The sequence below is a fragment of the Georgenia sp. Z1344 genome (assembly GCF_049856295.1).
GTDB lineage: Bacteria > Actinomycetota > Actinomycetes > Actinomycetales > Actinomycetaceae > JB111.
Genome location: NZ_JBNDMZ010000001.1, coordinates 210,702 through 407,329 on the forward strand (window position 1 = coordinate 210,702; position 196,628 = coordinate 407,329).

Here is a 196,628-nt window from a genome sequence, read left to right on the forward strand (position 1 = left end):
CCCCCCCATCTCCTTCCTTGTTTGTTGTGTCGTAAGGAAGGGAACAGGGAACCCCCCCCCCCCCCGCGCCTGCCGGGTCGGCCCGGCAGATGGTCAGACGCAGGAACCGCCCGGCGTCGGGGGGTTGAGCTCCTCGTTGTAGGTGAACTCACCGGCGTTGTCGCTGAGGAAGGTCTCCCACGAGCCGTCCTCGAGCATCGTCTCGATGGCGGCGTTGATCTCCTCGCACATCTCCGAGCCCTGGGCCACGCCGATGCCGTAGTTCTCCTCGGAGAACGGGGCGCCGACGACCTCGAACTGGCCCTGGTACTGCTCCTGGTTGGCGAACCCGGCGAGGATGACGTCGTCGGTGGTGACGGCGTCGACCGTGCCGGCGGAGAGGAACTCGACGCACTCGGAGTACGTCTGCGCCGGGAACAGCTCGACACCCTCGGAGTACTCGTCCTGGATGCGCTGGGCCGAGGTCGAACCCTCGACCGAGCACAGGACGGAGCCGTCGAGGTCCTCGGGCCCACCGATGTCCGACTCGCCGGACCGGACGAGCAGGTCCTGGCCGGCCACGAAGTACGGGCCCGCGAAGGCCACGCGCTCCATGCGCTCCTCGGTGATGGAGTAGCTGGCCACGATCATGTCGACCTGGCCGTTCTCGATCATGTCCTCGCGCTGCGCGGACACGGACTGGACGAACTCGACCTGGTCCTCGGAATAGCCCAGGGCCTCGGCCACGTAGTGCGCGACGTCGACGTCGAGCCCCGTGTACTCCGAGCCCTCCTGCAGGCCGATGCCGGGCTGGTCGAACTTGATGCCGACGGTGAGGGTGCCCTCGGCGCCGCCCTCGGCACCTCCGCCGCCCTCGGACCCGGCCTCGCTGCCGGAGTCTCCGGAGTCGCCGCCGTCCTCGCTGCTGCCGGTGTCTCCGTCGTCGGAGCCGGTGTCCTCCTCGTCGCCGCCGCAGGCGGCGAGCACGGTCGCGGCGGCCAGGAGGACGGCAGCCGTGGCGTATCTGGTGCGTCGCATGAACTTCTCCAGGGGGTGTAGGTCCGCGTGGCCGGTCGGTCGACCGGCCACGGCCGGTGGATCAGTGGGTGATGAGCTTGGACAGGAAGTCCTTCGCCCGGTTCGAGCTCGGGTTCGTGAAGAACTCGTTCGGCTCGGCCTGCTCGACGATCCGCCCGTCGTCCATGAAGACGACCCGGTCCGCAGCCTTGCGGGCGAAGCCCATCTCGTGGGTGACGACGATCATCGTCATGCCGGACTTCGCGAGACCGGTCATGACGTCGAGGACCTCGTTGATCATCTCGGGGTCCAGCGCCGAGGTCGGCTCGTCGAAGAGCATGACCTTCGGCTCCATGGCGAGCGCCCGTGCGATCGCCACGCGCTGCTGCTGCCCGCCCGAGAGCTGGACGGGCCGCTTCTGCGCCTGGTTGGCCACGCCCACGCGCTCGAGGAGCTCCATCGCCCGCGCCTTGGCGTCCTTCGCCTTCATGCCCTTGACCTTGATCGGGCCGAGCGTGACGTTGTCGAGGATCGACTTGTGGGCGAAGAGGTTGAAGGACTGGAACACCATGCCCACCTGGGCGCGGTGCCGGGCCAGCGCCTTGCCCTCCTCGGGGAGGAGGTCGCCGTCCACGCGGATCTCGCCGGAGTCGATGGGCTCGAGCCGGTTGATCGTGCGGCACAGCGTGGACTTGCCCGAGCCCGAGGGGCCGATGACGACGACGACCTCTCCGCGCGCGACCCCGAGGTCGATGTCCTTGAGCACGTGGAGGTCGCCGAAGTACTTGTTGACGCCGCTCATCGAGACGAGGGGGACGCCGGAGCCGGGTACCGCCTCGCTGCGGCCCCGAGGTGTGGTCTCGGTCATGCGGTGCACACTACGTGCACCGGTGGGTCCGGCATGTGACACGAAGGTCACGAGACGGCAACGATGCAGGTCACCCCCATCGGCACGGCGCGGCGCGGTGCGCGTTCGGGGTAGTCGGGCGCGGCCGGGTGCGGGGCGAGCCGGGCGTGCCGTCGCCACGCGCGTACCGCGTCGCCGCGAGCGCCGAGGACCCCGCGACCCGCCGACGACGACGCGCCCCGCGTCAGTCCGCGAACGCCTTGGCGAGGGTGATCATCCGGTCGCGGAAGCCGTCGGAGGCCGGGGCGTGCCGGGCGGCCTCGAGCGCGTTGAGCACGAGGCGCACGTGCGTCCAGGCCCGGACCCGCTCGGGGTCGAGTCCCGCCGCGTCCGCCACCACGTCGGCCCGCAGCCGGACGTGCAGGCGCGCCGACGTGGCGCGCGCCGTGACCTCGGGGCGGTTCCACACGATCGGCGCGACCCCGTACGCGAGTTCGGCGGCGACGGGCTTGGGGTCGATGGCGAGCCAGTCCCCGCGGGCCGGGTCGAGCGGGGCGAGGACGTTCGCGTCGTGCAGGTCCTCGTGGACGGTGCGGGGCTCGGGGGCGCCGGCGAGCAGGCCGTCCAGCTCGGCGCGGCCCTGCACGGCGAGCCGGTGGGGGACGAGCGGGGAGCCCGCCTCGAGGTCCGCGCGCCACCTCTCGGCGCGGTCCGCGACCGTGGCGAGCCGGGGGTGCGCGGGGCGGTCGAGCCTTCGCAGCAGGTCCCCGACCACCTCGCAGGCGTCGAGCACCGGCTCGGCAGTCAGCGGGCGGGCCGCGTCGAGCCGCTCGAGCAGGAGGACGTGGGCGGCCGGGTCGGCTGCGAGGAGGCGGACCGCCCCCTCGCCGGCCCACAGTCGCAGCGCGAGGTGCTCGTGCCGGGCCTCCTCGTGCGGCCAGGTCACCTTGAGGGCGGCCGGTCCGGACGGCCCGACGACGGGGACCACCAGGGCGTTCTCGCCGTGCATCGCCGCGCCGTCGGCCGTCAGCCCCCACCGCTCGAGGGCGCCGTCGACCGCCCGGCCCAGCGCGGCGAGCCAGGCGTCGCCGTCGATGCCCTCGGCGCCGAGCGCCGGGTCGGGAGCCCGGCCGGCCACGCGCTCCGTCAGACCGGGCGGGATGTCGACCACATCGGCACGCTACCCAGGGCCCGCCGGGGGAGCGCGCTCTTAGGATGAGGGCGATGAGCACCACCGCCCCGGCCCCGCAGCGCACGTACCACGTGCGCACGCTCGGCTGCCAGATGAACGTCCACGACTCCGAGCGGCTCTCCGGCATGCTCGACGACGCCGGCTACCTCCCGGTGCACGGCGTGCCCGAGGCCGCCGCGCGTGCGACGCGGGCCGGCGACGAGGGCGCCGACGTCGTCGTGCTCAACACCTGCTCGGTGCGCGAGAACGCGGCGACCAAGCTGTTCGGCAACCTCGGCCAGCTCGCCGAGGTCAAGCGCGACCGGCCCGGCATGCAGATCGCCGTCGGCGGGTGCCTCGCCCAGCAGATGCGCGAGGAGATCGTCGAGAAGGCGCCGTGGGTCGACGTCGTCCTCGGCACCCACAACCTCGACGTGCTCCCCGCCCTGCTCGAGCGCGCCGCGCACAACGGCCGCGCCGCCGTCGAGATCGAGGAGTCCCTCAAGGTCTTCCCCTCCACGCTGCCGACGCGGCGCGAGTCGGCCTACGCCGCCTGGGTGTCGATCTCGGTGGGCTGCAACAACACGTGCACGTTCTGCATCGTCCCCTCGCTACGCGGCAAGGAGCGGGACCGCCGCCCGGGCGAGATCCTCGCCGAGGTCGAGGCCGTCGTGGCGAGCGGGGCCGTCGAGGTCACCCTCCTCGGCCAGAACGTCAACTCCTACGGCGTCTCCTTCGGCGAGCGCCGTGCGTTCGCCGACCTCCTGCGCGCGACGGGGCGGGTCGACGGTCTCGAGCGCGTGCGGTTCACCTCGCCGCACCCGGCGTCCTTCACCGACGACGTCATCGAGGCGATGGCGCAGACCCCGAACGTCATGCCGAGCCTGCACATGCCCCTCCAGTCCGGCTCGGACGCCGTGCTGCGGCGGATGCGCCGCTCGTACCGGTCGGCGAAGTTCCTCGGCATCATCGACCGCGTGCGGGCCGCGATGCCCGACGCGGCCATCACCACCGATCTTATCGTCGGCTTCCCCGGCGAGACGGAGGAGGACTTCCAGGCGACGCTCGACGTGGTCGAGGCCTCCCGCTTCTCCTCCGCCTTCACCTTCCAGTACTCGCGCCGCCCCGGCACCCCCGCCGCGGACTACGAGGACCAGGTGCCCGCCGAGGTCGTCACCGAGCGGTACAACCGGCTCGTCGAGCTCCAGCGCCGGATCTCCACCGAGCTCAACGAGGAGCAGGAGGGCCGGACCGTCGAGGTGCTCGTGGCCGAGGGCGAGGGCGCGAAGGACGCCGCCACCGGGCGCGTGACCGGGCGCGCCGCCGACAACCGCCTCGTGCACGTCGCGCTTCCGGAGGGCCTCGCCGAGGCCGACCGGCCGCGGCCGGGGGACATGGTCACCGCCACCGTCACGCACGGGGCGCCCCACCACCTCGTGGCCGACTCCGCGCTGAGCGGCGGCACGTTCGCCGTGCGGCGGACCCGGGCCGGCGACGCGTGGGCGGCGCGGGAGTCCGGCGGTCACGACCACGGCGGCGCGACCGCGCTCGGCGAGCCCGTCTCGCTCGGCATGCCGACCCTGCGGCGGGCCTGACCATGACCGGTGCCTCGACCGGCGAGCAGGACGCGGCCCGACCCCGGGGTGGCGCGGGGGAAGGCAGGGGCGCGTCGGGGGAGCGTCCGGCCGACGAGGGGTTCGTCGTCGCCGTCGTGGGCCCGACGGCGACGGGCAAGTCCGAGCTCGCCCTCGACCTCGCCGAGCAGTTCGCCACCGAGCTCGCGCTCACGGCGCCCGAGCTCTACGAGGTCGTCTCCGCCGACGCCGCCCAGCTCTACCGTGGGATGGACATCGGTACCGCGAAGCTCTCCGTCGCCGAGCGGCGGGGCATCGCCCACCACCAGATCGACGTCCTCGACCCCGCCGACGTCGCCTCCGTCGCCGCCTACCAGCGGTCCGCCGAGGCGGACGTGCAGGCGATCCTCGCGCGCGGGCACCGGCCGATCGTCGTCGGCGGGTCCGGCCTGTACGTGCGCGCCCTGCTCGACGACGTCGACCTGCCGCCCACCGACCCGGAGGTGCGCGCGGCGATCGAGGAGCGCGCCGAGCGGATCGGCGCCACCGCCCTGTTCGACGAGCTCGCCGCCGCCGACCCCGAGGCCGCCGCCGCGATGGACCCGGCCAACGTGCGCCGCACCGTGCGGGCCCTCGAGGTCATCGAGCTGACGGGGGAGGCCTTCTCCGCCCGGGCGCGCCCGCCCCGGTACCGCCGGCCCGCCGTGCAGGTGGCGATCGACGTCCCGCGCCCGCTGCTCGACGCGCGGATCGAGGCGCGGGCGGACGCGATGGTCGCCGGCGGGCTCGTCGACGAGGTCACCGCCCTGGCCGAGGCCGGGCTGGGCCGGACGGCCGAGCGGGCCGTCGGCTACGTCGAGGCGCTCGCGCACCTGCGCGGGGAGATCCCCCTGGGCGAGCTCCCCGAGGCGATCGCCCGCGCCACGCGTCGGCTCGCCCGACGCCAGGAGACCTGGTTCCGCCGCGACGAGCGCATCACGTGGGTGCCGGCCGACGAGAATCTCGTGCTCGCGGCCGCCACCGCGGTCGGGCAGGGCTGGCGGGAGCTCGGGCAGCCCTGAGGGGTGGGTGGCAGGCGTCGCTGCGTGCGTCGTCGGCCCCGACCTACGCTGGGTGCATGACCCCCGAGGACCGTCGCACCGCCCTGGCCCGACTCGCCGGGACGACGCTCGCCCTCGGCCACGGCACCGAGAACGACTTCGTGCTCGTCGACGACCCGGACGCCGCGCTCGACCTCACCCCGCAGGACGTGGCGGCGCTCGCCGACCGCCGCGGCGGGCTCGGCGGGGACGGCATCATCCGCGCCGTGCGCACCGAGGCGCTCGCGCGCACCGACCCGGACGCCGCCCGCGTGGCCGCCGAGGACGCCGGGGCCGTGTGGTTCATGGACTACCGCAACGCCGACGGCTCCCTCGCCGAGATGTGCGGCAACGGGGTGCGCGTGTTCGTCGCCCACCTGCGCGACCGCGGCCATGTCTCGCTCGGGGACGGGGAGACGGTCCGCGTCGGGACGCGCGGCGGGGTGCGGCAGGTGCGGATCGTCGGGGACGAGTACGCCGTGTCGATGGGCCGCTTCGGCCTCCCCGGCGGCCCGGCGGCGCTGGCCGACGGGACCGACGTCGCCGTCGTCGTGCCCGGCCTGTCCGGGACCCGCGGCGGCCTGCGGGTGACGATGCCCAACCCGCACACCGTGGTCGCGGTGCCGAGCCTGGAGGACCTCGCCGCCGCGCGCCTCGAGCTCGGGACGGTCGACTACGCCCCCGAGCCGCCCGAGGGGACCAACCTCGAGCTCGTCGTCCCGGGCGTGGAGGAGGTCGGGCCGGACGGCCGCGTCGGCACGCTGACGATGCGCGTCCTCGAGCGCGGCGTGGGGGAGACCCGTTCGTGCGGGACGGGCTGCTGCGCCGCCGCCGTCGCGGTGCGCGCGTGGGCCGGCGCGGGAGCCCCCGACCGGTGGCGCGTGCAGGTGCCGGGCGGCACCGTGCTCGTCGACGTCGACGCGGACGGCGAGGTCACCCTCACCGGGCCGGCCGCCCTGGTCGCGGACGTCAGGCTGCGCTGAGCGCGGCGGCGGGCCGCGCCGAGCGACGGCGTCGCGCTGCCTCGACGCGTGGATGCGCGTCGCCGCGCCGGCCGCCGACGACACGCTGCGCCGAGCGGGCTTCTCAGGAGCCGGTGACCGCGAGGACCCGGAAGCCCTTCGAGCTGCCGACCCGCTCGACCGCCCACCCGCGCTCGTCCTGAAGCCACCGGTGCAGCGAGTCCGCCCCGAGGTTCTTCCCGACCACGAGGTGGGCGAGGGCACCCGGCGCGAGGCGGGGCAGCCACAGGTCGAGCAGGTCGTGCAGGGCCTGCTTGCCCACCCTGACCGGCGGGTTGGACCAGATCGCGTCCACCCGGCCGTCCGCGCCGAGCCGCTCGAGCGCAGCCTCCGGGGTGAGCGCGGCGACCCGGGGGGCGCCGGCCGCGGCGGCGTTACGGGCCGTGAGGTCGAGGGCGCGCTCGCTGACGTCGACGGCGAGCACGTCGGCTCCCGGGGACGCGTCCGCGAGGGCGAGGGTGATCGGGCCCCAGCCGCACCCGAGGTCGAGGAGCGTGCCCGTCGTCGGCGGGTCGGGCACCTCGTCGAGGAGGATCGCCGTGGCCTTGTCGAGGCCGCCGGCGGAGAACACCGAGCCGCCCGTCGTCACCGTGCGCGCGCGCCCCCGCAGGACGACCTCGCGCTCGCGCAGGTCGGCGGGCGCCGCGGGGTCCGGGGCGAAGTAGTGCGCGGTGTCCACAGGCGTCACGGTACCCACCGCGTCCACAGCCGAGGGCGAAAGTCCTTGGGCCGCGAGGCGGGCCGTGGGACCATGGGGACCCCCGAGACGAAGGACCCCATGACCGATCTGAGAACCCCCGGTGCCACGCCCGACGCGCAGGCCGACGACGTCGTCGCCCGCATCCTCGCCCGGGCCGGGACCGCGCTGCAGGACGGCGCGGACGAGGGCACCGACCACGACGGCGACCAGCTCGACCGCACCGAGCGGCAGGCGCTGTCCCGCGTCGCCGGGCTGTCCACCGAGCTCGAGGACGTCACCGAGGTCGAGTACCGGCAGCTGCGCCTCGAGCGGGTCGTGCTCGTCGGGCTCGTCACCTCCGGCTCCCCGGCCGAGGCCGAGGTCTCGCTGCGCGAGCTCGCGGCGCTCGCCGAGACCGCCGGCTCCGTGGTCCTCGACGGGATCCTCCAGCGCCGCGCCCACCCGGACCCGGCCACGTTCCTCGGCTCGGGCAAGGCGGCGGAGCTGCGGGAGATCGTGGCCTCGACCGGCGCGGACACGGTCGTCGTCGACTCCGAGCTCGCCCCCTCGCAGCGGCGTGCGCTCGAGGACGTCGTCAAGGTCAAGGTCGTCGACCGGACCGCCCTCATCCTCGACATCTTCGCCCAGCACGCGAAGTCCCGGGAGGGCAAGGCCCAGGTCGAGCTCGCCCAGCTCGAGTACCTGCTCCCGCGTCTGCGCGGCTGGGGTGAGTCGATGTCCCGGCAGGCCGGTGGCCGGGTCGCCGGCGGTGAGGGCATCGGGTCCCGCGGCCCCGGTGAGACGAAGATCGAGCTCGACCGGCGGCGCATCCGCACCCGCATGTCCCGCCTGCGCCGCCAGCTGCGCGACATGGCGCCCTCCCGCGGCACGCGGCGCTCGAGCCGCCGCCGCAACCGCACCCCGGGGGTGGCCATCGCCGGCTACACGAACGCCGGCAAGTCGTCCCTGCTCAACCGGCTCACGGGCGCGGGCGCGCTCGTCCAGAACCAGCTCTTCGCCACGCTCGACACGACCGTGCGCCGCGCGGCCACCCCCGAGGGGCGCGAGTACACGCTCACCGACACGGTCGGGTTCGTCCGTCGTCTCCCCACCCAGCTCGTCGAGGCGTTCCGCTCCACCCTGGAGGAGATCGCGGAGGCGGACCTCCTGCTGCACGTGGTCGACGCCTCCCACCCGGATCCCGTCGGTCAGGTCGAGGCGGTCCACGCCGTGCTCGCCGACATCGAGGGAGCGGGCGACGTGCGGGAGATCATCGTGCTCAACAAGGCCGACCGCGCGGGCGAGGCCGAGCTCATGGCCCTGCGCACCCGGTTCCCGGGTTCCGTGACGGTCTCCGCCTACACGGGCGAGGGCATCGAGGAGCTCACCGCGACGATCGCCCGCGAGCTCGCCGAGGCGGCGCCGATCGGCGAGGAGATCGAGCTGACCGTGCCGTTCGCGCGGGGCGACCTCGTGGCCCGCGCCCACGCCGACGGCGAGGTGCTCGACGAGCGGTGGACCGCCGAGGGCACCGAGCTGCGGGCGCTCGTCGACCCGGCGCTCGCGGCCGACCTGCGCGCGGCCACCGGCGCGTGAGCGTCACCGAGGAGGAGGCCGGGACGGACCGCGAGGGGACCGGGCGCGCCCGGTCCGCGACGACCACGACCGACGACGGCGGGTCCGACGACGGCGGGGCCGACGAGGCCAGGCCCGGGCGTACCGGCGACGCGAGCGGGTCCGACGACGAGGAGCGCGCCCTGTCCGTGCTCGACGCCGTCGTCGAGCGTGCCGGCGGGACGCCGCGGGACGGGCAGCGGGAGATGACCCGGCGGGTGGCCGGGGCGGTCGCCGGCGGGGAGCGGCTCCTCGTCCAGGCGGGCACGGGCACGGGCAAGTCGTTCGGCTACCTCGCCCCGGTGATGAGTCACGCCGTGGCGTCCGGCGAGCGCGCGGTCGTCTCGACCGCCACCCTCGCCCTCCAGCGGCAGGTCCTCGTCAAGGATGCCCCCGCGGTGGCCGACGCGATCCAGGGGAGCACCGGGACCCGGCCCGACGTCGCCCTCCTCAAGGGCTGGCACAACTACGTGTGCCGCCACAAGGTCGACGGCGGCTACCCGGCCGAGGAGGAGCCCACGCTGCTGGCCGCACCGGCCACGACCGCGTCGACCGGCCAGGGCGCGCGTGGACCGCTCGGCGAGCAGGTCGTGCGCGCCCGCGAGTTCGCGGCGAGCAGCGAGACCGGGGACCGTGACGAGCTCGTCCCCGGCGTGTCCGACCGGGCCTGGCGCCAGGTCTCCGTCACGCGGCTCGAGTGCATCGGCCGGTCGTGCCCGCAGTGGACCGACTGCTTCGCCGTCCAGGCCCGCGAGCGCGCGGCACAGGCGGACGTCGTCGTCACCAACCACGCGATGCTCGGGATCGCCGCCACCGGCTCGCCCGGCGTGCTGCCCGAGCACGACGTGCTCGTGGTCGACGAGGCCCACGAGCTGGCCGGCCGCCTGCGCAGCCAGGGCACGGTCGAGCTGAGCGTCGGCGTCGTCGAGCGGGTCGCCCGGGTGGTGCGCGCCGAGAACGGCGCCGCCGAGGACCTCACGCGCGCGGCCGGGGACCTCAGGGGCGCCCTCGAGGTGCTTCCCGCCGGCCGGATGGCCGACGGTCCGGGCGAGCTGCTCGGCGGGGTGATCTCGCTCGTCGGCTCCGCCGCCACCGAGGCCGCCCGCTCGCTCGCGGGGGAGGCCGGCTCGCCCGACAAGGCGGGCGGGCGCGTCGCTGCCCGCTCGGCCGCCGTCGTCCTCGCGGAGGTCTGTGAGCGGCTCGTGTCCGGGGGAGTGGCGGCGCGCGCCGACGTCATGTGGTGCGACCGGGGGCGTGAGGACCTCGACCCGCCGCGCCTCCAGCTCGCCCCGGTCGAGGTCGCGGACCGCGCGGCCACCCACCTGTGGGCCGACCGGGCCGTCGTCGCGACCTCGGCCACCCTCACCCTCGGCGGCGAGCTGGCGCCCCTCGCCGTCCAGCTCGGTCTCTCGCGGGGGGCCCAGTGGCAGGGCGCCGACGTCGGGTCCCCGTTCTCCTACGGGAGCCAGGCGATCCTCTACACGCCGGCCCACCTGCCCGCCCCCGGCCGCGACGGCACGGCCGAGGCCGCGCGGACCGAGCTCGTCGACCTCGTCGAGGCCTCCGGCGGGGGAGCGCTCGGCCTGTTCTCCTCCCGGCGGGCCGCCGAGGAGGCGGCCGAGGTCGTCCGCGACCGCACGGGGCTGCGCGTGCTCTGCCAGGGCGACGACTCCCTGCCCGCGCTCGTGGAGGCCTTCGCCGCCGACGACGACGCCTGCCTGTTCGGGACCATCTCGTTGTGGCAGGGCGTCGACGTGCCCGGGCGCGCCAACCGGCTCGTCGTCATCGACCGCATCCCGTTCCCGCGGCCCGACGACCCGGTCGCGCAGGCGAGGTCCGAGGTGGCCCAGTCCCGGGGCGCGAGCGGCTTCATGGCGGTCTCCGCCACCCACGCCGCCCTGCTGCTGGCCCAGGGGGTCGGGCGGCTCATCCGGTCGACGACCGACCGGGGCGTCGTCGCCGTCCTCGACCCGCGCCTCGTCACCGCCCGCTACGGCGGGTACCTGCGGGCGTCCCTGCCGCCGATGTGGCCGACCCGGGACGGCGAGGTCGCGCGCGCGGCGCTGCGCCGGCTCGCCGCGGCGGAGTAGCCGGGAACGGTCGTCGGCGCAGCTCCCGCCGGCGGTGGGGGAGTCGCCGGCCATGGTCGCCGGTGCGGCGACGGCCGATCGCGGGGGGAGTAGCCGGGAACGGTCGCCGCCGCGGTGCCGGCCGGCCGCGGGGGAGCAGCCCGGGCCGGACGTCCGTGGTCCTCGGCGGGCGCGCCACGTAGCCTGGTGACCGCACCCGCGCAAGCAGCCCCGCCCAGGAGGATCCGTGACCGAGCACCGCGACGTCCCCGAGGCCGCACGGCCCGCCGACACCGTCGACCCCCACGCGGGGCACGGGCACACCGACGGCGCACACGCCGCGGATCCCCAGGTCACGGCGCCGCCGCCGCGCCGCGCCGCGGACCAGCCGCGACGGGCCACGCGCGTCGCCGTCGTCGGTGCGGGTGCCGTGGGTTCCGCGATCGCCTACGCCATGCTCCTGCGGGGCTCCGCCCGCGAGGTCGTGCTCTACGACATCAACGCGGACAAGGTCAACGCCGAGGTCCTCGACCTCGCCCACGGCATCTCGTTCACCCCGATGAACAGCGTCGGCGGCGGGAACGACATCTCCGTGTGCGCGGACGCCGACGTCGTCGTCATCACCGCCGGCGCCAAGCAGAAGCCCGGCCAGTCCCGCCTCGACCTCGCCGGCGCGACGATCGACATCATGCGCACCCTCGTGCCGCAGCTCGTCGAGGTGGCACCGCACGCGATCCACCTCATGGTGGCCAACCCGGTCGACGTCGTCACCCAGGCCGGCCTCGCGATCTCGGGCCTCCCGCCCACCCAGTTCTTCGGCTCCGGCACGGTGCTCGACACCTCGCGGATGCGCTACCTCGTGGCCCGACGCGCCGGCGTCGCCGTCCAGTCGGTGCACGGCTACATCGCGGGCGAGCACGGCGACTCCGAGGTGCCGATGTGGAGCTCGGCAACCATCGGCGGGATCCCGGTCGAGGACTGGCCCGCCGCCACCGGGACGAGCAACCTCGACGCGGCCGACCGCGAGCGGATCCGCCACGAGGTCGTCCACGCCGCCGACACGATCATCCGGGGCAAGGGGGCGACGAACTACGCGATCGGCCTGTCGACCGCGCGCATCGTCGAGGCTCTCCTGCGCGACGAGGACCGCGTGCTGTCGGTCTCGCGCATGCTGCCCGACGTCTACGGGAGCGGGCCGGTGACGATGTCGATGCCGACGGTCATCGGTCGCGACGGCGCCGCCCGGACCCTCATGCTGCCCGCCTCGGAGGCGGAGCAGGAGGCGCTGCTGGCCTCGGCGGCGTCGATCCGCTCGGTGGCCGCGCAGTTCGGGTTCTGACGCGGATCACGGGCGCCGGCGCGGATCACGGACGCTGAGGCGGATCACGGGCGCAGACGCAACTCACGCACGCTGAGGCGGACGACGCCCGGACCACGCCGTCCGGGCGTCGACCGCCGCCGGGGGCGCCGCCTCAGAGGGCGCGCAGGACCGCGACGACCTTGCCGAGGATCGTCGACTCGTCCGCCGGGATCGGGGCGTAGCTCGAGTTCCGCGGCAGCAGCCACACGTGGCCGTCCCGGCGGGAGAGCGCCTTGACCGTCGCCTCGCCGTCGAGCATCGCCGCCACGATCTCCCCGTTCTCCGCCACGTTCTGCCGCCGCACCACCACCCGGTCGCCGTCGCAGATCGCCGCCTCGATCATCGAGTCGCCGACGACGTCGAGCATGAACAGCTCGCCCGAGCCCACGAGCTCGCGGGGGAGCGGGAGCGAGGCCGTGATCTCCTGCTCGGCGAGGATCGGTCCGCCGGCCGCGATCCGGCCGACGAGCGGCACGTAGGCGGGGGCCTCGCCACCGAGCCCCTCGCCGTCGTGCAGCGTGAGCACGGGGTGGTCGTCCTCCGCCGGGCCGGGCTCCGCGTCGCGGTCCGGTGCACCCGGGTCCGCGACGGCCGGCTCGAGCTCGACGATCTCGATCGCGCGCGGGCGCTTGGGGTCGCGACGGATGTAGCCCTTGCGCTCGAGCGTGTCGAGCTGGTGCTTGACCGACGACGGCGAGCCGAGCCCCACGGCGATGCCGATCTCCCGCAGCGACGGCGGGTAGCCGCGCTCGGCGACCGCCGTGCGCAGGCAGTCGAGGACCTCCCGCTGGCGCACGGTCAGCGCGGGTGGTGCGGGTGCGGCGTTCTCGCCCATGACGGGCCTCCAGGTCCTCGTCCGGTCGGTGCCGGAGCGTCGATGTCGGTGGTCTGCGATGAACTGCGGACGACGCCAAGGGTAGGCCGGTGTCGGGCGCATCTCAAACATGTGTTCGATCGGAGTGTCGACTTCCCGTCCCGGATGCTCTACTCTGGCGAACAGTTGTTCGACGAACGCACGTTCGAGGAGAGTTGAGATGAGCGCACTTCCCCTGGAGGCGGTCCCCGTCGTCCCGCGCCGTACCCGGCCGCGGCTCCAGGTCGTCGGCCCGGAGTTCGTGCCGCAGCCTCCGCTCGGCGCGCCGGAGGACCGGTCCGCGAGGACCGCGCTCGTCCCGGGCCCGGCCGCCGTGCCGCATGCCCGCCCCGCGGCGCCCGTCGCCGCCCCCAGCCGTCCCTCCGCACGTCCGTCGGTCGCCGCCCCGGCCGTGCGGGGGGACTCCCTCCGGGCGACAGCCGCGGCGCCGCTGCGGCTCACCGCTCGCGGCGTGCTCGCCCTGCGGGCGCTCGTCCTCGGTATCGCGCTGCTCGTCGTCGTCGGCCTGGGCGCCGGCATCGGCGCGATCGCCGCGCCGAGCGTCGAGGCGTCCGGCGCCACGGTCGTCGTGGCCCCCGGCGAGTCGCTGTGGGCAGTCGCCTCCGCGGCCGCCGCCCCGGGCGAGGACGTCCGGGACGTCGTCGCGCAGATCGCCGAGCTGAACGGGCTCCGGGGCGAGTCGGTCGCCGCCGGGCAGACGCTGCAGCTGCCGCGCTGACCGCGGCGATGCGGCGCCGGCAGCGGCACGTGCGCCGGCCCGCGCCCGCCGGTGCGGAGCGGCCGCGGGTCTGCCGCGTGGTGCCCTCCGCGCGCCGGGGCGTGGCGGGCTGGAATGATGGCCCGATGCACTGCCCCTTCTGCCGCTTCCCGGACTCCCGGGTGATCGACTCGCGCACCTCCGACGACGGCACGTCGATCCGGCGCCGTCGACTGTGCCCGGACTGCAACCGGCGGTTCAGCACCCTGGAGACGTCGTCGCTGCAGGTGGTCAAGCGGTCCGGCGTCGTCGAGCCGTTCAGCCGCGACAAGGTGGTCGGCGGGCTGCGGAAGGCGAGCCAGGGCCGGCCGGTCTCCGACGACGACCTCGCGCGTCTCGCTCAGCAGGTCGAGGAGACGGTCCGTGCGTCCGGCGCCGCCCAGGTCGACGCCCACGACGTCGGCACGGCGATCCTCGCGCCGCTGCGCTCCCTCGACGAGGTGGCCTACCTGCGCTTCGCCTCGGTCTACTCCGCATACGACTCGCTCGAGGACTTCGAGGCAGCGATCGCGGCCCTGCGCGCGGACCGTGCGGCGGGAGTGGGTGCCGCGGCGGTCGGCGCCGGGGACGGGGACGGGGGTGACCCCGCGGCGTCGGACTCAATCGACGGCGCGGCTGACAGCTCGGGCGAGGCGGCTGTGCCGGGTCGCGAGAACTGACATCGCCGTGCCCGGTCCTGAGGACTGAACGGGCCGCTCGCAAAGGCTGCCGGGGCTGCTCCGCGTTCCGTCCACAACGACGTTCACGCGACCCTCGCGGAGCCGCTAGGCTCTGGTGCACCGGCGACGAGCCGGGCCCCCGAGCACCCGCACCACGGTGGTCGAGCGCGGCCCGCCGACGTCGGCGCCGACCGCCGTCGGTGACGTCGGAGGGGAAGCCGACGTCACCGGCGGCTCGGCGCAGACAGCGGTGCCTCCTCGGCCCGTGAGCTACCGGGCCGTCAGCGGTCGAGCCACCCCGGGAGCGGCGCACTCACGACGCTTGGCCTGCCTGGGAGCAGCGCGGTCAGACGCCCGGCCGCGAGAGCACCCGGAGGCGGATCGTGTCCTCCATCGACTGCATCGCGGACAGGGCCGCCACCGGGATCTCGGAGGAGATGTCGGTGATGACGTATCCGGTCTCGCCGGAGGTCCCGAGGATCTGCCCCTCGATGTTCGCCCCGGCCTCCGCGAAGGTCTGGTTGACGAGCGCGAGGACGCCGGGCGTGTTCCGGTGCACGTAGGCGAGCCGGTGCCGGGTGGCGCCGGTCGTCTCGAGCGTGAGGCGGGGCAGGTTGACCGAGAGGTCCGTGGTCCCGAGCCGGTAGTACGAGGCGAGCTTGCCGGAGACGAAGTGGCCGATGTTCTCCTGCGCCTCCTCGGTGGACCCGCCGACGTGCGGGGTGAGGATGACGTTGGGCAGCCCGCGCAGCTCGGAGCTGAAGTCCGCGCCGTTGCTCTTCGGCTCGTCCGGGAAGACGTCGACCGCCGCACCGGTGATGGAGCCGTCGAGGATGTGCTCGCGCAGGGCGGCGTAGTCCACGAGGAAACCGCGCGAGAGGTTGAGGAACGCGGCACCCTGCTTCATCGCCGCGAACTGCGCGGCGCCGAACATCCCGGCGTTGCCCTCGCGGCCGTCCACGTGCAGCGTGACGACGTCGGCCTCGGCGAGGAGCTCCTCGAGCGAGGCGGTGCCGCGGGCGTTGCCGAGCGCGAGCTTCTCGGACGTGTCGTAGAAGATCACGTGCATGCCGAGCGCCTCGGCGATGACGGAGAGCTGCGACCCGATGTTCCCGTAGCCGACGATGCCGAGCGTGCGGCCCCGCACCTCGTGGGAGCCGGCGGCGGACTTCGCCCAGACGCCGTCGTGCAGCGACTTGTCCCGCTCGGTCAGGCGCCGCGTGAGGGCGATGATCTCCGCGACGGCGAGCTCGACCACGGAGCGCGTGTTGGAGAACGGCGCGTTGAACACGGCGATGCCGTGCCGGGTCGCGGCGCGGGTGTCGATCTGGTTGGTCCCGATGCTGAACGCGCCGACGGCGAGGAGCTGCGGGTGGTTGGCGAGCACGCGGCCGGTGACCTGCGTCTGCGACCGGATGCCGAGGATCTCGATGCCGTCGAGGGCCTCGTCCAGCTCGTCCTCCGACATCGCGTGCGGGTGCCGGACGATGTCGAGGCCGGCACCTCTGAGCACGGGGTCGGCGTTGGAGTGCGGGTTTTCCAGGAGGAGGGCTCGAGTCACCGGGACATGGTCGCCCCGGCGTCCGCGCTCGGCAAACCCGTTCCACCGCTCGGTCGGGTCCGAGGGTGAGGTGCCGCCGTGGGAGCATGCGGGCATGTTCGGATCGAGCGCCGCCCTGACCGCCCCCATCGACCAGCTCGAGGCGCGCGTCGCCGCCCAGGACGAGATCATCCGCCGGCTCTGCGAGAGGGCCGGTATCCGGCCCGCCGACATCAGCCCCTCGACGGCGCTCGAGCTGACGGCGTCCGAGCAGATGCTCGTGCAGCAGGGGAAGAAGATCGAGGCGATCAAGGAGGTGCGGGGGCGCACGGGGCTCGGCCTCAAGGCCGCCAAGGACCTCGTCGACAGGGCAGGACGACCGGGGAGCTAGCCCCGGGGCGGGGCCCCGCGAGCCTGGGCATGAGAACGGCGGCGCCCGGGTGCCCGACGCACGTCCCGCCGGCCGTGCGGTCAGCCCGCGGGCGAGACGCCCGCCGGCAGCGCCTCGTGGTGGACGACGACGAGCCGCCGGGTCGGCCGGGTCATCGCCACGTAGAGGTCACCGGTGCCGTCGCCCGTCAGGGCGGCCGGCTCGACGAGCACGACGACGTCGAACTCCAGCCCCTTGGCCCCCGCCGCGTCGGTGAGGACGAGCCGCGCCCCGAGGAGGTCCGGCCCCTCGAGCGCCTCGGCTGTCGCCGGCCGGTCGAGCGCGGCTGAGCGGAACTCGCCCAGCAGACCTGACGGCGCGACGACGGCCACCCGTCCGGCGCCGTCCTCCTCGCCCGCGAGCGCGCCGAGCTCACGCTCCGCGGCGTCGAGTGCCCCGGTGACGAGCCCGCCCGCCGCCACGGGGCGGACGACCAGTGCGTCCGGGAGGTCCCGCGCCGCGGTCACCGGATGCACGGGCGGGGTGCCGGCGCGCGCGAGCATCTCCGTGGCCGCCTCGAGCACGGTGGCCGGCGTGCGGTAGGAGACGGTGAGGACGGACTCGCGCAGGGCGTGACCGGCCGCAGGGCCGAGGAGGTCCGCCCAGCTGCTCGGGCGCTCGACGCCGCGGCGCTGGTCGAGGTCGCCGACCACGGTCATCGACCGCACCGGCACGCGCCGGGCGAGCATCCGCCAGGCCATCGGGCTCAGCTCCTGGGCCTCGTCGACCACGACGTGCCCGTAGGTCCACGTCCGGTCCGCGGCCGCCCGCTCGGCGGTCGTCAGCGACGGGCCGCCGGCGGTGAACCGGTCGGCGAGCATCTCGGCGCTGACGATCCCGTCGCCGAGGTCCTGCGACTCGATCGCCTCCCGCGCGAGCTCGACCGCCTGCGCGCGCTCGGCCGTCGCGCGGGCCCGGGCGGCCCGGTCCTCCGCCTCCTCGTGGGGGCCGAGCAGCTCGGCGAGCTCGTCGAGCAGCGGCACGTCCGCCTCGGTCGGCGCGGAGCCGCGGGGGCGCAGCAGGGCGGCGCGCTCGTCGTCGTCGAGGTCGGGAAGGCACGCCCCGAGAAGTGCGGGGGAGGAGAGCAGCTTGTCGAGCAGCTCGGTGGGGGTGCGCGGCATCCACGCGAGGTTGAGGGCGACCCGGACGTCACGCGCCGAGCGCACGTCCTCCATGAGGGCGGAGCGCTCCTCCGGGTCGTCGATGCCGCGCGCGGCGGCGTAGCGGTCGGTGAGCACGGGGAGCAGCGAGCGGACGAACGTCTCGCGGCCGGCGTTGTGGGTGCGGTGGGCGCGCCGGGCCCGGCCGATCGCCGAGCGGACGTCGGCGGGCTCGAGGCGGATCGTCGATCCCTCGACGTCGAGCATCTTCGTGCCTTCCGGCACCCGTTGGAAGAGTCGGACGAGGCGTCCCATCGCCTCCACCATCATGGTGCGGCCCTTGATCCGTGCGGCAGTCGGGCTCTCCGTCCCGCGCGCACGGACGCCGGGCAGCAGGTCGGCGATCGTCGTCGCGACCACGTCGGTCTCGCCGAGCGAGGGCAGGACCTTCTCGACGTAGGAGAGGAAGACGTCGGAGGGGCCGACGAGGAGGACGCCGGACCGGGCGAGCCGCTCCCGGTGGGCGTAGAGCAGGTAGGCGATCCGGTGGAGCGCGACGGCGGTCTTGCCCGTGCCGGGCCCGCCCTGGACCACGTGCACGCCGTCGAGGTCGGAGCGGATGACGGCGTCCTGCTCGGCCTGGATCGTGGCGACGATGTCGCTCATCCGCCCCGTGCGGGCCGCGTTCATCGCCGCGAACAGGGCGCCCTCGCCGCGCAGCTCGAGGCGCAGGTCCTCGGGCAGGTTGTCCGCGTCGAGCAGCTCGTCCTCGACCCCGATGACGCGCCGGCGCCGGGTGAGCAGGTGCCGGCGTCGCACGGCGCCGTCGGGGCGCACGGCGGTGGCCTGGTAGAAGGGGCGGGCCGACGGGGCGCGCCAGTCGAGGAGCAGCTGGGTGCGCGACGCGTCCTGGATGCCGATCCGGCCCACGTAGCGCGGCGGCCCCTCCCGCAGGTCGAGCCGCCCGAACACGAGCCGTTCCTCGACCTGATCGAGCCGGGCGACGGCCTCGGAGTAGTGAGCGGCGAACGCGTCGCGCTCCGAGCGCATCTGGTGCGTGCCCACCGACCCGCCGCGGCGCACGTCGGCCAGCCGGGCGCGGTACTGGGCGCGCAGCTCGTCGAGTCGCGCGTAGACGGTGTCCACCCGGGCCTGCTCGCGGGGGAGCTCGTCGCCGCCGGTCGCGGGCTCGCGCTCGCGCGCGTCGTGCAACGCCATCGGACCACCTCCAGGTCGCGGCCCCGGGGTCGGCGCGCGCGGCCGTCCATTCTGGTGCATCCACGCGGGTGCGCGCACCATCTGTTCGTCCACGGCGGACCGGCGTGCGGTGTGGCGCGTCCCGCGCCGCACGGCGGGAATGCCGCAGGATGGGACCGCGTTGAGCCGGTCAGAGACCAGCGGAAGGATGGTGGCGCCATGAACGACGAGACCCTCTACACCAGCGGCCCGGCCGCCGACCAGATCGGCGACGTGCCCGTGCTCGTGCACGCCCTGCAGGGCGCGATGGACGCGGGCAGCGCGGGCGAGCTCGCCGTGCGCCAGCTCCTGTCGAGCATGCCCGTCCAGCGGGTGGCGACCTTCGACACGGAGCAGCTCCTCGACCTGCGCTCGCGCCGCCCGGCGATGACCTTCGCCGACGGCCGGTGGGTGGACTACGACGAGCCGGTCCTCGCCGTCGACGCCGTGCGCGACCACGAGGGGCGGGCGCTCCTCGTCCTCCACGGCCACGAGCCGGACCACGCGTGGGAGGGCTTCGCCCGCGCGGTGTCGACGATCGTCCGCGAGCACGGGGTCGAGCTCGTCGTCGGGCTGCAGGGCGTCCCGGCCGGCGTCCCGCACACGCGCCCGGCGGCCATCACGACGCACGGCACGGATCGCGACGCCGGGGGGCGTCTCGAGCCGGGACCGAACCTCTTCGTCGGCGAGTTCCAGGCGCCCGGCAGCGCCGAGGCCCTCCTCGACCTGCGCCTGTCCGAGCAGGGGATGAACGTCCTCGGCCTGGCCGTGCACGTCCCGCACTACCTCTCGGGCTCGGAGTACCCCGTGGCGTCGGCGTCCCTCATCCGGACGCTGTCCACGGCCAGCGGAGTCTCCCTGCCGGTCGGCGACCTCGAGTCGCTCACCGCCCAGGTGCTCGCCCAGATCGACTCCCAGGTCGAGGCGAACCCCGAGATCGCGCAGGTCGTGCGCGCGCTCGAGGAGCGGTACGACCGCAGCCCGGTCGCACGCACGAGCGACGACGCGCCCGCCGCGGAGCTGCCCACGGCCGACGAGATCGGCGCCGAGCTGGAGGCGTTCCTCGCGAGCGCGCCCCCGATCGAGGGCTGGCGCGACGAGGGCCTCCCGGAGATCGGCGGCGTCGACCGCGGTCCGGACGGCACGTCCGACGACGGCCGGTCCGACGACGCCGGGCACGACGGCGGGGACCTCGCCGACGACCGACCCGCCGACGAGCGCCCCGGCGACGACGCGCCCGACGGCGGGGACCTCGCCGACGACCGGTCCGACCACCAGCGGTCCGACGACGACGCGCCCGACGCCGACCCGTCCGAGGAGGCGTGAGCCGCCCCGGAGGACCCGCAGCGCCGCGGAGGAGAGGCGGGCCATGGCCCGCCTGACCCCTCCCGCATCGCCCCGCACCGCCTTCGCGGTGTGGGGCGTCGCCGTGCTGTGCTACGTCCTGGCCATCGCGGGCCGCAGCTCGTTCGGCGTCGCCTCGCTCGCCGCACTCGAGCGGTTCGAGGTCGGCCCGGCGATCCTCTCGACCTTCGTCGTCATCCAGCTCGGCACGTACGCCGCCGCGCAGATCCCCGTGGGCCTCGCGATCGACCGCTGGGGCTCGCGCCGGGTGCTCGTCGCCGGCGCGCTGCTGCTGGCCGCCGCCCAGACGGTGATGGCGCTGTCGACCTCGCTGCCGCTCACGCTGGCCGCCCGCGTGGCGGTCGGGCTCGGCGACGCGACCGCCTTCATCTCGGTGCTGCGCCTCGTGCCGGAGTGGTTCCCGCTGCGGCACGTCCCGATCGTCAACCAGTCGACCGGCGCGCTCGGGCAGCTCGGCCAGGTCCTCTCGGCCGTCCCCTTCTACGCCGTGCTGTCGGTGCGCGGCTGGACGGCCGCCTACCTCTCGCTCGCGGCGACGGGCGTGCTCGTGGCGATCGCCGTGCTCGTCGTCGTGCGCGACCGTCCGGCGCCGGACCCTGGATCCGTACCGGACACCGGGTCCGCGCCGGACGCCGAGCCGGCCCCGGACGCCGAGCCGGCCCCGGGCGCCGCGGCTGCACCCGCGACCGGACCACCCCCTGCCACCGCGCCACGGGGCGCGCAGCGGGAGAGCACGGGTGCCACCCTCGCGGCGCTCGTGCGCGAGCCCGGCGTGTGGGCGGGTCTGTTCGCGCACTGGTCGACGATGTTCTTCGTCACGACGTTCGCGCTCATGTGGGGCGTGCCCTACATGCGTGCGGGCAACGGGCACAGCGCCGCCACGGCGTCGACCGTGCTCGTGCTCGGGGTCGTGATGATGGTGTTCGCCGCCCCGGTCGTCGGCGCCCTGTCCGGTCGCTTCCCGCACCGCCGCTTCCGGATCATCCTCACGGGCTGCGCGCTCGCGGTGACGAGCTGGACCGTCGTGCTCCTGCTCCCGCCGCCGGTGCCCGCGTGGCTGCTCGTCGTGCTGATGATGATCCTCAGCTGCGGCGGCGCGGTGAGCAACGTGTCCTTCGACGTCGTGCGGTCGCATGTCCCGCGGTCCCGGCTGGGCACCGCCACCGGCCTGGCGAACACGGGCGGCTTCATCGCCTCGTTGCTCGCGGTGCTCGTCATCGGGCTCGTGCTCGACGCCGTCGGCGGGTCGTCACCGGGACCCGACGCCTTCCGGATCGCGATGGCGTCGCAGGTCGTGGTCGTCGTCGTCGGGCTCGTGGGGCTTGCTCTCGCGGTGCGCCGGCTCGGCCCGGGATCCGAGGCGCGTCCTCCCCGGAGCTGAGATCCGGCACGTCCAGGAGACGGCCCGGGTGGTTCTCCCCACGAGAAGCGCGCACGGGGCGCCCGGACGTGGCATGCTTACCGTGTTGCATCTGCGTTTCCCTGTTGTGTCGCCCGCCGGCCCGTTCGGCGGGAGGCATGGTTCCGGCAAGGACGTGGGACGAATTCAGTGCGGCAAGTGGGGACCGGCACAGGGTCGGGCCCCGACGTCCCGGAAGGACATCAGTTACATGGCACAGGGAACCGTCAAGTGGTTCAACTCCGAGAAGGGCTACGGCTTCATCGAGCAGGACGGTGGCAACGCGCCTGACGTCTTCGTTCACTTCTCGGCCATCCAGTCGGACGGCTACAAGTCGCTCGAGGACGCCCAGCGCGTCGAGTTCGAGATCACCCAGGGCCCGAAGGGCCCGCAGGCGGAGAACGTCGTCCCGCTCTGATCTGAGCGTTCGACCCTAAGTCTTCGCGGGGCCCGCACCTTCATGGTGCGGGCCCCGTCGCCATGTCCGGGCACGGGTGCCCGGCCGGCGGCACGACCCACGCCCGACGACGACGGACCCGCCCGACGACGACGGACCCGCCCGGCGGCGTACCGCCCTCCCGCAGCCGCAGCCGCAGCCACGTGTCCGTTCAGGCGATGGCCGGCGGGTCGAGCGGCGCCGCGGTGCCCGCCCCCATGTGGGCGAGCTCGGCCCCGCCGACGACGATCGCCGGGAACGGCAGGCGGCGCAGGCCCCGGTCGACCGCCGCGGCGTCGAGACGGTGGTGCGACGCGACGAGCACGACGTTGCCGTACCGCCGCCCCTTCCACACCGCGGGGTCGACGACGCCGAGCACCTCGCCGAAGACCGACGTCAGGGCGGCCGCCTCCTCGCGCACGCGGCGCAGGCCGGGGGAGTCGGTGAGGTTGAGGACGTAGATGCCGCCGGGCGCGAGCGCCTCCGCCGCGGCCCGGACGAACTGCACGGTCCGCACGTGCTCGGGCACCTCGGCGTCGACGAAGACGTCCCGGACGAGGACGTCGACCGAGCCCGGGTGGAGGTGCTCGACCGACTCGCGCGCCTCCGCGTTGCGGATCCGCAGGGCGGGGGCGCGCGGCAGGTCGAACCAGGCCCGCACGAGGCGCGCGAGCTCCGTGTCGAGCTCGACGACGAGGTGCCGCGAGTGCGGACGGTCGGCGAGCAGCGCCCGCGGCAGCGCGCAGGCCGCCCCGCCGAGGTGGACGAACCGGGCCGTGCGGGGATCGCGGGTGGCGTCGTCGGGCGGGGTGGTACCCGGGGGGCCGAGGGCGGCGTCGACGACGGCCCGCACGTGCTGCATGTACTCGAACTCGAGATAGGCGGGGTCCTCGAGGTCGAGGAACGAGGACTCCGAGCCGCCCAGGAGGAGCATGACCCGGTGCGGGGCGCCCGGCTCGGGCACGACCTCGGCCACGGAGAACGAGGTGGGCACCGGGTGCTCGGGCCAGCGGTCCAGGTCGGACCGGCGTCGCGGAGTCACGGGGTCACGCTAGCCCGCGGTGTCGGACGTGCGCGCTAGCGTCGGGCTGTGAGCCGCAAGCCCGTCCGCGCGAGCGGGACCCCGAGGCGCGGACCCACGCCGTTCGGGACCGACGACTCGGGGACGTTCCTCCTGCACGTCGACATGGACGCGTTCTTCGCCGCCGTCGAGGTCCTCGACAACCCCGAGCTCGCCGGGCGCCCGGTGATCGTGGGCGGGCCGGAGCGCGGCGTGGTGTCGGCGGCGACCTACGAGGCCCGCGCGTACGGCGTGCGCTCGGCCATGCCGGTCGCGCAGGCGCGGGCGCTGTGCCCGCAGGCCGTGGTCGTGCCGGGGAGGCACGGGCGCTACCGGGAGATCTCCCGCGTCGTCATGGAGGTGCTCGGCACGGTCACCGACCGGGTCGAGCAGCTGAGCGTGGACGAGGCCTTCCTCGACGTGCGCGGGGCCGTGCGCCGGCTCGGTCCGCCGCTGACGATCGGCGCGCACGTCCGCGCGCGGGTGCGGGAGGAGACGGGGCTCGCGGCGTCCGTGGGCATCGCGAGCACCAAGCACGTGGCCAAGATCGCCTCGGGCGCGGCCAAGCCGGACGGGCTGCTGCTCGTCCCCGCCGCCGCCACGCTCGACTTCCTCCATCCGCTTCCCGTGGGGGCGCTGTGGGGCGTGGGGGAGAAGTCGGCCGAGGTGCTGCGCCGGCACGGCTGGGAGACGGTCGGTGACGTCGCCGCCGCGCGGACCGTCGACCTCGAGCGGGCGCTCGGGCGCGCGGCCGGGACGCGCCTGCACGCCCTCGCGATGGGCGTGGACGCACGGGAGGTCCGCTCGGAGCGGGCGGCGGAGAAGTCGATCGGGTCCGAGCACACGTTCTTCGACCCGGTGGCGGACCGGGGGGCGCTCGACCGGGTGCTGCTCGAGCAGTCCCACGCGGCCGCGGCGAGGCTGAGGGCTGCCGGGCTGCTCGCGCGCACGGTGAGCATCAAGGTCCGGTTCCCCGACTTCACGACCATCACCCGGTCGCGCAGCCTGCCCGCCGCGACCTCGCTCGCCCGGGACGTCGTGGCGGCCGCGCGCGCCCTGCTCGGCGCGGTCGACCTCCCCCGGGACGGGTTGCGGCTGCTCGGCGTGCGCCTGGAGGCCCTCGAACCCGCAGGTCACGGCCTTCAGCTCGCCCTCGACGACGATCCCGGCGCGGCGCTCGCCGAGGAGGCGCTCGACGCCGTGCGGGAGCGGTTCGGCCGGTCCGCGCTCGCCCCGGCGGCGCTGCTCGGTCGCCGGTCGGGGCGTGCCCGGGAGGGTGGGGGAGATGACCCCGGTCATGACGGCGTCCCCCGGCGTGACGAGGGAGCCCGCCAGGACCTATCCTGAGGGGGAGTCGCGCTCCGTCCGGACGCGAGCCGAGGTCCGACCGGTGCTGAGGAAGGGGGCAGGATGCCACTCTCCGACTACGAGCAGCGCATGCTCGCCCAGATGGAAGCGCAGCTGCACGCCGACGATCCGCGCCTGGCGGAGACGCTCGGCGACACCTCCGGTCCCGACCTGCGCAAGGTCGCCCTCGGCGCGCTCGTCGCGGTCGTGGGCATCGGCGGCCTCGTCGGCGGCGTCGCGACCGGCTGGATCTGGCTCGGCGTCCTCGGTTTCCTCGCGATGGTCGGCGGCGTGCTCCTCGCGATGACCCCGTCGACGCGCCCCGCCCGCACCGGCCAGGGTTCGCCCGGCGCCGGCCCCGGCGGGCGAGGCGGCAGGGGCGGACGCGGAGGCCCGTCCTCCGGCGGTTCCGGCCCGTCCGGCGGCCGGACCGCGACCAGCAAGAGCTTCATGGAGCGTCAGCAGGAGAAGTGGGAGCAGCGCGGCGAGGGACGCGGCGTCTGACCCACCCCGGCGCCCGGTCCTGACGACCGGGCGTCTCCCAATCTGAGCGCTTGAGAGAACGGCCCCCGGCCCGCAGCGATGCGGACCGGGGGCCGTCGTCTTGCCCGGCCGGGTGTCTGGCGGGTTTTCCAGGTTGCTCCACGAGGGGCTCTCCACGTCGCTCCACGAGGCGTGCTCCGCCTCCGTCCGCCGGTCCCTCCACGTCGCTCCACCAAGGTGCTCCACCTCGATCTCCGGGATCTCTCCGCCTCGTCCGACGAGGCCCCCTCTTCCCTCCCCGAGGTTCCCCCACTTCCCTCCCCGAGGTTCCCCCACTTCCCTCCCCGGAGCTCCTCCACGTCCCGCCCCGGAGCTCCTCCACGTCCCGCCCCGGGAGTTCCCCCACACCGCTCCCCGCCGACGACGCCGCGGAGCCGTGTGCACGACCTGATCGTGCGTGAGCCGGCGGGACCCGCGGAATCATGCCGATCTGCTGTCGTTGGAGCTGCGCCGGAGCGGCATCGGTTCCACACTCGCGCCGCACCGACGCCGCACCGACGCCGCGCCCGAGACAGCCCCGCGCCCACGAGCTCACCGCACCGACCTCGACGAGCCGATCAGCGTCGGCCCGCCGTGCCCGCCGGCCGCCCCGATCCCCTCCACCGCGCACCACCAGTGATTACCTGGGATATCGCGCGACACACGCTCGATGTCGGCCCGATCTGCTATCGCGGTGGAGTGAAGTGGAGTAACGTGGGGGTCACGGGAGCGGCAGGGCGACGAGCGAGGGAGGTGCCGCGATGTTCCTCGGTACCTACGAGCCGCGCCTGGACGACAAGGGCCGGCTGATCCTGCCGGCCAAGTTCCGCGCCGACCTCGCCGACGGCCTCGTCCTCACCCGGGGTCAGGACCGCTGCCTCTTCGCCTTCCCCGCCGCGGAGTTCGAGTCCATGCACGAGCGGCTCCGGCAGGCGCCGGTGACCTCCAAGCAGGCCCGCGACTACCTGCGCGTGTTCCTCTCCGGCGCCTCGGACGAGGTGCCGGACAAGCAGGGCCGCCTGACGATCCCGGCGAACCTGCGCCGCTACGCGGGCCTCGAGCGCGAGACCGCCGTCATCGGCGCGGGCAGCCGGATCGAGATCTGGGACGCCACCGCGTGGGCCGAGTACCTCGCCGCCCAGGAGGAGTCGTTCGCGGACACGGCGGAGGAGGTGGTCCCGGGCCTCTTCTGACCCGCCGACCTCCGCACGTCCCCGCCCGATCACCGCACGTCCCTGACAACTCCACAGCTGCACGGCACACCGGAGCTCGCCACGCGAGGTCTCCCACCGCACCGACGCACTTCCCCGGCGCCGGTGCCCCCGCCCCCGGCGCACTTCCCCGGCGCCGGAGCGGAGGTGGGAGTCCTGGCGGTACGAGCCGGATCGCACCCCGAGGTCGTGCCGCCAGCCTCAGAGCCCGATCGTCGCCCGCGACGAGCACGACCGACCGGATCCACGACGACGAACGACCACGACGCACCACCGCCGACCCGCCCGTCATCCCCGCCCCGCACACCCCACGACCGCCCGAGAGGAGGACCGATGAGCACCACTCCCGAGCACAGCCAGGACCGCCCCACGCAGGACCGCCACCTCCCGGTCCTGCTCGAGCGCTGCCTCGACCTGCTCGCACCGGCCCTCGAGGCCCCCGGCGCTGTGCTCGTCGACGCCACCCTCGGCCTCGGTGGCCACAGCGAGGGGGCGCTCGCGCGCTTCCCGGGCCTGCGGGTGATCGGGATCGACCGCGACACCGAGGCGCTCGCGCTGGCGACCGCCCGGCTCGCCCCGTACGCGGACCGCTTCACGGGCGTGCACGCGACCTACGACGAGATCGACGAGGTCGTGGCCGAGCACGCGGGCGGCGAGGTCGCGGGCGTCCTCATGGACCTCGGCGTCTCCTCGCTCCAGCTCGACGAGACGGACCGCGGCTTCTCCTACGCGCACGACGCCCCGCTCGACATGCGGATGGACGCCACGACCGGCCCGACCGCGGCCGACCTCCTCGCCACGCTCGACGAGCGCGAGCTGCGCCGGATCCTCCGCACCTACGGCGAGGAGAAGTTCGCCCCCCGCCTCGCCGCCGAGATCGTCCGCCGCCGGGAGACCGCGCCGCTGCGCACGACCGCAGACCTCGTCGACGTCGTCGACACCGCGATGCCCGCCGCCGGTCGCCGCACCGGCGGCAACCCCGCCAAGCGGACCTTCCAGGCGCTGCGCATCGCCGTCAACGGCGAGCTCGACATCCTCGCCGACGCCCTGCCGCGCGCCGTCGAGGCGCTCGCCGTCGGGGGCCGGATCGTCGTCGAGTCCTACCAGTCGCTCGAGGACCGCCTCGTCAAGGCCGAGCTCGCCCGGGGTGCCGTCACCTCCGCTCCGCCCGACTTGCCGGTGGTCCCCGAGACCCACCAGCCCTACCTCCGCCTGCTCACCCGCGGGGCGGAGGAGGCGGACGAGGTCGAGCTCGCCGGCAACAGCCGCTCCCGCGCCGTCCGCCTGAGGGCCGCCGAGCGCCTGCGCCCGACGCCCGACCACCTGGCCCGCACCGACCGCGACGCACGCACGGACCGCGCGGCTCGCACGGCCCGCGCCGCCCGCACGGACCGCGACGTACGCACGAACCGCACGGCCAGCACCGACCGCCCGACCGCCGCACGACCCACCAGCGCCCCCGCAGCGCGCCCGAGGAGCACCCGATGAGCGCCCAGCCCGTTCCCGCGCCGGCCCGCGCGCCACGCCGCACGACGGCCGCGCCGGCCCCGGTCACCACCCGACGGCAGCGATCCCGGCTCACGGTCGTCCCCAGCCCGGTCCCGGCGCGCTCGCGGGCGCCGTTCGTCGCGCTACTCGCGGCCATCCTGCTCGCGGCCCTCGCCACCGTGCTCGTGCTCAACATCCGCATGGCTGAGGCCGCCTACGCCCTCCACGACCGGCAGATGGACCTCGCGCTCGTCGAGGAGTCGGTCGCGGCGCTCGAGGTCGAGATCGACGCCGCCGGCGCCTCCTCGGTCCTCGACGAGCGCGCGCAGGAGCTCGGCATGACCCGCCCGCAGACCACCTACTTCATCGAGCTCGAGTCCGGTGAGATCACCGGCGGACCCACCGAGGAGGGAACGAACTGATGCCACGCTCGCCGCTGGTGACGACCGCCCCGCGCGACTGGATCCGACGCACGCGGATCCTCCTCGTCCTCCTCCTCGCGATCCTCCTCGTGGTCGCCGGCCGGCTCATCTGGGTCCAGGCCCTCGAGGGCCCGCAGCTCGCGAGCGACGCGCGGGACAACCGCATCCGCACCTACGCCGTCCAGGCGCAGCGCGGCGAGATCCTCGACGCGAACGGTGAGGTGCTGGCCACCTCGGTGCAGACCTACAACCTCGGCGTCAACCAGCAGCTCATCACGAGCTACGAGGCGCGCGACGAGGACGGCGAGGTCGTCGGCACGGGCATCTCGGCCGCCGCCGAGCGCCTGGCCCCGATCCTCGACGTCGACCCCGCCGAGCTCGGCGCCCTCATGGTCGGCGACTCGACCTTCGCCTACATCGCCCGCGACGTCACTCCCGCGCAGTGGCGCCAGATCCGCGAGCTCGGGATCATCGGCATCGAGCCCGAGGCCACGGTCGACCGGCTCTACCCGAACGGCACCACGGGCGGCAACATCACCGGGTTCGTCGGCCGCGACGGCACCGGCCTCGCCGGGCTCGAGCAGTCCTACGAGGAGGTCCTCGCCGGCACCGACGGCTCGACCACGGTCGAGATCGGCCGCGACGGCCAGGTCATCCCCGGCGCCACCCGCGAGGACGTCCCCGCGGTCCAGGGGCGCGACGTCCAGACCACGATCGACCGCGACCTCCAGTACGAGTGCCAGCGGATCATCGACGAGGCCGTCGAGCGCCACTCGGCCGCCTGGGGCGCCGTCGTCGTCGAGGAGGTCGGCACGGGCCGGATCCTCGCGCTGTGCGACAACAACACCGTCGACCCCGGCAACTACCAGGAGTGGGCCGCCGAGGACCGCGGCTCACGCGCCGTGACCACCCCGTACATGCCCGGCTCGACCGGGAAGATCCCGACCTTCGCCACGGCGCTCGACGCGGGCGGTGTCGAGGTCGACGACGAGTGGCTGACCCCGGACACGATCACGATGCCCAACGGGCAGGAGTTCCGCGACAACGACTCCCACGCCCCGATCACCCTGACGACCGCCGGCGTGCTCGCCCGCTCGTACAACACCGGCCTCGTCCAGATCGGCGACACCGTCCCCGCGGACGTCCGGTACGACTACCTCCAGCGCTTCGGCCTCGGCCAGCGCACCGGCATCGAGCTGCCCGGCGAGTCCTCCGGCATCCTCGCGCCCTACGAGCAGTGGGACGACCGGCAGTACTACACCTCGATGTTCGGCCAGGGCCTCGCGCTCACCGTCCTGCAGTCGACCTCGACCGCCGCCACGATCGCCAACGGCGGCGTGCGCATGGAGCCGCACATCGTCGAGGCCGTCGAGGAGACCGACGGCACGATGACGCCGACCCCGCTGCTCGACGGGCAGCGGGTCGTCAGCGAGGAGAGCGCCGCGGACACCCTCGCCATGATGGAGGGCGCCGTGACCGAGGAGGGCACCGCCCAGCTCGCCGCCGTCGACGGCTACCGCGTGGCCGGGAAGACCGGCACCGCCCAGGTCCCCGACGAGAACGGGGGGCTCACGGGCCGCGTCGGCACCTTCATCGGCGCGATCCCGGCCGAGGCCCCCGAGGTCGCGATCGGCGTCGTCATGTACAACGCCGCCGGGGCGTCCTACGGTTCGCGCGTGGCCGCTCCCGTCTTCGCCGAGGTCGCCGAGTTCACGATGGCGCACCTGGGCGTCCCGCCGTCGACCGAGCCCGCTCCGTACCTGCCGCTCGAGCCCGGGGTGGAGTGGGGGCCGCAGTGACCCCCGCGCTGCGGCCGACCGCCGTCGCGCCCGTCGACCTCGCCGACCTCGCGCGGGCTGCCGGCGCGCACCTCGTCGGTGCGCCTCCGGAACCCGGGACGGCGGTGTCCGGGGTCGTCGCGGACAACCGGCGGGTCACCGGAGGAGAGCTCTTCGTCGCCCGGCCCGGCGCCCGCCACCACGCCGCGCGGTTCACGTCCGACGCCGTCGCACGGAGTGCGGCCGCGGTCCTCACGGACGCCGCGGGCGCCGACCTCGCGCGCGCCGACGGGGAGCCGGGCGTCCCGGTCCTCGTCGTCGACGACGTCGCCGCCGTGGTCGGTCCGCTCGCCGCGCTGGCCTGGGGCAACCCCGCGGACCGGCTGCGCACGTACGCACTGACCGGCACGAACGGCAAGACGACGACGGCGTTCATGGTCGACCACGTGCTCACCGCGCTCGGGCGCACGACCGGCCTCATCGGCACGGTCGAGATCCGGATCGCCGGGACCTCCGTGCCCGCCGCGCTCACCACGCCGCAGGCCGACGAGCTGCACGCCGTGCTCGCCGCCATGGTCGAGGCGGGCGTCACCGACCTCGTCATGGAGGTCTCCTCGCACGCGCTCATGCTCGGCCGGGTCGACGGCGTGACGTTCGACGTCGCCGGCTTCACCCACCTCACGCCCGACCACCTCGACCTGCACGGCTCCGTCGAGGAGTACTTCGCGGCGAAGGCCCGCCTGTTCGCGCCCGAGCGCTCGCGCGCCGGGGTCGTCACGGTCGACGACGAGTGGGGCCGGCGCCTGGCCGCGTCTGCCGAGGAGGCCCGCCCCGGGGACGTGTGGAGCCTCGGGCACGACGCCGACGCGCAGCTGGGCGTCCGGTCCGGCGCTCCCGGCGAGCTCACCCTGGTGGGGGAGGACGGCCGGGTGGCGACCTCCACGGACATGCCGGGCGCGTTCAACGTGGCCAACGCGGCGCTCGCCGTCGGCATGGTCTGGCGCGCGGGGCACGACCCGGCCGAGATCGAGCGGGCCCTCGCCGGTGCCGGCGGCGTGAGCCCCGCCGTGCCCGGACGGATGGAGGTCCTCGCCGAGGCGCCCCGGGTCGTCGTCGACTTCGCCCACAACACCGAGGCCCTCGAGACCGTGCTCACCGAGCTGCGGCCGACCACCCGCGGACGCCTGTGGTGCGTGACCGGATCCGCCGGGGACCGCGACGCCGTCAAGCGCCCGCTCATGGGGGCCGTCGCGGCCCGCCTCGCCGACGAGGTCGTCGTCACCGACGACGACCCGCACTCCGAGGACCCCGCCGCCATCCGCGCCGAGATCCTCGCCGGCGCCCACGCGGTCGAGGGCGCGTCCGTGACCGAGGTCGGCGACCGGCGCACCGCGATCGCCCACGCGATCCTCGCCGCGGCGCCCGAGGACACGGTCCTGCTCGCCGGTCGCGGGCACGAGACGGTCCAGGAGGTCGGGGACGTCGCCCACCACCTCGACGACCGCGAGGAGGCCCGGGCGGCCCTCGCGCGTCGCGCGTCGGGGGAGGATGAGGCGTGATCACCATCGGACTCGACGCGGTCGCCCGCGCCACCGGCTCGTCCTCGCAGGTCGGAGACCTCCTCGTCACCGGCGGCGTCCTCCAGGACTCCCGCGAGGTCGGCCCCGGGGACCTGTTCGTCGCCATCGTCGGCGAGCGCACCGACGGGCACGCGCACGTCGCCTCCGCGCTCGCCGCCGGCGGTGTCGGGGCCCTCGTCACGGACCCGGCCCGCCCGCTCGCCGACGGCGTCGACGCGTCCCGCCTCGTCGTCGTCCCGGACACCGTCGCCGCCCTCGGCGACCTCGCCCGCCACTCGCTCGCCGAGCTGCGCGGGGCCGTGCGGCCCGCAGGTGAGCGCCCCGGCGTCGTCGCCGTCACCGGCTCGGTCGGCAAGACGACGACGAAGGACCTCCTCGTCGACCTCCTCACCCCCCGCGGCCCGCTCGTCGCGCCGCCCGGCTCGCTCAACAACGAGGTCGGCCTGCCGCTGACCGTGCTGCGCGCGGACGAGGCGACGACGACCCTCGTCCTCGAGATGGGCGCCGACCGCGTCGGCAACCTCGAGTACCTCACCTCGGTGGCGCCGCCCGACGTGGCGATCGTGCTTGCCGTCGGCCGCGCCCACCTCGGCCACTTCGGCGGGATCGACAACGTCGCCCGCACGAAGTCCGAGCTCGTGGCCGGCCTCGTCCCCACCGGCACCGCCGTCCTCAACGCCGACGACCACCGGGTCGCCGCGATGGCCTCCCTCGCGCCCGGCGACGTCCTCACGTTCTCCGCCGCGGGCGACCCGGCCGCCGACCTCGCCGCGACCGACGTGCGCGCCGACGACGCCGGACGGGCGAGCTTCACCGTGCGCACCCCGTCGGGCAGCGCGCAGGTGCGCCTCGCGCTCGTCGGTCCCCACCACGTGGCCAACGCGCTCGCCGCGACCGCCGCCGGCCTCGCGCTGGGGGAGGACCTCGACGCCCTCGCCGCCCGCCTCGCCGTGGCCGGTCCGCGCTCCGCCCACCGCACCGCGGTGTCGACGCTCGCCGGCGACGTCCTCCTCCTCGACGACTCGTACAACGCCAACCCCGACTCGATGCGCGCCGGGCTCGCGACGCTCGAGGCGATCGCGCCCGGTCGGCGCCGGGTCGCCGTGCTCGGCCACATGCTCGAGCTCGGCGAGGAGTCCGCCGCCGAGCACGCGGGTCTCGCCGAGGTCCTGCTCGCGCGGGGGATCGAGGCGGTCGTCGTCGTCGGCGAGGAGGCGGCGCCGTTGGCGGCCGCCGCACGCGACGCGGGAATCCAGGTGGACGACCTGACCGGGTCGACCCCGGAGGTCATCGCGGCGCGCGTGCGGGAGGTCGCCCACCCCGGCGACGCGGTCCTGCTCAAGGGCTCGCGCGGGTCCGGCGTGTGGGAGGTCGCGGACCTTCTCACATCGACCGACGGCCTCGCCTCGGCGCCTGACGCGCCCGGGGACGAGAAGATGCGCCCATGACAGCCGTCCTCGTAGGTGCCGGCGTGGCGCTCGTCGTCACGCTGCTCGGCACACCCGCGTTCATCCGGCTCCTCGTGCGCCGCGAGTACGGCCAGTTCATCCGCCAGGACGGGCCGACGAGTCACCAGACCAAGCGCGGCACGCCGACGATGGGCGGCGTCATCATCATCGCCGCCACCGTCATCGGCTACGCGGTCGCCAACCTCTCGGCCGGGCGGCTTCCGCACGTGTCGGGCCTGCTCCTGCTCTACCTCATGGTCGGCATGGGGGTCATCGGGTTCCTCGACGACTACATCAAGATCTCCCGGGCCCGGTCCCTCGGGCTCGACGCGCGGGCGAAGATCATCGGGCAGGCGTTCATCGGCATCTCCTTCGCCGTGCTCGCCCTCCAGTTCCCGTCGGAGAACAACCGCACGCCCGCCTCGACGGCGATCTCGTGGGTCCGCGACCTGCCCCTCGACCTCGCCTTCGCGGGTGCCGCCATCGGGCTCGTGCTCTTCATCATCTGGGCGAACTTCCTCATCACGGCCTGGACGAACGCCGTCAACCTCACCGACGGCCTCGACGGGCTGGCCACGGGCACGTCCGCGATCGTCTTCGCCGCGTACACGGGCATCGCGTTCTGGCAGTCGAACCAGTCCTGCCAGGTGCTCGCCGAGCCCGGCGCCGGCTGCTACGAGATCCGCGACCCGCGGGACCTGACGATCATCGCTGCCTGCATCGTCGGCGCGTGCCTCGGGTTCCTGTGGTGGAACACCAACCCCGCGAAGATCTTCATGGGGGACACGGGCTCCCTCGCCCTCGGCGGCGCCCTGGCCGGGATGACGATCCTCACCCGCACCGAGTTCCTCGGGGTCGTCATCGGCGGACTGTTCGTCGCCGTCGTCATCTCCGACGTCATCCAGATCGGGGTCTACAAGGCCACCGGCAAGCGGGTGTTCAAGATGGCCCCGCTGCACCACCACTTCGAGCTCTCCGGCTGGGGCGAGGTGACGATCGTCGTGCGGTTCTGGCTCGTCGCGCTGCTGTGCGCCGCCGCGGGCCTCGCGATCTTCTACGGTGAGTGGGTCGCGGTCTCATGACCGTCCCCCCGGACGAGGCCCGCGCGGCGTGGGCCGAGCGGTCGGCGGCCGAGCTCGCCTCGGCGAGGGTCGGCGTCGTCGGCCTCGGCACGTCCGGCCGGGCCGCGCTGCGCGCGCTGGCCGGCCGCGTGGGCGAGCTCGTGGCCACCGACTCGCGAGACGAGGCGCTCGAGGCGGCCCGGTCCGACGCCCCCGGCGCGCGGCTCGCCGCCGGCGCCACCCCGGAGCAGCTCGCCGAGGCCACGCTCGACCTCGCGCCCGACGTCCTCGTCGTCTCGCCCGGCGTCCCCGCCACCTCGCCGCTGCTCACCCGGGCGGCGGCCGCCGGGATCCCGGTGTGGAGCGAGATCGAGCTCGCCTGGCGTCTCCAGCGCCCGCGCCGCGACGGCCGGTACGCGCCCTGGCTCGCCGTCACCGGAACGAACGGCAAGACGACGACCGTGACGATGACCGCCGCGATCCTCGCCGCCGCCGGGCTCGACGCGCCGGCGGTCGGCAACGTCGGCACCCCGCCGGTCGAGATCGTCACCGCGGGCGGCGAGGGGCCGGACGTCCTGCCCGCCGAGCTGTCGAGCTTCCAGCTGCACTCGACCCACTCGCTCGCCCCGCTGGCCGCGACCTGCCTCAACGTGGCGCCCGACCACCTCGACTGGCACGGCTCGTTCGCGGCCTACCGGGCCGACAAGGCGCGCGTGTACCGCGGCGTCACCGGGCTGTGCGTCTACTCCGAGGCGGACCCCGTCACGCGCGAGATGGTCGAGGAGGCCGACGTCGCCGAGGGTGCCCGCGCGGTCGGCCTCACGCTCGGGCCGCCCGCCGTGTCGCAGGTCGGCGTCGTCGAGGGGGTCCTCGCCGAGCGCGTGGGCGCGGACCGGTGGACGGCGGCGACCGAGCTCGGCGAGGTCGCCGACCTCGCGCACCTGCTCGGTGCCGGGGCGGGCGCGGAGGACGTGCCCGACCACCTCGTGCTCGACGCCCTCGCCGCCGCGACGCTCGCCCGCGCCGCGGGCGCCGAGCCCCACCACGTCCGCGACGCCCTGCGCGCCTACCGTGCCGAGGACCACCGGGCCACCCACGTCGCGACCCACGGCGGGGTCCGGTTCGTCGACGACTCCAAGGCCACGAACGCCCACGCGGCCGACGCCGCCCTCGCCGCCCACGGCGACCGCTCGGTCGTGTGGATCGCCGGCGGGCTCGCCAAGGGCGCCCGCTTCGACGAGCTCGTCGCCGCGCACGCCCACCGGCTCGCGCACGTCGTCCTCATCGGGCGCGACCGCGAGCCGATGCTCAGCGCTCTGGGGCGACACGCACCCGACGTCCCGCTCGTCGAGGTCGTTCCGGACGACGATGAGACGGTGATGGAACGCGCCGTCGGGCTGGCCGCGTCCCGGGCGCTGCCCGGGCAGACCGTGCTGCTGGCCCCCGCCAGCGCCTCCATGGACCAGTTCCGCAGCTACGACCACCGCGGGCGCGTGTTCGCCGACGCGGTCGCCGCCCTCGCGACGCAGGAGGAGAGATGACCGCCACCGCTTCCCGCCGCGTCGTCACCCAGGCACCCGCGCAGCCCCGCCGGGAGGAGAACCCGGCGCTCAGCTTCTACCTCATCGCGGCCTCCTCGGCGCTGCTCGTCGCCGTCGGGGCCGTCATGCGCCTGTCGGCGTCGACGGTCACCGCCATCTCGGACACCGGCTCGCCGTACCAGGAGTGGGTGGGCCAGCTGCTCTTCCTCGCGGTCGGCGTGGCGGGCGCGTTCGTCGCCGCCCTCGTGCCGCCGGGCTTCTACCGGAGGTCCGCATGGGTCCTGCTCGTCCTCGGCCTGGCCCTGCAGTCCCTCATCTTCACCGGCTTCGCGCGCGGCCAGGGCGGCAACCTCAACTGGATCGTCCTGCCCGGCACCGGCCAGGTCATCCAGCCCGCGGAGTTCCTCAAGCTGGCCCTCGCGATCTGGCTCGGCGCCGTCCTCGCCCGCAAGGTCAAGGTGATGGACAATCTCCTGCACGCCGCGATCCCCGGGGTGATCGGGGCCGGCGCGGCGATCACCCTCGTCCTCGCGGGGCACGACATGGGCACCGCGGCGATCATGGTGATCCTCGTGGCGGGCGCCTACTACGTGGCCGGCCTGCGCCTGCGGTGGTTCGCGCTCGTCGGCGTCGTCGGCGCGGGCCTCGCTGCCTTCCTCGTCATGTCCTCGGCCTCGCGTCGCGCGCGGGTCGGCCAGTTCTTCGGCCTCACGGAGTCCGACCCCCTCGGCGCCGGCCTCCAGCCCCTGCACGGGCTGTGGGCGCTCGGCTCGGGCGGCATCTCCGGGGTCGGCCTCGGCGCGTCACGCGAGAAGTGGGAGTACCTGCCCGAGGCCCACAACGACTTCATCTTCGCGATCATCGGCGAGGAGCTCGGCCTCATCGGCACCCTCGTCGTGCTCGTCCTGTTCGCCGTGCTCGCCGCCGGGATCTACCGCATCGTGCGCCGGCACGACGACCCGTTCGTCCAGATCGCCGCTGCCGGGCTCGGCGCGTGGATCTTCGGGCAGGCGATCGTCAACATGCTCGTCGTCATCGGCCTGCTGCCCGTGCTCGGCGTGCCCCTGCCGCTCGTCTCCGCCGGCGGCTCGGCGCTCATCGCCACCCTGCTCGGCATCGGGATCCTCCTGGGCTTCGCCCGCACCGAGCCCGGCGCGCGCGAGGCACTGCGCGTGCGCTCCCGGCACGCCCGGCGCACGGGCGCGGTGACGGCCACCCCTCGGAAGGCCCGCCGTGGCTGAGCCCCTGCGCGTCCTGCTCGCGGGCGGCGGTACCGCGGGCCACGTCAACCCCATGCTCGCCACCGCCGCGGCGCTGGCCGAGGACGGCGCGAGCTGCGCGGCGCTCGGCACCGCCGACGGGCTGGAGTCCCGTCTCGTCCCCGCCGCCGGACTCGACCTCCACCCGGTCCCGCGCGTCCCGCTGCCCCGGCGACCCACGGCCGACCTCCTAAGGCTGCCGACGAACCTGCGCGCGGCCGTGCGCGCCGCCCGCGCCGCGATCGAGGCCACCTCGGCCGACGTCGTCGTCGGGTTCGGTGGCTACGTCGCGACGCCCGCCTACCTCGCCGCCCGCCGCGCCGGGATCCCGGTCGTCGTCCACGAGCAGAACGCGCGGCCGGGCCTGGCCAACAAGGTCGGCGCGCGCACCGCGGCCGCCGTCGCCCTCACCTTCGCCTCGACCCCGCTGGCCGCACGCCGCGGGCGCACCGAGGTCACCGGCCTCCCGCTGCGCCGCGCCGTCGCCGACCTCGTCGCCGCCCGGGCGGACGAGGCCGGACGCCTCGCTGCACGGGAGACCGGCGCCCGCGCACTCGGACTCGACCCCGACCGACCCGTCCTGCTCGTCACCGGCGGCTCGCTGGGCGCCCAGCGGATCAACGAGACCCTCGCGGCGAGCGCGGGAGACCTCGCCGACGCCCAGGTCCTCCACCTCACGGGACGCGACAAGGACGCCCCGGTCCGCGCGGCCGTCGAGGGCCACGACGACTACCACGTGCTCGACTACCTCGGCGAGATGGAGCACGCGCTCGCCTGCGCCGACCTCGTCGTCTGCCGCTCCGGCGCCGGGACCGTCGCCGAGCTCTCCGCCCTCGGCCTGCCCGCGATCTACGTCCCGCTGCCCCACGGCAACGGGGAGCAGCGTCTCAACGCCGCGGACGTCGTCGCCGCCGGCGGGGGGATCGTCGTCGAGGACGCCGACCTCTCGCCCGCAGCCGTGCGCGAGACCGTGACCCCGCTCCTGGCGGACCCGGACCGCCTGCGGGAGATGGGCGACGCCGCCGCGTCCGCCGGCCCCGGGGACGGCGCCGGGCCCCTGGCCGCGCTCGTCTCGGCGGTGGCACGTGGCTGAGACCCGCGCCTTCCACCTCGTCGGCATCGGTGGCGCGGGCATGTCCGTCGTCGCCCACCTGCTCCTCGCCCGCGGAGCCCGCGTGAGCGGCTCCGACGCCAAGGACTCCGCCGTGCTCGCCGCCCTCGCGGACGCGGGGGCGGACGTCCACGTCGGCCACGACGCCGCGCACGTGCCCGACGGCGCGACCGTCGTCGTCTCCACGGCCGTGCGCGAGACCAACCCCGAGCTCGCCCACGCGCGCGCGACCGGACTGCCGGTCCTCCACCGCAGCGAGGCGCTGCAGCTGGTCGCCGAGGATCTCGACCTCGTCGCCGTCGCCGGCGCGCACGGCAAGACGACGACCTCCGCGATGCTCGCGGTCGCCCTGCGCGGCGCCGGCCTCGACCCGTCCTACGCCATCGGCGGCTCGGTCGTCGGCGTCGGCCCCGGCGCGCACCTCGGTGGCGGCACCACGTTCGTGGCGGAGGCCGACGAGTCCGACGGCTCCTTCCTCAACTACGCCCCGCGGATCTCGGTGGTCACCAACATCGAGGTCGACCACATCGACCACTGGGGCAGCGCCGAGGCGTTCCACGCCGCCTTCGAGGAGTTCGCGGACCGGATCCGCCCCGGTGGGCTTCTCGTGGCCTGCGCCGACGACGACGGCGCCCGCCGCCTCGCCACCACCGCCGCGGCGCGCGGGGCCCGGGTGGTCACGTACGGCACGACGGGTGCGGTCGAGGGTGCCGAGGCCCACGTCGCGCTGAGGGTGGGGGAGCCGAGCGTCGACGGCGCCCGCGGCGGCGTGGAGGTGGCCGGTCGCTCGGCCGCCCTCGAGCTCGCCGTGGGCGGGGTGCACAACCTGCGCAACGCGGCCGCCTGCGTCGCCGTCGCGGTCGAGCTCGGGGTGGACCTGGCGGACGCCGCCGCGGCCCTGGGGGAGTTCCGCGGGACCGGCCGCCGGTTCGAGCCCCGCGGCGAGGCCGGGGGAGTGCGTGTGGTCGACGACTACGCGCACCACCCCACCGAGGTCGCCGCGACGCTCGCCGCCGCCCGGGTGGCCGCCGACGGCGGGCGGGTCCTCGTCCTCTTCCAGCCGCACCTGTTCTCCCGCACGCGCGCGTTCGCCGCCGAGTTCGCGGCCGCGCTGTCCGCCGCCGACCTCGCGGTCGTCACCGACGTGTTCGCCTCGCGGGAGGACCCCGAGCCCGGGGTCGACGGCTCGCTCGTCACCGCGCGGATGTCCGACGGTCGGTTCGTCGCCGACCGGCACGAGGCCGCCCGCGAGATCGCGGCCGCCGCACGCCCGGGGGACCTCGTGCTCACCATGGGGGCCGGTGACGTCACCGAGCTCGGCCCGGTCGTCCTCGACCACCTGGGCGCACGGACGTGAGGGCGCCCCGACCGCCGCGGCGGGGTGAGCCGACTCCGCCCCGGCGCACAGGGTCGCGCCCGCAGGCGGGCGACGACGGCGCTGCGACGTCCGGCGACGGTTCCGGGACGGCTGGGAAGGCCGGTGCGTCCGGGAAGGCCGGGAGGGCCGCGGCGTCCGGGAAGGCCGGACCGGCGTCGGCGTCCGGGACGACCGGGGAGCCTGGGACGAAGGGGGCGTCGGGGAAGAACGGGAAGGCCAGGGCGACGGGCTCGTCCGGCACGTCGGTGGCCCGGCGTGCCTCCGGGAGGTCGGGCGGTTCCTCCGCCACGGCGGCCGGCGGATCGGGGGGCGCGGCGTCGTCGTCGGGCGCGAGGGGGAAGTCCCGCGCCACTGCGACGACCACGAGCCCGAGCGGCTCCTCGGCGACCAGGACCTCGAGCGGCTCCTCGACGCCGGCCGCCCCGCCCGTCCATGCGCGCGGGGGCCGCCGCGGTCCCGCGCGACCCACCGCGTCGCTGACGGAGCGCCGCGCAGAGAAGGAGACCGCCGCGCGCCGGCTCACGCGCCGCCGGATCATCATCGGCGTGGTGGCGCTCGTCGTGCTGCTCGGCGCCGCCTGGGCCCTCCTGTTCTCCCCGCTCACCGCGCTCGAGGACGTCGAGGCGACGACGACGGCCGAGTCCCCGTACGTCGACCTCGCGGAGGTCTCCGCGGCCGCGGACCCGCAGGTCGGCACGCCGCTCGCGCGCGTCGACACCGAGGCCGTCGACGAGGCCGTGCGGGCGCTCCCGGGCGTGGCCGACGCCGAGGTCGTACGCGCCTGGCCGACCGGGCTCGAGATCGAGGTGACCCCGCGCGTGCCGGTCGCGGTCACGCAGGTCGACGGCGGGTGGGCGCTGCTCGACGACACGGGCACCGAGGTCGCCCAGGTCGACGAGCCCGACGGCACGCTGCCCCAGGTCGACGTCCCCGACGACCCCGAGGACGGCACGCGCGCGCTCACCTCCCTGCTCGAGGCGCTCGGCGAGATGCCGACCGAGCTGCGCTCCCAGGTGGCGTCGGCCGCGGTCTCCGCGCAGGGCGTCATCACGCTCACCCTCACCGACGGCGCCGAGGTGCTGTGGGGGAGCTCGGAGGAGTCGACCCTGAAGTCCGAGGTGCTCCTCGTGCTCATCGAGCAGTCGCCGTCCTCGCGCTACGACGTGTCGATCCCCACGCGCCCGACGACGGGCGGCTGAGCCGGCGCGAACCGGCCGGGGCCGACCGCGCCTCCCGGCGCGACGTCGTGCCGGGCGCGGTTCCGACCCCCACGCCCCGCGCACCGCACGTCGAACGACACCGTTGTCATTCTCGTGGCGCGTCGCTCCCCATGAACCCTCGCGTCGCGACTACCTTCCCTGCGCCAGACAAGGACAGAAGTCTCACCTTCAAGTCGAGGTTGAAGGTCAGGCACGGACGAGGGGAACAACGTGGCAGCACCGCAGAACTACCTGGCGGTCATCAAGGTCGTCGGCATCGGCGGCGGTGGCGTCAACGCCGTCAACCGCATGATCGACGCGGGCCTCAAGGGCGTCGAGTTCATCGCCATCAACACCGACGCGCAGGCCCTGCTCATGTCGGACGCGGACGTCAAGCTCGACGTCGGTCGCGACCTCACGCGCGGGCTCGGCGCCGGCGCCGACCCTGAGGTCGGCAAGAAGGCGGCCGAGGACCACGAGGAGGAGATCGAGGAGGTCCTGCGCGGGGCCGACATGGTCTTCGTCACCGCCGGCGAGGGCGGCGGCACCGGCACCGGCGGCGCGCCGGTCGTCGCGCGCATCGCCCGCTCGCTCGGCGCCCTGACCATCGGTGTCGTCACCCGCCCGTTCGGCTTCGAGGGCCGGCGCCGCGGGCTCCAGGCCGAGACCGGGATCGAGGCGCTGCGCGACGAGGTCGACACGCTCATCGTCATCCCGAACGACCGGCTGCTCTCGATCTCGGACAAGAACGTCTCGATCCTCGACGCGTTCAACGCGGCGGACGAGGTGCTGCTGTCCGGTGTCCAGGGCATCACGGACCTCATCACGACCCCGGGCCTCATCAACCTCGACTTCGCGGACGTCAAGTCCGTCATGCAGGGGGCGGGCTCGGCGCTCATGGGCATCGGCTCGGCCCGGGGCGACGACCGCGCGGTCGACGCCGCGGAGGGGGCGATCTCCTCGCCGCTGCTCGAGGCGTCCATCGACGGCGCGCACGGCGTGCTCTTCTCCATCCAGGGTGGCTCCGACCTCGGCCTGTTCGAGATCCACGAGGCCGCGCGCCTCGTCCAGGAGGCCGCGCACCCCGAGGCGAACGTCATCTTCGGAACGGTCATCGACGACGCCCTCGGCGACGAGGTGCGGGTCACGGTCATCGCCGCCGGCTTCGACGAGGGCGTGGGCCCCACGGGTGCCCAGTCCACCGTCAACCGCCGGCCGCTCGCCGCCGTGCGTCCCGCCGCCGACGCCGACGCGGGCGCCCAGCGTGGTCGCGAGAGCGCCCAGGCCGGGTCCCGCCCGGTCTTCGAGCAGCAGGCGCCGGCCGAGCAGCGTCCCGCACCGGTGCCCGCCCAGGCCGCCGGCCAGGCGCCCGACCAGCCGGTCGAGGCGCAGCGCGGCGACGCCCCGGCCCAGCAGGGCTACGGCGACCCCCGGTTCGCGGAGGCCCGCGGCGAGCAGCGGCAGGCCGAGGACGCCTACCAGGGCGGCCAGGGACAGCCGGGGCAGCAGGGCTACCAGGGCCGCCCGGCCCCGGCAGGTCCGCAGCGTCCCGCCCCGAACGGCAACCGGGTCCCGCGCGTGTTCCCGGACACCGACACCCGGGACGACGACCTCGACATCCCCGACTTCCTCAAGTAGACCGAGTCGCATGTCTGTCCCTGTCCGCGCCGCCGACCTCGGCCCGGCGGCGCACGGCGTGTTCACCACGGCCCACGGCGGCGTCTCGACGCCGCCGTGGGCCGCGGCCGCGTCCGGCGGCCTCAACCTCGGCCCGCACGTCGGGGACGACCCCGGTCACGTGCGGGCCAACCGCGAGCGCGTCACGGAGCTCGTCGGCGGGCCCGTCGCGTGGATGACCCAGGTGCACGGCACGGCCGTGCGGATCGTCGCCGGAGCGGGCGCCGGTGCCACGGCCGCCGGTGACACGCCCGCCCCCACCGCCGGTGAGGCGTTCGGCGAGACGGTCGGGGAGGCCGACGTGCTCGTCGCGCTCCCGCGCGCGGGCGAGACCGTGTCGGTCGGCGTCATGGTCGCCGACTGCGTCCCGCTGCTGCTCGCCGACGGTGCCGGCCGCGCCGCCGCCGCGGTCCACGTGGGCCGCGCGGGCCTCGTCGCCGGGGCCGTCCCGGCCGCCCTCGAGGCGCTCGCCGACGCCGGCGTCGCACCCTCGGACCTGTCCGCCCACCTCGGTCCCTCGATCTGCGGGCGCTGCTACGAGGTGCCCGCGCCGCTGCGCGACGAGGTCGCGGCCGTCCACCCCGCGGCCGGGTCGACCACCCGCGACGGGACGCCGGGGCTCGACGTCGCCGCCGCGGTGCACGCCCAGCTCGACGCCCTCGGTGTCACGCGCGTGACCCGCGAGCACGCCTGCACCTATGAGGACGAGGCGCTGTACTCCTACCGCCGCGCGACCCACGCGGGGGAGCGGCGCACGGGGCGGTTCGCGGGGATCGTCACGGTCGGAGCGGGACTCGCCCGGCGCGTCGAACCTGCCACGCCGACCTCCAGCAGTTAGCGTCTGTGACGTGGCGGGAGCGACCTCTCCGCCGGCCGTCTCGATCGAGGAGTAGTCCCCATGCCCGGCACCATGCGCAAGTTCATGGAGTACCTCTCCTTCGCCGAGCCGCAGGACGACCTGTACGAGGGCGAGGGCGGCTACGACGAGCCGGCCGACCGCCGTCGTGAGGACCGTCGCCCCGCCGAGGAGCGCCGCTCCGACGACTACCGCCGCGAGGCCGACGAGACCCGCGAGCATCCGGCCGAGCCGTACGAGCGGCACGCCGAGGTCACCCACATCACCCGCCTCGCACCCGCCCGCCAGGAGGCCCCCGTGGACGTCGAGCTCTCCCGCATCGTCACCATGCGTCCCACGAGCTACAACGACGCGCCGGCGGTCGGTGACGCCTACCGTTCCGGCACCCCCGTGATCCTCAACATGGAGGGCATCTCGGAGGCCGACGCGCGCCGGCTCATCGACTTCTCCGCCGGCCTCGCCATGGCTCTCGGCGGCGTGCTCGAGAAGGTCTCGCCCGGCGCGTTCATCCTCGCGCCCCGCAGCGTGGCCGTGACGCACGCCGAGGAGGAGTCGCCCCGCTCGGGGTTCGACTTCGCCCGCGCCTGACGACGTGCGGATCGTCCTCGACGCGCTGAGCCTCGTCCTCTTCCTCTATCTGCTGGTCCTGCTCGCCCGGGTCGTCCTCGACCTCGTGCAGATCTTCTCGCGGACGTGGCGGCCGACGGGGTTCGTGCTCGTCGTCGCCAACCTGGTCTACGGGCTGACCGACCCGCCGCTGCGGTTCATCCGGCGGTTCATCCCGCCGTTGCGCATCGGCCAGGTCTCCCTCGACCTCGGCTTCATCATCCTGTTCCTCGGCGTCCAGCTGCTCCGAGGCTTCGTGCTGCCGCTGCTCGCCGTCGCCCTGCTCTGAGGGCAGGTCGACCCGGAGGGCAGGTCGACCACGCCGGCGCCGGTGGAGCGGCCCGAGAGTGGGAGGCGAACGGACCGCGACCGGCCCCGAGCCGGTCCGCGACCGGCGCAACGACCACGCCGATCCGGCGCGCCCGCACGGGCTGCTCCGGCCCGGCGTCCGATGCTTCCGCCGACCTCTGAGTAATCTGGGGCGCGGACGCGCGTGGCGTCCAGCCACGACCGACCAAGATCGAGGTGAGACGAGATGGCACTGCTCAGCGCCGACGACGTCCTCAACAAGAAGTTTGAGGCGACCAAGTTCCGCGAGGGATACAACCAGGACGAGGTTGACGACTTCCTCGACGAGGTGGTGGACACCCTCCGCTCCGTCTACGCGGAGAACGAGGAGCTCAAGGCGCGCCTGGAGGCCTCCGAGGCTCGCGTCGCGGAGCTCTCGTCCGGGGCTCCGGCCGACACGTCGGCCGCGGACCAGGCAGACGCCGAGGAGCAGCCCGCCACCCACGACACCGCGGAGACGCCGGTCGTCGCCGCGGCGCCCACCCGCCGTTCCGTGCACGACACCCCGCCGGCCACGCCGCAGCCCTACGCCGCGGCCGCCACCGCCGAGCCGCAGGCGCCCGCCGAGCAGCCCGAGGCCACGGACACCGCCGCCCCGGCCGCAGCCGCTGCCGCGCCGGCCACCGCCTCGACCACGCCCGACTCGGCCGCCGGGATGCTCGCCATGGCCCAGCGGGTGCACGACGAGTACGTCGCCGACGGCCAGGCCGAGTCCGCGCGGCTCGTCTCCGAGGCCCAGGCGGAGTCCGAGCGGATCGTCAGCGAGGCCGAGGCCCACTCGAACCGCACGCTGTCCCAGCTCGAGCAGGAGCGCTCGCTCCTCGAGCGGAAGATCGACGAGCTGCGCACGTTCGAGCGCGACTACCGCACGCGTCTGAAGAGCTACCTCAACCAGCTCCTCAGCACCGTCGAGGGTGGCACCGGCAGCCGCGAGAGCGGAATCTGACCGCCCCATGAGCACCGCCGCACCCGGCGCGTCACGGCGGCTGCTGTCCCTCCTTCTGGGGCTGGCGGCCGCCGTCGCCGTCATCGACCAGGTGACGAAGGCCATCGCGCTCGACCAACTCGCCGACGGACGCCGCATCGAGCTCCTCGGCGAATACTTCGGCCTGCGCCTCGTCTTCAACCCCGGTGCGGCCTTCGGGCTGGGCAGCGGTACGACCTGGCTGTTCACACTCATCATCGCCGTGGTGGTCGTGGTCATCCTCTTCTACGCGCGGCGGCTCCGTTCGATGCCGTGGGCGATCGCGCTGGGGCTCCTGCTCGGCGGCGCGGTCGGCAACTTCATCGACCGTCTCTTCCGCGACCCGGGGCCGTTCGAGGGCCACGTCATCGACTTCCTCGCCTACTACGACTGGTTCGTCGGCAACGTCGCGGACATCGGGATCGTCGTGGCGGCGCTGATGATCTGCGTGCTCGCCCTCACGGGCCGGGAGATCGACGGGACGCGACTGTCGGACGCGAAGGAGGGGGAGACCTCCGACGCCGACTCGGGCGACGGCCACGACGACGACACCGCGACCGTGGCCGCCGGTGCAGCCGGGGGCTCGCGCGCGGCCCGAGGCTCGGGGACCGGGACGAGCGCCGGTACCGGCGCGGGCGCCGCGGGGTCGGCAGGGGCGGGCTCCACCGACTCCTCGGCCGACGGCGACTCCGACCCCGACTGGCTGGTCGCCGCGACGGCGGGACAGACCGCCCAGGCCTCCGACGACGAGGATCCCGAGGCCTGGTGGGAGCGCCGCCTCGGGGCCGGAACCACCGGCAGCGCGGGGAGCAGCTCCGGCAGTACCGGGAGCAACGCCGGCAGCACAGGAGCCGGAGCCAGCGCGGCGAGCGCGACCGGATCGGGCACGAACGGTTCGGGCGCGACCGACGTGGGCGCGGCCACCTCGGGCACGACGGCGACCAGCACGACGACGACCAGCACGACGACGAACGACGCGGCGGCGACCGGCGCCCCGGCGTCCGACCGAGCGGCTGCGACGGCGGCACGGTCGTCGGGCCCTGCCGGTGCCACGTCGTCGTCGGGCTCGACACCCGGCGCGACGACCCCGGCCGCCGCCGCGACGGCGCCCACCCCCACGCCCACGGCCCCGCCGACGGTGACCGCCGCCCCGGGCGAGCGGATCACGCGACGGGAGCTGCGTCGTCGTCGGGAGGCGGCGGAGGCCGCCCAGCGGGCCGAGGGCGCGCCGGACGCTCAGGTCGATGACGCCAGTGCCGCGGACGGCACGGAGCGCCCCGGTGCCTGAGGTCAGGTCGCTGCCGGTGCCCGACGGGCTCGCCGGCGAACGGGTCGACGCCGCCATCGCGCGCCTGCTCGGCCTCTCCCGCACGCGCGCAGCCGAGCTCGCGGCAGGCGGCGACGTGCTCCTCGACGGCGCCCCCGTCGGCAAGTCCGACCGGCTCACCGCGGGGGCGTGGCTCGAGGTCACGCTGCCCGAGCCCGAGCGACCGCCCGGTCCGCCGACGCCCACCGCCGTCGAGGGCATGGCGATCGCGCTGGAGGACGACGACATCGTCGTCGTCGACAAGCCCGTGGGCGTCGCCGCCCACCCCTCACCGGGCTGGGACGGACCCACGGTCGTCGGCGCCCTGGCGGCCTCCGGCCGGCGCGTGTCCACCTCGGGAGCGCCGGAACGGCAGGGGGTCGTCCACCGGCTGGACGTCGGCACGTCCGGCCTCATGGTCGTCGCGAAGTCGGAGCGCGCGTACACGGTGCTCAAGCGGGCGTTCAAGGAGCGCACCGTCGACAAGACGTACCACGCCCTCGTCCAGGGCCAGATGGACCCGAGCGCGGGAACCGTCGACGCGCCCGTCGGCCGGGACCCGCGGCACAGCTACAAGATGGCCGTCGTCACGGGCGGCAAGGACGCGATCACGCACTACGAGACGCTCGAGTCGATGCCCGGCGCGTCCCTGCTCGAGATCCGGCTCGAGACCGGCCGCACGCATCAGATCCGCGTCCACACCTCCGCGGTGGGGCACCCGTGCGTGGGCGACACGACCTACGGCGCCGACCCCACGCTCGGCGCCCGGGTCGGGCTGACGAGGCAGTGGCTGCACGCCGTCGGGCTGGCGTTCGCGCACCCGGTGACCGACGCGCGCGTCGAGGTCGCCTCGCCCTACCCGGACGACCTCGCGGCCGCCCTGGAGGTCCTCCGCGAGGCGGGACGGTGAGCGGAGCGGCGGCAAGCGAGCAGGCCGGGAGCGAGCCGGCCGCGACCGGACCGGCGGCGCACGAGCCGGCCGGCCACGCGCCCACCACCGTCCGACGCGTGACCGACCGCGCCGACCTCGAGGCCTGCTGGCGGGTGCGGTGGGAGGTCTTCGTCGAGGAGCAGAAGGTCCCCGGCGAGGAGGAGATCGACGACCTCGACACCGACCCGGGCACGGTCCACGTCCTCGGCGTGACGACCGGCGCGGACGGCGTGGAGCTCCCTGTCGCGACCGCCCGGCTCCTGCCCGAGGGCCCGGGCGTGGTGCGGATCGGCCGGGTCGCCGTGCTCCGCGCGGCGCGGGGGACGGGCGCGGGCCGCGCCGTCATGCAGGCGCTCCACGCGGTCGCCGAGGCGGAGCACCTGGGGCCCGACGGCAGCGTCCGCGTCGACATCGAGGCCCAGGAGCACGCGATCGGCTTCTACTCCGGCCTCGGGTACGCGCTGGTGTCCGAGCGCCGCTACCTCGACGCCGGCATCTGGCACAAGGACATGGCGCTCACGCTCGGCGGCTGAGCGGCATCCCGGCGACGGAGCGGCTGAGCGGCATCCCGGCGACGGAGCGGCTGAGCGGCTGAGCGGCATCCCGGCGACGGAGCCGGTCATGCGGCGGCTGACCGGAAGTAACCAGCGGCGGCAGCGAACGACACGCCGGGACACGCCGGGACACGCCGCGGACCTCGCGGGGGCGGCGGACCGGTGCCCTCGTCGTCGGAGGTCGAACCTACGATCGTGGGTATGCCCTCGACCCCCGCGCAGCAGGACTTCGCCCACCTCCACGTCCACACCGACTACTCGATGCTCGACGGCGCGGCGAAGATCTCGGCCCTCGTCGACGAGGTCGAGCGGCAGGGGCAGAAGGCCGTCGCGATCACCGACCACGGCTACGTGTTCGGCGCGTTCGAGCTCTACCGGGCGGCGACGGCGAAGGGCATCAAGCCGATCATCGGCGTCGAGGCCTACGTGACCCCCGGGACCTCCCGGTTCGACAAGAAGACGCGCGTGCGCTGGGGCGAGGACTGGCAGAAGGGTGACGACGTGTCGGCGTCGGGCGCGTACACGCACCTGACGATGCTCGCGCGCACGACCGAGGGCATGCACAACCTCTTCCGGATGGCCTCGCACGCCTCCCTCGACGGCCAGATGGGCAAGTGGCCGCGCATGGACCGCGACCTGCTCCAGCAGTACGCCAACGGGATGATCGCGTCGACCGGCTGCCCCTCGGGCGAGGTCCAGACCCGGCTGCGGCTTGGCCAGACCGAGGAGGCCGTCCGCGCCGCCGGAGAGCTCCAGGAGATCTTCGGCCGCGAGAACTTCTACGTCGAGATCATGGACCACGGCAACGACTTCGAGAAGAGGACGATGCCGCAGCTGTTCGAGCTCGCCAAGCGGATCGACGCGCCGCTGCTCGCGACCAACGACTCGCACTACGTCACCGCCGAGCAGAAGTCCGTGCAGGACGCGATGCTCTGCCTCAACTCCGGCTCGACGCTCGACGACCCCAACCGCTTCAAGTTCGACGGCACCGGCTACCACCTGCGCTCGAGCAAGGACATGTGGAACCTGTTCGCCGACCACCCGGACGCCGTGCGGAACACCCTGCTCGTCGCCGAGCAGTGCGACGTCTCCTTCACGACCGCCGCCGACGGCGCGAACTTCATGCCGCGGTTCGACGTCCCGGCGGGCGAGGACGAGCACTCGTGGTTCGTCAAGGAGGTCGAGCGCGGGCTGCGCTACCGCTACCCGGACGGCATCCCGGACCACGTGCGCAAGCAGGCGGAGTACGAGGTCGGCGTCATCACCCAGATGGGTTTCCCGGGGTACTTCCTCGTCGTCGCCGACTTCATCAACTGGGCCAAGGAGAACGGCATCCGCGTGGGGCCGGGGCGTGGCTCCGGCGCCGGCTCGATGGTCGCCTACGCCATGCGGATCACCGATCTCGACCCGCTCGTCCACGGCCTCATCTTCGAGCGTTTCCTCAACCCGGACCGCGTCTCGATGCCGGACTTCGACGTCGACTTCGACGAGCGCCGGCGCGGCGAGGTCATCGACTACGTCGTCGAGAAGTACGGCGACGACCGGGTCGCCCAGGTCGTCACCTACGGCGTCATCAAGTCCAAGCAGGCCCTCAAGGACTCCGCCCGGGTGCTCGGCTACCCGTTCGCCATGGGGGAGAAGCTGACCAAGGCGATGCCGCCGGCGATCATGGCCAAGGACATCCCGCTCAAGGACATCGAGGACCCGAGCTCGAAGCGGTACGCCGAGGCCGGCGAGTTCCGGAACGTGCTGAGCGCGGACCCCGAGTCCAAGCGGGTCTACGACATGGCGACCGGCCTCGAGGGCATGACCCGGCAGTGGGGCGTCCACGCCTGCGCCGTCATCATGTCGAGCCACACGCTCACCGACGTCATCCCGGTCATGCGCCACCCGCGCGACGGCTTCATCCTCACGCAGTTCGACTACCCCACGTGCGAGGGGCTCGGACTGCTGAAGATGGACTTCCTCGGCCTGCGCAACCTCACGGTGCTCGACGACGCGATGACGAACATCGGGCGCAACGGCAAGGAGCCGGTCGACCTCGAGCACCTCGGGCTCGACGACGAAGGCACGTACCAGCTGCTCGCGCGCGGCGACAGCCTCGGCGTCTTCCAGCTCGACGGCGGCGGCATGCGCACCCTGCTCCGCCAGATGAAGCCGGACAACTTCGAGGACATCTCCGCCGTCGGCGCCCTGTACCGGCCGGGCCCGATGGGCGCGAACTCGCACACGAACTACGCGCTGCGCAAGAACGGCCAGCAGCCGATCACGCCGATCCACCCCGAGCTCGAGGAGCCGCTCGCCGAGATCCTCGGCACCACGTACGGCCTCATCGTCTACCAGGAGCAGGTGATGGCGATCGCGCAGAAGGTCGCCGGGTACAGCCTCGGACAGGCGGACCTCCTGCGCCGCGCGATGGGCAAGAAGAAGAAGGCCGAGCTGGACAAGCAGTTCGTCACCTTCGAGGCGGGCATGCTCGAGCGCGGCTTCTCGGCGGCGGCCGTCAAGGCCCTGTGGGACGTGCTCCTGCCGTTCTCGGACTACGCGTTCAACAAGGCGCACTCCGCGGCGTACGGGCTCGTGTCGTACTGGACCGCCTACCTCAAGGCGCACTACCCGGTCGAGTACATGGCCGCGCTGCTGACGAACTCGCAGGAGAACAAGGACCGCCTCGGTCTCTACCTGTCCGAGTGCCGGCACATGAACATCACCGTCCAGGCGCCCGACGTCAACTCCTCCGCCGCCGACTTCACGCCGGTCGGCGACGAGATCAAGGTCGGGCTCGGGGCGATCCGCAACGTCGGCGCGAACGTCGTCAAGGGGATCATCGAGGCGCGCGAGGAGAAGGGCGCGTTCACGAGCTTCCAGGACTTCCTCGACAAGGTGCCCGCCGTGGTGTGCAACAAGCGGACCATCGAGTCGCTCATCAAGGCCGGCGCCTTCGACACCCTCGGGAACACGCGGCGCGCGCTGGTGGCGCGGCACGAGGAGGCGGTCGACGCGGTCGTCGACGTCAAGCGGAACGAGGCCGTGGGCCAGTTCGACCTGTTCGCGGCCGTCGAGGGGGCCGAGGTCGGCTTCGACATCGAGATCCCCGACCTGCCCGAGTGGGACAAGCGGGAGAAGCTCGCGTTCGAGCGGCACATGCTCGGCATGTACGTCTCCGACCACCCGCTCGCCGGTCTCGAGGGGTCGCTCGGTCAGCACGCCGACACCGACGTCTCGGACCTCGTGAGCGCGTCGGAGGACAACCCGGTGGACGGGAGGCGCGTGACGATCGCCGGGCTGGTGACGAGCGTCCAGCGCAAGCTGACCAAGCAGGGCAACCCGTGGGCGATCGCCACGCTCGAGGATCTCTCGGGCGAGATCGACGTCATGTTCTTCCCGCAGTCCTACATCGGCGTCTCACACGCGCTGTCGGAGGACACGATCGTCTCGATCAAGGGGCGCGCCTCGGTGCGCGATGAGAACGTCCAGGTCGTCGCCGACTCGATGACTATCCCCACCCTGCAGGACGGGACCGGGCCGCTGACGATCTACCTGCCGGAGCACCGCGTCCACGGGGCGATGATCGACCGGCTCGGACGGGTGCTCGGCGAGCACCCGGGGTCCACCGAGGTCCGGGTCGTGGTCGAGGGGGCCGCCGTGCACACCGTGCTGTCGCTGTCCGACCGCTTCCGGGTCTCCTCCTCGCCCGCGCTGTACGGCGACCTCAAGGCCCTGCTCGGGCCGGGCTGCCTGGGAAGCGTGGCGGCGCAGTGAGCGCGGCGACGAGCGGGGCGGCCGATGGGTCGACCGGCGGGGACATGGGCGGCGCGCTGGGCGGGGCGGCGAGTGAGCCGCTCGGCGGGCTGGACCTGCGCGAGCTCGGGACGCTGCGCCGGGAGGGCGGGGGTGCTGGTGGCGTCGACGGAGCCGAAGGCGCCGACTCCCGGATCGTTCTCACCCAGCGACGCGAGTGGTCGGTCGACCCGGTCACCCTGTGGGCCGCGCTCACCGATCCGCGCTACACGGCCACGTGGCTCGGCGAGCTCGACGGCCCGCTGAGCGAGCCCGGCACCGTGCGCGTCGACCACGGCAGGGGCGACCCGTCCGAGGTGACGGTCGTGGCGGTCGAGCCCGGCCGGTCGTGCGACCTCGAGTGGCGCGCGGCGGGCGAGGGACCGGCGGAGATCCGCCTCGAGATCACGGAGGTCGAGCGGGCTGCTTCCGTGGACCCGGCGATCACCTCCGACGACGAGACGGACGTCTCCGACGACAGCTCGCACCCCTCCGACGACGGGTCCACCCCGTCCGACGACGAGCCCACCCCCTCCGACGACGAACCCCGCGTCGCGCTCACCCTCACCTATGCGGCCGCCGACGAGGACCAGGTGCGCTCGGCCCTCGGCGGTTGGTTCGGGTTCCTCGACCAGCTCGCGGAGATGTTCGACGAGCTGCCGGCCTCCGAGGTGCGCTCTCCCGCGCTGCGGGCGATCCAGCGCCTCGCGGCGGCGGTCGAGCTCGGGCGGATGCTGCCGGTGGCCTGAGGGGAGGGCGATCAGTCCTCCGCCACGACACGGACCGCCTCGACGCCTCTGGACCGGCGCACCTCGACGACCTCACCGCCGGTCAGCTGCCGGCCGCGACGCATCTCGGCGGTGCCGTCGACGAGGACGTCGCCGTCGGCCACGAGGGTGCGGGCGTCGGAGCCCGTGTCGGCGATGCCGGAGAGCTGGAGGAGCTGGCCGAGACGGACGGGCACGCGGACCACGACGTCGATGGGTACGGGCGACATGCCGGACATTGTCGCAGGACGGGTGGGGGCGGCACCGTCCCGCATCCGCATCCGCATCCGCATCCGCATCCGCATCCGCATCCGCATCCGCCCCCGAGGCCGGCCCACACTCACGATGGCCCGCGACCACGACGGTCCGCCTCCCGATCGCCCCGGCCCCCGCGCTGCCCGCGGATCTACAGTGACGCCATGTTGCGTCGAATCGACCTCAGGGGCCGCACCCTCTCGCGCGCCGAGCTGGCGGACACGCTGCCGCGCGCCGCGCTCGACGTCGAGGCCGCGGCCGCCGCCGTCGCCCCCGTGCTCGACGACGTGCGCGCCCGTGGCGCCGCCGCCGTGCGGGACGCCGCCGAACGGTTCGACGGCGTTCGCCCCGAGCACCTGCGTGTCCCCGCCGAGGCACTGACCGACGCGCTCGACGCCCTCGACCCCGCGGTCCGCACCGCTCTGTCCCGCGCGGCCGAGCACCTGCGCGCGGGTCACGCCGCGCAGGTCCCGCCCGACGTCACCACCGAGATCACCCCCGGCGGCCTCGTCCACCAGCGGTGGCTGCCGGTGCGCCGCGTCGGCCTCTACGTGCCGGGCGGGCTCGCGGTCTACCCGTCGAGCGTCGTCATGAACGTCGTCGCCGCGCAGGCCGCGGGCGTCGAGGAGCTCGTCGTCGCCTCCCCGCCGCAGGCCGACCGCGGCGGGCTCCCGCACCCGACGATCCTCGCCGCGTGCGCCCTCCTCGGCGTCACCGAGGTGTACGCGGCCGGCGGCGCCCAGGCGATCGCTCTGCTCGCCCACGGCGCGGCAGGGGAGGACGGGACTCCTGATGCGGACGTGCTCGCCGAGCCCGTCGACGTCGTCACCGGCCCCGGGAACGTCTACGTCGCCGCTGCGAAGCGCCTCGTCCGCGGGCTCGTCGGCATCGACGCCGAGGCCGGGACCACGGAGATCGCCGTCGTGGCCGACTCGAGCGCCGACCCCCTGCACGTCGCCGCCGACCTGCTGAGCCAGGCCGAGCACGACCCGGCCGCCGCGAGCGTCCTCATCACCGACGACGAGGCCCTGGCCGACGCCGTCGACGAGCACCTGACGCAGCTGGCGGCCGGCACGAGGCACGCCGAGCGGGTGGCCACGGCGCTGGGCGGGCCGCAGTCGGCGACCGTCGTCGTCGAGGATCTCGACCGGGCGATCGAGGTGGCGGACGCCTACGCGGCCGAGCACCTCGAGATCCAGACGACGGACGCCCCGGCCGTCGCCGCGCGCATCCGCAACGCGGGCGCGATCTTCGTCGGCGGCTACTCGCCGGTCCCGCTGGGGGACTACCTCGCGGGCTCGAACCACGTCCTGCCCACCGGCGGGACCGCGCGGTTCACGTCCGGCCTGTCCGTCATGGCCTACCTCCGGCCGGTCCAGCTCATCGAGTACACGAAGGACGCGCTCGCGGCCGAGGCGCCGCACCTGCGCGCGCTCGCCGAGGCGGAGGACCTGCCCGCGCACGCGGACGCCGTCAACGTGCGGCGCTTCTCCTCACGGCCGGCGGGGGAGTAGCACGGAGCAGGGGAGGTGCGGCCCGGCCTACGCCCGTCGGGCTCACCCGGTCACGACGCTTGCTGGTCTGCCCCGCGCGGCCGGCGGGGGAGTAGGGGAGGCGCGCCCCGCGGCTATGCCTCCCTTTTGCCCGCAGCCCGCTCGCGGTACGTGTCGAGCACGTCGGTGAACCGCCCGGACCACACGATCTCGACGTCGCCGCTGCCGAGCCCCACCCGGGCGTAGCGGTCCTGGTCGCCGTGCTGGACGAGGACGATCCGCCAGTCGTCGGTGCCGGCCACCGAGATGCCGTCGAGGTCGTCGATGCTCGCGTAGCCGGAGTCCGAGAGCACGCCGTCCGCGTCGTTGACGGGGAACTGCAGGAGCGGGGCGCCGTCGGCCGCGAGGAGGTCGCCGTTGTAGCCGCCGAGCGTGGTGATGAGCGCGACGTAGTCGGCGGGCAGGGCGCGGCCGTACTCACGGGCCACCCGGTCGAGGTCCGCCTCGCTCGCCCCCGTGACCTCGGCGTCGGGCTCGACGTAGCTCGTCAATGGGGAGGGGGCCATGCCGGCCAGGTTAACGGTCCGGGCGGGCTGTGCCGGCCCGGGACCGTGGCGCGCTAGACGACCCCGAGCACGAACGGGACCACCGCGTCCGCCCCCGCGAGCCGCAGCATCCGGGCGGCCACGGTCAGCGTCCAGCCGGAGTCCGTCGAGTCGTCCACGAGCAGGACCCGGCGGCCGGGCAGCCCGGCGAGCGCGGCCTCGGACAGCCCCATCCGCAGCCGTCGTGAGACGGAGGCGAGGCGGCTGGCGGAGTTGACGTCGTGCCGGCCCGGTTCGCTGCCGGGCTCCGGGACGAGCGCGCCGACCACCGGGACGCCGAGGACCTGGGAGACGTGCACGGCGAGGTCGCGGACGAGCTGGGGCCTGGTCGTCGAGTCGACCGCGACGATCCCGGCGACCGGCTCGGCCCCCGCCGCCCACGCGGTGAGGGTCTGCCGCAGCGGCCCGACGAGCTCGGGCGGGACCGGGCCGTCCGCCGCCCCCGTCCCGAGCGTGCCGCGCAGCGCCCCCGCGAGGCCGACGCCGTCGAGCCGGCCCACGGCGAGCCCGGTCTCGGCCCGCTCGGCCGGCGGGATCTTGCCGGACAGGTCGATGCCGAGGCGGTCCATGCCCGAGGGCCACTGCCGGCGCGCCTCGATCTCGAGGCCGGGGCGGTCGAGACCGGAGCGGGCCTGCTGCGCCGCCTCGGCGTCCACGGTCGCGGCGAGCTCCATGCCGCCGCACAGGTCGCAGCGCCCGCACCGCCACCCCTGCTCGAGGTCGGGGTCGTCGAGGTGGGTGCGCAGGACCGCCATCCGGCACTCGGGCGGCTCGAGCCGGGCATAGGCGAGCATCGCGTCGGCCTCGCGGCGGCGGGCGTCCTCGACCCGCTCGTAGCGCGCGGCGTCGTAGGTCCACGGCTGCCCCGTGCTCTCCCAACCGCCGCGCACGCGCCGGACCGCCCCGTCGACGTCGAGAACCTTGAGCATCGTCTCCAGGCGGGTCCGGCGCAGGTCGACGGCCGTCTCGAGGACCGGGGTCGACCGGACCTGGCCGTCGCCGAGGACGTCGAGCACCGTGCGGACGGACTCCTCGGGCGGGAACGCGAGGGAGGCGAAGTACTGCCAGATCGCCCGGTCCTCGCGACCCGGCAGCAGGACGACGTCGGCCCGGTCGACCCCGCGGCCCGCGCGCCCGACCTGCTGGTAGTACGCCACCGGCGAGGACGGGGAGCCGAGGTGGACGACGAACGCGAGGTCCGGCTTGTCGAACCCCATGCCGAGCGCGGACGTCGCGACGAGGGCCTTGACCCGGTTGGCCTTGAGGTCGGCCTCGAGCTCCTCCCGCTCGGCGGGCTCGGTCCGGCCGGTGTAGGCGCGGACCTCGAGCCCGGCGGCGCGCAGCTGCTCGGCCACGGTGTGCGCGGCGGACACGGTGAGTGCGTAGATGATGCCCGAGCCGTCCCAGCGAGGGAGTTGGCCGGCGAGCCACGCGATCCGCGCCGCGTCGTCCGCCAGCTCGACGACGCCCAGGTGCAGCGCCGGCCGGTCGAGGCTGCCCCGGAGCACGAGCACCTCGCCGGCGCCGCCGAGCTGCTCGGCGACGTCGCGGGTCACGCGCTCGTTCGCCGTCGCGGTCGTGGCGAGGACGGGCACCCCGCCCGGGAGGTCGGCGAGGAGGGTGCGGATGCGCCGGTAGTCGGGCCGGAAGTCGTGGCCCCAGTCGGAGATGCAGTGGGCCTCGTCGACCACCACGAGGCCCGCGTCGGCGGCGAGCCGGGGGAGGACCTGGTCGCGGAACGCCGGGTTGTTGAGCCGCTCGGGACTGACGAGCAGGACGTCGACGGCGCCGCGCGCGATGTCGGCGTGGACCTCGTCCCACTCCTGGACGTTGGTGGAGTTGAGGGTGACGGCCGTGATGCCGGCGCGGGAGGCCGCGGCGATCTGGTCGCGCATGAGGGCCAGCAGCGGGGAGACGATGACCGTGGGCCCGGCGCCGGAGCGGCGGCGCAGCGCGGTCGCCACGAAGTAGACCGCCGACTTGCCCCATCCGGTGCGCTGGACGACGAGCACCCGACGCGACCCCCCGACGAGCGCCTCGATCGCCCGCCACTGGTCGTCACGTAGGCGTGCGTCCTCGCGCCCGACGAGCGCGCGGAGGACACCTTCCGCCTGGTCGCGGAGCTCGGGATTCTCAGGTGCGTCCGGGGGACCGGGGTGGTCGAGAGGGCCGGGATGCTCGAGCTGGCTCGCGGATCCGGCCGGGTCGATCGAGGTCATGCGGCCACGCTACGTGCGCGGTGGGACACGGGCGCGCGTCGCTCGGGAGGGCTGTGGACGACGGTGCGCCGGGATGCAGGCCGGGCGCGGGCGAGGTGGGTCCGCGGCTGCGCACCGGGCGCCGGACCGATGGCCGGACGGGGGCGCGGCGGGATGTCCGACGTCGGACGCGTGGCTCGAGCGGATTCTCCGGAAGGGACCCGCGTCAGGCGGGCGCGCCGACGACGAGCTGGCCGGCGTCGAGGCTCGCGGGCCGCACGGCGACGACCGCGTCCATCGGGATCGGACCGTAGATGTGCGGGTAGACGGGGCCGGTGGGATCGGCGGGGTCCGGCTCGTCGCGGACGTCCAGGCCGCACGAGCGCAGCACGTGGGGGTCGAGCACGAGCACGACGAGCGGCTCGGGGTCGTCGGCGTACACCGATGCCGCCACGCCGGGGAGCTGCTCGGGGTAGGACCCGTGGATGAATCCGACCGACTCCAGCGTCGCGCCGCGCGTAGAGATCCGATACATCCCTGTCTCACGCGCGTCAGCGAGGTCCGCCGCGTACGCCAGGTGCCAGATGTGCTCCACGAGTGCCAGGCTAGCCGCGGGACGAGCGCCTTTTGAGGGGTCACGGCGGCTCTGATTCGTGAGACCGGACACCGCTAGCGGGCAAAGGATGTGCCACGTCTCGATCCGAGCGTGGTCGGCGCCACCCCATGTGGTCGGGGCCACCTCGCCAGGGCCGCCCGCCGCTGAGACCGCGTGCCACCGGGGCCCCGGAGTTCCTACCATCGGGTGGTGAGAACGAACCAGAGCACGACCTCCGGCGACGACGGGCAGCCGACCGCGGAGCCGACCCCCGAGCCAGCCGCGGAGCCGACCACGCCCGCCGCCCGGCTCCCGCTGCGCCCCGACCTCGCGGGCCTGAGCCCGTACGGCGCCCCCCGGATCGACGTGCCGGTGATCCTCAACGTCAACGAGAACCCGTTCGCGCCTGCCCCCGAGGTCGCCGAGGACATCGCCCGCGCCGTCCAGGCCGCCGCGACCGGCCTCAACCGCTACCCGGACCGCGACTTCCCCGAGCTGCGCGAGCAGCTGGCGGCCTATCTCGCCGTCGAGTCCGGCGTCGAGCTCGGTCCGGAGCAGATCTGGGCGGGCAACGGGTCGAACGAGGTCCTCCTCCACGTGCTCCAGGCCTACGGCGGCGCCGGCCGCACCATGCTGACGGCCACGCCGAGTTACTCGATGTACCCCGAGTACGCGCGCGACACCCAGACGGCCTTCGTCACCGTCGACCGCGCGGACGACTTCACGGTCGACCTCGACGCCACCCGCGCCGCGATGACCGAGCACCGCCCGGCGGTCCTCGTCCTCGCCAGCCCCAACAACCCCACCGGGACGGCGCTCGCCACCGAGGACCTCCTCGCGCTCCTCGAGCACGCGCGGACCACGGGCCCCGCGGACACGCCCACGGGCCCCGACGACGCCGACACCCCCACCGCGACCGTCGTCGTCATCGACGAGGCCTACGGCGAGTTCCGCCGCGAGGGCACGCCGTCGGCGCTCGAGCTGCTCGCGGACCACCCGCACCTCGCCGTCGCGCGCACGATGTCGAAGGCCTTCGGCATGGCGGGCCTGCGCCTGGGCTACCTCGCGGCGGCGCGCGAGCTCGTCGACCACCTGCGCGTCGTGCGCCTGCCGTACCACCTGTCCGCGATCACGCAGGCCGCGGCGCTCGCGGCCCTGTCCCACCGCGACTCCCTCATGGGCCAGGTGAAGCTGCTGCGCGACGAGCGCGACGCCCTCGTCGACCACCTGCGCGGCCGCGGGCTCGAGGTCGCCGACTCGGACGCGAACTTCGTCATGTTCGGCCGCTTCGAGGACCGGCACGCGGTGTGGGACTCTCTGGTGTCGAGGGGCGTCCTCATCCGCGAGGTCGGCCCGCAGGGGATGCTGCGCGTGTCGGTCGGCACGCCCGAGGAGAACGACCGCTTCCGGGCGGCGTTGGAAGAGGTGCTGTCATGAGCAGGACGGGACGCGTCGAGCGCACGACGTCCGAGTCGCAGGTGCTCGTCGAGCTCGATCTCGACGGCGAGGGGCGGACCGAGATCTCCACCTCGGTGCCGTTCTACGACCACATGCTCACCGCCCTGGGCAAGCACTCGGGCATGAACCTCACGGTGCGCGCCACGGGCGACATCGAGATCGACGTCCACCACACCGTCGAGGATGTGGCGATCAGCCTCGGCCAGGCGCTGCGCCAGGCCCTCGGCGACAAGGTGGGTCTCACGCGGTTCGCCGACGCCACCGTCCCGCTCGACGAGGCGCTCGCCCACGTCGTCGTCGACGTCTCGGGCCGGCCCTACTGCGTGCACACCGGTGAGTCCGAGGCGCAGGCCCTCCACCTCATCGGCGGCCACTTCACCGGTTCTCTCACGCGGCACGTGTTCGAGTCGATCGCCCACCACGCGGCGATCTGCCTGCACGTGCGCGTCCTCGCCGGCCGCGACCCGCACCACGTCGTGGAGGCCCAGTTCAAGGCCTTCGCCCGGGCGCTCCGCGAGGCGGTGACGATCGACCCGCGCGTCACGGGCGTCCCGTCGACCAAGGGCGCGCTGTGAGCGTGCCCGCCACGCCCGACCGGCTCGCGATCGTGCTCACGCCGTTCGCGCGCCCCGACGTCGTCGCCGCCGCCTGCAAGCAGCTCGGCATGACGGACGCCGTGGCCGTGCCCTCGCGCTCCGGGGTCGTCGTCACGCGCCCGCTGCCGGCCAAGGCCGAGCACACGGACTGGGACATCGCCGAGCTGTTCGGCGAGGCCCCCTCCGCTCCCGCCGGGCCGGGAACGTCCATGCCCGACGACGACGCCGCCGCGCCCGGTGCGGACCCGCTCGGCGGCGCGGACGCTCGTCGTGACGCTCCCGCCGGGCGGAACCCGCTGGCCGGAACGGCGCGCGACGCGAGGAGTGCGGGCGGCGCCGCGGACGTCAGCGCCGCGGACGCCGGCGCCGCGGACGCCGGCGCTGCGGACCCGAGCAACGACACGGGCGCCGACCGGGGAAGTGTCGACCCGGGCGACGACCAGAGCGGTGGCACCGCCGAGCTCACCGCCGCCGACGCCGCCGAGGTCGCGCTCCCCGAGCCGAGCGAGAACGCCGGCGAGGAGCTCGCGACGGCGATGTCGACGATCACGCGCCGCGGCGTCGTCCTCGTCCTGGCCGACCTCGGCGTCGACACCGGACTCGAGAGCGGTCTCGCCGGGCACCTCGTCGCGCGCGAGTGGACCGCCGGCGAGCCGGGCAAGGAGGTCCCGCCGGGCCTGCTGCTCGCCAACGCCGACGACGTGGTCGAGGACATCGTGCTCGGCCGCCGCGCGCCCGACGAGATCAAGGGTGCGGTCCGCGCGATCGACGTCACCGGCCGCGGCCCCAAGCGCCGCCTGTTCGGACGGGGCGACTGAGTGGGGACCACCGGCAACCCGACGCCCGGCGACAGGACGGGTAGCGACGAGTTGCGCACCGACCCTGCGAGCACGGACGGGGCGAGGACAGACTCGGCGCGCACCGACGAGGCGGGCACCGACTCGGCGCGCACGGACGCGCCGCACACCGACGTGCCGCGCACCGACCCTGCGAGCACCGACTCGGTGCGCGCCGGCTCGCTGCCCGCCGACGCGACACGCCGCCCGAGCGTCGTCGTCCTCGACTACGGCTCCGGGAACGTGCGCTCCGCCGTGCGCGCGCTCGAGCGCGCCGGCGCGGACGTCACCCTCACCGCCGAGCCCGCCCTGGTCGAGGCGGCGGACGGCGTCGTCGTCCCCGGCGTCGGTGCGTTCGCCGCGGTCATGGAGCAGCTCCGCGCCGTCGACGCGCCGCGGCTCATCGACCGCCGCCTCGCGGGCGGGCGCCCGGTCCTCGGCATCTGCGTCGGGCTCCAGGTCCTGTTCGACTCGGGCACCGAGCACGGCGTCCGCGCCGACGGCCTGGGCCAGTGGCCCGGCGAGGTCACCCGCCTGCCCGCCGAGGTCGTGCCGCACATGGGCTGGGCGACCGTCACGCCGCCCGCCGGCAGCCGCCTGTTCGCCGGCGTCGAGCACGAGCGCTTCTACTTCGTCCACTCCTACGGGGTGCTGACCGATCCGGCCGCCGAGTTCACCGACGGCCGCACCACCCCGCCCCAGGTCACCTGGTCCGAGCACGGCGCCCCCTTCGTGGCCGCCGTCGAGAACGGGCCGCTCACCGCCACCCAGTTCCACCCCGAGAAGTCCGGCGACGCCGGCGCGCACCTCCTGCGCACCTGGGTGGCCGATCTCGGAGGATCCGCATGACCGCGCCCGACCCGACTGCCGCCGCCGCAGCCCACGACGCTCCGACCGCTGCTGCCCCCGGGGATGCCTCGGTCCCAGCCGCCGCAGCCCCCACCGCCGCCGCAGCCCCCACCGCCGCCGCCAGCGGTGGCGACGCACCCCCGCTCGTCCTGCTGCCCGCCGTCGACGTCGTCGACGGCCGCGCCGTCCGCCTCGTCCAGGGCGAGGCCGGCTCGGAGACCGAGTACGGCGAGCCCGCCGAGGTCGCCGCCCGCTTCGCCGCCGACGGCGCCACGTGGATCCACCTCGTCGACCTCGACGCCGCCTTCGGCCGCGGCTCCAACCACGAGCTGCTCGCCCGCATCGCCGGCGAGCTCGGCATCTCGGTCGAGCTCTCGGGCGGCATCCGCGACGACGCCTCGCTCGCCCGCGCCCTCGACGCGGGCGCGACCCGCGTCAACCTCGGCACCGCCGCGCTCGAGCAGCCGGAGTGGACGAGCAGGGTGATTGCGGAGCACGGGGACCGGATCGCCGTCGGGCTCGACGTCCGTGGCACCACGCTCGCCGCGCGCGGCTGGACCGAGGACGGCGGCGACCTGTGGGACGTTTTGGCCCGCCTCGAGGCCGACGGCTGCGCGCGCTACGTGCTCACCGACGTGACGAAGGACGGCACCCTGCAGGGCCCCAACCTCGAGCTGCTCGCCGAGGTCGCCGCGCGGACGTCCGCGCCCGTCGTCGCCTCCGGCGGGATCTCGAGCCTCGCCGACCTCGCCGCCCTGCGCGAGCTCGTCCCGGCCGGGATCGAGGGGGCGATCGTCGGCAAGGCCCTGTACGCCGGCGCGTTCACGCTGCCCGAGGCGCTCGACGTGGCGGGACGCGCATGAGCGAGCTCGTCCCCGGCTCCGGCCGCCGGCCCTCCGAGCTCTCCGACTCCGCCGGCCAGCCGTGGGCCGGGCGGATGCTCAAGGCCAACCCGTTCGCCGGCGACGACGGCTCGGTCACCGAGTCGATGGCCGCCGCCCTCGCGCAGACGGACCCGGCGCGGCGCCTGCTCGACGTCGTCGCCGAGCTGCGCACCGGCCGCGTCCTCGTGCCCGTCGTCGCACACTCGCACCCCGGCACCGAGGACGGAGAGGTCGCGCGGCACGAGAAGCAGATCTCCGGCGACGCCCAGGCCGACGCCGTGGCCTCCGCCGCCTCCGTCACCGTGGCCACGCCGGACGGGCGAGCCGCCCTGCCGGCCTTCTCGAGCTACGACGCCATGCGGGCCTGGGACCCGAGCGCCCGGCCGGTGCCGGTCGAGGGCACGCGCGCCGCCGCGTCGGCCACGCAGACCGAGGACCAGATCCTCGTCGTCGACCCCGGCTCGGAGCGGCCGGTGCTCGTGGGCCGGCCGGCGGTCGGAGCCGTCGCGGCGGGGGAGGAGTGGGTGCCGCCGTGGGAGGACGAGGACCTCCCGACGGCGGTGACCTCCGCCCTGCGCGGGTCGTCGAACATCCTCGGGGTCCGGCTCGAGGCCGGCGTGCGCGCCGAGCTGCGGGTGGTCCTCGCGGTGCGGCCGGGGTTCGACCGGGCGGGCCTCGAGGCCGAGCTCGCGCGCGTCTCGGAGCGCCTCGGCGAGCTCGAGGAGCTGCGCCACCGGGTCGACTCCCTCGAGCTGTACCCGGCGCTCGTCGCGGACGATCAGACCGGCTGACAAGGGCGCGGTTCGTCGTCGTCGGGCATGTGTCCCCGCCGAGACGCACGGCACGTGCGTGACCTCTGGGAGCCGACGCCGCCGCCTGGTAACATGGATGGCTGACCGGCCGGTCGCGTCCGCGTGACCGGCGAGCAAGCGGAGAGATCCCACCTTGGCGCCCCTGGGGCACCGGGTATCTGGTCGGGCGAGGCGGACCGTCTCGTCCATGTGCGCTCCGGCGTACGCCCAGGCCTCCGCGCTCTTGCGTCGGAGGCCTTTGTCATGGCTCCCGGCGGTCGGTCGGCGATATTCCCGACGGAGCAAGGAGCTCAGCATCAGCGAGACCCGTATCAACGACCGTATCCGCGTCCCCGAGGTTCGACTCGTGGGCCCTGGCGGAGAGCAGGTCGGCGTCGTCCGCGTGGAGGACGCCCTTCGGCTTGCCCAGGAGGCGGACCTCGACCTCGTCGAGGTGGCCCCCGACGCGCGACCGCCGGTCGCGAAGCTCATGGACTACGGCAAGTTCAAGTACGAGTCGGACGTGAAGGCCCGTGACGCCCGCCGCAAGCAGGCGAACACGATGCTCAAGGAGATCCGCTTCCGCCTGAAGATCGACGCGCACGACTACGAGACCAAGAAGGGTCACGTCGTGCGGTTCCTCGAGGGCGGCGACAAGGTCAAGGTCATGATCATGTTCCGCGGCCGCGAGCAGTCGCGCCCGGAGATGGGTATCCGTCTGCTGCAGCGCCTCGCGGACGACGTCGCGGACCTGGGGTCCGTCGAGTCCGCGCCGCGCCAGGACGGCCGCAACATGACCATGGTCATCGGGCCGTACAAGAAGAAGTCCGAGGCGCACACCGAGCAGCTGAAGAAGCGTGCCGCCGAGAAGGAGGCCCGCAAGGCGTCCTCCGAGGAGCACAAGGACGAGAAGAAGCAGGCCGACGCCGCGAAGCCCGCGGCCCAGGCGCCCGTCGCCGCGCCCGACGCGCCCGTCATCGAGGCGCCCGTCTTCGCCAAGGCGCCGCCGTCGGAGCGCACGTCCGCCCCGGCGCGCCCCGCGTCCTCCGGCGCCCCGCGCACGTCGGGCTCGTCGTCGGGCCCCTCGCGTCCGTCCTCGGGGTCGTCGCGGCCCGCGAGCTCTGGTCGTCCGGCGTCGTCCGGCCCGTCGCGTCCCGCGTCCTCGGGTGCGTCGCGTCCGTCGAGCTCGGGTGCGCCGCGTCCGGCGTCGTCCGGGTCCGCCCGTCCGGCGTCGTCCGGCTCGGGGGCCCCGCGGCCCGCGTCGTCGGGGAGCGGTTCGCCGCGTCCGTCGGGCTCGGGTGCGCCGCGTCCGGCGTCGTCGGGCTCCGGTTCGCCCCGGCCGTCGGGCTCGGGCTCCGGCTCCGGCTCGTCCGCGGGGTCGGCGCGTCCGGCCGCCTCGGGCACGCCGTCGCCGGCGCGGTCGACCACATCCTCCGGCGGCGCCACGCCGTCGGCACCCAAGCCTGCAGCCACGCCGGCCACCGCCGCCAAGCCGGCTGCTGCACCGAAGCCGGGAGCGCCGAAGCCGTCGGCGACGCCCCGGCCCGCCGCCCCCAAGCCGGGAGCCCCCAAGGCCTCGGCCTAGCGGCCAGCAAGGAACGTCCGACGGCCGACAGGTCACGAACGCAGACGTCGCGCGAGGGCGCGACCGAGAGGGAAGCATGCCGAAGAACAAGACGCACTCCGGTGCCAAGAAGCGGTTCCGGGTCACCGGCTCCGGGAAGATCATGCACGAGCGCACGCGCAAGGTGCACAAGTTCGCCGAGCGGTCGCGCCGGCAGGTCCGTCGTCTGTCCAACGACGGCGAGATCACCGGCGGCGACGCCAAGAACGTCAAGAAGATGCTCGGCCTGTAAGGCCTGAGCAGAGGTTGAGGAGCACCTGACATGGCACGTGTGAAGAGGGCGGTCAACGCCCACAAGAAGCGCCGTTCGACGCTCGAGAAGGCGTCGGGCTACCGCGGGCAGCGCTCGCGTCTCTACCGCAAGGCGAAGGAGCAGGTCCTCCACTCGGAGACCTACGCCTTCCGCGACCGCAAGGCTCGCAAGGGCGACTTCCGTCGTCTGTGGATCCAGCGCATCAACGCCGCGGTCCGCGCCGACGGCCTGACCTACAACCGGTTCATCCAGGGCCTCAAGGCCGCCGAGGTCGAGGTCGACCGCCGCATGCTCGCCGAGCTCGCGGTCTCCGACCCGGCCGCCTTCTCGGCCCTCGTCGAGGTGGCGAAGAAGGCCCTGCCGACCGACGTCAACGCGCCGGCGGCCTGACCTGGCCCCGGACCGTGCGGGTCGCTCCGAGCGCCCGGACGCACCGCTGACCAACCCCCGCTCCGAGCGGGTGCGGAGGGTGGCGGCGCTGTCCGGGCGCTCGGCGCGTTCCAGGCACGGCCAGTTCCTCGTCGAGGGACCGCAGGCCGTGCGCGAGCTCATGCGCTTCGCGCCCGAGCGGGTCCGGGACGTCTACGTCGCCGAGGACGCCGCGCTTCAGCATCACGACGTCGTCGAGGCCGCGCTCGAGGCCGGGGTCTACCTGCACGAGGCGACCGCCGAGGTCGTGCGCGCGATGAGCCCGGACGCGCAGGGCGTGCTCGCGGTGGCGAACATCGAGCGCACCGGGCGTCGTGCCGGTGCCGGGGCGGCCGCCGGGGCTGCCCGCCGGGGCGGTGGAGACTCCGGTCACGAGGCCTCCTCGGTCGGGAGTGCCGGTCACGACGACACCCCCTCCCCGACGCCGGACCTCGCCTCCGTGGTCGCGTCCGGTCCGAGATTGGTCGCCCTTCTCGTCGCCGCCGGCGACCCCGGAAACGCCGGGACGGTCATCCGCTCCGCCGACGCCGCAGGGGCCGACGCCGTGCTCATGGGCACGGGCAGCGTCGAGGTCACCAATCCCAAGGTCGTCCGCGCGACGGCCGGCTCGCTGTTCCACCTGCCCGTCGTCGGCGGGGTGGAGGTCGAGGCCGCCGTGTCCGAGCTGCGCGCCGCGGGGATGCAGGTCCTCGCCGCCGACGGCGCCGGCGACTGGGATCTCGACGAGCTCGCCGACCGCGCGCTGGCCCAGGCGCACGGGCTGCAGCTCTCGGTCGAGGGCGAGCTCGCAGCGACCGACCTGCTCGCCCCTGACCTGGCAGCACCGACCGTCTGGCTCGTCGGCAACGAGGCGCACGGTCTGACGGCGGCTCAGCGTTCGCTCGCGGACGCGGTCGTGCGCGTGCCCGTCCACGGCGCCGCCGAGTCGCTCAATCTCGCCACCGCCGCCGCGCTGTGCCTCTACGCCAGCGCCCGGGCCCAGCGCCGCGAGGTCTGAGGGCGCGGGGTCTAAGAGGGCACGTGGTATGCGGGCACGGGGTCTGACGGCACGGGGTCTAAGAGGGCACGTGGTCTGAGGACACGGGGTCTAAGAGGGCACGTGGTCTGAGCCGGCAGGTCATACGAGCGGGGGCGTGACTCCGACGTCGTAGACGAGATGCCGGCCCGGGCGCGTCCGACATGTGTGCGTCCGACGTGTGTGCGTCCGGTCCTTGCATGCACGGCCCGTGCGGGGCTGGTCGGTGTGCGTCGCCCCCTCGGGTGCGCCGACGTCGTCGAACTCGCCCGTGGCGTCAGGGCGTGGGACTCCGCCCAGGGTGCGGTCACCCGCGTCCACCGCGTCCAGCTCGACCCGGACCCCCTCGGTCGGTCGGTGCTCGGCGCGCCGCCCGCCCGGCATGAGGTGAGTGACCTCGACCCCGCGCACGAGCACGAGGTGGTCGGCGAGCAGACGGCGATGGCAGCGCCACCAGACGGACTCGCTGCACATGACGGCGACAGTGGCCTCGTCGGCGATCGTGAGGAGCTCGTCGACGACGTCGAGGAACTCCGGAGTCTCCATGTGGTCCGCGTAGGCGCGGAACGACTCGTGCCGCAGCGCCACGTGCCGGCTGCCCGGCACCGGGCGTCGCCGCCCGCCAAGAGGCTTCGCCCACCGGTACTCGATCCCGCCGTTCGGCACCCATCGCTCCATCTCGCCCTGACCGAACTGCGGGTTGCGACGGCTACCGGGAAACGAGCGTATGTCGATGAGGCGTGCGACGCCGGCGCCGTTCAACAGCTCGAGCAGCTCCTCGGCCTCCTGGCGGCCGTGCCCGACGGTCAGCACCGTGGTCATCCTGTCAGCGTAGGCACGGTGGTGGTGCGGGCGCCCGTCGAGTCAGGCGCCCCGCTCCCGTTCGACGGTGTGGCGGAACCCGATCCGGCGCCGCATGCGCGCGCCCCCGGCATCGCCCGGTCGACGACGGCGTGCAGCTCGTCGAAGGACATCGTCGGGTCCTTCACCAGGTGCTCGGGCGACGATGCCTCGCGACGTGCCGACGCGCGCCGCGAGCTCCACGACGAGGCACCCCCGGCCGCACCCGACGCCGAGTGCCCGCGCGGGGGTGCGGGGGATGCGGCGCACGATCCACGGGTGGAAGTGGTCGTTGTGGCTCCGCGGGTGGCGATCGTTGAAGGTGACGAGGCAGCTTCTGACGCGTCGCAGCGCGGGGGCAGTCAAGCGCCCGACGTCGAGCAGTCGACCCGGGCTCATCGCTGCCGCGCCACGCGTGCCTCGTCCCACACGGGCTCGGAGGTCTCCCGCACCGTGCCGTCCGATCCGAGCACGAGGAACCGGTCGAAGCTCCGGGCGAACCACCGGTCGTGGGTGACCGCCACGACGGTGCCCTCGAACGCGGCGAGCGCCTCCTGCAGCGCCTCGGCGGAGTGGAGGTCGAGGTTGTCGGTCGGCTCGTCGAGCAGGAGGAGCGTTGCGCCGGACAGCTCGAGCAGGAGGATCTGGAAGCGCGCCTGCTGTCCGCCGGACAACGAGTCGAAGGTCTGCTCGGCCGACCTGGCGAGGCCGTATCGGTCGAGTGCGCGGGCGGCGAGGTCTCGCGGGCGCCCGACCCGGTGCTCGTCGCCACGGTGGAGGATCTCAACGAGTGTGCGGCCGTGCAGTGCCGGCTGCTCGTGCGTCTGGGCGAACCAGCCCGGTCGGACACGCGAGCCCAGCCGTGCGACGCCCGTGTGGGGGACCGACGGCACCACGGTGTCCCCGACGGGTAGGTGCTCCTTCTCCGGGGTGGTCCCGCCGCCGGCGAGGAGGCGGAGCAGGTGCGACTTCCCCGACCCGTTCGAACCGAGGACGGCCACGCGCTCCCCGAACCAGATCTCGGCGTCGAAGGGGTCCATCAGTCGGCGACCGCCGGTGGCGTCTCCGGGATCGAGCAAGGTGAGGCCCTCGGCGACGATCGCGCGCTTGGCCGTGCGCCCGCCGACGAGTCGCATCCGCACGTCCTGCTCGATCGAGACCTTCTCCGGTGGGCCGGCCTTCTCGAACCGCTCGAGGCGCGTGACGGCGGCCGAGTAACGGGACGACATGTCCGAGTTGTATGCCGCCTTCTGCTTGTACATCTGGACGAGTCGCTTGAGCTTGAGCCGTTCCTCCTCCCACCGCTTGAGCTGCTCGGCGAGGTCGGCGTTCCGTGCCTCACGCGCGTCGTGCCAGGTGGCGAACGACGCCGGGTGTGTCCACGCGACCGCCCCGGCGGCGCCCGGCTCCAGCGTGACGACGGCGGTGGTGGTCGCCGAGAGCAGCTCACGGTCGTGGCTGACGAGGAGGACCGACTTCGACGACGCGCGCAGGCGCTCCTCGAGCCAGATCTTGGCGGGGACGTCGAGGAAGTTGTCCGGCTCGTCGAGGACGAGGATGTCGGCCGGGCCGGCCAGCATCGCCTCGAGGACCAGTCGCTTCTGCTCGCCGCCGGAGAGGGTCGAGGCGTCACGCCAGCGGGCGCGCTCGAACGGGAGCCCGAGGGCGTCGGTGCACACGGCGTCCCAGACGGTGGTCTCGAACTCGTAGCCGCCGGCGTCGCCCCAGTCGGACAGTGCCTGGGCATACGCCATCTGGGCGGGTTCGTCGTCGACCTCCATGACGGCGAGCTCGGCGGCATCAAGTGCCTCGGAGGCCTGTCGGATCCGTTCCGGTGCCACGCCGAGCAGCAGGTCCCGGACGGTCGCCTCCCCGCCGGTCCGGCCGACGAGCTGGCTCATGTGCGCGATGGCTCCCTGCCGCGTGATCGCGCCGTCCTGCATGTCGAGGTCGCCGGTGATGAGTCGGACGAGGGTGGTCTTGCCGGTGCCGTTCGGCCCGACGAGAGCGACCCGCGCACCGTCCCCGACGCCGAAGCTCACCTCGTCGAGCAGCGGCCGCCCGTCCGGGAGCGCGTACGTGATGCCGGAGACGTCCAGGTGGGCCATGCGTCGATCATCGGCCAGGCTGCTCGGTCGGCGCGAGGGGATTGCCGGTGCCGCCGCTGGCACGGCTGCCGTAGTCGTTCTCACGCTCGCCGGCGTCGCTGAACCCGCTCGCGAGGCTCGAGACGGTCCTCTGCGCCTTGAGCAGTCGACCGTTGCGGTCGTAGAAGCGCCACTCGCCGTCGTCGCGCACGATGGAGACGGTGTTCGCATGCACCCAGTCATGGTGGTGCCAGCACAGGAGGATTCCGTGCTCGACGCTCGTGGGGCCGTTGTCCCGGGCCCATTGGAGCGAGTGGTGGATCTCCCCGAAGCCCGGTGGTTCGTCGCAGCCCGGGAACTGACAATGTCGGTCGCGGGCATGGATGGCCCGCACCATGTGGGCGGGGAAGATCCGTTGTTCCCGGCCGACGTCGAGCACCGTCGAGTCGGGCCCGAAGATCACCCGGGACAGCGAGCTCTCGCAGGTGAGCCGGGACAGCAGCGCCGGCGGGATCGGGGTGCCGTCCTCGAGCGTGGCCGGAGCGACCCCGGCCATCGCACGGGGGTCGATCGCGGTCGAGATCACGTGGGCGTCGCCCGGGCTCCAGGCCTGCAGCCACTCCCGGGCGTCATCGGAGAGCTCGAACAGCGGCTCGTCGGTACCTGCCTCGCGCGGGCCTCCGAGCCGACGCAGCGCTGCGAGATCGGAGTGGGGCGGGAAGAACGCGCTCGATCCGACGTCCGGACCGTCGATCGGCCTGTCGTCCGCAGATGCCTCGTCGACCGGTGGCACCACCGAGCCGGTCGCTGCCGCGAGAGCACGCAGCGTCTCGATCTCGACGGTGACGGTCACGTGCGGCCGGACCCGGGCGTGGGCGCCCTGCAGCCCGACGTCGAGGGACTGGTGCGCGAGGGAGACGAGGGCGGCGGCCCGGCGCTGTGCCGGCGTGCGGGTGTCCTCGGCACTCTTCGTCCCCATGTGGGCGTCCAGTGCCTCGTGGACGACGCGGCCCGACAGCTCGTCGAGCCACCCGGCAACGTGGTAGCCGTCGAGGGTGGGAGCGATCGTCAGCTCCTCCTTGGTCTCCGCCTCGCGCCACGCCTCGTCGGCTGCCTCGGGGTCGGCCATCATGGCCCACGTCCGCACGACCTTGCTGAACTCGTCGGCGGTCATCAACTGCGCCTGCGCGACGAGGAACTCCTCGCCGAGCTCCTCGTCCAGGAGCTGCTTCTTGAGGTTCGAGGTCCGCAGGGCCTCGCGGACGAGGATGTTGACGTGCTCGATGCCGATGAGGCCCTTGCCGAGCGCCGTATGGGTGTGCGGCAGGTGCTCACGCAGCGCTCGCGAACGAGTGACCTGTCTCCCGGCGGCACCCGACGTCGTTCCCGTGGTGTGCCGTACGAAGGCCTTGAAGGTGCGCCATCCCTCGATCGCCCACAGTCCGTTCGCCTCGGCCGCGGTGAGGACGCCGGCCTTGGCGGAGGCGATCTGGCGCTCCGCCATCTCGATCAGCCGGTGAGCCTCGTGCACGGTCGATCCGGTCTGCGCATGCCAGTTCGTCTCGACGGCTCGGTCGAACTCCGCGACGACCGCCCGCAGCGACTCGACCGGGTCCCGGTACTCGGCGTCGTCGCCCGAGCCGTTCGCACCCTTCGGACCAGCCGATTCGCTCGCACTGTCCGCCCCGGGCCACCAGAAGTGGGGTTCAGCGGAGTCGACCATCTCGTCGTAGCAGGGGAAGTGCGGGTGCAGCTCCGCGTACTCGTGCTCGCCGTCCAGGCCAAGCTCAGAGGTGAACCACTCGTCGAGGTCGACATCGCTGAGAGGCTGCGCCTCGAGGTTGTCCGCGGACATCGGGTCCTCGGCCGCCCAGTCCCGGGACGGCTGGCGCTCCCACCAGTCGTCGAGATTGGCCATGAGGGTACGGGCATCGAATTCCCGTGCACCGAGTGCAGAGAGCACCATCGCAGTCACCTCCTCGACCTGATGAGACCACTCTACTCGAACAGGTGTTCGAGTGCAAGGGGTGTGAGCCGGCAATCCGTTCGACGGCAGTTGAGTGCGGAGAGCCCACGCGGGTCGCGCGAGTGGATCGGGAGGAGAGCCCGCGTGGGCGCGTGGGTGGATCGTGAGGAGGGCCCGCGTGGGCGCGTGGGTGGTTCGGGAAGGCGTCCGCGCGGGCTGTGCGGGGGAGGTGGAAGGCAACCGCTCGGGGCGCGCGGGTGGGCCCCGGAGTGCCTCCGCGCTGGTCGTGCGGGTGGGCCGCGGCACCGCGACCTCAGCGGTCGGCGTTGAAGTTCCTGCTGTACGTATCCCGGATCGACTCCCAGCCGTAGCCGAGGGCGTCCGCACCGACGACGCGATCGACGTCGTGCCCCGAAAGAAGTGCGGAGAGCGTGCTGAGGCAGATCGCCCAGCCGGCCGCCATCATCGCGGCCTCCTGCGGGTCGGCGACAGACTGCCGGAGCTCGATGTTCGACTCCGTGTCCGTGATGTGCCGGACCCACCAACGCACCGTCGACGGGCCCCAGCGCAGCTCGATCAGCCTGCGGCTCGGATCGACCACGAGGACCTCGGCGTCGACGGGATCGTCGCCCGGGTTCTCGCGCACGGTTGCGGGGCCCGGAAAGTCGAGCACGCGGTCGGGCACCATCGGCGACCAGCGTGCGAGCAGCGCGGGCTCGACGAACCAGCGCCAGGCCTCGTCGGCGCCGCCGTCGACGTCCCAGCCCGTGTCGAGCCACCGGGTCCCGGACGGGTCCTGCGTGAGTGAGGCGTAGAACTCGTAGCGGTTGAGCTGGTCGACGACAGCGCGCTGGAGGGCTCCGCCGTCGGTCGTGCCGTCAGCCATGCACGTATCCCTCGAGGTGGTCGCGTTCGGCCTGAAGCTCGTCGAGGCGGTTCTTGACGACGTCCCCGATGGACACGATGGCCACCATCTTCTCCTCGTCGACGACGGGCAGGTGTCGCACGCGGTGCTCCGTCATCGTCCGGGCGAGGGATTCGAGCTCGTCCTTGGGTCCGCATGTGACGACCTCGCGGACCATGATGTCGCTGACGAGCCGCGAGGTGGCGCCGTCCTCCCGGACCAGGGGCAGGAGGTCGCGCTCGGCGACGATCCCGTCGACGTGGCCGTCGGAGTCCGAGACGACGACCGCGCCGATGCGGTGCTGCTCGAGCAGGTCGAGGAGCTCCCCGACGGTGGCGTCGGAGCGGATGGTGACGACCTCGTGTCCCTTGCGGCGGACCACCTCGTCGATACGCATGTCGCGATGCTAGTCCTCGATATGGCGTGGGTCACGGGTGAGCTTGTTGGGGCGTGCTGAGGGGGCGTCGTCGGGGTTGTGGTTGGGCGCCGTGTTCGTGGTCGAGAGTGCGGTTCAGTGCGCCGTCATCCGTCGGGGTTGTGGTTCGTCGTCGTCGAGAGTGCTGCTGGGTGGGTGAGTCAGCAGTGGTTGTGGATGGCGCATTCGGGGACGAGGCGGACTTCTCGGGTGCGGACCTCGAAGGGGTCGGTGCGGGTGGTGATGGGGATGGTGCCGGGGATGGGTTGCCAGTCGGTCTCGCCCTGGACGAGGAACTCGGCGGTCCATTCGGTGGTGAGGGTGACGTGGATGGCGTCGTAGCCCTGGGTGTAGGGGTGGGAGATGGTGTGGTTCGGGTAGGGGGCGCCGGGGCCGGTGGTGGTGAAGGGTTCGGTGCCGTCGTTGGGGTCCCAGGTGTGTTCTGTGGGGGTGAAGCGGACGAAGACCTGGGTGCCGAGGATCTCGGTGGTGGCGATGTGTTCGCGGGCGGTGGTCCAGAGCAGGACGGGCATCTGGGCGAGCTGCCACCGGCCGTCCATCATCGCTTCGCCGGGTTCGACCAGCAGGTCGACGGCTTCCTGGTAGCTGACGGTGATGACGACGGGTGCTGCGGCCTGGACCGGCGGTGGGGGAGCCCCGGGAGTAGCTGGCGTGGCGGTGGGCGTGGTGGGTTGGGGTCTGCCGCGGTTGCAGAAGAGGTTGTCGTCGAGAATGATCTCGGCGGCGCCTTGTCGGCGGTATTCCGAGGTGCAGTCCAGGCGGGGGCCGTGGATGAGTGCGCGCCAGGTGCCGGTGTTGGCCCCGGCGTCGATACCGAGAATGGGGTTGTCGGCCCGTGTGCCTGTCGGGGTAGGCGCGGGCCGGTGATCGTCGATGAGTGGGTTGGCGTTCGGATCTATATCGGTGCACGTGCCAGTGCCCGTGATGTTTGACCCGACTTCGGTGTTGCCAACGTCCACTCTGGCGTTGGAGGAACTGCCTGCGCCGACTCCTGCGCAGGGGTTGGCGAATGCGTGGTGAGGAACAGCAAATGGCACCAGGCTCAGTATCGCGATGGCGATGATCGCCCTAGTGATTCCAGATCTCATTGGTTTGCTTCCTCATCGCCATACCAGGTGCTGAGGCCGGAAACGGTCCACCGGTTACCGTCCCACGATGTGTCCACGAAGTAGGTCACGGATTGTGCTGCGAACTCGCCGATGAGTTCGCCATGATGGTCGGCCTCGGTTCCCGCTTCATGGAGCCCTTGGACTGCCACACTCCAGGTTGATGGATCGGTTTCAGATTGGCCCGCAAGTGAGTCGTACAGAACAAACGACTCGCTATCGATGTAGATGCCTTCCCGGACATTCGTGCGAATCTGGTCAGTGGCATCACGGCAGGTGCCGCAATCTGGAGATGCAATCTCCTCGAGCTCAGCGACATTGCCGGTGACGGACGCGTAGTCGAGTAGTTCAACCACGTACTCCGCCGTCGCGACTGCCCCTGCTTCGCCGTCTTCACTCATCTCGGGCGGCTGCTCGGGAGCGGGCCGGCCGCGCCGCTCGAGCTCCCACTCGGTGAAGTCGATGTCGTCGGTCGAGACCTCCGACGGCGACTCCTCGCCACCGCTCGGCGCCTCGGTCGGGGACTCGCCGCCGTTCGACCCGCCGTCCGACCCGGTCTCCGACCCGCCCTCGGAGCCCGTCTCGGACGTCCCGCTCTCCGACGTCGGCTCGCTCGTGGGCCCGTCACCACCTGTCCCGGGCCCGGTGCTGCTCTCGTCGTCGTCCCCGTCGCCGCACGCGGCGAGCCCGAGTGCTGCGATGAGCACCCCCGTCGACCACGCCGCTGCGCGACGCCCCCCTGATCGCGTCATGTCCGAGACGCTAGCGGGTCAACGCCCCACACCCACCTGACTTCACGAAATCTGTGGATAGATGGACAGCACGGCGCAATGTGGACTCGCGTGAGCGGCCGATCGGCGAGTGGGCATGGACTGCTGGGCCCGGAGGGGGCCCGGACCGCGGGGCCCGGAGGGGGCATGGACTGCCGGGCCCGTACGCTCGCCCCATGACCGACGAGCACGCGGAGACCACGCCCGGCACCCCCAACACCCGCGACGCCGACCACCCCACCACCCCCGCGATCGAGGCCGTCCGCGCCTCAGGCATCGCGCACGAGGTCACGCGTCACGGCCGGGTCTCGTCGCTCGAGGAGGCGGCGGCCGCGCGCGGCGTCGAGCCCCGCGACCTCGTGAAGTCGATGGTCGTCCGCATCGACGACGAGCACTACGTCTTCGCCCTCGTCCCCGGCGACCGCCAGATCTCGTGGCCCAAGCTCCGCGCGCTCCTCGGCGTCTCCCGCCTCTCCATGCCCGACGCCGACCGCGCCCGCGAGGTCACCGGCTACGAGCGCGGCACCATCACGCCCTTCGGCTCGACCACCGCCTGGCCCGTCTACGTCGACGAGTCCGTCGCCGGCCGCCGGATCTCGATCGGCGGGGGAGCGCCCGGGGTCGGGATCACTGCGCAGGCCGACGACGTCGTCTCCGCCGTGGGCGCCACCCTCGCCGACATCTCGGAGTAGCGGTGGCGCCGGGGTGCCACACGATCACCCCGCACGACGACGAACGGCGGACGCGACGAGGGGCCGGCAGTCTCCCTGCCGGCCCCTCGTCCTGCTGTCACCCGCGCGACGGCGCGACCGCACGTGACCCCGCGCCGCCACGACCGCACGTGACACCGCGCGGCCACGCCACCGCGTCGTTCGTCGTCGTGCGCGGTTCTTCCGCCCCGCCACGTCCCGCCGGCACCTTCCGGCAATGGCCTACTTCCCGGGAGCCGCCTTGACCTCGGGCTTCCCGCCGGACACGTGCGTGCGGGGGAAGCGGGCCTCGGGCGGCGCGTCGCCGACGATGATGTTGTGCCCGCCGCGCCACGTGAGGTAGCGCGAGCCGAGGTTGACCATCGTGGCCACGCGGTTGCGCTGGCCGAGCAGCGAGATGAGGTGCACGCCCGTCCAGATCGTCCACGCGGGGAACCCGGTGAGGTTGGGCAGGCCGCGTACCTCGGCGACCGCGGAGCTGCGGCCGATCGTCGCGAGGATCCCCTGGTCGTCGTACTGGAAGGGCAGCGCCCGGCGCGCGGGACGGTGGTCGCGCGCGGCACCGGTCTCCTCGGCGATGACGGCGCCCACGTACTCGCCGCCCTGGATCGCGGGCTGCGCGAGCTGGGGGAGGCCGGCCGGGCTCACGGCGGCGTCGCCCACGGCGTAGATGTCCTCGACGCCGACGACCTTGAGGTACTCGTCCGTCTCGAACCGGCCGCCCTTGCCCTGCGGCAGGCCCCAGTCGCCGACCTGCTTGTAGGCCGTCACACCGCCCGCCCAGATGACGACCATCGCCGGCAGGAAGGTGCCGTCGGCGAGCTCGACGCCGTCCGACCGCACCTCCTTGACGCCGCTGCCGAGCCGCAGGTCCACGCCGCGCTCGCGCAGGGCCTCCGCGGTGTACCGCTGGCTGTGCTCGGAGAACGGCATGAGCAGGTTCGGCGCCATGTCGACCAGCGTCACGTGCATCCGCGACTTGTCGATGTCCGGGTAGGCGATGGGGAAGTCCTTGTTGCGCAGCTCCGCGAGCGCGCCGGCCGTCTCGACGCCGGTCGCGCCACCTCCGACGACGACGACGCGCACGTCGCCCGGGTCCGGGTGCTGAGCGGCGGCCTCGAGGCGCGCGAAGAGGGTGTCACGCAGGCGGATCGCCTGGCTGCGCGTGTAGAGGGGGTAGGCGAGCTCGTCGGCGCCGGGCGTGCCGAAGAAGTTCGCGGTCACGCCGACGGCGAGGACCAGCCGGTCGTAGCGCATCCGCCGACCGTCGGCGAGCTGCACGCGGTGCGCGTCGGCGTCGACCCCCGTGATCTCCCCGCGCACGACGCGCAGGTTCTTCTGCTTCCCGCGCGCCGAGCGGAGGAAGTAGGAGATGTCGCCGGGGTTCAGCGTCGCCGTGGCCACCTGGTAGAGCAGCGGCTGGAACGTGTTGTAGAGGTTCTTGTCGACGAGCGTGACGTCGACCTCCGCGTTCTTGAGCGCGCGGGCGGCGGCGAGTCCGCCGAAGCCGCCGCCGACGATGACGACGTGCTCGCGCACGCCACGGCGGTTGGGGCTGGGCTCGAGCCGCTTGAGGCCAGGGACGTCGGACTCGGTCGAATCGGTCATGTCTCAACCGTAGAACTGCCGTGGCGATCACGGCGAGTGGGAATGGCCACCAACCGCAGTCTCGGCGGACGGGGGCGGGGCGCGACGCCGACCTCGGTAGGATCGGGCACCGTGCCCACCGACGACCCGCAGCCCCTGAGCCCGCTCGACGAGGCCGGCGTCTCCGCCGCCGTCACCGCCGCGACCGAGGCGTTCGCGGCGGCCACGTCGCTCGAGGACCTCAAGGCGGCGCGACTCGCGCACGTCGGGGACGCCTCGCCGATCTCGGGCGCCAACCAGCAGATCCGCCACCTCGACAAGGCGGACAAGCCGGCCGCCGGCAAGATTCTTGGCCAGGCCAAGGGCCGCATCCAGCAGGCGCTCGCCGCCCGCGAGGCCGAGCTCAAGGCCGCCGAGGCCGAGCGCGTCCTGCGCGAGGAGACCGTCGACGTCACCGTCCGGCGCCCGCGCGCGACCGGCGCCCGCCACCCGCTGACCGGGCTCATCGACGACGTCTCCGACCACTTCTCCTCGCTCGGCTGGCGGATCGCCGAGGGCCCCGAGCTCGAGCACGAGTGGTTCAACTTCGACGCCCTCAACTTCGGGGTCGACCACCCGGCGCGGCAGATGCAGGACACGTTCTACGTCGGCGAGGTCACCGACCCGTCCGGCGCCGCGATCGAGGGCGCCGCCGAGGGCCTCGTCATGCGCACCCACACCTCGCCGGTCCAGGCCCGCGAGCTCCTCGACGGCGAGCCCCCGATCTACATCGCCTGCCCCGGCAAGGTCTTCCGCACCGACGCCCTCGACGCCACGCACACCCCGGTGTTCCACCAGGTCGAGGGCCTCGCCGTCGACGAGGGCCTGACGATGGCGCACCTCAAGGGCACGCTCGACCACTTCGCCCGCGCGATGTTCGGCCCCGAGGCCCGCACGCGCCTGCGCCCGAGCTTCTTCCCGTTCACTGAGCCCAGCGCCGAGATGGACCTGTGGTTCCCGCAGAAGAAGGGCGGCGCCGGCTGGATCGAGTGGGGCGGCTGCGGGATGGTCAACCCCGCCGTGCTCCGCGCGGTCGGCATCGACCCGGACCGCTACACGGGCTTCGCGTTCGGCGTCGGCGTCGAGCGCGCGCTCATGCTGCGCCACGGCATCGCGGACATGCACGACATCGTCGAGGGCGACGTCCGCTTCACCCAGCAGTTCGGCACCACCGGAAGGGGCAACTGACATGCCGTACGTCCCGATCACCTGGCTCGCCGAGCACACGGTCGTCCCCGCCGGCACCACCGCCGAGCGCCTCGCCGAGGACCTCGTCCGCGTCGGACTGGAGGAGGAGGGGATCGCGCCGGCGCCGGTGACGGGTCCCCTCGTCGTCGGGCGCGTGCTCTCCCGCGAGGAGGAGACGCACGGCAACGGCAAGACGATCGGCTACTGCCGCGTGGACGTGGGCGAGCTCAACGACGCCCCCGGCACCGGCGCCGAGCCCGCCGACGTCCCGTCCCGCGGCATCGTCTGCGGCGCGCCGAACGTCTACGCCGGCCAGCTCGTCGTCGTCGCGCTCCCGGGCGCCGTCCTGCCGGGCGACTTCCGGATCTCGCCGCGAACGACCTACGGCCACACCTCCGACGGCATGATCTGCTCCGCCGCCGAGCTCGGCCTGTCCGACGAGCACGACGGGATCATCGACCTGTCCGACCTGCTCGGCGCCGACGCGGCCGGCGCCCTCGAGCTCGGCTCCGACCTCACCGGCGTCCTCGGCCTCGGCGAGGAGATCCTCGAGATCAACGTGACCCCGGACCGCGGGTACTGCTTCTCGATGCGCGGCGTCGCCCGCGAGTACCACCACTCGACGGGCGCGGCCTTCACCGACCCCGGCCTGCCCGAGAACCTGCCCGGCGGCGCGATCCCCGCGGCCACGCCCGGTGCCTTCGGGGTCGAGATCGTCGACGAGAACCCCATCCACGGCGTGCCCGGCGCCGACCGGTTCGTCACCCGCGTGGTCCGCGGCATCGACCCCGCGCGCCCCACCCCGCCGTGGCTCGCCGCCCGCCTCCGCGCGGCCGGGATGCGCCCGATCTCGCTGACCGTCGACGTCACCAACTACGTCATGCTCGACCTCGGCCAGCCGATCCACGCCTACGACCTCGCGCGGGTGGCGGCCCCGATCGTCGTGCGTCGCGCCCGGTCGGGGGAGCGTCTCACCACCCTCGACGACGTCGAACGAACGCTCCACCCCGAGGACCTGCTCATCACGGACTCGCCGGTGGGCGCGGGCGAGGCGGGTGCGAGTGGGCCGAGTGCGAGTGCGCCGGCCGGTGACGGTGACGCGGCCGGGGAGACCGGTGGCCGTGGCTCCCGGGTGCTCGGCCTCGCCGGCGTCATGGGCGGGCAGTCGACCGAGGTGTCCGCGTCGACGACCGACGTGCTCGTCGAGGCCGCCCACTTCGACCAGATCTCCGTGGCCCGCACCGCGCGCCGCCACCGACTCCCGTCCGAGGCCGCCAAGCGGTTCGAGCGAGGCGTCGACCCGCTGCTCGCGCCGGTGGCCGCGCAGCGCGTCGTCGACCTGCTCGTCGAGCTCGGCGGCGGCACGGCGGACGAGGTGATGGTCGGCGACGTCGGCGAGCCCGCCCTGCCCGGCGCGATCGCGTTCGACCCCGCCGAGGCCCGCCGGCTCGTGGGTGTCGACTACTCACGTGAGCGCGTCGTCGAGCTGCTCACCGCGATCGGCTGCACGGTCGGCGACACATCTGCCGAGAGTGCGGTTCAGGGCGCGGGCGGCCCGGCCGAATCCGCCGAGACTGCGGTTGGTGCAGACGGCATGACCGATTCCGTCGAGACTGCGGTTGGTGCAGACGGCGCGGCCGGCGCCGGGCGGTCCGGCACGCTTGACGTGACGCCGCCGTCGTGGCGCCCCGACCTCGTCGGCCCCGCCCACCTCGTCGAGGAGATCGCCCGCCTCGACGGCTACGACGCGATCCCGTCGATCCTGCCGTCCTCCCCGCAGGGCGGCGGACTCACCCGGGCGCAGGTGCGGCGTCGGGACGTCTCGCGCACCCTCGCCGAGGCCGGCCTCACCGAGGTGCTCACCTACCCGTTCATCGGCGACGTCCACGACCGCCTCGGGTACGCGCCCGACGACGAACGGCGCGCCGTCGTCCGCCTGAGCAACCCGCTCGCCGACGACTCCGGTGCGCTGCGCACGTCGATCCTCGACACGCTGCTCGAGGCGGCCCGCCGGAACGTCTCGCGCGCCTCCGGGGCGCTCGCCCTGCTCGAGACCGGGGTCGTCACGCGGCCCGCGGGCGTCGTGGCGGCGATCACCCCGAGCGCCGCGCAGCGCCCGTCCGACGCCGAGCTGTCCGCCCTGGCCGTCGCCGTCCCTGCCCAGCCGCGCCACGTGGCCGGCGTGCTCGGCGGCGTCCAGGTGCCCGCCGGTCCGCTCACCCCCGGGCGCTCCGCCGACTGGGCCGACGCGATCGAGCTCGCTCGCACCGCCGCCGCGGTCGTCGGCGTCGAGGTGCGGGTCGAGGCGGAGGCGATCGCCCCGTTCCACCCGGGCCGCAGCGCGCGCGTCGTGGGCGTGGGCGTCGCGGACGGTGAGGACGCCGTGCTCGGGCACGCCGGCGAGCTGCACCCGGACGTCGTCGCGGCGTTCGGCCTGCCCGCCCGCACGGCCGCGTTCGAGCTCGACCTCGACCTGCTCACGGCCGCCCCGACCGAGCCCGTGCAGGTGCGCGCGGTGTCGACGTTCCCGTCGGCGAAGGAGGACTTTGCGTTCGTCGTCGACTCGGAGGTTCCGGCCGCCGACGTCGTGTCCGCCGTGGGCGCGGCCGCCGGCGAGCTCGCCGAGGAGGTCCGCCTCTTCGACGTGTACGCGGGCGACCAGGTGGGCGAGGGGCGCGTGAGCTACGCGGTGGCCGTGCGGCTGCGCGCGCCGGACCGCACACTCACGGCCGAGGACATCGCGGGCGTGCGCGAGCGGATCGTCGCCGGGGTGGGCGAGCGCTTCGGGGCGACCCTCCGCGCCTGACGACCCCGGCCGACGCCCCGCACCTCCGCCCTTTCGTCGAGACTGCGGTTCGTCGTCGTCGAGATTGCGGTTGGTGAGTCCCTGACCCGTCAGGTGAAGAGCCGGAAGATCGGGTCCGTCACGTTGTCGACGAGGTCGTCCGCGCGGGCCTGCCAGTGCTCCGGTACCCACGCCTCGTAGGCGGGCCCGAGGATCGGCCCCACCCACGGGAGCGACTCGACGAGCACGGTCGAGTCCTCCTCGGTGGACGCCAGGTCGATCGCCGTGAGGGGGATGCCGAGGACCGGCACGGCCTTCCCCACCTTGCCCCACCCGCGCTGCTTGTTCCGCGCGTCCTCGGCCTCGCGGTCGTGCCCCTGGGCCTCGACCTCGTCGGCGTCGTAACGCGCGCGGTCCCACCGCTCGAGGCCGAGGTCGTGCGTCCGGTGACGAGCGGTCTTGGCCTTGTCCTCCCAGTCCGCCGCGTGCCGTCCGTGCCGCTCGACCTGCTGGTCGACGTAGTCCGCGAGCGCGTCTGAGGCCTTGCTGTTGCCCAGCCGCTCGACCTCGACGAGCTCGTCCAGACCGGTCGCCTCGTTCATCTCGGTGAGGACCGGGGCGAGCTGGTAGTCGATGAAGTCGAGGTACTCGACCATCTCGCCGTCGACCGCCTCGGCCAGCCGGTCGTACTCGCCGACCTTGAACTCCTCGGCCGCACGGGCCCCCATCTGGACGCCGTACTCGGCCAGCGTGTACGTCGGGTCGAGCGGGTTCCAGGCGGGGACCGCTCGTGGCGCGGGCGGCGGGTGGATGAGGAAGCCCGCCACCTCGAGCCCGATCGTCGACGCGTAGCCCCGGTAGGTCTCCATCGTCCCCTGGATGAGGCGCATCTTGGTGTTGTAGACGCGGACCTCGGTCTCGGCCTCGTTGGTGCGGTTGTAGGACTCGGTGATCACCTCCCGCAGGGCCTCGGCGTACAAGGCGTAGGCGGCGCCGGCATCGCCGTGGAAGCTCTCGTAGGCGCGGGTGACGTTGAGGTCGAGATCGACGAAGGCCTGCTCCAAGGACTGGTAGGCCTTGCGGAGCCAGTCGGCGACGTCGAGGACCTGGTCGGGGTCGCCCGGGACCTCGGTGTTGATCGCGTCGGCCATGTCAGATCGCCTGGTCGAACAGCGCCGCGGCGCCGTCGTCGTCGTTCTGGAACCGGTCCCAGACGTCCTGCAGCAGCAGCGCGACCTTGCCGTTGTGCGACGTCGACCTGCCCAGCCAGTCGGACGTGCGGGCGACGATGCCCGACACGTGCTCCGCACCCCAGCCGAAGTCGCCCTCGACCGGGTCCTCGATCGCCGCGTGGTCGTCGACGATGCCCACGTGACGATCCTTGAGCGTCGTCATCGTGGTCTCGTCGATCTCGATCTCGTCGGTCATCGCGTCTGCCTCCCGAGCACGTCGTAGCGGTCGACGGGGCGCAGACGCATCCCGCCGAGTGTCTCTCCGTCACCCTCGGGCGCGCGTCGCAGCGCCTCCAGGTCGGGGCCGGGCGCCGGGTTCGGTGCGCCGTGGTCGATCGCGGCGACCGTTGCGTGGCCGCGGGCGATGAGGTCCTCGATGACCGGGAGCGGGGTGACGCGCCAGCCGTGCTCGAGGCCGAAGACCGACTGGAGCCGGTCCAGCGCCGTATAGATGGGAACCCCCACCTGACCGCCCTCGAGCTCGAGGAGGACATAGCGGGGGTCGTTCTCGCCCGGTTGCGCGACCACGGGCACGTAGACGATCGGGGGGAGCGGGGCGGAGCCCATCACGGGGATTCTCACGGGGGTCCTTCTCGTTCGTGGGTGACTCGACCAGCGTATGCGTACGCATGTGGGCTGGCGGGGAGATCGGCGGGGAGTTCGCCCTGGTCAGGGGTGCCCGTGAGAGATGGGGCACGTCCGACGACGTCGGTCGACGTCCTGTGCGGCCATCAGCCCTTCGTCGCCCCCGACCTCACCGAAGGACGATGGTCCCTGGTGGTCGAGCGGGAGCGTCAGGCATCGTGCTGTCATGAAGATCCTCGTCGTCACCAGCTCGAAGCACGGCGCCACCGACGAGGTGGGCGACCGCATCGTCGAGGTGCTCCGCGCGGCCGGCCACCTGTCGCGGCGGGTGTCGCCGTCGTCCGCGGTATCCCTGGACGGCGTGGACGCCGTCGTCGTCGGGTCGGCCGTCTACATGACCCAGTGGATGGAGGCGATGCGGACGTTCGTCTCCGAGCGCGCCGAGGTGCTGCGCGCCCTGCCGGTGTGGGTGTTCTCCGTGGGGCTCGCCGGGGTGCCGCACGGTGAGGTGCAGGACCCGATGCGGGCCGCCCGGTTCATCACCGCGCTCGACCCCATCGACTACCGCACGTTCCGCGGCCGCCTCGACCCGAGCCTGCTCGGCCTGCGCGAGCGCAGCGTCATCCGCATGGCCGGCGGCATGGAGGGCGACTTCCGGGACTGGGCGGCGATCGAGGAGTTCGCCGGCGAGATCAGCGCCCAGCTCGCGGAGCACGCGGAGGCGTAGGGGCGGAGACGCGCGGAGCCGGTTCGCCGTTCGTCACAGGTCGACGGCGGTCCCCGCCGGGTCGGACTCGGCGAGGAGGCGGGTGGCGGCGTCGGGGGAGTCCGCGAGCGCGTGCAGGATCGACAGCAGGACGGCGGGGTCGCCGGGGTAGGCGGCCAGCGAGAACGTCTCGGTCAGCTGGGGGTCCTCGACGACGGTCGTGGCCCGCCCGCGTCCCGTGCTGCCCCGGCGCTTCCGGTCGATGGGGGCCGAGCTCGAGACCGTGACGCGCGCGCCGCGGCCGGGGACCGGCTCGATCGAGCGGATCCGCGACCACATGACGGTGCGCGTCGTCATCACGGCGTCGACGGCGAACGTCTCCGGCATCAGCGTCATCTCGGCGGCGCGCAGGCGGCCGCGGCCGAGCTCCCACGCCATCGGCAGGCCGACGAGCGTGGCGACGAACATCGGCATCGTCAGCCACGGCGGGGGCAGCACCGGGTTCGCGCCCTGAAGAAGGACGTCGACGGCGAGGAACGGCCCCGTGAGCCCCGCCGCGAGGAAGGCCGCGAACGCGAGGCGAGCGACGGACGGGTCCGCCTCCAGCCGGAGGAACCCCCCGGGCGAGCGTGCCGCGACCAGGGTGCCCGGTCGGCGTCGGGCGCGTGGTCCGACGAGCGCCGCGAGGCCGAGGAGGGCGGAGAGGGGGAGGAGGAAGACTCCGATCGTGCCGAGCAGCGAGCCGCTGCCCGGCATCGTCACAGCGGCGTACGCGAGCCCGACGGCGAGAACCCCCAGCAGTGCCTCCAGCCAGAAGCGGGTGACCGGGCGGTCCCACTCGGGCGGACGGGGAGCGGTCTCGGAGGTGCGCCGGTACGTCCGCTGCTCGTCCACCGCCTCAGGGTAATGGCGCGTCGGTGGCCCAGCGTCCCTTGTTGGTCAGCTGGTCGAGATGATCGAAGACGGTGTCGATGCGGTCGTCCGCCACCGCGCGTGCGTGCTCGGGCACGACCTGCTCGTAGAGCCACCCGCCGCCCGGAAAGATGTCGGCGAGCGCGGTGGAGTCCTCGTCGCCGTGAATGACGTCGGCCGCGACCATGACCGGGCCGATGACCCGTGACAGGGTGCGAAGGACACGCGCGCCGGGGACGGCGATGCGATTGCCGCTCCGGTACTCCTCCTGGAGAGCACGCCAGCGCTCGAGATCGGGGTCGTGCATCCGCCGCGGTTCGGGCTGCTCCGCGGCCGCCTCGAACTCCCGAGCCACCCGTTCCCATCGATTCGCCATCGCGCCGGTGGCCTCTTCGACACCGAGTCCGATGACAGTGGCGCCCAGGTCCTCGATCGCCTGCCGTTCGCGCGCCGACTGGACCGTGGGCGCCAGCTCGTCGACCGTCCATCGGACCAGCTCGGCGGTCTCGCGGTGGACGTGTTCCCGGAGACGGTTGTAGAGCGCGATCTTCTCGAGCTCGGCCCGGCGGTGCGCCATATCGTTCCGGTACTCGGCGAGGCCGCGTTCGCCGGACACGGAGACCCCGGGCACCTCGCGGGCGGCGGGTGGAGCCTCGATGGTGGCTCCGTTGACGACGAGGCCGCCCTCGCGCGCATCACGACGGCAGGCCTCGAACTTCTCCTCCAGCATGGTCAGCTTGATGCCGTAGGTGCGGACCTTGGACTCGCAGGCGGAGAGCATCGATTGTACGACCTGCTGCGACTCGCCGAGGCGCTCCGCCACGACGAAGTACGCCTGCCCGGCGTCTCCTCTGAACCTTGTGGGGGCAGTGCTCTCGGTGCCGCCACCGATGACCGCCCATCCCGTGCGGGCAGTCTCGAAGAAGACGTCATCGAGGGCCTTCAGCCAGTCGGCGAGCGCGTATACGTCTGCCGGGGTGCCCTTCACCCTGGTGTCGATACCCATCACGGCTCCCCGAGCTGGTTGAACAGCGCTGCGGCCTCGTCGTCCTCGTGCCGAAATCGTTCCCAGGCCTGGTCGAGCGCGTGGGCGAGGCCGCCGTTGGCGGTGATGGCAGCCGCGTTCAACGATGCTCCGCGAGCCGCGATCGTCGTCAGCTCTCCCATCACCCAGCCCCAGTCGCCCTCCGGCGGCAGGGGGACCTCGTTGTGCCGATCCACGGTTGTGGCGTGCCAGCGCTCGTAGTTCTTGATCGCGGCCTCGTCTACCTCGAGATCGTCACTCACGTGGGCCTCCTTCTCGGCCCTCACCGCGCGTGGCGGCACTCCGAGGCACGCCCGGGTCGACGACGACGTGGTCCGCGTGTCCCTCGTCGATGAGCCACGCGATGTCCTCACGCCACCGGACGGCCCACCCCTCCTCCTCGCCGAGAGCGAGGATGAACCGGTCGAGGGCGGTGTAGGCGGGGACACCGATGCGTCCCTCGTCGTCCTCGAGCAGCAGCACCCGAAGCCCTTCCTCGCGCTCGACCACCGGGACGTAGACGACGGGTGGGAGAGTGGCAGCGCCCATCACGGGCAGGCCTCGACGGCCGGGTGTCGACGCCGTGTCCGTGGATGCTGGCTCGACGGGATGCCCGTCGTACTCGTGGCGCATGATCGGTCCCCGTCCTCGTCGACGTCTCTGTCCGGTTGCTGCGATGTCGACGGAGGGTAGTGGCCGCCAGCTCGCGGCGGGAGGGGGCCGGCGGGGGAGTGGTGCCCGTCTCCGGACATTGCCGCGCATCCTTCCGCGCCAGCGACCGACGCGCGTGGGAGCGAAGCGAATGTCGCGTCCGGGCGTCCGGGCATCCGGGCATCCGGGATGGCGCGGATGAGCAGGGTGAATCAACCGTTGATCCGCCTCGCGCAACGGATACATAGGGGTGTCGGCGATCGTTCCGGCTCGCGTCACACGTCGAGCAGGATCTTCCCCGTCGTCGTGCCGGACTCGATCGCGTGGTGGGCGTCGGCTGCGTCCGCGAGGGGGAAGCGGTGGCCGATCCGGACGTCGAGCGTGCCCTCGGCCGCGGGCGACGCGACGGCGAGCCAGCGCCACTCGAGCTCCTCGCGCTCGGCGGTGTAGTGCACGAGCGTCGGGCGGGTGACGAACACGGAGCCGGCAGAGTTGAGCCGCTGGAGGTCGAACGGCGGGACCGGGCCGGACGCGGCGCCGAAGAGGACGAGTGTTCCGCGGGTGCGCAGCGAGGCGAGGGAGGCGTCGAAGGTGTCCTTCCCGACGCCGTCGAGCGCGACGTCGACACCCGTGCCGCCGGTCAACTCTCGGACGGCGCGCGGGAGGTCGGTCGTGAGGTCGTCGAGCTCGCGGTAGCGGATGACGTCCTGCGCTCCCGCGGTGCGGGCAAGCTCCTCCTTCCCCGGGTTCCCGACGAGGGCGATGACGCGTGCTCCGCGGGCGCTCGCGAGCTGCGTGACGAGCAGGCCGACGCCTCCTGCCGCGCCCGTAAGGAGAACGGTTGAGCCGTCGCCTACGTGCGATGCGCCGTCGAGCAGGTAGTGCGCCGTCATGCCCTGGAGGGGGAGTGCGGCGGCGACGTCGAGGTCGAGGCCGGCGGGGACTCCGAGAGCGGTAGCGGCCGGCACGAGTACCTTCTCGGCGTAGGCGCCCGGTGCGGCGGCGTACGCGACCCGGTCGCCGACCGACCAGCCCGTCACACCGGAACCGACAGCGGCGACCGTTCCCGCACTCTCGGTGCCCGGGGTGTGGGGGAGGTCGATCGGGTACTGGCCCGTCCGACGGTAGGTGTCGATGAAGTTGACGCCCACGTGGGCGACCTCGACGAGCAGCTCCCCCGCGCCCGGGACCGGGTCGGGGACCTCGGTCAGCTTGAGGACGTCGGGGGAGCCGTGCTCGGTCTGGACGATGGCGCGCATGGAGTCATGGTGCCGCACTCAGAGCTGATGGACGAGGAATGGTGCGGTGCCGAGTCAGCGGATCAATCGATCCGAGGAAGACGCTTCTCGCTTGGGAGCGACCCAACATGCGCTGCGTGACAGGCCAGCCCTGAACGACAGGCTGGATCAGTCGATGGGTTGCCGAGCCTTTCCCCCCCAGCGCCCAGGCTGCAAGTAATCGACCGCATCATCGATCGCGTCGTCTGCCCGAGCCCGGACTTGATCCGGCACTGCGTGGTCGTAGAGCGGACCGGCGGCGAGGCTCGCAACTCCACCGACCACTGGGATCATCCCGACCGTGGTCGCTACCAAACTTGTCGAGTCAGCGTCACCGAGCATCAGATCTGCCGCAGGGAGAAGCGGCCCCGTCAAGGCCTGACCGATTCCCTTGACGACTCGTCCGGTGCCTCGGGCCTGATTGACATCGGCTTGCGCTGCCCTTCGTGCGTCATCCCAGGCTTCACGGTCGTCCGGGTGCATTCGGTTGGCCGGCTGGTCGGCAGATGCTTCGATCGCGTCAGCCGTTGAATTGAGATTCTTCGCCTTCTCCAGAGCCGCCTTGCCCTGCCACCCCGGCGCAGCCCCGGTGAGCTGCTTGAAGACGATGTCGCTTGTGCCGGTTGCACCGCTGATTGCTGATGCTGCCTGGGCGAAATCGGCTTGAATCCACCGCATGAACTCCTGCTTCTCCCCGTCGACGGCGCGAAAGATGGCGTTGTACGTGCCGATGCGTGCCATATCTTCTTCTTCTGTGTCCGGGGTGTCCTCTGTGGAGCCACCCCCTCCCCTTTCGGCGCCGGACCTGTACGGCGGAACGGGGTCGGGAGTCTCAATGGTGTACCCGTTGACCTCGAGCCCGGCTCCCACCGCCTCGTTCCGGTACTCGGCGAACTTCCGTATGAGGAGATCGAGCTTGACCCCGTAGGCCTTGACAGCTTCGGTGGCCTCCTTCAGGTGGTTGTAATTATCCCACTGGGCGTTGGCCATGTTTGCCGCAATCGCGACATAGGCCTGACCGGCATCGCCGGTCCAGTGCATTTCAGCGACTGTCGACCCAGACCGTGAGTACGTTGCCGACTCGTGAAAGTCGTCCGTCACGCCTTGAAGCCAATCGCCGATCGCCGTCACTTGCGCAACGTTTCCAGGAACGTGGGTATTGATTGGCATCAGACCCCTCCAAGGGACTCGAAGTACTCGGCGGCGGCCTCATCGTTGGCGCGAAGCGTCTCCCACGCATGTTGAACAGCGGCGGACGCGCCCGCGTGCATCAAGATGACGTCAGCTGTCCACTTCGTCGCTTTGGATGAGATGGTCGTGACGTGCGTGGCACCCCACCCCCAATCGCCCTCCGGTGGAAGCGTCGTCTCGCCGTGCCGGTCTGCCTTTGTGTCGTGAGAACTGGTGATCACCCTGATCGAGTGTTCATCGACCTCAATCTGCCCACTCATCTCGGACCCCCTTCGTCGGTTGACGTTGTCGCGTAATGTGCATCGATTCCGATATCTACGGCCACGTAGGTGGCGTGCCCGGCTCGAACGATCTCCTGAACCTGAGCAGCCGACTGCAGCGCCCATCGGGCGTCGATGCCGAGCCCCGCCACGAACCTGTCATGTGAAGTAAAGACAGGGAGTGCCCGCCGCCCCTTCTCGTCGTCGGCGAGGAGAAGTCGAGAGCCCTCCTCCGCTGACTCGTCGGTCACGGGCACGTATACGAAGGGGGGTATCGGAATGACTCCGAGCACAAGGGCTTCAGTGGTTTCGCTATCACCTCTGCGCACCGGACCGTGGCCGGGTTCGGAGTCGGTAGGCGACTGCATCCGGGGGGAATCCCCCGACACCGCGCCCGCAGTCGGGCTGTCCTTCGTGATCACCCATTCGTCGTCGCTGGTCATCGTTCCCCCTCCGTCATGACCGTTGCCGTGCTGTTACCTACGAAGGTATGGGGCAGGCCAGAGCCCTGCAGGGGGAGTGGAGGGGACTTCTCTCCCGTGCTGGTCGGGGCGATGCCCGAGCCCTACGCCATCAGCTCGCGTATGGGCCGAAGACGGTGGAGCACAGTCCCGGCGAGGTGCGGCTCGAGCACCCGGATCACGTCGACCTCGCGCCGTGCCTCCTTCGACACGAACCGCACGACGACGTCGCCCGTCGCCTCGATCGCGCGTTCCCTGTCCCGCTCGTCGACGATCGTCTGCGCATTCGCCTCAGGGTCGCCGGCGCCGTACTTCACGAGGCCGTCGAACTCGATGTGCAGCCAACGGATGCTTCCGTCGGCGCGGATCTCGAGCGGGATCGACAGGTCCGTGCGATACGTCCCGCGCCGCGTGGGCACCGGCTGCTGAACCACGACGTCGCGCCGCCCCCACGTCAGCACCACCCACCTGATGTGCGACTCCCACGCCGACTCCGACCACGGCGTCGACCACGCCACGACCGCCCGCGCGCGGGCCCGCCCTCGACTACCTCTCGGCAGACGTTCGATCCGTTCCTCAAGCGCTGCTCTCACGTCAGCCGCCGCCCGCTCGGTGCGCTCGCGCTCCGTAAAGGTGGCCTTGGCGAGCACGGCAATCACATGGTCGACGACGACGAGCCCGTCCCGCGGATGCAGGAATCGCGCACAGTCCAGCGCCACCCGTTCGAGCCGCACCACCCGTATCCCCGCGACGACGGTGACGTCCTCCTCCGGCAGGGCCAGCAGGTGCCTGTGGTGGTCGAGGTCGTCCCGAGTGCTCGCCTTGGCGGCGACTACAAGGTGCGGACTCTCCTGCACCTTCCACACACGCAGCCCGTGCATGCGCGCCGCCGACGTCAGGCACAGCGCGTGCTCGGCCCGAAGGTCGCGGCTGATCGCGGTGCACAGTGCGAGGTGCAGGCTGGTCGTGCGCTGCCAGCGGTCAAGACCCGCAGGCACGACGGCGAAGCTCCCGCGCCTGAGTCGCACGATCTCTTCCCCGTCGGCGAGTGACGCCCTGGCGTTCCTGAGCATGCTCGACGGCGCGACCGTGAGGTGGACGGGCTCCTTGACCGACGACGGATCCATGCGGCGACGGTGCCCGGATCCTGCAACAGCCTGCTCGTCAGGGGCGGCAGGCTGTGGGCGAGCGTGTGAGATGGGCGGTTGTGGGGACGGCGTGCGCGGGCGGAAGTGTCGACCTCGTCGGCAGGCGGCTGCGTGGGCCTCGTCCGCAGGTTGCTGTGGAGCTGCGCAGTTGGAGAGCGGCCGTCGGAAGTGTGCCCTCGGCGGCGCTGCGGCTGGGTGACGGCCCGAGGTGCCCCGGCCTCTTCACGAGAGAAGGGAAAAGGTGGTGAGAGCAGGGGGCATGACACCTGGTCTCGCGCCGATCACCTGATCTCACGGAATGGGGGAGTGGGGATCCCCTGATCTGGCTCACTTCACCTGATCTCGCCGGATCGAGTGAGGGTGCATCCCCTGGTCTCGCGCCGATCACCTGATCTCGTGCCGGGGCGCAGCCGCACCTCACCACCCAGCCCGCATGGATATGCAAGCCCATGTATGATGATGCGGTGTCTTTCTCGATAGCCGTTGCCGGCGCCTCCGGGTACGCGGGCGGCGAGGTCCTCCGCCTGGCCCTCACGCACCCCGACCTCACCGTCGGCGCCCTCACCGCCAACAGCTCCGCCGGCGACCCGCTGCTCCGCCACCAGCCGCACCTGCTCCCACTCGCGGACCTCGTCCTCGAGCCCACGGACCCGACGCGCCTCGCGGAGCACGACGTCGTCGTCCTCGCCCTGCCGCACGGCGCCTCCGGCGAGGTCACGGCCGCTCTTGACGAGCTCGGGTACGCGGGCCTCGTCGTCGACGCCGGCGCCGACCACCGCCTCACCGACCCCACCGCGTGGGACGACTTCTACGGCACCCCGCACGCCGGCGCCTGGCCGTACGGACTGCCCGAGCTCCTGCACGCCGACGAGACCGCGCCCGCGGCCCAGCGCACCGCGCTGACCACCTCGCGCCGCATCGCCGTCCCCGGCTGCAACGTCACGGCGGTCACGCTCGCGCTGCAGCCCGGCGTCGCGGCGGACGTCGTCGACTCCTCCGACGTCGTCGCGGTCCTCGCCGTCGGGTACTCCGGCGCGGGCAAGTCGCTCAAGCCGCACCTCACCGCCGCCGAGGCCGCCGGCAACCTCCAGCCCTACGGCCTCGCGGGCACGCACCGGCACGTCCCGGAGATCGAGCAGAACCTCACCGTCGCCGGCGCCGCCACCCCCAAGATCTCCTTCACCCCCGTCCTCGCGCCGATCTCGCGCGGGATCCTCGCCACGGTCACCGCGCCGCTGGCCGAGGGCGCCACGGCCGAGGACGTCGCCGCCGCCTGGCACGCCGCCTACGACGACGAGCCCTTCGTCCGCCTCCTGCCCGAGGGCACATGGCCCACCGCGAGCCAGGTCGCCGGCTCCAACCTCGCCACCGTGCAGGTCGCCGTCGACCACCGCGCCGGCCGCGTCGTCGCCCTGTGTGCCATCGACAACCTCGTCAAGGGCACCGCCGGCGGCGCCATCCAGTCCCTCAACCTCGCCCTCGGCCTCGACGAGACCGCCGGGCTGCCGACGACGGGAGTCGCCCCGTGACCGACACGAACACGCCCGAGCCTGAGAACACGCCCGCCACCACCCCCGGCATCACCGCGCCGAAGGGCTTCCGTGCCGCCGGCGTCACGGCGGGCCTCAAGCCCTCCGGCGCCCCCGACATCGCGCTCGTCGTCAACGACGGTCCCGAGCGCGTCGCCGCCGCCGTCTTCACGACCAACCGCATCGAGGCCGCACCGGTGACCTGGTCGCGCCAGGTGGTCGCGGACGGCCGCCTCGACGCCGTCGTCCTCAACTCCGGCGGCGCCAACGCGTGTACCGGCCCCGAGGGCTTCGCCGACACCCACCGCACGGCCGAGCACGTGGCCGCGACCCTCGGCGTCTCTGCCGGCGACGTCGCCGTCTGCTCGACCGGCCTCATCGGCGAGCGGCTCGACATGCCGCGCCTCCTCGGCGGCGTCGACACCGCGGCCATCACCCTGTCGACGACCGGCGGCGACGACGCGGCTCACGCCATCATGACCACCGACACCGTCGCCAAACAGGTGCACGTCCCCGGCGCCGGCTGGTCCGTCGGCGGTATGGCCAAGGGCGCCGGGATGCTCGCGCCCGGCCTGGCCACGATGCTCGTCGTCCTCACCACGGACGCCGTCGTCGATGCCGCCACCGCCGACCGCGTCCTGCGCGCCGCCACGGCCACGACCTTCGACCGCGTCGACTCCGACGGCTGCATGTCGACCAACGACACGGTCATCCTCCTCGCGTCCGGCGCCTCCGGGGTCACCCCGACCGAGGACGAGCTCGCCGACGCCGTCACTGCCGCGAGCGCGGACCTCGCCCGCAAGCTCGTCGCCGACGCCGAGGGCGCGTCCCACGACATCGCCGTGACCGTGACGAAGGCGTCCGACGAGCCCGCCGCCCTTGCCGTCGCCCGCGCGATCACCCGGTCCAACCTCTTCAAGGCGGCGGTGTTCGGCAACGACCCGAACTGGGGCCGGGTGATCGCCGCGGCCGGCACGGTGCCCGTCGACGTCGCGCCCTTCGACCCCACGACGATCGACGTCTCCGTCAACGGCGTCCAGGTGTGCCGCAACGCCGGGGTGGGGGAGCCGCGCGACCTCGTCGACCTCGCCGCGGAGCGCGAGGTGAGCGTCCTCGTCGACCTCAAGGCCGGCGACGCGACCGTCACCGTCTGGACCAACGACCTCACGCACGACTACGTCCACGAGAACAGCGCGTACTCCACATGAGCGAGCCCACGACGACGAACCCCCCGTCCACCACCCCCGAGTTCCGCTTCGACACCGAGCGCGACCTCTTCCCGCACCAGAAGGCGGAGGTGCTCGTCCAGGCGCTGCCGTGGCTGCAACGGTTCGCGGGCGCCACGGTGGTCGTCAAGTACGGCGGCAACGCGATGGTCGACGACGAGCTCAAGCGCGCCTTCGCCTCCGACATCCTCTTCCTCCACCAGGTGGGGCTCCGCCCGGTCGTCGTGCACGGCGGCGGCCCGCAGATCTCCTCGATGCTGGGTCGCCTCGGCATCGACTCCGAGTTCCGCGGCGGGCTGCGCTACACGTCGGGCGAGGCGATGGACGTCGTCCGCATGGTGCTCACCGGCCAGGTCCAGCGCGAGCTCGTCACGCTGCTCAACCACGACGTCGCGCACGCGGTGGGCCTGTCCGGCGAGGACGGCCGACTCCTCCTCGCCCGCAGGCGCACGGCCACGGTCGACGGCGAGAGTGTCGACGTCGGGCACGTGGGGGACGTCGTCACCGTCAACCCGGACGCGATCACCCAGCTGCTCGACGCCGGGCGCATCCCGGTGGTCTCGACCATCGCCGTCGACGTCGACGACCCCGCCGAGGTGCTCAACGTCAACGCCGACACCGCGGCCGCCGCCGTCGCCGCCGCCGTGGGGGCGCGCAAGCTCGTGGTCCTCACCGACGTCGAGGGGCTGTACGAGCGCTGGCCCGACCGCTCCTCGCTGCTGTCGCAGGTCTCCGCAAGCCGGCTGGCCGCGATGCTGCCGAGCCTGCAGTCCGGCATGGTGCCGAAGATGGAGGCCTGCCTCCGGGCGGTGCGCGCCGGGGTCCCGCAGGCGCACGTCATCGACGGCCGCACGCCGCACTCGATGCTGCTGGAGATCTTCACGGACGAGGGGGTGGGGACGCTCGTCCTGCCAGACGACGAGGGGCACGACGACGAGGCGCCCGCCCAGCGGGCCGCCGACCAGGCCGGCGACCCGATGGTCGCCGAGAGCAAGGGGGAGCACTCATGAGCACGACGACGCCGCAGCCCGGTGACGACCGCGATCCGGCCGTGGACGCCGCGGCGGACGGGGCGGACGGGGTGACGTCGGCCGCGCCGACCGGTGAGCCGGCCGCTGCACCGGACCAGCCGGCCGAGCCCGCCGAGCCCACGACCTGGCAGGACCGCTACACCGGCGCCGTGATGAACACGTTCGGGACGCCGCGCCTCGAGCTCGTCTCCGGCTCTGGCACGCATGTCACCGACTCCGAGGGCCGCACGTACCTCGACCTGCTCGGCGGCATCGCGGTGCTCTCGCTCGGCCACGGTCACCCGGCGCTCGTGGGCGCCGTCGCGGACCAGGTCGCGCGCCTCGGGCACGTCTCGAACTTCTTCACGACCAACCCCCAGGTGCGGCTCGCCGAGCGGCTGCTCGAGATCGTCGTGCCCGGCGGTGCGCCCGAGGGCTCGCGCGTCTTCCTCTCGAACTCGGGCACCGAGGCCAACGAGGCGGCGCTGAAGATCGTGCGCCGGCACGGCACCGAGCGGTTCGGCACCGGCCGGCCGGGGCGGATCCTCGCGCTCGAGCACGCCTTCCACGGCCGCACCCTCGGTGCCCTCGCGCTCACCCACAAGGCCGCCTACCGCGAGCCGTTCGCGCCGCTCGGCCCGGACGTCACGTTCGTCGCGCCGGGGGACATCGAGGCGGTCCGCCGCGAGCTGGCGGTCGGCGACGTCGCCGGACTGATCGTCGAGCCCATCCAGGGGGAGGCCGGCGTCGTGCCGCTTCCCGAGGGGTTCCTCGCGGAGGCCGGGCAGGCCGCCCGCGACGCCGGCGCACTCGTCGTGGTCGACGAGATCCAGACCGGCATCGGCCGCACCGGCACCTGGCTCGGGCACCACCGCCGAGAGCTCGGCGGCGGGTTCGTCCCCGACGTCGTCACGCTCGCCAAGGGCCTCGGCGGCGGCATGCCGATCGGCGCGACCATCGCGATCGGCGAGCACGCGGCCACGCAGCTCGGCCCCGGCGCCCACGGCACGACGTTCGGCGGCAACCCGACCTCGGCGGCCGCGGCGCTCGCGGTCCTCGACGTCGTCGGCGCCCCGGGCTTCCTCGACGGCGTCGAGCAGGTGGGGAAGTCCCTGCGCGCGGCGATCGAGTCCATCGGGTCGCCGCTCGTGGCGGGCACGCGGGGCGCGGGGCTGCTCGTCGGCGTCGAGCTGACGGGTGAGCACTCCGCCGCGGTCACCGCCGCCGCCCAGGACGCCGGCCTCATCGTCAACCCCGTCGCCCCGGACACCGTGCGGCTCGCGCCCGCGCTCATCCTCTCTGAGGACGACGTGGCCGAGGCGGCCGAGAAGCTCGCCCTCGCCCTCGACCGCGTCGAGCAGAACCTGACGAGTGAGGGGACTTCTGCCGCCGAGGACGGCCGCCGATGAGCGCCCCGACCACCCGGGCCGCGCGGCACGCGATCGTCGAGGAGCTCATCGGGGCGGGCGAGGTCCACTCGCAGTCCGAGCTCCAGGGCCTCCTCGCGGATCGCGGGGTGAGCGTCACCCAGACCACGGTCTCCCGCGACCTCGACGAGCTGCGCGCCGTCAAGGTCCGCGGCACCGACGGCTCGCAGGTCTACGCGCTGCCCGCCCTCGTCTCGCCGGCTCCGGCCACGGACGCCACCCAGGTGCACGCGCGCCTCGAGCGGTGGTGCGTCGAGGTCCTCGTCGACGCCGACCACGCCCAGAACCTCGCCGTCCTGCGCACCCCGCCGGGAGCGGCCCAGCTGCTGGCCTCCGCCGTCGACCAGTCCCGGTTCCCGGGGGTGCTCGGTTGCGTGGCCGGCGACGACACGGTCCTCGTCATCACGCGCGACGACGAGACCGCCGCCGGGCTCGTCACCCGGCTCCTCGATCTGGCTCGCCGCGGCGGGCCCCGTTCCACCTCCCGCACGGAGACGACCAGCCCTGACCAGGGCGAAAGGATGGACGCATGACCACCGAGACCTCCCAGACCACCCCGGCGCCCCAGGCCGGGAACGCCGGCGGATCCGCGAGCGGCAAGGAGCGCGTGGTCCTCGCGTACTCCGGCGGGCTCGACACCTCCGTCGCCATCGGCTGGATCGGCGAGCAGACGGGGGCGGAGGTCATCGCGGTGGCCGTCGACGTCGGGCAGGGTGGTGAGGACCTCGAGGTCATCCGTCAGCGTGCGCTCGACTGCGGCGCCGTCGACGCCTACGTGGCCGACGCCAAGGACGAGTTCGCCGCCGAGTACTGCATGCCGGCGCTCCAGGCGCAGGGCCTCTACCAGGACGCCTACCCGCTCGTGTCCGCGATCTCGCGGCCGGTCATCGTCAAGCACCTCGTGCGCGCGGCCAAGCGGTTCGGCGCGACGACCGTGGCCCACGGCTGCACGGGCAAGGGCAACGACCAGGTCCGCTTCGAGGTCGGCATCACCTCGCTCGCGCCGGAGCTCAGGTGCATCGCGCCGGTCCGCGACCTCGCCCTGACCCGCGACGTCGCCATCGAGTACGCCGAGAAGCACAACCTCCCGATCGAGACGACGAAGAACAACCCGTTCTCCATCGACCAGAACGTGTGGGGCCGCGCCATCGAGACCGGCTTCCTCGAGGACATCTGGAACGCCCCGACCAAGGACATCTTCAGCTACACCGACGACCCGACGTACCCGCCGCTGCCGGACGAGGTCGTCATCCGCTTCGAGCAGGGCGTCCCGGTGGAGATCGACGGCGTGGCCGTCACCCCGCTCCAGGCCATCCAGGAGATGAACCGCCGCGCCGGCGCCCAGGGCATCGGGCGGATCGACGTGGTCGAGGACCGGCTCGTCGGCATCAAGTCCCGCGAGGTCTACGAGGCCCCCGGCGCGATGGCCCTGCTCGCCGCGCACAAGGAGCTCGAGAACGTCACCATCGAGCGGGAGCTCGCGCGCTACAAGCGCCGGGTCTCCGAGCGGTGGGCCGAGCTCGTCTACGACGGCCAGTGGTTCTCGCCCCTGAAGAAGGCGCTCGACGTGTTCGTCGCCGAGACCCAGCGCTACGTCTCCGGCGAGATCCGGATGACGCTGCACGGCGGCCGCGCGGTCGTCACCGGGCGCCGGTCGGAGTCGTCGCTGTACGACTTCAACCTCGCGACCTACGACGCCGGGGACACGTTCGACCAGTCGAGCTCGGTCGGGTTCATCGACATCTACGGCCTCACCTCGAAGCTGTCCGCCGCGCGCGACGAGAAGTTCGGCAACGGGGTGGACTTCTTCACCGACTGAGCAGGTGCGGTGGGCGGCCGACGCGGCTGCCCATCGCCCGAGATGCGCTAAGAGGGCGGGCGCCGACCGGATCACTGGTCGGCGCCCGCCCTCCTGCGTGCTGCGAGGTCGTCACGGTCACCCCGTGCGATGGGATCAGCCGACCGAGCCTCCGCCGGTGCCGTACCCGCTGAACTCCCCGCAGATCTCCCGGATCGCGGCCTCGTTCTCGGCGTTGCTCGCGATGAGGTCGGGGTCCGGCGTTCCGCCGCCCGCGGCCTCGCCGAACGCGGCCTCCTCCTCGAACAGCGGCCGCAGGTTGTCCGGGGACCGCTCCGCGAGGTCGGCCGACTGCTCCCCGTAGTCGGCGAAGATCTCCTGCACGGCGCCGACGTCGGACAGGTCGGTCAGCTCAAGCGTGCGCTGCTCCATCTCCTGGTAGATCGTGCTGAACTCGTCGCACGCCTCGGACTCGGACAGCTCCTCGCCCCCGCCGCCGCATGCGGCCAGGCAGGTGGCGAGGAGGCCGACGGTGAACATCGTGGCGGCGGGACGGCGGACGGTCATGGTGTCTCCGATGGGTTCGGTGGGTGGGGGTTCGTCGTCGGGCAGGGGTGTGAGGCAGCGGGAGCGCTCAGCTCGCGTCCGCCCCGGAGGCCGTCCCGCACGCCGCGTGGATCGCGTTCTCGGTGGCCAGGTGGTCGGGGAAGGTGTCCTCGTCGACCTCGCTGCCGTCGAGGAGGGTCTCGGCGAACTCGGCCTCGTCGTCGAAGAGGTCGGCGAGGTCGCCCGGCGCGCGGTCGGCGAGGTCGGCCATCTGCTTGCCGTACTCGTCCATGAGGTCGGGCTGCATGACCTGGTTCGGGTCGAGGAAGGTGGGGTTGGTGGCCTCGATGTCGGAGACGATGCGGTCGTACTCGGCACAGGCTTCGGCCTCGGTCAGCTCGGGCTCGTCCCCGCAGGCGGCAAGGGCGGCGACGACCAGCCCGACGACGACGAGCGGGGCGGTCCTGCGCGCGTGCATGGTGGCTCCGGGAGGTCGCGGTGGGCGGCTCGCGAACCGTGCGGGCCTGCGTCGAACCTAGTGACGGCCGGGGCGGGCCGGACAGGGGGAGCGCTCCCCGTCCACGACGGCGCAAGCGCGGCGCCGCGCACTGCCGGACGGAAGTCGCGGCCAGGACGCCCTGCCTCGTCGCTCAGCCGCAGATCTCCTCGATCGCGGCCGTGTTCTCCTGCGAGCTCTCGAGCATCGTGACGTCGGCGGTGCCGTCGACGATCGCGCGCATGAGGGCGGCCTCCTCCTCGAACAGCGGCGTGAGGTTCTCCGGCGAGCGCTCGGCGAGGTCGAGCATCTCGGTCTCGTACTCCTCGTAGAGGTCGGTGCCGGCGTCGGGGCCGCCCTCCTCTGCGGAGCGCTCGCCGAACTCCTCGAACGTCGTCGTGTACTCCTCGCAGGCCTCGGCCTCGGTCAGCTCGTCGTCGCCTCCGCACGCGGCGAGGGTGGTGGCGAGGAGGCCGGCGGCGAGCGCAGTCGTCAGCGTGCGGGGAAGGTGTCGAGGCATGGCGTCACGGTAGTCCCGCGGCAGCGCGACCGGCCGCGCGGTCCCGGAGGGCGATCCGCCGCGCCACCTCCGGCAGGCTGGTGCCATGACCACGACCGGCCGGCTCGCCCTTCTCGGCCGCGTCGTCACGCCCGACGCCGTGCTCGACGACGCCGCCGTCCTCGTCGAGCACGGCCGCATCGTGGCGGTCGGACCGGCGCGCGAGCTCGACCTCGCCGGGGCGGAGACGCTGGCCACGGACGGGTTCGTGCTCCCCGGCCTCGTCGACCTCCACAACCACGGCGGCGGGGGAGTGGGCTTCCCGGACCACGTCGACGCCGCCACCACCCTCCGTGCCGTCCACGAGCACAGGAACCACGGCACGACGACGATGCTCGCCTCCCTGGTGACCGCTCCGTCCCTGGTCCTCAGGGAGCGCGTCGCGGTGCTCGCCGACCTGTGCGACGCCGGGGAGATCGCCGGGATCCACCTCGAGGGACCGTTCCTCTCGGCGGCCCGGGCCGGCGCCCAGGACCCGTCGGCGATCCGCCCGCCCGACGCCGCGCTCACCGCCGAGCTGCTAGAGATCGGCCGCGGGCACGTGCGGACGATGACGATCGCGCCGGAGCTGCCCGGGGTGGAGCGAGTGGTGGAGGCGCTGGTGGCCGGTGGGGCGGTGCCGTCGTTCGGCCACACCGACGCCGATGCGGCGACGACGCGCGCGGCGATCGAGCACGCGGTGGGGGTGCTCGGGGACGCCCGCCCGACGGTCACGCACCTGTTCAACGGCATGCGCCCGTTCGACCACCGCGACCCGGGTCCGATCCCCGCGATCGTGTCGGCGGCCGCGCGGGGGCTCGTCGTCGTCGAGCTCGTGGGCGACGGCGTCCACCTCGACGTCTCGCTGGTGCGCGACGTGGTCGAGACGATCGGCCGCGACGCAGCCGTCCTCATCACCGACTCGATCGCCGCCACCGGCATGCCCGACGGCGACCACCAGCTCGCCGGGATGCGGGTGACCGTGACCGACGGGGTCGCCAGACTCACGGACGGCGGGGCGCTCGCCGGCAGCACGAGTCACCTCATCGACGTCGTGCGGACCGTCCACCGCGCCGGCGTCCCGCTCGTCGACGCGGTGTACATGGCGTCCGCGGGGCCGGCCAGGGTGCTGGGGTTGTCCGACGTCGGCGTGCTCGTCCCTGGCGCCGGCGCAGACGTGCTCCTCACCGACGCCGATCTTCAGCCGACGAGCGTCGTGTGGAACGGAGAAGTCGTCGCCGCGAGCTGAGCCCCGCGTTCCTGCGAGTTCGACCCTGCGTTCCTGCGAGCTGCCGACTGCGACCGGCACCCCGCCTCGCTCCGCTCAGGCCCCCGTGAGCGTCGCGACCAGCACGGCCTTGATCGTGTGCATCCGGTTGCCGGCCTGGTCGAACACCTTCGAGGCGGGGGAGCGGAAGACCTCGTCGGTGACCTCGAGGGCGTCCATGCCGGTGGTCTCGTAGACGTCGCGGCCGACCGCGGTGCCGAGGTCGTGGAACGCCGGCAGGCAGTGGAGGAAGATCGCGGCCGGGTTCCCCGTCGCGGCCATGACCTCGCTCGTCACCTGGTAGTCGCGCAGCGCGGCCACGCGCTCCGCCCACACCTCCTTCTTCTCGCCCATGGACACCCACACGTCGGTGGACACGGCGTCGGCGCCGCGTACCCCCTCGGCGACGTCGGACGTCAGCGTGATCCGGGCGCCCGTGGTCTCCGCGATCCCGCGCGCGGCATCGACCACGTCGGCCGGCGGCTGGTACGCCTCCGGCGCGACGATCCGCACGTCCATCCCCAGCAGCGCCGAGGAGACGAGGAGGGAGCGGCCGGTGTTGAAGCGGGCGTCGCCGAGGTAGGCGTGCACCACGTCCGAGAACGGCTTGGCCACATGCTCGCGGATCGTCAGGGCGTCGGCGAGCATCTGGGTGGGGTGCCAGGCGTCGGTCAGGCCGTTGTAGACGGGGACGCCGCCGTGCTCGGCGAGGGTCTCGACGGTGGCCTGGTGGTCGCCGCGGTACTCGATGGCGTCGTACATCTGGCCAAGCACGGCGGCGGTGTCCGCGATCGACTCCTTGTGCCCAATCTGCGAGCCCGACGGGTCGAGGTACGTGGTCGCGGCCCCCTGGTGGGCGGCGGCGACCTCGAACGCTGCGCGCGTCCGCGTGGAGGTCTTCTCGAAGATGAGCGCGACCGCCTTGCCCGTCAGCCGCCGCTCCTCACGCCCCTCGCGTCGCTCGGCCTTCAGCTGCTCCGCGAGGTCGACGAGGTGCAGCCACTCCGCCGGCGTGAAGTCGAGCTCCTTGAGCAGGTGGCGGCCGGTGAGGTCGATGGGGGCGCTGGTCATGGCCCAATCGTACGGACGTCACGGAACACGTCCGACGACGAACATCGCCCGGCCAGGCGCCCGCCGCGCGGTGTGCGGACCCAGAACAACGGAGTGTGTCCGGTCGGGCAATGTACCCGAACGGGTACTTAACGGTCGATGCACTCACCCATAGTGTCGAGCACCACATACTCGACGCACGGCCGAGCAATGACGCATCGACCCACGTGACGGAGAAGTCCACGTATGACCCACGTTTTTTCCGGCGGCAATCAGACGAATGAATCTACGCTCGACGACGGGAACTCGAAAGGTATCGGGCCGAAATACAGTCAGACGGGCGATCTTGTGGTGCAGGTCGTTTTCCTGGTCGTTGGAGTTCTGGTAGCACGTCAGGGATTCGACATCGGACTGTCGGCCGAACGTGGTTCGCTCGGGGCCGGGATGGTCCCGGCAGTCGTCGGCTCGGTGATGGCGATACTGGCCGGTACCCTCCTCGCCATATCGGGCAAGCGGCGACTCGAGGTCCGACGTCGCTCCGCGGCCACGAACGCCGTAGATTCGCACGACGGCGTTGGCGCCGAGGGTGCAGCGAGTACGTCCGCTTCTTCCTCTGACAATGCGACCGGCGAACCGACCGATGCCATGTGGAAACGCTGGGTCAACGTCGCCGGGCTGATAGCACTGGCGCTCGTGATCCCGGTCGTGGGGCTCGCTCCGGCCGTGGGCATCTATGTCTTTCTGGTGTCATTCTTGATCGAACGGTGGAAGATTGTCTACAGCCTCTTGTTCGCCGTTGCGATCGGCGGGGCGGTCTGGCTCATCTTCCAAGAGCTCCTTTCCGTGCCCGTGCCCACCGGATTCCTCGGTTGATGCGCGATGGGTGACATTCTTCTCGGCCTGCAAACGGCTTTCACAGCGACGAACCTGCTCTACTGCCTGCTCGGAGTCACGCTCGGCACCGTGATCGGGATGCTTCCCGGGCTCGGTTCTGCCTCGGGGGTGGGCTTGCTCCTTCCCTTGACGTTCGGGCTCGAACCAGTCACCGCCATCATCATGCTGGCTGGCATCTACTACGGATCTCAGTACGGCGGGACGATCTCCTCGGTCCTCATCGGAGCGCCTGGTGAAGCAGCCACGGCCGTGACCGTGCTGGAGGGCCATCAGATGGCCCAGCGCGGACGCGCCGGACAAGCTCTTGCGATTGCCGCCATCGCCTCGTTCGTTGCAGGCCTGCTGAGCCTCATCGTCGTGATGTTCGTGTCGCCCCTGCTTGCCGACGTCGCGCTCCGGTTCGGGCCCCCGGAGATGGTCGCCGTCATCCTGCTGGCGCTTGTCGCCACGGTCGGCATCACCGACGGCAGCCGGATCAAGGGGCTGCTGTGCCTGGGTCTGGGCCTGATCGTGGCGACGGTGGGCATCGACCCGGTACTCGGGACCGAGCGCTTCACATTCGGCCGCATCGAGCTGCTCGGCGGACTCGGCTTCATCGAGGTCGTGATCGGCGTGTTCGCGATCGCGGAGATCCTCCGGAACGTCTCCGCCCGCCACTTCAGGCAGGTCTCGCGTCCGTCGTGGAAGGAGATGATGCTGTCCAAGAGCGACATCAAGGACAGCAGTGGCCCGATTCTTCGAGGAAGTGCGATCGGCACGGTGATGGGAGTCGTGCCGGGCGCAGGGTCGACGCTCGCCTCGTTCGCAAGCTACGGCGTCGAACGTGTTCGTGCCGGGGGCCGGGGATTTGGGCGCGGTGCCATTCAGGGTGTTGCGGGCCCCGAGGCGGCGAACAACGCCGGTGCCAACGGTTCGTTCATCCCCACGCTCTCGCTCGGCATTCCTGGATCAGCGACTACGGCGGTGCTCCTCGGAGCGCTGACACTTCACGGTATCCAGCCCGGACCTCTCCTCATCGAGCAGCAGCCCGTTCTGGTCTGGGGGGTTCTGTGCTCGTTCCTCATCGGCAACGCGATCCTGCTGATCCTCAACCTGCCGCTCGCCCCGGCCTTCGCATCTGTACTCACGGTGCCTTACAAGCGGCTCTATCCCGTGATCTTCGCAGTGTGCATCATCGGTGCCTATGCCGTCGAGAACACCATGACGGGGGTCTGGGTGGCCCTGGTGTTCGGCGTCGTGGGCTATTTCCTGCAGAAGTATGACTACCCGTTGCTCCCACTCATTCTTGGTCTCATTCTTGGCCCGATGCTCGAACAAGGGCTGGCGCAGTCCGTGCAGATGGGCGGCGGAAACTACGGGATCTTCATCGATCGCCCACTAGCGATGGTCTTTCTTGCTCTGGCCCTGCTTGCCCTCGTGGTCCCCGCAGTCACCCGTCTCATCAAGAAGAAGAGAGCGGCGGCCATCCGGATGGAGAAGGTCTGACGGAGGGCGGGGCCGGAGAGGAAACAACGGCCGCCCCACGACATCAGTCCACAGATTTGAGCACGAACTCGGCGTCCACGTTGACCGTAGGGAGAAGAACATGACACACCGAACTCGCAGGACGCGGGCACTCGCCGCACTGGCCGGATCGACGTTGATCCTGGCCGCCTGTTCCAGCAGTGACGACAACGGCGGCGGCGAGGGGGGCGGGGATGGCGCGTGGTCGCCGGAGCGGGACGTGAACTACGTCGTGCCGGCCAACGCCGGCGGTGGACAGGACTTGTTCGCGCGGGCGATGGCCGACTCGTTCGCACAGACGGACGACTCGGTCACCGTCGTGGTGGAGAACCGTCCGGGTGGCTCGAGCGCGACCGGATCCTCCTATGTGCAGCAGCAGGAGGGAGACCCGCACTTTCTCCTGACCGCGACGATCTCGACCCTGTCACTGCCGATCACGACGGACGTCAGCTACACGTGGGAGAGCTTCACCCCGATCGCCATGGTCGGTACGGACGTGTCCATCGCCGTGGTGCGGGCGGACTCCGAGTGGGACTCGCTTGAGGCTGTCGTCGAGGACGCGGCAAACGTCCGGGCGGGAGTTGCCGGTCAGGACGGACCGGACTCCGTCACGCTCGACGTCCTCATCAACGAGACCGGCTCCGAGTTCGACCGCGTGGTCTTCCAGTCGGGCGCCGAGATCGTCACCGCGATTCTGGCAGGCAACATCGAGATGGCGATCGTCAACCCCAACGAGGTAGCGGGCCAGCTGGAGAGCGGCGACCTTGTCGCCATAGCCGTGTTTGCGGACGAACGCTACCCGGAGGACTCCGACCTGGGCGACATTCCGACCGCCGCCGAGCAGGGATACGACGTCGCGGTCAGCCAGCTGAGAGGTGTGCTCGCGCCTCCCGGAATCACCGACGAGCAGCGGACCTACTGGGAAGACATGGTCGAGGCCTACACCGAGACCGAGGCTTACGACACCTACATCGAGTCCTCCCTGCTTCAGCCACAGTTCCTCACGGGTGAGGAGCTTGAGAACTACCTCGCCGAGCAGGAGGAACTCCTGCAGGGCGTCCTGGGCGAGTAGTCGCCACCTGATTCACGAGCCAGTTAACAAGGAGTGCTGATGTCCAGGATCGTCGAGGCCCACAGCTGGATCCTGCGGATCCCCCTGCCGGGCGACCACCGCGTCGGTGATGAGAAGGACCACAACATGGCGGGTGTCACGCTGAAGACCGAGGACGGTCACATCGGCCGCGGTTTCGGTTTCACCGTCGAGTGGGACGGTGCCCCCGCCATCAAGTCGGTCATCGATTCGGTGCTCCTTCCCGCTGTCATCGGCCGCAGGAGCTACGACGTGGCCGACATCTGGCGCAAGAGCATGCTCAGGCTCGACCGCGTCCGGCGCGGACTTGCGTCGATCGCGATCGGTGCCGTGGACATGGCCTTGTGGGACCTTGCCGCGGTGGAGCGTGGAATCTCGCTGGCAGACCATGCCGGCAAGGTCGTGACATCGGTTCCCGCATACTCGAGCGGCCAGTTCGCTCCGACGCTTCCGATGGAAAAGGTCATCGAGAACGTCCACAAGCAGCTGGAGATGAGTCTGACGGCGGTCAAGCTCCGCGTGGGTATCGACCCGGAGAACGACATCAGCCGAATCAAGGCACTGCGTTCCGAGTTCGGTGAGTCGCTGCGCATCATGTGCGATGCGAACCAGCGCCTGCTTCTGCCCGAGGCGATCTCGCTCGGGCGCAGGCTTGCTGACCTCGGCGTCTACTGGTTCGAGGAGCCGATGGATGCGCGCGACGTCGCCGGTCACTCAGCACTTGCCAGGGCTATCGACGTGCCCATTGCAGTCGGAGAGCACCTCCAGAGCGCCGGGGAGTTCCAGGAGTACGCCCGTCGCGGCGCAGCCCATCTCCTGCAACCGGATGTCGGACAGCTCGCCGGCCCGACGGAGTTCTTCCAGATTGCCAACGTCGCGCTGTCCGAGGGTGCCGCACTTGCCCCGCACTTCCTGCCCGAGATTCATATCCACCTCATGGCTGCCTACCCGAACGCTGCCTATCTCGAGCAGTTCCCCTGGGCCGACGAGTGGCTCGTCAACACGTTGAAGTTCGAGAACGGGCACGCACGTGTCCCCGACACCGTTGGCCACGGTTTCGACCTGCTGCCCGACGCCATCGAGCAGTTCCTCGTCGCTGGGCAGTGGGACTAATGTCCGGCGGTCTGGTGCTGGTCGGCAGGGAGCAGTTCCGTCGTTCGCTCGTCGAGAGCGCCCTCGACGAGGCGGGACTCGAATGGGCCCTGCTCGAGGAGCCGGGCGCGCGAGCCGACCAGCTTCTCGAACGGGCAGTCGCGCTCGTCGTCCCACCTGAGCGGATCCTGTCCGAGGACGAGGTGGGACGGGCACGCGAGCTGCGCGCCGTGGTCAGCCCGGTCATCGGGACCAACCACCTGCCGCTCAAGGCGCTGGCGCACAGGGGCGTCCCGGTGGCGCACGGAGCGGCGCCGGAGAACTACGTGGGGATGGCGGAGGCCGCGGTGGGGCTCATGCTGTCGATCGTCCATCACCTCAAGGTGAAGGAGGCGAACTTGCTGAACCGCGAGGCGCGTCTCACCGATGTCGGTGGACTCCTCAGCACCCGGACAATCGGGCTCGTCGGACTGGGCCGGATCGGGCGTGCTGTTGCCGAGCGCCTGACGGCCTTCGGCTGCCGGCTCGTCGGCTCAGACCCCCAGGTGGACGAGGTCCACGGTGTCGAGGTGCTCCCGCTCGCGGAGCTGCTCCGGGTCTCCGACGTCATCAGCATCCAGGTCCCGCTGACCGACGACAGCCGCGCGTTGCTCGACACCGCGGCGTTCCAGACGGTCAAGCCGGGCGCGTTCGTCGTCAACATCGGCCGCGGAGGCGTGGTTGACGAGGTCGCACTCGCCGAGGCACTCGACCGCGGCCATGTGGCCGGCGCCGCCATCGATGTCTGGGCGGACGAACCCCCACCTCCGGACCATCCCCTGCTGGGCCGGACGGACGTGATCGCCACATTGCACAACGCAGGGCACAGCAACGAGGCCTACGACAGGTTGGCCCGGCTCTCGGTGGAGCAGGTCACGCGACTGCTGGCCGGTCGCGAGGCCGTCTACCCCGTCGGCTAGACGGATCCGTTCCATCTCGAACCTCGTGGCAGTCCCGTGTCGACAGAAGGCTCCGTTCCTCGTCCCGACGAAAGGCGATCCGCATGACGACAAGCGAGTATCCCGGGAGCGGCGCTGCCGTCGAGCCGGCGCCCCCCGCCGATCCTGACCGGGGCGTGGCAGCGGTGCAGACTCTGGCCGTCGTGGAGAAGAGCGGCCGCGCGATCGCGTTCCACGACGTCTCCGACGGTTCGCTTCTCGAGCGCGTCGAACTCGGCCCGTACCCCCACGAGATGGTGCTCGACAGCGCCCGGCAGAATGCCTACCTCGCCCATTACGGCGTCCGCATGTCCGGCAACGTCGGGCCTGGCGGAACGAGCGTCTTCGTCGTCGACCTCGCGAGGCGAAAGCTCGTGCGCACCATCGAGCTGAGCCCGTTCAACCGACTGCACGGGATTGCCATCGACGACCAGGACCGCCTCTACGTCCTCAGTGAGGAGAAGGGGGTCCTTCTCCGCATCGATGACGCCGCGCATGCCTCGGCACCCTCGGGCGCGGTTGCGACGGGCGCGATCAAGGCCCACATGGTGGTGACCAACCGCTCGGGCAGCCGGGCCTATGTCACGGGGCTCCTCTCCGGCACCGTGAGCGCGGTCGACCCCCACGACGCGTCGAGGCCCCCGGTCGTCGCGGCGGTGGGGCCGCTTCCGGAGAGCTGTGCCCTGAGCGACGACGAGACGAGCCTCTTCGTGGGGGTCCGCGGCGCCAGGGAGATCGTGCAGCTCGACGCCGCGACGCTGCGGCAGGAGAAGCGAGTAGCCGTGCAGGGCGACCCCCTCCGGGTCTACGTCGTCCCCGGCGAGGAGACCCTTCTGACCACCGATATCGAGAACCGCACCGTCACCCGTTACGGCGCCGATCTACGTGAGGTGCAGTCCCTGCAGTTCGACGCCGTTCCGGCGGGAATCTCGTTCCATCACTCGAAGCCGATCGCGTTCGTGACGCTGCTCGACTCGAACCAGGTCGCGATGGTCGACCTCGAGTCGTTCACGACGGTCCGGACCATCTCAACCGGCCCGGAGCCCGACGTCACCGCGCTGATCTGACCGTCCCACACCAAGCGGCGAGAGACGCCGTCACGGACCTGGTGACGTCGCTGACCATCACCCCCCACCCAAAGCAGTCGCAGTGTTGCGACGTACCCGGAGGCAGACCCATGAAGTTCCGACTGACCGGTAGCACGCGAAAGCGCGAGGCAGCCACGATGCTGGCATGCGCGAGCGCCACCGCACTTCTCCTCGCCGCCTGCACCGGCTCCAGCTCCGACGACGGAGACAACGGATCGGGAGGTGAAGCGACCGAGCAGGTCACCCTGCGCTATGCCTTCTACGGCCCCGAGCCCTCCTTCCCCGGAGTGCAGATGAACGAGTGGGCATCTCTCATGGAGGAACGCACAGACGGGATGGTGACGGTCGAGACGTTCCCCGGTGGCACATTGCTCGGCACGGGCGACATCTATGACGGCATCACCGAAGGCGTCGTCGACGTCGGTATGGACAGCCCTCACAACGACGCGGCCCGCTTCCCGTTCAGCTCGGTGATGAACCTGCCGCTGGGCATCCCCAACTCGCAGGTCGCCAGCGCCATCTTCCTTGACCTGATCGAGGAGTTCGAACCCACCGAGTTCGACGGCTACCACCTTGTGACGGCGTTCACCACGGAACCCGCGTACGTGCTCACCACCACCGAGGTCACCGGGCTGGACGACCTCGCGCAGCTCGAGATGCGGACGCCCGGGCCGTTCATCCGCATGGCGGAGGAGCTGGGCATCACGCCTGTCAGTCTGCCCGCGCCGGAACTGGCACAGGCCTTGCAGACGAATCTCGTCGGTGGATCGCTCTCCTCGCGTGACGTCCTCAAGGACCTCAGCCTGGGAGAGTTCCTGAACTACATGGTCGACTATCCCCTGGGTATCGGTGGAACCTTTGTCGCCCTCATGAGCGAGGAGGAGTACGAGGCGCTTCCCGAGGACGTGCAGTCCGAGATCGACACGTTGGTCGAAGAGATGTCGATCTTCGCCAGCTCATACCACGACGAGGTCAATGTGGCCGAGTCGGTCGAGTGGACCCAGACCGAGCACAGCCTGCAGATCACGGAGCTCAGCGACGCTGAGCGTGCGGAGTGGGATGCGATCATGAGCTCGCTCGGCGACGAGTGGGTCGAGGCCCACAGTGACGCCGACTTCGACGCCCAGGCTGTCCTGGACCGTACGCGTGAGCTGATCGAGGAACACACGGGGGACGCCTCGTAGTCGTCGAGCTCAACTCCGTGGACGTGCTCCGACGTCCTGCGCACGCCTTCGCGAACCGGCGTGGAATCGGCGAAGGGCGTAACCGACACCGGGGCATGCAGTGACGCCTGCATCACGGCAGGACGACGATGAGACGCGCCGGCACCGCGCCCGAGATCGGCACCTGTCAGTCGCATGTGTGCTGAAGGAATCGTCGGTGTACCCGTCCGGGGCCTGGTGGCGCACGCGTGTGACGACGCACAGTGCCAGCTGGCGCCCCGTGACGCCGGTGGCCCGGTCGACAAGGAGACGATGATGACTCAGCAGCCCACCCTTCCCGCATCCGTGACCGAGTTCGTCGAGCAGCTGGAGCCGGCTGCTGGGATCTGGGTCGGCGGGCGCGGGAGCGCGGCCTCCGGCGGTAGCACCTTCGCGGTTGTGGATCCGGCGACCACCGCCGAGATCACCCGGATCTCCGACGGCGGGGAGGCGGACGCGCGGCGCGCGGTCGATGCCGCGGCGGGCGCTCTGCCGGGCTGGGCCGCGACGGCGCCGCGTGCCCGGGCTGATGTTCTTCGCCGGGCCTTCGACCTGATGATGGAGCGGCGTGAGCTGCTGGCCGAGCTCATCGCGGCGGAGAACGGCAAGGCGATGACGGATGCGCGGGCCGAGGTCGCCTATGCGGCCGAGTTCTTCCGCTGGTACGGCGAGGAGACCGTGCGGGGCGCCGGCGAGTACACGGTCGCCCCGGCCGGTGGTGTGCGCACGGTCGTCACCCACCGACCGATCGGTGTGGCTGCTCTTGTGACGCCGTGGAACTTCCCGGCGGCGATGGCGACCCGCAAGATCGCGCCGGCGCTCGGCGCCGGCTGCACCGTGCTGCTCAAGCCCGCGTCGGAGACCCCACTGACCGCCCTGGCCATTGGCCAGATCTTGTCCGAGGCGGGACTGCCCGACGGGGTCCTGGCGATCGTCCCGACGTCGTCGGCGTCATCGGTCGTCACGACGTGGCTCGAGGACGAGCGCGTCGCCAAGCTCTCCTTCACCGGCTCGACCGGCGTGGGCAAGGTCCTGCTCGCGCAGGCGGCGAAGCGGGTCATCAGCTCGTCGATGGAGCTCGGTGGCAACGCACCGCTCGTCGTCGGTGCAGATGCGGACGTCGACCAGGCGGTCGCGGGCGCGATGCTGGCCAAGTTCCGCAACGGAGGTCAGGCGTGCACGGCCGCCAACCGGCTCTACGTCCACGCCGACGTCGTGGAGGAGTTCACCGAGAAGTTCGGGGAGCGGGTCGCGGCACTTCGCGTGGGTCCGGCGCAGCAGGAGTCCACCGAGATCGGTCCGCTCATCAACGCGAAGGCGCTCGATGGGGTCGTCGAGCTGGTCGACGCGGCGGTCGAGGCCGGTGCCCGTGTCACGCATCGTGCCGAGCTCGCCGACGACCTTCAGGGCTACTTCTACGCACCCACCGTGGTGCGGGACGTCCCTGCCGATTCCCCTCTCGTGCGCACCGAGATCTTCGGGCCGGTCGCCCCCATCGTCACCTGGACCGACGACGAGGAGATGCTGGCCGAGGTCAACGGCACCGAGCTGGGACTCTCGGCCTACCTGTTCTCGCGCGACCTGGGCTGGGCGATGCGCATCGCAGAGCGGTTCGAGACCGGGATGGTCGGTCTCAACCGCGGCCTCGTCTCCGACCCGGCCGCACCCTTCGGCGGCGTCAAGGAGTCCGGCCTCGGCCGCGAGGGCGGCCACGAGGGCATCCGGGAGTACCAGGAGGTCCAGTACTTCAGCATCGACTGGAGCTGACCCGTCCGACCGGTGCCACGAGATGCGTGTCCGTGTGGCCGAGCCGGCGGCTCGCAGATCGAGGGGGAGTGCGGCGACGACTTCGTGAACGTTCTCGTCCGGGTTCGTCGCGCGACTAGCTCGCCACGCGCAGCCCACGGAAGAAGCGCCCCACGGCGGCCGGGTCGTCCAGCGGGCTGACGAGTGCGACATGCTGGTCGGGACGTACCACGACGACCGCGCCGTCCCGGTCGATACCCCTCTCGTCGAAGACGTCCGGATCCGGCAGTGCCGCGTGGACCCCGTCGCGGTCCACGAGACCGAACGGTCCGACGCGGGGAAGGAACACGCGAGGGACCTGTGCCAGATCGACGGCGTGGTGGTCCTGCTGGAGCACCAGCTGGCAATCGAACCACGCGTGGGGTGTCGCGCCGTCGGGAACCATGGCGAAGGGGGACGCGGAGGATTCGGTGAGCCATGCGGCGAACCGCGTCAGAGCGGATGATCGTGTGCCTGCTCCGGGACGGTCGGCGAACACGTACAGGCGCCATCGTCCATCGGCCGTGGCACTGCGACCGAGCCGGACGGTGTTCCCGTTCGAGACTCGTTGAACGGTGGCGAAGGTGAACCGTCTGCCCACCAGGTAACCGTGCGCGGCCGAGGACCCGGGTACGGGGCCGATCGCGACCGAGCTCCGGTACTGCGTCGCCGTACCGGTGCGGAACTCCTCGGCGGCCATGTAGTAGCTGGCGATGTCGGCAGGGTCGGCGAGTTCGGCCGACCGGCGCGCCATCAGCGCCGCCCACTCCTTGTCGAAGTCGATGAGGTTCTTCGCGACAGCCCGGCGCTCCGTGTCGTACGTGGCGAGCAATGACGCGGGCGCCCGCCCGTCGAGGACGTGGCCGAGCTTCCATCCCAGGTTGAAGCCGTCCTGGATCGAGACGTTCATTCCCTGGCCGCCCTTGGCCGAGTGGGTGTGGCAGGCGTCGCCGGCGATGAACACGCGCGGTTCGCGGCCCCCGGCGCCGTCGTCGAAACGTTCTGCGAGGCGGTGGCCCACCTCGTAGACGCTGTACCACACGACATCCTTCACCTCGAGCGTGTAGGGGTGGAGGATCTCCTGCGCCTTGGCGACGGCGACCTCGAGCGGCGTGTTGCGCACACGGCGGTTGTCACCCTCGGCCACCTCGCCGAGGTCGACGTAGAGGCGGAACAGATGGCCGCCCTCCCGGGGGATCACCATGAGGCTGGCGCCGCTGCCGGACTTGACCATCGTCAGCTTGCGGACGTCGGGGAAGTCGGTGTCGGCCAGCAGGTCGAGCACGCCCCAGGCGTGGTTCGACCGGTCGCCGGGGAAGCTGATGCCGAGCATCTTGCGCACGGCGCTGTGGGCACCGTCGGCACCGACGAGGTAGCAGGCACGGACGATGCGGTGCCCCCGCTCCGGATGCTCGAGTCCGACCTCGACCGGGTACTCGTGATCCTCGGTGACACGGAGGGAGACGAGGGTGTGGCCACGGTCGACCTGCATGCGGGTCGGGGCGTTGGCCATGTGCTCGGTGAAGTAGTCGAGGACCCGCGCCTGGTTGACCGTGGCATGCGGGAACTCGCTCAGGCCGTATTCGTCGTCGATCGCGACCCGCCCCCGCACGATGCGACCTGCGTCGGCCGGGTCGGGGTTCCAGAAGGCCAGCTCGGTGACATGGTGCGCCTCGGAGGCCAGCCGGTCCGCGAAACCGAACGCGTGGAAGATCTCGAAGGAGCGCGCCTGCAGGCCGTCGGCGTGGCCGACAGCCAACCGGTCCGACCGCTGGTCGATGATCCTCGTGGTGATCGTGGGGAACTGCGACAGCTGCGCGGCCACGACGGCACCAGCAGGCCCGGCCCCGACCACGAGGACGTCGACGCGGTCCGGAAGCTTCTCGGGACGGTCGACGCCGGTCCCCGCGGCGGGCTGGATGCGGGGATCCCCCGTGACATACCCGTCGTGGTGGAACTGCATGCGAATACCTCCGCGCTCAATCAGCCGCGGAAGCCGCGGTCGTCGTGGGCAGGGTGCCGGTCAGCCAGTCCTCGATGGTTCGGCACCACGTCGGCCACCTCGGATCGAATGTGAGGCCGTGGCCGGCCCCCTCCAGCACGAGGTGGTCGGCACCCAGCCGACGAGCAAGCCCCACCACCGTGTCCGCGGGAGTGAGCATGTCCTGCTCACCAGCCAGGACGAGGACCGGCACCGAGACCAGCGACTCGTCGACGTCGGCCTCCCACCGGGTGGCCTGCCAGCATGCCGTGGGTGACTCCGGCTGGAGGCGAGCGTAGATCTCCTCCCACGTCTCGGCTGGTGCGTCGCGGAAGAACAGCTCCCGCGCCTCGTCCGGGGGAGGCGGTCCCCAGAGGCTCGTAGCGTCGATCTCGAGCGGGATGGGTTCTCCGGCACAGCTTCGGGGTACGACCGGCGTGAGCAGTACGAGTGCTCGGACCCGGTCCGGGTGCGATGCCGCGTATGCGAGCGACGCCAGGCCTCCCATGCTGTGACCGACGAGGATCGGTGGTTGCTCGAAGGCGTCGACCGCCACGCCGACCTCATGGGCGACCTCGGGTAGTCCGCGTGCCAGCCATGCCTCGTCGGACAGCCGACGCGAATAGCCGTGCGAGTACCAGTCCAACGCGACCGATGTGCGTCCTGCCTGCGAGGAGAACCATGTCTGTGTCTGCTCCCACTGCCAGCCTCCGTGGCAGCCGCCGTGCACGAACACGACGGGCGCCCGAGCCTCGCCCACGGTGGGTTCCGAGCGATAGAGCGCCACCCCGTCGACTACCTCGGTCGGTACTCGGTCACCGGTCATGCCCGCCTCCTTGGGGACTCCGCGTCGGTGCGGTAACGCCAGATTAGGAGCGCGTTCCTGAGACGCGTATCACCCACGGGGGTACAAGACCGTCCGCGCGTGTGTACCCGATGGGGCGATATCCCGCGGTCGAGCTCGTACCTAGTCTCTGGCGTGACGTGTACGTGCCCAAGGGAGGACGATGTGAGCGCCGTCGGCAGTGCCCCCCGACCCGATGACGACGGCTGGGTCCTGCTCGCCGGCCACCTGGCCAGGAGCCCGTCGGTGACCGGAGCTCTCGAGTCGGCCGGCCTTGGCTGGCGAGCCCTTCCCACCGGTACGGCGGACGAGGAGACACTCAGCGGAGCGATCGGCGCCATCCTCCCGCCCGCACGCGGGCTGACAACAGGCGAGCTCGCGGCAGCACCCCGGCTGCGTGCCGTCGTCAGCCCCGTCATCGGCACCGACCAGCTACCGCTGGCCGCCCTCGCCGAGCGCGGCATCCCGGTTGCGCACGGCGCCTTTCCCGAGAACGTCATCGGCATGGCGGAGGCCGCTGCCGGACTCGTCGTCGCACTCGTGCACCGGATCAAGGCCAAGGAGGCGGCGCTCCTCGCACAGGTCCCACCGGCCCACGTCGGTGGGCTGGTCAGTGGACGGACCATCGGGCTGATCGGTCTGGGCCGCATCGGCTCCGGCGTTGCGGAGCGGCTGGCCCCGTGGGGCTGCCGAATGGTCTCGACGAGCTCGGCAGCCGGTCGGACCCCGGGCGTCGAGCCGGTGACGATGCCTGAGCTGCTGGCCGCCTCCGACGTCATCAGCGTCCAGGTCCCTCTCACCGAGACCACCCGCGGGCTCGTCGGAGCGGACGAGATGGCAGCCATGCGTCCCGGGTCGGCGCTGGTGACGATCGGCCGCGGGGGAGTGGTCGACGAGCTCGCGCTCGCCGCCGCCCTCGACGCCGGCCACCTGTCCGGGGCGGCCGTCGATGTCTGGGAGACCGAGCCACCGCCCCCCGACCACCCGTTGCTGGGCCGGCCCGACGTCATCGCGACCGGCCACAACGTCGGCCACAGCGAGGAGAGCTACGCGCGGATGTCCCAGCTCGCTGTCGAGCAGGTCGTCGATCTGCTCGAGGGTCGCGAGCCGCTGTACCCGCTGCCCCCGGCCCGGTCCTGAGCGCCGAGGACCGCGCCCGCCTCGTGCTGCCGACCCTCCGTCGTCGTAGGGCATCCGTCGCTGGTACCCGTTCGGGTGACTGTCCGGCCGGCGTGCCAGTCATTACCTTGTGACAGAACGCACGCGACGTCGCACGACGTCGGCCGACGGTCAATGACCGACCGTCCACCGACCCCGGTCACTCGCGCCGGGCGCCGCGGACCGACGCGTGTCCACGACGATCCGAAGGAGCATCACGTGACGATCATCGGCGCCCCTGCGCTGACCATCACTGACCTCACTGCTCAATTCATCGGCGGCCGGTGGCGTGAGGGCAGCAGCGGCACGGAGCTGCTCAACACCGACCCCTTCAGCGGTGAGGTCCTTGCGAGCTACCCCGCCGCCTCGCTCGACGATCTCGACGCCGCCTACCGGGCAGCGGACGAGGCGCGACGTGGCTGGCGCGAGATGAACGCGTACGAGCGTCGCGCGATCTTCGAGAACGCCGTGACGTACGTGGAGAGCCACCGCGACGAGATCGTGACGATGATCCGCCAGGAGGTCGGAGGCACCGCGCTCAAGGCCAACTTCGAGATCGGCCTGGTCACCGACATCCTCAAGGAGGCTGCGACCTTCCCGCTGCGCATGGAGGGCAAGATCATGCCCTCGCCGATTCCGGACCGCGAGAACTACCTGTTCCGCGAGCCCCTCGGCGTCGTCGGCGTCATCAGCCCGTTCAACTTCCCCTTCTTCCTGTCGATGAAACCGGTCGCCACGGCACTCGGTGCCGGCAACGCCGTCGTGCTCAAGCCGCACGAGGACACTCTTGTCACCGGTGGCACCCTGCTGGCGAAGATCTTCGAGGAGGCCGGGCTGCCGGCCGGCGTGCTCAACGTCGTCGTCACCGACATCTCCACGATCGGCGACGGCTTCGTCGAGCACCCCGTCCCGCGCGCCATCGTCTTCACCGGTTCCAACGCGGTGGGCGCGCACGTCGCCGAGGTCGCCGGGCGCAACCTCAAGAAGGTGCTGCTCGAGCTCGGCGGCAACAATGCGTTCATCGTGCTCGACGACGCCGACCTCGACCTCGCCGTCGACGCCGCCGTCTTCTCCCGGTTCACCCACCAGGGCCAGATCTGCATGTCGGCGAACCGGGTGCTCGTCCAGAAGGGCATCCGCCCGGCGTTCGAGGAGAAGTACGTCGCCAAGGTCGAGTCGCTCACCGTCGGAGACCCGGGTGCGCAGGACACGATCATCGGCCCCGTCATCAACGAGCGTCAGGCCACCAACCTCGGGGGCCTCGTGCAGCGCGCCCTCGACGCCGGCGCCCGCCCGCTGGTCAAGGGCGAGGTCGACGGCACCCTCGTCCACCCGACCGTCCTGACCGACGTCACCCGCGACATGGAGGTGGCGCGCGTGGAGATGTTCGGCCCTGTCGTCGTCCTCGAGGAGTTCGACGCCGACGAGGACGCCGTGCGCATCGCCAACGACTCCGACTTCGGCCTGTCCGGCGCGGTGCACACCACCGACATCGAGCGCGGCATGCGGATCGCCCGCAACGTCGAGACCGGGATGATCCACATCAACGACGCCTCGATCCACGACGAGCCGATCATTGCGTTCGGCGGCTCGAAGCAGTCCGGGTTCGGCCGGCTCAACGGCCAGTGGAGCCTGGACGAGTTCACCGAGATGAAGTGGATCTCCGTCAACCGGGGTCGGCGCCGGTTCCCGTACTGACCAGGTCCTGGCGCCACCGATCGGTGGGCGGTCCTGATCCCGACGCCGTCCCGATCTCCGTTCCGTCCACCAGTACCTGTTCGGGGACTGACGTCCTCACGGTGAGCGGCCGTACGGTGCCGACACCTCACCATCCGCAACTGACGGCGGCGCGGGGCCACCGCGCCGCCGTACGGCAAAGGAGCCCGCCATGACCGTCGTCGTCGGATACGTCCCTACCGATGTGGGGCGAGCCGCCCTTCGCCGTGCAGCCCACGAGGCCGAGCTGCGGGGCTGGAAGCTCATCACCGTGTACACGGACACCATCGACAGCCAGTTCGACCAGGACGAGCAGGACGCACTGGCCGCCGAGCGCAAGGTGATCACCGACCACCTCGATACGATCGGCATCGAGCACGAGATGCGCAGGTTCACAGGCAAGCCGGCCGTGCGCGGCACCGATCCCTCACTGCCGGAACGTGGGATCGATCCGGGCGAGGACATCGTGGCTGTGGCACGGGAGAGCGGTGCCCGGCTCGTCGTGCTCGGGCTGCGTCGGCGCTCGCTCGTCGGCAAGCTCCTCATGGGCTCCAACGCCCAGAAGATCATGCAGAACGCCCCGTGCGCGGTCCTCGGCGTCCACGTGGATGACGTGACCGAGTGACGGACGGAGGTCGGCCGTCACCGACCGGCCTGCTCGGCGCCTTCATCGGGATCCTCCTGGTCGCGGCGACGCTTCGGGCACTCGTCACGCCTGTCGGCCCGATCCTGGGAACGCTCGAGGAAGAGACGGGCGTCGGACCTGCTGTCCTCGGCATCCTCACCGCTCTGCCTGTGATCGGCTTCGCGGTGGTGTCGCCGCTCGTGCACTCGATGTCCGGCCGACTCGGCGTCGAACGGACGGTGGTGCTCGGGCTGGCCCTCATCGTCGGGGGAGCGGTCCTCCGCTCGGCGACGGACTCGGCCGTGACCCTGCTGGCCGGTACCACCGTGCTCAGCGCGGGGGTCGCCGTCGGCAACGTCCTGGTCCCCGTGGTCACCAAACGGTACTTCCCGTCCCGCGCCCCCGACGTCACCGGCGCCTACATGGCCGTCCAGACGATCGTGGCGGCGCTCGCCGCCGGCCTGGTCGTCCCGCTCCACGCGCAGACCGGGTCGTGGCAGGTGGCGCTCGGCGCCTGGGGCATCCCCGGGATCGCCGCCCTGCTGTTCTGGCTGCCGCGGTTGCGCACGCCGGTGGAGAGAGTGATCCGCGAGAGATCGGTGGGCGGTTCCGTGCCGCGCTCGCCCTGGCGTACCGCCGTGGGTTGGCAGGTCGCGGGCTACTTCCTGTTGCAGTCCGGCGTCTTCTACCTGACGATCAACTGGCTGCCGAGCGTGACCGTGGACCTCGGATTCTCCGAGGCTCGTGCCGGTTGGCAGGTCTCGTGGCTCATGCTCGTGTCCATCGCGGCCAACGTCGCCGTGCCCCGACTCATGAACGTCGGGGGCGACCAGCGGTTCGTCGCCGTGCTCCTTCCGCTGCTGGTCCCGCTGCCGCTCGTGGGCCTCGTCGTGGCACCGGGGGCCGACCTGCTGTGGGTCGGGATCCTCGGGCTGTCCTCGGGCGGGTCGATGGTGCTCTCGCTCAGCCTCATCAGCCTGCGCAGCGCCGATCCCGACGCGGCCGCCAGGCTCTCCTCGATGGCGCAGACGGTCGCCTACAGCGGTGTCGCCGTCGTGCTCGTGCTGGCGAGCGTGATCCGGGACGTCGCGGGCCCCGGCACCCACATCCTCTGGCTGATGGGCGCACTGGGCGCCGGCCAGCTGCTCGTCGGTCTGCTCGTCGGTCGCGACCGTACGATCGCCCGCTCCGCCCAGCGGGACCGGACCCGTCGAGAAGGAATGGACCCGTTCGGGTAACTGTGGCGGATCCCGCACGCGCCATAGCCTCGCAGGAGCAGTCCGATCCACCGCCCGCACCGGGGCCCCGTCGCACGCCGGGAGCCCGACGCGGAGCGAACGGATCGATGCCCGGTTCGACGGAGAACAAGGAGGGAGCGGCAGATGTACAGCATGCACAAGCTGCTGTGGGACATCCGGAATGTCCCCGCGGTCAACCAGCGATTCCTCGCGGACGCCGACGAGGTCCTCGACGAGTACGAGGTCGAAGGCGAGCCCCGTCGGGCTCTCAAGGAGCTCGACTTCAAGGCGATGCACGAGCTCGGCTACAACCCCTACCTCATCTACTTCTGCGCGATCCAGCTCCAGGTGGACCGCGCCGACTACTACGCCCAGATCCGGGGCGAGAAGGAGCTGTCATGACGTCGAACAACGGACGCATCGCCGGGGCGTTCACGGCCTCGCACTCACCCGGCATCACCGGCTGGCCCGAGCGCCCGGACCAGACCAAGAAGGAGAAGGTCTACGCGGCCTACGACGAGGTCCGCCGGCGTATCGACGAGATCAACCCCGACGCGATCGTCGCGGTCTCCGTCGAGCACTTCACCAACTTCAGCTTCGCCAACCTGCCTGCCTTCGCGATCGCGACCGCCGACTCCTACCTCGGCCCGGTGACCAAGGAGATGGGCGAGTTCCTCAATGTCGAGCAGCACGAGTACCCGGGCAACGGCAAGCTGGGCCGCCACATCTACGAGTTCGCCCTCAAGGCCGACTTCGACCCGGCGCTCGTCGAGGGCGGGCTCGCGTTCGACGAGAACTTCTGCGTGCCCTTCAAGCTCATCGACCCCGAGTCGAAGTACCCGCTCGTGCCGATCATCGTCAACGGCGTCAACCCGCCGTGGCCGACCGCCCGCCGCAGCTACCACTTCGGCGAGATGATCAAGGCCGCCGTCGAGGCGCAGAGCGAGGTGCAGACGGTCGTCGTCGTCGGCACGGGCGGACTCTCCCACTGGGTCGGCCTGCCGGAGTCCGGCACCGTCAACGAGGAGTTCGACCGCGACTTCATCGAGCGCATCGAGTCCGGCGACCCGGAGCAGCTCAAGTCCTATTCGCCCGAGGACATCGACGCGGCCGGCAACGGCGCGCACGAGATCCGCACCTGGATCGTCGCCGCCGGCGCCGTCGGCGGCGCGCCGTTCGACGTCCTGGCCTACGAGCCGATCCCCGAGTGGCTCACCGGCACCTCCGTGGCTGCCGCCCGGGTCTGACCCGGGCATCCGACCTGACAGCACGCACCACCCCGCGCACCCCGCGCACGACCAAGGAGTACATGTGAGCAAGCTTCCCAAGGTGACTGGCGCCGACCTCCGTGGAGTCATGGCCTACCCCCCGACGCCCGCACTGCCCGGGGCGTCCGCCGTGGACGCCGTCGACACGGTCGACGTCGACGAGACGCAGCGGATGATCCAGAACCTCATCAGGGACGGCGTCGACGCGATCGCCACCAACGGCACGCTCGGAGAGATGGCGACGCTGACCCTCGACGAGTGGAAGACGTTCGCGCAGGCCGTCGTCGAGACCGCGAAGGCCGAGAACGACAACGTGCCGATCTTCGTCGGCGCCACCACGCTGAGCACCCGCGAGACCGTCTCGCGCATGAAGTACCTCGCCGAGATCGGCGCCACCGGGACCCTCCTCGGTCGCCCGATGTGGGGCAACATGGTCGGCCCCGTGATGGAGAAGTTCTACCGCGACGTCACCGAGGCGGTCCCCGAGCTCGCCGTGGTCGTCTACGACAACACGGCGGCGTTCGGCGGCATCATCCCCCGCCCCGTCTACAAGACGCTCGTCGAGCTCCCCCAGGTCGTGGCGGTGAAGTACGCCGGCGGCGCCTCGGTCGGCTTCCGCTACCACAACGACATGGCGCACACGGGGACGAGCTTCCCGCTCATGCCGATCGAGACCGACTGGTTCCCGGCCTGGGAGATGTACGGCGAGGACCTCGTCGGCATCGCCTGGTCCTCCACGACCGCCATGGGCCCCGGCCCGGTCCTTGCCCTGCGCGACGCCCTCCAGCAGGGCCGCACGGAGGATGCCCGCTGGCTGACCGAGCGGCTGCGCTGGGCGCACGAGCCGTTCATCGTCGGACAGGACTTCTTCGAGTTCGCGAAGTACAACATCCAGCTCGAGAAGATCCGCGTCAACGGTGCGGGCTACATGAACGTCGGCGAGAGCCGCGTGCCCTACACGGACGACTTCGTCCCCGAGGAGCACGTCCGCACCACCCAGGAGCACGTCAAGCGCTACCTCCAGATCGGCAAGGAGATCGAGGAGCGCCTGGGCGTGCCGCTGACCAAGCAGCCCACCAAGTAGGTGATGACATGACGACGGATTCGGTCGGCACGGACATCGAGGAGGTCCTGGAGCAGATCCGCACCGGGGTCCCCGAAGGACGACTGCCGTCCTACGTGTACAACGACCAGCAGATCTTCGACCTGGAGCAGGACAGAGTCTTCGCCAAGTCGTGGTGCTTCCTCGCGCACGAGACCGAGATCCCGAAGAACGGTGACTACGTCACGCGCTACATCGGGAACAACAACATCATCGTGGCGCGGGACGAGAAGGGCGAGATCCACGCGAGCTTCAACATGTGCCGGCACCGCGGCAACATGATGTGCAAGTCGGAGATGGGCAATGCGTCCCACTTCCGGTGCTCGTACCACGGCTGGGTGTACAAGAACTCCGGTCAGCTCATCGGCGTGCCCTACATGAAGGAGGGGTACGAGGGTCGGCTCAAGCGCAAGGAGTGGGGGCTGCTCCCCGTGCGTATCGAGACGTACGCGGGCCTGATCTTCGGATGCCTCGACCCCGACGTCGAGCCGCTCGAGGACTACCTCGGTGACTTCACCTTCTACCTCGACTTCTTCCTCAAGCAAGGGGTCGCAGGCAGCGAGGTGCACGGTCCGCCGGACCACTGGATCACCGAGACCGACTGGAAGATCGCGGCCGAGAACTTCGCGGGCGACGGCTACCACACGCCCGTGGCCCACCAGTTCGGCTTCAACCTTGGGTACTTTCCGTCCTCGGGTGCCACCCACTCGCAGGGGTGGGCGGCCAGCATCCCTGGCAAGGGACACGGGATCGGGCTCGGCCACTCGCCGAACTTCCCGCCCTTCGCCGGCTTCCCCGACGAGGTCGTGGAGAGCATGAAGAACGCGTGGACCGACGAGCAGATCGAGGTCTTCTCCCAGGTGCGCACCGGGGTAGGGACGATCTTCCCCAACCTCTCCTTCCTCATGCAGCCGTTCAGCCTCATCCCCGGCGAGGCCGGGGTCAGGTTCACGACGATGCGGCTCTACCACCCCATCGGTCCGGGCAGGACCGAGATGTACTCGTGGTGCCTCGTCCCCAAGGACGCGCCCCAGGCGTACAAGGACGAGGCATACCGGTGCTACACCCTGGCCTTCGCCCAGGCAGGCACGTTCGAGCAGGACGACCTCGAGAACTGGGCGCGGGTCACCCGGTCGGCGAAGTCGTCCATCCTGCGGCAGCGGAACGTGGAGTTCCCCTACATCATGGGGATGGAGTCGGAGCCTGACCCGGAGTTCGCGGGACCCGGCCATGTCGTCACGCCCTACGTCAACGACACCAACTTCAGGAACTTGTGGAGTCGGTGGTCGGACTACCTGACCGGACGGGCGTGGTCCAGGTGAACGCAGATGTCGAAGCTGGCAGGACACGCGTGGGGCCCGACACCGTGTTCGCGATCCAGGACTTCCTCAACCGTGAGGCCCTGGCACTCGACGAGCGGCGGTACCGGGACTGGCTGGAGTACCTCGCCGAGGACATCCGGTACGAGGTGCCCCTCCGGGTGACCCGGGAGGGGCTGGCGGAGTGGGAGGTCTCGCCGACTGCGCGGATCTTCGACGACGACAAGCAGACCCTGACGATCCGTGTCGAGCGCCTCGAGACGGACTTCGCCTGGGCCGAGCAGCCGCCGTCTCGGACCCGGCACTACGTGACGGGCATCGTCGTCGACCCGGGGGAGGTCGACGGCGAGTACCTGGTGCGGTCGAACTGCCTCATCTACCGGAGCCGGGGGGACAGCCCCGACCCGAACCTGTACTCGGTCGCACGCACCGACACGGTGCGGCGCACCGGGGACACGTTCGAGATCTCCCGGCGCTGGGCAGTCATCGACCAGTCGGTCATCAACGCACACAACCTCTCGATCTTCATCTGAGGGGAGGAGAGACATGAGCGAGAACCAGGGCACGCCCGACGCCGAGAACCCCGAGACCGGGGAGATGCTCGAGTATCCGCGCGACGGCGGGAACGACGGTCCGATCATCATCGCCAACGAGTTCGCCGACGTGGTGGTTCGCAAGGTCGAGACCCGCAACGGCATGCGGCTCGAGATCTGGTCGCCCAAGCGTGGCACCGCCGTCCGCTACGACGCGGTGGCACTGGACTGCCTGAGCTACCAGGAACCGGAGTTCATCACGTCGCTGCTGGCCCGGAACCCGGGAGCATGACACAGACCGCGACCGGACCCGCTGTCCTCGTGACGGGCGGCGGGTCCGGGATCGGTCGTGGGGTGACCGACCGATTCGTGGCCGACGGTGCGCGGGTCACCGTGCTCGAGCGGTCCGAGTCCAACGCCGCGAGGCTGCGGCAGGACCACGGTGACGCGGTACGCGTCGTGGTGGGTGACGCGGCGGACGCGGACACCGTCTCTCGCGCCGTGGACGAAGCCGGCGTGGACGGCGGTCTCGACCACCTCACCTGCTGCGTCGGAGTGTTCGACCAGTACGCCTCGATCCGTGAGCTGGACGCTGCCGCGCTGGAGCAGGCCGCCGTCGAGATCTGGCGCCTCAACGTCCTGACGACGCTGCTCGCGGTCAACGCCGCCTACCCGGCGCTGAGGGCACGCAGGGGTTCCGTCACCCTCACGTTGTCGGAGTCCGCGTTCCACCCCGTCGGTGGCGGCGTGCTGTACGGCAGCTCGAAGTGGGCGCTGCGCGGCGTCGTCGCCCACCTCGCCGCGGATCTTGCCCCCGAGGTCCGCGTCAACGGCGTCGCCCCGGGCGGCACCGGCGGCACGAGGTTCGGCGGGCTATCGACCCTCGACCAGACGTCGACGGCCGACCAGGACGCGAGCCGCGACGCGCGGATCGCCGCCGGCACGCTGCTGGGGCGCACGCCCACGCCGGCGGACCACGCCGGCGCCTATTCCTACCTCGCCGATGCCGCGCAGTCCGGCATCGTCACGGGGATCGTCATCAACACCGACGGTGGACGGAGACACTGACCATGAGTGCACACGGCAGGACACTGGTGTCCGAGGTCGTCGGCCAGACGCTCGCCGAGCTCGGCGTCTCACACGTCTTCGGCGTGGTCGGCAGCGGCAACTTCGAGGCGACCGAGGCGCTCGTCCGTGCCGGAGCGAGCTTCGTCGGCACCCGTCACGAGTCGGCCGCCACCGGCGCGGCCGACGCCTACTGGCGCACGAGCGGCGCGATCGCGGTGTGCACCGTCCACCAGGGTCCTGGACTGACCAACACGCTGACGGCCCTTGCCGATGCCGCCAAGGCACGGTCGGCACTCGTCGTCATCGCCGGTGCCACGTCGGCCGGCGCGACCCGGTCGAACTTCTACATCGACCAGGCGCGGCTCGTCGAGGCCGCAGGTGGGGTCGCCGAGCGCATCTACGGAGCCGCCACCGTCGCCCAGGACGTTCGCCGCGCCTACCGTCGCGCCCTGGTCGAGCGGCGGCCGGTCGTGCTCGACATGCCCCTCGACGTCCAGGGCGAGGTGATCGTGGGCCCCCTGCCGCCCTCGGCTCCCGTCGCACCGCTGCCGCGCACGGTCCCGGCAGCAGACTCTCTCGACGCGCTGGCCCGCGCCGTGCGCGCCGCGTCCCGACCGGTCATCGTCGCCGGCCGCGGCGCGTGGCAGTCCGGCGGGACAGAGCAGATCACCGATCTCGCCGAAGCCATCGGCGCGGCACTGGCGACGACCGCGCTCGCGAAGGGCATGTTCGCCGGTCACGCCCGGGACGTCGGCATCGCAGGAGGCTTCTCGGACCAGCCCGCCGTCGAGGCGCTCGAGAGCGCCGACCTCATCCTTGCGCTCGGCGCGTCCCTCACCACATGGACCACGCGCGGGGACACGATCTTCGACCACGCTCCCACCGTCGTCCAGGTCGACGACGACCCCGTGTCGCTGTCGCTCAACGACCACGTCGACCTCGAGGTGCTCGGCGACGTCCGCGAGACCGTGTCGGCGCTGCTCGAGACTCTGCGCGCGGAGGGAGCAGCGGCGACCGTCGTGGAGCCAGAACCCCGCGGGCTTCAGGAGCGCGAGGTCGATGCCGACGAGACCGCAGGCGCAGGGGACCGTGCGACCGACCGGCGCTGTCATCCGGGGGACATCACCTGCGCACTGGACGAGATCCTGCCCGCCGCGCGCACGCTGGTCGTCGACGGTGGGCACTTCATCGGGTGGCCGGTCCGGTGCATCGGAGTCCCCGACCCGGCCGGCTTCGTCTTCTCCAGCGCGGGCTTCCAGTCGATCGGACTCGGGATCGGTGCGGCGATCGGTGCCGCCGTCGCCCGCACCGACCGGCTCACGGTGCTCGCGGCAGGCGATGGCGGACTGCTCATGTCTCTTCCCGAGCTCGAGACCTTGTCGCGGCTCGACCACCCCGTCGCCGTCATCATCTACAACGACGCGGCCTACGGCGCCGAGGTCCATCACTTCCGCCGACTCGGGTCCGGCCTCGACCTCGTCCAGTTCCCCGAGACGGACTTCGCCTCCGTCGCTGCCACGCTCGGCCTGCGCAGCTCCGTGGTGCGCGGCACCGATGATCTCGCCGACTTCCGTTCCTGGTGCGGCGAACCGAACGGCGCCTACGTCCTCGACCTGCGCATCGATCCCGACGTCGTCGGCCCATGGGCGGAACAGGACTTCCTCGGGCACTGAGATCCGGTGCCGACGGAGCCGGCCGCACCCCATGCGGTCGACGCACCGGCACCTCCCACCCGCGACGACGAGGAGCAACTCACCGTGACCATTCGACGAGACGTCCGTGGCATCGACATCCACACGCACGTCATGCGATCGATCGGGCAGGAGGACACCCGGCTCAACCCCGCGGAGGAGGCGATCGCTGCGACCTTCCGAGGCGGGAGGTTCCTCGACCTCCTGGAGATGGCCGAGTACTACCGGCAGCGCAACCTCGCCCTCGTCGCCTTCACCGTCGACGACCGCACCCGTTCCGGGCAGCCCCCCGGAGTGTCTGCGGAGGAGATCGCGCTCGCCGTGGTGGAGCACGGTCTGGACGACGTCGTCATACCGTTCACCTCGGTCGACCCGCACCGAGGGGTCGAGGCTCTGCGGGATGTCGAGCGGCACGTGCGTGAGCTCGGCTGCCGCGGTGTCAAGCTGCACCCGAGCCAGCAGGGCTTCTACCCCGACGATCGCCAGTTCTACCCGCTGTACGAGACAATCACCGAGCTCGGCGTACCGATCATCGTCCACTCGGGGCAGACCGCGGTGGGCCGTGGTCAGCGGGGCGGGGGAGGGATCCGGCTGAAGTACTCCGACCCCATGAGACTCGACGACGTCGCGGTCGACCACCCGGATCTTGACATCGTCATCGCACACCCCTCCTTCCCGTGGCAGGACGAGGCGATCGCGGTCGCCCTCCACAAGCCCAACGTCTACATCGACCTCTCGGGCTGGGCGCCGAAGTACTTCCCCCCGCAGCTCGTCCGGTACGCCCGCACACAGCTTCAGGACAAGGTCCTGTTCGGCTCGGACTACCCGGCGATCACCCCGGACCGGTGGTTCGACGAGTTTGCGGCGTACGAACTGCCCGAGGACGTCTTCGACAAGATCGTGCGGCGCAATGCCGCGCGGCTGCTCGGTCTCGAGCTCGGCACGGACTGATGACTCCGCCCGTGCCGGCCAATCATGTCCCGTTGGACCTTTGACGAGAGAAAGTACCCGGTCGGGGCACATTCGCCACTGGCTTACCGAACTACCTTCAACTGCACCCCACAACGAGGTCGGGGCTGTCCACCTGAGGAGCACCGCATGAACGTTCGCCGTCGAACGACAGTGATCGCCGTAGCCATGCTCGGCTCCGGAGCTCTTGGCGCCTGCACCGGTAGCGGCGGCGGGAACGAGGGGTCCGGTGGCGAGGGAGGGGTCACCACCCTCCAGTACGCCTTCTTCGGTCCGGCGGGCTCGCACGCGGGCCAGCAGATGGAGGAGTGGGCCACCCTCGTCGAGGAGCGGACCGAGGGCCGTGTCGAGGTCGAGACGTTCCCGGGCGGCACGCTGCTCGGCGCCGGTGACATCTACGACGGTGTCACCGAGGGCGTCGTCGACGTGGGGCTCGACTCCCCGCACAACGACGCCTCGCGCTTCCCGCTCAGCTCCGTCCTCACCGTCCCGCTCGGGATCCCCGACGGTCGGGTCGGCAGCGCCGTCTACTACGACCTGATCGAGGAGTTCGAGCCGACCGAGTTCGACGGCTACCACGTCGTCACCGCCTTCACCGCCGAGCCGTCCTTCATCCAGTCCGTGTCGACCATCGAGTCGTACACCGACATGGCCGGCGCCGAGATGCGGGTGTCCGGGGCGACGGTCCCGCTCGCCGAGGCACTGGGCTACGTCCCGGTCGGTATGCCCATCCCGGAGGTCGCCGAGGCGCTCCAGACCAACGTCGTCGACGGTTACATCTCCTCGCGAGACGTGCTCCGTGACTTCGGGCTCGCCGAGTCGATCTCGACCGTCATCGAGTACCCCTTCGGCCTGGCCGGCACCTTCGTCGCCGTCATGGATCAGGAGGACTTCGACGCGCTGTCCGATCAGGACCAGGCGGTCATCGACGAGCTCAGCGCCGAGATGTCCCAGTTCGCGGCCGCCTACCAGGACGACGAGAGCGTCGCCGGCGCGATCGAGCACGCCGAGACCGAGTACGACGTGCAGTTCATCGAACCCACCGAGGAGGACGCGGCCGCCTTCGACGAGATCACGAGCCAGGTGCAGCAGGAATGGGTCGAGGCCCACGCGGGTGCCGACTTCGACGCCCAGGCGGTCCTCGACCGAGCGCTCGAGCTCGTGGCCGAGCACAGCGCGCAGCAGTAGTTCGACCTCCCACCATCCGTCACGTCCCTCGACGTCCCGAAGGAGCACATCATGAAGCGCAAGACCCTGAGCGCCACCCTTGCCGTCAGCGCCACCGCTCTGGTCCTCGCCGCCTGCACCGGTAGCGGCGGGGGCGGCGATGCCGCAGGCGGCGAGGACGAGGCGATCACGCTGTCGTACGCCTTCTTCGCCCCCGCCGCGTCGTTCCCCTCGATCCAGATGGAGGAGTGGGCGACCCAGATGAACGAGCGCACCGACGGTCAGGTCATTGTCGAGACCTTCCCCGGTGGCACCCTCCTCAGCGCCGGAGACATCTACGACGGCGTCAGTCAGGGCGTCGTCGACGTCGGGCTGGACTCTCCCGCCTACGACACGGAACGGTTCGCATTCTCCTCGGTCATCAACCAGCCGATCGGCATGGAGAACGCCCAGGTCGCCAGCGCGACCTTCCTCGATCTCCTTCTCGAGTACGAGCCCGCGGAGTTCGAGGACTACGTCATCATCACCGCCTTCACCACGGAGCCGGCCTACATCCAGTCCGAGAACCCGATCACCACCGCGGCCGACTTCGAAGGGGTGAGCCTGCGCAGCTCCGGTGCGGCCGTGCCCACCCTCGAGGCGTTCGGGGCCAACCCGGTCGGGCTGTCGATGGCCGACGTCGCCGAGAACCTGCAGACCGGTGTGGTCGACGGGTACATCTCCTCGCGCGAGGTCATGCGCGACTTCTCGCTCGCTGAGATGGTCAGCTACGTCACCGACTACCCGTTCGGCGTGTCCAACAGCTTCGTCGCCGTCATGGACCGTGAGGCTTTCGACGCCCTGCCTCAGGACGTCCAGGACACCATCCTCGAGCTGCGCGAGGAGATGAGCGTCTTTGCGTCCGAGCTTCACGACGGGGACAACGTCGCCGAGTCGCTGACGTTCGCCGAGGAGGAGCACGGCGTCGAGTTCGTCGACGTGGACGAGGCCGAGGCCGCCGAGTGGGACGAGATCATGAGCGGGCTGGCCGACGACTGGGTGGCAGCCAACGAGGGCGCGGACTTCGACGCCCAGGAGGTCCTCGACCGTATGCGCGAGCTGGCCGACGAGCACGCGGCCGAGCACGGAGAGGGCTGACCGCGATGAACGCCTTCGTCCTCCTCACCGAGCGGGTCAGTCGTGTCCTCGCCTGGGGCGCCGGCCTCGGGGTGGTCGCGATGCTTGCCGTCATCATCGGCAACTACGTGCTCCGACTCTTCGGCCAGCCGCTCGCGGGAACGTTCGAGCTCGTCTCGTTGTGCTCGATCATCGTCGGTGCACTGGCCCTGGGCGAGGCCCAGGTCTACAAGGCCCACGTCGCCATCGACATCGTCACCGTGCGGCTGCCCAAGAAGGTGCAGCTCGTCGTCGGAGCGATCGTGACGGTTGCCTCGATCGCGCTGATGGTCCAGGTCGTGCTCGCCCTGACCATCTACTCCTCGAACATGACCGCCTCGGGCGCGTCGACCGACTTCCTCAAGCTCCCGATCGGCGCGATCGTCTGGATCCTCGTCGTCGGCTTCGGCGGGCTCGTCCTCGCGCTGCTCGGCGACCTCGGGCGCGTCGTTCGCGCCTGGCGCGACCGCAGCCCCGAGCTGGACATCTGGTGAACCGCGGGCCAGGTCCCGCGTCCCACCCCGTACCTCCCCAAGGAGACCACTCGTGAGTCCCACGGTCATCGCCGTTCTCGGCATCGTCATCCTGCTCGGGATCCTCTTCCTCAGGCTCCCGGTCGCCTTCGCCATGCTCGCCGTCGGATTCTTCGGTTCCGTGACGCTCAGCGGCCAGGACGCGGCGCTCCAGCTCCTTGCCTCGGATCTGTACCGGCAGTTCTCGTCCTACACGATGGCCGTGGTCCCCCTCTTCATCCTCATGGGGCAGATCATCTTCCGGACCGGGATGAGCTCGAAGCTGTTCGATGCGGCGTACAAGTGGGTCGGCCACTTCAAGGGGGGAGTCGCTGCGACGACGGTGCTCGCGAGCATCGCGTTCTCCGCCGTGTCCGGGTCGAACTCTGCGGCGACCGCGACGATGGGCTCCGTCGCGCTGCCGGAGATGAAGAAGTACGACTACGACCCGCGGCTCGCCGGGGCGGCAGTTGCCGTCGGCGGCACGCTCGGCATCGTCATCCCACCGTCGACCGCGCTCATCATCATCGCGGTGCAGTCCGAGCAGTCCATCACCACCCTGTTCGGAGCCACGCTGCTGCCGGGGTTGCTGACGGGGCTCGCGCTGCTCATCACCGTCTTCGTGATCGCGGCGCTCAAGCCGGAGATGGGCCCGGCCGGCCCCAGGGCGACGTGGGGCGAGCGCTTCCGGTCCCTCGGCGGCGCCATCGAGGTGGGCATCCTGTTCACCGTCGCGATCGTCGGAATGTTCGCCGGCTTCTTCACTCCGACCGAGGCCGCAGCCGTCGGTGCTTTCGGTGCGATCGTCATCAGCCTGGTCACGCGCACGATGTCGCTCAAGCTGTTCTGGCAGTGCGTGATCGAGACGCTCCGCATCTCGGCGATGGTCATCCTGCTGGTCGCCAGCGCCATCGTGTTCGGTCGCTTCCTCGCCCTGAGCCGTGTGCCGTTCGAGCTCGCAGAGTGGGTCTCGGCCCTCCCCGTCGCCCCGACGGTGGTCGCCATCATCGTCATCGGCATCTACCTGCTCGGCGGTGCCCTCATGGACGCCCTCGGTTTCCTCGTCATCAGCATCCCGCTGCTGTTCCCAGTGATGACCGGCCTGGGATACGACATCGTGTGGGTGACGATCGTCCTCACGCTGGTGACCACGATCGGGGCGATCACACCACCGGTGGGCGTCAACGTGTTCATCACGGCTGGGCTCGACAAGACGCTGGACGTCGTCACCGTCTTCCGTGGGACGTTCCCCTTCCTCATCCCCTTCGGGCTGATGATCGCGCTCTTCTTCGTGTTCCCCGAGATCATCCTGTTCTCCGTCAGCTGAGACCTGAGGAGGTACGACGCCATGGCCGAGACTCTGCACCGGGAGCAGCACGGACGCGTGCTCGTCCTGACGATCGACCGACCCGCCAAGCGCAACGCGCTCGACCAGACCACTGCCTCGGCGATCGCCGACGCGGTGGGAGGTGCGCCGGACGACATCGGGTGCGTCGTCCTCGCGGCCAACGGTCCGCACTTCAGTGCTGGTCTCGATCTCAACGAGCTCCATGAGACCGACGCCGTCGGGGCACTGACCCACTCGAGGCGTTGGCACCGGTTGATGGACCAGGTGCAGTTCGGGGCGGTGCCTGTCGTCAGTGCGCTGCACGGCGCCGTCATCGGTGGGGGCTTCGAGGTCGCCGCAGCCACGCACGTCCGGGTGGCCGACACGTCGACCTACTTCGCTCTCCCCGAAGGGGCCCGGGGGATCTACGTCGGTGGCGGAGGAACAGCCCGTCTTCCGCGGCTCATGGGCACAGCCCTGATGACGGACATGATGCTCACCGGCCGCGTTCTCACTGCGGAGGAGGGGGAACGGGCCGGCATCGTCCAGTACCTCGTCGGCGAGGGGCAGGCGACCGAGAAGGCCATCAAGATCGCTGAGCGGATCGCCGGCAACGCGCGGATGACGAACTTCGCGCTCACCCAGATGTTGCCGCGGATGCACGACGCCGGCCAGGAGGCGGCGCTGGTGACCGAGTCGCTCATGGTGGCCGTCGCGCAGCAGGACACCGAGGCTCGGTCGAGGCTGGGCGACTTCCTGTCCGGTCGGTCCGAGCGGGTGCGCCCCGCGGGTGGCGGCGAGGAGGACGCGTGAGTGCCGGTTCCGTCGGCGTCGTCGGGACGGGGTTCATCGGCGCGAGCTGGACCACGCACTTCCTGGCCCGCGGGTACGACGTCCTGGCGTACGACGTCGCAGACGATGCCGAGGAGCGGCTGAGGGCCGGGGTCGGGAAGCGCTGGGACGCGGCCTGCCGGCTCGCGCCCGACCGAGATCGGGGCACGCTCTCCGTGGTCGGCGACCTCACCGAGGCCGTCGACGGCGTCATGCTCGTCCAGGAGAACCTGCCGGAGCATCTCGACCTCAAGCAGGAGGTGCTGAGTCACGCCGACGCAGCTGCGGCAGCCGAGGTGGTCATCGCCTCGAGCTCCTCCGCACTGCGGCCGACGGACCTGCAGGCGCACTGCGACCACCGCCCGGGGCGCGTCGTGGTCGGGCACCCGTTCGACCCGCCGCACATCGTGCCTCTCGTCGAGGTCGTGGGAGGAGAGGCGTCGAGCACCGCCGACGTGCGGCGTGCGCTCGATGCCTACACCGCGCTGGGCAAGCGGCCCATCCACGTGCGGGCCGAGCTGGTCGGCCACGTCGCCAACCGCCTCCAGGGTGCCCTGTGGCGCGAGGCCTACTCGCTGGTCGCCACCGGTGCCGTCTCGGTGGCCGACGTCGACACGGCGATCAGTGCCGGACCCGGCCTTCGCTGGGCCCAGTACGGCCCGTTCGTCAACCTGCATCTCTCCGGCGGCGAGGGGGGACTGGCCGACATCCACGACCGCATGGGTCCGACCATGGAGGCCATCTGGGCCGACCAGACCACGCCGACACTCGACGACGAGCTGCGCGCCCGTGTCGAGGAGGAAGCCGCCGCCGTCGTGGCGGACGGTGCGGAAGCAGTCCGCCGACGCCGCGAGGAGCTGCTCGTGCAGCTCCTGCGGATCCAGTCCGAGAGCTAGCAACGAGAGGGCAGCACCATGCGCGACGCAGGAGTGGGCTCGTGGCCCGCCCGCCAGGTTCGAGCCACCCCGGACAAGACCGCCATCCTCTTCGAGGGTGCCGAGCTCAGCTACCGCGAGCTCCACCGGCGCAGCGTGCGGCTCGCTCATGCGTTGCGTGCCAGGGGTGTCCGCCACGGAGACCGTGTCGCCTACCTCGGTCCGAACCACCCGGCGCTCGCCGAGACGTTCTTCGCGGTGACGATGCTCGGGGCCGTCATCGTCCCGCTCAACGTCCGCCTGGCCCCCTCCGAGCACTCCTACGTCCTGTCCGACTCGCGGGCCCAGGTAATCATCCACGACGGCGACCTGCGCGAGACCGTTGCCGCCCTCGACGACGACCTGCCGATCGAGCACCGGATCGCCGTCGGGGACCTGCCGGTCGATGGTGCAGAGCAGTTCGAGGAGGTCCTCGCGGGAGGTGCCGAGACCCCGATCGACGAACCCGTCACGCTCGAGGACGTCGCCATGATCCAGTACACATCGGGGACCACCGGACACCCCAAGGGCGTGATGATGACGCACGGCAACATCACGTGGAACTCGATCAACATGATGATCGACATCGACATCCGTACCGATGAGATCAGCCTGCTCGTCGCCCCGTTGTTCCACACCGCGGGGATGAACAACTGCTTCCTCACCACCGTCCTCAAGGGCGGTACCACCGTGATGATGCGCTCGTGGGAGGTCGATCTCGCCGTCGACCTCATCGAGCGCCACCGAGTGACGATGTTCCTCGGCGTGCCGACGATGTTCCAGGTTCTCGCGCAGTCTCACCGCTGGGCGGGCGCCGACTTCTCGTCGTTGCGCACGCTCCCGTGCGGATCGGCGCCCCTGCCGCGCGCGCTCATCGAGACCTACGCCGACAGGGGCCTGACCTTCCTCCAGGGGTACGGGATGACCGAGTCCTCGCCCAACGCGACCTTCCTGCGTGCGGACCGGGCGCTCGAGAAGGTCGGCTCCGCGGGGACGCCCTGCTTCTTCAGCGACCTCCGCATCGTCGATCCGCTCGGCAACGACGTACGTCAGGGCGAGAAGGGCGAGGTCATCCTCTCCGGTCCCAACGTCATGCGGGGGTACTGGGAGATGCCGGAAGCCTCCGCCGAGACGGTCGACGCCGACGGCTGGCTGCGATCCGGCGACGTGGCGATCCAGGACGAGGAAGGGTTCGTCTACATCGTCGACAGGCTGAAGAACATGATCATCTCGGGCGGCGAGAACATCTACCCGGCCGAGGTGGAGGATGCTCTGTTCCGCCATCCCGCCGTTGCCGACTGCGCCGTCGTCGGCGTTCCCGACGAACGCTGGGGGGAGGTCGGGCACGCGTACGTCGTGCTCGTCGACGGCGGGAGCGTCGACGGTGAGCAGCTCAAGGATTACCTGCGGGACAGGCTTGCCGCCTACAAGGTGCCGAGAACGTACGAGGTGCTCGATCGTCTGCCGCGGAACGCGTCCGGCAAGGTCGTCAAGAAGGACCTGCGCGAGCGCGCCGCGGGCACCGCCGGTTCCGGCCGCACCGGGTCCTGAGCGGGTGATCCGGCGGTGCGGAACGGGCCGAATTGACCCGGCTGGGTAATGGGCCGCTTCTCGTCGCCGACCTAGCATCGAACGCATCACAGGAGCCGTACCAGCGTAGCGACGGCGTTCCGACCATCGTCCGATCCACCGTCGCCGGGCCGATCGCCCGCACCGCCACCACTACTCCACCGGAGGACCACGTGCTCGAGATCCGCAAGCTCTTCTCACAGGTCGACGTGACCTACACCGCTGCCGGCGCGACCGACGACGGTGAGCCGCTGCGCAAGGTCGTCGTCGCCGCCGTCGTGGCCAACCCCTACGCCGGGAAGGGCTTCATCGAGGACCTCCAGCCGATCATCGACGCCTCCGCCGAGCTCGGCACGCTACTGGGGACCGAGGCGGCGAAACTCCTCGGCGCGCCGGTCGAGAGCTACGGCAAGGCGGGGATCGCCGGCATCAACGGCGAGCAGGAGCACGTGAACGCGGCACTGACCTCCGTCTACGGCAACGCGTTCCGCGACGCCATCGGCGGCGGGAAGGCGTGGATCACCTCGGTGACCAAGGTCGGGCTGGCCGGCGACACGATCGACGTGCCGACCGCCTTCAAGGACGACGTCTGGGTGCGCAGCCACTACGACGCGACCGAGGTCCGCGTCCCGGACGCGCCCCGTCCCGACGAGCTGCTCATCATCGGCGCCGTCACCAACCGTGGCCGGATCAACGCCCGCGTCGGCGGCATGTCGCTCGCCGAGGCGAAGGAGAAGGGGGCGACGGCGTGACCAGCCTGGCTGTCGTCGGCGCGGGAGCCGTCTTCTCCGGGGACATCGACTCTCCGGTCCTCGACGGGATCGACACGCTGATCGCCACCGACGGCACGATCACGGCCCTCGGGACCCGTGCGTCGCTCGCCGCAGAGGTCGAGTCCGCCGACCAGGTCCTCGACGCCGACGGGATGACGCTCGCCCCCGGCCTCATCGACTCGCACTGCCACGTCGTGCTCGGCGACTACACGCCACGGCAGAAGACGGTCGACTTCCTCGCCAGCTACGTCCACGGCGGCATCACGTCCGTGGTGTCGCCGGGCGAGATCCACGCGCCGGGCCGACCGCACGACGCGATCGGCGTCAAGGCGCTCGCCATCGCGGCGCGCTCGACCTTCCGGAACTTCAGCCCCGGCGGCATGACCGTGCACGCCGGCGCCGTCGTCCTCGAGCCCACGCTCACCGAGCAGGACTTCGCCGACCTGCAGGAGGCCGGGGTCAACCTCGCCAAGTTCGGGTTCGGCCTCTACGAGGACCCCGCCGACGGCGCCGACCAGGTGCGCTGGGCGCAGCAGCACGGCATCCGCGTCATGTGCCACTCCGGTGGTGCGTCGATCCCGGGGAGCCAGCCGATCACCCCGGACCACCTGCTCGCCCTGTCCCCGGACATCTGCGGCCACATCAACGGTGGGCCGACCGCGCTGGACCCCGCGGGGGTCGACCGGATCATGGACGAGACCGACATGGCTCTCCAGCTGGTCCAGGCCGGCAACTTCCGCTCCTCGGTGCGCATCCTCGAGCGGGCCGCCGCGAAGGGCATGCTGGCCCGGATCGTCATCGGTTCCGACACGCCCACCGGGACCGGCGTCATGCCGCTCGGTGTCATCAAGACGGTCGCCGAGCTGTCCTCGTGGACCGACGTCGATCCCGCCGTGCTGTGGGCCGCCGCCTCAGGCAACAACGCCCGCACGTGGGACCTGCCGGCCGGCTTCCTCCAGGTGGGCCGTACGGCCGACCTCGTCCTGATGGACGCCCCCTGGGGCTCGCTCGCCGGAGACGCGCACGGCGCCCTGGCCACCGGTGACATCCCCGGCATCGCCGCCGTCGTCACCGGGGGAGAGGTGCGCGCCCTGCGCTCCCGCAACACACCCGCATCCGCTCGTTCCGTCACGCCGACGCCGGCGCTCGCGCACCTGGCGTCCTCCGGCCACTGAGCACCGCCGGGCACCCGCCCGGATCACGAAGGAGACGACTACTCATGGCACTCAAGCTCACGCTCGACCTCGACCTCTGCCAGGGCTATGCCAACTGCCTGATCGAGGGACCGGGCTACTTCGACTTCGACGACGAGGCGGAGAAGGCGATCCTCCTCAAGGAGGACGTCCCGGACAGCGATCGTGCACTCGCGGAGAACGCGGTGCGTGGCTGCCCGGCGCGCGCCATCGCGCTCGAGGAAGACTGAGATGAGACGGGTCGTCGTCGTCGGTGGGTCGCTCGCCGCCGTGCACGCCGCCGAAGCCCTGCGCGAGCGCGACTTCGACGGAGAGATCACCATCATCTCGGCGGAGCAGCACCTGCCCTACGACCGCCCGCCGCTGTCGAAGGAAGCACTCTCGAGCGGCGTCGACGTCGAGAAGCTCTACCTGCGCTCGCCGCAGTGGTACGAGGACCACGCGATCGACGTGCGGCTCGGGGCCGCGGCGGCCGGCCTCGACGTCACGAACACCGTCGTCCACCTCGCCGACGGAACCGAGGTGCCCTACGAGGGCCTCGTGCTCGCGACCGGGTCGCGGGCCCGCCGGCTGCCCGTCGTCTCCGGGCTGCCGGACGCACACGTCGTGCGCGACATCGGTGATGCGGCGGAGCTGCGTGAGAAGCTGCGTCCGGGCAAGCGCCTCCTGCTCGTCGGTGCCGGTTTCATCGGCCTTGAGATCGCTGCGACCGCCCGCCAGATGGGCGTCGACGTGTCCGTCATCGAGGTCGGTCGAGCACCGCTGGCCCGCGCGCTGGGGGACGAGGTCGGTGCGTGGTTCCGCGACCTTCATACGCGCAACGGCATCGACATCGTGTGCACGTGCTCGGTCGAGCGGTTCGAGGCGACCAGGGGCGGCGTGCGTGCTGAGCTCAGCACGGGCGACGTGCTCGATGCGGACATCGTCGTGGGCGGGATCGGGGCTACACCGAACGTCGAGTGGCTCGAGGGCTCTGGTCTGAGTGTCGCCAACGGCGTGCTCACCGGTGCCGACCTGTCGACCGGTGTCCCCGGTGTGGTCGCAGCCGGTGACATCGCCCGCTGGTACAACCCGCTCTTCGACGAGGAGATGCGTGTCGAGCACTGGACCAACGCCGTGGAGCAGGGCCGGCACGCCGCGCACACGCTGCTCGGTACCAGCGAGGCGTACAGCAGCGTCCCCTACTTCTGGTCCGACCAGTTCACCGCCAAGATGCGCTTCGTCGGGACCGGTATCGCTGCCACCGACGTCGTCGTCGAGGACGCGACCGACACGCGCCTGACCGCCCTGTACGGGCGGGACGGCGTCATCCGTGGCGCCGTGGCGGTCAACGCACCCCGCCAGCTCGTCAAGTACCGCACGGCCATCCGCGACCAGGTGCCGTGGCAGGAGATCGCACCCGCCGCGATCTCGGCCGTGCGCTGATCGACCGAACCTGACCAAGCAGTCCGACACCACCCAAGGAGAAGTTATGACCGAGACGCCGACCCAGGACGACTCCCTGTCCGTCATCGAGCTGTTCCCGCAGGACGAGGACTGGTCCCTGCAGACCATGCGTCTGCTTGCACAGGTCGCGGTAGGCGGATCCGACCTGTTCGAGTGCGCCCGCACCGCCGCGCGCATCGGCGACTCGACCGACCCCGAGCTGTGGCAGCAGGAGTGGAGCAACACCGCCAAGGCCACCGCGGCGGCGGGGGAGAAGGCCATCGCCGAGGGGCACATCGCCACCGGCCGGCGCGCACTCTTCCGTTCGATGAGCTACTGGCGCCACAGCGAGTTCTTCCTCAACTCGTCCGACCCGCGGCGTACCGAGGCCTACACGGAGGGGACCAAGAACTTCCAGCGTGCCGCCGAGCTCACCGACGGACTCATCGAGCGCATCCACGTGCCCTTCGAGGGCATCACCATGGACGGCTACATCGTGCGTCCCGACAACTCGGGTGCCAAGCGTCCCACCGTGCTCTTCCTCGGTGGTGCCGATTCGTGGGCCGAGGAGCTGTACTTCCTCGGCGGGACGGAGTTCCCCGCCCGCGGGATGAACGTCGTCATGGTCGACACCCCGGGCCGCGGCTCGTCGCTGCGCTTCAAGGAGCTCTACAGCCGACCTGACTACGAGGTCCCGGTCGCGGCGATCCTCGACTTCCTCGAGCAGCGGGACGACGTCGACAAGGACCGCATCGGTCTGGCCGGGGTGAGCTTCGGCGGCTACTACGCGCCGCGCGCCGCCGCGTTCGAGCCGCGGGTCAAGGCCGTGGCGGCCTGGTGCGGCACGTGGAGCATCCTCACGGACTTCTACGAGTACTACCCCCCGCTCCACGAGCAGCTGCAGTGGCTCTCGGGTTCGAAGGACGATGCCGAGGCGCGCGAGAAGCTGGCGAAGTTCACGCTCGACGGCGTGGCCGAGAAGATCGACGTCCCGGTCTACGTCATGCACGGGACGAAGGACATCATCATGGACATCGAGGGCGCGAAGAAGTTCGTCGACGCACTGACCGTCGAGGACGTCACCTTCGACATCTACGACGGCGCGGGCTCGCTGCACTGCAACTACGACCACCTCGCGGTTGCGGCGTCCCGGCTGACGGACTGGATGGCCGACCGGATCTGATCGGCCGATGCGCGACCGGGGCGGCATCGGGCACGATCACCCGGTGCCGCCCGGCGGGCGGTACCACCAGGCGTCGACGGCGACGCGAGGACGAGGCAGCCGGTGACCGGCGAGGGGGTCTGACGAAGGGGTGGACGGACTGATGGTCACAGGTGAGAACAGGCAGCTCGAGAGCCGGTTCGAGTACGTACGTGCGATCCAGAGCGCCGTGAGCGTGGACGAGGTCCGTCGTGCGTATCACGAGGCGGTCAGTCTCATCATCCCCGCGGACGGGATCGGGATGTACCGGTTCGCCAGTCCCGGCGTGCCTGCGCTCTTCGCCTCCAACCTCAGCGACGAGTTCATGGCCGCGTACGAGGCCGAGGGTCGCAACGACGATCCCGTTCTCGACGCCGTCACCGACAACGTGCTGCCCGCGGACTCGACGAACGTCGTGCGCGAACAGAGATGGCTCGAGTCCGGCGCCCGTGCCGTGCTGCTGCGGGAGAACCTGGCGCACTCCCTCGAGGCACCGATCCTCATTGCCGGCGAGGTCGCCGGAACCGTGAACTTCGCCCGCGCGACCGACGCCGAACCGTTCACGCTGGTCGACCTCACGACCGCCAGGTTCGTCAGCGAGCACCTCAGCCTCGCGCTCGAACGGGCGCGGCGCTTCGAGCAGGCCGGCGACCGGGCCGCACTTCTCGGCGGAGCGCTCGATCACCTCTCCCAGATGGTCGTCGTCGCCGACGCCACGAGCGGTGAGCGCGTGTTCGCCTCGCGCAACCTGGAGGTCCGGTTCCCGGAGTCGGCGCACGGGCTCATCGACTCGGTCGTCGCCGACTTCGTCGCGGAAGGGCGGCGCGCACTCACGGCGAACGTGCGCGACGACGCCTCGGGGGAGCGCCTCATCATCAAGTGCTCGATCGCGCCGACCTACGACGCCATCATCGCCGTCGTCTTCGAGGCGCCCGACGAGGAGGACTGCGCGCTCCCCGCGTGGGAGGTGCTCTCCCCTCGTGAGCAGGAGATCGCCGAGTACGTCAGCAAGGGCATGACGACCAAGGAGATCGCCGACATCGCGTTCGTCAGCCAGAACACGGTCAAGCAGCACATCAAGCGGATCTTCGCCAAGACCGGTGTGCACAGCCGGGCCGAGCTCGTGCACCTGATCTGGGCATCGCGCGGTCACGACCGCGTGTGAGTCGGCCTTCCGGCCGGTCAGCCCAGCTGCATCACGAGGCCGGGGGCCGCGAGCTCGACCGGGCCGTCGTAGACGGCGCGCGCCTCGGCGAGGATCTCCTCGCCGTCCGCCGGGTCGGCCAGGTGCGTGATGACGAGCCGCCCGGCGTTGGCGGCCGCGGCGAGCTCGCCAACCGTCCGGCCCGTGAGGTGGCCGTGGTTGGACACGTCGATCCCGGCGCTGTGCCGGTACGTCGCCTCCGCCAGCAGGACGGGCACGTTCCGGCACTGCTCGACGAGCTCGTCCGTCAGCCCCGTGTCGGCGGTGTAGGCGAGGCCGAGGTCGTCGAACCGCATGGCCAGCGTCGGTACCGGGTGGAAGGCCGGGATCGTGGTCAGCGTCGTGCCGTCCACCGTCACGGTGGCGCCCGGCTCGATCTCGGTGAGGTCGAACCCGTCGCTCAGGGGCGCCGCGAGTGCCGGCAGCGAGGGGATCCCGTAGACGCCGTCGAGCCCGACGAGCTTCTTCCCGAAGCCCGTCGGCGCCCACATCGGCACAGCGGGCAGCCGCTCGGGGAAGCCGCGCCGGTAGGCGAGGGCCGTGAGGTCCGCGCAGTGGTCGGCGTGCTCGTGGGAGATGACGATCGAGCTCAGCTCGCCGAGGTGGCCGCGCGTGGCGAGCTCCGCGACGACGCCGGGCCCGCAGTCGACGAGCGTGGCCCCGCCCTCGTGGTGGAGGAGGTAGCCGACGGCGGCGCCGAGGCTGGACGGCGCGGTCGCTGAGGCGCCGAGGACGGTGAGGGTCGCGCTCATCGGGTCACCACCGGGACCGCGCGCGAGCCGCTGGGCCGCACGGCGACGGCCGAGTCGACCTCGCTGGCGTAGACGCTGTGTGCCGGGACGGTGGGGCCGTCGGTCAGGGCCACCGTGAGGCGGTACCGGTCGCCGGCGAACTCGGACGTCACGACGGTGCCGGTGGCGGCCCCGTTCGTGAGCGCGGCGGTTTCTGCGTCGGTGGGATACGCGGTCAGGTCGGTCCAGCGCAGTGCGACGTGCATGTCTGTGTCCTCCAGGCTGTTGGTGGTGTCGTCGTCGGGGGATGTTCCCGCCGGGAGGCGGAGGCCGCCGGCGAGACGCGCGTGGTGCTCGCCGTCCCGTGTGGCGGGGACGACCACGGCGTGGCCGAGGAACTCCGCCGCCCACGAGGTCGCCGGCCGGTCCCAGAGCTCGGCGGGCTCCCCGGACTGCACGAGGTTCCCCGCGCGCAGCAGCACGAGCTGGTCGCCGAGCGCGAACGCCTCGTCCTGGTCGTGGGTCACCAGCAGCGTGGTCACGCCGGAGGCCCGCACGAGCGCGGCGAGCTCGGAGCGGAGCAGGACCCGCAGCTGGGGGTCGAGGGCGGCGAGCGGCTCGTCGAGGAGGAGCAGCCGGGGCGAGGGCGCGAGCGCGCGGGCGATGGCCACGCGCTGGCGCTGACCGCCCGAGAGCTCGGTGACCGGCCGGTGGGCGAGGTCCGCGATCTGGCACAGCTCGAGCATCTCCGTCACTCGCTCGGCCCGCTTCTGGGCCGGAACGCCCTGGGCCTTCAGGCCGAACGTCACGTTGCCTGTGACGTCGAGGTGGTCGAAGAGGGCGTACTGCTGCGGCACCCACCCCACCCGGCGCTTGGCCAGCGGCACGGTGGTGGTGTCGACGTCGTCGACGTGGATCGTGCCCGCGGTGGGACGCAGGAGCCCGCCGACGAGCTTGAGGAGCGTCGTCTTCCCGCAGCCCGAGGGGCCGACGAGCGCGGTGATCGATCCGGGCGCGGCGTCGAGGTCGAGGTTCGTCAGGGCGTTGCCCTCGGCTCCGTGGTAGCGGAAGCCGAGGCCGCGGCAGGTGAGGGCGGCGGCGTCCTGGGCGGTGGGTGTCGACGTCGTGCCGGGTGTCGTGGGTGTCGTCGTCACGCTCATGCCTGGCCCATCTTCGCGCCGCCGAGCCGCTCGAGCGCGAGGGCCGCGGGGACCACGAGCACGAGGAAGAGGACCGTCGCGGCGGCGGCGGCCTCGAGGCGGCCGGTGAGGTAGCCGTCGTACAGCACGACCGGGACCGGCTGCTGCAGCGGCGTGAACAGGAAGAACGACACGTTGAACTCTCCGAAGGACAGGGTGAGGACGAGCAGGGTGGCCGCCAGCAGCGCGCCCCGGGACGCGGGCAGGGTCACCGTGAGGAAGCGGCGGACGGGGCCGGCGCCGAGCGACTCGGCGACCGACTCCTGCAGGCGCAGGGCGGGGCTGGCCATCGCGGGGGTGAGCGCGCTGAGGAGGAACGGCAGTGTGTAGAGCACGTGCCCGCCGATCATCAGCACTCCCGAGGGGCGCAGCAGCGGGTAGGCGAGGATGAGGCCGAGGCCGAGCGCGATGCCCGGCACGGCGATCGGCACGTTGGTCACGGCCCGGAGCAGCGACCGGCCCGGGAACCGGTAGCGGGCGATGGCCCAGGCCGCCGGCAGGCCGATGGCCATGTCGATGACGAGCACGAGCAGCGCCACGCTCACGCTCACGCCGATGTTGCCGGCCATGTCGTCCCACGCCTCGACGATCCACTCGAGGGTGAGGCCCCCGAGCGGACCCTCGCGCCAGCTGCGGCTCAGCGCGACGAGCAGGACGAGGGGGATCGGCAGCGTGGTGACCAGGGCGGCGACGATCGCGAGGACCTGGCCGACCCGGGTGACGCCGTCGTGCCGGAGCGGGGTGGCGGACCGCGCGCGCCGGCTCGTCGTCGTCGGCCCGGGGGTGTCCGGGGTTCCCTGAGCGTCCGGTGCCGCGGAGAGCCCGGGTGCGCCGTTCGTCGTCGTGACCCCGGCAGGGGTGGTCGCCTCGCTCATGGCGCGCTCCTCCTCACCTTGACGTCCCCGAGGTTCCCGACGCCGACGAGGATCACCGTGGTCAGGAGCGCGAGGAGCACGGACAGGGTGGCCGCGAGCTCGGGCTGGAAGCCGTCCGTGAACGCCGAGGCGATCTCGACGGGCAGCACGTTGAGGTCGCGGCTCAGGGTGGCGGCCGTGCCGAACGCGCCGAACCCGGTCGCGAGGGCCAGCGCGGCCGAGCTCGCCATCGCCGGCCGGAGCGCGGGCAGGATGACGCGGAGGTAGATGGTCGCGGTGGACGCCCCGAGCGAGCGGGCGGCCTCGATCGTCTCCGGACGGACGGCCCCGGCCGCGCCGCGCACCACGAGCACCACGCGCGGGATCTGGAAGTAGAGGTAGGCGATGAGCAGTCCCACCCACGTGTAGGCGATCTGGAGCGCCCGCTCCCCGGTCGCCGCCTCGAAGAGCTTGGGGATCACGCCGGTGTTGCCCACGAGCAGGATGACGAAGAAGCCGATGACGATCCCGGGCAAGCTGAGGGGGATGGTCATCGCCGTCGCGAGGAGCCGGCCCGCGCGGGAGCGGTCGCGCTCGAGGTACAGGGCCGCCGGCACGCAGATGACCAGGGCCAGCACGGTGGAGGCCACGGCGATCCCGGCGGTGAACAGGAGCGACTCGAGGTAGCGGCTGCTCGTCAGCACCTCGCCGTACCGGTCGAGGCTCCAGCCGCCCGCCTCCGCCCCCGTGCTGCGCACGACGAGCAGGATCATCGGCCAGACGAGGAGGACGAGCAGGACGAGGACGATCGGTGCGACGAGGGCCGCCGCCGGGCTGCGGCGGCTCCCGTCGATGGACCGAGAGATCACTGAACCTCGGACTCGAACTGCGCGAGGACGTCCTCCTGGACGGTCTGCATCTCCTCGAAGTCCGGGATCGTCACGAGCTCGTCGTAGTTCTCGGGGAAGACCTCGGCGATCTCCTCGGGGATCTCGACGTCGCGCACCGGGCGCAGGTAGCTCTCAGCGAACAGTGCCTGGGCCTCGTCGCTGAGGGAGTAGTCGAGCAGGGCCTGGCCGGCGGACTCGTGCGGGGCCTCGGCCACGAGGCTCATGACGTAGGGGATCGCGAGCGAGCCCTCCTCGGGGTAGACGACCTCGATCGGGTCGCCGGCCGCCGCGAGCTGGTGGCCGTTGAAGTCGGCGTCGATGAGGATGGGGATCTCGCCCTGCTGCACGGAGGCCGTGGCCGTCTGGGCCGGGTTGACGACTCCGTTGTCCGCCATCGCGGACGCCCACTCGAGGCCCGGGGTCGGGTCGTCGAGCGTGCCGCCGAGGGCGAGGTTGGCCGCCGTGAGGACCGAGTAGCCGACGGCCGCCTGGGTCGGGTCGAGGTAGCCGACCATGCCCTCGTACTGCGGGTCGGTCAGGTCCTCCCAGCTCTGCGGCACGGGCACGTCGCCGAGCTCGTCGGTGTTGACGATGAACGCCACGGCGCCCTGGTGGACGGTGAACCACTCGCCGTCCTCGTCGCGGAGGTTCTCGGGGATCTCGTCGAACCCCTCGGGCTCGTAGCTCGTCACGAGGCCGGCGTCGGAGGCCTGGTAGCCGAAGACGATGCCGTAGTAGGCGACGTCGGCGGCCGGCGCGGCGGCCTCGGCCTCGAGCGCGGCAAGCGTCTGGCCCGAGTTCTTCGGGTCGTTCGGCGCCTCGATGCCGGTCTCCTCGGTGAACGCCTCGAGCACGCCGCCCCAGTTCGCCCACTCGGCGGGGGTGTTGTAGCTGATGACGATGTCGTCCGAGGACCCGCCGTCGCCGCCCGACCCGTCGTCGGACCCGCCACCTCCGCACGCGGCGGTGAGGAGGAGGGCGCCCGCAACGGCGCTGACACGCAGGGTGGTTCGCAAGATGAAGCTCCTTGACGAGGTGGTGGGGAGAACACAGGGGAGGGGAAAGGCGGTCGGAGGGACCGGCGGCTCGGGACCGGCGCCTGGGGGACCGGCGTGACGCCGACCGACATCGTGCGGAACGCGAGTGACCGGCCGATGGCCGTCGACCGCCCCGCGGGTGAACGGCCGACGACGCGGCCGTTCACCCGTTGGTGCTAGTCAGGGCGGTGTCGGGGATGGGTGGTTCGTGCGGATGAGCTCGGCGGGCCGGCCAGCCCGCGATCGCTCAGCGGCCGAGCTGGGCGTGCAGGTCGTCGAGCCGGTCGGTCATGAACATGTCGAGGTCGTACTCGATCGCGGTGGTGTTGTCGCCCTCGCTCGCGGTCGGCCACGCCCAGCCGACCGTCTCCAGCCCGAGGGACTCGGCGAGGTCGGCCTTCGCGCGGGTCCAGGCGCCGATGTTGACGTTCGCGGCGTCGTAGCCGAGCTCGGCGGTCTCGCGCAGCCAGGCGTCGCCCACGTTGATCGGCCCGCTGTAGCCACGCACCCGCATGAGCGAGATGTCGGTGCCGGTGTCCCGGACGGCGGCGAGGAGGTCGTCGTCGAGGGACGAGACCCACATGTCGTCGATCGCGCCGGCCGCCTCGATCGTCTCGACGAGGTCGTCGGCCGACTCCGTGGTGGTCCGCGACGTCGACTTGTACTCGACGACGAACGACAGGTAGCCCTCGCTCCCGTACGTGGCCAGGACGTCGTCGAGCTCGGGTAGCGCGCACCGCTCGGTCACGACCTCGTAGGCGTCCCGGTCGATGGTGGCCGAGCCGCCGGGGCCGCTGCACCTGTTGTCGTGGTTGAGGAAGAACGTGTCGCCGTCCGGGTTGTAGATGACGTCGATCTCGACGAGGTCGGCGCCCTTGTCCACGGCGCTCCGGATGCCCGCGACGCTGTTGTCCGGGTGGTGCTCCTTGTCGCCGCGGTGGGCGATCGACTCGAGCGAGTCGGTCTGGGCCGCGAAGGCGGGAGCCGTGACGGCTGCCGCGAGGGCGGCGGTGGCGACGGCGGTCGAGATCCGACGAGTGGTCGTGCGCATGGTGGTCCCCCTGGGATGGATGTGTGATCAGCCGTGATCTGGCGTGATCGCACGCACCATGTCTGACCAGGTCGAACACCGGCTCAATCGCCGGTGACGAGGCGATGAACGGCCCACGACGACGAACGGCGGCCGTGTTGGTAGCACCGTCGTGACCGAGTCACGGTTCGGTGGCGACCGTGTCTCGATGAGATGTACGTCTCATTTCACTCGAGTCACTCTAATGCACTCTTTTTATCTCTAGTCTCACGAGTAACACGGCCATCGTGCCGGGGACAGCCACCACAACTCGCGTGCAGCGACGCAGGTGGGACGGGGCTGGGGGGCCTGAGCGCGAACGAGGAGAGAACTGTGCGTCTGACGAGATGGCTGCCCGCAGGTGCGGGCATGGGCCTGGCGATCGCGTGCGTGGCCAGCTCGGCCGCGTACGGCACGGACGGCAACGTGGGAACGACGCCCCAGGGGGAGCAGTTCGCGCGGATCGCCATGCACGGGCCGATCGCGGCGTCGAGCGCCTTCACCTTCGGATCGACGACGACGAGTGCCTTCACCTTCGGCCCCGAGTCCACGCGGCCGCTCACGCCGACCCGCGCGATGGCCGCCTGGCCCTCGAACGAGCCGGCCGCTCCGCTGTCCGGTGCCGACGAGACGCGCACGACGACGATGGAGCCGGGTGCCCAGGGCGACGCCCTGTTCGTCGGCGACTGGGACGGCGACGGCTCCGTCTCCGTGACCGTCCGCCGCGGCAACGCCATGTACGTGCGTAACGCCCGCGACCACGGTGCCGCCGACCACGTCTTCCACTACGGGCAGGCGGGCGACCCGATCGTCGTCGGGATCCGCGCCGACGGACGCAGCACGTTTGCGATCGACCGGGGCCCGCTCGCAGAGCCGGAGCCGGAGCCGGTCGTCGAGCCCGAGCCCGTGCAGGTGGCGGAGCCCGAGCCGGTCGTGGAGCCTGAGCCGACTCCCGAGCCTGCGCCGGAGCCCGAGCCGGTGGTTGAGCCTGCACCTGAGCCCGAGCCGGTGGTCGAGCCTGAGCCGACTCCCGAGCCGACGCCGGAGCCCGAGCCGACGCCGGAGCCCGAGCCGACCCCCGAGCCTGAGCCTGAGCCGACCCCGGAGCCGGAACCCGCTCCGGAGCCCGAGCCTGAGCCGACTCCCGCGGCAGAGCCTGCGGCGGAGCCGGTTCCCGCGCCGGAGCCTGCACCCGAGCCCGAGCCCGAGCCCGAGCCCGAGCCCGAGCCCGAGCCCGAGCCCGAGCCGGAGCCCGCCCCGCGCCCTGCACCAGCTCCCGCCCCTGAGCCGGAGCCCGCTCCCGCCCCGCGGCCTGCGCCGGCACCTGAGCCTGCTCCCGCGCCGGCCCCGGCGCCCGTGCCGGCTCCTGCACCTGCTCCGCCGGCCCCCGCTCCTGCGCCCGAGCCCACCCCGCCCCCGGCGGCCGCTCCAGCGTGGCGCGGCGACGCCGTCGTCTCGGTGGCACGCCAGTACACCGGGTCGCCGTACGTCTGGGGCGGGACCACGCCGGGTGGCTGGGACTGCATCGGCTTCGCCGGGTACGTCTACGGGCAGTTCGGCGTCACCCTGCCGCGCACCACGGCGTGGGGCGCGTTCGCCCACTTCGAGCAGGTGCCGGCGAGCCAGGCGCGTCCGGGCGACCTCATCTGGTGGCCCGGCCACGTGGCGATCTACACGGGCAACGGCCAGAACATCGGCGCCTGGAACCCCGGCATGGGCACCCGCGAGGGCCCGAACCGCTGGGTCGCGGGCACCCCGGTCTTCCTCCGGGTGCTCTAGCGCGAGTGCCTGCGGCTGGACACGGCTCCGGCCGCAGGGCCCGCCCAGCAGGATGCGTCCGGTCGGCCCCGAGCACTCCACGGTGTCGTCCTCCGGCATGCGGCGACCCGCGGGAGGCGAGGCGTCGGCCTGGACGCGTGCTCCGTCGTCGTCGTGCTCGGTCCTGACGGACCTGTCGAGATCCGACCTGGCAAGGTGAGTGCCATGACCAGGGAGCCGTCGTTGCGGCTCCTGCACCTCGCCGTCTTCTGCAGCTCGTTCGACCGGCTCGTGATCGCGCCGCTGCTGCTGGCGATCGCCGATGACCTCGGCATCTCGTTGACGGATGCCGGGGTCATCGCGTCTGTGTACCTCGTGGGCTACGGGCTCATGCAGATCGTGTGGGGCATGGTCTCCGATCGGCTCGGGCGCGTGCGCACCATGCGCCTCGCGCTGCTCATCGCCGCGGCGGCGGGTATCGCCACGGCTCTCGCGCCGGGCGTGATCACGTTGACGGTGACGAGGCTCGTGGCCGGTGGTGCCTACGCGGCCATCGTCCCTGGCGCTCTGATCTACGTGGGGGACACCGTCCCTGTGGCCCGACGCCACGGCCCGCTGACGGACATCATGATGATGACGGCCGTCGGGATGGCCGCGGCCACGCTCGGGGGTGCCGCCCTGGCCGATCTCGCGAGCTGGCGGCTGGCATTCGGGATACCGGCGGTGGTGGTGCTCGTCGTCGTCGTGCTCATGGCACGTCTGCCGGAGGTTCCTGTGCAGGGCGAGCGACTCTCGATCGGGTCGGCGCTGGTGCGGGTGATCGGCAACCGGTGGGCGCTCGTCGTCTTCGCCCTCGCGTTCGTCGAAGGGGTCGTGCTGCTCGGCGTCCTCAACTTCCTGCCGACGGTGCTGCAGAGCCAGGGGATGAGCGCCACCCTGTCCGGGATCGTCACCGCGGCCTACGGGCTCGCCGTCATCGTGGCTACGCGGATCGTCAAGGCGGTCTCCGGCAGGCTGTCGCAGGCGCGGCTCGTCGCTGTCGGGGGGACCTGCGGCGTCGGCGCGTTCGTCGGGCTCGTCCTCGACCCTGGCACGGGAGGTGTGCTCGTCGCGTGCGTCCTCATCGCGGGCGCGTGGGCGTTCATGCACTCCACGTTGCAGAAGTGGGCCACCGAGGTCGCCCCGGACGCGCGGGCGACGACCGTCAGCCTCTTCGCCTCGTCGCTGTTCCTCGGGAGCGCGGCCGGAACGGCGCTCGGAGCGGTCTTCGCGGACCGGGGAGACTTCCTGACGTTGTTCGCGATCGGGCTCGGGATCGCCGCCGTGCTGGGTGTCGCGGCGACGGTGCTACGGGCGCGGAGCGAGTAAGGCGGTCGGGCGTGGGTGAGGTGTGGAACGTTGACTGAGTGACCAGGGCGGGCGCGGTCGTAGGGCCGGCATCGCGGCATTCAGTCCAGGCCGAGCACCAGGAGCAGCGCCTCGTCGACGGCGTGCAGCTCGGCTGTGTCGAGCCTTCCGACGAATTCGCCGAGCCGTACCTCCGGGTCGACGACGGTCATCTGCTCCAGCATCACTCGGGTCGTGGAGCCGAGAACCCTGACCTCCGGGCGGAACGAGGCCGGTCGTCGGCCCGTCGATGTGGGTGCGACCAGCCACGTCGACAGCGGGAGGTCGTCGGACTGCACGACGACGGCGAGCCGTGCGCCGCCCTGCTCATGACCGCGTGAGTCCTTCGGCGCCCTGAGCCGGTAGATGTCACCACGCACGGAGCGCGTCCATGTCGGCGGCGAGCGCGCGCGACTCGGCCACGTCGTCGGGATCGTTGCGCAGAGACTCGGCCTCCGCACGGAGCCGGGCTCGCCGGTCGGCCCGCTCCGCGGCCAGGATCGCTGAGCGCGCAGCGTCGGATCGGGAGGCTCCGTCGCGGGTGAGCGCCTCGAGCGCTCGTTCAACCTCCGAGTCAGTGCGGATCGTCAGAGTTCTCATAGGACGAACCGTACGACGAAATCGCGTGCAACGGCAGAGGCCGGGCACGCGCCAAGGCCTCACGTACCCTCGCTCCGGTGACCTCCCAGACCCCACCCCCGGCGCACGAGTCCGCGCAGACCCGCGACACCGCATCCTTCCCGAGCCCGACGGTCACTCCCGGCACCACCGCCGTCATCACCGGCGGCGCCCGCGGCATCGGCGCCACCTTCGTCGAGGCGTTCGCCCGAGCGGGGGCGCGCGTCGTCATCGCGGGCCACCGCGAGCCGGGCCCAGAGCTCGCCGAGCGCCTCCGCGCCGACGGCCACGACGTCACGTTCCACCCGACTGACGTCGGCGACCCGGACTCCGTCGCCGACCTCGCCGCGCACTGCGAGCACCACCTCGGCCACGTCGACGTCCTGCTCAACAACGCGAGCTACTACATGGGCATCGGCTCGAAGAAGTCGTTCGACGACATCACGCTGGAGGAGTGGGACCGCGTCCTGCGGGTCAACGCCACCGGCACCTGGCTGACCATCAAGGCCCTCCACCCGCTCCTGCGCGCGAGCGGCCGCGGCCGGATCATCAACATCGGCTCCACCACCGTCCACGGCGTCCCCTTCAACGCCCACTACGTGGCCTCCAAGGGCGCCGTCCACGCCATCACCCGTTCGCTGGCCAAGGAGCTCGGCGACGACGGCATCACCGTCAACGTCGTCGTCCCCGGTCTTGTCGAGTCCGAGGCGACCCTCGCCGTCAATGACCCCGCCTACCTCCCCAAGGTCGTCGCGCAGCGCGCGATCAAGCGGGCGGAGGTTCCCGAGGACCTCGTCGGGGCGGCGCTGTTCCTCGCCTCCGAGTCGGCGGGCTTCATCACGGGGCAGAGCCTGGTCGTCGACGGCGGCATCGCCTTCTCCTGACCCTGCATTGGGTGTCGATCGTGCGGGTGAGGGCCGCACGTCGCGTTCGTCGAGATTGCGGTTAGGGCCCCAACCGCAATCTCGACGACGACAAACCGCAATCTCGACGACGAGGGGAAAGCCCGGGAGGTCGGCTGTCTCACGGTGTGAGCCAACGGCGGTCGTGGAATGGACCGGGCCGTCGGCGGCGTTAGCGTCGATGAGCACCCGAGGTCCCCTCGGCGTGCGAACGACCCACACGCCCCCGGAGGGATCTCGTTGAGCGCGCCACGCGACCTCGACCACGTCGTCGTCACGACGCCTGACCTCGCCGCCGCGGTCGGGCTCGTCGAGCGCACCACCGGAGTCGCCCCGGAGCCTGGCGGCGCACACCCCCGGTTCGGCACGCGCAACTACCTCGTCTCCTTCGGCGGCGACACCTACCTCGAGCTGCTCGGCGTCGACGAGGCCAACACCGACGTCACCTCGGGGCGACCCTTCGGGCTCGACGACGTCACCACCACCTCCGTCTCCACCTGGGCGATCCACCCCGGCGATCTCGACGCCGCCCGGACCCGCGCGGCCGACGTCGGCATCGACCCCGGCGCCCCGTACGACGGCTCCCGCCGCACCGAGTCCGGCGAGCTCCTCGAGTGGCGACTCACGCGGCCCGTCTCCGAGCCGACCGGCATCGTGCCGTTCCTCATCGACTGGGGGAGCACCACCTCGCCCGCGGCCAGCACCGCCGCCCGGCTCGAGCTCGTCTCCTTCACCGCGAGCCACCCGGAGCCGGAGACCTACCGACGCGTCCTCGCGGCCCTCGGCACCGACCTCGAGGTCGCGGCGGGGGAGCCGGCAGCGCCAGGCGGAGCGGCGCGAGCCCTCGGCCTCACCGTCCGCGGCCCGGCCGGCGAGCTCACGTTCTGACCACCAGCACCACGCGAACCAGCACCACCACCAGCACGACCCACGAGAAGAGGACCATGACGGAGACCATGCGGGCAGTCGTCCTGCACGAGCACGGCGAGATCGACGGCCTCACCCTGGAGGAGAACCACCCCCGCCCCCAGGCGACGCCCGGCTTCGCGGTCGTCAAGGTCCGCGCCACCTCGCTCAACTACCACGACATCTTCACGGTCAAGGGCATGCCCGGGATTACCGTGCCGATGCCGATCGTGCCGGGTCTCGACGTCGTGGGTGAGGTCTCCGAGCTCGGCGAGGGAGTGACCGGCTGGAACGTCGGCGACCGCGTGCTCGTCAACCCGCTGCGCGAGACCGGCGAGCTCATGGGCGAGATGGTCGACGGCGGCCTCGCCCAGTACGCCCTCGTCGCCGCCGAGCAGCTCATCGCGATCCCCGACGCCGTGACGTTCGAGCAGGCCGCCGCCCTGCCCGTCGCCTACGGCACCGCCCACCGCATGGTCGTCGGCAAGGGCAAGGTGAGCGCCGGCGACCGCGTGCTCGTCCTCGGGGCGTCGGGCGGCGTCGGCACCGCCGCCGTCCTCCTCGCCAAGCAGCTCGGCGCCTGGGTGGTGGCCGCCGTCGGGTCCGAGGAGAAGGCGCAGCGCATGCGCGAGCTCGGCGCCGACGACGTCATCAACTACAAGGAGCAGGACTTCTACGCCTGGACCAAGGAGCACCTCGGCAAGCCGAACCGCTTCACCTCCGACACCGGCTTCGACGTCATCGTCAACTTCACCGGCGGCGACACCTGGAAGCCCACGCTCAAGAGCACGGCGCTCGGCGGCCGGATCCTCGTCTGCGGCGCCACCGCCGGCTTCGACCCGGTCGAGGACCTGCGCTACATCTGGACCTTCGAGCTCCAGATCATCGGCTCCAACGGGTTCGGCCGGGAGGACTTCGTCGCCCTCCTCGACGACGTCGCCGCCGGGAAGCTCGCCCCCGTCGTCGACGAGGTGCTGCCGCTCGACCGCGCCGCCGAGGGCCTCGCGAAGGTGCGGGACCGCGGGGTGGTCGGGAAGGTCGTCGTCGACCCGTGGCTCGAGAGCGGCCAGGAGTCCGCCGCCGGCACGCAGGCCAACCAGGAGCCCGCGGCCGCGACCACGCCGGCGACCGCATGAGCCCCCGCGAGCAGCTGCCCCTCCTCACGGCCGCCGAGGTCGAGGCCGAGCTCCTGCGCAGCCCGTACCACCGCTGGCTCGGTCTGCGCGTGGTCGACGTGACGCGCAGCAGCGTCGTCATCGAGGTCGAGGCCCGCGAGGAGTTCATCGCGGACGTCGACGCCGGGTACGTCCACGGCGGCATCCTCGCCACGCTGCTCGACCTCGCGGCGGACTGGGCGCTCGTCGGGGCGCTGGGCACCGGCGTGCCCACCATCGACCTCTCCGTCAACTACCTCCGCGCCGCCCAGCCCGGGCTCCTGCGGGTGACCGGCCGCGCGATCCGCCCCGGCCGGCAGGTCAGCCACGCCGAGGCCGAGGTCCACGACGCCGACGGGCGCCTCCTCGCCGTCGGCCGCGGGTCATTCCTCTCGGCCGTGGCCGAGCAGGGCCGCGCCGCCGCCGACGCCCGCCGCGCCGCCGCGCACCAGCAGGCCGACCAGCAGGAGGCCGGCCGGTCCGGCACCACCTCCGAGCCCACCGGGCCCGACACCTCCCACCAGGAGCACACCCCCGCATGACCGCCCAGTACGACAACCTCGGGGCCGCCGTCGCGACCGACCACCCGGAGGCCGAGGCCCTCGTCGAGGTCCGCGCCGGCGTCACCACGCGGTGGACGTACGCCGACCTCGAGCGGGCGATCGAGGCCCAGGCCGACCGCCTCGCCGCCGGCCACGCCCCCGGCGCGCGCATCGCGATCCTCGGCCTCAACTCCGGCGCCTGGCTCGTGGCCTTCTACGCCGCCCAGCGCGCCGGCCTCGTCCCCGTACCGGTCAGCCACCGCCTGCCCGCCGACGGCGTGCGCTACGTCCTCGACAACTCCGGCGCCGACCTCCTGCTGGCCGACGACCCGGCGTCCGTCACCGACGTCCCCGCCGGCGTGACGATCGCCCCGCTCGACTCCGTCCTCGACGGCGCCGCCCCTACGGGTCGCACCGAGCCCATCGCCCGCGCCCCGCGCCGCACAGTCGACACCGCCGAGCCCGGCATGATCCTCTACACCTCCGGCTCGACGGGCCGCCCCAAGGGCGTCGTCCTCTCGCACGCCAGCCACCTGTGGGTCATCGCCGTCGGGATGGGGTCCGGCGGGGGAGCGGTCGGCGACCGCGCCCTCGTGGCCGCGCCGCTGTACCACATGAACGCGCTCGCCAACGTCCAGGGCGTCCTCGCCGCCGGCTCTACCGTGGTCCTCCTCGAGGCCTTCGACGCCCGCGCGTTCCTCCAGGTCAGCGCCGACGAGCGCGTGACCCGCGTGACCGGCGTGCCCCCGATGTTCGCCCTCCTCCTGCGCGAGCACGACCTCGTCGACTCCCTCGACCTCACCTCCGTCGCCTTCGTGTTCGTCGGCTCCGCGCCCGCGAGCGACGACCTCCTGTCCGCCATCGCCACCCTCTTCCCGCGCGCCCACGTCCGCTTCGGCTACGGGACCACCGAGTCCGGCCCGGTCGCCTTCACGGAGGACCCGGGCCGCCCGACGCCGACAGGCAGCGTCGGCCTCGCCTCCCCGCACGTCGAGCTGCGGCTCGTCGGAGCCGACGGGAGCGTCGACCCGCGCCGCGGCGTCCTCGAGATCCGCTGCCCGGCCCTCATGAGCGGCTACCACGAGCGCCCCGACGTCCCCAGCCCGCTGACCGCGGACGGCTTCTACCACTCGAAGGACGTCTTCGAGGTCGACGACGACGGCTACTACTTCTTCGCCGGCCGCGAGGACGACATGTTCTCCTCGGGCGGCGAGAACGTATACCCGCGCGCCGTCGAGCAGGTCCTCGAGGCGCACCCGGCCGTGCTGCACGCCGCCGTCGTGCCCGTGCCCGACGAGATCAAGGGCGCCAAGCCGGTCGCGTTCGTCGTACTCACCGACGGCGCCACCACCGGCGAGGACGAGCTGCGCCGCCACACGCTCGACCACCTCGAGCCCTTCGCCCACCCGCGGCGCGTCCACGTGGTCGACGAGCTCCCGCTGTCCGGCACGAACAAGGTGGACCGCCACCTCCTCGAGCGCCGCGCCCTCGAGCTCGCGGCAGCCCTGGACGACCAGGCGGGGAGCCCGGACGACCCGGCGGCCGAGCGGTTCGCGCCGAGTGCGCGAGCGAGCACGTCGCCGCGCGCGGACGGAGCGGCCTCGTGAGCGTCGCCCCCGCCCGGGTCCGGAGCCGGCTGCGCGTCCGCCGAGCGGGCGACGTGCTGCTGCCGCTCGGCGTCGTCGTGCTCCTTCTCGCCCTCCTGCAGGTCCTCGCGGTGACCGGGGCGATCCCGTCCGACTACCTGCCCCCGCCCACCGAGATCGGGGGCGAGCTCGTCACGCTCCTCGGCGGCGCCACCCTGTGGGGGCACATCGGCTCCACCGTCACCGGGTGGGCGATGTCCCTCGGGATCGCCGCGGTGCTCGGCACGCTGGTCGGTATCCTCCTCGGCTCCGTCGAGTCGCTCCGGGCGCTCACCACGCCGCTGGTGGAGTTCCTGCGCCCCCTGCCGTCGATCGCGCTCATCCCGCTCGTCATCCTCCTCATCGGCGGCGGCCGCACCGGGGAGGTCTTCCTCGCCTCGTTCGCCGCGTTCTGGCAGATGCTCGTCGCGGCGATCGACTCGGCCCGCTCCGTCGACCCGGTCGCGCGGGAGACCGCGGCCGCGTTCGGACTCAACGGCCGGCAGCGCATCGCCTGGGTCTACCTGCCCTCGATGCTGCCGCAGCTCATCACGGGCGTGCGGATCGCGTCGGCGATGGCGCTCGTCATCGTGGTGACCACCGAGATCCTCATCGGCGTGCCCGGGCTCGGGCAGGGCCTCAACCTCGCCCGCTCCGGCGGCGAGCTCGCGCGCATGTACGCCTACATCGTCGTCATCGGCATCGTGGGGCTCGTCCTCAACGCCGCCATCCGGTGGGTGGGGGACCGCGCGATCTCCTGGCACCCGTCCGTGCGGAAGGGGACCCGATGAGCCGCGCGACCCGCCTCAACCTGCTCAAGGTGCTCGGCGCCGTCCTCGCCCTCGCGATCTGGTGGGCCACCTCCGCCTCGTCGACGAACATCTACTACCCGCCGATGCCCGACGTCCTCACCGGCGTCGTGGACTACTGGCTGACCGGCCCGGGCACCGAGCACCTCGTGTCCTCGCTCATCAACCTGTTCGCCGGGCTCGGCATCGCCATCGTGGCCGGCATCGGGATCGGGCTGCTCGTGGGGCAGGTGCGGATCGTCGACCGGGCCATCTCGCCCACGTTCGAGTTCGTCCGCGCCATCCCGGCCACCGCGCTCGTCCCGTTCGCCATGGTCCTGTTCGGCATCGGCACCGAGATGAAGATCTTCATCATCGCGCTCGGCTGCTTCTTCCCGATCCTGCTCAACGTGGTCGACGCCTGCCGCGCCCTGCCGTCCCAGCTGCACGACACGACCCGCAGCTTCAACATCCGCGGTCCGTTCCGGCAGCTCTTCGTCGTCGTGCCCGCGATCGCACCCCGGGCCGCGTCCGGGATCCGCGTGGCGATCCCGCTCGGCCTCATCCTCGTGGTGACCAGCGAGATGACGGGGACGAACCTGGGGATCGGCCACATCCTCATGACCGCCCAGAGCTCGTTCAACCTCGCCGCCGTGTGGGGCGCGATCGTCATCCTCGGCACGCTCGGGGTGCTCCTCAACCTGGCGTTCGCGGCGCTCGAGCGTCGTTCCCTGCGCTGGCACTACGACCAGGCCGACTGACGCACGACGACGAACGGCCACCACCGACCCGGCACCCGATCCCGTCCCCGTCCGCCCCACCTCCCGACCCCCAGAAAGCCGACATGCTCCGCATCGAGAAGCTCACCAAGACCTACGGCGACGGCCCGACCGCGTTCCAGGCGCTCGCCGACATCACGCTCGACGTGGCCGACGGCGAGTTCCTGTCGATCGTCGGCCCGTCCGGCGCCGGCAAGACGACGCTCCTGCGCTGCCTCGCCGGCCTCCAGCCCGCCACCTCGGGGACCGTGGAGTTCGACGGCCGGGCCGTCACCTCCGTGCCCGACGAGTTCGCCGTGGTCCTCCAGGACTACTCCCGCTCGCTGTTCCCGTGGTTCACGGTGGCGTCCAACGTGGGGCTGCCGCTCAAGGCGCGCGGCGTGGGCAAGGCGGAGCGCGCCGAGCGGGTGGAGCGGGCACTGGCCGAGGTGGGGCTCGAGGGCGTGGGCAGGAAGCACCCCTGGCAGCTCTCCGGCGGCATGCAGCAGCGCGTGGCCATCGCCCGCGCTCTCGCCTACCGGCCGAAGGTGCTCATCATGGACGAGCCGTTCGCGTCCGTGGACGCCCAGACCCGCGCCGACCTCGAGGACCTCGTCCTCACGCTGCGGGCCGAGTCCGAGATGACGGTCGTCTTCGTCACCCACGACGTGGACGAGTCCGTCTACCTCTCCGACCGCGTGGCGGTGATGACGAAGTCGCCGAGCCGCATCGGGACGATCGTCGACATCGACCTGCCGGCCGACCGCGACCAGATCCGCACCAAGGCGCTGCCGCGGTTCGCCGAGCTGCGGGCGCGCGTGTTCTCCGAGATCCGCGAGCTCGTCACCGCCCCGCAGCCGGATCCCGAGTACACGATCTGATCCGCGCCGCGGCGGGCGACCAGCCCGTCGCGCGACCCGACTGCACGACCTGACTGTTCGACCCGCACGACCTGTTGCACGACCCATCCAGACGAAGGACCCCTGATGACCAGTACCCCCCGGCGCCTCGTCGCCGCCGCAGCGTTCGCCGCCTCCGCCCTCACCCTCGCCGCGTGTGGTGGCGGGGGAGAGGAGGTGGCCGAGAACGAGGAGGGCCTCGTCGAGCTGACGGTCATGCAGATCACGACGATGGACGCCGGCCCGCTGCACCTCGGTGTGGAGGAGGGCTTCTTCGAGGAGGAGGGCCTCGACGTCACCGTGCAGATCGCGGAGGCCGGCTCGGCCATCGTCCCCTCGGTGGTCAACCAGGAGAGCCCGATCGGCTACGCCAACGTGGTCAGCGACCTCCAGGCGATCGACCAGGGCCTCGACGTCCAGTTCGTGTCCAACTGCTGCGGCACGGGCTCGGACCCGGAGGCGGACACCTCGGGGATCTTCGTGCTGCCGGACAGCGGGTTCGAGACCGCGGCGGACCTCGAGGGCGCGAACATCGCCGTCAACTCCGTCAACAACCTCGGTGACCTGACGATCATCACCGCCCTCGAGCAGCAGGGCGTGGACGGGGCGTCGCTCGAGTTCACGCCGATGAACTACTCCGACATGCCGGCGGCACTCGAGCGCGGGGACGTCGACGCGATCTGGTCGGTCGAGCCGCACCGCTCGATCTCCGAGAGCCACGACTTCGTCAACCTCAGCTCGAACTTCGTCGAGTCGTTCCCGGAGACCCAGCTCGGGTACTACATCACCTCCGGCGCGTTCGCCGAGGCCAACCCCGAGGTGGTTGCCGGTTTCCAGCGGGCGATGGATCAGGCCAACCAGTACGCGACCGACAACCCCGACGAGGTGCGTCGCGTCATCGCCGAGCAGCTCGACCTCGACCCCGAGCTCGTGGCCGGCGCGAACCTCGCGACCTACGTGCCGGGGCTCGACCAGGACAGCGTGCGGGCGTTCGCCGCGGCCGCCGTGGAGCAGGGGATGATCTCGGAGGAGCCGAACTACGACGAGATCTTCGTCGAGCCGGCCGAGTAGTCGGCTGGCATCGGGACGATCCCGGGCTCAGGCGGTCGCTTCGGCGACGGTCTGAGCCCGCGGTCGTTCTCCGAGGGCGACGAACACCGCGGCGTTGAGGTCGAAGGCGTACTTGGCCTCGGCGGCGCAGCGCTCGCGCTCGGCCTCGGTGAGGTCGGCCGCGTCCATGGCCGCGCGCCAGGCGTCCTTGTAGGGCTTCGGCTTGGGGATGTCGGTGAACGTGTAGAAGGTCAGCTCGTCGGGCGTCATGCCGTAGTGGCGCTGGAGCATGCGCGCGATGACCTGGCCGCCGGAGAGGTCGCCGAGGTAGCGGGTGTAGGCGTGGGCGAGGTAGGTGGGGGCGTCGTCGATCGCCTCGAGGCGGGCCACGTACTCGTGGGTCACGGGGAGGACGTCGAGGTCGGCCCAGTCGGGACCCGCGAGGAGGTGCAGGTCGGCGGCGATCGAGGGGACGCGGAGCAGCTCGTCGCGCACGAACTCCCCGGCGACGGGGTGGTCTGCGAGCCGCCGGCCGGCCGCCTCGAGGGCGGTGTAGATCGCGTGGTGCTGGCGCGCGAGGTCGATGTAGGCGTCGCGTCCGAGCGCGCCGCCCATGAGGTCGGTGACGAAGGTGCGCGTCTCGGCGTGCGTGTGCTCCTCGGCGGTGGCGGAGCGCAGCAGCTCGGACAGGGCGACGCTCATGGGCAGGGCCCCTTCGGAGGATCGGCGATCTGTTGCTGACGAGGTGTCAGCACGTGAGGTGATCGTGCCAGTGAGGGGGCGACTTGCGCAAGCAGAGCGTTGTGGAACTCGGCGTGCCGTGCGTCCATGGGTCGCGGCGTGCAGCGGCTCGTTGACCGCCGTCGAGCACAGGGATGGGTCGCATGCGCGAAGCCGGCCGGGCGCTCGACGGCGCCAGTGGGGGAGAAGCGCCTCAGTCGGTGGCGAAGACCGCGCTGACCTCGGTCGAGACGGTGATTGTCGAAGGACGGAGGTCGAACCGGTCGTCGTCCGGCTCGTCGGTGTCACCGGACGGCTGGGACATCATGAGGTCCATGCTCATGCCGCGGGGGCGCTGCCGGCGCCGGCCGCCCTCGTAGCGGAACGTGCCCTCGGTCAGCTCCGAGAGCGTGACCGGCCCGAGCTCGAGAGCGTCGGCGAAGGCGACGGCCCGCTCGCGCGCGTCGATCGCGGCCTCGGTGCGGATCTCCCGCATGACGGCGAGCCGCGTCTCCTTCGTCAGCGACCAGCTGATGTCGTTCAGGCGCACGTGCTGCACGGCGCCGACCTCGGCCGCGAACGTTCCGAGGGCGGTGAGGTCCTGGAAGCTCACACGGACGGAGCTGCGCGCACGGTGTCGCTCCACCGGCAGGCTCTCGCGGTTCTTGCCGGTGCCCTTCTCGACCCAGTCGACCGTGGTGTCGATGCGGAGGTTGTCCGCGGACCAGGTCGTGACCTCACCGGTTCCGACGAGGGTCTCGACGGCGGAGACCACCGAGGCGTGCGCCTTGCCGGCGTCGCTGACGACCTCCGCGCGGTCCTTGCCGTCGACCGACACCGTCAGGTGCACGGTCGCTCGCTCGGGCTCGATGCTGCGCGCAGCGAGACCGTCGACATTGATGACTGCCATGTCCGTCCCTTTCATGTGGGGTGGGTGGTGCGTGGTGCCGACGGGTCGGGCCCGCCGGCGGGGGGTCGCTGAGGCGCGACCGAGGGTCAGGCGACCGTCCCGTGGTTGGTGACGGCCCAGTCACCGAGCAACCGCGAGAGCTCGGTGAGGCGGTGCGCGTGGAGCTCGCGGCCGTCGAGCGCCGGGTCCGAGATCTCGTCGTCGAGCCAGTTGAGGTCGACCTCGGTGGGGAGCTCGTAGAGGAGGGCGATCAGGAGGGAGATCGCGTCCCAGTCGTCGTCCTCGGCCCCCTCGGCACGGAACGCCTTGCGGGCCTCGATGTCCGTGAAGACGTGCTCGAGGACCTCGCCCCGGGTTCCGGTGAGGTCCTGGGCCCGCTCGAGACCGGCGCGCGCGATGTTCCGCGCAACCCGGACGCGTGGAGTTGTCGGGGACTGGCGAGCGAGGCGGGCGAGGCCGACCTCGGGCACGTACTGGACGACGGCGCACCACGCACCGCCGTCGGGCTCGACGCCGGACATGGTGGCGACGGCCGAGGGCAGGAACCGGGCGAGCGCTCCCGCGACGTCGGCCCCGTCGCGCCCACCGGGGATCCGGATCCGGTGGAGGAAGAACCGGGCCTGGTGCTCGTACAGGGCGTCGCTCGACGGGCCGACGGAGATGCCGGTGACGCGGGCGCCGGGCTCCAGGTCGAGGTGTGTGCCGAGATAGCTCATCGGGTGCTCCTCTGGGTGACGATCTTGTGCCAGTTCTCGTACTCGTGGGCGGCGGTGATGAGGGCGGCCCGGGTGACGTCGAACATGACCGCGTCGAACTCGTAGGCGTCGCCCTCGATGTCGGGGTCGATGCTGATCTTGAGCGTCACGTCGAACGGGCTCGAGTCCTCGACCTCGACCACCAGTCGGCAGTCCTCGTCGCCGACGTTGTGGTCGAGCTCCTCGGGGTTCTCGACCTCGGCCGCGGAGAGGTACATGTCGGCCAGCTCGAGAAGGAAGGTCGTGTCGATGCGGCGTCCGAGGTAGCGGACGAAGCGGTCGGGCGACACCAGCTCGACGTCGACGAGCAGGGAGTCCGGTGGTGTCGGCGAATTGACGAGCGTGAGGTCCGGGACGGGGATGAGCGAGAAGGACGCCCCGGCGGACGTGAGGAGCTTGCCGGTCATGCCGACGGCCCGTCGGTGCACACGCGCCTCACGCGCGTGGAAGTGGATGTGGGCAGCACTCGTGGCCTCCGAGTCTCGAGGGTCTCGGGAGGCGTCCAGCGCGCCGTCCCGATGACCCCAAATCTATCGACGACCACTGACATCGAGATGGGTGGATCAGGCGCGGAATCGTGCGGATCCGGGTGATCGCGGACACTGTTCTGAGAGTGTTGGATCGGGACTTAGCAACCGCGGATCCGCCCGCGATCAGTCGGCCGCCGAGCGCTCTACGACCGGCGGCCGACGGGGGTTTGTCAGGCGTTCCGGAACAGTCCTGAGTAGTGCTCGGGAAGGGTCTGGAGCTCGTGGCTGCGCTCGATGTGCTCGGGCCACAGGTGCTCGAGGCGGCGGAACTCGGCGTCGTGCCCCCGGCCGGGCGTGAGGTGGTGGCACAGCTCGTGCCAGATGAGATCCATGAGGACACCGTCGGAGACCTGCTCGACCGGCGCCTGCAGCGACTGGTTGATGTTGATCACCGGCTTTCCCTTCGCCTTGGTCGACCGTCGCCAGTTCCACGTGCCCCAGAACGTCGACGCCACTGACGTCGTCCATCGGATGGAGGGCAGGGCCTGCTTGTCGAGCCGTCCCTCGTAGCCCCGCTCATGGGCGAGGAGCTCGCGGCCCGTCTCGACCGTCGCCTCGAACAACGCCTGGAGATCACGGTCGGGATCGCGAGCGATCGGCGTGCCAGCCGTCGTCCTGGGCAGGTCGACCGACTCCGGCGTCGCGCCTCCCGGAACCACGTCGAGCAGCTCGAGATTCGCCTGCGTGACGGCCTCGTAGAACGTCTGGAACGTCGGGTAGATCGCGCGGGCGAGCGAGCTGTCGTACCTCGTGCGCAGGAACTCGATCCGGTCGTGCTCGGACATCGGTGGTGCGTCGATAAGGGCGCGCGCCGTCATGCGGACGTCGACGTCGGCGTCGAGCGGAACGAGAGGAGGGGGAGCACCGTGCGAGCGGCAGTAGCCGACGAATGCCTGCACCTCGTCGGTCGACGGACTCGGCGGCGGTACGTCCTCGAACAGGGCCTGGACACTGGCGACCGCCTTCGTCCCGGTGGTCAGCGACCAGTCGGCGGCGTCCTCCCACACGTACCTGGCGTGGTCGAACACGGCGATCCGCCGGATGTCGAGGTGGTAGTACCCCACGAGACGAGCACCCGTCAGGGTCGCCGTCAGACCGTACTCCTGGACCCGTTCGGTCATGACGAGGGCGATGCGACGGATGAGGTCCTCGCCGATCTCCACCCCGTCGTCGTCGAGGATCGGGGGCAGGGTGGTCTCGCTCCCGTCGAGCTCGTCCTGTGCAACCCGTCCGGCGACGTCGGGGATGTTGACTGGGCCGACGACACCGAACGGGATCGACCAGTCGTCGACGAAGTCGACGACGTGGGCGTCCGGGTCACCGCCGGCGCTCGGGCCACGCAGGATCCGCCCGATCATCTGGCGCATGACGACGTGGCTCGCCGTCGGACGACAGAGGAACGCGGTGCGGGCCGACGGGATGTCGACACCCTCGAGGAGCATGCCGACCGAGATGAGGACACCGGGGTCCGGAGACGTGCGGAAGTCCTCGATGACCTCGCGTGAGTCGTCGTCGATCCCGCTGTGCACCATGTGGGTGCGGACGTGGGCGGCGCGGAAGGTGGCCGCCAGGGACTCCGCGTGGGCGATGTCGCAGGCGAAGACGAGGGTCTTGCCCCACTCGAGTCGTCGATCGAGCCACGTGCGGACGATGAGCGCGTTGCGTGACTCGCGGTTGAGCTGGCGGAGGACGTGCGGCGGGAGCTCGGCACCCTTGACGATGCGGTCGACGTCCTCGGGGCTCACGTCGATCTGGTCAGGTGTTGCCACGTCGTGCATGACGGGTCGGGCAAGAAGCCCCTTGTCGACCAGCTCGCCCGTGGTGACCTCGACGAGTCCCTCCGCGAACGTCTCCCGAAGGAGCTTCGCTTGCCCGGCGCCGGCCGGCCACGGGGTGGCGGTGAGCCCGACGAGCATCATGTCCGTGCTCGTCTCGCGCACGTGCGCGAGGACGCGCTGGTAGGTGGGGGAGACCGCGTGATGCGCCTCGTCGACGACGACAACCACCGGACGGGTGAGGAAGTGGTCGACGATCCGCATCTTCGTGTCGAACGAACCGGTTACGAGGGTCTGCCGGGTGGTGCAGATGACGTCCGTGCTCGCGTCGGCGAAGCCCGCCTCGATCCCGGCCTGCCCGTGCACGTTGCGGATCACGCGGGTGAAGTCCGTCGGCTCCTCGGCGGCCAGTGCCTGGAACTCACGAACCGCTTGACCGATGAGCTCGCGCTGGTCCGCGATCCAGAGCACCCGCAGATCGGGTCGCCGGCGCATCTCCGTCATCAGCCACTTCACCATCGTGGCCGTCTTCCCGCCGCCCGTGGGGATCACCATGAGTCCCGATCGCTCGCCCTCGGAGTCACGCAGGCGGTCGAGCGCCGCCATGGCCTCGGTCTGGTGCGGGTATGGGGTGGAGTAGCGAGGCGGGAGGCCCTTGCCCTGGAGCTTGGCGGGCGGGCCGAAGGTGAGCTTCGGCGACTTCCTCCCCTTTTTCGGCGTCGTGCGGCTCGCCTTGTGCGCGGAGATGAACTGCCCCCACAGGAGCTTCGTGTACGAGGTCGTGAACCTGCGCTTGAGCAGCAGGTCCAGTCGCTGCGCTCGTGTGGACAGTGGGTCGTAGTTGTTGAGGGCCTCGGTCAGCTTTTCGAGGATGTGCTCGTCCGCGGTGGGCAGCCAGACGTCGCGCAGCACGCGCGTGACGGGGGAGGTGTTGGCTCGGAACCGCGTGGCGGGTGGCCGGCCGAAGGTCCTGTGCGCCTGCTTGTGGAGCTTGTCGTCGGCCAGCGTGCCGAGCTTCGAGACGTCGCCAGGGTCTGCGAGTTCCGTGTAGGCGGCTCGGAGCATCTCCCGGACGAGTGCGGGCTCGACCTCGCTCCACTCGAACACCTTGGTCTGTCTGGTCTCGGTCATCGATGACGCCCTTCGAGAGGTCGACGGCAGGTGGTGGGAGCCTACGGCCGGAGGTCGGGGTGTGCTGTGTGAGTCACACGGTGGGGAGTGAATGAATATCCCGTGGGGATCAGCGTTCCCGCGTCGGGATTCCAGTCGAAGATCTCCAACTTCCCGCTACCCGGATCGATGGAATCGTCCGTGGCGAAGGTGACTCCGGAGAGGATGCCCAACACGCACTGGCCGGGGTGGTTGCGGGCGAACTTGACCTCGTTCGGCGTGACATCTACCGATTGGCCGGCGGTCACGGTGCCCTTGGCCTCGAGATACAGCTTGCGCCCGTCTTTCGTGGCTAACGCGTCATAGGGCTTCGTCGTGCGAACGTCCTCGACCGTCCAACCCTCGTTCTTGAAGTGCTCGGTCAATCGTTGCTGCGCGAGGTCCTCCGTCAGCTTCTTCTTCACTGGGTCAACACGACGGCCTTGGGAGGTGCCCCGCTTCGTGGTGTCGTCGTTCCGCTTCTCCGCCCCGCCGTCCTTGCCGTGGTCGCTCTCTTTCCCCGAGCGGATTCGCGGGTCCTGCGCTCCACGGATGCCGCTTCCCGGTGAAAGAACCTTGGCGACATGCGTCTGCCACGTGACATCGACGGCCTCGATGTCCGCTGCGTTGATCGAGGTGCCGGACGCCTGTGGCCTCCAGGACGTGTGAGGGGCAATGCGAATGAGTTCCTTGGTCGGGAGAGGATGCAGCTGGTCGAGGAACGTGTCCCAGACGACGTCGACGTAGTTGATGAGCTTCCGTCCGCCCCGCCAGTCCTTGTCCTGATACACGTCCCGCTCGGCTGTGCCGCTGGCGATGATGCCCCGCGGTTCGACTCCCTGGCGGAGAAGGTAGACGCGGTCTCCCTTGCGGATCTTCTTGCTCAAGCCGGTTGACCATCTGTCAACGACGCGGCGACCAGCACTGATTTCCGAGAGGTACTGATCGATCTCCTCATCCAAGAGCTGCTGGTACTTGGGATTGTTCGTCAGCAGGTAGGCGGGCGTCTCTCGATCTGGGGTCACCTCAGCAGTTTCCGTATGGCTCGTCATCGATGCCCTTCCGTCATTGAGTCGCCCTGGATGGCGGATTGAACTTGCGCTGCACCCACATGATCAGCTCCGCGCGCAGCGAGTGTCGCCGTGGCAAGGCTCGGCGGCAGCATCTCGGCGAACTTCAGCTGGCGAACCGCCCGCTCGTCGACGATCGGCAACGCACCGCGGAGGTCGTCGCCGAACTCCCGACGGGCTTCCACCATCGCCTCCGACACCCGAAATGCCGTCACGTCACTGCGAAGAGCGATCTGGAAGTTGTCGAACGACATCGTGTCGCCGAGGATCTCGCCGTCGATCGCGTCGAGACACGCGGCCAGGACGGCATTCGCCCGTGAGCCCGCCCAGGTCCACCATCGCGTGCGAGTCTCACCCTTGCGAACCACTGTCCGTTCCAGATCGACGCGCCCCGAGTACTCGGCGCGCAGCGCGTCGAGTCGCCGTCGGGCGCGGCCCGTGAGTGACACCCCCTCGGGTTCATTTCCCAGCAGGATGCGCCGGATGGCCTGTGCCAGCTCGAATGAGTACGGCTGCGAGGTTCCGAGCCATCGCGGATCTGCTCCGTGATCCGACGGCTCGACGAAGGCGACGCGCCGCGTCCAGTCGATGTGCGAGATGAGCCAGGCGCGGCCTCCCAGGGTCACTCGGCGCGGTCCCTCCACCTTCCGTGTGAGCACCGTGGGGTCGACGGAACCGATCTCGTTCCGGCCGTGGAGCACGAGGAACTCGGGGTCGGCCGTGAACACGGCCATGAGGTCACGGAAGTGCACTTTCCCGTACCGGCGCTCCGCCTCGGGTCCGACGAACAGCATCCCGCCGTCGAGGTCCAGGTGCTCCTCGTCGAGCAGCCACTGGACGATCTCCGACACATCGTCCGCGGGTGCGAGCCGGAGCTTTCCGAGCCACTCCGGCCACACCTCCTCACCGACACGGCCCTCCTGCAGCGCGATACCGATCAGCTGCTGCGCCAGGATGTGGCGCGGCACGGGCGGCGCGACGACCGGCTCGACGAACCCCTCCGACCACAGCAGCAGGAGACCGGCGGCCCGCAGGAACGCCTGATCGTCGGTCTCGAGGAAGATCATGTTCCTGCTGGTCCCGGCCCGTCGCCCGGTTCTCCCGAGCCGCTGGAGGAGGGAGGCGACGGTGCTGGGTGCGCCGACCTGGATCACGCGGTCGAGGTCGCCGACGTCGATCCCCAGCTCGAGCGTCGACGTCGAGACGATCACGCAGTCCCGGGCGACGGTGAATGCCTCCTCGGCACGTCGACGTTCGTCCACGGACAGCGACGAGTGCGACACGTACGTCTCCACGTTGCGCTCGCGAAGTGCCAGTGACATCTCCTCGACGGTGCGCCTCGAGTCTGTGAATACCAGCCGCTTCTCGCCGTGGTGCAAAGCAGCCACGACGGTTGCCGCGTTGTCGACCGTTCCCACGTAGTCGAGCTCGAGATCGGCGCTCGGGGGAGCGGAGGGGCGGGCACTGTGTGAGTGGTTGGCAATGCCCGACGACGGCGCCACCACCGATGCCTCGACCCCTCGGCGCGCGTTGCTCCCCTGAAGCCAGGCGAGCAGCTCGGGGGCGTTTCCAACGGTGGCAGACAACCCGACTCTCTGGAGTGGACGACCTGCGACCCTGGAGAGTCGTTCGAGGACGGCCAGGAGGTGCCACCCGCGATCGTCGCCTGCGAAGGCGTGCACCTCGTCGACGATCACGGCACGCAGCTCGGAGAACACCTGGTGAGCGTCGACCGAGACGGACACGAGCATCGACTCTACCGATTCAGGGGTCGTCAGCAGGATGTCGGGCGGTGCGGTGAGCTGGCGCTTGCGTGCCCCCTGCGTGGTGTCGCCATGGCGGACCTGGGCCGACCGGCCAAGCCACGAGGCGTACCCGTCCAGCCGGGGCTCGAGGTTGTTGATCAGTGCCTTCAGCGGCGTCACGTAGAGCACCGAGACCCCGCGCCAGCTCTCCTGCTCGGCCCGGCTGAGCAACGGGAACATGGCAGCCTCGGTCTTGCCCCCCGCTGTCGGAGCAAGCAGCAGGGCGTCGTGCCCGCGCATGAGAGGACCGATCGACTGTTCCTGGAGCGGTCGCAGGGACGGCCAACCCAGCGTGTTGACCACGTGGTGTTGGATCACCGGGTGCAGTGCGGAGAAACCGTCCGGTGCCGGCCCACCACTCACCGTGCGCTCACAGGTCGAGCTCGATGTCGCCCGCCGTCGAAGGGGCGGGTGCTTGCCCGCGCCGTGCGGCGTTGTCCTCGACGTCGGTTAGTTCCCCGGCACCGACCGTGAGCGAGTAGTCGCGGCGAGGGTCGAAGTCCTCGAACTGGTCGACCCGATCGAGAATGTCACCGACGAGCTTCTTGAGGTACAGGCGGGGCGCGATTCCCACCTTGCCACCAAGAGACCCGGCGACGGCGTCAGCCAGGTCGCCCACGTAGGACTCGTCCACGCGGGCCTCAATGCGGTCGGCAGAGCCACTGCCCTCGGCATAGATGTCGCGCACCCTGAGTCCGAGCTCGATGAGCTTCGTCCGGTCGAAGCCGGTCAGGCGCACCTGAACGGCTCGCGGGTTGTCGAACCGGGCGTCGGTCTGGAAGTCGGTGGCCAGACGCCCGGCGAGGGGTGCGAGGCGGGAGACACCGGATGGGCCGTCGTAGAACGCGGGCGTTCCGGTGATGACGAGGTAGAGGCCGGGGTAGCGTCCGGAGTCGACCTCGTCGATGAGCTGGCGCAGGGCGTTGAGTGCCTTGTCGCGGACGTCGGACCGCATGCGCTGCAGCGTCTCGACCTCGTCGAGGACAAGGAGCAGGCCGGGGTGGCCGGCGTCGCGCAGGACGGTGAGCAGTCCCTGGAGGAATCCCATGGCGCCGAAGTGGTCGAGGTCCTGACGCACACCGGCTGAGCGTTTGGCTGCGGCTGCCACGTGTGGTTGTCCTCCGAGCCAGGCGGCGAGCCCGTCGGCGGTCTCGGTGTCGCCCACGGATCCTGCGCGGCGATACCCCCTTAACGCCATCGCGAATGTGGGCGCCTTCGTGGACACCTCGGCCAGTCGGCGAGAGAGCAGCTCGTCGACAGCCTCGGCGAGTGCCCCTTCTCCGGCAGTCTCAAGCGCCGGGTCGGCGTCCAAGGCGTCGGACTCCACGGTGAACAACCATGAGTCGAGAACCGACCGGAAGGCGCTTGGCGGGACGGAGGCGGTTCGGAGGGACTCCGTCACCCGCCGGTAGACGGTCTCGAGCTTGTGGAGGGGCGTCTCGGTCTCGGAGATCTGGACCTCGGCCGCTGCGAAACCACGTCCGATCGCCCTTTCGGCAAGGTGCCGGACGAAGAACGTCTTGCCCGTGCCGTACTCGCCCCGCACAGCCTTGAAGACGGCCCCACCGCCAGCGGCGGTATCCAACTCGGAGTTGAGGGCGTCTGAGAAGTGGTCCAGACCCACCGCCAGCACATCCAGCCCCGCCTGTGGCACCGTCCCGCGGCGCAGAGCATCGACGACCAAGCGGCGACGCCGTGAGCTCAGCAGATGTGACTCGGACACGAGCCCACTCTAATGGAGTTGGTTGAGATCATGAGTTGGTGATGCAGTGATCTGCTAATGCTTGCAAACTGAAAGCACTCCTGGTTGAAGCCGTTCGTGCTAGCGCCATTTGAGTCTCACCCAGGTCTGGGTACGCATGTCACATGTATGGGTCTGCATCCATGGCACGGTTAAGATTTGGTTCAGGATTCGACGTCCTAATGATTGAATCTACCGATTTGTGGTTGACCAATGGGTGCGCGTGCCCTATCTGCGCGGCGGACACCGACGCTTTAGTAGCGTCAATCTCCTCCTTGAGTCGTCGAATCTCGGCCGGCATCAGTGCACTGTCTTCTCGCGCTTCAACCATAAGCTTATCGATGAGAGATTGCGCGTTCTTGTAGACCTTGTATTTCTCGTTGAGCGATTTCAGTACGCGCTTTCCCTCGGCAAATAGTTTCCAGTCCCTGTCCCAGCGCTCGGCGATCTCTTCAACTACTGAGTCCCGCACTGTTTCGTACTGCTTGATCTGATGTTGGATCCGAGCGAGCTCGAACTCTAACGAGCCCAGAATCTTGTCGGAGTTTTGAGAGAAAGTTGATTCGCCTGCATGATATTCAGTGCCATTCACCCGAGCGCTCACAAACTGCGTAATGCTTGCTTCTTTCGTGGAGTTGACCGACGAGCGGAGATCCTTTTCGAGAGCATCTGCGGTAAAGTAGGGTGAACTCTTGAATGCCAGGCCAAGCAGTTCGGTGTCAAGAAGCAGATTCTCGAGCATTCTTGCGCCCCAGACGAATGTATTGCCAGATTCTTCGATCCGTGCGACCTCTTGATCCGTTAGATAATCTCGATCGACCACGCACAGCCAAGGGATCCCTGGTTCCAGCTTGCGAAGAGATGTCGCGACGTTTAGCGCTTCCCTTCTGCCGCCTGCAATCAGAACCTTTGCGTCTGCAAGCACGTCGGGAAGTAGCATCTTCAGCCGTTGTTGGTCATCTTGACCTTCGACTACCAGGAGGAAAGATGATTGAAAGAGATCTCGTCGCGGAATTCCAAGGTCGGCGAGGGCTCCTGCACTCGTGTCGTCGCTATTTGTGGATTGCACCTGATTCGTCGCTGAACCCCAGGCGGGGTGGACGATGATGACGGCATCCGACGGTGCTGCGGATATTAGATTCGGTGAGTGCGTGACAGTTAGGGCCTGTCCACGGCTGGCCACCGACAACATGGCAGTTAGAACTGAAGACTGGAGTGAGGGATGTAGGTGCTTTTCAGGTTCATCGAGAAGGAGCACTCCGCCGTGGGCCGATAGCTGCGCGACATAGTAGAGCATTCCGAGCATCTCTCGTTCGCCGTTCGAGAGATCTTCGAGTTCATGTGTGATGCCGGAGGGGAGTCGGACATTAATGGCGGTCTTGGTTGTGTCGGGGTCATAGGCGGGGCGAAGAATCTCCTTGCTTGTGGCCGCATGAAATATCTCGCTCAACCTTGAATACTCGTCCTCGACTTCTATTCCTGAGCGGCCGGCTACATAGTTTCGATAGTCGAGTGACGTGAGATAGGTGCCGATGTCAGGCATGTGCATACCCGCCTTCCATCGTATTTCTTGGTCGTACATGTCTCGTCGTGCAGCGGCTGCTGCCGCGCGATCGAGCATTGACATGTCAACTGTGTTTACGCTGGTAGTGGAAAGTTGCCGGCGTGCCGATAGGAGGTCAATAGAGGCAAATGGATGTGATTTGGAGAACTGCGGATTCTGGAGCGTGGTCACCATTTCGTCTCGAGGACTGTAGGTGCCCGTACTTTCGCGATTCGTGGAGACTGCTTCGAGGGTGTGCGATATAGCTGCTGAGACTTCAGGCAATTCGCGCGCAGTTCGCCACGAATTGACCAGTTCATATTCATGTTCGTCGAGAGTCAACTCGATAGCGATGCGAAGTTGATTCCCGTAAGGGCCAACGAAATCCGGGAGATTGATGTTTCCAGACCAGGCAGCAGTAAGCGCCTCGAGTATGAGGCTCTTGCCGGTGCCGTTCTTCCCGGTTATAAGCGTGAGTGGTCTTGTGTCGAGATCGCTGGCATGTGCGTGCCTGATTCCGCGATAGTTCTCAATCTCAAAGGATCTAATGCGCATTATTCTGACCCATTTGGAGGTTTGTGTGGTGAGCACTCAGTGAGAATTGTTCTCTCAGGAGGTCGACGTCGAGGATCACCGTTGCACCCTCTGTCCGGAGAACAGGGAACCCCTCAACGTTAATCAAGTTCTGCAGCTGAGAGACAGCACCACGGGCACGGACCGGTGACAGTGCCATCTCGCGAGCGAGGATGTCGCTCGACGTACGGGTCGACGGAGCTGCCGCCAAGGCATCAATCGCCGCCGACACCTGCTCATCACTCAGGGAGGCCCGCGCACTGAGAGCACGCTGCGAGGCGAACGTCTTCGACTTCACCACCGCCGTCCCGAGCGAGCCCTTGCCTGCGGGACGACGCGGCTCGAGCCGTGCCATTGGTGCAGGCTCCGGCACGTTGCCGAACAGATCTGGCCCGTCCTGGACGGGCGACTTCCTGGCTGTTCGCACCACCCCAGGTTCGACGGTCTTCTCGACGACGGGTCCCATCCACCAGTCGGGCTCCTGAGCGGGTGCTGCCTCCAGACCGAACGCCTCGCCGACGGTCTCGTCCGGCGCAAGGACCACCAGGGGAACCACCACCTCGGCGGGGCTGGCGCCGCCGTGGTAGCCGGCCTTGAGCGGGCCGTACCGCAGCCGCTCGTCGAACGGGAGCACTGTGCTTCTGTCGTGCAGCAGCACCCGCGCCCCGGTGACGAGGACTTCGCCATCAGCGGCCGCCGTCGTGGTGCCGCGCGACCGAGAGCTTGAGGAGTCCGGTGCCGCGACCTGCCGTCCTTCGCGCCGCTCCACCACGTGCCCGTGGTCCGCCGTGATGACGACTATCCGGTCTGCCGCACGCGCCCGGTCGAGCAAGGGCTGCAAATGCTTGACCGCGTCTGCGGTCCAAGCAGTGCCCGCCGGGTCGCTGCGGTCCAGCGCGTCGTCGATCGTGTTGAGAACGCACGCTACGAGTCGCTGGTCGGGATCGTCGATCGCGGATGCAACGTCGTCGGCGACAGCGAAGCCCGCGCGTGTGGTGTCGAGCGGCTTCTTGTGGAACAAACTCGTCGTCCCGAGAGCCAGTGCGTCCACTAACTGCGCGAAGTTCTGCCTCTCGTTCGACTGGTCGCCACGCGTGAGCTTCCCGCTCAGGAGCGACGTCCGGCTCACCTCAGTGAGCGACGGCAGCGCGGCGAGCGCTGATGCCCGTGCCGAGGCGCCAGGGACAAGGAACTCGATCCACGTCCGGGACTGCAGCAGGTCGCCGACAATCTCTGTCGACACCCCGGTGCTGAGGCCGTCGAGCACCAGGAGGAGGACATTGTGCTGCCGAGCGATCGGCGCGACGACGTCCGCGACGACGTTCTCGAGCAACTGCACCTCAGGATCGCCCAACCCGCGCAGGTCTTCTGCTCCGTGTGCCCCGGCGACCGCGGTTCCAAACTCTCGGTCATGTGCGTCGCGCACTTGACGGACGGCCGAGAGCACCTCGTTGAATGCCGTGCCGAGGTCGTTGTCAGCGGTGCCCTCGTGAACGTCGTTGACGGCGGAGTCCACCCATGCGTCAGTTGATGCCTGTCGCTTTGTCAGCGTGGCGAGAGCGGCATTCGACCCGCCCGTCAGCTGACCTCTGTCGGAGCGTTCGAGGCCGAGCCACCGCACCAGGCGAACAGCTCCTTCGATCGGCCGCATGCGCGAGGATTGCGTTGTTCCTCGGCGAGCGAGTCGATGTGCACGGACGAGCTCCCACGCCGCTTCCATAGCCTCGGAGACTTTTGACGTGCTGGCGACGGCGGGTGTCGGACCTGACAGATCTGCCACCACACGTCGCATCGCACCCGCCAGCGCAGCGACACGAACGCTTAGCCCGCTCGGGAGGATGCCCGAATGACCAGCCAGATGCTGCTTATCCGCCACGGCGAGGAGCTGTTCCGCGCGTCGCACCACGTCGCCACCAGAGTCAGTGACGCCCGGGCTGGCCATGCCCTCCATCAGTGTCGTCGACGTCTCGGCAAGTGACTCCAAGGCGCCTGCGGGCGTCGACGCACGTCCATTGCTCCACATCTCCTCGAGCTTCGCAACGCCGGCGCGACCGTCGTGGCCGGCAGCGAGCAACACGTCGAGCACGAGCCCCAGCGGCACTGCGTCAGAGATCTCGCCGCGCCGAACCAGCGCATCGAGCAGCGGCGCTGCTGCTCCAGCACCAGCCGAGATCCACCGCAGCGTCGCTTCAGCGACGATGTCACCGGCTCTGGCACGGAGATCGGCGATCTGGGCCGTCAGTCCCTTCGTCGTGGACCAGTCGAGGACGCCGAGCGCGTCAAGATCACGGGGGCGTAGCCCAAGGTGGATGCGTGCGACGCTGTGGAGGACGTGCGAGCGGGTGAGCGCGCCGGCCGGCGCGGGGGGCCACCCGGACTCGGGACGGATCTCGAGCAGTCCGCGTGCGAGATCGGCCTGGTGCTCGCCGGCATAGAGCGCCGGGTCGATGCCGGTGGCGGCGAACTGTTGCCGTACGGCGTCCCACGGATCCGGAGTTCGTAGCTTGTGGCCAACGAGGTGCGAGAGCACCCCGGAGCCGAGGTCGGACTCGGGCCGGTCGGTGACGAGGACGAGCCACCCGGTGCCGTCGTGAGCGAGGAGCTCCTCCCATGCGGCGAGTGTCGATACGCACGGCCGGACACGCACGGTCGTGCCGCGGTGCTCGAGGTCGATCGCCTCGGTTGTCGCGGGGTCACCGTAGATGCCGATCGCCGAGGCTGAATCGGGCCGGTCCGGCCCGTAGCCGTGACTCTCGGAGTCCTCGACCAGCGACACGACGAGGGAGCGTCCGACAGGCAGTGCCTCCGCCCGTGGTGTGGTCGAAGCTGTCACTCGACAACCTGCCAGGTGATCTCGACGTCCTGCCCCGGGTGGGCCTCGAGGAAGGCGGTTAGTTCGGCAACCACATCTTTGTTGATTCCAGTACGTCGCACGACGACGGCGCCCGAGTTGTCCCGTGTCGCTCTGTCTATCGGCGGCAGCTCAATGTCTCCCGGGCCCTTTGGGACGTCTTCCGGCGAGGGCGTAGGAGCCGGTTGGGAGGCAGGAGTTCTCCGCACCAGGGACGCGAGCCACCTGATGGACTTCTTGACAGTGTCCGTGAGGACCGGCCGTAGCCGGATGGCGTGCTCGTCGTCGACAAGGGCAGTCAAGAAGTGCTGCCAGATACCTACTCCGGTCGGATCCGTTGCCTCGTGTAGGCCTTCAGTCACCGACCACTGGAAGTCCTCGAGCTCTTCGGCGACCTCGGCCGCGGAGGACAGTGAGGCTCCGAGAATGACGGCCCTCCCGCTCTTGTCCTCCGTGGCGAGGCGCTCGACAAGCGGGACGCCGTTGAGAACCTTGAGAGCGTTCACGAGCTCAGCTGCTTCGCGGGCGGTGCGCAGCCGGTCGGTCGTGCGCTCACCGCTGAGGTTCAGCCTGGTGTAGGCGTCTGACAGTGCATCAGCGAGCCGCGCTGCGGGCTCGGCCAGTTCCTGTGCACGGGATCGAACGGCACTGGACAGTCGGGCCATCGCGTCAGGAGTGAGGTAAGGCGATGAGGAGATGCCCAGGAGCGACCCCGCAGCGCGTGTCGCACCGGCCCACGCCTCCGGGGTCGGCATGGGCTGACTGCGGAGTTCCATCGAGTCGGTGAGCTTTCCTGGTTGGGGCCGCTCGATCGCGCCTCCGTGCTGGTACCAGGCGCGCTGGCGAAGCAGCGCCCATCCGATGATGACGACGTCCCCGACTTCGGGGAGAAGCCCGTAGGCAGGCGTGACGGCGCCGATCCACCGGCGGAGTGTGCCCACGGTGACCGGGGCGTCGTCGGACACACCGTCACGACCGCCGGCGCGGGAGATCTCCGAGCCCCACGGGCTGAATCGTGAGTCGTCGAACAGGAAATGCGTTTCGGCCGCTGTGCCTACACCGAGCGTGCCGGCGATGCGGCGCACGCCGCTGACGTCACCCTCGAGCGGCACGCGATGCTCGGAGTCGGCCGAGGCGCGGGCAAGGTAGTCGGCAACGCGGCGCAGCTCAGCCAGTGTCACCGCCTTGTCGCCAGGCTCGAACCGAGGGTGGGCCGGATACGTCGTCGTGTATGCCTGATCGGTCAGCTTGGCAAACACGTCGGCCAGGGTCACCCCGTCCGGCATCCCCGGGTCGAACGACCGGTCAAGGCTGGTGAGGAGGCGCTGGTGCGCGTCGTCGTCGATCACCAGGCTTGCAGAGGGCGCACCGATGCCGTAGGCGACCTGCAGTGCTTGGCTGACACTTGCCCGGAGGGAGGAGTGCTGCCCCTGGAGGATGGCCTTCGACGTGGCGCGTTCGGTCTCGGACAGGTGGTTGGAGTGACTGTCCCACCGTTCTGAGGTGGTGCCACCGAGCAGCCAGTCGAGGACAACGAGACGGCGCAGGTCCCGCATCCTCTCCGCGGAGAGGAACCGGGGCAACCAGACGATCGTCTGGCGTGCCTGACCGGCGGCCATGAGACGGTCGAGCCGGGCGATGTCCTCTGCGCTGGAACGCCCCTCCTCGTCGAACGGGTGGTCGATGACGAGCCGCCAGGTACCGGGGCGATTGACGAAGTTCTGGTCGGTGAGCCACGAGCTGTCACGCACGTTGCCGAAGACGAGGTCGACCTCGCGCCGCGAACCGCGCCAGGTCACAGCTTGCCGGTAGCCACCGAACATGTCCTCGTCGCCGAGCTCGATCCCCAGGAGCTCGGTGAGGAGCTCCTTGACCATCTCCCGACGACGACCGACGTTGTCCTCGCCCTTGGCCTTGTCCACGATCGACTCGTAGTCGACGTCGACGAGCTGGACGGTGACGACCGGGTCCCGAGAGTCGTCGCTCACCCTGATCTCGGGGATGGTGGTCGCCCAGTTCCGGACCTTGCTCGCGACGACGTTGCGCTCGTTGCCGGGCAGTGGCGAGAGGATCGAGCCGTGGTTGAGGGACGCGAGCCGTGACGCGGTGAGGTCGCGGAGGGCAGGCACCTTGGGGGCGACCGCGGCCAGCAGGAGTGTGCGGGCAAGGCGGTCGTCCGCGCGGTAACCGGTGGGAAGATCGGTCTCGCCGCGTTCGGCGGCCTCGAGATCACTGGGCTGGAGCTGATTGTTCCGCAGGATGAGTGGGCGGAGCTTCTCGAGGTAGAGGTCGCGCGCCGAGCGGAACAGGGCCGCGGACTGGGGGTCGAGGGGGGACTCGCCGCTCACGATGTGGGTGAACGCGTCGCCCACGGGGATGACGTCGTCGACCGTGAGGGTGTCGCGCCGTTCAACGAGCATGGTCTGCATGACCTTGAGTGCGGTGCGTTCGCGCTGCATGACGCTGGCGAGAGACCGGAGTGTGGAGACGAGAGCGGGGGAGAATGGGTAGGTGAGGCGGAACGCAGCCTCGTCCGCCCCACCGTGGGCCTCGTCGGTGTTGACGCCGTCGAGGAGGACGTCCCACACCTCGGGGCGGCGGTCGAGCCGCTCGAAGGCGTCGGTCAACACCTTCTCGGCCTCGGCATCCGTGGGACGCAGCAACCGGCGGTTGGCGACGTACGGGAGGTTGTCGTCACCGAGCTGGATGGTGCTGAAGCGGCCCTCCTGGTGACGGAACGCTCGGTCGAGAGCTTCCTGCTCCGCGCCGGAGGCGCCCGAGTCAGCGAACCAGCGGCGCAGGTCCATCTGGCGGGCGACGAAGGAGACGAGTGGGATCGCCCGCCTGCCCGCACCGGCTTCGACAAGCTTGGTGAGCTTCTGGCTCTCGCGACGGAAGAACTCGTGGTCCTGGACGGAGAAGGCGAGCCACAGAACGAGCTCGTCGAGGAAGAGCACGACGGCGTCGTAGCCGAGTGACTCGGCGTGGGACGAGATCGCAGCGAGCCCGGTGTCGAGGTCGAGGTACGTGGCCTGCCGGGTGTAGGAGGAGAAGAACGCGGAGACGAGGGCGGAGACGAGCTCCTGGCGCTCCGCCGTGTCGGGCGTGGCTGCCCGTGCCCGGTCGTAACGGTCGACGTCCCACGACTGGGACCCGAGGACGGCGCCCCACTCGCCGGCGTCCTCCGCGTCACCACCGAGCCGGGTGAAGAACTGGTCGTCGCCGAGGCTGCGGCGCATCGTCTCGGCGTCGACGAGCAACTGGTCGGACTCGTGCACCGCCGGCAGTGGGGCGTCGGGGTGCAGGGCACGGATCTGGCGGATGTAGCCGTCGTAGAGTGCCTGCTCGAGGGACTCGGCGCCTAGGAGGTGGAATGCGAGCGGCAGCACGTTGCGGTCCCGGAGCGCGGGGTCGTGCCGGGCGACGACCTGCTGGAGGCCGTCCTTCGTGCGTGCCTCGGGGTCCTGTCGAAGCAGGGCGTGCAGGACGGCCATGAAGTGCGACTTGCCGGAGCCGAACGAACCGGCGAGGAAGGCCCCGCGTGAGGTGTCGGACCGGATGGCCTCCGCCACGAGCCCGAGCGCCTGGTCGAACGACTCGGTGAGCGCAGGGGTGACGACGTACTGGTCGAGCGCCGTCGACGCCCCGCCCCCCACGCTGTCCGTCAGGCGGAGGACGTAGTCCTCCTCACGTGCGCGGGAGGGGATGTCGATGACGTGGGAGAGGAACGTGCTCATGACTTGCGCTTTCGGCCGCGGGTGGAGGGGGCGGGACGCCAGGCTGCGAGGTCGGCGAGGGTGGCACCGACCTGACGACGGCGGTCCTCGAGCTGCTGGCGGGTGAACTCGGCCATCGACATGCCGTAGGTGGGGTCAAGATCGGCATGCCACTGCTCGACCCAGGGTTGCAACTCGGCGATCCCCGCGACGAGGGGCGTGAGCTTGTCGTCCGTCACGCCGTCGGCCTCGCGCTGGCCGAGGAGGATGCTGAGTGCGAGGGACTGCTCGGCGTGGTCCCAGCCGGCCCAACCGAGGAGCGCGGTCGGGTCGGTTGGGCGTCCCGCGTCGGGGTAGAGGATGAAGCGCTCCTTGGGCACGTCAAGCTTGCCGCGGTGCTGCCACCACGACTGCTTGCGGAAGTCCGCGCTCGTGTACTTCGGGGGCACAGGGATCGTGCCGACGCTCTCGCCCGCGTCCTCGCGGCGCTGGAGGTCCCACGTTCGCTCCCAGGCTGCGCGCTTGCGGAGTCCTGAGTCCTTGAGCCGGTGCGCAGCGAGGTAGGGCACGGCCTGGTCGACCATGAGAGAGGACAGGGCGTCCGTGAGGTCGGGGTCCTTCCGGCCCGTCCATAGCTCGACGACGCCGACTAGCTCCGGGTCGCGCGCCACCCGGTCCGCGAGCTGCGCGATGGACGCCGGTGCGGGACGGCCCTGGGAATCGAACCAGTATCGACGGTCCTCGAGACAATCGAGGAGCCAGTCCTGCAGCGCGGAATCTTGTTGCTTCTCCCACGGGATCGACGACCACCGTCGCTTGTGCTCCGGCTTCTCGAGCAGCCCGATCGACCGGTCGGACTCGATGAGGTCGATCCGGCGCTGGACCAGATCGCGGTAGGACTCGGGCCAGTGCGTGGGAATCTCGGTGATCGGGGTCGAACGCTGTTTTTCGTGCGCGAACCACGTTGTCTGGGCTTCTCCGGCGGCGACTTGGCGGGCGAGCACGATCTCGAATGCCCTCTCTCCAAGTCTGAGCTGGGGCAGGTCGTCGCCGGCGTAGGTGAGGTCCGCGTCGACGAGTTCGTAGAGCCCGTAGGTTTCCCAGTCGAGTTCCTCCTGCTCGGCGATCATTCGGCCGCGAAGGTGCTCGTACGCAGAATGAGCGGACTGCAGCGCGGATGTCGTGGGAGTCCCGCGTCCAGCGACGGCGGCCGGCGTCTGCACGGCGAGCTGCTGGGCGAGACGGTCGAGGGTGCGACCGCGCTCCAGTGGGAGGACATCGGGAAGTGGGTAGTCCTTGAGCGTGGTCCCGGTGAACTCGTAGTTCCACGACCAGGGTTGGTCCATCATGCCGCTTGGTGTGAACGCCGAGGCCTTGTTCTGGCTGTTCTGCTTGAGCCAGAAGCAGGCGACCGAGGAGTTGAGCACGCCGAGCAGCGCGAGGTGGTCGTCCTCGCTGTCTTCCTCGGGCAGCTTGATCACCGGCGCGGACTGCTTAAACACCTTCCCGCCGCGATCGAGCACAAAATGATTGTGCGTCGCCACAAACGCAAACGTAATGGATAGCGGTGTTCGGTAGCGAGCCGGGACCCACCGGTACCAGCCCCACCATGGCTCACCCAGATCGCTCTTCGTCTGTCCGCCGAAACCAGTTGTGGATCCGAGAGTAGTGCGTAGGGGCCACTGGCGCCGGTACCAGGTGGACGTGGTGTCGAGTTCGATGAGTTGAAGATTGTTGTCGTAGGGCACGAACGCCGACGAACCATCGGCGATTGCCCAGTTGCGAACAACATCGCCCGTTACGACGGCTCGCCGAAATACTTGGTCAATTCCCGTTCGCGTGAGCTCGCGCATAGAGGAGAAGAACGCGTCGTCCGCTCCGGGAAAGCTCGCGAATCCAATCTTGCCGTCGAGAAGTTCATCGAGTGTGCGGTTTGACTTCTCACTGATTGTGCTGCTGGTGGTGGCCGCCCCACCACCAGTCAGACTCCAGGGATGGATTACGAGGACCTCGCGGTCGAGGTCGGTGACCGTGATCCAGTCGTCCTCGTAGCCAGGATCGCCGATGTGGTCGGCGATGGAGCGCCACACGAGGCCGTTCTCTGGTTCACCCGGACGACCGGGTTCGCCGCGGATACCGAGGACTGCGCGAACGGTGTTTCCCTGTGGCGCCTGGTTGCGGCCGGTGAGGATCACCGTCGGAGTACCGTGGCCGGGGATGTAGGCGCCCGACGTGTCGGCAACGAGTCGCAGGTCCTTGGTCACGAGGTAGTCCTCGATCACCTTCGTGCCGAACTCGCGCTTCATGAAGGAGTTCGACGTGATCTGTCCCGTCCATCCCGCCGGAGCGTCACCTCCGCCGGGCCGGGCGAGTCCGAAGAATCGTTCCATGAACGGCACCGTCATCGCGTACGTGCCCTTACAAGTCGTGTACCGCGCGCGATAGGCCGCGTTGAGCGCCTTGTCCTTCACGGTGATGTACGGCGGATTTCCGACCACCACGTCGTACCGTCCGGGCCGCAGGATCTCGCGGAGCTCTTCGAGGTCCTCTACCGAGTAGACGAACCCGCTGAGGGCGGCATCTGGGTCGTACGGGCCGAGGTTGAGCTCGTCCTGAGTGGTGCCGTGGAGGAGCGAGTCGCCCACCGCGAGGTGCAGCGGGAGGTCGGGTGCCCTCTCGAGCGAGCACAGCCCGAGCTTGCTCAGTGCGGTGACGGTGAGACGGAACCGGGCGATCGCTACCGCGAATGGGTTGATGTCCACCCCGTGCACGGCATCCAGTGCCCGGTGCACCACCTCCGCGCGGTCGAGCGTGGGGTCGTGACCGGACCATCGGTCCACGAGCCGGTCGAACGCGCCCAGCAGGAAGTGCCCCGAACCGCACGTCGGGTCGATGAGCCGGAAGCCCTCGAGCGGACGCTCGGCGAGGGCGGGTTCCATCGTCTGGTCGAGGATGAACTCCTCGACGAACGTCGGTGTCTGCAAGAGTGCGTACGTCTCGCGCGCGTGCGCGGAGAGATCCTGGTAGAGGTCACCGAGGAACCGGGTGGATAGCTCGGGGTCGGCGAGGTCGCGGACGAGCGCGCCGTCGTCGTCGCGCTCGCGCCAGAACGCGAGCAGCCGTTCCGCGGCGGCACCCGAAGGACTGACCTGCCACAGTGGCGACTCGGGGTCTGCCAGGGCGGCCGTTGCCGGCAGACCCTTGAGGTGTTCGACGGCCTGGAGCAGCCACTCCCGGTCGGTGTGCTCCGGGTGCTTGCGGAAGTATGCGAGCTGGGCGTCGAATGCCTCCTGGCGTCGCTCAGGCGGGCCTGCGATCCACACCGGTGACACGAGTGCGTTGTCCTCGACGAACCGCACGAAAACCGTGGTGAGCACCCACGCCACGGCGGCCTGGGTGATCCGGTCGTCGCGGAACGACTCCCATGCCCCGGCGGTGCGGCCCGCCTCGAGCGCGTTCCGGTGCTCGGTCTCCCACCGTGCGAGCAGCGCAGCGTCGGCCTCCAGCCGTGCACGCAGGTCGTCCTCGAGCGTGAGGACCTGGGCGGCCAGCGCCGGGGTGAGATCGGGGGTTGCGGTCACGTGGGGGCTCCGGTGCGGTCGGGGACGAGAGGGTCGTGGGCGGCGAGCCACTCGGCGTCGAGGTGGACGAGCTGGCCGGGGGAGTTGAGCGGGACGGGGTGGCCGTCAATAACCGCCCCGCGGTCCGCGCGCAGCTGGGGCAGCGCGAGCCAGATGGCCTGACCACGAGACCTCGACAGGTCCGTCCACGGCGCGAGGACACCGAGGTGGCCGTACCGGGCCAGGGGGGCGACGCCGGTAAGCAGGACGGGTTGGTCGCCGTCGGCGGAGGCCGCGGCTTCGATCGCGGCCGTAACCTCGGGGACAGCGCGGGCCACGAGCGCGGCAAGTCCCCGCGCGGGGGTGGTGCCGTCGGCGGCCGCGTCCGCGCTCTGGACCGTCGCCCACGACATCCCGGCGGTCGCCGCCTGGGCGCGAACGGCGGCGACGAGGACCTCGGTGAGATCGAGCTCGGCTGCTCCGAACCGTGTGGTCAGGACCCGGGTGGCGCGAGGGAGCCGGTGGGCCGGAACTGCAAGCGCGAGGAACGAGTGGCGCTCGGCGGATTCACGCAGTCGCTGACCCGGCACGCCGTCGACCGAGACCGACTCGGGCTCGTCCACGACTTGAGTAGCGGCGTTCGTGTGCAGGCCCGTCGTGCCCCCCGCGGCCCCGAGGGGGCGGTACGCGCCTGCCTCGGTGTCGTACGTGAGGCCCAGGCCGGCATCGGAGACGACCGCATCGAGTGCGGGCCGCTCCGGCAGAGGAGGGAGGCTCGGGAACCGGACCCGCGTGCGCTCACGCACGGCGTGCGGGGTGAGGCTGCGGTGTGCGGCCGTCCCGCGCAGTGCGAGTGCCACGGCGTCGGCGGGCGTGAGGTCACGATGGTGGAGCTCTCCTGCACTCGACGCCGCGGCGCGCCGAGCGATGCCGGCCCCGAGTGTGGCGAGGCGGCCAGCGGCGATGAGCTCCTCGGGCACGTCATCGATCCCCTGGATGGCGGGGGCGAGCGCCCGTTCGACGGTCGCGGCCGGCACGACTGCCGAGGTCGGCGCATCGGCTGCCACGAGCCGGTCGGCGAGGCGGCCCAGCTCCTCCGCCGCGTCAAGCAGAGCCGGGTCCGTGGCGAGGAGGATCACCTGCCCGTCGCGCCGGCGCGTGTGCAGGGGTACGTCTCCCGTCTCGGCGCGGACGAGCTGGCGTGCCCGGTCGAGCGCGATGCGGAGGAGGCCGGCCGCGAGGCGCCGCTCCTCGCCGTCGGTGGCGTGTGCGCTTGTCCCGCGGGGCGCCGTCTCGGCGAGGATCGCGCGGACGAGCTCGTCCACCGTAGCGACCCCGCCGACCTCGGTCAGTCGGGTGCGGACCAGGCCGACGAGCGAGTCGAGGAGCGATAAGCTCGCCGTGTGCCCGGCCCAGGCGTCTTGCATGGCGCCGAGGATCTGCGTGGCCCGGGCGGGGGTGGGTGGCGCCGCCCCCTCGTGGGCGGGTGGCAGGTGAGCGGCGAGCTCGGCGTGCGTGGCGAACGCATCGGCGTCGGAGGCGATACCCAGGATGAGCCGCAGCATCGCTCGCCGAGACGGGGAGCGGCGCCCGAGCGCCTCCATGAGCACATCGCCCGCGTCGACCGGGGCCGGGAGGGCTCCGCCCGAGCGCGGCCGCGGGGACGTGTCGGTCTCGAGGAGACGGTCGCGCCAGTCCTTCGCCCGGCTCTTGACCTCGCGGCGCGTGATGTCTGCAGAGCCGGGGAGGTGGTTGAGCTTGACCGCGTCGACCGAGATGAGGTCGCCGACCGTCTCCACCCCCAGCGGTTCGAGTGCGGACAGGGCGTGAGCGGTGAGGCCCGCCTTCGCGAGGGGTGTGGCCGCAGTGGCTCGGGCGGCGAGGTCGTCGGCGTCGTCCGGGACCGTTGTCGACCGGTCCGGGAAGGCGGCCCGCCACTCGTTGAGCATCGCGCCGGCCGTGTGGTGGCGGTGCTCGGCGTCACGGGCGAGTGCGCGGGCGAAGAACGCCGCCATCGGTGCGGCGATGCTCGGGTCGAACAGCGCCGGGTCGATCGTCACGTCGTCAGGCACGACGCCCGGGTGTGCGCCGGGGTCGCCGTAGTACGGCGCCAGCCCGGTGGCCATCTCATAGAGGACAACTGCGACGGCGTATCGCTCGGCGGCGGAGTCGAACGTGTCGCGCTCCCCCGTGAGGAACGGGTCGAGGTAGGGCGGGGTGCCCGCGGTGACCGACGACGCTGCGGCGCGGGTGAGTGAGAAGTCGAACAGCACGAGGTGGTTCGCGCGGTTTCCACCGGAGCGGGCGCGGATGCCGAGGTTCGCGGGCTTGATGTCGCGGTGGGCGACTCCGGCCCTGTCGAGCACGCCGAGGGCCTCGACCAGGTCGCTGCCGTACCGCTCGAGGAGGTCGAGCGAGAGGCGGTCGCGCTCGCGCAGCGACTCGGCGAGAGTCTGGCGCCCGGCCGACTCCAGGACGAGGACCTCGCGGCCCCCGATCTCCACCGGGCCGTCGACGAGCGCGACGATCCGCGGGTCCTTGAGCATCCGCAGCACGTCGGCCTCGTCGCGCAGCCGGGCCGCTGCGGCGTCGTCGAGCGCCACCTTGAGGACCCGCTCCGGAGCGGAGTCCTCTCCGCGGTCGAGGACCAGGAGACCGACCGCCGTCGAGCCCTGGCCGAGGCGGCTGACGAGCTCGTACCGCTCCCCGAGGAGTGTCCCGGGGGACGCGTCCAACGGGTCCGCTCCGGGGTCCGTCGTCGTCGCGGTGGGCGTGCGCTCGGCGGTGGCCAGGTGGGCCAGGAAGGCGGCGAGGTCGGGCGTGCGTTCGGTAGGTGACGGGCGGGTGGTGCCGAGCACGAGGCTGCGGAGCTCCTCGGACGCCTCGGGCACCTCGAGGCTGAGGTCGAGTCCGCCCTGCGTGCGCAGACGCTCGCGGAAGTCAGCAGCCGATGTGGCCGGCCCTGTGCCGGTCAGGAGGTAGAACGCCAGTGCGCCTATTCCGAACACATCGAGCCGGTAGCGGTCCGTGGCGGCGGCCCGCCATGCCCCCTCAGGAGCGCGGAATCCCACGTGGCGGGTGTCCGCCGTCGTGGTGTCCTCGATGGCGCTGTGCAGTCGGGTGACGCCCGACTCCGGGGTGGATGGATCAGTGCTGCCAGCGCTCCGCCAGTCGCCCACGAGCGCCTTGGGCAGGGCGGACGAGTCCTCCGGCTCCCTGATCCAGATGGCCTCGGGTGACAGGTCGCGGTGGGCGATTGCGCTGCCGTGCGCGTAGTGGACGGCCTCCGCGATCTGCCGGACGAGGTGCAGCTGGGTCTGCAGGGGCAGACCCTCCGGGTGGGCGGCGAGCCAGTGGTCGAGGCGGATGAGGCGGGCGTCCAACGGGTAGACGAGACCTGGTCCCAGGCCGTCCACGTGGACGAGGTCCTTGGGCCTGAGGAGGCCATCGTGGTGCAGGCGGCTCATCGTGCTGAACTCGTGGCCTGCCAGAGCCTCAAGTCGCTTGATCTCCGCAGCCGGTGCACCGGCCGGGAGCGTGAGGAAACGGATTCGCACGTCCTGGGACTTGTCGAGGTGGTGGTAGCCACGCCAGTCCTGCCAGCCCTCACCCTCACTGAGCAACGCCTCCTGGATCACCCAAGAGCCGGCCGACTTCTCCGCGCGCACAGCGGGGCGGAGTCGGTCGATGAGCGTGGCGAGGACTCCCTCACGGTCGGGGCCGATGACGTCCTTGTGCGGGGGCTCGAGCAGGCGCTCGCTGATGCCGGGAAGGTTCGTGCGCTTCGTGGCCCCGTCAAAGCCGTACAGGTCAGTCGCGGCGGGACCGCTCAGCTCGCTCACGAGGTGCGGGTGGTGCAGGAAGACCGACTGCTGGACGAAAGGGACGATCTTCTTCGGGTCGTCGACTCGGGCGTTGGTCTCCCGTGCCAGGGCGAACAGCTCGTCGGTCAGACGTGAGGCGAGGTACTGAGCCTTGCGGCGGGCGAGCTTGACCGGGGAGGACTCGGGCCGCTTGCCGGCACGGAGCCACGTGTGGTCGTTGCCCTGCAGGACGCCCGTGTAGGCCTTGAGCTCGATGAGGTGTAGACGGCCACGTCCCAGAACGAGGAGATCGACCTCGTGCCAGCCGCCGCGGGAGTCCCGGAACTCGAAGTTGGACCACGCGCGGTAAGGAGAGACGTCGGGGAGGAGGTCGCGGATGTACTCCAGGCCCTTGCGCTCGTGATCGAACGGCGACGGGGACACCTCGACCCAGCGGTCGTCGCCCATCGTCATCCGGTGGCCTCTCTACCTGCGGTGGTTCTTGTTCTTGAGCGTCGATCGTAGTCGACGGTTTAGTGGTGGAAGGCCAGTAGATGCGGACAAGGCACCCGGGAGCGGAAGCAAAGTTCTTTACGCAGAGGGCGGCAACGACTGGTCAGTTTCCTTGAGTTCGCGGTTCGGGTGTCGCGACTCCCTCGTGTGGATTCTCGCGTAAGCGCGCGTCTGGCTAATCGAACACCCAATCAATGAGCGACTCCAATACTGCAGATGCTTCGCGCACGGCCGACTCGATGGGTAGCCAATGTTTCACTTGCATGTCGGCAATAGGCACGCGCTTAGCGTGCAAGTAAGTCACCGGGGCCGCGTACCTAATTGAAATCTCAGGGCTCATGTCGCCTTGAGTTCCGGAAATGCCGCCAAAGACGGTTGTGGGTGTAAGTGTCGCTTGCGCGAAGACCGGAGTGAATGCCGCATTTCGCGCGTTAGGTATGAGAGTTGAATTGTAAACCCAGCCTGCCTGTTGAAGTTCGAGGCTGAATAATGCTTCGAGAAGGTCTGCGGTGATTGCGTAGACGCCTGGCCCGAATCGGTCCTCTCGGATGGACATGACATCGTTTAAGAATGCGCTTACCTCTCGTTCGAACATCTGATATGTTCTCGGCAGTTCGGGGTCGTGGTTCGACACTCCGACTCGCTTCAACTCAACCGTGTTTGATATTTCGTACCGGATCAACAGGAACGGGTCGCCCTCGGCGACTCTTGCTTCTGCAAACGATCCGCTCGGCGACCCCATTGTCGTGTAAAGTAGCGGCTCTCCATGCCGGTTCATGCGTCCGGCGGCGGCGAACTTGCGCGGTGGCATCCATAGATCATTCGCGCTGAGTGAATCTCGGATATCTTGCAACTCCATTCGCCTGACTCGCCAGAATGTCGTTCCTGGCTCGAACTCGTCCCAACTAAATGGGTAGAGTGCGGTCCCGCCAAACCTTACAACCTCTGAAATCCGCGCAAGCGGATTGTCGAAATCGTCGGGAATGTTGAGTTCCCAGAACTCGCGCACTCGCTTTCGGAACTTGCTCTTATTGAACTTCTTGTAGTAGAACATTTTGGCGGAGTTGGCACCTGCGCGATCTGCGGGTGGTTCTATGCGCCGCCTGACTTTCAAGGGTTCTCCTCGTGTCTGCTGATACGGTTTGCGCGGGTGTGCTGTCTGGTGCGGCAGCATTGCAAGGACAATTGCGGTGGAACTGTGGTGAATCGTTTATTGAGTTCAATTCATGCGATGATCTAGTTTGATCTTAAGGGATTCGATTCCGACGTGCGTTATGATCGGTTATTGTGGCCTTAAACCGTTCGGCTCTCGTTATCTGCAAATGTTGCGCTGGTGTTGCTCAACTGGTGCGCGCGGCATGTGGTACGGCCCGCACCACCGGACAGCTCATGCACCTCGGTCCACCGCGCCCGCGCCCGAGCTCACCGCCTGGCACCTCGATCACCTCGATGCCGTTGGCCCGCAGATGCTCGTTCGACGCGGGCGCCCGGTCGTAGGTGACGACCACGCCGGGGGAGAGTGCCAGCGCGTTGCAGCCGTCGTCCCACTGCTCGCGGGCCGCCGTCGTCGCGTAGAGGTCCGGGGTGAGGAACCGCAGGTCACGCCCCACCACGTCCGCGAGCGTCGCGCGCATCCGCTCCGGCGCATGGTCGGTCACGCGGACGCCACCCGCCCCATCTGAGGTGAGGGTGAAGCTCGGCAGATCGCCGAGCCCGCCGTAGAGCAGGAACGTGCGCTCGTCGACCATCGTCATCGCCGTGTCGAGGTGCATGAGCTCGCGCGCGCTCGGCATCGACAGTGCGAGCACCCGGTCCGCCGACCCGGCCGCGAACAGCCGGGCGGCCAGGTGCTCCACGCCCTGCGGCGTCGTGCGCTCGCTCATCCCGACCACGACGGCTCCGTCGCCGACGACCAGCACGTCACCGCCCTCGACGTTCGCCGCCCCCTCCGCCGGGCCGGCCGCCCAGCGCTGGAAGGCGCCGCGCTCGGGCGGCGTCGTCGTCGTGCCCGGATCCGACCCGTTCGCACGGAGCGGCGCGAACCTCGGGTGCCACCGGTAGATCGCCTCGTAGTGCACCGACTCGCGCACCCGCGCCGCGTACCGCATCGAGTTGACGGCCACGCCGTCGTAGACCCAGCACGACGCGTCGCGCGTGAACAGGTGGTTGGGCAGCGGCCCGAGGATGAGCGCCTCCGGCCCGCGCACGTGCAGCGGGAGCGTGTCCACTCCGCCCAGGCGCTCGGCCACCTCGCGGCCCGTGAGACCGGCGACGAGGATGCCGGCGAGCTCGGCGTCGTCGAGCGTGGACGCGTGCTCCCGGAGAGCCGACGAGAGGGCAGGACCGAGGTGCTCACGGGTGAACGTCGCGTCGAGGACGTGCGCGCGGGCCTCGGGCACGGCGAGGGTGGCCGTGAGCAGGTCGGGCAACTGGTGCACGACGACGCCGGCGGAGGTGAGGACGTCGACGAACGCGTCGTGCTCGTCGCGGGCGCGCGAGACCCACAGCAGGTCGTCCCACAGGAGCTCGTCCATCGTCGCCGGCGTCAGGCGCTCGAGCTCCGCGCCCGGGCGGTGGACGATGACCTCCCTCAGCGGGGCGACCTCGGAGCCGATGTACGGCACGGGTGGGGCGGCTGGCACGGTGCTGTCCATGGCAGGGGAGTCTGCCGCATCGGTGGCCGCGCGGTCGGGCCTCGGGTCCGTCGAATTGCTGATGACCCGGCGCGCAGGGTCCGGCGACACTGGGATGCATGACGCAGCGCAAGCCGCCCGAGATGCCGACGGGCAGCTGGGTGGACCAGCTGATCCGCGAGGCGCAGGAGCGCGGCGAGTTCGACAACCTGCCCGGGACCGGCAAGCCGCTGCCGGACATCGACCAGACCGACGAGGACTGGTGGATCCGCCGCAAGCTCCGCGACGAGAACCTCCCCTCCGACGCCCTTCTCCCGCCCGTGCTCGTCCTGCGCAAGGAGCTCGCCGAGCTGCCGCGGGCCGTGCGCACCCTGCCCACCGAGGAGGCCGTGCGCGAGCGCGTCGCCGAGCTCAACCACCGCGTGGCCGAGTGGATCCGCATGCCGAGCGGGCCGGTGCTGCCGGTCGGGCGGGCCGACGTCGAGGAGATCGTCCGGGGATGGCGGGACGCGCGTCAGGGGCGCTCGGGTGAAGGCAGTGCTGACGGTGCGGCGGTGCACGGGGAGCCGGTGCCCGACGACGACAAGCCGGAGGCCCGAGAGGGGTCAGGGGTTCGTCGTCGGAGGTGGTGGAAGCGCCGGTGACCCGGGAGCGGTGACGGGCGGAGAACTCCCCGCCCCGAGGCAGATGTGGGCCGGGGGAGCGCCGCTACCGTCGGGCCATGAGCATCTCGGACTGGGGCCAGCGGCGTGACCTGCGCGAGCTGTTCGACCGCGTGTACCGGCTCGAGACCAGCGTGAGCGACCTCAGCGTGGAGGTGGACCGGCTCACCCGCACGCTCGAGAAGCTGACCCCGCTGCTGCCGCCCGAGGACCCGAAGGAGCGGGAGGGCGGGCCGATCCAGGTGACCTTCGCGCCGAAGTCGAAGGGCGTGCTCGACCCGTCCGTGTCGCCCGAGGACGCCCGGCTCGTCCAGCTCGTCCAGATGGGGTGGCTCGACGACGCCGCCGTGCACCACCGTCGGACGCACGGCTCCACCGAGGTCGAGGCGCGGGAGTTCGTCGAGACGCTGGCGCGGGAGCTCGCCGGGGGAGAGGGATGAGCGAGAGCACCTCGGGCCGTCCCCGGAAGTTCGTCCCTGGCGGTGCCCCGGTTCCCGATCGCGCGGACCTGCCGTCGATGTACGTGGTGGAGCCGCGTCCGCCCATGCCGTCGGCGGGCCTCGTGATGGTCGGGTTCGTCCTGTTCATCCCCGCCGTAGTGCTGATCGCCCTCGGGCTGGGCGCTGAAGCCGCTCTCGACGAACGCATCGCCGGGCTCCATCCGATGACCGTGTTCGGCCTCGGCACGGCAGTCGTGGGCTGGGCCGTCATCGGGGTCGGGGCCGTGCGCGCTGCACGCAACATCGACACGACGGCCGAGCTCGCCTACCGTCGCGCGGTTGCGGAAGCAACAGGCGAGCGCACCGCCGAGCAGTGACAGGCCTGGGCCTGTTGACGCTCGCAGGCGCGGCGGTCTCGCCCGGGCCGTGAGGGTGATGGTGTGCCCAAGTCAGGGGCGCTATCGTCCGACGTCATCGAGGAGGTCGACGTGGAACAGATCCTCCTGCTGAGCCTGCTGGTTCGGTATGAAAGACACGACTCGGATGCGGCCTCGACAGAGCGGACCATGGAGGTGCGTGATGGTGGGTAACGGCTATTCCTCTGCTCGCGAGGCACAGGCAGTGACCCGCCAGCGGGCGGTGATCGAGAGCCTTCGCGAGGACAGCGATCGGCGGGCTGCCCTGGAGCGCCTGGAGCCACGGAGCGTGCAGGCACGCCGCCGGGAGAACGTCATACAGGCCTATCGGCGCTCGCAGGCGGGGCGGTCGCGCTAGTTCGCTGAATCGCGCGATCACGGGGGGCGCGGGCCACTGCCTCTCCACCCCCTTGCTCTCAGTTCCGGCGAAACTGATAGCGAGGATGCCGCTTGGTATCACTTTCGACCGATGACGGGCCGGGCGCGGGTTCCGCAGCGGTGATCCGTTGCGCGGAGGCGTCGGCGACGGTGGGACGATGGTCCCCATGACCGATGCCTCTCAGTCGTCCACCGAGCAGCCCGAGTCCGCCGAGCTCCGCCTGTGGGGCGGCCGCTTCTCCGTGGCGCCCGCCGACGCGCTGACCGAGCTCTCGCGCTCCACGCACTTCGACTGGCGGCTCGCCCGGCACGACATCGCGGGCTCCCGCGCCCACGCCCGGGCGCTCGCCGCCGCGGACCTGCTCACGGCCGACGAGCTCACCGGGATGCTGGCTGCCCTCGACCGGCTCGAGGCCGACGTCGTCTCCGGCGACTTCGCCCCCCATCCCGACGACGAGGACGTCCACACCGCCCTCGAGCGCGGCCTCATCGAGCGGGCCGGCAGCGAGCTCGGCGGCCGCCTGCGGGCGGGCCGTTCGCGCAACGACCAGATCGCCACGCTCGTGCGCCGGTACCTGCGCGAGGAGGCGCGCCACATCGGCTCGCTGCTGCTCGACGTCGTCGATGCGCTGGTCGACCAGGCCGCCGCCCACCCGGACGCGATCATGCCCGGCCGCACGCACATGCAGCACGCCCAGCCGATCCTCCTCGCGCACCACCTGCTCGCCCACGCGTGGCCGATCATGCGCGACGTCGAGCGGCTCCTCGACTGGGACGTCCGTGCCGCCCTGTCCCCGTACGGTGCCGGGGCGCTCGCCGGCAACACGCTCGGCCTCGACCCGCACGCCGTCGCCGTCGAGCTCGGGTTCATGGGTGCCGAGGAGAACTCACTCGACGCCACCTCCGCACGTGACGTCGTCGCCGAGTTCGCCTGGATCACCGCGATGGTCGGCGTCGACCTGTCCCGGATCTCCGAGGAGATCATCGTGTGGGCCACCAAGGAGTTCGGCTTCGTCACCCTCGACGACTCCTACTCCACGGGGTCGAGCATCATGCCGCAGAAGAAGAACCCCGACGTCGCCGAGCTCACCCGCGGCAAGGCCGGCCGCCTCATCGGCGACCTCACGGCGCTGCTCGTCACGCTCAAGGGACTGCCGCTGGCCTACGACCGGGACCTGCAGGAGGACAAGGAGCCGGTGTTCGACGCCGTCGACACCCTCTCGGTGCTGCTGCCCGCCGTCGCCGGCCAGATCGCCACCCTGACCTTCCACACCGACCGGATGGCCGAGCTCGCGCCCCAGGGCTTCTCGCTCGCCACGGACATCGCCGAGTGGCTCGTCCGGCAGCGCGTCCCGTTCCGTGAGGCCCACGAGATCGCGGGCGGGTGCGTGCGCGTGGCCGAGTCGCAGGACAAGGAGCTGTGGGACCTCACGGACGCCGAGCTCGCCTCGGTCTCGGAGCACCTCACGCCGGAGGTGCGCGAGGTGCTGTCCGCCGAGGGGTCCGTCGCCGCCCGCGACGGCCACGGCGGCACCGCCCCCGCCCGTGTGCTCGAGCAGCTGGCCCGCGCGGGCGAGCTGAGCCACCAGCTGCGCAGCGCCCTGGTGGGGGAGTCCGCCGACGAGGAGGACGCCTGAGCGAGCCCACGCTCGACACGGTTCGCGCGTTCCTTGCCCGGCCCGCGACGGAGGTGGCGCCGGAGCTGCTGGGGAGCGTCGTCGTCGTGCGCTCGGACGAGGGGGAGGTGGCCGTCCGGCTGACCGAGGTCGAGGCCTACCTCGGGCCGGACGACCCCGGTTCCCACGCCCGCTCCGGCATCCCGACGGCGCGCACCGCCCCGATGTTCGGCCCCGCCGGACACGTGTACGTCTACTTCACGTACGGCATGCACACGTGCCTCAACCTCGTCTGCGGCGAGGACGGCCGCGCCACGGGTGCGCTGCTGCGCGGGGGAGAGGTGGTGCGGGGCCACGACCTCGCACGCGCCCGACGCCGCGGGGCCAGGACCGATGCCGGCCTCGCCCGCGGACCGGGGAACCTCGGACAGGCCCTCGGCCTCAGCCTCGAGGACTCGGGAGCGCCGCTTCAGCCGTCGGGGCGACTATGGCTCGAGCTCGCCGACGTGCGTGCGGAGTACCGGACCGGCCCGCGCGTGGGCGTCTCGGGCGAGGGCGGCGACGGCGAGAAATACCCCTGGCGATTCTGGGTCCCCGGCGGCGTGGGCGTCTCCGCGTACCGCCCCGGCAAGCCGCGCTCCCGCTGACCGGAGCGCCCATCGCCGACGTGTCGAGAGTGCGGTTCAGGGCGCCTGCCGCCCATCGTGCGTCCGGGGACGGCCGGTACGAGCAGCGCTCGACGTACGGTGGATCCGTGACGCACGGGAGGCAGAAGTGACGAGCTCACCGAGCGGGCGACAGCGGAGCTCCGGCACGGACGGAGCGACCGAGCCGACCTTCCCTCCCGGCGCGTCGACGGCGGAACGGAACGCCCTTCGCCTCGACCACATCGCCACGAAGGGGTGGCTGGAGATCCCGCGTGGCCGGGACCGCGCGTACATCGTTCGCATCGTGGGGTGCGTGCTCCTCGGGCTGCTCGGCCTCGTCGTCCTGCTGATGGGAGCAGAAGGCACCGTCGCGATGTCCGCACTGGTGTTCGTCGTCGTGTTCGGCGTGGTGTTCCCCGTCGTCCACGCCCGCAGGTTGCGGCACAACTATCTCCTCGAGCTCACGCCGGAGGATTTCACCCTCTTCCGGTGGGTCGACGGCGACAAGCAGGACTTGCACCGGGTCCCCTGGCGCAACGTCGTGCTGGTGACCACGGTCCGGTTCGGCAAGCAGCTGGAGTCTCCGAGCTACCCGTCGGTCATCGCGTGTCCGGCGTTCGGGATCGGCCGACGTCCGGTGGTCCGCACGGCCCTGACGCGCGAGATCCGTGGCGAGCGGGTGACGATCGACCAGCCGCTGGCGATCGACCGGGGGGAGCTGGTGGAGCTCCTCCGGGCGGCGAACGAGCGGTTCGGCCTGCAGACCGAGAGCTCGGCGGACTGACCCCGCACGCGCTGCGCGAGAGCTCGGCGGACTGACCCCGCACGCGCTGCGCGAGAGCTCGGCGGACTGACCCCGCACGCGCTGCGCGAGAGCCGCCCATCGGCAACGAGCACAAGGACGGACTTGCCCCAACCTGCATCCTTCGAGTTAGGTAAGGCTCGCCTCACTCAAGGAGACCTCATGAACCAGCGGTACCCCGTGCTCCAGCGCACGGCCCTCTCGGCGGTCGGCGCCGTCTACTCGCGCACGATGTCGATCTCGCCCTCGCGCGACTTCTACCCGGAGTTCCCCGCCACGGTCACGGAGGTTGTCGACCTCACGCCGTCCTTCCGGCGCGTGCGGATCGCGGCGCCGGAGCTCGCGACCGTCGAGCGCCTGGGCCCGGACGAGTACATCGGCGTCTACATGCCGCCCGTCGGCAAGCCCCTGCGGCTGCCCGCCCCGGCGCTCATGCCGCGCGGCCCGCTGGGCAAGATCCCCGAGGCCGAGCGCCCCGAGCTGCGCTGGTACACGATCCGCGCGCAGGAGCCCGGCTCGGGAACGATCGACGTCGACGTCGTCGCCACCGGCCACGACGGCCCCGGCTCACGCTGGATCGAGCGCGTCGCCGCCGGTGACGAGGTGGGCGTGCGCGTGCAGACCGCGCCCTACGGCAGCGCACCAGCGGCCGGCCACCACGTCCTCCTCGCGGACGAGACCGCCCTGCCCGCCATGCTCGCCATCCTCGACGCGCACCGCGACGACCCCGACCGCCGCTTCACCGCGATCCTCGAGGTGCCCTCGATGGATCTCGTGACCGACGAGGTCGACGCCGACGAGATCACCATCGTCGTCCGTGGCGACGACGCCCCCGGCACCGCCCTGCTCGCCGCCCTTCCGGGCGCCGACCTCGACGGCGCCGACTACGGCTGGGTGTGTGCCGAGGCCGCAGCGGCCGCCGGCGGGCGCCGGCACCTCGTCAAGGAGCGCGGCATGGACCGCCGCTCGATCATGTTCACGGGCTACTGGAAGGTCGGCCGTGCGCGCCTCTGACCCCGTGACCTCCGACCCCGTGACCTCCGACCCCGTGACCTCCGCCCCCGGAGCGACCAGCACGTCAGGCACCGGCACCGTCCACGACCTCCGCGTCCCGCGGTACCCGCTCCTGCTCGCCCTGTACGTCTCCCAGTACCTCGGGATCGGCTTCCTCTTCTACGGGACAGCCTCGATCCTGCGGGAGATGGGCGCCTCGCTCGACTCCCTCGCCGTACTCACCTCGCTCGGCATGCTGTGGGCGATCAAGTTCCTCTGGGCGCCGCTCATCGACCGCATCGGGCCCACGTGGAGCGGCGGCCACTACCGCACGTGGCTCCTCGTCCTGCAGCCCGCGTGCGCGGCGGTGCTCGCGGCGATGTCCTTCCTCACCGACATCGGCGAGCAGTACTCCCTCTTCGTCGCGCTCACGGCCATCTACGTGCTCGCCAGCGCCACCCAGGACATCGCCGTCGACGCGCTCGCCGTCCGCCTCGTCCGCCCCGGCGAGCGCGAGGTCGTCAACGGCATCCAGGTCTCCGGCAGCTTCGTCGGCAACATCCTCGGCGGCGGTCTCACCGCCCTGCTCTACGAGGTGGCCGGCTGGCAGGTCGCCCTCCTCACCCTCGCGGCGTGCACGCTGCTGCCGACCCTCGCCGTCGTGCGACTGCGCGAGCCCGTGCACCCGCGCCCCGACCGCCCGGTGCCGTTCTCGGCCACCTGGACCCTCCTGCGCCAGCCCGGCGCGAAGCTCTGGGTCCTCGCCGCCGTCCCCGTCACCTGGGGCGGGCTCACCGCCGCGTACGGCCTGCTCAACCCCGCACTCATCGACGCCGGCTGGTCCGTCGGGCGCGTCGCCGCCGTGCTGACGATGTTCGGCGGGATCGTCGCCGGCCTCGTCAGCATGGGCATCGGCCCCCTCCTGCGCCGGATGGGGCGGCAGCGGAGTCTCGTCGTCGTCGGGGGACTGACCGCCATCGGCCTCGCCGGGTTCCTTCCCGTGGCCTACGGGTGGGCGCCGCTGCCGTACGTCGTCGCCGTCGTCGCGGTGTTCTTCGCGGCCTACGCCGTGGGCTCGACGATCATCTGGACGATCAACATGGACTACGCCCGCGCGGAGTCGCCCGGCACCGACTTCACCGCCGTCAGCTCGTTCGCCATGCTCGTCTCCTTCGCGGGCGGGGCGCTCGCGCTCATGCTCGCCGAGACCTTCGGCTACGGCCCGGTCCTGCTCGTCTCCGGCGCCGCCCACGTGGCCGGCCTCGTCCTGCTCGCCCACCACCAGCGGCGCTTCCGCACCGAGCACCTCAACTCCGACGCCGGGCTCGTCGACCATTCCCGCCCGACGCCGACTCCCGCACCCGCGTAGGCACCTCACCTCCCGGGGCGCCCGCCCCGGGAGGCGCCCGCGCCATCGCCGGACACCCCGACCCGAGGTGGGTGACCTGCGGGGCGAGGCTCCGGCGTCGGGCAGGGACCGGGCCCGTCCGCGCGCGGGTGGCACGATGGACCACGGCCGCCGACCCCGGCGCCCGCGCCGCCCAGGCGCACCGCACAGACATGAAGGAGTCCGCGTCGTGACCGACGTCCTCGACGAGCTGCAGTGGCGGGGCCTCATCGCCCAGCACACCGACTTAGGCGCGCTGCGCGCGGCCCTCGACGACGGACCGGTCTCCTACTACTGCGGCTTCGACCCGACGGCGGCGTCCCTCCACCACGGCCACCTCGTCCAGCTCCTGCTCCTGCGCCACCTGCAGAACGCCGGGCACCACCCGATCGCGCTCGTCGGCGGCGCGACGGGCATGATCGGCGACCCCCGGATGAGCGGCGAGCGCAAGCTCAACACCGCCGAGACGGTGGCCGAGTGGACCGAGCGGCTGCGCGAGCAGGTCTCCCGCTTCCTCTCGTTCGAGGGGGACAACGCTGCGACCGTCGTCAACAACATGGAGTGGACCGCGGGGCTGACGGCGATCGAGCTCCTGCGCGACGTCGGCCAGCACTTCCGCATGTCCGCCATGCTCGCGAAGGACACCGTCGCCACGCGCCTGGCCTCGAGCGAGGGGCTGAGCTACACCGAGTTCAGCTACCAGCTCCTCCAGGGCATGGACTTCCTCGAGCTCTACCGCCGCCACGGCGTCACGCTGCAGACCGGCGGCAACGACCAGTGGGGCAACCTCGTCTCCGGCCTCGACCTCATCCGCAAGGTCGAGGGCGCCCCGGTCCACGTCCTCACGACGCCGCTCATCACCAAGGCCGACGGCACGAAGTTCGGCAAGACCGAGGGCGGCGCCGTGTGGCTGGCCCCGGACATGATGAGCCCGTACGCCTTCTACCAGTTCTGGCTCAACACCGCCGACGACGACGTGGTCCGCTTCCTCAAGATCTTCACCTTCCGCACGCGTGAGGAGATCGAGGCGCTCGAGGCCGAGGTGGCGGAGCGGCCCTTCGCGCGCGTCGGCCAGAAGGTGCTCGCCGAGGACGTCACCACGCTCGTCCACGGGCCCGAGGCGACGGCGCGGGCGCAGGCGGCCTCGGCCGCCGTGTTCGGCAAGGGCGACCTGCGCGAGCTCGACGCCGACACCCTGCGCGACGCCACCGCCGAGCTGCCCCGCGCGCGGGGCGAGGTGGGGGAGTCCAGCGTGGTCGACCTGCTCGTCGCCACCGGCCTGGAGGCCGGACGCGGGGCCGCGCGGCGCACCATCGCCTCCGGTGGCGCATCGATCAACGCCCACAAGATCGACGACGACGAACGGCTCCTCACCGCCGACGACCTCCTGGCCGGCGGCGTGGTGGTGCTGCGCAAGGGCAAGAAGTCGATGGCGATCGTGGAGACCCAGCGGGACTGATCCGGCTTCCTCCGACAGGGCCCCGTCCGAACCGGCTGTGGTCGGGCGGGGTCCCTTGTCGCACCTGGCCGGAGGGGTCCCAGGCCACACGTCATACGGCCCGTCGCGGCGCAACCAGCGACGCGCCGTGAGCCCCGTGCGGCCGCTCACCGGCCGGTGCGGCAGGTCACCTCCAAAGGGCCCGATCTGGCTTGACCGCCGCGATCCGGCGCGCGTAATGTTTCTTCTCGCCGCACGGACCGGGCACCGGATCGAACGGGGCAACAGCCTCCAGATCCGCCGGGCCAAGGCGGACATCCAGAAGGAAAGTCGGCACAGCTGACTCCCGGAGGATGGACCGGAAGTAAGTCGGGTCACAAACCGCGAAAGTGGTCAACGGCCGGATGAACTTGTGGTTAAGATAGTCAAGTTGCCCTGATGCGGCTGGCTTGGGACTGAGTGTTCTGGGTTGGTGTGTTGTGGGTGGGTTGTTTGAGAACTCAACAGTGCGTGATTGTTTTTGATGCCATGTATGTGGGGGCGTCATCGTGTCTGGTCTGCCGATCGGTGGGCCGGGTGGGTGGTGTT

At 71.4% G+C, this 196,628-nt stretch carries 174 protein-coding genes; 112 read left to right on the forward strand and 62 right to left on the reverse strand.

Annotated elements, in window-relative coordinates; genetic code table 11:
* Positions 1-93: 93 nt before the first annotated feature.
* The 3 genes from ACPYO6_RS01005 to ACPYO6_RS01015 all read right to left on the reverse strand — a co-directional run bounded on the left by ACPYO6_RS01005 (position 94) and on the right by ACPYO6_RS01015 (position 3,014).
* Positions 94-1,017, reverse strand: coding sequence for a glutamate ABC transporter substrate-binding protein (locus ACPYO6_RS01005; RefSeq protein ID WP_425713018.1), 924 nt, complete (start codon positions 1,015-1,017; stop codon positions 94-96).
* Positions 1,018-1,078: 61 nt separating this feature from the next.
* The gene (locus tag ACPYO6_RS01010) at positions 1,079-1,864 is read right to left on the reverse strand and encodes an amino acid ABC transporter ATP-binding protein (RefSeq protein ID WP_425713019.1); all 786 of its coding nucleotides are present in this window, start codon (positions 1,862-1,864) and stop codon (positions 1,079-1,081) included.
* A gap of 223 nt (positions 1,865-2,087) precedes the next feature.
* Positions 2,088-3,014 (reverse strand): aminoglycoside phosphotransferase family protein, encoded by a 927-nt coding sequence (locus ACPYO6_RS01015; RefSeq protein WP_425713020.1) that lies wholly within the window; start codon positions 3,012-3,014, stop codon positions 2,088-2,090.
* A gap of 53 nt (positions 3,015-3,067) precedes the next feature.
* On the opposite strand from ACPYO6_RS01015, the gene miaB reads away from it, so the two are divergent.
* Genes miaB through dapF form a run of 3 tightly spaced genes read left to right on the forward strand, consistent with a single transcriptional unit; the run spans position 3,068 to position 6,650 of the window.
* Positions 3,068-4,609 carry a tRNA (N6-isopentenyl adenosine(37)-C2)-methylthiotransferase MiaB gene (gene miaB, locus ACPYO6_RS01020; RefSeq protein ID WP_425713021.1) on the forward strand — a complete coding sequence of 514 codons (1,542 nt, stop codon included), beginning with the start codon at positions 3,068-3,070 and terminating at the stop codon, positions 4,607-4,609.
* A 2-nt stretch (positions 4,610-4,611) separates the two neighbouring features.
* Positions 4,612-5,649 carry a tRNA (adenosine(37)-N6)-dimethylallyltransferase MiaA gene (miaA, locus tag ACPYO6_RS01025; protein ID WP_425713022.1) on the forward strand — a complete coding sequence of 346 codons (1,038 nt, stop codon included), beginning with the start codon at positions 4,612-4,614 and terminating at the stop codon, positions 5,647-5,649.
* Between the two features lie 56 nt (positions 5,650-5,705).
* Entirely contained in the window at positions 5,706-6,650 is a 945-nt protein-coding gene (gene dapF, locus ACPYO6_RS01030; protein WP_425713023.1) for a diaminopimelate epimerase, read from the forward strand.
* A gap of 103 nt (positions 6,651-6,753) precedes the next feature.
* Here dapF and ACPYO6_RS01035 read toward each other — a convergent pair whose 3' ends face one another.
* On the reverse strand, positions 6,754-7,368 hold the full coding sequence (locus ACPYO6_RS01035) for a class I SAM-dependent methyltransferase (RefSeq protein WP_425713024.1): 615 nt from the start codon (positions 7,366-7,368) through the stop codon (positions 6,754-6,756).
* A 99-nt stretch (positions 7,369-7,467) separates the two neighbouring features.
* On the opposite strand from ACPYO6_RS01035, the gene hflX reads away from it, so the two are divergent.
* From hflX to ACPYO6_RS01050, 3 genes are all read left to right on the forward strand, one after another.
* Entirely contained in the window at positions 7,468-8,964 is a 1,497-nt protein-coding gene (gene hflX / locus ACPYO6_RS01040) for a GTPase HflX (RefSeq protein ID WP_425713025.1), read from the forward strand.
* On the forward strand, positions 8,961-11,072 hold the full coding sequence (locus ACPYO6_RS01045) for an ATP-dependent DNA helicase (protein ID WP_425713026.1): 2,112 nt from the start codon (positions 8,961-8,963) through the stop codon (positions 11,070-11,072). The genes hflX and ACPYO6_RS01045 overlap by 4 nt, the downstream gene beginning before the upstream one ends.
* Before the next feature lie 226 nt (positions 11,073-11,298).
* Positions 11,299-12,390: an L-lactate dehydrogenase gene (locus ACPYO6_RS01050; RefSeq protein ID WP_425713027.1), complete on the forward strand. Its 1,092-nt coding sequence runs from the start codon at positions 11,299-11,301 to the stop codon at positions 12,388-12,390.
* 133 nt (positions 12,391-12,523) lie between these two features.
* Here ACPYO6_RS01050 and lexA read toward each other — a convergent pair whose 3' ends face one another.
* Complete coding sequence (gene lexA / locus ACPYO6_RS01055; protein WP_425713028.1) at positions 12,524-13,246, reverse strand: transcriptional repressor LexA; 723 nt, start codon at positions 13,244-13,246, stop codon at positions 12,524-12,526.
* Between the two features lie 199 nt (positions 13,247-13,445).
* On the opposite strand from lexA, the gene ACPYO6_RS01060 reads away from it, so the two are divergent.
* Complete coding sequence (locus tag ACPYO6_RS01060; protein ID WP_425713029.1) at positions 13,446-14,003, forward strand: LysM peptidoglycan-binding domain-containing protein; 558 nt, start codon at positions 13,446-13,448, stop codon at positions 14,001-14,003.
* 125 nt (positions 14,004-14,128) lie between these two features.
* Positions 14,129-14,701, forward strand: coding sequence for a transcriptional regulator NrdR (gene nrdR / locus ACPYO6_RS01065; RefSeq protein ID WP_425713030.1), 573 nt, complete (start codon positions 14,129-14,131; stop codon positions 14,699-14,701).
* A 346-nt stretch (positions 14,702-15,047) separates the two neighbouring features.
* Here the strand turns inward: nrdR and serA are convergent, their stop codons facing one another.
* The gene (gene serA, locus ACPYO6_RS01070; RefSeq protein WP_425713031.1) at positions 15,048-16,262 is read right to left on the reverse strand and encodes a phosphoglycerate dehydrogenase; all 1,215 of its coding nucleotides are present in this window, start codon (positions 16,260-16,262) and stop codon (positions 15,048-15,050) included.
* A gap of 94 nt (positions 16,263-16,356) precedes the next feature.
* Between serA and ACPYO6_RS01075 the strand changes: the two genes are divergently transcribed.
* Positions 16,357-16,632 carry a ribosomal protein L7/L12 gene (locus ACPYO6_RS01075; protein WP_425713032.1) on the forward strand — a complete coding sequence of 92 codons (276 nt, stop codon included), beginning with the start codon at positions 16,357-16,359 and terminating at the stop codon, positions 16,630-16,632.
* Positions 16,633-16,712: 80 nt separating this feature from the next.
* Here ACPYO6_RS01075 and ACPYO6_RS01080 read toward each other — a convergent pair whose 3' ends face one another.
* Positions 16,713-18,989: a HelD family protein gene (locus tag ACPYO6_RS01080; RefSeq protein WP_425713033.1), complete on the reverse strand. Its 2,277-nt coding sequence runs from the start codon at positions 18,987-18,989 to the stop codon at positions 16,713-16,715.
* 198 nt (positions 18,990-19,187) lie between these two features.
* Here ACPYO6_RS01080 and ACPYO6_RS01085 point away from each other — a divergent pair, with 198 nt between their 5' ends.
* From ACPYO6_RS01085 to ACPYO6_RS01095, 3 genes are all read left to right on the forward strand, one after another.
* Positions 19,188-20,333 (forward strand): proteasome assembly chaperone family protein, encoded by a 1,146-nt coding sequence (locus ACPYO6_RS01085; RefSeq protein ID WP_425713034.1) that lies wholly within the window; start codon positions 19,188-19,190, stop codon positions 20,331-20,333.
* A 43-nt stretch (positions 20,334-20,376) separates the two neighbouring features.
* Positions 20,377-21,753 (forward strand): MFS transporter, encoded by a 1,377-nt coding sequence (locus ACPYO6_RS01090; protein ID WP_425713035.1) that lies wholly within the window; start codon positions 20,377-20,379, stop codon positions 21,751-21,753.
* Positions 21,754-21,982: 229 nt separating this feature from the next.
* On the forward strand, positions 21,983-22,189 hold the full coding sequence (locus ACPYO6_RS01095) for a cold-shock protein (RefSeq protein ID WP_425713036.1): 207 nt from the start codon (positions 21,983-21,985) through the stop codon (positions 22,187-22,189).
* Positions 22,190-22,379: 190 nt separating this feature from the next.
* On the opposite strand, the gene ACPYO6_RS01100 is transcribed toward ACPYO6_RS01095, so the two are convergent.
* Entirely contained in the window at positions 22,380-23,249 is an 870-nt protein-coding gene (locus ACPYO6_RS01100; protein ID WP_425713037.1) for a spermidine synthase, read from the reverse strand.
* 48 nt (positions 23,250-23,297) lie between these two features.
* Between ACPYO6_RS01100 and dinB the strand changes: the two genes are divergently transcribed.
* From dinB to murC, 13 genes are all read left to right on the forward strand, one after another.
* Positions 23,298-24,614 carry a DNA polymerase IV gene (dinB, locus tag ACPYO6_RS01105; protein ID WP_425713038.1) on the forward strand — a complete coding sequence of 439 codons (1,317 nt, stop codon included), beginning with the start codon at positions 23,298-23,300 and terminating at the stop codon, positions 24,612-24,614.
* A 63-nt stretch (positions 24,615-24,677) separates the two neighbouring features.
* Entirely contained in the window at positions 24,678-25,118 is a 441-nt protein-coding gene (locus ACPYO6_RS01110) for a DUF3040 domain-containing protein (RefSeq protein WP_425713039.1), read from the forward strand.
* Positions 25,119-25,897: 779 nt separating this feature from the next.
* On the forward strand, positions 25,898-26,329 hold the full coding sequence (gene mraZ / locus ACPYO6_RS01115) for a division/cell wall cluster transcriptional repressor MraZ (protein WP_425713040.1): 432 nt from the start codon (positions 25,898-25,900) through the stop codon (positions 26,327-26,329).
* A 351-nt stretch (positions 26,330-26,680) separates the two neighbouring features.
* Positions 26,681-27,835 carry a 16S rRNA (cytosine(1402)-N(4))-methyltransferase RsmH gene (gene rsmH, locus ACPYO6_RS01120; protein WP_425713041.1) on the forward strand — a complete coding sequence of 385 codons (1,155 nt, stop codon included), beginning with the start codon at positions 26,681-26,683 and terminating at the stop codon, positions 27,833-27,835.
* Positions 27,832-28,257, forward strand: a complete 426-nt coding sequence (locus ACPYO6_RS01125; RefSeq protein WP_425713042.1) for a hypothetical protein — start codon at positions 27,832-27,834, stop codon at positions 28,255-28,257. The genes rsmH and ACPYO6_RS01125 overlap by 4 nt, the downstream gene beginning before the upstream one ends.
* Complete coding sequence (locus ACPYO6_RS01130) at positions 28,257-30,056, forward strand: peptidoglycan D,D-transpeptidase FtsI family protein (RefSeq protein WP_425713043.1); 1,800 nt, start codon at positions 28,257-28,259, stop codon at positions 30,054-30,056. The genes ACPYO6_RS01125 and ACPYO6_RS01130 overlap by 1 nt, the downstream gene beginning before the upstream one ends.
* Positions 30,053-31,594, forward strand: a complete 1,542-nt coding sequence (locus ACPYO6_RS01135; RefSeq protein WP_425713044.1) for a UDP-N-acetylmuramoyl-L-alanyl-D-glutamate--2,6-diaminopimelate ligase — start codon at positions 30,053-30,055, stop codon at positions 31,592-31,594. The genes ACPYO6_RS01130 and ACPYO6_RS01135 overlap by 4 nt, the downstream gene beginning before the upstream one ends.
* Positions 31,591-33,063, forward strand: coding sequence for a UDP-N-acetylmuramoyl-tripeptide--D-alanyl-D-alanine ligase (locus tag ACPYO6_RS01140; protein WP_425713045.1), 1,473 nt, complete (start codon positions 31,591-31,593; stop codon positions 33,061-33,063). Before ACPYO6_RS01135 ends, ACPYO6_RS01140 begins: the two co-directional genes overlap by 4 nt.
* A complete protein-coding gene (mraY, locus tag ACPYO6_RS01145; protein WP_425713046.1) occupies positions 33,060-34,145 on the forward strand; it encodes a phospho-N-acetylmuramoyl-pentapeptide-transferase in 1,086 nt (361 codons plus the stop codon). Before ACPYO6_RS01140 ends, mraY begins: the two co-directional genes overlap by 4 nt.
* Positions 34,142-35,665 (forward strand): UDP-N-acetylmuramoyl-L-alanine--D-glutamate ligase, encoded by a 1,524-nt coding sequence (gene murD / locus ACPYO6_RS01150; protein WP_425713047.1) that lies wholly within the window; start codon positions 34,142-34,144, stop codon positions 35,663-35,665. The genes mraY and murD overlap by 4 nt, the downstream gene beginning before the upstream one ends.
* Positions 35,662-36,906 (forward strand): peptidoglycan glycosyltransferase FtsW, encoded by a 1,245-nt coding sequence (locus ACPYO6_RS01155; protein ID WP_425713048.1) that lies wholly within the window; start codon positions 35,662-35,664, stop codon positions 36,904-36,906. The genes murD and ACPYO6_RS01155 overlap by 4 nt, the downstream gene beginning before the upstream one ends.
* The gene (gene murG, locus ACPYO6_RS01160) at positions 36,899-38,017 is read left to right on the forward strand and encodes an undecaprenyldiphospho-muramoylpentapeptide beta-N-acetylglucosaminyltransferase (protein WP_425713049.1); all 1,119 of its coding nucleotides are present in this window, start codon (positions 36,899-36,901) and stop codon (positions 38,015-38,017) included. The genes ACPYO6_RS01155 and murG overlap by 8 nt, the downstream gene beginning before the upstream one ends.
* A complete protein-coding gene (gene murC / locus ACPYO6_RS01165; protein WP_425713050.1) occupies positions 38,010-39,392 on the forward strand; it encodes a UDP-N-acetylmuramate--L-alanine ligase in 1,383 nt (460 codons plus the stop codon). The genes murG and murC overlap by 8 nt, the downstream gene beginning before the upstream one ends.
* Here the strand turns inward: murC and ACPYO6_RS01170 are convergent.
* The gene (locus tag ACPYO6_RS01170) at positions 39,343-39,936 is read right to left on the reverse strand and encodes a hypothetical protein (protein WP_425713051.1); all 594 of its coding nucleotides are present in this window, start codon (positions 39,934-39,936) and stop codon (positions 39,343-39,345) included. The two genes, murC and ACPYO6_RS01170, sit on opposite strands and share 50 nt — an antisense overlap.
* Before the next feature lie 22 nt (positions 39,937-39,958).
* On the opposite strand from ACPYO6_RS01170, the gene ACPYO6_RS01175 reads away from it, so the two are divergent.
* From ACPYO6_RS01175 to ACPYO6_RS01225, 11 genes are all read left to right on the forward strand, one after another.
* Positions 39,959-40,612, forward strand: coding sequence for a cell division protein FtsQ/DivIB (locus ACPYO6_RS01175; protein WP_425713052.1), 654 nt, complete (start codon positions 39,959-39,961; stop codon positions 40,610-40,612).
* 231 nt (positions 40,613-40,843) lie between these two features.
* Positions 40,844-42,250, forward strand: a complete 1,407-nt coding sequence (ftsZ, locus tag ACPYO6_RS01180; protein WP_425713053.1) for a cell division protein FtsZ — start codon at positions 40,844-40,846, stop codon at positions 42,248-42,250.
* A gap of 10 nt (positions 42,251-42,260) precedes the next feature.
* Positions 42,261-43,127, forward strand: coding sequence for a polyphenol oxidase family protein (locus ACPYO6_RS01185; protein WP_425713054.1), 867 nt, complete (start codon positions 42,261-42,263; stop codon positions 43,125-43,127).
* 60 nt (positions 43,128-43,187) lie between these two features.
* Positions 43,188-43,733: a cell division protein SepF gene (locus ACPYO6_RS01190; protein ID WP_425713055.1), complete on the forward strand. Its 546-nt coding sequence runs from the start codon at positions 43,188-43,190 to the stop codon at positions 43,731-43,733.
* 4 nt (positions 43,734-43,737) lie between these two features.
* Positions 43,738-44,040: a YggT family protein gene (locus ACPYO6_RS01195; protein ID WP_425713056.1), complete on the forward strand. Its 303-nt coding sequence runs from the start codon at positions 43,738-43,740 to the stop codon at positions 44,038-44,040.
* Between the two features lie 246 nt (positions 44,041-44,286).
* Positions 44,287-45,045, forward strand: a complete 759-nt coding sequence (locus tag ACPYO6_RS01200; RefSeq protein WP_425713057.1) for a DivIVA domain-containing protein — start codon at positions 44,287-44,289, stop codon at positions 45,043-45,045.
* A gap of 7 nt (positions 45,046-45,052) precedes the next feature.
* Complete coding sequence (gene lspA, locus ACPYO6_RS01205) at positions 45,053-46,351, forward strand: signal peptidase II (RefSeq protein ID WP_425713058.1); 1,299 nt, start codon at positions 45,053-45,055, stop codon at positions 46,349-46,351.
* Complete coding sequence (locus ACPYO6_RS01210; protein WP_425713059.1) at positions 46,344-47,279, forward strand: RluA family pseudouridine synthase; 936 nt, start codon at positions 46,344-46,346, stop codon at positions 47,277-47,279. Before lspA ends, ACPYO6_RS01210 begins: the two co-directional genes overlap by 8 nt.
* A gap of 98 nt (positions 47,280-47,377) precedes the next feature.
* Complete coding sequence (locus ACPYO6_RS01215) at positions 47,378-47,833, forward strand: GNAT family N-acetyltransferase (protein ID WP_425713060.1); 456 nt, start codon at positions 47,378-47,380, stop codon at positions 47,831-47,833.
* 222 nt (positions 47,834-48,055) lie between these two features.
* The gene (gene dnaE / locus ACPYO6_RS01220) at positions 48,056-51,616 is read left to right on the forward strand and encodes a DNA polymerase III subunit alpha (RefSeq protein ID WP_425713061.1); all 3,561 of its coding nucleotides are present in this window, start codon (positions 48,056-48,058) and stop codon (positions 51,614-51,616) included.
* Positions 51,613-52,383 (forward strand): hypothetical protein, encoded by a 771-nt coding sequence (locus tag ACPYO6_RS01225; RefSeq protein ID WP_425713062.1) that lies wholly within the window; start codon positions 51,613-51,615, stop codon positions 52,381-52,383. The genes dnaE and ACPYO6_RS01225 overlap by 4 nt, the downstream gene beginning before the upstream one ends.
* An 11-nt stretch (positions 52,384-52,394) precedes the next feature.
* Here the strand turns inward: ACPYO6_RS01225 and ACPYO6_RS01230 are convergent, their stop codons facing one another.
* A complete protein-coding gene (locus ACPYO6_RS01230; RefSeq protein WP_425713063.1) occupies positions 52,395-52,631 on the reverse strand; it encodes an RNA-binding S4 domain-containing protein in 237 nt (78 codons plus the stop codon).
* Positions 52,632-52,820: 189 nt separating this feature from the next.
* Between ACPYO6_RS01230 and hisD the strand changes: the two genes are divergently transcribed.
* On the forward strand, positions 52,821-54,170 hold the full coding sequence (gene hisD / locus ACPYO6_RS01235; protein ID WP_425713064.1) for a histidinol dehydrogenase: 1,350 nt from the start codon (positions 52,821-52,823) through the stop codon (positions 54,168-54,170).
* Between the two features lie 113 nt (positions 54,171-54,283).
* On the opposite strand, the gene ACPYO6_RS01240 is transcribed toward hisD, so the two are convergent.
* The 3 genes from ACPYO6_RS01240 to ACPYO6_RS01250 form a co-directional block, all read right to left on the reverse strand.
* Positions 54,284-54,715 (reverse strand): hypothetical protein, encoded by a 432-nt coding sequence (locus ACPYO6_RS01240; protein ID WP_425713065.1) that lies wholly within the window; start codon positions 54,713-54,715, stop codon positions 54,284-54,286.
* A gap of 53 nt (positions 54,716-54,768) precedes the next feature.
* Positions 54,769-56,973, reverse strand: coding sequence for a RecQ family ATP-dependent DNA helicase (locus ACPYO6_RS01245; protein WP_425713066.1), 2,205 nt, complete (start codon positions 56,971-56,973; stop codon positions 54,769-54,771).
* 205 nt (positions 56,974-57,178) lie between these two features.
* A complete protein-coding gene (locus ACPYO6_RS01250; RefSeq protein ID WP_425713067.1) occupies positions 57,179-57,547 on the reverse strand; it encodes a DUF952 domain-containing protein in 369 nt (122 codons plus the stop codon).
* 315 nt (positions 57,548-57,862) lie between these two features.
* Here ACPYO6_RS01250 and ACPYO6_RS01255 point away from each other — a divergent pair, with 315 nt between their 5' ends.
* The 10 genes from ACPYO6_RS01255 to ACPYO6_RS01300 all read left to right on the forward strand — a co-directional run bounded on the left by ACPYO6_RS01255 (position 57,863) and on the right by ACPYO6_RS01300 (position 66,264).
* A complete protein-coding gene (locus tag ACPYO6_RS01255) occupies positions 57,863-58,984 on the forward strand; it encodes a histidinol-phosphate transaminase (RefSeq protein ID WP_425713191.1) in 1,122 nt (373 codons plus the stop codon).
* Complete coding sequence (gene hisB / locus ACPYO6_RS01260; protein WP_425713068.1) at positions 58,981-59,580, forward strand: imidazoleglycerol-phosphate dehydratase HisB; 600 nt, start codon at positions 58,981-58,983, stop codon at positions 59,578-59,580. The genes ACPYO6_RS01255 and hisB overlap by 4 nt, the downstream gene beginning before the upstream one ends.
* Positions 59,577-60,419 carry a hypothetical protein gene (locus ACPYO6_RS01265; RefSeq protein WP_425713069.1) on the forward strand — a complete coding sequence of 281 codons (843 nt, stop codon included), beginning with the start codon at positions 59,577-59,579 and terminating at the stop codon, positions 60,417-60,419. Before hisB ends, ACPYO6_RS01265 begins: the two co-directional genes overlap by 4 nt.
* Positions 60,420-60,605: 186 nt before the next feature.
* A complete protein-coding gene (gene hisH / locus ACPYO6_RS01270; protein ID WP_425713192.1) occupies positions 60,606-61,286 on the forward strand; it encodes an imidazole glycerol phosphate synthase subunit HisH in 681 nt (226 codons plus the stop codon).
* On the forward strand, positions 61,283-62,149 hold the full coding sequence (gene priA / locus ACPYO6_RS01275; protein ID WP_425713070.1) for a bifunctional 1-(5-phosphoribosyl)-5-((5-phosphoribosylamino)methylideneamino)imidazole-4-carboxamide isomerase/phosphoribosylanthranilate isomerase PriA: 867 nt from the start codon (positions 61,283-61,285) through the stop codon (positions 62,147-62,149). The genes hisH and priA overlap by 4 nt, the downstream gene beginning before the upstream one ends.
* Positions 62,146-62,961: an SseB family protein gene (locus ACPYO6_RS01280; protein WP_425713071.1), complete on the forward strand. Its 816-nt coding sequence runs from the start codon at positions 62,146-62,148 to the stop codon at positions 62,959-62,961. The genes priA and ACPYO6_RS01280 overlap by 4 nt, the downstream gene beginning before the upstream one ends.
* Positions 62,962-63,328: 367 nt before the next feature.
* Positions 63,329-64,546, forward strand: a complete 1,218-nt coding sequence (gene infC, locus ACPYO6_RS01285) for a translation initiation factor IF-3 (protein WP_425713072.1) — start codon at positions 63,329-63,331, stop codon at positions 64,544-64,546.
* Between the two features lie 76 nt (positions 64,547-64,622).
* The gene (gene rpmI / locus ACPYO6_RS01290) at positions 64,623-64,817 is read left to right on the forward strand and encodes a 50S ribosomal protein L35 (RefSeq protein WP_425708670.1); all 195 of its coding nucleotides are present in this window, start codon (positions 64,623-64,625) and stop codon (positions 64,815-64,817) included.
* A gap of 30 nt (positions 64,818-64,847) precedes the next feature.
* Entirely contained in the window at positions 64,848-65,228 is a 381-nt protein-coding gene (gene rplT / locus ACPYO6_RS01295; protein WP_425713073.1) for a 50S ribosomal protein L20, read from the forward strand.
* A 46-nt stretch (positions 65,229-65,274) separates the two neighbouring features.
* Positions 65,275-66,264 carry a TrmH family RNA methyltransferase gene (locus ACPYO6_RS01300; protein WP_425713193.1) on the forward strand — a complete coding sequence of 330 codons (990 nt, stop codon included), beginning with the start codon at positions 65,275-65,277 and terminating at the stop codon, positions 66,262-66,264.
* A 120-nt stretch (positions 66,265-66,384) separates the two neighbouring features.
* Here the strand turns inward: ACPYO6_RS01300 and ACPYO6_RS01305 are convergent, their stop codons facing one another.
* The 7 genes from ACPYO6_RS01305 to ACPYO6_RS01335 form a co-directional block, all read right to left on the reverse strand.
* Positions 66,385-67,104, reverse strand: coding sequence for a DUF488 family protein (locus ACPYO6_RS01305; RefSeq protein ID WP_425713074.1), 720 nt, complete (start codon positions 67,102-67,104; stop codon positions 66,385-66,387).
* A 413-nt stretch (positions 67,105-67,517) separates the two neighbouring features.
* Positions 67,518-69,230, reverse strand: coding sequence for an ABC-F family ATP-binding cassette domain-containing protein (locus tag ACPYO6_RS01310; RefSeq protein WP_425713075.1), 1,713 nt, complete (start codon positions 69,228-69,230; stop codon positions 67,518-67,520).
* A 7-nt stretch (positions 69,231-69,237) separates the two neighbouring features.
* Entirely contained in the window at positions 69,238-71,127 is a 1,890-nt protein-coding gene (locus ACPYO6_RS01315) for a DUF222 domain-containing protein (protein WP_425713076.1), read from the reverse strand.
* 361 nt (positions 71,128-71,488) lie between these two features.
* Positions 71,489-72,061, reverse strand: a complete 573-nt coding sequence (locus tag ACPYO6_RS01320; RefSeq protein WP_425713077.1) for an SRPBCC domain-containing protein — start codon at positions 72,059-72,061, stop codon at positions 71,489-71,491.
* Positions 72,054-72,476, reverse strand: coding sequence for a CBS domain-containing protein (locus ACPYO6_RS01325; protein ID WP_425713078.1), 423 nt, complete (start codon positions 72,474-72,476; stop codon positions 72,054-72,056). Before ACPYO6_RS01325 ends, ACPYO6_RS01320 begins: the two co-directional genes overlap by 8 nt.
* Positions 72,477-72,655: 179 nt before the next feature.
* Positions 72,656-73,603, reverse strand: coding sequence for a hypothetical protein (locus tag ACPYO6_RS01330; RefSeq protein WP_425713079.1), 948 nt, complete (start codon positions 73,601-73,603; stop codon positions 72,656-72,658).
* On the reverse strand, positions 73,600-74,328 hold the full coding sequence (locus ACPYO6_RS01335) for a DUF6318 family protein (protein ID WP_425713080.1): 729 nt from the start codon (positions 74,326-74,328) through the stop codon (positions 73,600-73,602). Before ACPYO6_RS01335 ends, ACPYO6_RS01330 begins: the two co-directional genes overlap by 4 nt.
* Positions 74,329-74,567: 239 nt before the next feature.
* On the opposite strand from ACPYO6_RS01335, the gene ACPYO6_RS01340 reads away from it, so the two are divergent.
* A complete protein-coding gene (locus tag ACPYO6_RS01340; protein WP_425713081.1) occupies positions 74,568-75,083 on the forward strand; it encodes an aminoacyl-tRNA deacylase in 516 nt (171 codons plus the stop codon).
* A 240-nt stretch (positions 75,084-75,323) separates the two neighbouring features.
* Here ACPYO6_RS01340 and ACPYO6_RS01345 read toward each other — a convergent pair whose 3' ends face one another.
* Positions 75,324-76,709 (reverse strand): NAD(P)/FAD-dependent oxidoreductase, encoded by a 1,386-nt coding sequence (locus tag ACPYO6_RS01345; RefSeq protein ID WP_425713082.1) that lies wholly within the window; start codon positions 76,707-76,709, stop codon positions 75,324-75,326.
* Positions 76,710-76,820: 111 nt separating this feature from the next.
* Here ACPYO6_RS01345 and pheS point away from each other — a divergent pair, with 111 nt between their 5' ends.
* Positions 76,821-77,915, forward strand: a complete 1,095-nt coding sequence (gene pheS / locus ACPYO6_RS01350) for a phenylalanine--tRNA ligase subunit alpha (RefSeq protein ID WP_425713083.1) — start codon at positions 76,821-76,823, stop codon at positions 77,913-77,915.
* Between the two features lies 1 nt (position 77,916).
* Positions 77,917-80,721 carry a phenylalanine--tRNA ligase subunit beta gene (locus tag ACPYO6_RS01355; protein ID WP_425713084.1) on the forward strand — a complete coding sequence of 935 codons (2,805 nt, stop codon included), beginning with the start codon at positions 77,917-77,919 and terminating at the stop codon, positions 80,719-80,721.
* An 89-nt stretch (positions 80,722-80,810) separates the two neighbouring features.
* Here the strand turns inward: ACPYO6_RS01355 and ACPYO6_RS01360 are convergent, their stop codons facing one another.
* From ACPYO6_RS01360 to ACPYO6_RS01370, 3 genes are read right to left on the reverse strand one after another with little or no spacing between them, the layout of a single operon-like run.
* Positions 80,811-81,851 carry a hypothetical protein gene (locus ACPYO6_RS01360; RefSeq protein ID WP_425713085.1) on the reverse strand — a complete coding sequence of 347 codons (1,041 nt, stop codon included), beginning with the start codon at positions 81,849-81,851 and terminating at the stop codon, positions 80,811-80,813.
* Position 81,852: 1 nt separating this feature from the next.
* Positions 81,853-82,128, reverse strand: a complete 276-nt coding sequence (locus ACPYO6_RS01365; protein ID WP_425713086.1) for a hypothetical protein — start codon at positions 82,126-82,128, stop codon at positions 81,853-81,855.
* Positions 82,125-82,514 carry a hypothetical protein gene (locus ACPYO6_RS01370; protein WP_425713087.1) on the reverse strand — a complete coding sequence of 130 codons (390 nt, stop codon included), beginning with the start codon at positions 82,512-82,514 and terminating at the stop codon, positions 82,125-82,127. The genes ACPYO6_RS01365 and ACPYO6_RS01370 overlap by 4 nt, the downstream gene beginning before the upstream one ends.
* A 229-nt stretch (positions 82,515-82,743) precedes the next feature.
* Between ACPYO6_RS01370 and ACPYO6_RS01375 the strand changes: the two genes are divergently transcribed.
* Positions 82,744-83,244 carry a flavodoxin domain-containing protein gene (locus ACPYO6_RS01375; protein WP_425713088.1) on the forward strand — a complete coding sequence of 167 codons (501 nt, stop codon included), beginning with the start codon at positions 82,744-82,746 and terminating at the stop codon, positions 83,242-83,244.
* Between the two features lie 33 nt (positions 83,245-83,277).
* Here ACPYO6_RS01375 and ACPYO6_RS01380 read toward each other — a convergent pair whose 3' ends face one another.
* The 9 genes from ACPYO6_RS01380 to ACPYO6_RS01420 all read right to left on the reverse strand — a co-directional run bounded on the left by ACPYO6_RS01380 (position 83,278) and on the right by ACPYO6_RS01420 (position 90,072).
* A complete protein-coding gene (locus ACPYO6_RS01380) occupies positions 83,278-84,117 on the reverse strand; it encodes a hypothetical protein (RefSeq protein ID WP_425713089.1) in 840 nt (279 codons plus the stop codon).
* Between the two features lie 4 nt (positions 84,118-84,121).
* The gene (locus tag ACPYO6_RS01385; RefSeq protein WP_425713090.1) at positions 84,122-85,141 is read right to left on the reverse strand and encodes a hypothetical protein; all 1,020 of its coding nucleotides are present in this window, start codon (positions 85,139-85,141) and stop codon (positions 84,122-84,124) included.
* A complete protein-coding gene (locus ACPYO6_RS01390) occupies positions 85,141-85,422 on the reverse strand; it encodes a hypothetical protein (protein ID WP_425713091.1) in 282 nt (93 codons plus the stop codon). Before ACPYO6_RS01390 ends, ACPYO6_RS01385 begins: the two co-directional genes overlap by 1 nt.
* Positions 85,415-85,792 (reverse strand): SseB family protein, encoded by a 378-nt coding sequence (locus tag ACPYO6_RS01395; RefSeq protein WP_425713092.1) that lies wholly within the window; start codon positions 85,790-85,792, stop codon positions 85,415-85,417. Before ACPYO6_RS01395 ends, ACPYO6_RS01390 begins: the two co-directional genes overlap by 8 nt.
* A gap of 293 nt (positions 85,793-86,085) precedes the next feature.
* A complete protein-coding gene (locus ACPYO6_RS01400) occupies positions 86,086-87,069 on the reverse strand; it encodes a quinone oxidoreductase family protein (RefSeq protein ID WP_425713093.1) in 984 nt (327 codons plus the stop codon).
* A 147-nt stretch (positions 87,070-87,216) separates the two neighbouring features.
* On the reverse strand, positions 87,217-88,257 hold the full coding sequence (locus tag ACPYO6_RS01405; RefSeq protein ID WP_425713094.1) for a hypothetical protein: 1,041 nt from the start codon (positions 88,255-88,257) through the stop codon (positions 87,217-87,219).
* Entirely contained in the window at positions 88,257-88,538 is a 282-nt protein-coding gene (locus ACPYO6_RS01410; RefSeq protein ID WP_425713095.1) for a hypothetical protein, read from the reverse strand. Before ACPYO6_RS01410 ends, ACPYO6_RS01405 begins: the two co-directional genes overlap by 1 nt.
* A complete protein-coding gene (locus tag ACPYO6_RS01415; RefSeq protein ID WP_425713096.1) occupies positions 88,535-88,981 on the reverse strand; it encodes an SAV_915 family protein in 447 nt (148 codons plus the stop codon). Before ACPYO6_RS01415 ends, ACPYO6_RS01410 begins: the two co-directional genes overlap by 4 nt.
* A 122-nt stretch (positions 88,982-89,103) precedes the next feature.
* Positions 89,104-90,072, reverse strand: coding sequence for a hypothetical protein (locus ACPYO6_RS01420; protein WP_425713097.1), 969 nt, complete (start codon positions 90,070-90,072; stop codon positions 89,104-89,106).
* Between the two features lie 539 nt (positions 90,073-90,611).
* On the opposite strand from ACPYO6_RS01420, the gene argC reads away from it, so the two are divergent.
* The 6 genes from argC to ACPYO6_RS01450 are packed head-to-tail and all read left to right on the forward strand — an operon-like array spanning position 90,612 to position 97,158.
* A complete protein-coding gene (gene argC / locus ACPYO6_RS01425) occupies positions 90,612-91,676 on the forward strand; it encodes an N-acetyl-gamma-glutamyl-phosphate reductase (protein WP_425713098.1) in 1,065 nt (354 codons plus the stop codon).
* Positions 91,673-92,884, forward strand: a complete 1,212-nt coding sequence (gene argJ / locus ACPYO6_RS01430; RefSeq protein ID WP_425713099.1) for a bifunctional glutamate N-acetyltransferase/amino-acid acetyltransferase ArgJ — start codon at positions 91,673-91,675, stop codon at positions 92,882-92,884. Before argC ends, argJ begins: the two co-directional genes overlap by 4 nt.
* Positions 92,881-93,912 (forward strand): acetylglutamate kinase, encoded by a 1,032-nt coding sequence (gene argB / locus ACPYO6_RS01435; protein ID WP_425713100.1) that lies wholly within the window; start codon positions 92,881-92,883, stop codon positions 93,910-93,912. Before argJ ends, argB begins: the two co-directional genes overlap by 4 nt.
* Positions 93,909-95,321, forward strand: a complete 1,413-nt coding sequence (locus tag ACPYO6_RS01440; protein WP_425713101.1) for an acetylornithine transaminase — start codon at positions 93,909-93,911, stop codon at positions 95,319-95,321. The genes argB and ACPYO6_RS01440 overlap by 4 nt, the downstream gene beginning before the upstream one ends.
* Complete coding sequence (argR, locus tag ACPYO6_RS01445) at positions 95,318-95,872, forward strand: arginine repressor (protein WP_425713102.1); 555 nt, start codon at positions 95,318-95,320, stop codon at positions 95,870-95,872. The genes ACPYO6_RS01440 and argR overlap by 4 nt, the downstream gene beginning before the upstream one ends.
* Entirely contained in the window at positions 95,869-97,158 is a 1,290-nt protein-coding gene (locus ACPYO6_RS01450) for an argininosuccinate synthase (protein WP_425713103.1), read from the forward strand. The genes argR and ACPYO6_RS01450 overlap by 4 nt, the downstream gene beginning before the upstream one ends.
* A 135-nt stretch (positions 97,159-97,293) precedes the next feature.
* On the opposite strand, the gene ACPYO6_RS01455 is transcribed toward ACPYO6_RS01450, so the two are convergent.
* From ACPYO6_RS01455 to ACPYO6_RS01465, 3 genes are all read right to left on the reverse strand, one after another.
* On the reverse strand, positions 97,294-97,704 hold the full coding sequence (locus tag ACPYO6_RS01455; RefSeq protein ID WP_425713104.1) for a hypothetical protein: 411 nt from the start codon (positions 97,702-97,704) through the stop codon (positions 97,294-97,296).
* 67 nt (positions 97,705-97,771) lie between these two features.
* Entirely contained in the window at positions 97,772-98,161 is a 390-nt protein-coding gene (locus tag ACPYO6_RS01460; RefSeq protein ID WP_425713105.1) for a hypothetical protein, read from the reverse strand.
* A 172-nt stretch (positions 98,162-98,333) separates the two neighbouring features.
* Positions 98,334-98,699: a hypothetical protein gene (locus tag ACPYO6_RS01465; protein ID WP_425713106.1), complete on the reverse strand. Its 366-nt coding sequence runs from the start codon at positions 98,697-98,699 to the stop codon at positions 98,334-98,336.
* A gap of 85 nt (positions 98,700-98,784) precedes the next feature.
* On the opposite strand from ACPYO6_RS01465, the gene ACPYO6_RS01470 reads away from it, so the two are divergent.
* Positions 98,785-99,966: an N-acetylglucosamine-6-phosphate deacetylase gene (locus tag ACPYO6_RS01470; protein ID WP_425713107.1), complete on the forward strand. Its 1,182-nt coding sequence runs from the start codon at positions 98,785-98,787 to the stop codon at positions 99,964-99,966.
* A 75-nt stretch (positions 99,967-100,041) separates the two neighbouring features.
* Here ACPYO6_RS01470 and argF read toward each other — a convergent pair whose 3' ends face one another.
* Complete coding sequence (gene argF / locus ACPYO6_RS01475; RefSeq protein ID WP_425713108.1) at positions 100,042-101,055, reverse strand: ornithine carbamoyltransferase; 1,014 nt, start codon at positions 101,053-101,055, stop codon at positions 100,042-100,044.
* Positions 101,056-101,280: 225 nt separating this feature from the next.
* Here argF and ACPYO6_RS01480 point away from each other — a divergent pair, with 225 nt between their 5' ends.
* The 8 genes from ACPYO6_RS01480 to ACPYO6_RS01515 all read left to right on the forward strand — a co-directional run bounded on the left by ACPYO6_RS01480 (position 101,281) and on the right by ACPYO6_RS01515 (position 110,647).
* Entirely contained in the window at positions 101,281-101,907 is a 627-nt protein-coding gene (locus ACPYO6_RS01480; RefSeq protein WP_425713109.1) for a tripartite tricarboxylate transporter TctB family protein, read from the forward strand.
* 6 nt (positions 101,908-101,913) lie between these two features.
* Positions 101,914-103,413: a tripartite tricarboxylate transporter permease gene (locus ACPYO6_RS01485; RefSeq protein ID WP_425713110.1), complete on the forward strand. Its 1,500-nt coding sequence runs from the start codon at positions 101,914-101,916 to the stop codon at positions 103,411-103,413.
* Between the two features lie 154 nt (positions 103,414-103,567).
* Positions 103,568-104,503 carry a tripartite tricarboxylate transporter substrate binding protein gene (locus tag ACPYO6_RS01490; RefSeq protein WP_425713111.1) on the forward strand — a complete coding sequence of 312 codons (936 nt, stop codon included), beginning with the start codon at positions 103,568-103,570 and terminating at the stop codon, positions 104,501-104,503.
* A gap of 39 nt (positions 104,504-104,542) precedes the next feature.
* Positions 104,543-105,634, forward strand: coding sequence for a mandelate racemase/muconate lactonizing enzyme family protein (locus ACPYO6_RS01495; RefSeq protein WP_425713112.1), 1,092 nt, complete (start codon positions 104,543-104,545; stop codon positions 105,632-105,634).
* On the forward strand, positions 105,634-106,572 hold the full coding sequence (locus ACPYO6_RS01500) for an NAD(P)-dependent oxidoreductase (protein WP_425713113.1): 939 nt from the start codon (positions 105,634-105,636) through the stop codon (positions 106,570-106,572). The genes ACPYO6_RS01495 and ACPYO6_RS01500 overlap by 1 nt, the downstream gene beginning before the upstream one ends.
* Before the next feature lie 392 nt (positions 106,573-106,964).
* On the forward strand, positions 106,965-107,657 hold the full coding sequence (locus ACPYO6_RS01505; protein ID WP_425713114.1) for a YncE family protein: 693 nt from the start codon (positions 106,965-106,967) through the stop codon (positions 107,655-107,657).
* A 110-nt stretch (positions 107,658-107,767) separates the two neighbouring features.
* Positions 107,768-108,862 (forward strand): TRAP transporter substrate-binding protein DctP, encoded by a 1,095-nt coding sequence (gene dctP, locus ACPYO6_RS01510; protein ID WP_425713115.1) that lies wholly within the window; start codon positions 107,768-107,770, stop codon positions 108,860-108,862.
* Positions 108,863-109,156: 294 nt separating this feature from the next.
* Positions 109,157-110,647 (forward strand): NAD-dependent succinate-semialdehyde dehydrogenase, encoded by a 1,491-nt coding sequence (locus tag ACPYO6_RS01515; RefSeq protein WP_425713116.1) that lies wholly within the window; start codon positions 109,157-109,159, stop codon positions 110,645-110,647.
* A gap of 115 nt (positions 110,648-110,762) precedes the next feature.
* On the opposite strand, the gene ACPYO6_RS01520 is transcribed toward ACPYO6_RS01515, so the two are convergent.
* Positions 110,763-112,628, reverse strand: a complete 1,866-nt coding sequence (locus tag ACPYO6_RS01520) for an FAD-dependent monooxygenase (RefSeq protein WP_425713117.1) — start codon at positions 112,626-112,628, stop codon at positions 110,763-110,765.
* A gap of 16 nt (positions 112,629-112,644) precedes the next feature.
* A complete protein-coding gene (locus ACPYO6_RS01525; protein ID WP_425713118.1) occupies positions 112,645-113,472 on the reverse strand; it encodes an alpha/beta hydrolase in 828 nt (275 codons plus the stop codon).
* Between the two features lie 183 nt (positions 113,473-113,655).
* Between ACPYO6_RS01525 and ACPYO6_RS01530 the strand changes: the two genes are divergently transcribed.
* The 26 genes from ACPYO6_RS01530 (at position 113,656) to ACPYO6_RS01655 (ending at position 139,409) form a co-directional block, all read left to right on the forward strand.
* Positions 113,656-114,630: an NAD(P)-dependent oxidoreductase gene (locus ACPYO6_RS01530; RefSeq protein ID WP_425713119.1), complete on the forward strand. Its 975-nt coding sequence runs from the start codon at positions 113,656-113,658 to the stop codon at positions 114,628-114,630.
* 237 nt (positions 114,631-114,867) lie between these two features.
* Positions 114,868-116,346 carry an aldehyde dehydrogenase family protein gene (locus ACPYO6_RS01535; protein WP_425713120.1) on the forward strand — a complete coding sequence of 493 codons (1,479 nt, stop codon included), beginning with the start codon at positions 114,868-114,870 and terminating at the stop codon, positions 116,344-116,346.
* Positions 116,347-116,536: 190 nt separating this feature from the next.
* A complete protein-coding gene (locus ACPYO6_RS01540; protein WP_425713121.1) occupies positions 116,537-116,989 on the forward strand; it encodes a universal stress protein in 453 nt (150 codons plus the stop codon).
* Positions 116,986-118,227: an MFS transporter gene (locus ACPYO6_RS01545; protein ID WP_425713122.1), complete on the forward strand. Its 1,242-nt coding sequence runs from the start codon at positions 116,986-116,988 to the stop codon at positions 118,225-118,227. Before ACPYO6_RS01540 ends, ACPYO6_RS01545 begins: the two co-directional genes overlap by 4 nt.
* Positions 118,228-118,371: 144 nt before the next feature.
* Positions 118,372-118,629, forward strand: coding sequence for a hypothetical protein (locus ACPYO6_RS01550; RefSeq protein WP_425713123.1), 258 nt, complete (start codon positions 118,372-118,374; stop codon positions 118,627-118,629).
* Positions 118,626-119,474 carry a hypothetical protein gene (locus tag ACPYO6_RS01555; RefSeq protein WP_425713124.1) on the forward strand — a complete coding sequence of 283 codons (849 nt, stop codon included), beginning with the start codon at positions 118,626-118,628 and terminating at the stop codon, positions 119,472-119,474. Before ACPYO6_RS01550 ends, ACPYO6_RS01555 begins: the two co-directional genes overlap by 4 nt.
* Before the next feature lie 64 nt (positions 119,475-119,538).
* Complete coding sequence (locus tag ACPYO6_RS01560; RefSeq protein WP_425713125.1) at positions 119,539-120,579, forward strand: dihydrodipicolinate synthase family protein; 1,041 nt, start codon at positions 119,539-119,541, stop codon at positions 120,577-120,579.
* An 8-nt stretch (positions 120,580-120,587) separates the two neighbouring features.
* Positions 120,588-121,919 (forward strand): aromatic ring-hydroxylating oxygenase subunit alpha, encoded by a 1,332-nt coding sequence (locus tag ACPYO6_RS01565; protein ID WP_425713126.1) that lies wholly within the window; start codon positions 120,588-120,590, stop codon positions 121,917-121,919.
* A gap of 29 nt (positions 121,920-121,948) precedes the next feature.
* Positions 121,949-122,449, forward strand: coding sequence for an aromatic-ring-hydroxylating dioxygenase subunit beta (locus ACPYO6_RS01570; RefSeq protein ID WP_425713127.1), 501 nt, complete (start codon positions 121,949-121,951; stop codon positions 122,447-122,449).
* Between the two features lie 13 nt (positions 122,450-122,462).
* Positions 122,463-122,741: a hypothetical protein gene (locus tag ACPYO6_RS01575; protein WP_425713128.1), complete on the forward strand. Its 279-nt coding sequence runs from the start codon at positions 122,463-122,465 to the stop codon at positions 122,739-122,741.
* Positions 122,738-123,517: an SDR family NAD(P)-dependent oxidoreductase gene (locus tag ACPYO6_RS01580; protein WP_425713129.1), complete on the forward strand. Its 780-nt coding sequence runs from the start codon at positions 122,738-122,740 to the stop codon at positions 123,515-123,517. The genes ACPYO6_RS01575 and ACPYO6_RS01580 overlap by 4 nt, the downstream gene beginning before the upstream one ends.
* A gap of 2 nt (positions 123,518-123,519) precedes the next feature.
* Positions 123,520-125,190, forward strand: a complete 1,671-nt coding sequence (locus tag ACPYO6_RS01585; RefSeq protein ID WP_425713130.1) for a thiamine pyrophosphate-binding protein — start codon at positions 123,520-123,522, stop codon at positions 125,188-125,190.
* 84 nt (positions 125,191-125,274) lie between these two features.
* Positions 125,275-126,159: an amidohydrolase family protein gene (locus tag ACPYO6_RS01590; protein ID WP_425713131.1), complete on the forward strand. Its 885-nt coding sequence runs from the start codon at positions 125,275-125,277 to the stop codon at positions 126,157-126,159.
* Between the two features lie 147 nt (positions 126,160-126,306).
* On the forward strand, positions 126,307-127,365 hold the full coding sequence (locus ACPYO6_RS01595; RefSeq protein ID WP_425713132.1) for a TRAP transporter substrate-binding protein: 1,059 nt from the start codon (positions 126,307-126,309) through the stop codon (positions 127,363-127,365).
* Between the two features lie 51 nt (positions 127,366-127,416).
* Positions 127,417-128,481, forward strand: coding sequence for a TRAP transporter substrate-binding protein (locus tag ACPYO6_RS01600; RefSeq protein ID WP_425713133.1), 1,065 nt, complete (start codon positions 127,417-127,419; stop codon positions 128,479-128,481).
* 5 nt (positions 128,482-128,486) lie between these two features.
* The gene (locus ACPYO6_RS01605; protein ID WP_425713134.1) at positions 128,487-128,993 is read left to right on the forward strand and encodes a TRAP transporter small permease; all 507 of its coding nucleotides are present in this window, start codon (positions 128,487-128,489) and stop codon (positions 128,991-128,993) included.
* 52 nt (positions 128,994-129,045) lie between these two features.
* Positions 129,046-130,338, forward strand: a complete 1,293-nt coding sequence (locus tag ACPYO6_RS01610) for a TRAP transporter large permease (protein WP_425713135.1) — start codon at positions 129,046-129,048, stop codon at positions 130,336-130,338.
* Between the two features lie 21 nt (positions 130,339-130,359).
* Positions 130,360-131,151, forward strand: a complete 792-nt coding sequence (locus ACPYO6_RS01615; RefSeq protein ID WP_425713136.1) for a crotonase/enoyl-CoA hydratase family protein — start codon at positions 130,360-130,362, stop codon at positions 131,149-131,151.
* Complete coding sequence (locus ACPYO6_RS01620; protein WP_425713137.1) at positions 131,148-132,065, forward strand: 3-hydroxyacyl-CoA dehydrogenase NAD-binding domain-containing protein; 918 nt, start codon at positions 131,148-131,150, stop codon at positions 132,063-132,065. Before ACPYO6_RS01615 ends, ACPYO6_RS01620 begins: the two co-directional genes overlap by 4 nt.
* Before the next feature lie 18 nt (positions 132,066-132,083).
* Positions 132,084-133,634, forward strand: coding sequence for an o-succinylbenzoate--CoA ligase (gene menE / locus ACPYO6_RS01625; RefSeq protein WP_425713138.1), 1,551 nt, complete (start codon positions 132,084-132,086; stop codon positions 133,632-133,634).
* 191 nt (positions 133,635-133,825) lie between these two features.
* Positions 133,826-134,404 (forward strand): amino acid synthesis family protein, encoded by a 579-nt coding sequence (locus ACPYO6_RS01630; protein WP_425713139.1) that lies wholly within the window; start codon positions 133,826-133,828, stop codon positions 134,402-134,404.
* Positions 134,401-135,600, forward strand: a complete 1,200-nt coding sequence (locus tag ACPYO6_RS01635) for an amidohydrolase family protein (protein ID WP_425713140.1) — start codon at positions 134,401-134,403, stop codon at positions 135,598-135,600. Before ACPYO6_RS01630 ends, ACPYO6_RS01635 begins: the two co-directional genes overlap by 4 nt.
* A gap of 44 nt (positions 135,601-135,644) precedes the next feature.
* The gene (locus ACPYO6_RS01640; RefSeq protein WP_425713141.1) at positions 135,645-135,848 is read left to right on the forward strand and encodes a ferredoxin; all 204 of its coding nucleotides are present in this window, start codon (positions 135,645-135,647) and stop codon (positions 135,846-135,848) included.
* Between the two features lies 1 nt (position 135,849).
* Positions 135,850-137,043, forward strand: a complete 1,194-nt coding sequence (locus ACPYO6_RS01645; protein ID WP_425713142.1) for an NAD(P)/FAD-dependent oxidoreductase — start codon at positions 135,850-135,852, stop codon at positions 137,041-137,043.
* A 46-nt stretch (positions 137,044-137,089) separates the two neighbouring features.
* Positions 137,090-138,226: an alpha/beta hydrolase family protein gene (locus tag ACPYO6_RS01650; protein ID WP_425713143.1), complete on the forward strand. Its 1,137-nt coding sequence runs from the start codon at positions 137,090-137,092 to the stop codon at positions 138,224-138,226.
* Between the two features lie 142 nt (positions 138,227-138,368).
* The gene (locus ACPYO6_RS01655) at positions 138,369-139,409 is read left to right on the forward strand and encodes a helix-turn-helix transcriptional regulator (protein ID WP_425713144.1); all 1,041 of its coding nucleotides are present in this window, start codon (positions 138,369-138,371) and stop codon (positions 139,407-139,409) included.
* 17 nt (positions 139,410-139,426) lie between these two features.
* Here the strand turns inward: ACPYO6_RS01655 and ACPYO6_RS01660 are convergent, their stop codons facing one another.
* The 6 genes from ACPYO6_RS01660 to ACPYO6_RS01685 all read right to left on the reverse strand — a co-directional run bounded on the left by ACPYO6_RS01660 (position 139,427) and on the right by ACPYO6_RS01685 (position 145,210).
* The gene (locus ACPYO6_RS01660) at positions 139,427-140,200 is read right to left on the reverse strand and encodes an MBL fold metallo-hydrolase (RefSeq protein WP_425713145.1); all 774 of its coding nucleotides are present in this window, start codon (positions 140,198-140,200) and stop codon (positions 139,427-139,429) included.
* Positions 140,197-141,339 (reverse strand): ABC transporter ATP-binding protein, encoded by a 1,143-nt coding sequence (locus ACPYO6_RS01665; protein WP_425713146.1) that lies wholly within the window; start codon positions 141,337-141,339, stop codon positions 140,197-140,199. The genes ACPYO6_RS01660 and ACPYO6_RS01665 overlap by 4 nt, the downstream gene beginning before the upstream one ends.
* Positions 141,336-142,253, reverse strand: coding sequence for an ABC transporter permease (locus tag ACPYO6_RS01670; RefSeq protein ID WP_425713147.1), 918 nt, complete (start codon positions 142,251-142,253; stop codon positions 141,336-141,338). The genes ACPYO6_RS01665 and ACPYO6_RS01670 overlap by 4 nt, the downstream gene beginning before the upstream one ends.
* Positions 142,250-143,101, reverse strand: coding sequence for an ABC transporter permease (locus ACPYO6_RS01675; RefSeq protein WP_425713148.1), 852 nt, complete (start codon positions 143,099-143,101; stop codon positions 142,250-142,252). Before ACPYO6_RS01675 ends, ACPYO6_RS01670 begins: the two co-directional genes overlap by 4 nt.
* On the reverse strand, positions 143,098-144,138 hold the full coding sequence (locus ACPYO6_RS01680; RefSeq protein ID WP_425713149.1) for an extracellular solute-binding protein: 1,041 nt from the start codon (positions 144,136-144,138) through the stop codon (positions 143,098-143,100). Before ACPYO6_RS01680 ends, ACPYO6_RS01675 begins: the two co-directional genes overlap by 4 nt.
* 268 nt (positions 144,139-144,406) lie before the next feature.
* Positions 144,407-145,210: a glycerophosphodiester phosphodiesterase gene (locus ACPYO6_RS01685; protein WP_425713150.1), complete on the reverse strand. Its 804-nt coding sequence runs from the start codon at positions 145,208-145,210 to the stop codon at positions 144,407-144,409.
* Positions 145,211-145,561: 351 nt separating this feature from the next.
* Here ACPYO6_RS01685 and ACPYO6_RS01690 point away from each other — a divergent pair, with 351 nt between their 5' ends.
* Both ACPYO6_RS01690 and ACPYO6_RS01695 read left to right on the forward strand, forming a co-directional pair.
* On the forward strand, positions 145,562-147,007 hold the full coding sequence (locus ACPYO6_RS01690; protein ID WP_425713151.1) for a C40 family peptidase: 1,446 nt from the start codon (positions 145,562-145,564) through the stop codon (positions 147,005-147,007).
* A gap of 204 nt (positions 147,008-147,211) precedes the next feature.
* On the forward strand, positions 147,212-148,354 hold the full coding sequence (locus ACPYO6_RS01695; protein WP_425713152.1) for an MFS transporter: 1,143 nt from the start codon (positions 147,212-147,214) through the stop codon (positions 148,352-148,354).
* A gap of 80 nt (positions 148,355-148,434) precedes the next feature.
* On the opposite strand, the gene ACPYO6_RS01700 is transcribed toward ACPYO6_RS01695, so the two are convergent.
* Together ACPYO6_RS01700 and ACPYO6_RS01705 are read right to left on the reverse strand one after the other, a co-directional pair.
* Complete coding sequence (locus tag ACPYO6_RS01700) at positions 148,435-148,833, reverse strand: type II toxin-antitoxin system PemK/MazF family toxin (protein WP_425713153.1); 399 nt, start codon at positions 148,831-148,833, stop codon at positions 148,435-148,437.
* A complete protein-coding gene (locus ACPYO6_RS01705; protein WP_425713195.1) occupies positions 148,742-148,972 on the reverse strand; it encodes a hypothetical protein in 231 nt (76 codons plus the stop codon). The genes ACPYO6_RS01700 and ACPYO6_RS01705 overlap by 92 nt, the downstream gene beginning before the upstream one ends.
* Positions 148,973-149,049: 77 nt before the next feature.
* Between ACPYO6_RS01705 and ACPYO6_RS01710 the strand changes: the two genes are divergently transcribed.
* The 9 genes from ACPYO6_RS01710 to ACPYO6_RS01750 all read left to right on the forward strand — a co-directional run bounded on the left by ACPYO6_RS01710 (position 149,050) and on the right by ACPYO6_RS01750 (position 157,635).
* Complete coding sequence (locus ACPYO6_RS01710) at positions 149,050-149,874, forward strand: SDR family NAD(P)-dependent oxidoreductase (RefSeq protein WP_425713154.1); 825 nt, start codon at positions 149,050-149,052, stop codon at positions 149,872-149,874.
* 258 nt (positions 149,875-150,132) lie between these two features.
* A complete protein-coding gene (locus ACPYO6_RS01715) occupies positions 150,133-150,780 on the forward strand; it encodes a VOC family protein (protein ID WP_425713155.1) in 648 nt (215 codons plus the stop codon).
* Between the two features lie 56 nt (positions 150,781-150,836).
* Positions 150,837-151,934 (forward strand): zinc-binding dehydrogenase, encoded by a 1,098-nt coding sequence (locus tag ACPYO6_RS01720; protein ID WP_425713156.1) that lies wholly within the window; start codon positions 150,837-150,839, stop codon positions 151,932-151,934.
* Positions 151,931-152,494: a PaaI family thioesterase gene (locus ACPYO6_RS01725; protein ID WP_425713157.1), complete on the forward strand. Its 564-nt coding sequence runs from the start codon at positions 151,931-151,933 to the stop codon at positions 152,492-152,494. The genes ACPYO6_RS01720 and ACPYO6_RS01725 overlap by 4 nt, the downstream gene beginning before the upstream one ends.
* Complete coding sequence (locus ACPYO6_RS01730; RefSeq protein ID WP_425713158.1) at positions 152,491-154,101, forward strand: class I adenylate-forming enzyme family protein; 1,611 nt, start codon at positions 152,491-152,493, stop codon at positions 154,099-154,101. The genes ACPYO6_RS01725 and ACPYO6_RS01730 overlap by 4 nt, the downstream gene beginning before the upstream one ends.
* On the forward strand, positions 154,098-154,910 hold the full coding sequence (locus ACPYO6_RS01735) for an ABC transporter permease (RefSeq protein WP_425713159.1): 813 nt from the start codon (positions 154,098-154,100) through the stop codon (positions 154,908-154,910). Before ACPYO6_RS01730 ends, ACPYO6_RS01735 begins: the two co-directional genes overlap by 4 nt.
* Positions 154,907-155,668, forward strand: a complete 762-nt coding sequence (locus tag ACPYO6_RS01740) for an ABC transporter permease (protein ID WP_425713160.1) — start codon at positions 154,907-154,909, stop codon at positions 155,666-155,668. The genes ACPYO6_RS01735 and ACPYO6_RS01740 overlap by 4 nt, the downstream gene beginning before the upstream one ends.
* 83 nt (positions 155,669-155,751) lie before the next feature.
* The gene (locus ACPYO6_RS01745) at positions 155,752-156,546 is read left to right on the forward strand and encodes an ABC transporter ATP-binding protein (RefSeq protein WP_425713161.1); all 795 of its coding nucleotides are present in this window, start codon (positions 155,752-155,754) and stop codon (positions 156,544-156,546) included.
* Between the two features lie 105 nt (positions 156,547-156,651).
* Positions 156,652-157,635 (forward strand): ABC transporter substrate-binding protein, encoded by a 984-nt coding sequence (locus ACPYO6_RS01750; protein WP_425713162.1) that lies wholly within the window; start codon positions 156,652-156,654, stop codon positions 157,633-157,635.
* 27 nt (positions 157,636-157,662) lie between these two features.
* On the opposite strand, the gene ACPYO6_RS01755 is transcribed toward ACPYO6_RS01750, so the two are convergent.
* The 15 genes from ACPYO6_RS01755 to ACPYO6_RS01825 all read right to left on the reverse strand — a co-directional run bounded on the left by ACPYO6_RS01755 (position 157,663) and on the right by ACPYO6_RS01825 (position 187,282).
* On the reverse strand, positions 157,663-158,316 hold the full coding sequence (locus ACPYO6_RS01755) for a heme oxygenase (biliverdin-producing) (protein WP_425713163.1): 654 nt from the start codon (positions 158,314-158,316) through the stop codon (positions 157,663-157,665).
* A gap of 232 nt (positions 158,317-158,548) precedes the next feature.
* Entirely contained in the window at positions 158,549-159,244 is a 696-nt protein-coding gene (locus tag ACPYO6_RS01760) for an SIMPL domain-containing protein (RefSeq protein WP_425713164.1), read from the reverse strand.
* Positions 159,245-159,330: 86 nt separating this feature from the next.
* Positions 159,331-159,960, reverse strand: a complete 630-nt coding sequence (locus ACPYO6_RS01765) for a hypothetical protein (protein ID WP_425713165.1) — start codon at positions 159,958-159,960, stop codon at positions 159,331-159,333.
* Positions 159,957-160,406 carry a hypothetical protein gene (locus ACPYO6_RS01770; protein WP_425713166.1) on the reverse strand — a complete coding sequence of 150 codons (450 nt, stop codon included), beginning with the start codon at positions 160,404-160,406 and terminating at the stop codon, positions 159,957-159,959. The genes ACPYO6_RS01765 and ACPYO6_RS01770 overlap by 4 nt, the downstream gene beginning before the upstream one ends.
* Positions 160,407-160,699: 293 nt before the next feature.
* Positions 160,700-163,435, reverse strand: coding sequence for a DEAD/DEAH box helicase (locus ACPYO6_RS01775; protein ID WP_425713167.1), 2,736 nt, complete (start codon positions 163,433-163,435; stop codon positions 160,700-160,702).
* Positions 163,436-163,476: 41 nt separating this feature from the next.
* A complete protein-coding gene (locus ACPYO6_RS01780; RefSeq protein ID WP_425713168.1) occupies positions 163,477-164,505 on the reverse strand; it encodes a DUF3883 domain-containing protein in 1,029 nt (342 codons plus the stop codon).
* Entirely contained in the window at positions 164,502-166,691 is a 2,190-nt protein-coding gene (locus tag ACPYO6_RS01785) for a DEAD/DEAH box helicase (protein ID WP_425713169.1), read from the reverse strand. Before ACPYO6_RS01785 ends, ACPYO6_RS01780 begins: the two co-directional genes overlap by 4 nt.
* Before the next feature lie 7 nt (positions 166,692-166,698).
* A complete protein-coding gene (gene brxD / locus ACPYO6_RS01790; protein WP_425713170.1) occupies positions 166,699-168,051 on the reverse strand; it encodes a BREX system ATP-binding protein BrxD in 1,353 nt (450 codons plus the stop codon).
* 139 nt (positions 168,052-168,190) lie between these two features.
* Positions 168,191-170,167, reverse strand: coding sequence for an ATP-dependent nuclease (locus ACPYO6_RS01795; RefSeq protein WP_425713171.1), 1,977 nt, complete (start codon positions 170,165-170,167; stop codon positions 168,191-168,193).
* The gene (pglZ, locus tag ACPYO6_RS01800; protein WP_425713172.1) at positions 170,157-172,961 is read right to left on the reverse strand and encodes a BREX-2 system phosphatase PglZ; all 2,805 of its coding nucleotides are present in this window, start codon (positions 172,959-172,961) and stop codon (positions 170,157-170,159) included. The genes ACPYO6_RS01795 and pglZ overlap by 11 nt, the downstream gene beginning before the upstream one ends.
* Before the next feature lie 53 nt (positions 172,962-173,014).
* Positions 173,015-176,773 (reverse strand): hypothetical protein, encoded by a 3,759-nt coding sequence (locus tag ACPYO6_RS01805; protein ID WP_425713173.1) that lies wholly within the window; start codon positions 176,771-176,773, stop codon positions 173,015-173,017.
* Positions 176,770-180,333, reverse strand: a complete 3,564-nt coding sequence (gene pglX, locus ACPYO6_RS01810; RefSeq protein ID WP_425713174.1) for a BREX-2 system adenine-specific DNA-methyltransferase PglX — start codon at positions 180,331-180,333, stop codon at positions 176,770-176,772. The genes ACPYO6_RS01805 and pglX overlap by 4 nt, the downstream gene beginning before the upstream one ends.
* Positions 180,330-184,589: a BREX system serine/threonine kinase PglW gene (pglW, locus tag ACPYO6_RS01815; protein WP_425713175.1), complete on the reverse strand. Its 4,260-nt coding sequence runs from the start codon at positions 184,587-184,589 to the stop codon at positions 180,330-180,332. The genes pglX and pglW overlap by 4 nt, the downstream gene beginning before the upstream one ends.
* A 214-nt stretch (positions 184,590-184,803) precedes the next feature.
* Entirely contained in the window at positions 184,804-185,682 is an 879-nt protein-coding gene (locus ACPYO6_RS01820) for a hypothetical protein (RefSeq protein ID WP_425713176.1), read from the reverse strand.
* A 286-nt stretch (positions 185,683-185,968) separates the two neighbouring features.
* The gene (locus ACPYO6_RS01825) at positions 185,969-187,282 is read right to left on the reverse strand and encodes an arginine deiminase (protein ID WP_425713177.1); all 1,314 of its coding nucleotides are present in this window, start codon (positions 187,280-187,282) and stop codon (positions 185,969-185,971) included.
* 98 nt (positions 187,283-187,380) lie between these two features.
* Here ACPYO6_RS01825 and ACPYO6_RS01830 point away from each other — a divergent pair, with 98 nt between their 5' ends.
* From ACPYO6_RS01830 to tyrS, 9 genes are all read left to right on the forward strand, one after another.
* Positions 187,381-187,905 carry a DUF1992 domain-containing protein gene (locus tag ACPYO6_RS01830; RefSeq protein WP_425713178.1) on the forward strand — a complete coding sequence of 175 codons (525 nt, stop codon included), beginning with the start codon at positions 187,381-187,383 and terminating at the stop codon, positions 187,903-187,905.
* Positions 187,906-187,982: 77 nt separating this feature from the next.
* The gene (locus ACPYO6_RS01835) at positions 187,983-188,363 is read left to right on the forward strand and encodes a hypothetical protein (protein ID WP_425713179.1); all 381 of its coding nucleotides are present in this window, start codon (positions 187,983-187,985) and stop codon (positions 188,361-188,363) included.
* Positions 188,360-188,740, forward strand: coding sequence for a hypothetical protein (locus tag ACPYO6_RS01840; RefSeq protein WP_425713180.1), 381 nt, complete (start codon positions 188,360-188,362; stop codon positions 188,738-188,740). Before ACPYO6_RS01835 ends, ACPYO6_RS01840 begins: the two co-directional genes overlap by 4 nt.
* Positions 188,741-189,324: 584 nt before the next feature.
* Positions 189,325-190,794 (forward strand): argininosuccinate lyase, encoded by a 1,470-nt coding sequence (gene argH, locus ACPYO6_RS01845; RefSeq protein WP_425713181.1) that lies wholly within the window; start codon positions 189,325-189,327, stop codon positions 190,792-190,794.
* Positions 190,791-191,420 (forward strand): DNA-3-methyladenine glycosylase, encoded by a 630-nt coding sequence (locus ACPYO6_RS01850; protein WP_425713194.1) that lies wholly within the window; start codon positions 190,791-190,793, stop codon positions 191,418-191,420. Before argH ends, ACPYO6_RS01850 begins: the two co-directional genes overlap by 4 nt.
* 127 nt (positions 191,421-191,547) lie before the next feature.
* Entirely contained in the window at positions 191,548-192,204 is a 657-nt protein-coding gene (locus tag ACPYO6_RS01855) for a hypothetical protein (RefSeq protein WP_425713182.1), read from the forward strand.
* Between the two features lie 180 nt (positions 192,205-192,384).
* Positions 192,385-193,236 carry a siderophore-interacting protein gene (locus tag ACPYO6_RS01860; RefSeq protein WP_425713183.1) on the forward strand — a complete coding sequence of 284 codons (852 nt, stop codon included), beginning with the start codon at positions 192,385-192,387 and terminating at the stop codon, positions 193,234-193,236.
* Positions 193,223-194,584, forward strand: coding sequence for an MFS transporter (locus ACPYO6_RS01865; protein ID WP_425713184.1), 1,362 nt, complete (start codon positions 193,223-193,225; stop codon positions 194,582-194,584). The genes ACPYO6_RS01860 and ACPYO6_RS01865 overlap by 14 nt, the downstream gene beginning before the upstream one ends.
* Before the next feature lie 208 nt (positions 194,585-194,792).
* On the forward strand, positions 194,793-196,061 hold the full coding sequence (gene tyrS, locus ACPYO6_RS01870) for a tyrosine--tRNA ligase (RefSeq protein WP_425713185.1): 1,269 nt from the start codon (positions 194,793-194,795) through the stop codon (positions 196,059-196,061).
* Positions 196,062-196,628 lie beyond the last annotated feature (567 nt).

Bases quoted from the DNA above. Each gene is read 5' to 3' on its own strand.
- rplT (WP_425713073.1), top strand. From the start codon at position 64,848: ATGGCACGTGTGAAGAGGGCGGTCAACGCCCACAAGAAGCGCCGTTCG.
- ACPYO6_RS01080 (WP_425713033.1), bottom strand. From the start codon at position 18,989: ATGGCGTTGCACGACGCGCGCGAGCGCGAGCCCGCGACCGGCGGCGAC.
- ACPYO6_RS01450 (WP_425713103.1), top strand. From the start codon at position 95,869: ATGACCACCGAGACCTCCCAGACCACCCCGGCGCCCCAGGCCGGGAAC.
- ACPYO6_RS01585 (WP_425713130.1), top strand. From the start codon at position 123,520: ATGAGTGCACACGGCAGGACACTGGTGTCCGAGGTCGTCGGCCAGACG.
- ACPYO6_RS01060 (WP_425713029.1), top strand. From the start codon at position 13,446: ATGAGCGCACTTCCCCTGGAGGCGGTCCCCGTCGTCCCGCGCCGTACC.
- ACPYO6_RS01190 (WP_425713055.1), top strand. From the start codon at position 43,188: ATGCCCGGCACCATGCGCAAGTTCATGGAGTACCTCTCCTTCGCCGAG.
- ACPYO6_RS01830 (WP_425713178.1), top strand. From the start codon at position 187,381: ATGACGCAGCGCAAGCCGCCCGAGATGCCGACGGGCAGCTGGGTGGAC.
- ACPYO6_RS01155 (WP_425713048.1), top strand. From the start codon at position 35,662: ATGACCGCCACCGCTTCCCGCCGCGTCGTCACCCAGGCACCCGCGCAG.
- miaB (WP_425713021.1), top strand. From the start codon at position 3,068: ATGAGCACCACCGCCCCGGCCCCGCAGCGCACGTACCACGTGCGCACG.
- argR (WP_425713102.1), top strand. From the start codon at position 95,318: ATGAGCGCCCCGACCACCCGGGCCGCGCGGCACGCGATCGTCGAGGAG.
- ACPYO6_RS01470 (WP_425713107.1), top strand. From the start codon at position 98,785: ATGACCACGACCGGCCGGCTCGCCCTTCTCGGCCGCGTCGTCACGCCC.
- ACPYO6_RS01355 (WP_425713084.1), top strand. From the start codon at position 77,917: ATGCCGTACGTCCCGATCACCTGGCTCGCCGAGCACACGGTCGTCCCC.
- ACPYO6_RS01410 (WP_425713095.1), bottom strand. From the start codon at position 88,538: ATGAGTGGGCAGATTGAGGTCGATGAACACTCGATCAGGGTGATCACC.
- ACPYO6_RS01465 (WP_425713106.1), bottom strand. From the start codon at position 98,699: ATGCCTCGACACCTTCCCCGCACGCTGACGACTGCGCTCGCCGCCGGC.
- ACPYO6_RS01750 (WP_425713162.1), top strand. From the start codon at position 156,652: ATGACCAGTACCCCCCGGCGCCTCGTCGCCGCCGCAGCGTTCGCCGCC.
- ACPYO6_RS01280 (WP_425713071.1), top strand. From the start codon at position 62,146: ATGAGCGAGCTCGTCCCCGGCTCCGGCCGCCGGCCCTCCGAGCTCTCC.
- ACPYO6_RS01795 (WP_425713171.1), bottom strand. From the start codon at position 170,167: ATGCGCATTAGATCCTTTGAGATTGAGAACTATCGCGGAATCAGGCAC.
- ACPYO6_RS01315 (WP_425713076.1), bottom strand. From the start codon at position 71,127: ATGGCCAATCTCGACGACTGGTGGGAGCGCCAGCCGTCCCGGGACTGG.
- ACPYO6_RS01440 (WP_425713101.1), top strand. From the start codon at position 93,909: ATGAGCACGACGACGCCGCAGCCCGGTGACGACCGCGATCCGGCCGTG.
- ACPYO6_RS01730 (WP_425713158.1), top strand. From the start codon at position 152,491: ATGACCGCCCAGTACGACAACCTCGGGGCCGCCGTCGCGACCGACCAC.
- ACPYO6_RS01340 (WP_425713081.1), top strand. From the start codon at position 74,568: ATGACCGACGAGCACGCGGAGACCACGCCCGGCACCCCCAACACCCGC.
- ACPYO6_RS01555 (WP_425713124.1), top strand. From the start codon at position 118,626: ATGACGTCGAACAACGGACGCATCGCCGGGGCGTTCACGGCCTCGCAC.
- ACPYO6_RS01200 (WP_425713057.1), top strand. From the start codon at position 44,287: ATGGCACTGCTCAGCGCCGACGACGTCCTCAACAAGAAGTTTGAGGCG.
- ACPYO6_RS01095 (WP_425713036.1), top strand. From the start codon at position 21,983: ATGGCACAGGGAACCGTCAAGTGGTTCAACTCCGAGAAGGGCTACGGC.
- ACPYO6_RS01600 (WP_425713133.1), top strand. From the start codon at position 127,417: ATGAAGCGCAAGACCCTGAGCGCCACCCTTGCCGTCAGCGCCACCGCT.
- ACPYO6_RS01395 (WP_425713092.1), bottom strand. From the start codon at position 85,792: ATGCGCCACGAGTACGACGGGCATCCCGTCGAGCCAGCATCCACGGAC.
- ACPYO6_RS01460 (WP_425713105.1), bottom strand. From the start codon at position 98,161: ATGCACGCGCGCAGGACCGCCCCGCTCGTCGTCGTCGGGCTGGTCGTC.
- ACPYO6_RS01725 (WP_425713157.1), top strand. From the start codon at position 151,931: ATGAGCCCCCGCGAGCAGCTGCCCCTCCTCACGGCCGCCGAGGTCGAG.
- ACPYO6_RS01125 (WP_425713042.1), top strand. From the start codon at position 27,832: ATGAGCGCCCAGCCCGTTCCCGCGCCGGCCCGCGCGCCACGCCGCACG.
- ACPYO6_RS01400 (WP_425713093.1), bottom strand. From the start codon at position 87,069: ATGCGCGCCATCGTCCAGACCGAGCACGGCTCCCCCGACGTCCTCAAG.
- ACPYO6_RS01595 (WP_425713132.1), top strand. From the start codon at position 126,307: ATGAACGTTCGCCGTCGAACGACAGTGATCGCCGTAGCCATGCTCGGC.
- ACPYO6_RS01770 (WP_425713166.1), bottom strand. From the start codon at position 160,406: ATGACCGGCAAGCTCCTCACGTCCGCCGGGGCGTCCTTCTCGCTCATC.
- ACPYO6_RS01090 (WP_425713035.1), top strand. From the start codon at position 20,377: ATGGCCCGCCTGACCCCTCCCGCATCGCCCCGCACCGCCTTCGCGGTG.
- ACPYO6_RS01640 (WP_425713141.1), top strand. From the start codon at position 135,645: ATGGCACTCAAGCTCACGCTCGACCTCGACCTCTGCCAGGGCTATGCC.
- ACPYO6_RS01480 (WP_425713109.1), top strand. From the start codon at position 101,281: ATGACCCACGTTTTTTCCGGCGGCAATCAGACGAATGAATCTACGCTC.
- ACPYO6_RS01685 (WP_425713150.1), bottom strand. From the start codon at position 145,210: ATGCGCACGACCACTCGTCGGATCTCGACCGCCGTCGCCACCGCCGCC.
- ACPYO6_RS01775 (WP_425713167.1), bottom strand. From the start codon at position 163,435: ATGACCGAGACCAGACAGACCAAGGTGTTCGAGTGGAGCGAGGTCGAG.
- ACPYO6_RS01580 (WP_425713129.1), top strand. From the start codon at position 122,738: ATGACACAGACCGCGACCGGACCCGCTGTCCTCGTGACGGGCGGCGGG.
- ACPYO6_RS01860 (WP_425713183.1), top strand. From the start codon at position 192,385: ATGAACCAGCGGTACCCCGTGCTCCAGCGCACGGCCCTCTCGGCGGTC.
- ACPYO6_RS01765 (WP_425713165.1), bottom strand. From the start codon at position 159,960: ATGAGCTATCTCGGCACACACCTCGACCTGGAGCCCGGCGCCCGCGTC.
- ACPYO6_RS01305 (WP_425713074.1), bottom strand. From the start codon at position 67,104: ATGACCACGGTGCTGACCGTCGGGCACGGCCGCCAGGAGGCCGAGGAG.
- hflX (WP_425713025.1), top strand. From the start codon at position 7,468: ATGACCGATCTGAGAACCCCCGGTGCCACGCCCGACGCGCAGGCCGAC.
- ACPYO6_RS01420 (WP_425713097.1), bottom strand. From the start codon at position 90,072: ATGCTCAGGAACGCCAGGGCGTCACTCGCCGACGGGGAAGAGATCGTG.
- ACPYO6_RS01325 (WP_425713078.1), bottom strand. From the start codon at position 72,476: ATGCGTATCGACGAGGTGGTCCGCCGCAAGGGACACGAGGTCGTCACC.
- ACPYO6_RS01500 (WP_425713113.1), top strand. From the start codon at position 105,634: ATGTCCGGCGGTCTGGTGCTGGTCGGCAGGGAGCAGTTCCGTCGTTCG.
- ACPYO6_RS01665 (WP_425713146.1), bottom strand. From the start codon at position 141,339: ATGAGCGTGACGACGACACCCACGACACCCGGCACGACGTCGACACCC.
- ACPYO6_RS01110 (WP_425713039.1), top strand. From the start codon at position 24,678: ATGCCACTCTCCGACTACGAGCAGCGCATGCTCGCCCAGATGGAAGCG.
- ACPYO6_RS01650 (WP_425713143.1), top strand. From the start codon at position 137,090: ATGACCGAGACGCCGACCCAGGACGACTCCCTGTCCGTCATCGAGCTG.
- ACPYO6_RS01840 (WP_425713180.1), top strand. From the start codon at position 188,360: ATGAGCGAGAGCACCTCGGGCCGTCCCCGGAAGTTCGTCCCTGGCGGT.
- argF (WP_425713108.1), bottom strand. From the start codon at position 101,055: ATGACCAGCGCCCCCATCGACCTCACCGGCCGCCACCTGCTCAAGGAG.
- ACPYO6_RS01805 (WP_425713173.1), bottom strand. From the start codon at position 176,773: ATGAGCACGTTCCTCTCCCACGTCATCGACATCCCCTCCCGCGCACGT.
- hisD (WP_425713064.1), top strand. From the start codon at position 52,821: ATGTTGCGTCGAATCGACCTCAGGGGCCGCACCCTCTCGCGCGCCGAG.
- ACPYO6_RS01005 (WP_425713018.1), bottom strand. From the start codon at position 1,017: ATGCGACGCACCAGATACGCCACGGCTGCCGTCCTCCTGGCCGCCGCG.
- ACPYO6_RS01660 (WP_425713145.1), bottom strand. From the start codon at position 140,200: ATGAGCGCGACCCTCACCGTCCTCGGCGCCTCAGCGACCGCGCCGTCC.
- rpmI (WP_425708670.1), top strand. From the start codon at position 64,623: ATGCCGAAGAACAAGACGCACTCCGGTGCCAAGAAGCGGTTCCGGGTC.
- ACPYO6_RS01405 (WP_425713094.1), bottom strand. From the start codon at position 88,257: ATGCCAATCAATACCCACGTTCCTGGAAACGTTGCGCAAGTGACGGCG.
- ACPYO6_RS01520 (WP_425713117.1), bottom strand. From the start codon at position 112,628: ATGCAGTTCCACCACGACGGGTATGTCACGGGGGATCCCCGCATCCAG.
- ACPYO6_RS01320 (WP_425713077.1), bottom strand. From the start codon at position 72,061: ATGGCTGACGGCACGACCGACGGCGGAGCCCTCCAGCGCGCTGTCGTC.
- lexA (WP_425713028.1), bottom strand. From the start codon at position 13,246: ATGGGCGAGAACGCCGCACCCGCACCACCCGCGCTGACCGTGCGCCAG.
- ACPYO6_RS01615 (WP_425713136.1), top strand. From the start codon at position 130,360: ATGGCCGAGACTCTGCACCGGGAGCAGCACGGACGCGTGCTCGTCCTG.
- ACPYO6_RS01525 (WP_425713118.1), bottom strand. From the start codon at position 113,472: ATGACCGGTGACCGAGTACCGACCGAGGTAGTCGACGGGGTGGCGCTC.
- ACPYO6_RS01375 (WP_425713088.1), top strand. From the start codon at position 82,744: ATGAAGATCCTCGTCGTCACCAGCTCGAAGCACGGCGCCACCGACGAG.
- ACPYO6_RS01780 (WP_425713168.1), bottom strand. From the start codon at position 164,505: ATGACGAGCCATACGGAAACTGCTGAGGTGACCCCAGATCGAGAGACG.
- mraZ (WP_425713040.1), top strand. From the start codon at position 25,898: ATGTTCCTCGGTACCTACGAGCCGCGCCTGGACGACAAGGGCCGGCTG.
- ACPYO6_RS01820 (WP_425713176.1), bottom strand. From the start codon at position 185,682: ATGTTCTACTACAAGAAGTTCAATAAGAGCAAGTTCCGAAAGCGAGTG.
- ACPYO6_RS01385 (WP_425713090.1), bottom strand. From the start codon at position 85,141: ATGGGTATCGACACCAGGGTGAAGGGCACCCCGGCAGACGTATACGCG.
- ACPYO6_RS01085 (WP_425713034.1), top strand. From the start codon at position 19,188: ATGAACGACGAGACCCTCTACACCAGCGGCCCGGCCGCCGACCAGATC.
- ACPYO6_RS01010 (WP_425713019.1), bottom strand. From the start codon at position 1,864: ATGACCGAGACCACACCTCGGGGCCGCAGCGAGGCGGTACCCGGCTCC.
- ACPYO6_RS01645 (WP_425713142.1), top strand. From the start codon at position 135,850: ATGAGACGGGTCGTCGTCGTCGGTGGGTCGCTCGCCGCCGTGCACGCC.
- ACPYO6_RS01310 (WP_425713075.1), bottom strand. From the start codon at position 69,230: ATGGCCCACCTGGACGTCTCCGGCATCACGTACGCGCTCCCGGACGGG.
- argB (WP_425713100.1), top strand. From the start codon at position 92,881: ATGAGCGAGCCCACGACGACGAACCCCCCGTCCACCACCCCCGAGTTC.
- ACPYO6_RS01755 (WP_425713163.1), bottom strand. From the start codon at position 158,316: ATGAGCGTCGCCCTGTCCGAGCTGCTGCGCTCCGCCACCGCCGAGGAG.
- ACPYO6_RS01360 (WP_425713085.1), bottom strand. From the start codon at position 81,851: ATGGCCGACGCGATCAACACCGAGGTCCCGGGCGACCCCGACCAGGTC.
- pglW (WP_425713175.1), bottom strand. From the start codon at position 184,589: ATGACGATGGGCGACGACCGCTGGGTCGAGGTGTCCCCGTCGCCGTTC.
- ACPYO6_RS01670 (WP_425713147.1), bottom strand. From the start codon at position 142,253: ATGAGCGAGGCGACCACCCCTGCCGGGGTCACGACGACGAACGGCGCA.
- ACPYO6_RS01550 (WP_425713123.1), top strand. From the start codon at position 118,372: ATGTACAGCATGCACAAGCTGCTGTGGGACATCCGGAATGTCCCCGCG.
- ACPYO6_RS01495 (WP_425713112.1), top strand. From the start codon at position 104,543: ATGTCCAGGATCGTCGAGGCCCACAGCTGGATCCTGCGGATCCCCCTG.
- ACPYO6_RS01330 (WP_425713079.1), bottom strand. From the start codon at position 73,603: ATGAGATCTGGAATCACTAGGGCGATCATCGCCATCGCGATACTGAGC.
- ACPYO6_RS01605 (WP_425713134.1), top strand. From the start codon at position 128,487: ATGAACGCCTTCGTCCTCCTCACCGAGCGGGTCAGTCGTGTCCTCGCC.
- mraY (WP_425713046.1), top strand. From the start codon at position 33,060: ATGACAGCCGTCCTCGTAGGTGCCGGCGTGGCGCTCGTCGTCACGCTG.
- ACPYO6_RS01130 (WP_425713043.1), top strand. From the start codon at position 28,257: ATGCCACGCTCGCCGCTGGTGACGACCGCCCCGCGCGACTGGATCCGA.
- hisB (WP_425713068.1), top strand. From the start codon at position 58,981: ATGAGCAGGACGGGACGCGTCGAGCGCACGACGTCCGAGTCGCAGGTG.
- lspA (WP_425713058.1), top strand. From the start codon at position 45,053: ATGAGCACCGCCGCACCCGGCGCGTCACGGCGGCTGCTGTCCCTCCTT.
- ACPYO6_RS01565 (WP_425713126.1), top strand. From the start codon at position 120,588: ATGACGACGGATTCGGTCGGCACGGACATCGAGGAGGTCCTGGAGCAG.
- ACPYO6_RS01075 (WP_425713032.1), top strand. From the start codon at position 16,357: ATGTTCGGATCGAGCGCCGCCCTGACCGCCCCCATCGACCAGCTCGAG.
- dnaE (WP_425713061.1), top strand. From the start codon at position 48,056: ATGCCCTCGACCCCCGCGCAGCAGGACTTCGCCCACCTCCACGTCCAC.
- ACPYO6_RS01575 (WP_425713128.1), top strand. From the start codon at position 122,463: ATGAGCGAGAACCAGGGCACGCCCGACGCCGAGAACCCCGAGACCGGG.
- ACPYO6_RS01245 (WP_425713066.1), bottom strand. From the start codon at position 56,973: ATGACCTCGATCGACCCGGCCGGATCCGCGAGCCAGCTCGAGCATCCC.
- ACPYO6_RS01365 (WP_425713086.1), bottom strand. From the start codon at position 82,128: ATGACCGACGAGATCGAGATCGACGAGACCACGATGACGACGCTCAAG.
- argH (WP_425713181.1), top strand. From the start codon at position 189,325: ATGACCGATGCCTCTCAGTCGTCCACCGAGCAGCCCGAGTCCGCCGAG.
- ACPYO6_RS01835 (WP_425713179.1), top strand. From the start codon at position 187,983: ATGAGCATCTCGGACTGGGGCCAGCGGCGTGACCTGCGCGAGCTGTTC.
- menE (WP_425713138.1), top strand. From the start codon at position 132,084: ATGCGCGACGCAGGAGTGGGCTCGTGGCCCGCCCGCCAGGTTCGAGCC.
- nrdR (WP_425713030.1), top strand. From the start codon at position 14,129: ATGCACTGCCCCTTCTGCCGCTTCCCGGACTCCCGGGTGATCGACTCG.
- ACPYO6_RS01760 (WP_425713164.1), bottom strand. From the start codon at position 159,244: ATGGCAGTCATCAATGTCGACGGTCTCGCTGCGCGCAGCATCGAGCCC.
- ACPYO6_RS01345 (WP_425713082.1), bottom strand. From the start codon at position 76,709: ATGACCGATTCGACCGAGTCCGACGTCCCTGGCCTCAAGCGGCTCGAG.
- ACPYO6_RS01515 (WP_425713116.1), top strand. From the start codon at position 109,157: ATGACTCAGCAGCCCACCCTTCCCGCATCCGTGACCGAGTTCGTCGAG.
- ACPYO6_RS01695 (WP_425713152.1), top strand. From the start codon at position 147,212: ATGACCAGGGAGCCGTCGTTGCGGCTCCTGCACCTCGCCGTCTTCTGC.
- ACPYO6_RS01705 (WP_425713195.1), bottom strand. From the start codon at position 148,972: ATGAGAACTCTGACGATCCGCACTGACTCGGAGGTTGAACGAGCGCTC.
- dctP (WP_425713115.1), top strand. From the start codon at position 107,768: ATGAAGTTCCGACTGACCGGTAGCACGCGAAAGCGCGAGGCAGCCACG.
- ACPYO6_RS01240 (WP_425713065.1), bottom strand. From the start codon at position 54,715: ATGGCCCCCTCCCCATTGACGAGCTACGTCGAGCCCGACGCCGAGGTC.
- ACPYO6_RS01230 (WP_425713063.1), bottom strand. From the start codon at position 52,631: ATGTCGCCCGTACCCATCGACGTCGTGGTCCGCGTGCCCGTCCGTCTC.
- ACPYO6_RS01455 (WP_425713104.1), bottom strand. From the start codon at position 97,704: ATGACCGTCCGCCGTCCCGCCGCCACGATGTTCACCGTCGGCCTCCTC.
- miaA (WP_425713022.1), top strand. From the start codon at position 4,612: ATGACCGGTGCCTCGACCGGCGAGCAGGACGCGGCCCGACCCCGGGGT.
- priA (WP_425713070.1), top strand. From the start codon at position 61,283: ATGACCGCGCCCGACCCGACTGCCGCCGCCGCAGCCCACGACGCTCCG.
- ACPYO6_RS01415 (WP_425713096.1), bottom strand. From the start codon at position 88,981: ATGACCAGCGACGACGAATGGGTGATCACGAAGGACAGCCCGACTGCG.
- ACPYO6_RS01720 (WP_425713156.1), top strand. From the start codon at position 150,837: ATGACGGAGACCATGCGGGCAGTCGTCCTGCACGAGCACGGCGAGATC.
- rsmH (WP_425713041.1), top strand. From the start codon at position 26,681: ATGAGCACCACTCCCGAGCACAGCCAGGACCGCCCCACGCAGGACCGC.
- ACPYO6_RS01655 (WP_425713144.1), top strand. From the start codon at position 138,369: ATGGTCACAGGTGAGAACAGGCAGCTCGAGAGCCGGTTCGAGTACGTA.
- dapF (WP_425713023.1), top strand. From the start codon at position 5,706: ATGACCCCCGAGGACCGTCGCACCGCCCTGGCCCGACTCGCCGGGACG.
- ACPYO6_RS01825 (WP_425713177.1), bottom strand. From the start codon at position 187,282: ATGGACAGCACCGTGCCAGCCGCCCCACCCGTGCCGTACATCGGCTCC.
- ACPYO6_RS01540 (WP_425713121.1), top strand. From the start codon at position 116,537: ATGACCGTCGTCGTCGGATACGTCCCTACCGATGTGGGGCGAGCCGCC.
- ACPYO6_RS01485 (WP_425713110.1), top strand. From the start codon at position 101,914: ATGGGTGACATTCTTCTCGGCCTGCAAACGGCTTTCACAGCGACGAAC.
- murD (WP_425713047.1), top strand. From the start codon at position 34,142: ATGACCGTCCCCCCGGACGAGGCCCGCGCGGCGTGGGCCGAGCGGTCG.
- ACPYO6_RS01740 (WP_425713160.1), top strand. From the start codon at position 154,907: ATGAGCCGCGCGACCCGCCTCAACCTGCTCAAGGTGCTCGGCGCCGTC.
- ACPYO6_RS01185 (WP_425713054.1), top strand. From the start codon at position 42,261: ATGTCTGTCCCTGTCCGCGCCGCCGACCTCGGCCCGGCGGCGCACGGC.
- ACPYO6_RS01745 (WP_425713161.1), top strand. From the start codon at position 155,752: ATGCTCCGCATCGAGAAGCTCACCAAGACCTACGGCGACGGCCCGACC.